General features: G+C 65.1%; 219 protein-coding genes, 1 other RNA gene and 1 pseudogene (1 of these 221 running past the window's edge). 133 read left to right on the forward strand and 88 right to left on the reverse strand.

Features of this window, described 5'->3' with window-relative positions:
- Window positions 1–90 precede the first annotated feature (90 nt).
- From mreD to AC07PE_RS12515, 5 genes are all read left to right on the forward strand, one after another.
- Window positions 91–603 carry a rod shape-determining protein MreD gene (gene mreD / locus AC07PE_RS12495; RefSeq protein WP_498764797.1) on the forward strand — a complete coding sequence of 171 codons (513 nt, stop codon included), beginning with the start codon at window positions 91–93 and terminating at the stop codon, window positions 601–603.
- 8 nt (window positions 604–611) lie between these two features.
- Window positions 612–2600 (forward strand): penicillin-binding protein 2, encoded by a 1989-nt coding sequence (gene mrdA / locus AC07PE_RS12500; RefSeq protein WP_498764799.1) that lies wholly within the window; start codon window positions 612–614, stop codon window positions 2598–2600.
- A gap of 3 nt (window positions 2601–2603) precedes the next feature.
- On the forward strand, window positions 2604–3722 hold the full coding sequence (gene rodA, locus AC07PE_RS12505; RefSeq protein ID WP_498764801.1) for a rod shape-determining protein RodA: 1119 nt from the start codon (window positions 2604–2606) through the stop codon (window positions 3720–3722).
- 154 nt (window positions 3723–3876) lie between these two features.
- On the forward strand, window positions 3877–4776 hold the full coding sequence (locus tag AC07PE_RS12510; protein ID WP_498764803.1) for a septal ring lytic transglycosylase RlpA family protein: 900 nt from the start codon (window positions 3877–3879) through the stop codon (window positions 4774–4776).
- 72 nt (window positions 4777–4848) lie between these two features.
- Entirely contained in the window at window positions 4849–5100 is a 252-nt protein-coding gene (locus tag AC07PE_RS12515; protein WP_498764805.1) for a hypothetical protein, read from the forward strand.
- Window positions 5101–5123: 23 nt separating this feature from the next.
- Here the strand turns inward: AC07PE_RS12515 and AC07PE_RS12520 are convergent, their stop codons facing one another.
- Genes AC07PE_RS12520 through argS form a run of 7 tightly spaced genes read right to left on the reverse strand, consistent with a single transcriptional unit; the run spans window position 5124 to window position 11275 of the window.
- Window positions 5124–5855, reverse strand: coding sequence for an SPOR domain-containing protein (locus AC07PE_RS12520; protein WP_498764807.1), 732 nt, complete (start codon window positions 5853–5855; stop codon window positions 5124–5126).
- A gap of 9 nt (window positions 5856–5864) precedes the next feature.
- Entirely contained in the window at window positions 5865–6596 is a 732-nt protein-coding gene (locus AC07PE_RS12525; protein WP_498766045.1) for a type III pantothenate kinase, read from the reverse strand.
- 13 nt (window positions 6597–6609) lie between these two features.
- Window positions 6610–7374 carry a biotin--[acetyl-CoA-carboxylase] ligase gene (locus tag AC07PE_RS12530; RefSeq protein ID WP_498764809.1) on the reverse strand — a complete coding sequence of 255 codons (765 nt, stop codon included), beginning with the start codon at window positions 7372–7374 and terminating at the stop codon, window positions 6610–6612.
- On the reverse strand, window positions 7371–8156 hold the full coding sequence (locus AC07PE_RS12535; protein ID WP_498764811.1) for an SDR family oxidoreductase: 786 nt from the start codon (window positions 8154–8156) through the stop codon (window positions 7371–7373). The genes AC07PE_RS12530 and AC07PE_RS12535 overlap by 4 nt, the downstream gene beginning before the upstream one ends.
- Complete coding sequence (locus AC07PE_RS12540) at window positions 8153–8833, reverse strand: thiol:disulfide interchange protein DsbA/DsbL (protein ID WP_498764813.1); 681 nt, start codon at window positions 8831–8833, stop codon at window positions 8153–8155. The genes AC07PE_RS12535 and AC07PE_RS12540 overlap by 4 nt, the downstream gene beginning before the upstream one ends.
- 10 nt (window positions 8834–8843) lie before the next feature.
- Window positions 8844–9563 carry an SPOR domain-containing protein gene (locus AC07PE_RS12545; RefSeq protein WP_498764815.1) on the reverse strand — a complete coding sequence of 240 codons (720 nt, stop codon included), beginning with the start codon at window positions 9561–9563 and terminating at the stop codon, window positions 8844–8846.
- On the reverse strand, window positions 9563–11275 hold the full coding sequence (argS, locus tag AC07PE_RS12550; RefSeq protein ID WP_498764817.1) for an arginine--tRNA ligase: 1713 nt from the start codon (window positions 11273–11275) through the stop codon (window positions 9563–9565). The genes AC07PE_RS12545 and argS overlap by 1 nt, the downstream gene beginning before the upstream one ends.
- A gap of 157 nt (window positions 11276–11432) precedes the next feature.
- On the opposite strand from argS, the gene rsmB reads away from it, so the two are divergent.
- The 10 genes from rsmB (at window position 11433) to AC07PE_RS12600 (ending at window position 22040) form a co-directional block, all read left to right on the forward strand.
- A complete protein-coding gene (rsmB, locus tag AC07PE_RS12555; RefSeq protein ID WP_498764818.1) occupies window positions 11433–13010 on the forward strand; it encodes a 16S rRNA (cytosine(967)-C(5))-methyltransferase RsmB in 1578 nt (525 codons plus the stop codon).
- A 39-nt stretch (window positions 13011–13049) separates the two neighbouring features.
- Complete coding sequence (locus AC07PE_RS12560; protein WP_498764820.1) at window positions 13050–13613, forward strand: DUF4390 domain-containing protein; 564 nt, start codon at window positions 13050–13052, stop codon at window positions 13611–13613.
- 3 nt (window positions 13614–13616) lie between these two features.
- Window positions 13617–15935 (forward strand): sensor histidine kinase, encoded by a 2319-nt coding sequence (locus AC07PE_RS12565; RefSeq protein ID WP_498764822.1) that lies wholly within the window; start codon window positions 13617–13619, stop codon window positions 15933–15935.
- A 52-nt stretch (window positions 15936–15987) separates the two neighbouring features.
- The gene (locus AC07PE_RS12570; protein ID WP_498764824.1) at window positions 15988–16722 is read left to right on the forward strand and encodes a response regulator; all 735 of its coding nucleotides are present in this window, start codon (window positions 15988–15990) and stop codon (window positions 16720–16722) included.
- Window positions 16719–17156, forward strand: coding sequence for a GTPase (locus tag AC07PE_RS12575; RefSeq protein WP_498764826.1), 438 nt, complete (start codon window positions 16719–16721; stop codon window positions 17154–17156). Before AC07PE_RS12570 ends, AC07PE_RS12575 begins: the two co-directional genes overlap by 4 nt.
- A gap of 109 nt (window positions 17157–17265) precedes the next feature.
- Window positions 17266–17523, forward strand: coding sequence for a BTH_I0359 family protein (locus tag AC07PE_RS12580; protein WP_230020237.1), 258 nt, complete (start codon window positions 17266–17268; stop codon window positions 17521–17523).
- 83 nt (window positions 17524–17606) lie between these two features.
- Window positions 17607–18377, forward strand: coding sequence for a class II glutamine amidotransferase (locus AC07PE_RS12585; protein ID WP_498764829.1), 771 nt, complete (start codon window positions 17607–17609; stop codon window positions 18375–18377).
- A gap of 113 nt (window positions 18378–18490) precedes the next feature.
- The gene (locus tag AC07PE_RS12590) at window positions 18491–19804 is read left to right on the forward strand and encodes an EAL and HDOD domain-containing protein (RefSeq protein ID WP_498764831.1); all 1314 of its coding nucleotides are present in this window, start codon (window positions 18491–18493) and stop codon (window positions 19802–19804) included.
- Window positions 19805–19817: 13 nt separating this feature from the next.
- Window positions 19818–20759 (forward strand): ABC transporter ATP-binding protein, encoded by a 942-nt coding sequence (locus AC07PE_RS12595; RefSeq protein WP_498764833.1) that lies wholly within the window; start codon window positions 19818–19820, stop codon window positions 20757–20759.
- Between the two features lie 6 nt (window positions 20760–20765).
- Window positions 20766–22040 (forward strand): ABC transporter permease, encoded by a 1275-nt coding sequence (locus AC07PE_RS12600; protein ID WP_498764835.1) that lies wholly within the window; start codon window positions 20766–20768, stop codon window positions 22038–22040.
- Between the two features lie 72 nt (window positions 22041–22112).
- On the opposite strand, the gene metH is transcribed toward AC07PE_RS12600, so the two are convergent.
- The gene (gene metH, locus AC07PE_RS12605; protein WP_498764837.1) at window positions 22113–25886 is read right to left on the reverse strand and encodes a methionine synthase; all 3774 of its coding nucleotides are present in this window, start codon (window positions 25884–25886) and stop codon (window positions 22113–22115) included.
- Between the two features lie 329 nt (window positions 25887–26215).
- On the opposite strand from metH, the gene AC07PE_RS12610 reads away from it, so the two are divergent.
- Window positions 26216–26446 carry a BrnA antitoxin family protein gene (locus AC07PE_RS12610; RefSeq protein ID WP_498764839.1) on the forward strand — a complete coding sequence of 77 codons (231 nt, stop codon included), beginning with the start codon at window positions 26216–26218 and terminating at the stop codon, window positions 26444–26446.
- A 58-nt stretch (window positions 26447–26504) separates the two neighbouring features.
- On the opposite strand, the gene fmt is transcribed toward AC07PE_RS12610, so the two are convergent.
- On the reverse strand, window positions 26505–27452 hold the full coding sequence (fmt, locus tag AC07PE_RS12615) for a methionyl-tRNA formyltransferase (RefSeq protein WP_498764841.1): 948 nt from the start codon (window positions 27450–27452) through the stop codon (window positions 26505–26507).
- 11 nt (window positions 27453–27463) lie between these two features.
- Window positions 27464–28000, reverse strand: coding sequence for a peptide deformylase (def, locus tag AC07PE_RS12620; RefSeq protein ID WP_498764843.1), 537 nt, complete (start codon window positions 27998–28000; stop codon window positions 27464–27466).
- A gap of 261 nt (window positions 28001–28261) precedes the next feature.
- On the opposite strand from def, the gene AC07PE_RS12625 reads away from it, so the two are divergent.
- The 6 genes from AC07PE_RS12625 (at window position 28262) to AC07PE_RS12650 (ending at window position 36325) form a co-directional block, all read left to right on the forward strand.
- Window positions 28262–29395, forward strand: coding sequence for a LysM peptidoglycan-binding domain-containing protein (locus AC07PE_RS12625; protein ID WP_498764845.1), 1134 nt, complete (start codon window positions 28262–28264; stop codon window positions 29393–29395).
- A gap of 76 nt (window positions 29396–29471) precedes the next feature.
- On the forward strand, window positions 29472–30584 hold the full coding sequence (dprA, locus tag AC07PE_RS12630; RefSeq protein ID WP_498764847.1) for a DNA-processing protein DprA: 1113 nt from the start codon (window positions 29472–29474) through the stop codon (window positions 30582–30584).
- 107 nt (window positions 30585–30691) lie between these two features.
- Entirely contained in the window at window positions 30692–31159 is a 468-nt protein-coding gene (locus AC07PE_RS12635; RefSeq protein WP_498764849.1) for a Smg family protein, read from the forward strand.
- 267 nt (window positions 31160–31426) lie between these two features.
- The gene (locus AC07PE_RS12640) at window positions 31427–34090 is read left to right on the forward strand and encodes a DNA topoisomerase III (protein WP_498764851.1); all 2664 of its coding nucleotides are present in this window, start codon (window positions 31427–31429) and stop codon (window positions 34088–34090) included.
- A 121-nt stretch (window positions 34091–34211) separates the two neighbouring features.
- Window positions 34212–34469, forward strand: a complete 258-nt coding sequence (locus AC07PE_RS12645) for a DUF6582 domain-containing protein (protein WP_498764854.1) — start codon at window positions 34212–34214, stop codon at window positions 34467–34469.
- 146 nt (window positions 34470–34615) lie between these two features.
- Window positions 34616–36325 (forward strand): methyl-accepting chemotaxis protein, encoded by a 1710-nt coding sequence (locus tag AC07PE_RS12650; protein ID WP_498764856.1) that lies wholly within the window; start codon window positions 34616–34618, stop codon window positions 36323–36325.
- A gap of 106 nt (window positions 36326–36431) precedes the next feature.
- Here the strand turns inward: AC07PE_RS12650 and AC07PE_RS12655 are convergent, their stop codons facing one another.
- The 3 genes from AC07PE_RS12655 to AC07PE_RS12665 are packed head-to-tail and all read right to left on the reverse strand — an operon-like array spanning window position 36432 to window position 41161.
- Window positions 36432–36635: an addiction module protein gene (locus AC07PE_RS12655; protein ID WP_498764858.1), complete on the reverse strand. Its 204-nt coding sequence runs from the start codon at window positions 36633–36635 to the stop codon at window positions 36432–36434.
- A 46-nt stretch (window positions 36636–36681) separates the two neighbouring features.
- Complete coding sequence (locus AC07PE_RS12660) at window positions 36682–40263, reverse strand: ABC transporter permease/M1 family aminopeptidase (RefSeq protein WP_498764860.1); 3582 nt, start codon at window positions 40261–40263, stop codon at window positions 36682–36684.
- A 4-nt stretch (window positions 40264–40267) separates the two neighbouring features.
- Window positions 40268–41161 (reverse strand): ABC transporter ATP-binding protein, encoded by an 894-nt coding sequence (locus AC07PE_RS12665; protein WP_498764862.1) that lies wholly within the window; start codon window positions 41159–41161, stop codon window positions 40268–40270.
- Between the two features lie 214 nt (window positions 41162–41375).
- Between AC07PE_RS12665 and AC07PE_RS12670 the strand changes: the two genes are divergently transcribed.
- A complete protein-coding gene (locus AC07PE_RS12670) occupies window positions 41376–41825 on the forward strand; it encodes a hypothetical protein (protein WP_498764864.1) in 450 nt (149 codons plus the stop codon).
- Between the two features lie 7 nt (window positions 41826–41832).
- Window positions 41833–42480, forward strand: coding sequence for a 2-polyprenyl-3-methyl-6-methoxy-1,4-benzoquinone monooxygenase (gene coq7 / locus AC07PE_RS12675; RefSeq protein WP_498764866.1), 648 nt, complete (start codon window positions 41833–41835; stop codon window positions 42478–42480).
- Here the strand turns inward: coq7 and AC07PE_RS12680 are convergent.
- Genes AC07PE_RS12680 through AC07PE_RS12695 form a run of 4 tightly spaced genes read right to left on the reverse strand, consistent with a single transcriptional unit; the run spans window position 42477 to window position 46305 of the window.
- Window positions 42477–42899: an OsmC family protein gene (locus AC07PE_RS12680; protein WP_498764868.1), complete on the reverse strand. Its 423-nt coding sequence runs from the start codon at window positions 42897–42899 to the stop codon at window positions 42477–42479. The genes coq7 and AC07PE_RS12680 overlap by 4 nt on opposite strands.
- A gap of 32 nt (window positions 42900–42931) precedes the next feature.
- Window positions 42932–44113, reverse strand: a complete 1182-nt coding sequence (locus AC07PE_RS12685; protein WP_498764870.1) for an ABC transporter permease — start codon at window positions 44111–44113, stop codon at window positions 42932–42934.
- Entirely contained in the window at window positions 44110–44844 is a 735-nt protein-coding gene (locus AC07PE_RS12690) for an ABC transporter ATP-binding protein (RefSeq protein ID WP_498764872.1), read from the reverse strand. Before AC07PE_RS12690 ends, AC07PE_RS12685 begins: the two co-directional genes overlap by 4 nt.
- 12 nt (window positions 44845–44856) lie before the next feature.
- Window positions 44857–46305 (reverse strand): alpha/beta hydrolase, encoded by a 1449-nt coding sequence (locus AC07PE_RS12695; protein ID WP_498764874.1) that lies wholly within the window; start codon window positions 46303–46305, stop codon window positions 44857–44859.
- A 266-nt stretch (window positions 46306–46571) separates the two neighbouring features.
- Between AC07PE_RS12695 and rplM the strand changes: the two genes are divergently transcribed.
- From rplM to erpA, 5 genes are all read left to right on the forward strand, one after another.
- On the forward strand, window positions 46572–47000 hold the full coding sequence (gene rplM, locus AC07PE_RS12700) for a 50S ribosomal protein L13 (RefSeq protein WP_498764876.1): 429 nt from the start codon (window positions 46572–46574) through the stop codon (window positions 46998–47000).
- Window positions 47001–47009: 9 nt separating this feature from the next.
- On the forward strand, window positions 47010–47402 hold the full coding sequence (gene rpsI / locus AC07PE_RS12705; RefSeq protein WP_028102305.1) for a 30S ribosomal protein S9: 393 nt from the start codon (window positions 47010–47012) through the stop codon (window positions 47400–47402).
- Window positions 47403–47642: 240 nt separating this feature from the next.
- A complete protein-coding gene (gene argC, locus AC07PE_RS12710; protein WP_498764878.1) occupies window positions 47643–48680 on the forward strand; it encodes an N-acetyl-gamma-glutamyl-phosphate reductase in 1038 nt (345 codons plus the stop codon).
- A 147-nt stretch (window positions 48681–48827) separates the two neighbouring features.
- On the forward strand, window positions 48828–49241 hold the full coding sequence (locus AC07PE_RS12715; RefSeq protein ID WP_498764880.1) for a bactofilin family protein: 414 nt from the start codon (window positions 48828–48830) through the stop codon (window positions 49239–49241).
- Between the two features lie 54 nt (window positions 49242–49295).
- Window positions 49296–49673: an iron-sulfur cluster insertion protein ErpA gene (gene erpA, locus AC07PE_RS12720; RefSeq protein WP_230020263.1), complete on the forward strand. Its 378-nt coding sequence runs from the start codon at window positions 49296–49298 to the stop codon at window positions 49671–49673.
- Window positions 49674–49811: 138 nt separating this feature from the next.
- Here the strand turns inward: erpA and AC07PE_RS12725 are convergent, their stop codons facing one another.
- Window positions 49812–50915, reverse strand: a complete 1104-nt coding sequence (locus tag AC07PE_RS12725; RefSeq protein ID WP_498764882.1) for an anhydro-N-acetylmuramic acid kinase — start codon at window positions 50913–50915, stop codon at window positions 49812–49814.
- 77 nt (window positions 50916–50992) lie between these two features.
- Window positions 50993–52357 (reverse strand): M23 family metallopeptidase, encoded by a 1365-nt coding sequence (locus tag AC07PE_RS12730; RefSeq protein WP_498764884.1) that lies wholly within the window; start codon window positions 52355–52357, stop codon window positions 50993–50995.
- Between the two features lie 169 nt (window positions 52358–52526).
- Here AC07PE_RS12730 and tyrS point away from each other — a divergent pair, with 169 nt between their 5' ends.
- The 11 genes from tyrS to AC07PE_RS12785 all read left to right on the forward strand — a co-directional run bounded on the left by tyrS (window position 52527) and on the right by AC07PE_RS12785 (window position 61760).
- A complete protein-coding gene (gene tyrS / locus AC07PE_RS12735; protein ID WP_498764886.1) occupies window positions 52527–53795 on the forward strand; it encodes a tyrosine--tRNA ligase in 1269 nt (422 codons plus the stop codon).
- On the forward strand, window positions 53792–54250 hold the full coding sequence (gene dtd / locus AC07PE_RS12740) for a D-aminoacyl-tRNA deacylase (protein ID WP_498764888.1): 459 nt from the start codon (window positions 53792–53794) through the stop codon (window positions 54248–54250). Before tyrS ends, dtd begins: the two co-directional genes overlap by 4 nt.
- 77 nt (window positions 54251–54327) lie before the next feature.
- The gene (locus tag AC07PE_RS12745) at window positions 54328–54996 is read left to right on the forward strand and encodes a YbhB/YbcL family Raf kinase inhibitor-like protein (RefSeq protein ID WP_498764890.1); all 669 of its coding nucleotides are present in this window, start codon (window positions 54328–54330) and stop codon (window positions 54994–54996) included.
- Between the two features lie 11 nt (window positions 54997–55007).
- A complete protein-coding gene (locus tag AC07PE_RS12750; protein WP_498764892.1) occupies window positions 55008–55646 on the forward strand; it encodes a histidine phosphatase family protein in 639 nt (212 codons plus the stop codon).
- Between the two features lie 129 nt (window positions 55647–55775).
- The gene (gene dusB / locus AC07PE_RS12755) at window positions 55776–56801 is read left to right on the forward strand and encodes a tRNA dihydrouridine synthase DusB (RefSeq protein ID WP_498764894.1); all 1026 of its coding nucleotides are present in this window, start codon (window positions 55776–55778) and stop codon (window positions 56799–56801) included.
- A gap of 208 nt (window positions 56802–57009) precedes the next feature.
- Complete coding sequence (locus tag AC07PE_RS12760) at window positions 57010–57243, forward strand: helix-turn-helix domain-containing protein (RefSeq protein ID WP_056447956.1); 234 nt, start codon at window positions 57010–57012, stop codon at window positions 57241–57243.
- Between the two features lie 97 nt (window positions 57244–57340).
- Window positions 57341–58927: a bifunctional phosphoribosylaminoimidazolecarboxamide formyltransferase/IMP cyclohydrolase gene (gene purH / locus AC07PE_RS12765; RefSeq protein WP_498764897.1), complete on the forward strand. Its 1587-nt coding sequence runs from the start codon at window positions 57341–57343 to the stop codon at window positions 58925–58927.
- 154 nt (window positions 58928–59081) lie between these two features.
- The gene (gene ruvC / locus AC07PE_RS12770; protein WP_498764899.1) at window positions 59082–59624 is read left to right on the forward strand and encodes a crossover junction endodeoxyribonuclease RuvC; all 543 of its coding nucleotides are present in this window, start codon (window positions 59082–59084) and stop codon (window positions 59622–59624) included.
- Between the two features lie 21 nt (window positions 59625–59645).
- Window positions 59646–60224 carry a Holliday junction branch migration protein RuvA gene (gene ruvA, locus AC07PE_RS12775; protein ID WP_498764901.1) on the forward strand — a complete coding sequence of 193 codons (579 nt, stop codon included), beginning with the start codon at window positions 59646–59648 and terminating at the stop codon, window positions 60222–60224.
- Between the two features lie 4 nt (window positions 60225–60228).
- Window positions 60229–61296 carry a Holliday junction branch migration DNA helicase RuvB gene (ruvB, locus tag AC07PE_RS12780; protein ID WP_498764903.1) on the forward strand — a complete coding sequence of 356 codons (1068 nt, stop codon included), beginning with the start codon at window positions 60229–60231 and terminating at the stop codon, window positions 61294–61296.
- Between the two features lie 5 nt (window positions 61297–61301).
- Entirely contained in the window at window positions 61302–61760 is a 459-nt protein-coding gene (locus AC07PE_RS12785) for a YaiI/YqxD family protein (protein WP_498766047.1), read from the forward strand.
- Here AC07PE_RS12785 and AC07PE_RS12790 read toward each other — a convergent pair whose 3' ends face one another.
- The 3 genes from AC07PE_RS12790 to AC07PE_RS12800 all read right to left on the reverse strand — a co-directional run bounded on the left by AC07PE_RS12790 (window position 61761) and on the right by AC07PE_RS12800 (window position 65055).
- Window positions 61761–62216: a hypothetical protein gene (locus tag AC07PE_RS12790; RefSeq protein ID WP_498764905.1), complete on the reverse strand. Its 456-nt coding sequence runs from the start codon at window positions 62214–62216 to the stop codon at window positions 61761–61763.
- Window positions 62217–62280: 64 nt separating this feature from the next.
- A complete protein-coding gene (locus AC07PE_RS12795; protein ID WP_498764907.1) occupies window positions 62281–64515 on the reverse strand; it encodes a putative bifunctional diguanylate cyclase/phosphodiesterase in 2235 nt (744 codons plus the stop codon).
- Window positions 64516–64608: 93 nt separating this feature from the next.
- On the reverse strand, window positions 64609–65055 hold the full coding sequence (locus AC07PE_RS12800; RefSeq protein WP_498764909.1) for a DUF2147 domain-containing protein: 447 nt from the start codon (window positions 65053–65055) through the stop codon (window positions 64609–64611).
- A gap of 317 nt (window positions 65056–65372) precedes the next feature.
- Between AC07PE_RS12800 and AC07PE_RS12805 the strand changes: the two genes are divergently transcribed.
- From AC07PE_RS12805 to AC07PE_RS12820, 4 genes are all read left to right on the forward strand, one after another.
- Entirely contained in the window at window positions 65373–67175 is a 1803-nt protein-coding gene (locus tag AC07PE_RS12805; RefSeq protein ID WP_498764911.1) for a CIA30 family protein, read from the forward strand.
- 21 nt (window positions 67176–67196) lie between these two features.
- On the forward strand, window positions 67197–68318 hold the full coding sequence (locus tag AC07PE_RS12810; RefSeq protein WP_498764912.1) for a sensor histidine kinase: 1122 nt from the start codon (window positions 67197–67199) through the stop codon (window positions 68316–68318).
- Window positions 68315–68920, forward strand: a complete 606-nt coding sequence (locus AC07PE_RS12815) for a response regulator transcription factor (protein WP_498764914.1) — start codon at window positions 68315–68317, stop codon at window positions 68918–68920. Before AC07PE_RS12810 ends, AC07PE_RS12815 begins: the two co-directional genes overlap by 4 nt.
- A 76-nt stretch (window positions 68921–68996) precedes the next feature.
- Window positions 68997–69569: a PEP-CTERM sorting domain-containing protein gene (locus tag AC07PE_RS12820; protein ID WP_498764916.1), complete on the forward strand. Its 573-nt coding sequence runs from the start codon at window positions 68997–68999 to the stop codon at window positions 69567–69569.
- Between the two features lie 59 nt (window positions 69570–69628).
- Here AC07PE_RS12820 and AC07PE_RS12825 read toward each other — a convergent pair whose 3' ends face one another.
- From AC07PE_RS12825 to AC07PE_RS12835, 3 genes are all read right to left on the reverse strand, one after another.
- Window positions 69629–72427 (reverse strand): valine--tRNA ligase, encoded by a 2799-nt coding sequence (locus tag AC07PE_RS12825; RefSeq protein WP_498764918.1) that lies wholly within the window; start codon window positions 72425–72427, stop codon window positions 69629–69631.
- A gap of 50 nt (window positions 72428–72477) precedes the next feature.
- Window positions 72478–73134, reverse strand: a complete 657-nt coding sequence (locus AC07PE_RS12830) for a class I SAM-dependent methyltransferase (RefSeq protein ID WP_498764920.1) — start codon at window positions 73132–73134, stop codon at window positions 72478–72480.
- Window positions 73135–73277: 143 nt separating this feature from the next.
- Window positions 73278–74858 (reverse strand): S8 family serine peptidase, encoded by a 1581-nt coding sequence (locus AC07PE_RS12835; RefSeq protein WP_498764922.1) that lies wholly within the window; start codon window positions 74856–74858, stop codon window positions 73278–73280.
- A gap of 292 nt (window positions 74859–75150) precedes the next feature.
- Here AC07PE_RS12835 and AC07PE_RS12840 point away from each other — a divergent pair, with 292 nt between their 5' ends.
- From AC07PE_RS12840 to AC07PE_RS12855, 4 genes are all read left to right on the forward strand, one after another.
- Complete coding sequence (locus AC07PE_RS12840; protein WP_498764924.1) at window positions 75151–75789, forward strand: ANTAR domain-containing response regulator; 639 nt, start codon at window positions 75151–75153, stop codon at window positions 75787–75789.
- Between the two features lie 67 nt (window positions 75790–75856).
- Complete coding sequence (locus AC07PE_RS12845) at window positions 75857–76963, forward strand: S-(hydroxymethyl)glutathione dehydrogenase/class III alcohol dehydrogenase (protein WP_498764926.1); 1107 nt, start codon at window positions 75857–75859, stop codon at window positions 76961–76963.
- Window positions 76964–77200: 237 nt separating this feature from the next.
- Complete coding sequence (locus AC07PE_RS12850) at window positions 77201–78985, forward strand: M56 family metallopeptidase (protein ID WP_498764928.1); 1785 nt, start codon at window positions 77201–77203, stop codon at window positions 78983–78985.
- Window positions 78986–79056: 71 nt separating this feature from the next.
- On the forward strand, window positions 79057–81150 hold the full coding sequence (locus tag AC07PE_RS12855; protein ID WP_498764930.1) for a M13 family metallopeptidase: 2094 nt from the start codon (window positions 79057–79059) through the stop codon (window positions 81148–81150).
- A 39-nt stretch (window positions 81151–81189) separates the two neighbouring features.
- Here the strand turns inward: AC07PE_RS12855 and AC07PE_RS12860 are convergent, their stop codons facing one another.
- Window positions 81190–81663 carry a hemerythrin domain-containing protein gene (locus AC07PE_RS12860; protein ID WP_498764932.1) on the reverse strand — a complete coding sequence of 158 codons (474 nt, stop codon included), beginning with the start codon at window positions 81661–81663 and terminating at the stop codon, window positions 81190–81192.
- Window positions 81664–81782: 119 nt separating this feature from the next.
- A complete protein-coding gene (locus AC07PE_RS12865) occupies window positions 81783–82325 on the reverse strand; it encodes an SRPBCC family protein (protein ID WP_498764934.1) in 543 nt (180 codons plus the stop codon).
- A 174-nt stretch (window positions 82326–82499) separates the two neighbouring features.
- Between AC07PE_RS12865 and AC07PE_RS12870 the strand changes: the two genes are divergently transcribed.
- Window positions 82500–84818, forward strand: a complete 2319-nt coding sequence (locus AC07PE_RS12870) for a UvrD-helicase domain-containing protein (RefSeq protein ID WP_498764936.1) — start codon at window positions 82500–82502, stop codon at window positions 84816–84818.
- 29 nt (window positions 84819–84847) lie between these two features.
- On the opposite strand, the gene AC07PE_RS12875 is transcribed toward AC07PE_RS12870, so the two are convergent.
- Genes AC07PE_RS12875 through AC07PE_RS12885 form a run of 3 tightly spaced genes read right to left on the reverse strand, consistent with a single transcriptional unit; the run spans window position 84848 to window position 87101 of the window.
- Entirely contained in the window at window positions 84848–85621 is a 774-nt protein-coding gene (locus tag AC07PE_RS12875; RefSeq protein ID WP_498764938.1) for a BPSS1780 family membrane protein, read from the reverse strand.
- Window positions 85618–86577 (reverse strand): homoserine kinase, encoded by a 960-nt coding sequence (locus tag AC07PE_RS12880; RefSeq protein WP_498764940.1) that lies wholly within the window; start codon window positions 86575–86577, stop codon window positions 85618–85620. The genes AC07PE_RS12875 and AC07PE_RS12880 overlap by 4 nt, the downstream gene beginning before the upstream one ends.
- Window positions 86578–86630: 53 nt before the next feature.
- On the reverse strand, window positions 86631–87101 hold the full coding sequence (locus AC07PE_RS12885) for a hypothetical protein (RefSeq protein WP_498764942.1): 471 nt from the start codon (window positions 87099–87101) through the stop codon (window positions 86631–86633).
- A gap of 167 nt (window positions 87102–87268) precedes the next feature.
- On the opposite strand from AC07PE_RS12885, the gene polA reads away from it, so the two are divergent.
- Window positions 87269–90046 carry a DNA polymerase I gene (gene polA / locus AC07PE_RS12890; protein ID WP_498764944.1) on the forward strand — a complete coding sequence of 926 codons (2778 nt, stop codon included), beginning with the start codon at window positions 87269–87271 and terminating at the stop codon, window positions 90044–90046.
- On the opposite strand, the gene AC07PE_RS12895 is transcribed toward polA, so the two are convergent.
- Window positions 90043–90759 (reverse strand): PEP-CTERM sorting domain-containing protein, encoded by a 717-nt coding sequence (locus tag AC07PE_RS12895; protein ID WP_498764946.1) that lies wholly within the window; start codon window positions 90757–90759, stop codon window positions 90043–90045. The genes polA and AC07PE_RS12895 overlap by 4 nt on opposite strands.
- 196 nt (window positions 90760–90955) lie before the next feature.
- On the opposite strand from AC07PE_RS12895, the gene AC07PE_RS12900 reads away from it, so the two are divergent.
- From AC07PE_RS12900 to AC07PE_RS12910, 3 genes are all read left to right on the forward strand, one after another.
- A complete protein-coding gene (locus tag AC07PE_RS12900; RefSeq protein WP_498764948.1) occupies window positions 90956–91840 on the forward strand; it encodes a dienelactone hydrolase family protein in 885 nt (294 codons plus the stop codon).
- Window positions 91841–91947: 107 nt separating this feature from the next.
- Window positions 91948–92697 carry a ZIP family metal transporter gene (locus AC07PE_RS12905; protein WP_498764951.1) on the forward strand — a complete coding sequence of 250 codons (750 nt, stop codon included), beginning with the start codon at window positions 91948–91950 and terminating at the stop codon, window positions 92695–92697.
- A gap of 75 nt (window positions 92698–92772) precedes the next feature.
- On the forward strand, window positions 92773–92916 hold the full coding sequence (locus AC07PE_RS12910; protein WP_498764953.1) for a hypothetical protein: 144 nt from the start codon (window positions 92773–92775) through the stop codon (window positions 92914–92916).
- Window positions 92917–92950: 34 nt separating this feature from the next.
- Here AC07PE_RS12910 and AC07PE_RS12915 read toward each other — a convergent pair whose 3' ends face one another.
- Genes AC07PE_RS12915 through AC07PE_RS12925 form a run of 3 tightly spaced genes read right to left on the reverse strand, consistent with a single transcriptional unit; the run spans window position 92951 to window position 95854 of the window.
- The gene (locus AC07PE_RS12915) at window positions 92951–93808 is read right to left on the reverse strand and encodes a sulfurtransferase (protein ID WP_498764955.1); all 858 of its coding nucleotides are present in this window, start codon (window positions 93806–93808) and stop codon (window positions 92951–92953) included.
- A gap of 13 nt (window positions 93809–93821) precedes the next feature.
- Entirely contained in the window at window positions 93822–94739 is a 918-nt protein-coding gene (locus AC07PE_RS12920) for a DMT family transporter (RefSeq protein ID WP_498764957.1), read from the reverse strand.
- Entirely contained in the window at window positions 94739–95854 is a 1116-nt protein-coding gene (locus AC07PE_RS12925; RefSeq protein WP_498764959.1) for an aromatic ring-hydroxylating oxygenase subunit alpha, read from the reverse strand. The genes AC07PE_RS12920 and AC07PE_RS12925 overlap by 1 nt, the downstream gene beginning before the upstream one ends.
- 527 nt (window positions 95855–96381) lie before the next feature.
- Between AC07PE_RS12925 and AC07PE_RS12930 the strand changes: the two genes are divergently transcribed.
- The 7 genes from AC07PE_RS12930 to AC07PE_RS12960 all read left to right on the forward strand — a co-directional run bounded on the left by AC07PE_RS12930 (window position 96382) and on the right by AC07PE_RS12960 (window position 105264).
- A complete protein-coding gene (locus AC07PE_RS12930) occupies window positions 96382–96651 on the forward strand; it encodes an exodeoxyribonuclease VII small subunit (protein WP_498764961.1) in 270 nt (89 codons plus the stop codon).
- Complete coding sequence (locus AC07PE_RS12935; protein ID WP_498764963.1) at window positions 96648–97556, forward strand: polyprenyl synthetase family protein; 909 nt, start codon at window positions 96648–96650, stop codon at window positions 97554–97556. Before AC07PE_RS12930 ends, AC07PE_RS12935 begins: the two co-directional genes overlap by 4 nt.
- Window positions 97557–99428, forward strand: coding sequence for a 1-deoxy-D-xylulose-5-phosphate synthase (dxs, locus tag AC07PE_RS12940; RefSeq protein WP_498764965.1), 1872 nt, complete (start codon window positions 97557–97559; stop codon window positions 99426–99428).
- A 23-nt stretch (window positions 99429–99451) separates the two neighbouring features.
- Window positions 99452–100408: an MYG1 family protein gene (locus tag AC07PE_RS12945; RefSeq protein ID WP_498764967.1), complete on the forward strand. Its 957-nt coding sequence runs from the start codon at window positions 99452–99454 to the stop codon at window positions 100406–100408.
- Between the two features lie 245 nt (window positions 100409–100653).
- Window positions 100654–103257, forward strand: coding sequence for a glycoside hydrolase family 3 C-terminal domain-containing protein (locus AC07PE_RS12950; protein ID WP_498764969.1), 2604 nt, complete (start codon window positions 100654–100656; stop codon window positions 103255–103257).
- Window positions 103258–103276: 19 nt separating this feature from the next.
- Window positions 103277–104221: an alpha/beta hydrolase gene (locus AC07PE_RS12955; protein WP_498764971.1), complete on the forward strand. Its 945-nt coding sequence runs from the start codon at window positions 103277–103279 to the stop codon at window positions 104219–104221.
- The gene (locus tag AC07PE_RS12960) at window positions 104218–105264 is read left to right on the forward strand and encodes a glycoside hydrolase family 5 protein (RefSeq protein WP_498764973.1); all 1047 of its coding nucleotides are present in this window, start codon (window positions 104218–104220) and stop codon (window positions 105262–105264) included. Before AC07PE_RS12955 ends, AC07PE_RS12960 begins: the two co-directional genes overlap by 4 nt.
- Here the strand turns inward: AC07PE_RS12960 and AC07PE_RS12965 are convergent, their stop codons facing one another.
- The 3 genes from AC07PE_RS12965 to AC07PE_RS12975 are packed head-to-tail and all read right to left on the reverse strand — an operon-like array spanning window position 105265 to window position 107716.
- Window positions 105265–105972, reverse strand: a complete 708-nt coding sequence (locus tag AC07PE_RS12965; RefSeq protein WP_498764975.1) for a 2OG-Fe(II) oxygenase — start codon at window positions 105970–105972, stop codon at window positions 105265–105267. It abuts the gene before it with no gap.
- 14 nt (window positions 105973–105986) lie between these two features.
- Window positions 105987–107159 (reverse strand): rhomboid family intramembrane serine protease, encoded by a 1173-nt coding sequence (locus AC07PE_RS12970; RefSeq protein ID WP_498764978.1) that lies wholly within the window; start codon window positions 107157–107159, stop codon window positions 105987–105989.
- A 2-nt stretch (window positions 107160–107161) separates the two neighbouring features.
- Window positions 107162–107716: a cob(I)yrinic acid a,c-diamide adenosyltransferase gene (locus AC07PE_RS12975; RefSeq protein WP_498764980.1), complete on the reverse strand. Its 555-nt coding sequence runs from the start codon at window positions 107714–107716 to the stop codon at window positions 107162–107164.
- A gap of 74 nt (window positions 107717–107790) precedes the next feature.
- Between AC07PE_RS12975 and AC07PE_RS12980 the strand changes: the two genes are divergently transcribed.
- The 9 genes from AC07PE_RS12980 (at window position 107791) to AC07PE_RS13020 (ending at window position 116869) form a co-directional block, all read left to right on the forward strand.
- On the forward strand, window positions 107791–109272 hold the full coding sequence (locus AC07PE_RS12980; protein ID WP_498764982.1) for an FAD-linked oxidase C-terminal domain-containing protein: 1482 nt from the start codon (window positions 107791–107793) through the stop codon (window positions 109270–109272).
- 13 nt (window positions 109273–109285) lie between these two features.
- Window positions 109286–110356: a glycolate oxidase subunit GlcE gene (glcE, locus tag AC07PE_RS12985; protein WP_498764984.1), complete on the forward strand. Its 1071-nt coding sequence runs from the start codon at window positions 109286–109288 to the stop codon at window positions 110354–110356.
- 15 nt (window positions 110357–110371) lie between these two features.
- Complete coding sequence (glcF, locus tag AC07PE_RS12990) at window positions 110372–111604, forward strand: glycolate oxidase subunit GlcF (protein WP_498764986.1); 1233 nt, start codon at window positions 110372–110374, stop codon at window positions 111602–111604.
- Entirely contained in the window at window positions 111601–112242 is a 642-nt protein-coding gene (locus tag AC07PE_RS12995) for an NMCC_0638 family (lipo)protein (protein ID WP_498764988.1), read from the forward strand. The genes glcF and AC07PE_RS12995 overlap by 4 nt, the downstream gene beginning before the upstream one ends.
- Before the next feature lie 44 nt (window positions 112243–112286).
- Window positions 112287–112601 (forward strand): hypothetical protein, encoded by a 315-nt coding sequence (locus AC07PE_RS13000; RefSeq protein ID WP_498764990.1) that lies wholly within the window; start codon window positions 112287–112289, stop codon window positions 112599–112601.
- Between the two features lie 24 nt (window positions 112602–112625).
- Complete coding sequence (locus AC07PE_RS13005; protein WP_498764992.1) at window positions 112626–113312, forward strand: pentapeptide repeat-containing protein; 687 nt, start codon at window positions 112626–112628, stop codon at window positions 113310–113312.
- Window positions 113313–113368: 56 nt separating this feature from the next.
- The gene (locus tag AC07PE_RS13010; protein ID WP_498764994.1) at window positions 113369–115435 is read left to right on the forward strand and encodes a glycoside hydrolase family 97 protein; all 2067 of its coding nucleotides are present in this window, start codon (window positions 113369–113371) and stop codon (window positions 115433–115435) included.
- Window positions 115436–115559: 124 nt separating this feature from the next.
- Entirely contained in the window at window positions 115560–116528 is a 969-nt protein-coding gene (locus tag AC07PE_RS13015) for an alpha/beta hydrolase family protein (protein ID WP_498764996.1), read from the forward strand.
- Window positions 116529–116545: 17 nt separating this feature from the next.
- Entirely contained in the window at window positions 116546–116869 is a 324-nt protein-coding gene (locus AC07PE_RS13020; protein ID WP_498764998.1) for a low molecular weight protein tyrosine phosphatase family protein, read from the forward strand.
- A 15-nt stretch (window positions 116870–116884) separates the two neighbouring features.
- Here the strand turns inward: AC07PE_RS13020 and AC07PE_RS13025 are convergent, their stop codons facing one another.
- On the reverse strand, window positions 116885–117367 hold the full coding sequence (locus AC07PE_RS13025) for a glutathione peroxidase (RefSeq protein ID WP_498765001.1): 483 nt from the start codon (window positions 117365–117367) through the stop codon (window positions 116885–116887).
- A gap of 60 nt (window positions 117368–117427) precedes the next feature.
- Here AC07PE_RS13025 and AC07PE_RS13030 point away from each other — a divergent pair, with 60 nt between their 5' ends.
- Entirely contained in the window at window positions 117428–117859 is a 432-nt protein-coding gene (locus tag AC07PE_RS13030; RefSeq protein WP_498765002.1) for a hypothetical protein, read from the forward strand.
- Between the two features lies 1 nt (window position 117860).
- Here the strand turns inward: AC07PE_RS13030 and AC07PE_RS13035 are convergent, their stop codons facing one another.
- The 3 genes from AC07PE_RS13035 to AC07PE_RS13045 all read right to left on the reverse strand — a co-directional run bounded on the left by AC07PE_RS13035 (window position 117861) and on the right by AC07PE_RS13045 (window position 121989).
- A complete protein-coding gene (locus AC07PE_RS13035; protein WP_498766049.1) occupies window positions 117861–119693 on the reverse strand; it encodes an L-lactate permease in 1833 nt (610 codons plus the stop codon).
- A gap of 103 nt (window positions 119694–119796) precedes the next feature.
- Window positions 119797–120933, reverse strand: a complete 1137-nt coding sequence (locus tag AC07PE_RS13040) for a PilT/PilU family type 4a pilus ATPase (RefSeq protein ID WP_498765004.1) — start codon at window positions 120931–120933, stop codon at window positions 119797–119799.
- A 12-nt stretch (window positions 120934–120945) separates the two neighbouring features.
- Window positions 120946–121989 (reverse strand): type IV pilus twitching motility protein PilT, encoded by a 1044-nt coding sequence (locus tag AC07PE_RS13045; RefSeq protein ID WP_230020322.1) that lies wholly within the window; start codon window positions 121987–121989, stop codon window positions 120946–120948.
- Between the two features lie 54 nt (window positions 121990–122043).
- On the opposite strand from AC07PE_RS13045, the gene AC07PE_RS13050 reads away from it, so the two are divergent.
- From AC07PE_RS13050 to AC07PE_RS13060, 3 genes are all read left to right on the forward strand, one after another.
- A complete protein-coding gene (locus AC07PE_RS13050; protein WP_498765006.1) occupies window positions 122044–122745 on the forward strand; it encodes a YggS family pyridoxal phosphate-dependent enzyme in 702 nt (233 codons plus the stop codon).
- 13 nt (window positions 122746–122758) lie between these two features.
- The gene (gene proC, locus AC07PE_RS13055) at window positions 122759–123577 is read left to right on the forward strand and encodes a pyrroline-5-carboxylate reductase (protein WP_498765008.1); all 819 of its coding nucleotides are present in this window, start codon (window positions 122759–122761) and stop codon (window positions 123575–123577) included.
- Between the two features lie 83 nt (window positions 123578–123660).
- The gene (locus AC07PE_RS13060) at window positions 123661–124536 is read left to right on the forward strand and encodes an alpha/beta hydrolase (protein WP_498765010.1); all 876 of its coding nucleotides are present in this window, start codon (window positions 123661–123663) and stop codon (window positions 124534–124536) included.
- Here AC07PE_RS13060 and AC07PE_RS13065 read toward each other — a convergent pair.
- On the reverse strand, window positions 124533–125288 hold the full coding sequence (locus AC07PE_RS13065; RefSeq protein ID WP_498765012.1) for a DeoR/GlpR family DNA-binding transcription regulator: 756 nt from the start codon (window positions 125286–125288) through the stop codon (window positions 124533–124535). The genes AC07PE_RS13060 and AC07PE_RS13065 overlap by 4 nt on opposite strands.
- Between AC07PE_RS13065 and AC07PE_RS13070 the strand changes: the two are divergent.
- Window positions 125287–125937, forward strand: a pseudogene (locus AC07PE_RS13070) (hypothetical protein); the annotation flags it as partial. The gene AC07PE_RS13065 and the pseudogene AC07PE_RS13070 overlap by 2 nt on opposite strands.
- A 344-nt stretch (window positions 125938–126281) precedes the next feature.
- Here the strand turns inward: AC07PE_RS13070 and AC07PE_RS13075 are convergent.
- The 4 genes from AC07PE_RS13075 to ubiA are packed head-to-tail and all read right to left on the reverse strand — an operon-like array spanning window position 126282 to window position 128172.
- Window positions 126282–126572, reverse strand: a complete 291-nt coding sequence (locus tag AC07PE_RS13075) for a hypothetical protein (protein ID WP_498765014.1) — start codon at window positions 126570–126572, stop codon at window positions 126282–126284.
- Complete coding sequence (locus AC07PE_RS13080; protein ID WP_498765016.1) at window positions 126565–126957, reverse strand: phage holin family protein; 393 nt, start codon at window positions 126955–126957, stop codon at window positions 126565–126567. The genes AC07PE_RS13075 and AC07PE_RS13080 overlap by 8 nt, the downstream gene beginning before the upstream one ends.
- On the reverse strand, window positions 126957–127277 hold the full coding sequence (locus tag AC07PE_RS13085) for an ElaB/YgaM/YqjD family protein (RefSeq protein ID WP_230020333.1): 321 nt from the start codon (window positions 127275–127277) through the stop codon (window positions 126957–126959). Before AC07PE_RS13085 ends, AC07PE_RS13080 begins: the two co-directional genes overlap by 1 nt.
- A gap of 40 nt (window positions 127278–127317) precedes the next feature.
- A complete protein-coding gene (gene ubiA, locus AC07PE_RS13090) occupies window positions 127318–128172 on the reverse strand; it encodes a 4-hydroxybenzoate octaprenyltransferase (RefSeq protein WP_498765019.1) in 855 nt (284 codons plus the stop codon).
- A gap of 142 nt (window positions 128173–128314) precedes the next feature.
- On the opposite strand from ubiA, the gene AC07PE_RS13095 reads away from it, so the two are divergent.
- Complete coding sequence (locus AC07PE_RS13095; protein ID WP_498765021.1) at window positions 128315–128875, forward strand: hypothetical protein; 561 nt, start codon at window positions 128315–128317, stop codon at window positions 128873–128875.
- Here the strand turns inward: AC07PE_RS13095 and AC07PE_RS13100 are convergent.
- The gene (locus AC07PE_RS13100) at window positions 128853–129803 is read right to left on the reverse strand and encodes a hydrogen peroxide-inducible genes activator (protein WP_498765023.1); all 951 of its coding nucleotides are present in this window, start codon (window positions 129801–129803) and stop codon (window positions 128853–128855) included. The two genes, AC07PE_RS13095 and AC07PE_RS13100, sit on opposite strands and share 23 nt — an antisense overlap.
- A gap of 119 nt (window positions 129804–129922) precedes the next feature.
- Here AC07PE_RS13100 and AC07PE_RS13105 point away from each other — a divergent pair, with 119 nt between their 5' ends.
- Window positions 129923–131104 carry a PilT/PilU family type 4a pilus ATPase gene (locus AC07PE_RS13105; protein WP_498765025.1) on the forward strand — a complete coding sequence of 394 codons (1182 nt, stop codon included), beginning with the start codon at window positions 129923–129925 and terminating at the stop codon, window positions 131102–131104.
- 52 nt (window positions 131105–131156) lie between these two features.
- Window positions 131157–131639, forward strand: coding sequence for a D-glycero-beta-D-manno-heptose 1-phosphate adenylyltransferase (gene rfaE2, locus AC07PE_RS13110; RefSeq protein WP_498765027.1), 483 nt, complete (start codon window positions 131157–131159; stop codon window positions 131637–131639).
- A 12-nt stretch (window positions 131640–131651) separates the two neighbouring features.
- On the opposite strand, the gene AC07PE_RS13115 is transcribed toward rfaE2, so the two are convergent.
- On the reverse strand, window positions 131652–133223 hold the full coding sequence (locus AC07PE_RS13115) for a dienelactone hydrolase family protein (protein WP_498765029.1): 1572 nt from the start codon (window positions 133221–133223) through the stop codon (window positions 131652–131654).
- Window positions 133224–133393: 170 nt separating this feature from the next.
- On the opposite strand from AC07PE_RS13115, the gene AC07PE_RS13120 reads away from it, so the two are divergent.
- The gene (locus tag AC07PE_RS13120) at window positions 133394–134254 is read left to right on the forward strand and encodes an acyl-CoA desaturase (RefSeq protein WP_498765031.1); all 861 of its coding nucleotides are present in this window, start codon (window positions 133394–133396) and stop codon (window positions 134252–134254) included.
- Here the strand turns inward: AC07PE_RS13120 and trmL are convergent.
- Window positions 134236–134706, reverse strand: coding sequence for a tRNA (uridine(34)/cytosine(34)/5-carboxymethylaminomethyluridine(34)-2'-O)-methyltransferase TrmL (gene trmL / locus AC07PE_RS13125; RefSeq protein WP_498765033.1), 471 nt, complete (start codon window positions 134704–134706; stop codon window positions 134236–134238). The two genes, AC07PE_RS13120 and trmL, sit on opposite strands and share 19 nt — an antisense overlap.
- Window positions 134707–134733: 27 nt before the next feature.
- Entirely contained in the window at window positions 134734–135444 is a 711-nt protein-coding gene (locus tag AC07PE_RS13130) for a ComF family protein (RefSeq protein ID WP_498765035.1), read from the reverse strand.
- 96 nt (window positions 135445–135540) lie between these two features.
- Here AC07PE_RS13130 and AC07PE_RS13135 point away from each other — a divergent pair, with 96 nt between their 5' ends.
- From AC07PE_RS13135 to AC07PE_RS13165, 7 genes are all read left to right on the forward strand, one after another.
- Complete coding sequence (locus tag AC07PE_RS13135) at window positions 135541–136437, forward strand: methyltransferase domain-containing protein (protein WP_498765037.1); 897 nt, start codon at window positions 135541–135543, stop codon at window positions 136435–136437.
- A gap of 349 nt (window positions 136438–136786) precedes the next feature.
- Window positions 136787–137980 carry a cytochrome c oxidase subunit II gene (gene coxB, locus AC07PE_RS13140; RefSeq protein ID WP_498765039.1) on the forward strand — a complete coding sequence of 398 codons (1194 nt, stop codon included), beginning with the start codon at window positions 136787–136789 and terminating at the stop codon, window positions 137978–137980.
- A gap of 24 nt (window positions 137981–138004) precedes the next feature.
- Complete coding sequence (gene ctaD, locus AC07PE_RS13145) at window positions 138005–139612, forward strand: cytochrome c oxidase subunit I (protein ID WP_498765041.1); 1608 nt, start codon at window positions 138005–138007, stop codon at window positions 139610–139612.
- A gap of 7 nt (window positions 139613–139619) precedes the next feature.
- Window positions 139620–139748 carry a hypothetical protein gene (locus AC07PE_RS13150; protein WP_498765043.1) on the forward strand — a complete coding sequence of 43 codons (129 nt, stop codon included), beginning with the start codon at window positions 139620–139622 and terminating at the stop codon, window positions 139746–139748.
- A 1-nt stretch (window position 139749) separates the two neighbouring features.
- Window positions 139750–140286, forward strand: coding sequence for a cytochrome c oxidase assembly protein (locus AC07PE_RS13155; protein ID WP_498765045.1), 537 nt, complete (start codon window positions 139750–139752; stop codon window positions 140284–140286).
- Window positions 140283–140477 (forward strand): DUF2970 domain-containing protein, encoded by a 195-nt coding sequence (locus AC07PE_RS13160; RefSeq protein ID WP_498765047.1) that lies wholly within the window; start codon window positions 140283–140285, stop codon window positions 140475–140477. The genes AC07PE_RS13155 and AC07PE_RS13160 overlap by 4 nt, the downstream gene beginning before the upstream one ends.
- Window positions 140478–140539: 62 nt before the next feature.
- A complete protein-coding gene (locus AC07PE_RS13165; RefSeq protein WP_498765049.1) occupies window positions 140540–141403 on the forward strand; it encodes a cytochrome c oxidase subunit 3 in 864 nt (287 codons plus the stop codon).
- 45 nt (window positions 141404–141448) lie between these two features.
- Here the strand turns inward: AC07PE_RS13165 and AC07PE_RS13170 are convergent, their stop codons facing one another.
- Complete coding sequence (locus AC07PE_RS13170) at window positions 141449–141649, reverse strand: twin transmembrane helix small protein (RefSeq protein ID WP_498765051.1); 201 nt, start codon at window positions 141647–141649, stop codon at window positions 141449–141451.
- A gap of 34 nt (window positions 141650–141683) precedes the next feature.
- On the opposite strand from AC07PE_RS13170, the gene AC07PE_RS13175 reads away from it, so the two are divergent.
- Genes AC07PE_RS13175 through AC07PE_RS13205 form a run of 7 tightly spaced genes read left to right on the forward strand, consistent with a single transcriptional unit; the run spans window position 141684 to window position 147223 of the window.
- Window positions 141684–142430, forward strand: a complete 747-nt coding sequence (locus AC07PE_RS13175; protein WP_498765053.1) for an SURF1 family protein — start codon at window positions 141684–141686, stop codon at window positions 142428–142430.
- Window positions 142431–142458: 28 nt separating this feature from the next.
- The gene (locus tag AC07PE_RS13180) at window positions 142459–143013 is read left to right on the forward strand and encodes an SCO family protein (RefSeq protein ID WP_498766051.1); all 555 of its coding nucleotides are present in this window, start codon (window positions 142459–142461) and stop codon (window positions 143011–143013) included.
- Between the two features lie 10 nt (window positions 143014–143023).
- Window positions 143024–144178, forward strand: coding sequence for a COX15/CtaA family protein (locus AC07PE_RS13185; RefSeq protein WP_498765055.1), 1155 nt, complete (start codon window positions 143024–143026; stop codon window positions 144176–144178).
- The gene (gene cyoE / locus AC07PE_RS13190) at window positions 144175–145068 is read left to right on the forward strand and encodes a heme o synthase (protein WP_498765057.1); all 894 of its coding nucleotides are present in this window, start codon (window positions 144175–144177) and stop codon (window positions 145066–145068) included. Before AC07PE_RS13185 ends, cyoE begins: the two co-directional genes overlap by 4 nt.
- Window positions 145068–145664 (forward strand): SCO family protein, encoded by a 597-nt coding sequence (locus AC07PE_RS13195; RefSeq protein ID WP_498765059.1) that lies wholly within the window; start codon window positions 145068–145070, stop codon window positions 145662–145664. The genes cyoE and AC07PE_RS13195 overlap by 1 nt, the downstream gene beginning before the upstream one ends.
- 26 nt (window positions 145665–145690) lie before the next feature.
- Window positions 145691–146758 (forward strand): AI-2E family transporter, encoded by a 1068-nt coding sequence (locus AC07PE_RS13200; protein ID WP_498765061.1) that lies wholly within the window; start codon window positions 145691–145693, stop codon window positions 146756–146758.
- Window positions 146759–146806: 48 nt separating this feature from the next.
- On the forward strand, window positions 146807–147223 hold the full coding sequence (locus tag AC07PE_RS13205) for an ester cyclase (protein WP_498765063.1): 417 nt from the start codon (window positions 146807–146809) through the stop codon (window positions 147221–147223).
- 1028 nt (window positions 147224–148251) lie between these two features.
- On the opposite strand, the gene AC07PE_RS13210 is transcribed toward AC07PE_RS13205, so the two are convergent.
- The 3 genes from AC07PE_RS13210 to AC07PE_RS13220 are packed head-to-tail and all read right to left on the reverse strand — an operon-like array spanning window position 148252 to window position 151204.
- Window positions 148252–148563 (reverse strand): c-type cytochrome, encoded by a 312-nt coding sequence (locus AC07PE_RS13210; protein WP_498765065.1) that lies wholly within the window; start codon window positions 148561–148563, stop codon window positions 148252–148254.
- A 22-nt stretch (window positions 148564–148585) separates the two neighbouring features.
- Window positions 148586–150730, reverse strand: coding sequence for a xanthine dehydrogenase family protein molybdopterin-binding subunit (locus tag AC07PE_RS13215; RefSeq protein WP_498765067.1), 2145 nt, complete (start codon window positions 150728–150730; stop codon window positions 148586–148588).
- A 3-nt stretch (window positions 150731–150733) separates the two neighbouring features.
- Complete coding sequence (locus tag AC07PE_RS13220; protein ID WP_498765069.1) at window positions 150734–151204, reverse strand: (2Fe-2S)-binding protein; 471 nt, start codon at window positions 151202–151204, stop codon at window positions 150734–150736.
- Between the two features lie 155 nt (window positions 151205–151359).
- Between AC07PE_RS13220 and AC07PE_RS13225 the strand changes: the two genes are divergently transcribed.
- Window positions 151360–152283 carry a helix-turn-helix domain-containing protein gene (locus AC07PE_RS13225; protein WP_498765071.1) on the forward strand — a complete coding sequence of 308 codons (924 nt, stop codon included), beginning with the start codon at window positions 151360–151362 and terminating at the stop codon, window positions 152281–152283.
- Here AC07PE_RS13225 and AC07PE_RS13230 read toward each other — a convergent pair.
- Genes AC07PE_RS13230 through AC07PE_RS13245 form a run of 4 tightly spaced genes read right to left on the reverse strand, consistent with a single transcriptional unit; the run spans window position 152235 to window position 154463 of the window.
- A complete protein-coding gene (locus tag AC07PE_RS13230) occupies window positions 152235–152570 on the reverse strand; it encodes a putative quinol monooxygenase (RefSeq protein ID WP_498765073.1) in 336 nt (111 codons plus the stop codon). The two genes, AC07PE_RS13225 and AC07PE_RS13230, sit on opposite strands and share 49 nt — an antisense overlap.
- Before the next feature lie 20 nt (window positions 152571–152590).
- Entirely contained in the window at window positions 152591–153280 is a 690-nt protein-coding gene (locus tag AC07PE_RS13235) for an NAD(P)H-dependent oxidoreductase (RefSeq protein WP_498765075.1), read from the reverse strand.
- Window positions 153281–153303: 23 nt separating this feature from the next.
- A complete protein-coding gene (locus AC07PE_RS13240; protein ID WP_498765077.1) occupies window positions 153304–153975 on the reverse strand; it encodes an SDR family NAD(P)-dependent oxidoreductase in 672 nt (223 codons plus the stop codon).
- Window positions 153976–154001: 26 nt separating this feature from the next.
- The gene (locus tag AC07PE_RS13245) at window positions 154002–154463 is read right to left on the reverse strand and encodes a VOC family protein (protein WP_498765079.1); all 462 of its coding nucleotides are present in this window, start codon (window positions 154461–154463) and stop codon (window positions 154002–154004) included.
- 147 nt (window positions 154464–154610) lie between these two features.
- Here AC07PE_RS13245 and AC07PE_RS13250 point away from each other — a divergent pair, with 147 nt between their 5' ends.
- Together AC07PE_RS13250 and AC07PE_RS13255 are read left to right on the forward strand one after the other, a co-directional pair.
- Entirely contained in the window at window positions 154611–155564 is a 954-nt protein-coding gene (locus AC07PE_RS13250) for a LysR family transcriptional regulator (protein ID WP_498765081.1), read from the forward strand.
- 83 nt (window positions 155565–155647) lie between these two features.
- Complete coding sequence (locus AC07PE_RS13255; protein WP_498765083.1) at window positions 155648–155851, forward strand: hypothetical protein; 204 nt, start codon at window positions 155648–155650, stop codon at window positions 155849–155851.
- A gap of 1 nt (window position 155852) precedes the next feature.
- Here AC07PE_RS13255 and AC07PE_RS13260 read toward each other — a convergent pair whose 3' ends face one another.
- Entirely contained in the window at window positions 155853–156758 is a 906-nt protein-coding gene (locus tag AC07PE_RS13260) for a LysR family transcriptional regulator (RefSeq protein WP_498765085.1), read from the reverse strand.
- Between the two features lie 107 nt (window positions 156759–156865).
- Between AC07PE_RS13260 and AC07PE_RS13265 the strand changes: the two genes are divergently transcribed.
- The 3 genes from AC07PE_RS13265 to AC07PE_RS13275 all read left to right on the forward strand — a co-directional run bounded on the left by AC07PE_RS13265 (window position 156866) and on the right by AC07PE_RS13275 (window position 159072).
- On the forward strand, window positions 156866–157720 hold the full coding sequence (locus tag AC07PE_RS13265; RefSeq protein ID WP_498765087.1) for an oxidoreductase: 855 nt from the start codon (window positions 156866–156868) through the stop codon (window positions 157718–157720).
- A gap of 885 nt (window positions 157721–158605) precedes the next feature.
- Window positions 158606–158875 carry a hypothetical protein gene (locus AC07PE_RS13270; RefSeq protein ID WP_498765089.1) on the forward strand — a complete coding sequence of 90 codons (270 nt, stop codon included), beginning with the start codon at window positions 158606–158608 and terminating at the stop codon, window positions 158873–158875.
- Window positions 158872–159072: a hypothetical protein gene (locus AC07PE_RS13275; RefSeq protein ID WP_498765091.1), complete on the forward strand. Its 201-nt coding sequence runs from the start codon at window positions 158872–158874 to the stop codon at window positions 159070–159072. Before AC07PE_RS13270 ends, AC07PE_RS13275 begins: the two co-directional genes overlap by 4 nt.
- Before the next feature lie 66 nt (window positions 159073–159138).
- On the opposite strand, the gene AC07PE_RS13280 is transcribed toward AC07PE_RS13275, so the two are convergent.
- Window positions 159139–160050, reverse strand: coding sequence for a LysR family transcriptional regulator (locus AC07PE_RS13280; protein ID WP_498766053.1), 912 nt, complete (start codon window positions 160048–160050; stop codon window positions 159139–159141).
- A 160-nt stretch (window positions 160051–160210) separates the two neighbouring features.
- Here AC07PE_RS13280 and AC07PE_RS13285 point away from each other — a divergent pair, with 160 nt between their 5' ends.
- Together AC07PE_RS13285 and AC07PE_RS13290 are read left to right on the forward strand one after the other, a co-directional pair.
- On the forward strand, window positions 160211–160909 hold the full coding sequence (locus tag AC07PE_RS13285; RefSeq protein ID WP_498765093.1) for a glutathione S-transferase family protein: 699 nt from the start codon (window positions 160211–160213) through the stop codon (window positions 160907–160909).
- 196 nt (window positions 160910–161105) lie between these two features.
- Window positions 161106–161477, forward strand: coding sequence for a DUF427 domain-containing protein (locus AC07PE_RS13290; RefSeq protein WP_498765095.1), 372 nt, complete (start codon window positions 161106–161108; stop codon window positions 161475–161477).
- 132 nt (window positions 161478–161609) lie between these two features.
- On the opposite strand, the gene AC07PE_RS13295 is transcribed toward AC07PE_RS13290, so the two are convergent.
- Complete coding sequence (locus tag AC07PE_RS13295) at window positions 161610–162770, reverse strand: IS30 family transposase (protein ID WP_498765097.1); 1161 nt, start codon at window positions 162768–162770, stop codon at window positions 161610–161612.
- A 91-nt stretch (window positions 162771–162861) separates the two neighbouring features.
- Here AC07PE_RS13295 and AC07PE_RS13300 point away from each other — a divergent pair, with 91 nt between their 5' ends.
- Window positions 162862–163302 (forward strand): hypothetical protein, encoded by a 441-nt coding sequence (locus AC07PE_RS13300; protein ID WP_498765099.1) that lies wholly within the window; start codon window positions 162862–162864, stop codon window positions 163300–163302.
- A gap of 121 nt (window positions 163303–163423) precedes the next feature.
- Here the strand turns inward: AC07PE_RS13300 and AC07PE_RS13305 are convergent, their stop codons facing one another.
- From AC07PE_RS13305 to nhaR, 9 genes are all read right to left on the reverse strand, one after another.
- The gene (locus AC07PE_RS13305; RefSeq protein WP_498765101.1) at window positions 163424–164599 is read right to left on the reverse strand and encodes an acyltransferase family protein; all 1176 of its coding nucleotides are present in this window, start codon (window positions 164597–164599) and stop codon (window positions 163424–163426) included.
- Complete coding sequence (locus tag AC07PE_RS13310) at window positions 164599–165357, reverse strand: LytR/AlgR family response regulator transcription factor (RefSeq protein WP_498765103.1); 759 nt, start codon at window positions 165355–165357, stop codon at window positions 164599–164601. The genes AC07PE_RS13305 and AC07PE_RS13310 overlap by 1 nt, the downstream gene beginning before the upstream one ends.
- Window positions 165354–166391 (reverse strand): sensor histidine kinase, encoded by a 1038-nt coding sequence (locus AC07PE_RS13315; protein ID WP_498765105.1) that lies wholly within the window; start codon window positions 166389–166391, stop codon window positions 165354–165356. The genes AC07PE_RS13310 and AC07PE_RS13315 overlap by 4 nt, the downstream gene beginning before the upstream one ends.
- Window positions 166392–166408: 17 nt before the next feature.
- Window positions 166409–166894, reverse strand: a complete 486-nt coding sequence (locus AC07PE_RS13320; protein ID WP_498765107.1) for a nuclear transport factor 2 family protein — start codon at window positions 166892–166894, stop codon at window positions 166409–166411.
- 108 nt (window positions 166895–167002) lie between these two features.
- Window positions 167003–168082, reverse strand: coding sequence for a DUF5694 domain-containing protein (locus AC07PE_RS13325; protein ID WP_498765109.1), 1080 nt, complete (start codon window positions 168080–168082; stop codon window positions 167003–167005).
- A gap of 14 nt (window positions 168083–168096) precedes the next feature.
- Window positions 168097–169662, reverse strand: a complete 1566-nt coding sequence (locus AC07PE_RS13330; RefSeq protein ID WP_498765111.1) for a hypothetical protein — start codon at window positions 169660–169662, stop codon at window positions 168097–168099.
- A complete protein-coding gene (locus AC07PE_RS13335) occupies window positions 169659–170525 on the reverse strand; it encodes an ABC transporter ATP-binding protein (protein ID WP_498765113.1) in 867 nt (288 codons plus the stop codon). Before AC07PE_RS13335 ends, AC07PE_RS13330 begins: the two co-directional genes overlap by 4 nt.
- A gap of 149 nt (window positions 170526–170674) precedes the next feature.
- On the reverse strand, window positions 170675–172027 hold the full coding sequence (locus AC07PE_RS13340; protein ID WP_498765115.1) for a hemolysin family protein: 1353 nt from the start codon (window positions 172025–172027) through the stop codon (window positions 170675–170677).
- Window positions 172028–172038: 11 nt separating this feature from the next.
- Window positions 172039–172959 carry a transcriptional activator NhaR gene (gene nhaR, locus AC07PE_RS13345; protein WP_498765117.1) on the reverse strand — a complete coding sequence of 307 codons (921 nt, stop codon included), beginning with the start codon at window positions 172957–172959 and terminating at the stop codon, window positions 172039–172041.
- Window positions 172960–173084: 125 nt separating this feature from the next.
- Between nhaR and AC07PE_RS13350 the strand changes: the two genes are divergently transcribed.
- The 4 genes from AC07PE_RS13350 (at window position 173085) to AC07PE_RS13365 (ending at window position 176214) form a co-directional block, all read left to right on the forward strand.
- The gene (locus tag AC07PE_RS13350; protein ID WP_498765119.1) at window positions 173085–174155 is read left to right on the forward strand and encodes a DUF475 domain-containing protein; all 1071 of its coding nucleotides are present in this window, start codon (window positions 173085–173087) and stop codon (window positions 174153–174155) included.
- Window positions 174156–174261: 106 nt separating this feature from the next.
- Window positions 174262–174837 (forward strand): TerD family protein, encoded by a 576-nt coding sequence (locus AC07PE_RS13355; protein WP_498765121.1) that lies wholly within the window; start codon window positions 174262–174264, stop codon window positions 174835–174837.
- A gap of 64 nt (window positions 174838–174901) precedes the next feature.
- Window positions 174902–175600, forward strand: coding sequence for a TIGR00266 family protein (locus AC07PE_RS13360; protein ID WP_498765123.1), 699 nt, complete (start codon window positions 174902–174904; stop codon window positions 175598–175600).
- A 29-nt stretch (window positions 175601–175629) separates the two neighbouring features.
- Entirely contained in the window at window positions 175630–176214 is a 585-nt protein-coding gene (locus AC07PE_RS13365; protein ID WP_498765125.1) for a TerD family protein, read from the forward strand.
- A gap of 141 nt (window positions 176215–176355) precedes the next feature.
- Here AC07PE_RS13365 and AC07PE_RS13370 read toward each other — a convergent pair whose 3' ends face one another.
- Window positions 176356–177507 (reverse strand): GGDEF domain-containing protein, encoded by a 1152-nt coding sequence (locus AC07PE_RS13370; RefSeq protein ID WP_498765127.1) that lies wholly within the window; start codon window positions 177505–177507, stop codon window positions 176356–176358.
- Window positions 177508–177649: 142 nt separating this feature from the next.
- Here AC07PE_RS13370 and AC07PE_RS13375 point away from each other — a divergent pair, with 142 nt between their 5' ends.
- From AC07PE_RS13375 to AC07PE_RS13385, 3 genes are read left to right on the forward strand one after another with little or no spacing between them, the layout of a single operon-like run.
- Complete coding sequence (locus tag AC07PE_RS13375; protein ID WP_498765129.1) at window positions 177650–178042, forward strand: GntR family transcriptional regulator; 393 nt, start codon at window positions 177650–177652, stop codon at window positions 178040–178042.
- Window positions 178039–178935 (forward strand): ABC transporter ATP-binding protein, encoded by an 897-nt coding sequence (locus AC07PE_RS13380; RefSeq protein WP_498765131.1) that lies wholly within the window; start codon window positions 178039–178041, stop codon window positions 178933–178935. The genes AC07PE_RS13375 and AC07PE_RS13380 overlap by 4 nt, the downstream gene beginning before the upstream one ends.
- An 8-nt stretch (window positions 178936–178943) precedes the next feature.
- Window positions 178944–180365 (forward strand): hypothetical protein, encoded by a 1422-nt coding sequence (locus AC07PE_RS13385; protein ID WP_498765133.1) that lies wholly within the window; start codon window positions 178944–178946, stop codon window positions 180363–180365.
- Between the two features lie 7 nt (window positions 180366–180372).
- Here AC07PE_RS13385 and AC07PE_RS13390 read toward each other — a convergent pair whose 3' ends face one another.
- From AC07PE_RS13390 to AC07PE_RS13400, 3 genes are read right to left on the reverse strand one after another with little or no spacing between them, the layout of a single operon-like run.
- Window positions 180373–180741 carry a hypothetical protein gene (locus AC07PE_RS13390; RefSeq protein ID WP_498765135.1) on the reverse strand — a complete coding sequence of 123 codons (369 nt, stop codon included), beginning with the start codon at window positions 180739–180741 and terminating at the stop codon, window positions 180373–180375.
- Window positions 180742–180752: 11 nt separating this feature from the next.
- Window positions 180753–182510: a gamma-glutamyltransferase gene (ggt, locus tag AC07PE_RS13395; protein ID WP_498765137.1), complete on the reverse strand. Its 1758-nt coding sequence runs from the start codon at window positions 182508–182510 to the stop codon at window positions 180753–180755.
- Entirely contained in the window at window positions 182507–182893 is a 387-nt protein-coding gene (locus AC07PE_RS13400; protein ID WP_498765139.1) for a hypothetical protein, read from the reverse strand. Before AC07PE_RS13400 ends, ggt begins: the two co-directional genes overlap by 4 nt.
- Window positions 182894–183083: 190 nt before the next feature.
- On the opposite strand from AC07PE_RS13400, the gene AC07PE_RS13405 reads away from it, so the two are divergent.
- The 5 genes from AC07PE_RS13405 to crtB are packed head-to-tail and all read left to right on the forward strand — an operon-like array spanning window position 183084 to window position 189051.
- A complete protein-coding gene (locus AC07PE_RS13405; RefSeq protein ID WP_498765141.1) occupies window positions 183084–184049 on the forward strand; it encodes a polyprenyl synthetase family protein in 966 nt (321 codons plus the stop codon).
- A 19-nt stretch (window positions 184050–184068) separates the two neighbouring features.
- A complete protein-coding gene (locus AC07PE_RS13410) occupies window positions 184069–185388 on the forward strand; it encodes a glycosyltransferase (protein ID WP_498765143.1) in 1320 nt (439 codons plus the stop codon).
- Window positions 185385–186572: a lycopene beta-cyclase CrtY gene (gene crtY, locus AC07PE_RS13415; RefSeq protein WP_498765145.1), complete on the forward strand. Its 1188-nt coding sequence runs from the start codon at window positions 185385–185387 to the stop codon at window positions 186570–186572. The genes AC07PE_RS13410 and crtY overlap by 4 nt, the downstream gene beginning before the upstream one ends.
- Complete coding sequence (locus AC07PE_RS13420) at window positions 186569–188083, forward strand: phytoene desaturase (RefSeq protein WP_498765147.1); 1515 nt, start codon at window positions 186569–186571, stop codon at window positions 188081–188083. Before crtY ends, AC07PE_RS13420 begins: the two co-directional genes overlap by 4 nt.
- The gene (gene crtB, locus AC07PE_RS13425) at window positions 188080–189051 is read left to right on the forward strand and encodes a 15-cis-phytoene synthase CrtB (RefSeq protein WP_498765149.1); all 972 of its coding nucleotides are present in this window, start codon (window positions 188080–188082) and stop codon (window positions 189049–189051) included. The genes AC07PE_RS13420 and crtB overlap by 4 nt, the downstream gene beginning before the upstream one ends.
- On the opposite strand, the gene AC07PE_RS13430 is transcribed toward crtB, so the two are convergent.
- Window positions 188945–189484, reverse strand: coding sequence for a sterol desaturase family protein (locus AC07PE_RS13430; RefSeq protein WP_498765151.1), 540 nt, complete (start codon window positions 189482–189484; stop codon window positions 188945–188947). The genes crtB and AC07PE_RS13430 overlap by 107 nt on opposite strands.
- A gap of 31 nt (window positions 189485–189515) precedes the next feature.
- Between AC07PE_RS13430 and AC07PE_RS13435 the strand changes: the two genes are divergently transcribed.
- Both AC07PE_RS13435 and AC07PE_RS13440 read left to right on the forward strand, forming a co-directional pair.
- Window positions 189516–189932 (forward strand): DUF2141 domain-containing protein, encoded by a 417-nt coding sequence (locus tag AC07PE_RS13435; RefSeq protein ID WP_498765153.1) that lies wholly within the window; start codon window positions 189516–189518, stop codon window positions 189930–189932.
- Between the two features lie 83 nt (window positions 189933–190015).
- The gene (locus AC07PE_RS13440; protein ID WP_498765155.1) at window positions 190016–190483 is read left to right on the forward strand and encodes an MgtC/SapB family protein; all 468 of its coding nucleotides are present in this window, start codon (window positions 190016–190018) and stop codon (window positions 190481–190483) included.
- Window positions 190484–190495: 12 nt separating this feature from the next.
- Here AC07PE_RS13440 and AC07PE_RS13445 read toward each other — a convergent pair whose 3' ends face one another.
- On the reverse strand, window positions 190496–192415 hold the full coding sequence (locus AC07PE_RS13445; protein ID WP_498765157.1) for a M57 family metalloprotease: 1920 nt from the start codon (window positions 192413–192415) through the stop codon (window positions 190496–190498).
- 78 nt (window positions 192416–192493) lie between these two features.
- Window positions 192494–193153, reverse strand: a complete 660-nt coding sequence (locus AC07PE_RS13450; RefSeq protein ID WP_498765159.1) for a glutathione S-transferase family protein — start codon at window positions 193151–193153, stop codon at window positions 192494–192496.
- 88 nt (window positions 193154–193241) lie between these two features.
- On the opposite strand from AC07PE_RS13450, the gene AC07PE_RS13455 reads away from it, so the two are divergent.
- Window positions 193242–194126, forward strand: coding sequence for a dienelactone hydrolase family protein (locus AC07PE_RS13455; protein ID WP_498765161.1), 885 nt, complete (start codon window positions 193242–193244; stop codon window positions 194124–194126).
- 51 nt (window positions 194127–194177) lie between these two features.
- On the opposite strand, the gene rpoH is transcribed toward AC07PE_RS13455, so the two are convergent.
- From rpoH to ftsY, 5 genes are all read right to left on the reverse strand, one after another.
- Window positions 194178–195068, reverse strand: a complete 891-nt coding sequence (gene rpoH / locus AC07PE_RS13460) for an RNA polymerase sigma factor RpoH (protein WP_498765163.1) — start codon at window positions 195066–195068, stop codon at window positions 194178–194180.
- A gap of 418 nt (window positions 195069–195486) precedes the next feature.
- A complete protein-coding gene (locus AC07PE_RS13465) occupies window positions 195487–196131 on the reverse strand; it encodes a hypothetical protein (protein ID WP_498765165.1) in 645 nt (214 codons plus the stop codon).
- A 183-nt stretch (window positions 196132–196314) separates the two neighbouring features.
- Window positions 196315–197238 (reverse strand): permease-like cell division protein FtsX, encoded by a 924-nt coding sequence (gene ftsX / locus AC07PE_RS13470; RefSeq protein ID WP_498765167.1) that lies wholly within the window; start codon window positions 197236–197238, stop codon window positions 196315–196317.
- Window positions 197235–197906 carry a cell division ATP-binding protein FtsE gene (locus AC07PE_RS13475; protein ID WP_498765169.1) on the reverse strand — a complete coding sequence of 224 codons (672 nt, stop codon included), beginning with the start codon at window positions 197904–197906 and terminating at the stop codon, window positions 197235–197237. Before AC07PE_RS13475 ends, ftsX begins: the two co-directional genes overlap by 4 nt.
- 6 nt (window positions 197907–197912) lie before the next feature.
- Entirely contained in the window at window positions 197913–199139 is a 1227-nt protein-coding gene (gene ftsY / locus AC07PE_RS13480; protein ID WP_498765171.1) for a signal recognition particle-docking protein FtsY, read from the reverse strand.
- A 285-nt stretch (window positions 199140–199424) separates the two neighbouring features.
- Here ftsY and AC07PE_RS13485 point away from each other — a divergent pair, with 285 nt between their 5' ends.
- Window positions 199425–199631 carry a hypothetical protein gene (locus AC07PE_RS13485; RefSeq protein WP_498765173.1) on the forward strand — a complete coding sequence of 69 codons (207 nt, stop codon included), beginning with the start codon at window positions 199425–199427 and terminating at the stop codon, window positions 199629–199631.
- A gap of 2 nt (window positions 199632–199633) precedes the next feature.
- Here the strand turns inward: AC07PE_RS13485 and AC07PE_RS13490 are convergent, their stop codons facing one another.
- A complete protein-coding gene (locus tag AC07PE_RS13490) occupies window positions 199634–200521 on the reverse strand; it encodes an AraC family transcriptional regulator (protein WP_498765175.1) in 888 nt (295 codons plus the stop codon).
- A gap of 140 nt (window positions 200522–200661) precedes the next feature.
- On the opposite strand from AC07PE_RS13490, the gene AC07PE_RS13495 reads away from it, so the two are divergent.
- Window positions 200662–201417, forward strand: a complete 756-nt coding sequence (locus AC07PE_RS13495; RefSeq protein ID WP_498765177.1) for an SDR family NAD(P)-dependent oxidoreductase — start codon at window positions 200662–200664, stop codon at window positions 201415–201417.
- A gap of 100 nt (window positions 201418–201517) precedes the next feature.
- Window positions 201518–202966 carry a PQQ-dependent sugar dehydrogenase gene (locus tag AC07PE_RS13500; RefSeq protein ID WP_498765179.1) on the forward strand — a complete coding sequence of 483 codons (1449 nt, stop codon included), beginning with the start codon at window positions 201518–201520 and terminating at the stop codon, window positions 202964–202966.
- A 69-nt stretch (window positions 202967–203035) separates the two neighbouring features.
- Here AC07PE_RS13500 and AC07PE_RS13505 read toward each other — a convergent pair whose 3' ends face one another.
- On the reverse strand, window positions 203036–204748 hold the full coding sequence (locus AC07PE_RS13505; protein WP_498765181.1) for a thiamine pyrophosphate-binding protein: 1713 nt from the start codon (window positions 204746–204748) through the stop codon (window positions 203036–203038).
- A 142-nt stretch (window positions 204749–204890) separates the two neighbouring features.
- On the opposite strand from AC07PE_RS13505, the gene rnpB reads away from it, so the two are divergent.
- Window positions 204891–205235: RNase P RNA component class A (rnpB, locus tag AC07PE_RS13510), an RNA gene on the forward strand.
- An 18-nt stretch (window positions 205236–205253) separates the two neighbouring features.
- On the forward strand, window positions 205254–206738 hold the full coding sequence (gene glpK, locus AC07PE_RS13515; protein ID WP_498765183.1) for a glycerol kinase GlpK: 1485 nt from the start codon (window positions 205254–205256) through the stop codon (window positions 206736–206738).
- Here glpK and AC07PE_RS13520 read toward each other — a convergent pair.
- The gene (locus tag AC07PE_RS13520; protein ID WP_498765185.1) at window positions 206730–207269 is read right to left on the reverse strand and encodes a GNAT family N-acetyltransferase; all 540 of its coding nucleotides are present in this window, start codon (window positions 207267–207269) and stop codon (window positions 206730–206732) included. The genes glpK and AC07PE_RS13520 overlap by 9 nt on opposite strands.
- A gap of 94 nt (window positions 207270–207363) precedes the next feature.
- Here AC07PE_RS13520 and AC07PE_RS13525 point away from each other — a divergent pair, with 94 nt between their 5' ends.
- Together AC07PE_RS13525 and AC07PE_RS13530 are read left to right on the forward strand one after the other, a co-directional pair.
- On the forward strand, window positions 207364–207864 hold the full coding sequence (locus AC07PE_RS13525; protein WP_498765187.1) for a hypothetical protein: 501 nt from the start codon (window positions 207364–207366) through the stop codon (window positions 207862–207864).
- Between the two features lie 31 nt (window positions 207865–207895).
- Window positions 207896–208282: a hypothetical protein gene (locus AC07PE_RS13530; RefSeq protein ID WP_498765189.1), complete on the forward strand. Its 387-nt coding sequence runs from the start codon at window positions 207896–207898 to the stop codon at window positions 208280–208282.
- A 7-nt stretch (window positions 208283–208289) separates the two neighbouring features.
- Here the strand turns inward: AC07PE_RS13530 and AC07PE_RS13535 are convergent, their stop codons facing one another.
- From AC07PE_RS13535 to AC07PE_RS13545, 3 genes are all read right to left on the reverse strand, one after another.
- Window positions 208290–208907, reverse strand: coding sequence for a YcxB family protein (locus tag AC07PE_RS13535; RefSeq protein ID WP_498765191.1), 618 nt, complete (start codon window positions 208905–208907; stop codon window positions 208290–208292).
- Window positions 208908–209038: 131 nt separating this feature from the next.
- Window positions 209039–209989 carry an AAA family ATPase gene (locus AC07PE_RS13540; protein WP_498765193.1) on the reverse strand — a complete coding sequence of 317 codons (951 nt, stop codon included), beginning with the start codon at window positions 209987–209989 and terminating at the stop codon, window positions 209039–209041.
- Between the two features lie 253 nt (window positions 209990–210242).
- Window positions 210243–210413, reverse strand: coding sequence for a hypothetical protein (locus AC07PE_RS13545; RefSeq protein ID WP_498765195.1), 171 nt, complete (start codon window positions 210411–210413; stop codon window positions 210243–210245).
- Window positions 210414–210469: 56 nt separating this feature from the next.
- On the opposite strand from AC07PE_RS13545, the gene mraZ reads away from it, so the two are divergent.
- The 10 genes in view from mraZ to murG are tightly spaced (at most 11 nt apart) and all read left to right on the forward strand, a layout consistent with a single transcriptional unit that may run on beyond the window.
- Window positions 210470–210898, forward strand: a complete 429-nt coding sequence (gene mraZ, locus AC07PE_RS13550) for a division/cell wall cluster transcriptional repressor MraZ (protein WP_498765197.1) — start codon at window positions 210470–210472, stop codon at window positions 210896–210898.
- Window positions 210899–210906: 8 nt separating this feature from the next.
- A complete protein-coding gene (gene rsmH / locus AC07PE_RS13555; protein ID WP_498765199.1) occupies window positions 210907–211863 on the forward strand; it encodes a 16S rRNA (cytosine(1402)-N(4))-methyltransferase RsmH in 957 nt (318 codons plus the stop codon).
- Window positions 211860–212132 carry a cell division protein FtsL gene (gene ftsL, locus AC07PE_RS13560; RefSeq protein WP_498765201.1) on the forward strand — a complete coding sequence of 91 codons (273 nt, stop codon included), beginning with the start codon at window positions 211860–211862 and terminating at the stop codon, window positions 212130–212132. The genes rsmH and ftsL overlap by 4 nt, the downstream gene beginning before the upstream one ends.
- Window positions 212129–213916 carry a peptidoglycan D,D-transpeptidase FtsI family protein gene (locus tag AC07PE_RS13565; protein WP_498765203.1) on the forward strand — a complete coding sequence of 596 codons (1788 nt, stop codon included), beginning with the start codon at window positions 212129–212131 and terminating at the stop codon, window positions 213914–213916. The genes ftsL and AC07PE_RS13565 overlap by 4 nt, the downstream gene beginning before the upstream one ends.
- Window positions 213916–215457 carry a UDP-N-acetylmuramoyl-L-alanyl-D-glutamate--2,6-diaminopimelate ligase gene (locus AC07PE_RS13570; protein ID WP_498765205.1) on the forward strand — a complete coding sequence of 514 codons (1542 nt, stop codon included), beginning with the start codon at window positions 213916–213918 and terminating at the stop codon, window positions 215455–215457. Before AC07PE_RS13565 ends, AC07PE_RS13570 begins: the two co-directional genes overlap by 1 nt.
- A gap of 2 nt (window positions 215458–215459) precedes the next feature.
- Complete coding sequence (locus tag AC07PE_RS13575; protein ID WP_498765207.1) at window positions 215460–216842, forward strand: UDP-N-acetylmuramoyl-tripeptide--D-alanyl-D-alanine ligase; 1383 nt, start codon at window positions 215460–215462, stop codon at window positions 216840–216842.
- Entirely contained in the window at window positions 216843–218012 is a 1170-nt protein-coding gene (gene mraY / locus AC07PE_RS13580; protein WP_498765209.1) for a phospho-N-acetylmuramoyl-pentapeptide-transferase, read from the forward strand. It begins immediately after the preceding gene.
- A gap of 10 nt (window positions 218013–218022) precedes the next feature.
- Window positions 218023–219519: a UDP-N-acetylmuramoyl-L-alanine--D-glutamate ligase gene (gene murD, locus AC07PE_RS13585; RefSeq protein ID WP_498765211.1), complete on the forward strand. Its 1497-nt coding sequence runs from the start codon at window positions 218023–218025 to the stop codon at window positions 219517–219519.
- Window positions 219519–220742, forward strand: a complete 1224-nt coding sequence (gene ftsW / locus AC07PE_RS13590) for a putative lipid II flippase FtsW (RefSeq protein WP_498765213.1) — start codon at window positions 219519–219521, stop codon at window positions 220740–220742. The genes murD and ftsW overlap by 1 nt, the downstream gene beginning before the upstream one ends.
- 11 nt (window positions 220743–220753) lie before the next feature.
- Window positions 220754–221705, forward strand: partial view of an undecaprenyldiphospho-muramoylpentapeptide beta-N-acetylglucosaminyltransferase gene (gene murG, locus AC07PE_RS13595; protein WP_498766055.1) — the 5' portion only. It continues 110 nt past the right edge of the window; 952 of the gene's 1062 nt are visible here — the first part of the coding sequence; its start codon is at window positions 220754–220756; the stop codon falls past the right edge of the window.

Here is a 221705-nt window from a genome sequence, read left to right on the forward strand (position 1 = left end):
CGCCGCGCCCGCCGCCCGCCAGCCGGCCGCGGCCCGCCAGCCGGCCGCGGCCCGCCAGCCGGCCGCGGCCCGTACCGGGGAGGGCGCCTGATGCCCCGTCCGCATTACATCCTGCTGCCGGTCAGCCCGCTGTTCATCGCGTTCAGCCTGATCTGCGCCTTCATGCTCAACCTGATGCCTTGGGGCCGCTGGGTCGGCGCGCCGGACTTCGTCGCGCTGGTGTTGGTCTTCTGGGGCATCCACCAGCCGCGCAAGGTCGGCATCGGCATCGCCTTTTCGATGGGCCTGCTGATGGACGTGCACGACGCCACGCTGCTTGGCGAGAACGCGCTGGCCTATACGCTGCTATCCTATCTGGCGATCATGATCCACCGCCGCGTGCTGTGGTTCCCGCTGGTGACCCAGGCGATCCACGTGTTCCCGCTGCTGCTGCTGACGCAGGCGATCCAGGTGATGGTGCGCTTCATCGTCACCGGGCGTTTTCCGGGCTGGCTGCACTTCATCGAGAGCCTGATCGCGGTAGCCCTGTGGCCGGTCGTGACCTGGCTGCTGCTGGCGCCGCAACGGCGTGCGGTCGACAAGGACCACACGCGTCCAATCTGATGTGCTGAATGACCGAGATTAAAGACAGCGATCGCGAGATCCACCACTTCCGCATGCGCCTCTCGGCGCTGGTGGTGCTCGTGTTTATCTGCTTCGGCCTGCTGGTGGCCCGCTTCGTCTGGCTGCAGGTGGTCAAGCACAACCAGTACATGGCCCAGGCCGAGGACAACCGCATCGCGCTGGTGCCGATCGTCCCGAACCGCGGCCTGATCCTGGACCGCAACGGCGTGGTCCTGGCCAGTAACTACTCGGCCTACACGCTCGAGATCACGCCCTCGAAGCTGGAGGCGAATCTCGACTCCGTGATCGACGAGCTGGCCAAGCTGGTCACGATCGAAGCGAAGGACCGCAAGCGCTTCAAGCGTCTGCTGGAAGAGTCGAAGAATTTTTCCAGCGTGCCGATCCGCACCCGCCTGACCGACGACGAGGTCGCGCGCTTCACCGCGCAGCGCTTCCGCTTCCCCGGCGTCGAGGTGCAGGCGCGCCTGTTCCGCCAGTACCCGCTGGGCGAGATCGCTTCGCACGTGCTGGGCTACATCGGCCGCATCAACCAGGCCGAGGCCAAGGTCATCGAAAACAGCGACGACTCCGCCAACTACAACGGCACCGATCACATCGGTAAGGAAGGCCTGGAGAAGAGCTACGAGCGCCAGCTGCATGGCGTCACCGGCTACGAGGAAGTCGAGCGCTCGGCCGGCGGCCGCGCCATCCGCACCCTGTCGCGCACGCCGCCGGTGCCGGGCACCAACCTGATCCTGTCGATCGACATCGAGCTGCAGAAGGTGATCGAGGAAGCCTTCGGCGACTTCCGCGGCGCGCTGGTCGCGATCGAGCCGGAAACCGGCGACGTGCTGGCCTACGTGTCGCGCCCGGGTTTCGATCCCAACCTGTTCGTCGACGGCATCGATTCCCAGAGCTGGACGGAGCTGAACACCTCGCTCGACCGTCCGCTGATGAACCGTCCGCTGTCCGGTACCTATCCGCCCGGTTCGACCTTCAAGCCCTTCATGGCGCTGGCCGCGCTCGAAGCCGGCAAGCGCCGTCCGGAGCAGGGCATCAGCGACCCAGGCTTCTTCATGCTCGGCGGCCACCGCTTCAACGACGACAAGCCGGGCGGCCACGGCTACATCGACATGTACCGCTCGATCGTGATGTCCTGCGATACCTACTACTACCAGCTCGGCAACGAGATGGGCATCGATCTGATCAGCAGCTTCATGAAGCAGTTCGGCTTTGGTTCGCCGACCGGCATCGACCTCGAACACGAGAAGGGCGGCGTGCTGCCTTCGCAGGAGTGGAAGCGCGAGCGCTTCAAGAAAAACCGCGCGGCCCAGAAGTGGGTCGGCGGCGACACGATCTCGATCAGCATCGGCCAGGGCTTCAACAGCTACACCATGCTGCAGCTGGCGCACGCGGTGTCGACCCTGGCCAACAACGGCGTGATCATGAAGCCGCACCTGGTGAAAATCCTGGAAGACGGCGGCACCCGCCAGCGCACGCTGACGGTGGCGAAGGAATCCGGGCGCATCCCGCTGAAGCAGGAAAACATCGACGTCATCAAGCGCGCCATGGTCGGTGTGATCAACGATAACAGCGGCACCGGCTTCATGGCCTTCCGCAATGCCGGCTACCTTGCCGGCGGCAAGACCGGTACCGCGCAGGTGGTCGGTCTGAAAGGCGCCAAGTACAACCACAACATGACGCCGGAACGCATGCGCGACAACGCGCTGTTCACCGCCTTCGCGCCGGCCAACAAGCCGAAGATCGCGATCGCGATGGTGGTCGAGAACGCCGGCTTCGGCGCCCAGTACGCGGCGCCGATCGCGCGCAAGGCGCTCGACTACTACCTGCTCGGCAAGCGCCCCGGCGACAAGGCCAAGCCGGTGCCGAGCGTGGCGGTACAGAAGGAAGACCTGGCGGTGCCGGAAGAGTCCTTTGGTCCGAACGCCGGCCTGCCCAAGCCGCCGGGCGGTGAAACCCCTGGCAACAAGGAGTAAGCGATGCCAGCCCATATTCCCGAACGGCGTTCGCTGAGCCGGCGCCTGAAACCCTATCTGCTGGTGTTCGACGGCCCGCTGGCCCTGATCCTGTTCCTGCTGTTCTCGGTCGGCACCCTGACCATGAGCTCGGCCGGCCACGACTTCCCGGGCCGCATGGAAGGGCAGATGCGCAACATCCTGCTGTCCTTCACCGTGATGTGGATCGCGGCGAACATTCCACCGCAGATGCTGCTGCGGCTTGCGGTGCCGATCTACAGCTTCGGCGTCGCGCTGCTGGTGGCGGTGGCGGTGGCCGGTACCGTCAAGAAGGGCGCACGGCGCTGGCTGCACGTGGGCGTCGACATCCAGCCTTCCGAGATCCTGAAGATCGCCACGCCGCTGATGCTGGCCTGGTATTTCCAGACCCGGGCCGGCTTCATGAAGTGGCAGAACTTCATCGTGGCGGCGATCCTGCTGATCATTCCCTTCGGCCTGATCGCCAAGCAGCCCGACCTCGGCACCGCGCTGCTGGTGGGCGCGTCCGGCTTCTACGTGATCTTCCTGGCCGGCCTGTCGTGGAAGGCCCTGCTGGGCCTGTTCACGGCCGGCTGCGCGGCGCTGCCGGTGGCCTGGTCGATGATGCACGACTACCAGCGCGACAGGGTGATGACGCTGATCGATCCCACTTCGGATCCGCTGGGCAAGGGCTTCCACATCATCCAGTCGACCATCGCGATCGGCTCCGGCGGCGTGAGCGGCAAGGGCTACATGAAGGGCACCCAGGCCTACCTGGAATTCATTCCCGAGCGCACCACCGACTTCATCTTCTCGGTGTACTCGGAAGAGTTCGGCCTGGTCGGTAACCTGGTGTTACTGTTCTTGTATTTGCTGCTCATCGGGCGCAGTATGATGATCGCTGCAAACGCCCCGAATCTGTTCACGCGTCTGCTGGCCGGCGCGGTGTCGATGATGTTCTTTACCTATTGTTTCATCAACATGGGTATGGTCAGCGGCATCCTGCCTGTGGTCGGAGTTCCGCTTCCTTTCATGAGCTATGGCGGTACTGCGTTGATTACTTTGGGACTTTGCAGTGGTATATTGATGAGCATTCAAAGACACCGCAAACTGGTGCAGACCTGACATGAAAGAGAACGCGATGGCCGTTCGCGCATTGCGAGGCCGATTTTTGCCAGCGGTCATTACGTTAGCATCCGCAACCCTGATTACCGGCTGCAGTACCACCACCGAGACCGGCGAACACAAAAGCCTGATCCCGCTGCCCTGGAAACACAAAGTGGCAACGCGGCACGGCGACATCGATCCCAGCCTGCCCAAGCTGCCCGCAGCCGGTTCCGGCCGCGGCGGCTACTACCAGGACGACGGTCCCGGCGACAATCCGCCGCCCGGCCTGCGCGACCTGGCGGACGCGGTCGTCAAGTACGAGCCCTACGCCAAGTTTGCCAACAAACCCTACGCGGTGTTCGGCCAGACCTACACGCCGCTGCTCAACGACGAGCCCTTCACCCAGCGCGGCGTGGCCAGCTGGTATGGCGTGAAATTCCATGGCCAGCGCACCTCGTCGGGCGAGCCCTACGACATGTACAAGATGACGGCCGCGCATCCGACGCTGCCGATCCCGTCCTACGCCCGCGTGACGAGCCTGGATTCCGGCAAGTCGGTGGTGGTGCGTATCAACGACCGCGGCCCTTTCCACTCGGACCGCATTGTCGACGTCTCCTACACGGCGGCGCTCAAGCTCGGCTTGCTGGGCAAGGGCAGCCACCAGGTCGAGATCGAGCGCCTGTTCCCGGACGATCCGACCCGCATCGCCACCGTGCGCCGCGCCGCAACCTCGGCCGCGCAGGCCGCGCCGGCGCCGGCGGAAATCGCCGCGCTGATGCTGGAAGACCGCGTGGCGATGGACAGTGCCGCCGTGGCGCGTCCCGACGCCGCTCCCAAGACCGTCAAGTCCGGCTTCTACCTGCAGCTGGGCGCCTACGGGCGTGAAGGCAAGGCCGAAGAGATCGGCGAGATGCTGAAGAAGTCGGGCGTTTCGCAGGCGCTGGAAGTGGTGCGTTCGGGTTCCGTCAACCGGCTCTACAGCGGCCCCTTCGAGACCCGCGCGATGGCGCAGGAGGCGGCGCGGGCCTTGCCTTCCTCTTTGGGCTTGAAACCTATCGTTGTGCGGCGCTGATCGCTGCTGCGGCGCATGCGTGTGGCCGCTAAAGTCTCCTAGTCGCTATACTCGGCCGGCAAAGGAGAAATAATGCTCGATCACGAAAAGACTGCGATGGCGGAACTGGCGTTCAAGCTGGGCCGCATCACCCGCCAGGCGATGTACCAGACGAACGAAGCTCAGCAAGCTTACGACCTGTCGAAAATCGCTGCAGAGGTGCTGGAGCTGGGGCACACCCAGATCGCCCCGGATGTACTGATGATGTTCGTGGCAGGCTTCCACGAAACCGACCCCAGGCCCGAGCGCCGGAAGACGCAGATTCCCGGCGCCGAAAGGGAGTAGCGGCTTCCCGGCGGCTTGGCCGATCAACGGCAATTCTTCACTTCCGCCGACGACACCGCATCCGCCACCGACACGATCCGCTCGCGCGTCGCCGCCTCCAGGTCGCGGAAGCGGTAGCTGTAGCGCGTGGTCTGCGGGCCGCGCGGCGTGATGCGGGCGCTGTGCACACCCTGCTTGTTCAGCTGCGCCAGCAGGGTCTGGGCGCCGCTCTCGGTTTTAAATACGCCCAGCGAGATTGCCCACTTCATGGGCGAATCCCCCGACATGATGAAGAAATTCGTGACGCCGAGCTCGCGCAGCTCGGCGGCCTTGCGGTCGGCCGCGTCCTTGCTGGGCTGCGGCGGGATGTTCACCAGGTAGCTGGTCACGTCCTGGGCCTGCACGGCCTGGCGCGACTGGCGCTCGCCCAGGTCCAGCGATGCCAGGCGCGATTCGAAGCGCTTCGATTCGCCGGCGCTGAAGGTGCCGACCTCGATGCAGGCCAGCGGTTTCGCGGGAGCGGGCGGGGGAGCCGCCGGCGCCTCTTCCTGCGCGGCCGCGGCGGGTGCGCTGGCCGGCGCGGCTGCTGCAGCCGGCGGCGTCTTCGCGGCTTCGGCCTGTTCGCTGGTCAGCAGGGTCAGCCTGCCGGCTTCGAGCTGGGGCTTGATGCGCGCGCGTTCTTCCTCGCTGCCCTTGTTCGAACCCATAAAGCCCTGCGCATACGCGAACAGGGCGGCATTCAGGAACAGCAGCGACCAGAAGACGAATCTCAACACAGCGTTTTCCTATGATGAAGGGGAGGCGAGGGCGGCCGCGTGCAGGCCGACCAGCACGATATTATCCAGCATCCTGCAAGGCACCGACAAAGCTGGCGCCACGTGGCCCGCCGCGCCGCCGGAGACGATGCACAGCTCCGCCGGCAGGGCGGCAAAGGCGCGCTCAATTGCGCCCGCCTGCGCCGCAATGCAGCCGGAACGGATCGCGTCCAGCGTGTTGTCGGCAAAGGCCGGCGGCAGTTCTGCCTGCGCGCTGGTCTCCGGCAGCTGCGCGGTGCCGCGCGCCAGCGAGGACAGCATCAGGCCCAGGCCAGGCAGGATCATGCCGCCGACGAATTCGCCCTCTGCCGAGACGCCGTCGACCGTGGTCGCGGTGCCGCAGGTGGCCACCACCAGCGCCTTGCCGGGAACCAGCGTGCGTGCGCCCAGCGCCGCGGCAAAGCGGTCCGCGCCCAGCTGGGCCGGATTGCGGTAGCGGTTGCGCAGCCCGGCCAGCTCGGCCTGCGCGCCGAACCACTCGGGCGCTGTTACCGGCAGCAGTGCTGCCAGGCGTTCGCGCATGGCGGCGCCGGCCACGTTCGAGACAATCGCGCGCGACACCGCATGTCCGGCCCATGCCGCCGCCAGGCTGTCCAGCTCCGCATGCACCACGGCGCCGTGGGCGATCCAGTCGCCGGGCGCCGCACCGGCTTGCGCGATGGCCCACTTGACCCGGGTATTGCCTGCGTCGACCAGGAGCATCGTCATCGCCGCCTCAGCCCTTGATACGTAGTGAGACGTCGCCGGCGACGATGGCCATGCGGCCGCTTTCCGTGTCCAGCAGCAGGCGGCCGGCATCGTCGACGCCGGCGGCCAGGCCTTCGTGCAGCACTTCGCCGCGGTCGAGGATGGTGACCAGCTGGCCCTGCCAGCCGTGCAGCAGGTTCCAGCGCGCGGTGAAGGCGCCGAAGCCGCGTTGTTCGAACAGGCGCAGAGCGTCGGCCAGGCCGTCCAGGATGGCGGCCAGCAGGGTGTCGCGTTCCATGCGCGCCAGCCAGGGCACGGCGGCCACCGAACGGCCGATCTGTTTTTCCAGTTCGTCCGGCATGGCGAGGTTCAGGCCGATGCCGATCACGGCCCACACGCCGCCGTCATGCGCGGACGCCGTTTCGACCAGGATGCCGGCCAGCTTGTCGCCGTCCTTCAGCACGTCGTTCGGCCATTTCAATTGGACCGGCTGGCCCAGCCGGCCCAGGGTCTCGGCCAGCGCCGTGCCGATCGCCAGCGGCAGGCCGGTCAGCTTCTGCACGCCGCCTGCGAATTTCCAGGCCAGCGAGAAGGTGAGCGAATGGCCCGGCGCGGACAGCCAGCTGCGCCCGGCGCGGCCGCGGCCCGCGGTCTGATGCTCGGCCACCAGCAGCAGAGGTCCCTGCAGTGTGAATGCACGGGTCAAAAGATCGGCGTTGGTCGAGCCGGTTTCAGCCACCACTTCGACGGCGACGCGCGCATGGGACAGTGCCATGATCTGCCGCGCGTTCATGCGGCCTCCTTCCGCGCCTTTTGCGGCGCACGCGCGAACAGCGGGTCGAACAGGAAGTTCGGCAGCGCGCGCAGCAGGCGGGCCACGAGGCCCATCTGCCAGGGGATCACACGGAAGCTTGCGCCGGCATCGATGGCGCGCACGGCTCGCGCCGCGAAGCGTTCGGCCGGCATCAGGAAGGGCATGGGGAAACGGTTATTGCTGGTCATGGGTGTATCGATATAGCCGGGCGCGACGGTCACGACCCGGATGCCGTAAGGGCGCATTTCGAGGCGCAGCGATTCGGCATAGCTGTGCACCGCCGCCTTCGACGCGCAGTAGGCGCCGGCGCCGCGCATGCCGCGGACGCCCGCCATGCTGCCGATCGCCACCAGCCGGCGCGGGCCGGTCTGCGTTTTCATGGTCTCGATGAAGGGTGCGAAGGTGGCGATGGTGGCGTCGACGTTGGTGGCGAACACGGCGCCGAACAGCGGCAGGTCTTCCAGCCGTTCGGTCAGGGTGCCGTGCGAGATGCCGGCCGAGGCGATCACGACGTCGGCGCCGTTGTGCGCGGCGATGAAATCCTGCGCGGCCTGCGCCAGCGCCGCGTGGTCGGTGACGTCGACCGCGTAGGCGCGGTGGGTGTCGGGGTGGGGCAGGCTGGCGATCAGGGCGTCGAGGGCGTCGCTGCGGCGCGCCAGCAGGCCGAGCACGGCGCCCTGGGCCGCATACTCGCGCGCCATGGCGGCGCCGATGCCGCTGGACGCGCCGGTGATGAACACGCGCAGCGGCGTGGAACTCATTGCCGGGCCTTGGCCACCAGATAGTCCATCACCTGCAGCGCGACCTGGTGCTGCTGCGCCTCGCTGCGCGCTTCGCCGGCGGCGATGGCGCGTTCGTTCGCATGCGAGGGCGAGGTCAGGTAACGGCCGCCGATCGCGATCATCGGCCAGCGGTCGATATGGTAAGTGTCCATCATGGCGTCCGCGCGGCGCAGGCGCTGCTGGATGCCGAAGGAGCGGTAGGTGTCGATGAATTTCGCACGGTCGATGCCGTTCTTCGTGATCCAGTCGAACACCTGCTCGTCGCTGTTCAGGCGCAGGCGGTCGACGTGCATGGCGGCGAACACCTTGTCGTGGAACCGATCGGCCAGGCCCATCGCTTCCAGCGTGAAGAACAGGCGCTGCTGCGGCGCCACGTTGGCGTCGCGCGAGACGTGCACGCGCTTGAAGACGATATTGTCGCCCTGCTGCTTGACCCAGGCCGCCAGGTGCGGCTCGAAGGCGTAGCAGTGCGGACAGTAATAGGCGAAGAACTCGATCACCTCGACCTTGCGGCCGGTGTCGGTTGGGAGCGGCGAGGGCAGGGTCAGGTACTCGACCCCGTCCTTCGGTTCGGCGGCGGCGGCAGGCTGCACGGCGCCGGCCGCAAGGGCCAGGCCGCCGAGCAGGGAGGTGCAGAACAGGCGGCGCGTCGTCATCGATGCCCGCTCAGCGCTGGTTGCGCACGATGGCGACGTCGACGCCGCTGTCGAGCAGCTTGGCGCGCGCCTTGTTCATCGCTTCGACCTGGTTGTACGGGCCGAGGCGCACGCGGTGCAGCACGCCGCTGTCGCTGCTGCGGTCGCTGATCGCGGCTTCGAAGCCAAGCAGGGCCAGCTTGGCGCGGGTGGCTTCGGCGTCCGACATTTCGCGGAAGGCGCCGGCCTGCAGGTAGTAGATGTAATCGCCGGCAGCGGCAGCCGGCGCCGCCGCAGCAGCACGGGCAGGCGCAGCCGCAGCAGCCTGCGCCGCCAGCGGATGCGCGTCGCGCGCCACCGGCTGGGACAGGACCGGCGGCTTCGCCTCCATGCTGGCGATCGCCTGGCCCAGCGGATCGGCCGCAGCCGGCGCAGCCGGCGCCGCCGGTGCGGCTGTTTCGGCCGGTTTGGCGCTGCGCGCCGCCGCCTTTTCCGTCACTTCCTTGTTGGCCTCGCGCACGGCGTCGCGGTTGGCGTACATCGGCTTGTTCGGATCCATGGCCTGACCAGGCGCCGGGTCGGCCGGACGTCCCGCCTTGGCGGTCTTTTCGGTGAACGGCGACGCGCCCTTGGTGATCGTCAGGGCCACCGCAACCGCGATGCCGAGGCCGACGATCAGGCCGATGATCAGGCCGGTGAGCGTGCTGCCGCGCTGGCGCGCGAGGGCGCGGATGGTGCGGCTGCGGCCCATTACATCTTCTCCGGCGCCGACACGCCGATCAGCGCGAGGCCGTTGCGCAGCACCTGGCGGACAGCCACGGCCAGGGCCAGGCGCGCCAGTTTCAGCGCTTCGTCGTCGTCGAGCAGCCACTTGTGGGCGAAGTAGTAGCTGTGCAGCTCGCCGGCCAGTTCGCGCAGGTAGAACGCGACCTGGTGCGGGCCGAGTTCGGCCTGGGCGCGCTGCAGCATCTCCGGATAGGCCGCCAGCTTGGCCAGCAGGCCCGCTTCGTGCGGCTGGGTCAGCGGCGACAGGTCGACGTTGGCGAGGCTGGCGACGTCGCCGCCCCAGTTGGCCAGCGCCGAGCAGATGCGCGCGTGGGCGTACTGCACGTAGTACACCGGGTTTTCGTCATTGGTGGCCAGCGCGACGTCGACGTCGAACACGAACTCGGTGTCGGCCTTGCGCGAGATGAGGAAGAAGCGCACGGCGTCGCGGCCGCGGGTGACGTCGCCGTTGCCCGACCATTCGATCAGGTCGCGCACGGTCACGTAGGAGCCGGCGCGCTTGGAGATCTTGACCTCTTCGCCGTTCTTCATCACGGTGACCATCTTGTGCAGCACGTAGTCGGGGTAGCCCTGCGGGATGCCGATGTTCACCGCCTGCAGGCCGGCGCGCACGCGCGCGATGGTGCCGTGGTGGTCGCTGCCCTGGATGTTGATGGCCTGGTCGAAGCCGCGCTTGAATTTCTGGATGTGGTAGGCGACGTCAGGCACGAAATAGGTGAAGGTGCCGTCGGACTTGCGCATCACGCGGTCCTTGTCGTCGCCGTAGTCAGTGGTCTTCAGCCACAGCGCGCCGTCCTGCTCGTAGGTGACGCCGGCGTCGACCAGCGCCTGCACGGCGGCGGCCACCTTGCCGTCGGCGTACAGCGAGGACTCCAGATAGTAATTGTCGAACTTGACGCCGAAGGCCTGCAGATCCTGGTCCTGCTCGTTGCGCAGGTAGGTGACGGCGAAGCGGCGGATCGATTCGATGTCCTCGACGTCGCCGGAGGCGGTGGCCGGCTGGCCGTCGCTGGCCGAGACGGTTTTCTTCGCCAGGAAGTCGTCGGCGATGTCCTGGATGTAGTCGCCGTTGTAGGCCGACTCCGGCCATTCGGCGTCGCCTGGCTTGAAGCCGCGGGCGCGCGCCTGCACCGAGGTCGCCAGGGTGGCGATCTGGACGCCGGCGTCGTTGTAGTAGAACTCGCGGGTGACCTTGTGGCCCTGGGCTTCGAACAGCGCGGACAGGGAGTCGCCCAGCGCGGCCTGGCGGCCGTGGCCGACGTGCAGCGGGCCGGTCGGGTTGGCCGAGACGAATTCGATGATCACGTGGTGGCCATCGCCGCCGTTACCGCGGCCAAAGGCGGCGCCCTGCTGGAGGACGGTACGCACCACCGACTGCTTGGCGGCGTCGGCCACGCGCAGGTTGATGAAGCCCGGACCCGCGATCTCGGCCGAGGCGATCAGGCCCTGCGCCTTCGGATCGGCCTGCAGGGCGGCGACCAGGCGGGTGGCCAGTTCGCGCGGGTTCATCTTGAGCGGCTTGGCCAGTTGCATCGCGATGTTGCAGGCGATGTCGCCATGGGTCGGGTCGCGCGGACGTTCGAGCGCAATATTCGGGGTCAAATCGCTGCCTTCGACGATCGGGGCCAGGGCGGCCTGGAACAGGGCAACGATTTCTTGTTTTTGTTGGGCGAGCATGGACTGTGGTCGAAAATGAAATAGTCTGGGGGATGCTCTCATTATACTGGTTTGACGCAATGCGGAATACGGCTTGGACCTTGCTCCAAAGCTTCGTTTAAGCCTGCGCAACGCTTAACCGCTACAATGTGCGTCTTTATGCATTGTCCGATTCGCCATGACTGAAAAGCGCCCGACGCTCACCCTGAAACCCAAGGCCGCAGCCAAATCCACCGGCCCCGCGCGGCCTCAGGCCAAGGGAGGCCCGGGCAAGAGCGCCGGCGGCCCACGCAAGGACGGCCCGCGCGCCTCCGCGCCGCCGGCCAGCCCGCAAAGCCGCCCGCCAGGCCGGCCGGAACCCATCCCGCAGGCCAAAGCCCCGTCCGCCGTCGACGAAGCGCCGCGCCTGCGCTCCAGCCACGAAGTCAAGGTGCCGGCCCAGCTCGATTTCCGCCCGGACCTGAAGAGCGATTCGCTGGCCTTCGCCCTGCTCGGCGCGGCCAGCAGCCTGGCCCGCGTACGCATCGGCACCGCCTTGCCGCAGGCCCTGTCCGAGGTCTTCCATGCCTATGGCGCGACCCCGCAGGCGCGCGGCGCGATGCAGGACATCGCCTACCGCAGCATGCGCCAGCTGGCGCGCAGCGAGGCGCTGCTGGCCATGATGACCAGCAAGGCGCCGGAGCCGCCGATGCTGGCCGGCCTGCTGTGCGCGGCGCTGACCCTGCTCGATCCGCCGGAAGGCAGCCAGGCGTCGTACGAGGCCTTCACCGTGGTCGATCAGGCGGTCGGCGCGGCGGCGAGCCACCCCGATTTCGCGCACGCCAAGGCGATGGTGAACGCGGTGCTGCGGCGCTTCCTGCGCGAGAAGGACAGCTTGTTGAACACCGTACTGGCGCAGCCGCCGGCGCGCTGGAACTACCCGCAATGGTGGATCGATGCGGTGCGCACCGCCTATCCGCAGCAGTGGCAGGACGTCCTCCAGGCCGGCAACCGCCAGCCGCCGCTGACCTTGCGCGTCAACCTGCGCAAGACGGGAGTCGACGACTACCTGCAGACCCTGGCCGCGGCCGGGATCGAAGCAAGCCGCGTCGGCCCGAGCGCGCTGCGCCTGGCCCAGGCCATGAACGTGACGCAGATTCCCGGCTTCGAGCAGGGCCTGGTATCGGTGCAGGATGCCGGCGCCCAGCTGGCCGCGCCGCTGCTCGACCTGCAGGACGGCATGCGCGTGCTGGACGCCTGCGCGGCCCCGGGCGGCAAGAGCGGCCACATCCTCGAGACCGCCGACGTTGACCTGACCGCGCTGGACTTCGACGGCCGCCGCCTGGCGCGGGTCGACCAGAACCTGCAGCGCCTGGGCCTGCAGGCCACGGTGAAAACCGGCGCCGCGGAAAATACGGACTGGTGGGACGGCGTGCAATACGACCGCATCCTGGCCGACGTGCCGTGCACGGCCTCGGGCATCGTGCGGCGCCATCCGGACATCCGTTGGTTGCGTCGCAAGAGCGATACCCACCAACTTGCAACACTTTCCACCAAAATACTCGACAACCTTTGGCAGATGCTGCGGCCCGATGGTAAATTGCTGTTCGTGACATGTTCGCTCTGGCCGCAGGAATCGGAAGCGCAGGCAGCCGCCTTTGCGGCACGCCATGGTGCGGTCCGCCTCGACGCGCCGGGCCAGCTTCTTCCAACGAGCGGTGCCGGGCAGGATCATGATGGTCTGTTCTATGCCCTGTTCCAGAAGGCCGGGGCGTGAGACTTCCCGATAACACGCTTTTTTAAGGTTCCGGCCCTAGTGACTGCTCGATTTTTTCGCCTGCTCGTTTGCCAGCTGCTGCTGGTATTCGCCTGCGCCAGCGCGCAGGCGGCCGAGGGAATCGAGATCACCCGCGCCGGCATCGAAGCCTCCGACGACGGCTACCGCCTCAACGCCACTTATTCCTTCGAGCTGACGCCCGGCCTCGAGCAGGCCGTGATGCATGGCATCCAGCTGTTCTTCACCACCGAGATCGAACTGACCCGGCCGCGCTGGTGGTGGACCGACGACAAGGCGGTCTCCAAGCGCCGCACCGTGCGCCTGCATTACGACCTGCTGACGCGCCAGTACACCGTGCAGGTGATCGGCAGCATCCAGCAAAGCTATCCGACGCTGGAGGAGGCGATGCTGTCGATCCGACGCCCGAACCGCTGGCTGATCGCCGCCAAGGGCGAGCTCAAACCCGGCGAAGTCTATAACGTCACCCTGCGCATGTTCATGGACCGCGATTACCTGCAGAAGCCGCTCCAGGTGGACGCCTTCAACAATTCCGAGCTGCGGCTGGCGTCGCACAAGAAGACCTTCACTTACCGTGCGGAGTAAGCCGTGACCCAGGTCCTGCGCTACGCACTCGTGATCGGCAGCGCGATCGGCACGATCCTGCTGTTCCTGCTCGCCTCCGCGACCGACAATTCGGGCTTCCTCGACCGTAACTACTCCTGGCTGCTGGGTGTGAACACCGCGGTCGCCGGCGCGCTGCTGATCCTCGTGATCGTGGCCCTGACGCGCCTGTATGCGCGCTACAAGGCCGGCAAGTTCGGCTCGCGCCTGATGACGCGCCTGATGCTGCTGTTCGCCGGCATCGGCATCCTGCCCGGACTGGTGATCTTCATGGTCTCGGTGCAGTTCGTGTCGCACTCGATCGAGTCCTGGTTCGACGTCAAGATCGAGGCCGCGCTGGCCTCCGGCCTGAGCCTGGGGCAGGCGGCGCTGGACGAATCGAAGTCCCAGCTGGGCGTGACCGCCAACACCGCCGCCGCCACCCTGGCCGGCCAGGACCCGGCCAATGCGCGCGCGATCCTGACCCGCGTGGTCGGCGGCGAGACCGGGATGCAGAGCGCCATGCTGCTGTCGGCCGAAGGCCAGGTGCTGGCTTCGGCCGCCGAGGATCCGCAGGTCGACCTGACGCCCGACCTGCCGACCGCGCAGATGCTCAAGCGCGCCGCGCTGCCGGGCGGGTATGCGCAGTCCGAAGGCAGCGCCGAACGCGAGTTCCGCGACTTCCAGGGCGCCGGCGCGCCCAGCGGCCTGGACATGGCCACCGGCCTGCGCCTGCGCGCGGTGGTGGCGGTGCCGGAGCCGCCCGGCACGGCGCCGCGCTACCTGCAGCTGATCCAGTCGGTGCCGGTCAACCTGGCCACCAATGCCCAGGTGCTGCAGGACGCCTACAGCACTTACCAGAACCGCGCCTTCTCGCGCCTCGGCCTGCGCAAGATGTACATCGGGACCCTGGTCCTGACCCTGCTGCTGGCGATCTTTTCCGCCATCGGCAGCTCCTTCCTCATAGCCGGCAACCTGGCGCAGCCGCTGCTGGTGCTGGCCGAGGGCACGCGCGCGGTGGCCGAGGGCGACCTGTCGCCGCGCCCGATCGTCGAGACCAACGACGAACTCGGCACGCTCACCCAGTCCTTCAACGCCATGACCGGCCAGCTGTTCGAGGCGCGTTCGGCGGTGGAGCGCAACCGCTCCGCGCTCGAAAGCGCCAAGGCCCACCTCGAATCGGTGCTGGCCAACATGTCGGCCGGCGTGGTCGTGATGGATGCCGATGGCGTGGTGGTCAACTCGAACGATGCCGTGCACCGCATCCTGCAGGTTGACGCCAACGCGCTGGCGGGCCGTCCCCTGGATGCGATCGAGGGCCTCGAGGCCTTCGCCAGCGCCGTCACGCGCGCCTTCTCGGCCCAGAGCGCGGCCCAGAGCGCACACACCTCCGCGCGCCACGGCCGCCGCCACGGCGACCTGCGCGCCCACTGGCAGCAGCAGATCGAAGTGCCGCGCCGGCCCGGCACCACCGACGACCACGACCTGACCCTGCTGGCGCGCGGCTCGCGCCTGCCGGTGGGGGCGGGCAGCGGCTTCATCGTGGTGTTCGACGACATCTCGGACGTGATCTCGGCCCAGCGCTCGGTGGCCTGGGGCGAGGTGGCGCGCCGCCTGGCGCACGAGATCAAGAACCCGCTGACGCCGATCCAGTTGTCGGCCGAGCGCATGCAGATGAAGCTGGCCGACCGCCTGGATCCGGACAGCGCCGCGCTGCTGAAAAAGGGCACCGACACCATCGTCATGCAGGTCGACGCCATGAAGCGCATGGTCGACGACTTCCGCGACTATGCCAAGGCGCCGCCGGCGGTGCTGCACCCGCTCGACCTGAACGACCTGATCTCGCAGATCCTGAACCTGTATTTGGCCGGGGACGGCTCGGACGTCATCCACGCCGCATTGGGCGCCAACCTGCCGCAGGTGATGGGCGACGCCACCCAGTTGCGCCAGGTGATCCACAACCTGCTGCAGAACGCGCAGGACGCGCTGGCCGACGCGCCGCCGCCGAACGGCGATGCACCACGCATCGACGTGGTCACCGAGGCCATCCACTACGAGGGCGCGGACGGGGCCGCCGGCACCGCGGTGCGCCTGGCGATCGTCGACAACGGGCCCGGTTTCGCCCCGAAAATCCTGTCGCGCGCCTTCGAACCCTATGTCACATCGAAGGTCCGGGGCACCGGTCTGGGCCTGCCGATGGTCAAGAAGATCGTCGACGAACACGGTGGCCGGATCGACGTTGCCAACCGCGCGGATGGATCTGGCGCTTCGGTATCGATTTTGCTGTTAAAGTTAGCTCCCGAGGCGAACTTGGCCGAAGTGTAAATCGCGCTTAGAATCTGGGCTGTGTGAGGGTCAGACAGGAAGGCAATACAAGATGGCGAACATACTCGTAGTTGACGATGAAATGGGAATTCGCGAGCTGCTCTCGGAGATCCTCGGCGACGAGGGCCACGTGGTGCAGCTGGCCGAGAATGCCCAGCAGGCCCGTGTCGCACGCCAGCAGGGCGCGCCCGACCTGGTGCTGCTCGACATCTGGATGCCGGATACCGACGGCGTCACGCTGCTCAAGGAGTGGCAGCGCGATGGCTTGCTCAGCATGCCGGTGATTATGATGTCCGGGCACGCGACGATCGATACCGCGGTCGAGGCGACCCGCATCGGCGCGCTGAACTTCCTCGAAAAGCCGATTGCCTTGCAAAAGCTGCTGAAGGCCGTGCAGCAGGGCCTGACCCGTGCCCAGGAAGTGGCGCGCGCCCCGGCCATCGCCCCGCGCCCGGCCGTGGCCAGCGCCCCCGTGCCCGAGCCGAGCATCCCGAGCGCGCCGATGTACGCGGCCCAGCCGCCGCAGAACGGCGCGATCGGCATCGCCCGCCCGGTCAGCAACGGCGAAGCCCATGCCCATGGCTACACGCTGTCCTTCGACCTGCCGCTGCGCGAGGCGCGCGACGCCTTCGAGCGCATGTACTTCGAGCACCATCTCGGCCGCGAAGGCGGTTCGATGACGCGCGTGGCCGAAAAGACCGGCCTCGAACGCACCCACCTGTACCGCAAGCTCAAGCAACTGGGCGTCGAGCCCGGCAAGCTGGGCAAGAAGAACATCGCCCAATGACGCTGGCTACTCCCGTGACCGTTACTCTGGTCACGGGCCCTTCGGCGGTAATGCGCGAGCAGGCGATTTTCGAACAGCTTCAGTTGTCAAATTTGCACCATGATGGTGCAAAAGACCGGTCGATGCCCTTGCAGGCCATCGTCCTCGAAGGCCTCGCGCCCGGAACTTCCCCTCTAGACACCCTTCCTGCGCATGTCCTGTGCGAGCGCATTGCCCCCGGCTGCCTGTGCTGCGCCGGCAATCTGGTTTTGCGTGTAACATTGAATCGCATGCTGCGCCAACGCCCCGAACGTCTCTTCATCGGTGTCGCCCGCAGCGAGCATCTTGATCAGTTGCGATCGTGGCTGCAGGCCGAGCCATACGATCAGCTGCTAAGGCTGACCCCCGATCATAGGATCGCGCCTACAGCGCCTCAGGAAATTCCGGATACTTGAAATCGGTTGGGACAGCCCCACCTCAGCATTGAAGTGGAAAGCAAACCCTTGTTGGCTGCCCGCCGCCGGGCACCATGCTTCGCCAACCTGATCGAGTGAAGGAGTCATCATGAACATGATCTACAACAGCGAGCAATATAGCGTCGTCGAATTTGGCGTCGATCACAACCTCGAAGCCCTGCGCTTCGGCGGCTACGAGATCGTCGACAAGTCCGGCCGTCGCGAAGCATTCATCGGCGGCAAACTGGCGCAATCGTTCCGTCGCGACGTGAACAACCTGATTGCAAGCGAGCCGACGATGGAAGAGATCGACGAGTTCCTGGGTTCTTACGATACCCTGATGAGCCAGCCGGTAGTCCTGCATTGAACCGCATCGCCCGGGCCCATTCTCCATTGCGCAGAATGCGCTTCTGAGGGGGCCCGGCCGTCGACGCATGGTAAGCTTGTCCCATGTGTCAATTACTCGCCATGAATTGCAATGTCCCGACTGACATTGTCTTCAGTTTTACCGGCTTCGCCCACCGCGGCGGCCGCACCGATACCCACCACGACGGCTGGGGCATCGCCTTCTTCGAGGGCGCCGGGGTTCGCCATTTCGTCGACCACCAGGCCGCCATCGCCTCGCCGATCGCCGAACTGATCAAGCAGTATCCGATCAAGTCGCTCAACGTCATCGCCCACATCCGCAAGGCCACGCAAGGGCAGGTCGCGCTGGAAAACTGCCATCCCTTCGTGCGCGAGCTGTGGGGCCGCTACTGGGTGTTCGCCCACAACGGCGACCTCAAGGATTTCAACCCGGTGCTGGACGGCCCCTTCCGCCCGGTCGGCAACACCGACAGCGAAACCGCCTTCTGCTTCCTGCTGCAGCAGCTGCGCGAGCGCTTCGGCGACCGCATGCCCGCGATGCCGGCCCTGCGCGCGGCCATCCGCGACCTGGTGCACGTGATCGCGCGCCATGGCACCTTCAACATGATGCTGTCGGACGGCACGGCGATGTTCGCCCATTGCTCGACCAAGCTGTGCTACGTCGTGCGCCAGTATCCCTTCGATAAGGCCTGCCTGGCCGACGAAGACCTGTCGGTCGATTTCTCGCAGGTGACCACGCCGAACGACCGCGTCGCCATCATCGTCACCACGCCGCTCACCACCAACGAAACCTGGACCGAGTTCGCACCCGGCGAGCTGAAGGTCTTCGTCGATGGCTGGCCGTTGTCGGAATAATCCGAAATGTGATTGGATTGGCACGTTTTTGGCAGGAAATTAATGCCTAAAAGCCACTAAGTAGGCGGAATGCGGTAAAGTAGCCTGGTGTACAAGCTGCCAACGAGTCCAAGATGACCGATACCCCGAGCCAGGATCATGCCGACCATCCCTTGCGGGTGCGTGATTTCTACCTGGGCCGCCAGCCCGTGCTGGACCGCAACCAGGCGCTGTTCGGCTACGAGCTGCTGTTCCGCAGCACGCCGGTCGGGCAGGCCAACATCGGGGCCGGGACGCCAGCCGTGCCTGCACCCGGCCTGAGCGCCACCGCCACCGTCATCGCCCATGCCGCCCAGCTCGGCCTGGCGCGCGCGATCGGCGACGCCCACTGCTTCCTGAACGTCGACGCCGATGTGCTGGGCAGCGACATCTACGCCTTCCTGCCGCGCGAGCGCACCGTGCTCGAACTCGCGCCCTCCGTGATCCCGGATGACGCCGTGCTGGCGCGCATGGCCGAACTGGCCGGCCACGGCTTCCAGTTCGCCCTCGACGGCATCGGCGGCGACACTGCGCGCCTGCAGAAGCTGCTGCCGCTGGCGCGCTTTGTCAAAGTCGACGTGCGCAACAACACGCAGCCGGCGCTGATCGCCCTGGTGACGCGCCTGCACGGCATGAACAAGACCGTGGTGGCGGACAAGGTCGAGACCCGCGACGAATACCAGGCCTGCATGGACCTCGGCGTCGACTACTTCCAGGGCTATTATTTCGCCCGGCCCTCGGTGCTGGGCGGACGCAAGCTCTCGCCCTCGCAAGTAGCGGTGCTGGACCTGATGAACAAGATCACCTCGGACGTCGACAACGCCGACATCGAGCGCGCCGTGAAGCGCGACGTGACGGTGGCGATGAATCTGCTGCGCCTGGTGAACACGCCGGCCGTCGGCGCGCGCCAGCGCATCGACTCGGTGTCCCAGGCCCTGATCGTGCTGGGCCGGCGCCAGCTGCAGCGCTGGCTGCAGATCATGCTGTACGCCGAGCCGGGCACGCGCGGCCACAACCAGACCCCGCTGCTGATGCTGGCGACCACGCGCGGGCGCCTGATGGAGCTGCTGGCCCAGCGCCTGCGCCCCGGCCAGCGCTACCTGTCCGAGATCGCCTTCACGGTCGGCATCATGTCGCTGATGGACGTCCTGTTCGGCATCCCGATGGCCGACATCGTCGAGCAGATCCCGGTCAGCGAGGAAATCACCAATGCGCTGCTGCGTCGCAGCGGCTTCTTCGGCGAGCTGCTCAAGCTGGCCGAATGCATCGAGTCGCCGGACAGCCACGACAGCCAGGACGACGACGTGCTGCCGGCCCTGCGCGGGCTGGCGATTTCGGGCGACGACATGGTCGAACTCGAGATGGCGGCATTCCAGTGGTCCGATTCAGTCGTAAGGTACGCGATTTAAGAAGGGGTAGAGCATGTCGTCGGTCCTGCTAAGCGTGAACAATCTGGTCAAGACTTACGGGACACGGCGGGCCGTCGACGGCGTCTCCTTCCGCGTGCTGGCCGGCCAGACGGTCGGCCTGCTGGGCCCGAACGGCGCCGGCAAGTCGACCATCGTCGGCATGCTGTGCGGGCTGCTGACGCCTGACTCGGGCGACATCGTCCTCGGCGGCGAGCGCGTCACGCCGGGCGCCGCAGCCGTCAAGCGCAAGATCGGCGTGGTGCCGCAGGACCTGGCGCTGTACGACGATTTATCGGCACTGGAAAACCTGAAGCTGTTCGGCGCCCTGTACGGCCTGCGCGGCAAGCTGCTGCTCGAGCGCGTCGAGACGGTGCTGGGCCAGGTGAACCTGACGGACCGCGCGCGCGACAAGCCGGCCACCTTCTCGGGCGGGATGAAGCGCCGCCTGAACATCGCCGCCGCCCTGATGCACGATCCGCAGCTGCTGATCCTGGACGAGCCCACCGTCGGCGTCGACCCGCAAAGCCGCAACGCCATCTTCGACACCCTGGAAGCCCTGCAGGCTCAGGGCAAGGCCCTGATCTACACCAGCCACTACATGGAAGAAGTGGAGCGCCTGGCCGATCACATCGTCATCATCGACCACGGCAAGGTGCTGGCCGACGAAAGCCCGGCCTCGCTGCACAGCCGCCTGGCGGCCCAGGCCGCGCTGCGCGTGGAACTGGCCGAGCCTGCGCATGCGTCCCTGCTGGACGGCCTGCGCGGACAGCGCGGCGTGACATCGCTGAGCGCCGACGGCGGCGCCCTCGACATCGGGCTGGCGCAGGCGGCCGATGCCTTGCCGGTGATGGGCTGGCTGCAGCAGGCCGGCTGCAAGCCGCTGCACTTCGCCACCGCACGCACCAGCCTCGAAGACATCTTCCTGGCCCTGACCGGACGCTCCCTGCGCGACTGATTCGACATGACTGCCTTCTATGCCCTGATCCGCAAGGATCTCATCCTGTTCCTGTCCGACCGCCGCGCCCTCGTGATGACGCTGGTGCTGCCGATCGTGATCGCGGCCTTCTTCGGTTCCCTGTTCGGCGGCAGCGCCAAGACCAGCGCCATCGAGGTCGCGCTGGTGCAGCAGGACACAAGCGACATCGGCAACAAGATCGCCGCCGGCCTGAAGGCGGATCCCAACCTGCACATCACGGCCATGGCCATGGCGGATGCCGAGAAGGCCGTGCGCAAGGGCGACCAGAAAGTGGCGATCGTGCTGCCGGCGGGCTTTGGCGAAGCGGCCGGCGGCGCCCTGTTCGGCAACGGCAAAAAGCCGGAGATTCCGCTGCTGTACGACCCCTCGCAGCCGGCGGTGCTGGCCATGGTCAAGGGCATGCTGACCCAGCAGGTCATGTCGGTGGTGAGCGCCGAGATGTTCGGCGGGCAGATGGGGCAGGAGATGACGGCGCGCAGCCTGCAGCAGCTGGACAAGGCGGCGCAGACGGACCCGGACAGCAAGGCTTTGCGCGACATGCTGGCCAGCGTGCAGAAGTACCAGGCGCTGCCTGCCAGGGACGGCGCCGCGGCCGGGCCCTCGAAAGGCTTGAGCATGCCCTTCACGACCAGCGACCGCCAGCTCTCCAGCGGCATCGCGGAGCAGGGCTACAACGCCTATGCGCACGCCTTTGCCGGCATGGGCGTGCAGTTCATCCTCTTCATGGGCATCGACATGGGCATCGGCATCCTGCTGGCCCAGCGCAGCGGCGTCTGGAACCGCCTGCTGGCGGCGCCGGTGGGCCTGAGCCAGGTGCTGCTGGCGCGCGCCGCCTCCGGCGCCATCATCGCCTTCGCGCTGCTGTGCATCGTGTTCACGGTGGCGGTGTTCGTATTCGGCGTGCACATCGCCAGCCTGCCGGGCTTCCTCGGCATGGCGCTGTGCTTCGGCATGCTGACCGCCAGCCTGGGCCTGGTAATTGCCGCCTTCGGCAAGACCCCGGAAGCGGCGCGCAAGATCGCCATGTTCGCGATCCTGATCATGGTGATGCTGGGCGGGGCCTGGCTGCCGTCCTTCCTGTTCCCGGCGTGGATGCAGCAGCTGACCCTGGCGGTGCCGACGCGCTGGGCGATCGACGGCCTGGATGCGGTGACCTGGCGCGGGCAGGATGTGCTGGCCGTGGCGCCGGCGATGGCGGCGCTGCTGGGTTTTTCGCTGCTGTTTGCGCTGCTCGCCGTGTGGAAGTTCAAACGTTCGTGAGGCGTGGGCTCGGGGAGCCCACCCTACGTCAGCTGTAGGGTGGGCACTCCGTGCCCACGTTCACGTAAGCGATTACGACAGGTTCGGCGCCAGATAACGCTCGACATCCTCTTTCGGCAAGCCACGGCGCGCCGCCATGTCGTCCAGCTGGTCCTGGCCGATCTTCCCGACCACGAAGTACTTCGATTCCGGGTGCGAGAAGTAGAAGCCCGACACCGCCGCGCCCGGGTACATGGCGAAGGACTCGGTCAGCTCCATGCCGATCTCCTCGGCCTGCAGGGTCTTGAACAGCTCGGCCTTGACGGTGTGCTCCGGGCAGGCCGGGTAGCCCGGCGCCGGGCGGATACCGACGTAGGCTTCCTTGATCAGCTGCTCGTTGCTGAGGTTCTCCAGCGGCTCGTAACCCCACAGGTCGGTACGCACGCGCTCGTGCATGTACTCGGCAAAGGCTTCGGCCAGGCGGTCGGCCAGGGCCTTGACCATGATGGAAGAGTAGTCGTCGCCTTCGGCCTCGAAGCGCTTCTCGATCTTCTCGGCGCCCAGGCCGGCCGTCACCGCGAACATGCCGATGTAGTCGGCCACGCCGGACTCCTTCGGCGCGATGAAGTCGGACAGGCACTGGTTCGGGCGCTGCACGCCGTCGACCACGGGTTTGACGCCCTGCTGGCGCAGGCCGTACCAGGTGAAGGCGACTTCGCTGCGGGTGTCGTCGGTGTAGACCTCGATGTCGTCGTCGTTGACGGTATTCGCCGGCAGCAGGGCCACCGCGCCGTTGGCCGTCAGCCAGCGGCCGTCGACGATCTTCTTCAGCATCGCCTGGCCTTCCTCGAACACCTTGCTGGCGGCTTCGCCCACCACTTCATCGGTGAGGATGGCGGGGTAGGGGCCGGCCAGGTCCCAGGTCTGGAAGAACGGGGCCCAGTCGATGTAGCGCGCGAGCGTGCCCAGGTCGACGTTCTTGAAGACGCGGCGGCCGACGAACTTCGGCTTCACCGGCGCGTAGTCGAGCTTGGCCTTGTTGGCGCGCGCCTGCTCCAGGCTCACCATCGGCAGCGCCTTCTTGTTGGCGTGCTGCTCGCGGATGCGCTCGTAGTCCTCGGCCAGTTCGGCCACCCAGGCGTCGCGGGTGTCTGCGGTCACCAGGGCCTGGCCCACCGACACCGAACGCGAGGCGTCCGGCACGTAGACCACCGGGCCTTCGTAATGCGGCGCGATCTTGACGGCCGTGTGGGCGCGGCTGGTGGTGGCGCCGCCGATCAGCAGCGGCACCTGGCGCTCGCGGAACCACGGATCGCGCTGCATCTCGCGCGCCACATAGGCCATCTCTTCGAGCGAAGGCGTGATCAGGCCGGACAGGCCGATGATGTCCGCGTTCTCTTCCTTGGCCTTGGCCAGGATCTCGGCGGCGGGCACCATCACCCCCATGTTGACGATCTCGAAGTTATTACACTGCAGGACCACGGAGACGATGTTCTTGCCGATGTCGTGGACGTCGCCCTTCACGGTCGCGATCACCATCTTGCCCTTCGGTTTCGCCACGATGCCGGTGCGCGCTTCTTCCGCCGCCTTTTCCTCTTCGATGAAGGGGATCAGGTGGGCCACGGCCTGCTTCATCACGCGCGCCGATTTCACCACCTGCGGCAGGAACATCTTGCCCTGGCCGAACAGGTCGCCGACCACGTTCATGCCGTCCATCAGCGGGCCTTCGATCACCTGGATCGGGCGGCCGCCTTCATTCGCGATCTGCTGGCGCGCTTCCTCGGTATCCTCGACGATCCACTGCGTGATGCCGTGCACCAGCGCGTGCGCCAGGCGCTTGCCGACCGGCGCCTCGCGCCACTCCAGGTTCGCTTCCTGCTTGTTGCCGCCGGCCTTCAGCGTGCCGGCGAATTCGATCATGCGCTCGGTGGCGTCCTTGCGGCGGTTCAGCACCACGTCCTCGACGCGCTCGCGCAGTTCCGGCGACAGGTCGTCGTAGACGCCGATCATGCCGGCGTTGACGATCCCCATGGTCATGCCGGCCTTGATGGCGTGGTACAGGAACACGGTGTGGATGGCTTCGCGCGCCGGGTCGTTGCCGCGGAAGGAGAAGGACACGTTCGACACGCCGCCCGATACCTTCGCATGCGGCAGGTTCTCGCGGATCCAGCGCGTGGCGTTGATGAAGTCGACCGCGTAGTTGTCGTGCTCTTCGATGCCGGTGGCGATCGCGAAGATGTTCGGGTCGAAGATGATGTCTTCCGGCGGGAAGCCGACCTGCTCGGTCAGCACTTTATACGCGCGGCTGCAGATCTCGGTCTTGCGCTCGAAGGTGTCGGCCTGGCCCTGCTCGTCGAAGGCCATCACGATCACGGCGGCGCCGTAGCGGCGGCACAGCTTGGCCTGGCGGATGAATTCTTCCTCGCCTTCCTTCATCGAGATCGAGTTGACGATGGCCTTGCCCTGCACGCACTTCAGACCGGCCTCGATCACGCTCCACTTCGAGGAGTCGATCATGATCGGCACGCGCGAGATGTCCGGCTCGGACGCGATCAGGTTCAGGAAGCGCGTCATGGCCGCCTGCGAATCCAGCATCGCCTCGTCCATGTTGATGTCGATGACCTGGGCGCCGTTCTCGACCTGCTGGCGCGCCACGGACAGCGCCTCGTCGAACTGCTCGTTCAGGATCATGCGCGCGAAGGCTTTCGAGCCGGTCACGTTGGTGCGCTCGCCGACGTTCACGAACAGCGAGGCGTCGTCGATGGTGAAGGGCTCCAGGCCGGACAGGCGCAGCGCGGTCGGTACTTCCGGCACGGCGCGCGGGGTGGCCTTGGCCATCTCGCCGGCGATGGCCTTGATGTGTTCCGGCGTGGTGCCGCAGCAGCCGCCGGCCACGTTGATGAAGCCCGCTTCGGCAAACTCTTTCAGCAGCGCCGAGGTGTCAGCCGGCAGTTCGTCGAAGCCGGTGTCGCTCATCGGGTTGGGCAGGCCGGCGTTCGGGTAGATGCAGACATAGGTGTCGGCGATGGTCGACAGCTCCTGCGCATAGGGGCGCATCAGGGCCGCGCCCAGCGCGCAGTTCAGGCCGATGGTCAGCGGTTTCGCGTGGCGCACCGAGTTCCAGAAGGCCGGCACGGTCTGGCCCGACAGGATGCGGCCCGAGGCGTCGGTGACGGTCCCGGAAATCATCAGCGGCAGGCGCGGCGTGCCGGGATGCTCGTCGAAGTACTGGTCGATCGCGAACAGCGCAGCCTTGCAGTTCAGGGTGTCGAAGATGGTCTCGACCAGCAGCAGGTCGACGCCGCCGTCGACCAGGCCGCGCAGCTGCTCATAATAAGAAGCGACCAGCTGGTCGAAAGTCACGTTGCGGGCAGCCGGGTCGTTCACGTCCGGCGAAATCGAGGCGGTCTTCGGGGTCGGGCCGAGGGCGCCGGCGGCGAAGCGCGGCTTGTCCGCGGTCGAGTACTTGGCGCAGGCGGCGCGCGCCAGTTTGGCGGCCTCCACGTTCATCTCGTAGACCAGGTGCGCCATGTGATAGTCGTCCTGGGCGATGCTGGTGGCGCCGAAGGTGTTCGTTTCGATCAGGTCGGCGCCGGCCGCGAGGTAGCGCTCGTGGATCTCCTGGATGATCTGCGGCTGGGTCAGGTTCAGCAGCTCGTTGTTACCCTTCACGAACAGCTCGCGCGCGCCGCTTCCCTCGGGCGCGCTGAAGGTCGCGAAGCGTTCGCCCCGGTAAGCCTGCTCGTCGAGTTTGTACTGCTGGATGATCGTGCCCATCGCGCCGTCGAGGATCATGATGCGGCGTGCGAGGATCTCGCGCAGCTGGGCGTCGGCGGGGGAGTAGGTGTGGGCGGCGGTGGTCATCATTCGTTCTTCCGGGGCGGGTTTTACAGAGGCGGGTCTTCGATTATACCTTTACTAGCAGAGTTTGTTCCCGTGTCAAGCAGCTGCCACCACAAGGCGCAAAGGCGGGCCGGAAGGCGAACGAAAACAGCCGCGATGTAAAGACGTTTGTAACCTTATGTATCAAAAGCCACATTGTTACAGTGCGATACAAAATGAGGCCAAATAGCAATTTCCCGGATACATACAGAGACGACAATTAATTCCATGGAGCCGCCGCTGGCGCGGCCCCTAGTCCAAATCGAACGGAATGCGCGGACCCGTCGTCCGCCGCCTCAATGGGAAGAATTGAAATGAACAAAGAATACGTGCCTGAATGGGACCAGCCGGCAGCCCGCACTGAAGAAAGCACTACCAACAAGAACGCTGTGAGCGGTGTGAAGCAGATCGTGACGATCCGTCTGGACGTCGACATGCTGGAATGGTTCAAGTCGGCCGGTCCGGGCTACCAGACCCGCATCAACCAGGTTCTGCGCGAGTACATGGAAGCCAATCGCGTGCGTGCTCAAGGCGAGCAGCACTAAGCGAAAAAAAGGGGGCCTGAGCCCCCTTCGTTTTTTTCGAAGTCCTTATTCGAACCGTTTATTCGAACGACAGACCGTCGAACGAAAATCCTTTCAGGAATTCGCCAGCCGCCAGGCGCTTGCCGCCCGGTTTCTGCAGTTCCGTCAGGCGCAGCGCGCCTTCGCCGCAAGCCACCACGATCCCCTGAGCATCGGCCGACAGTACCTGGCCGGGCTGGCCCTTGCCGTCCGCAACCTGCGCATTCCAGATTTTTACAGTCACACCACCCGCTTGCGCATGCGCGCCCGGGAAAGGATTGAATGCCCGCACCTTGCGCGCCAGCTCCAGGGCAGGGCGCTGCAGATCCAGCTTCGCCTCTTCCTTGCTGATCTTGGCGGCATAGGTCACGCCTTCTTCCGGCTGCGGCTCGGCCTGCAAGCCAGCGTCGGCCATCTTGCGCAAGGTGTCGACGATCATCCGTCCGCCCATCTCGGCCAGCTTGTCGTGCAGGCTGCCGGTGGTGTCCGTGTCCAGGATGGGCAGGCGTTCCATCGACAGCATCGGGCCGGTGTCCAGGCCTTCTTCCATCTCCATGATGGTCACGCCGGTCTCGAGGTCGCCTGATTCGATCGCGCGGTGGATGGGCGCGGCGCCGCGCCAGCGCGGCAGCAGGGAGCCGTGGATATTAATGCAGGGCTTGATGTCCAGGGTGGAGCGCGGCAGGATCAGGCCATAGGCCGCGACCACCATCACGTCGTAATCCGTGGCCAGCAGGCGCTCGTGGGCGGCTTTCGCTTCCTCAGCGCGCTGAGCATCCTTGCTGTCCATGCGCAGCGAGAGCGGCTGCAGCACCTCGATGCCGTGGGCCGCCGCTACCTGCTTGACCGCGGACGCCTGCAGCTGCATGCCGCGCCCGGCCGGGCGGTCGGGCTGGGTCAGCACCAGGGGAATCTCGAAGCCGGCCTCGATCAGCGCGCGCAGCGCGACAGCGGCAAACTCGGGGGTCCCCGCGAAGACCACCTTCATGCGCGCCGCCATCAACGACGGCCGGCGGCCTTGGGCCCGCTGTTTTGCTGGGCGCGTTCTTCCTTCATCAGCTTGGTCTTGATGCGGTTGCGCTTGAGCGGCGACAGGTATTCGACGAAGACCTTGCCCATCAGGTGGTCCATCTCGTGCTGGATGCAGACCGCCAGCAGGCCGTCGCATTCCATCTCGAAGGGCTTGTTGTGCTGGTCGACGGCCTTCACCTTGACGCGCGCCGGACGCTCGACGCCGTCGTAAATGCCGGGCACCGACAGGCAACCCTCGTCATACACCTGCTTTTCCGGGCTGGACCAGGTGATTTCCGGGTTGATGAAGACCAGCAGCTCGTCATGGGTTTCGGTGGTGTCGATGACGATCACCTGCTCGTGCACGTCGACCTGGGTCGCGGCCAGGCCCACGCCGGGGGCGTCGTACATGGTCTCGGCCATGTCCGCGACCAGCTTTTCAAGGCGCGCGTTGAATTCGGTGACCGGTTTGGCCACTTTGTGCAGGCGCGGGTCGGGATAGCGGAGGATGTTCAGTAAGGCCATGGTTCTCGATTACTCTGTTTATTTTGTTGGTGATGCGTAGATGGGGTGTCCGCCATCCCCGTCAAGCCTGTACAATTGTTTCCGCACAGACATAAAAGCAACACGGCGCGCCTGGAGCAGGACGCGCTTGTCTTGCTAGTTCATGGATTTGTGGGCAGAATTTGATTCAGTTCGGCAACCCTTCAGTCCGGCAAGCTTTTGTCCGGCGTGCGGTGAGGGAGTCGTTTGCCGTGCTTTTCGCCGCACTTTACGGACTCTTTGATGAAAAATTTTAGCACAGGCGTCGTCCGATCGCTCACGGGGCGCACTGCCGCCGTGGCTCTTGCCGCTGCCGTCCTGGCGATCCCGGCCCAGGCCGCCCCGGCATCCGCCGGCCCTCACTGCACTTTCCGTCCGAACGCGCCCGACCAGCACGTCGTCGTCAAGCGGGATACCCTCTGGGATATTTCCGGCAAATTCCTCGAACATCCCTGGTGCTGGCCCGAGGTCTGGGGCATGAACCGCGACGAGATCCGCAACCCGCACTGGATTTACCCGGGCCAGATCATCTACTTCGACCGCGCCCATGGCCGCCTGACGCTGACCAGGCCGGGCACCGCCGACGCCGAGGCCGGCCAGCCGCCGCTCACCAAGCTGTCGCCCCAGGTCCGCACCGAACAAATGGAAGGCGAGGCCATTTCCTCGATTCCCTCGGGCGCGATCGAACCCTTCCTGACCCAGCCGCTGGTGATCGAACCGCGCGAGCTGGACGCGGCGCCGCGCATCGCCGCCGCCCCGGAAACCCGGGTCTTCCTTGCCGAAGGCGACCGCATCTACGTGCGCGGCGCCCTGAACGGCGCCACCAGTTTCCAGGTCTTCCGTCCAGGCAAGCCCCTGGTCGACCCCGACACCGGCAAGGTCGTTGCCCACGAGGCCGCCTATGTGGGCGCCGCCAAGCTGGTCAAGGAAGCCGGGCCGGGCGTGGACGTGCACAGCTTCGTCGTCACCGCTTCGGTACAGGAAATGGGCGTGGGCGACCGCCTGCTGCCGACCCCGCCCATGCCGATGCGCAATTACATGCCGCATGCGCCGGCGCGGCCGGTCAGGGCCCGCGTCATGGCCATGGCCAGCGAATCGAATTACGCGGCGCAGAGCCAGGTTGTGACTGTCAACCGGGGCGCACTTGACGGACTCGATGTCGGCTCCGTCCTGCAGCTCTATCATCTCGGGAAGACGATCCAGGACCCGGGCGGCAGCAAAGGCTTCCTCGGCTTCGGCAAATCGACGATGCGGATGCCGGACGAGCAGTTTGGCGAACTGTTCATTTTCCGGGTGTTCGGCCATGTCTCGTATGGACTGGTCATGCAAGTGACGTTGCCGGTGGAAGTCGGCGACGTGGCGAAATCACCGGAGTAATTCCGCCGTGCAGGACACGGACCCCCACACCCCCTACAAAGCGGCCGCTGCAGTCAAACCAGCGGCCGCTGCGTTTTTGAGCGATGCCCGGCTGGCAGCCTGGCTCCGTCTGGAACGCGCAAGCGGCATCGGCCCGCGCACGGTGCGCAAGCTGATGGATGCTTTCGGCGACATCGATGGCATCCTCGAGGCCGGCCGCGACGAGCTCGCCGCCCACATCGGACCGGCCCAGCTGCGTTCCTTGAGCGCGCCGGCATCCGGCGAGACCGGGCGCCTGATCGAGGCCACGCTGCGCTGGCGTGAGCAGCCCGGCCACCACGTGCTGGCGCTGGGCGAGCCCGGCTATCCCGAGCTGCTGGCGAATATTCCCGATCCGCCACTGCTGCTCTATATAAAAGGACGTGTGGAATGTCTCGCCTCGCCCATGCTGGCCATGGTCGGCAGCCGCAATGCCAGCGTCCAGGGCAAGGCGAATGCGCTGGCCTTTGCGGAAGCTTTGTCGGGCGTCGGCTTGTGCATCGTGTCCGGCCTGGCGCTGGGCATCGACGCCGCAGCCCATGAGGGCGCATTGAACGAACGGGGCTCCACCATCGCCGTGGTCGGCACCGGCCCGGACCTGGTCTACCCGGCGCGCAACCGGGCGCTGTGCGAACGCATTGCTGTCGAGGGCTGCATCGTCAGCGAGTATCCAGTCGGCACGCCCCCGCTGCCCGGCAATTTCCCGAAGCGCAACCGGATCATCAGCGGGCTGGCGGCCGGGGTGCTGGTGGTCGAGGCGGCGGCGCAGTCGGGCTCGCTGATCACGGCGCGCCAGGCCGCCGAGCAGGGCAGGGATGTGTTCGCGATTCCCGGATCGATCCACGCCGCGCTCGCCAAGGGCTGCCACATCCTGATCCGCGAAGGCGCCAAGCTGGTCGACACGGCGGCCGACGTGCTGGAGGCGATGGCATGGTCGCCGCTGCTGCGCGCGCCGGCCGCGTCCGTGCCGGCAAGCCGCGTGGACCATGCGGCGCCGAATGGCAGCGAGGCCTTGCTGGCGGCGCTCGGCCACGACCCGGTCGAGCCCGATATCCTTATTGCATCGCTGAATATCAGCCCTGCATTATTGAGCAGCCAACTGCTTGCGCTCGAGCTCGCCGGCATGCTGGAAAGGCGGCCTGGTGGCAGGGTGCAAAGAGTGGTGAAGTGAGTAGAGAAGCGGATAAGGCCGATAAACAACGATGATGTTTCTGGAGGGTAGCTGACCTTGTGACGCACTTGTGCCGGGGCGAACTTAGCTGCTACAGTAGCGTCACCATGTTCGACATCCTAGTCTACCTCTACGAGACGTACTACCGTCCCGATGCCTGCCCCGAGCCGGCCGCCCTGGCTCGCAAGCTGTCGGCTGTCGGTTTCGACGATATCGAAATTTCCGAAGCGCTGGACTGGCTCAACGGTCTCACCGAAATGGCCGGCACCATCAATCCGGCCCTGGAGTCCAGCGGCACCCGTTTCTATGTATCGCAAGAAGTCGACACCCTCGGCAGCGCCGCCGTCGGCTTCATCCAGTTCCTCGAACTGGCCGGTCTTCTCACCGCCTGCCAGCGTGAGATCGTCATCGAACGCGCACTGGCGCTGGACGAATCGCCGGTCACCCTCGGCAAGCTGAAGATCATCGTCCTGATGCTGCTGTGGAGCCAGGGCAAGGAGCCGGACGCCCTCATGTTCGACGACCTCTTTGGCGCCGATGAAGACGAGGATGCGGAACCACGCCTCCTGCATTGAGATTTCACAAATGTCATGACAAAAACGGCGCTGCGGCGCCGTTTTTTCTTGCAATAAAGCAAGATGAAGCGTATTTTGCCTCTGCACATATGAGGCACAGTCTACTTGCGGAGTGCGCGGCAACCCGCTTATCATTTGCCGCATTGCGCCAATTGTTACCAATAAGCTATCAACGGACGAGGAGTTTGCGGGAAGCGCTCCTGATCCGTCTGGCCGCCGTCATGTATGATGCGCGAGCCGCGACCATCGAACACATAGAGAAACCATATGACCAAAGCCCTCATCATTGCCGAGAAACCCTCCGTGGCGAACGACATCGCCAAGGCGCTCGGCGGCTTTACCAAGCACGATGAGTATTTCGAATCCGACGAATACGTCCTGTCGTCCGCCGTCGGCCACCTGCTGGAAATCGCGGTGCCCGAGGAGTACGACGTCAAGCGCGGCAAGTGGAGCTTCACCCACCTGCCGATGATCCCGCCGTACTTCGCGCTGAACCCGATCGCCAAGACCGAATCGCGCCTCAAGGTGCTGAACAAGCTGATCAAGCGCAAGGACGTGACCACCCTGATCAACGCATGCGACGCGGGCCGCGAAGGTGAACTGATCTTCCGCCTGATCGCCCAGAACGCCAAGGCCAAGCAATCGGTCAAGCGCCTGTGGCTGCAGTCGATGACGCCGAACGCGATTCGCGACGGCTTCGCCCACCTGCGCAGCGACGAAGAGATGATGCCGCTGGCCGACGCCGCGCGCTGCCGCTCGGAAGCGGACTGGCTGATCGGCATCAACGGCACCCGCGCCATGACCGCCTTCAACTCGAAGGAGGGCGGCTTCTTCCTGACCACCGTCGGCCGCGTGCAGACCCCGACCCTGTCGATCGTGGTCGAGCGCGAGGAAAAGATCCGCAAGTTCGTGCCGCGCGACTATTGGGAAGTGCGCGCCGAGTTCGTCTGCGCCGCCGGCGTCTACGAAGGGCGCTGGCTGGACACGAAATTCAAGAAGGACGAGAACGATCCGGAAAAGCGTCCGGAACGCCTGTGGAGCAAGGCCGCCGCGGAATCCATCGTCGTGGCCTGCCACGGCAAGCAGGGTATCGTCACCGAGGAATCGAAGCCGACCACCTCGATGGCGCCGGCCCTGTTCGACCTGACCTCGCTGCAGCGCGAAGCCAACGGCCGCTTCGGCTTCTCGGCCAAGAACACCCTGGGCCTGGCCCAGGCGCTGTACGAAAAGCACAAGGTGCTGACCTACCCGCGTACCGATTCGCGCGCGCTGCCGGAAGACTATATCGGCACGGTCAAGTCGACCCTGGAAGTGCTGAAGGAGAACGCGAACTACCACCAGTTCGCCAAGCAGATCCTGGATAAAGGCTGGGTCAAGCCTAACAAGCGCATCTTCGACAACAGCAAGATCTCGGACCACTTCGCCATCATCCCGACCGGCGTGGTGCCGAAGAACCTGTCCGAGCCGGAACAGAAGCTGTACGACCTGGTCACGCGCCGCTTCATGGCCGTGTTCTTCCCGGCCGCCGAGTTCCTGGTCACGACCCGCTTCACGGAAGTCTCGGGCCACCAGTTCAAGACCGAAGGCAAGGTCATGACCAACCCCGGCTGGCTGGCCGTGTACGGCAAGGACACCACCGGCGACGACAAGGACGGCGCCAGCCTGGTCCCGGTCGCCAAGGGCGAGAAGGTGCTGGCCGACAAGGTCACGCCGAACGGCCTGGTCACCAAACCGCCCGCACGCTACAACGAAGCGACCCTGCTGTCGGCAATGGAAGGCGCGGGCAAGCTGGTCGACTCCGACGAGCTGCGCGACGCCATGGCCGGCAAGGGTCTGGGCACGCCGGCGACGCGCGCGGCCATCATCGAAGGCCTGCTGACCGAGAAATACCTTCTGCGCGAAGGCCGCGAGATGATCCCGACCGCCAAGGCGTTCCAGCTCATGACGCTCCTGCGCGGCCTGGGCGTCAACGAACTGACGGCGCCGGAACTCACCGGCGAGTGGGAATACAAGCTGTCGCAGATGGAAAAGGGCAACATCACGCGCGAGGAGTTCATGCGCGAGATCGCCCAGATGACCCAGATCATCGTCAAGCGCGCCAAGGAATACGACAACGACACCATCCCAGGCGAGTACGCGACCCTGAAAACGCCGTGCCCGAACTGCGCCGGCGTGGTCAAGGAAAACTACCGCCGCTTCGCCTGCACCAAGTGCGACTTCTCGATGTCCAAAGTGCCGGGCGGCCGCCAGTTCGAGATCGAGGAAGTCGAAGAACTGCTCGCCAAGCGCACCATCGGCCCGCTGCAGGGCTTCCGCTCGAAGATGGGACGTCCGTTTGCCGCGGTGCTGCGCATCGTGCGCGACGAGGACATCCACAACTACAAGCTGGAGTTCGACTTCGGCCAGGACAAGGACGATGGCGAGGAAGGCGAAGGCGTCGACTTCACCGGCCAGACCGCGCTCGGCCCCTGCCCGAAGTGCTTCGGCGGCGTCTACGAGATGCCCCTGGCCTACGTGTGCGAGAAAAGCGTGGCCAAGCCCAAGACCTGCGACTTCCGCAGCAGCCGCATCATCCTGCAGCAGGAAATCCTGCCGGAGCAGATGGCCAAGCTGCTGAACGACGGCAAGACCGACCTGTTGCCGGGCTTCGTGTCGCAGCGCACGCGCCGTTCGTTCAAGGCGTTCCTGGTGCGCGGCAAGGACGGCAAGATCAGCTTCGAGTTCGAGGAGCGCAAGGCCAAGCCGGGCGCGAAGGCCAAGCCTGCCGCCGATGAGGGCGAGGACGGCGAGGGCGTTGCGGTAGCCGCCAAGACCACCGCGCGTAAAGCGCCGGCCAAGGCTGCGGCCAAGACCGCCGCCAGGAAAGCGCCTGCCAAGACGGCTGCGGCGAAGAAGCCGGCGGCCAAGCGGGCGGCCAGCACGGCCAAGTAAGCCGGCGGCAGCAAGACCGACGAAAACCGCGGACCCGTGTCCGCGGTTTTTTTTCTGCCGCGCGAGCCGGTCCGGCGCGTTTGACTAGAATGGTCCTTCCGATCGATACCGAGGAGGCCGTATGAGCAAGCTGGACCAGAAAGACCGGGACGACATCTCGAGCCGGCAGTTCGCTTTCCCCAAGCAGCGCAAGGAGCCGCTGGAAGACGCCAGCCACGTCCGCAATGCCGTCGCCCGTTTCAGCCGGGTCGAAGACGTGACCGACAAGGAGCGCGACGAAGCGTGGACACGCATACGCGCGGCAGCGAAAAAATTCGGCGTCGAGTTGAACGAGACCGACTGGCGGGAGATCGGCAAGGGCAACAAGGCCGGGCACTGAGCAAGGCGCGCATGGCGTCGCGAAATACCGACAGATTGTGAAGTTGTCAGCGAAATTTCGAAACAATTCAGGTAGCATTGCCGCACTGAAATAAATTCCTTGCGGCAATTATCCCGGATGCCGTGATTTTTCTCCCATCTTCTCCAATGAACATCTCCGATCTGAAAATCGCGACCCGTTTACGCCTTGGCTTTGGCGTGGTGGTTGCCGTCCTTGTCGTACTGGTAAGCCTGTCGTACATGAACTTCGCACGCCTGAGTAGTGCGAACGACATGAACATCCATACCTACCAGGTGCTGAGCGCAGTCGATGCTGCCCTGATGAGCCTGGTGGACACCGAAACCGGCGAGCGCGGTTTCGCCCTCACCGGCAAGGAAGCGTCGCTGGAGCCTTATAACGCCGGCAAGCAGGCCTTCCGCCAGCACCTCGACCTGGCCACCAAGCTCACCGCCGACAATCCGCGCCAGCAGGATCGCTTGCAGCGCCTGGCCGCCGAACAGCGGAAGTGGCTCGACAGCGCCATCGACCCGGCCATCAAGCTGCGCCGCGCTACCCAGGATGCCGACATGGCGGCTGTCGTGGCCGTGGAGCAGGAAGGCAAGGGCAAGCAGGGCATGGACGCGATGCGCAAGCTGGTCGTCGAGATCAAGGCCGAGGAATCCAGCCTGATGGGCGAGCGCGCCAAGAGCGCGGCGGCACTGTCCGCCACCATGTCGCGCACCCTGATCGGCGGTGGCATCGCGGCCTTCCTGCTGGCGGCCGCCGTGGCATTCTGGCTGGCGCGTAACATCACCGCGCCGCTGCGCGCCGCCGTCGACTTGGCCCAGCGCGTGGCCAAGGGCGACCTGACGGCCAAGGTGCGCGTCGAATCGAAGGACGAAACCGGCGAGCTGATGGCGGCGCTGAAGAGCATGAACGAGTCGCTGCTCGGCATCGTGACCCGCGTGCGCACCGGCACCGATGCCATCGCCATCGCCTCCACCGAGATCAACGCCGGCAACCAGGACCTGTCCTCGCGCACTGAGCAGCAGGCCGGTTCGCTGGAGGAGACCGCATCGTCGATGGAAGAGCTGACCTCGACCGTGAAGCAGAACGCCGACAATGCGCGCCAGGCCAACCAGCTGGCGGCGACGGCATCCGAGAACGCCGTGCGCGGCGGCGAAGTCGTGGCCCAGGTGGTCCGCACCATGGGTTCGATCAATGCATCGGCACGCCGCATCGTCGATATCATCGGCGTCATCGACGGCATTGCTTTCCAGACCAATATCCTGGCGCTGAACGCGGCAGTCGAAGCGGCGCGCGCGGGCGAACAGGGCCGCGGCTTCGCGGTGGTGGCTGGCGAAGTGCGCAGCCTGGCCCAGCGTTCCGCCGAGGCCGCCAAGGAAATCAAGGACCTGATCGGCGATTCGGTCGAGAAGGTCGAGTCCGGCGCCCGACTGGTCGACCAGGCCGGCGCCACGATGGAAGAAGTGGTCGGCAGCGTCAAGCGCGTGTCCGACATCATCAGCGAAATCGCCGCCGCCAGCGACGAGCAGCGCGTCGGCATCGAGCAGGTGAACCACGCGATCGTGCAGATGGACCAGGTGACGCAGCAGAATGCCGCGCTGGTGGAGCAGGCCGCCGCCGCCGCCGAGGCGATGCAGGACCAGGCCGGCAACCTGGCGAGCCTGGTCGGGACTTTCCGCACCGGCGTGGAGGCCGATGCGGACGCTGCCCTGCCGGCGGCGCGCACGGTGCGCCAGGCCGGCGCTTCGCGCAAGCTGGCAAGCGTGCAGGCTGCGCGCCTGCCGGCCATGCAGAACGGCAAGCCGAAAGCGGCGCCCGTCACCGCCGGCGACGAGTGGGAAAGCTTCTGAACCCTGCCTGATTCATCGGCCACCTCCAGGCCGACGCAAATAAAAAAACCGCGAATCGCTTCGCGGTTTTTTTTCGCCTGCCGCACTCGGCGGCATCGTCAGAAATTCATTCCTGCCAGTCCTGCAGCGCCCTGATCGCCGCCTCGCCGTTGCGGATCGCCTTCACGCGGCGCACGATTTCGGCGCGGTACGCTTCTTCAGCGTCCGGTTCCGGCTCGTCGCTGTCGGTCAATAGCAGCTGCATCAGCAGGTGCTTGTCGGTAGCGGACAATTGCTGAATCTGAGCGGCCAGTTCGGCGACGGTTGACATCTTCATGCTCCTAACAGGAAATTGTGACCAAATGATAACGTAGACTTTAATGCATGTCGATGGGGACCATGTTGTCCGTTGGTTTCCTGTCGATCAGCTTGTTGTCGGGGTCGATACCGGCCCGCGCCGGACGGCCGTCCACCACCAGTGTCACGGTCTGCGCGCGGCGGTCGACCAGGCGGCGTTCGCGCGCCAGCGGGTTGCCGTTGTCGTCGTCCACGCCGAATTCGATCCAGTCCTTCAGCGGCACTTCGCGTTCCTCGCCCAGCTCCCCGGCGCGCACCTTGCCGGCCTTGGCGCGGATGGTCACCTCGTACTTGCCGTCCGGGCGGCGCTGTGCGGTGGCGCTGTCGGCGCGGTTCTCGTACAGGACGATGGACTCGAACAGGTCGTCGATCAGGTAGGCCTTGTCGGGCGGGGTGATCGCGCGCAGCTTCTCGACCAGGGTGGTGACGGTCGGGTAGGGCGGCCCGCGGAAGGCGTGCTCCACCAGCAGCTGCCGCAGCGCGCCGTTCACGGCTTCCTCGCCCACCAGGTCCTGCAGCAGATACATCGCCAGGCTGCCCTTGCGGTAGTGGATATAGGACTGATTCTCGTTCTGCGCCAGCGGCAGCTCCTTGCGGGTCTCGGTGGCGCGGCCCATCAGGTATTCCTCGAGGTCGTAGCGCAGGAAGCGCCGCATCTTGCTGGAGCCGAAGGTGCGCCGCATCGTCATCAGCGCCGTGTACTCGGCCAGGCTTTCCGACAGCACGGTGGCGCCGCGGCTGTCGGCGCCGACCAGCTGGTGCGCCCACCACTGGTGCCCGACCTCGTGGGCGGTGACGTAGTAGGGGTAGTCGATGTCCTTGCGCGATTCCGGATCGACCTTGGCGATGAAGCCGGCGCTTTCGGAAAACGCGATGACGCCCGGCGCCGCCTGCGCATAGGACGCATAGCGCGGGAATTCGGCGATGCGCAGCTCGCGGTGCTGGTAGGGGCCGAACTGCTTCGAGCCATATTCCAGCGCAGCCTTGGCGCCGCGGATCATGCGGTCGACATTGAAGTCGTGGCCTGGCTGGTGATAGACGTCGATGGTCACGTCCTGCCAGCGGTCGTGCCGCACCTCGTAGCGCGCCGACTGGAAGGTGATGAAGTTCAGGATCGGCTTGTCCATCCGGTAGTGGAAGTAGTGGCGGCCCTTGGCCATCCATTCGCTGTCCAGGGTGCCCGGCGCCACCGCGATCTGGTCCAGGCTCGTGCTGACCACGGCGTCGAAGCGGATCCAGTCGGCGTCGCTGCCGAGGTAGTTGTTGGCCTGCGCGGCCGCATCCTCGCGCGCCGCCATGCGCTCCTTCGGCGCCAGGCCGTGGCGCTTGCGGTCGCGGTCGTCCTGCAGCTCGACGCTCCGCTGGTAGCCGATGTGGGGCAGGATGGCGTTGGTGAAGAAGGTGCCGTTGGCCACCACCGCCGTTTCGCGGCCCAGCCCGAGCACGCCGCCGGGGGCGTCTTCGAGTTCGAATTCGAGGGCGATGCGGCTGCCGGGCGCCATCGGCGTGGCCAGCGCATAGCGGTAGAAGCCGCGCTCGGCGTCGGCTTCCACCAGGCGCACCGGCTGCGAGAAGCGCGGACGCAGCGTCGGTCCCGGGCGCTGGCTCAGGAACAGGTCCGTGACCGGCGCGCCGCTGCGGTTCTCCAGCTGGTAGGCGCCTTTCACCTTCAGGGTGCGGCTGGCCGGCAGGATGTCGACCTGCAGGTCCACGCTGGCGATGCGCGGCTGCGCCAGTTTGGCGTAGCGGTGGTAGCGCAGTTCGTATTCGGCGCGCAGGCGGTCCTTGGTCCATGCGGACTGGTAGGCGCCGACGTGCTCCAGGTTGTACCAGAGCAGAAGCCCGGACCCCAGGAACAGCAGCGCGCCCAGGCCGAAGGCGCCCAGCACGCCAGGGCTCAGGCGCTGGCGCGCCAGCTGCAGGCGCTCGCGGAAGCTTTCGGACACCCCGCGCGGCCACAGCACCACGGCGGCCGCCAGCAGCAGCAGCGCGGCGGCGCCCCAGTACACCAGCAGCGCGCGCTGCAGCGCCAGGTGGTGGCCGAAGCCGTTCATCGCCGAATAGGTCACGTCCGGCAGCGCGCCGTACAGCAGCATCGGGTGGTCCAGCCCCAGGGAGCTCAGGGTGATGCTGGCGATGTAGTACAGCACCAGCACGAAGTAGCCGAGGTATTTGTGGTTGAGGATGGCCTGCACCGTAATCGCCAGCACCGCGATCAGCACGTACTTGGGCAGCAGGACGCCAAACAGCGTGAACAGGTAGAGGCCGGGCTCCAGCGCCACGTAGCCGCGGAACAGCTGGATCAGCATCCCGCAGACCATCGCCACCAGCAGCAGCACGGCCTGCAGGCCGACCAGGGCCAGGGTCTTGGCCGCCAGCGGCAGCCAGCTCGGCACCGGCAGCGCGTCCAGCATCTGCGACATGCGCGCCTCACGCTCGCGCCAGACCATCTCGCCGGCATAGAAGGTGGTGACGATCAGCAGGAACACGGCGAAGACGTCGCGGATCAGGTCCAGCACCATGTAGGTGACGGGATAGGTCTTGGTGCCGAAGATGGCGCCCAGGTCGAGCGAGCTGACCACCAGCACCAGCACACCGGCCAGCGCGATCACGGCAAAGTAGACGTTCTTGACCGACTCGCGCAGGTCGAGCCAGGCCGATTTGAGAAGCAGGAAGCTGAGGCGGCGCGCCACGAAGTCCGGCGCCTCCTTCGTGTCGGCGGCCGGCTGGGTGGAGACCGCCGCGCTCTCGCCTTCGCCGCGCGCGGCTGCGCGCCGGGCGGCGGGGCTGGAGACGAAGCTGAAGCGCCAGTAGCCGAGCAGCAGTACGACCAGCGCGAAGGCCGACCAGATCAGGCGGTTGGCCAAGTAGACGCCTTCGAAGGGCACCATGCGCGCATTGCGCTCGGCGATGGTCCAGTATTCCGTCAGGCGGATCAGGGCGGTGGTGCCGAAGGGGTCGATCAGCGCCGCCAGCGTCTTGTAATCGAGGTCGCGCGCCAGCGAGGGCGCCACCAGGTAGCCGATCATCATGACCACGCCGGCCACGTACACCGGCAGCATGCGCCGCGTCAGGGCCGCCAGCACGAAGAAGATGGCGCCGAAGATGAACAGGTTGGGCAGCAGGGTCAGGACGTAGGGCTGCAGGTAGGCCAGCGCCTTGAAGGCGCCCACGCGCGAAGGGTCGACGCCGGGCAGCAGGGCGCCCAGCAGGTTGCCCAGCACGATGGAGGAGAACACCACGGCCAGCGTGGCCAGCGCGCCCAGGTAGCGCCCGAACACGTAGGCGTGCTTGGGGATCGGCGCGCTGAAGAAGAAGTGATGGGTCTCGTATTCGAAGTCCTGCTGCACCGAGCGGCCCATCACGGCGGCCGCCACCACGATGCCGAAGCAGCCGAGGAAGGCCGAGGACAGCGCAACCTGGCGCGGGCCGTTGACCAGTACCCGGCCGCCGAAGGAGATCGTGACGTCCTTGAAGGCGCCGCCGGCAGCCGCCACCCACAGCATGGCCAGCGCCAGGAAGGCGAGGAAGTAGATCCAGGTGGACGGCAGCTTCAGGCGCTGCCGTGCTTCGAAGAGCGCGATGGCGTAGAGCGCGCGCATGGTATCAGCAGTTCCCTGCTTGAGCGTTGTGGCGGCCGGCGATGGTGGCGAAATAGACGTCTTCGAGGGTCGGGTGGATCGGCTCGAAATCGTCGCCCGGATAGCGCTCCGCATACACGTGGATCATCGGGCGCCCGCTCAGCAGGCGGGTCGAGATCACGGTGTGGCGCTTCTGGAAGGCGAGCAGTTCGGGCTTGCTGACGAAGCGGGCCCAGATCTTCCCCTCGATGCCTTCGATGAGTTTTGCCGGTTCGCCGCACAGCAGCACGTGGCCCTTGTTGATGATGGCCATGTTGGCGCACAGGTCGGCGACGTCGGAGACGATGTGGGTGGACAGGATCACGGTCTTGTCCTGGCCGATGTCGGACAGCAGGTTGTGGAAGCGCACCCGTTCCTGCGGGTCGAGGCCGGCGGTCGGCTCGTCGACGATGATCAGCTGCGGGTCGCCCAGCAGGGCCTGGGCGATGCCGAAGCGCTGCTTCATGCCGCCCGAGAAGGTGCCGAGACGCTGGTCGCGCACCTCGAACAGGTTGGTCTGCTGCAGCAGGCCGTCGACGACTTCGCGGCGCCGCGCGCGGTTCGCCAGGCCCTTCAATTGCGCAAAATGGTCCAGCAGTTCGTAAGCGGTCACTTTCGGGTAGACGCCGAAATCCTGCGGCAGGTAGCCGAGCAGGCGGCGCACCTCGTCCTTTTCGTCGAGGACATCGATGTCATCCAGGAACACGGAGCCGGAATCGCATTCCTGCAGGGTGGCCAGGATCCGCATCAGGGTCGATTTGCCGGCGCCGTTGGGCCCGAGCAGGCCGAACATCCCGGGCGGGATACTCAGCGTGACCCCGTCCAGGGCCACCACGCCGTTGGCGTAGGTCTTGGACAGATGGCGGATTTCTAATTCCATAGTGACAATCTACGTATTTTGATGACTATTGCATTGTATTAAAAATGAGCTGTAGCGGTAGAGCCCATGCGACACACGGCAGTTTCATCGGCCCAGAGTGCAAAAAAGAGGCGCCAGGGCGGCGTGGAAACAGCGCTCCAGCATACGCCAGCGAAAAATCCCTGTCTAGTTTGACAACTTCCTTTCACTGCCTTAATGGGGGCATAATGGCTTCATGGATACCACCATCAAGGACAACATCCTGGCCGTCACCCGCCAGGGCCGCACGCGCGACGAGGCAACCGACTGGTTCCGCGTCGCCACCGGTCTGCACTACCTTGCCGGGTTGATGACCAAGGAGGCCATCGACTTCGCCAAGGTCGACCGTGAATTCAACCGTTTCATTTACCAGAGCATCGGCGGCGGCCATACCATCACCAGCATCCTGCAATTCATGAGCGGAGAAAAAGTGCTGCCGACCCTGCAGTCGGCGCGCTTCATGACAGTGTTCGGTGAGACCTGCGACGAGGTGCCGGTGGATTCGATCCCCTTCCTGCTGGAGCTGAATCTGGGCGTGGCGAAGAACATCTCGAAACTGGAGGTGACGGGACCGGTGCACGACTGGCTGCAGCGGCAGAAGGGCGGCGCGCAGCCGGGCGAGGGCGAGGCCGGGCAAGGTTTATAATATGGCCATGGATAAGCTGACTCGTGACATCAACCCTCTCGACAATCTGATTGCCGGCTTCGACCGCGCCCTGCGCGTGGTCGGCGGCGTGGCCAAGGCTTCGCGCCCGAACCCGGGCGCACAGGCCCGCGACTGCGAATTGAACGACCAGGAGGCGCGCCACAGCGCCGGCCTGATGCGCGTGAACCACGTCGGCGAAGTCTGCGCCCAGGCCCTGTACGACTCGCAGGCGCGCTACGCCAGCAGCCCGGCGATGCGCGCGCAATTCGTGCAGGCCGGCCGCGAGGAAGAAGACCACCTGGCCTGGACCGCCGAGCGCCTGTCCGAGCTGGGTTCCCAGCCCAGTCTCTTGAATCCGCTGTGGTATGCCGGCGCCTATGCGCTGGGCACGGTGGCAGCGCGCATGGGCGATGCCCGGAGCCTGGGCTTCGTGGTGGAGACCGAGCGCCAGGTGGAAGCCCACCTGAACAGCCACCTCGACAAACTGCCGCCGCAGGATGGCAAGTCGCGCGCGATCGTCGAGCAGATGCGCGTCGACGAGATCGAGCACGGTTCGAAGGCGCAGGCGATGGGCGCGGCCGAGATGCCGCTGCCGGTGCGCATGGCGATGACGGCCATGTCCAAGGTCATGACCACCACCGCCTACTACATTTAAGCCTCGATAATCTCGAACGAATGCGTAATTTCCGCCGTCTTGGCCAGCATGATCGAGGCCGAGCAGTACTTGTCGTGCGACAGGTTGACGGCCCGTTCCACCGCCGCCGGCTTCAGGTTCTTGCCGCTGACGATGAAGTGGAAGTGGATCCTGGTGAACACCTTCGGATCGCTGTCGGCGCGGTCGGCCTTCAGGGTCACGTCGCAGCCGCGCACGTCTTCGCGGCCGCGCTTCAGGATCAGCACGACGTCATAGGCGGTGCAGCCGCCGGTTCCCAGCAACACCATCTCCATCGGACGCGGCGCCAGGTTGTGGCCGCCGCCGTCCGGCGCGCCGTCCATGCTGACCATGTGGCCCGAGCCGGTTTCGGCCCGGAAGCTCATCCCCGACGGGCCGTTCCAGCTGACTTTGACTTCCATTCGATTCCTCCGAAAAGAATCTATTCTAAGCCTTACACGGCAAGCACGTAGCGTTCGCTCTTCATGCGCCAGCTGGCAAAGCCGACCGCCAGCAGCGCGACCAATGCCGAACAGGCAAACGTCATCACGAAGGGCAGCATGCCGACGTCGCCCTTGGTCATCTCACGCAGCAGGGTCTGGTTCGACAGCATCGGCACCATGTACATCCAGGTCGCGGTCTTCAGTTCCATCATCGACACCACCACGCCCGGGATCAGCGGCACCAGGGTCACGAAACTGAGCACGCTCTGGGCTTCCTTGAAGGACTTGGCGTTCATCGCCAGCGCCACCTGCATGCCGGCGGCGAACAGGCACAGCGGAATCGTGGCGATAATCAGCAGCGCCAGGTCGCCCCAGTTCAGGCTCCAGGACATGCCGATCTCCTCCAGCGGCAGCCAGGACAGGATCGCGTGCGCCAACGCCAGCTCGAGGGCGATGCCGGCGATCGCCAGGCTGCCGGCGGTGAGCCATTTGCCGACCACCAGCTCCCAGGCCCTGGCCGGCTGCGCCATCAGCACTTCCATCGAGCGGCGTTCGCGCTCGCCGGCGGTGCTGTCGACCGCGGTCGACATGCCGCAGATGAAGACCGGCAGGAACAGGATGCCGAGCAGGCTGCCGATCAGGCCCGCGGAGCGCGAGGCGTTGGTGCCGGTGTCGAAGCGCTGCACCTGGATCGGCGCCAGCGTGGCCGGCGAGACCCCGTGCGCCAGCAGGCGCGCGCTGGCGACGTTGGCGCCGTAAGCTTCCAGCACTTCCTCGACCTCGCGGCGGCGCTTGCCGTTTTCGTCGGCCGAGTCGTACCACAGCTCGATGCGCGCGGGACGCATCGCCGCGTAGTTCTCGGTGAACTTGTCGGACACGCGCAGCACCACCGGATAGGTGCGCGCCTGCAGCAGCTTCGTGATGCCGGCTTCGTCGAGCGGGCCGGGTTCCTTGACGTTGATGTTGCGCTGCTTGAGCTGGGACATCAGCGTGGGGGCCTGGCCGGCGCCGATCACGGCGATCTCGACGCCGTCGCGTTCCGGCTTGGTGGCGCGGTTGATGCTCTGGTTGAGCAGGTAGCCGATCATCACCGGGTACATGAGCGTGAACAGCGCCAGCAGGCCGAGGGTACGCTTGTCGCGCAGCGCCTCGCGCAGTTCCTTCTGGAAGACGATCAAGAACTTGGGTTTCATGCGGCGATTCCTTCTTCGGTGCCGACCAGGCTGACGAAGGCGTCTTCCAGGTTGGCGATGCCGGTGCGGCGGCACAGTTCTTCGGGCGAGCCCTGGGCCACCGTATGGCCCTTGGCGATGACGACCACGTCGTCGCACAGGTGGGTCACTTCCTGCATCACGTGGGTGGCCATGATCACGCAGCAGCCCTCGGCGCGCAGGCTGGCGAGGGCGCGGCGCAGCGCGCGCGTGCTCATCACGTCGAGGCCGCGGCTCGGTTCGTCCAGCAGCAGGTGGCGCGGGCGGTGCAGCAGCGTGCGCGCCAGCGCGACCTTGATGCGCTGGCCCTGCGAGAAGCCCTTGGCGCGGCGCTCCAGGATATCTTCCATCTGCAGCAGCTCGGCCACTTCGTCGATGCGCTGGCGCAGCTGCGGGCCGCCCATGCCGTTCAGCTCACCGAAATAGTTCAGGTACTCGCGCGTGCTGAGACGCTCGTAGAGCCCGAACTGGTCGGTCAGGAAGCCGATGTTGCGGCGTACCGTGAGCGGATCCTTTTCCGGATCGACGCCGTCGATGGCGATGCTGCCGTGGTCGCGCCGCAAGAGGCCGACCAGGGTGCGCAGCAGGGTGGTCTTGCCGGCGCCGTTGGGGCCGAGCAGGGCGGTGATCTGGCCGTCGCGCGCGGAAAAGCTCACGCCGCCGAGCGCCTGCACGGCGCCGAATTGTTTGCGTACTTCCTGGACTTCTATCATGGCGGGCTCGATTCAGGGTTGCGGCCCGGCGCTGCCGAGCTGGAAGGTCGGGGCCGGGATCTCGGACAGGCACTTGGCCTCGAGTGGACTGCCCGGGCGGTCGAGGAAGTCGCGCAGCAGGCGCGGCACGCAGCCCAGCTGCGAGACGCCGTGGCCGGCATTCGCCACCACCAGCTGCTGGGCATTGCGCATGCGGCGCGCGGCGCTTTCGGCGCGGCGCGGCGGCGTGACGGGGTCGAGGGCGCCGGACAGCAGCAGGGCCGGGGCCTGGATCGCGGCCGGCTCGGCAAACGGCACCGCCGGCACGTTGACGGCCTTGCACAGGTTCGGAATGCGGTCGGCCAGCGGGCGCGTGAGCAGCGAGGCGTCTTCCTTCATCAGCGCCGGCGTCATGCGCGGCACGTCCTCGGCGCAGACCACCGCCAGGTGCAGCAGGATGGCGCTGGAAGCGTCGCTGGCGAAGTCGCCGGCGATGTTGTGGCGCGCGATGAAGGGTTCCCAGCGGCCCTGGTAGGCGCTGTGCAGCAGGAAGGGCAGGCGGCGCGCGTCGGCCGGCGAATACAGGATGTTGTGCACGGTGCCGAAGAAACGCGGGCCGGTCATGGTAAAGGTAACCGGCTGCGCGGTGCGCGGATCGGCGATGGCCAGCTTGAGGCCGGCCTCGGCGCGCGCGGCCAGCGTGTCCCATTCGGCGCGCAGGTTGGGGTAGGCCTTGTGGCAGGCGGCGTCCGCAGCGCACTGGGCGAACAGCTTGTCGAGCGCGGCCTGGCCATCGCGGCCGCCGGCCGGGATCACCTGCTCGGGCGCGGCGACACCGTCCAGCACCAGCGAACGCACGCTGTCCGGGAAGGCGCGCGCATAGGCCTGGCCGAGGCGGGTGCCGTAGGAGCCGCCCCAGACGTTGATCTTGCCGTAGCCGAGGGCCTTGCGTACCTGTTCGATGTCGCGCGCGGCATTGGCGGTGCTGTAGGCGGCGAAGGGAACGTTCTTCTTGGCGATGCAGCCGCGCAGCGCGGTTTCGATCTCGGCGTCGCTCAGCAGCTCCTCGTTCGGCGGGTTCTCGCAATCGAGCTTGCCGGACAGGCCGGTGCCGCGCTGGTCGATGAAGACGATGTCGCGGGTGGCGCGCACGCGCTTGAAGGCGGCCGACAGCAGCATCAGCACGTCGCTGCCGGCCTGGCCGGGACCGCCGGCCAGCACGAACAGCGGATCGGGGCGCGCCGATTCGCGGAAGGCCGGGGCCACGGTCACGTGCAGCTTCAGGCCGGCGGCGTCCGGTTTGGCGTAGTCGAGCGGGACCGGGACCGACAGGCAGTGCAGCGCTTCTTCGGCGCCGGGCAGATGGCAGCTGCGGGCGGCGGACTTGCCGGCTGCCGCTTGCGTATCGGCGGCGGGGGCGGCAAGCACGGGCGCCGAGCACAGCAGGGCGAACAAAGCGGGCAGGATGGGACGGATGTTCACGGAGTCTCCTCTTCGATGTTGACCATACTAAATTGCTATTCTTTTCATGGTCAATCAAAAAGTTGCAAAAATGCATTAATTCTTGAGCCTGGGCGAGCGTGCATAAACTGGCGTGCGATCTCTCTGGCGGCAGCTTGACGGGAGAGGCTGAGATCCGCTATGATCGTGGGCTTTCCATTTGCTCAGGAAAAGACAATAAGGCAGAGTCTGCGGTTGTACAGCAGAACCACCATTTGAGCATTTACACCTATATATAGGAAGTCAACATGAAAACTTTTTCCGCTAAGGGCCATGGAGTCCAGCGCGATTGGTACGTGATTGACGCGACGGACAAAGTCCTCGGACGTGTTGCCAGCGAAGTGGCACGCCGACTGCGCGGCAAACACAAGCCGGAATTTACTCCGCACGTCGATACCGGTGACTTTATCGTCGTCGTCAACGCAGGCAAGCTGCGCGTGACCGGCACCAAGGCCACCCAGAAGACCTACTACCGTCACTCGGGCTACCCGGGCGGTATCTACGAAACCAACTTCCTGAAAATGCAACAGCGCTTCCCGGGCCGTGCCCTGGAAAAGGCCGTCAAAGGCATGCTGCCGAAGGGCCCGCTGGGCTACGCCATGATCAAGAAGCTGAAGGTCTACGCGGAAGCAACCCACCCGCACGCCGCCCAGCAACCGCAAGCACTCGATTTCTAAGGAACTGACATGATCGGTAACTACAATTACGGCACCGGCCGTCGCAAGAGTGCAGTCGCCCGCGTGTTCATCAAAGCTGGCACCGGCCAGATCATCGTGAACGGCAAACCGGCCGCCGAGTACTTCTCGCGCGAAACCGGCCTGATGGTCATCCGTCAGCCGCTGGAACTGACCGGCAACGTCGAGCGTTTCGACATCAAGGTCAACGTGCATGGCGGCGGTGAGTCCGGCCAGGCAGGTGCAGTGCGCCACGGCATCACCCGTGCACTGATCGACTACGACGCAGGCCTGAAGGGCGACCTGGCACGTGCCGGTTTCGTCACCCGTGACGCCCGTGAAGTCGAGCGTAAGAAAGTTGGTCTGCGCAAAGCACGTCGCGCAAAGCAATTCTCGAAGCGTTAATCGAATCTGCAGCGCCTTTGCGCTGCTGTCCAAAAAAAGCCGCCCGCTGCAAAGCCGGCGGCTTTTTTGTTTTTCGTCAAACCGGGGTCAAACTCCGTTTTTTGGAAATTGCCCCATCAATAATTCGGGGTCAGAGCACTTTTTCAGTATGCGAAAAAGTGCTCTGACCCCGAATTTTTGACGACGCTGCTAAAATTGCACCCTCGGCCGCTGGGCACTCATTTTTACGAAGGAAAGAACATGATCAAAGTTGGCATCGTTGGTGGTACCGGTTACACGGGCGTCGAGCTGCTGCGCCTGCTGTCAGCCCATCCCGAGGTGCAGCTGACCGCCATCACCTCGCGCAAGGAAGACGGCCTGCCGGTGGCGGACATGTTCCCGTCGCTGCGCGGCCACGTCGACCTGGCCTTCTCGAGCCCGGACAAGGCCGATCTGAGCAAGTGCGACGTGGTGTTCTTCGCCACCCCGCACGGCGTCGCCATGGCCCAGGCCCCGGCCCTGCTGGCGGCCGGCGTGAAGGTCATCGACCTGGCCGCCGACTTCCGCCTGAAGGACCGCGCCGCCTTCGAGAAGTGGTACAAGATGGAGCACACCGCCCCCGAGCTGATCGAGGAAGCGGTGTACGGCCTGCCGGAACTGAACCGCGAAGACATCAAGAAGGCCCGCCTGATCGCCAACCCGGGCTGCTATCCGACCACCATGCAGCTGGGCTTCTTCCCCTTGCTGAAGGCGGGCCTGATCGACGCCGGCAACCTGATCGCCGACAGCAAGTCGGGCGTGTCCGGCGCCGGCCGCAAGGCAGAAATCGGCACCCTGTTCTCGGAAGCCAGCGACAACTTCAAGGCCTACGGCGTGGCCGGCCACCGCCACACCCCGGAGACCTCGGCCCAGCTGCAGCGCTACACCGACCAGAAAGTCGGCCTGATCTTTACGCCCCACCTGGTGCCGATGATCCGCGGCATGCACTCGACCCTGTACGCACGCCTGACCAGGGAAATCGACAATGCCGCCCTACAGGCCCTGTTCGAAGACGCCTACCGCGACGAACCCTTCGTCGACGTGATGCCTTTCGGCTCGCACCCGGAAACCCGCTCGACCCGCGGCTCGAACATGCTGCGCATCGCGCTGCACCGTCCGGACGGCGGCGACACCGTGGTGATCCTGGTGGTGCAGGACAACCTGGTCAAGGGCGCCGCCGGCCAGGCCGTGCAGTGCATGAACCTGATGTTCGGCGTGCCGGAAAACATGGGCCTGCAGCAGGTCGCGCTGTTGCCGTAATGACCAGCCGTGGCGACCCTCCCGGGGTCGCCTCTCCCTCGCAAGGGTTGCTGACAAGATGCAGATCAAGGCAGCAGGTGTTGAGCACGGTAAATTGACCTGTGCACTGCCGAGCTTGGCAGCGTTCTACTTTGCGAGGGGACTACCATGTTCGGTCGTAATGCAAAAAGCGAAATCGATAGCCTGATTGGCATTTCCGCACGCATCGAAGGGGACCTCGTATTTAACGGCGGCCTGCGCATCGACGGCGAGGTGCATGGCAACGTGATCGCCGGCGGCGACGCCGACAGCGTCCTGATCGTGTCGGAACACGCCCGCATCGAGGGCGAGGTGCGCTGCGCCAACCTGGTCGTCAACGGCTATATCGCCGGGACGGTCCGCTCGACGGAACTGCTTGAATTACAGCCGAAAGGCCGCATACATGGGGATGTCCATTACCGCCTGCTGGAAATGCACGGCGGCGCCCTGGTGACGGGAAAGCTGACCCACGAAGCCGCTCCGATGCCGGCCGCCGAGCCGGTGTTTCATTTAGGAGTGGCGACGGAAGGGGCATCAGCATGACTGGCGCCAACCGTCTATAATGGACGAAATCCGAATTCAATCAGGAGTTTATCCATGACCGCAATCGCCGAATTGCATCGCTCGCAAGAGCAGGACGCCATGCCGTCGCCCATCAACTTCACCGACAGCGCCGCGCAGAAGGTCGCCCAGCTGATCGAAGAAGAAGGCAATCCCGACCTGAAACTGCGCGTGTTCGTGCAGGGTGGCGGTTGCTCCGGCTTCCAGTACGGCTTCACCTTCGACGAAATCATGAACGACGATGACACCGCGATGGAAAAGAACGGCGTCACCCTGCTGATCGACTCGATGAGCTACCAGTACCTGGTTGGCGCGGAAATCGACTACAAGGACGACCTCGAAGGCGCCCAGTTCGTGATCAAGAACCCGAACGCCACCTCGACTTGCGGCTGCGGTTCGTCGTTCTCGGCGTAATCGTCCGTTTCGGGTATTAAAAAAGCCGCCTAGGCATTGCCGGGCGGCTTTTTCTATTGTTACGACAGTGCGTGGGCACGGGGTGCCCACCCTACCTTGCTGCGGTGTAGGGTGGGGCACCCCGTGCCCACGCGCAGTTCAGGCCGGATACAAGGCCCCCAGCACCCGTAGCCCGGCCGCCCCCGTCACCGCCGGCAGATTGCCCGGCTGGCGCCGCATGAAGCGATAACCCAGCCAGGCAAACGCCAGCGCCTCCACGCGGTTGGGCGCCACGCCCAGCTCCTCGGTCGATTTCACCGGGATCCCGCCCCCCAGCGCCGCTTCGATCTCGCGCAACAGCACACTGTTGTAGGCGCCGCCGCCGCACACGTAGACTGCCTGCGCCGGCTGTTCCGAGGCCGACTCCTGGATCGCGCGCGCGATCGACACGGCCGTGAGGCGCGTCAGCGTCGCCTGCACGTCGGCCGGCGCCAGATCCGGACGCTGGGCCAGTTTCTTGTCCAGCCATTCCGCATGGAACAGGTCGCGCCCGGTGCTCTTGGGCGGGGGCTGGCGGAAATAAGGCTCGTCCAGCAGGATCTCCAGCAATTGCTCGTCGACCTTGCCGGAGGCCGCGAAGGCGCCGTCCTCGTCATAGGCCTTGCCGGTGTGGCGCGCGACCCACAAGTCCATCAGCACATTGCCAGGGCCGGTGTCGTAGCCGCTCACGCGTCCGTCGCCGTGCAGCACGCTGATATTGCCGATGCCGCCGATGTTCACCACCACCCGCACCGTCTTCGCCTTGCCGAAGCGCGCTTCATGAAAGGCAGGCACCAGTGGCGCGCCCTGGCCGCCGGCGGCGATGTCGCGTGTGCGGAAATCGGCGATCACGTCGACGCCCGTCAGTTCCGCCAGCAGGGCCGGATTATTGGTCTGGCGCGTAAAACCGAGCTCGGGGCGGTGGCGGATGGTCTGGCCATGCACGGCCACGGCGCGCACCGGGCCCGGCGCCTGGGCCAGCAGCTGCTGCACGCAGTCGGCGTAGCAGCGCGCCAGCGCGTTGGCGGCCAGCGCCTCGCGCTCGAGTTCGTTCTCGCTGGCGGCTTGCAGGGCCATCAGTTCGCTGCGCAGCGCGGCAGGGAAGGGTGTGAAGGCGGCTTGCAGGGTGCGGATGCCGCGGCCGGAAAAGTCGGCCAGCACGCCGTCGACGCCGTCCAGGCTGGTGCCGGACATCAGGCCTATGTAGAGGTTGGAAGCGGGCATGTTCGTTACCTGAAAAGAAAAACGCCTTGCACTCTTCAGTGCAAGGCGTCTTATTCTATCTGCAATTCGGCTGAAGCTTAACGAGCAGCCATTGCGTTGCCAGCCGGATTCAGCAGCGAGAAGCGGTGCGACATCTCGACGGCGGCGGTGGTGCGGAAGCGCGACAGTTCGCCCGAAGTCAGCGGCTGCTGCTGCAGGTTCTTCTGCGCCATCGGATCGATGGCATTGCCGCCGACGCGGAATTCGTAGTGCAGGTGCGGGCCGGTTGCCCAGCCGGTGGCGCCCACATAGCCGATCACGTCGCCCTGGTGGACCTTCTGGCCCTTGCGCATGCCGCTGGCGAAGCGGCTCATGTGGCCGTAGGCGGTGCTGTAATTCGACCAGTGCTTGAGCACGACCATGTTGCCGTAGCCATTCGACACGCCGGCGAAGTCGACGGTGCCGTCGCCGGCAGCGCGGATCGGGGTGCCCAGCGGGGCGGCCATGTCGATGCCCTTGTGTGCTTTCCAGACGTTGAACACCGGGTGCACGCGCATCGAGAAGCCCGACGAGATGCGGGTGAAGGCGACCGGCGACTTCAGGAAGGCCTTCTTCAGCGACTTGCCGTCCAGGCTGTAGTAGCCGCCCTGGTGGGTTTGCGGGTCTTCATACCAGACCGACTGGTAAGCCACACCGCGGTTGACGAATTCGCCGGCCAGCACGCGGCCGGTGCGGACCAGTTCGCCATCCTGGTAGAAGGTTTCGTAGACGACGTTGAAACGGTCGCCGCGCTTCAGGTCGCCGCGGAAGTCGATGCTGGTCGAGAACATCTCGATGATCTGGTTGACCACCGAATCCGGGATCTGGCCGCCGTCGACATTGGAGTCGGTGGCAGCGTAGAGCGAGGAGGTGATTTCGCGCGAACGCATTTCGACGCGGCGCTCGAGCTCGGCTGGGGCCTTGCTGACGACGAATTTGTCGCCTTTGCGCGTCACGGTAACGGTGTTGAACTCATCCTTGTTGACGGGGATGGTCGCACGCAGCGTCAGCATCAGGCCGTTCTCGTCGGTTTCAGCCTGGATGCGCTTGCCGGTCTTGAGGGTCAGGATGCTACGTGCCAGCTTGTCGCTGCGCACAAAAGCCGCTGCCTGCTGGTCGTCGATGCCGAGGCGGGAGAAGACGGAACCGAGGGAGTCGCCCGGACGGATGCGTTCTTCGTGGATGAATTGCTGCTGATCTTGCTGCAGGGCTGCGATCTGGTCTGCCAGGTTTGGCAGCTGCAGGTCCTGTGCGATGGACTTGACGGGGATGTCTGCGGCGTCCGGCGCGATCGGGGCGACTGCGGTCGCACCGAAGGCACACAGTGCCAGGGCAGCGGCGCCGCCCGCAAGGATGCGGGTTTTACGGCTCGTTTCCGCGAGACCGAACCAGCGCTTGCCAGTGATTTTCTGTATTGGGTTCATGCAATCAGTTAAAATTTACCGCTTCACTGTCCCAAGACGAACGCTTTTTCTTTTTGTTTTCTTACTTGTTGTCTGTGAAACTTTTCATGCGGCAAGATTGACGGGATCGCGAATTATATCAAAATACGGGGTCCTACAACCGTTTTAGCCAAACTCCTACAAGAATTTTATGACTTCCTCTGAGCTTTCTGGTAATGCCAAAACTGCAACTTCCGCCGGGGCCGCCCCTCTTCCCTTGAGCGAGGCCGTCCAGGAAGCCCTTGCAATCACCAAACGCGGTGTCGACGAACTGCTGATCGAGAGCGAATTCGCGCAGAAGCTGGCGCGCTCCGAGCAGAGCGGCACGCCGCTGCGCATCAAGCTGGGCCTCGACCCGACCGCGCCCGACCTGCACCTGGGCCACACCGTGGTGCTGAACAAGCTGCGCCAGCTGCAGGACCTGGGCCACCAGGTGATCTTCCTGATCGGCGACTTCACCTCCATGATCGGCGACCCGTCGGGCCGCAACGTGACCCGCCCGCCGCTGACCCGCGAGCAGATCGAGACCAATGCGCAGACCTATTTCAAGCAGGCCTCGCTGGTGCTCGATCCGGCACGCACCGAAATCCGCTACAACTCCGAGTGGTGCGACCCGCTGGGCGCGCGCGGCATGATCCAGCTGGCCTCGCGCTACACGGTGGCGCGCATGATGGAGCGCGACGACTTCACCAAGCGCTACAAGAGTGGGACCCCGATCTCGGTCCACGAGTTCCTGTATCCGCTCATGCAAGGCTATGATTCGGTCGCTTTGAAAGCAGACCTTGAGCTAGGTGGAACGGATCAGAAATTTAACCTGCTTGTTGGCCGCGAGCTACAGAAAGACTACGGGCAAGAGCCGCAGTGCATCCTGACCATGCCCCTGCTCGAGGGCCTGGACGGCGTCGAGAAGATGTCGAAGTCCAAGAACAACTACATCGGCATCACCGAGCCGGCCAACACCATGTTCGGCAAGCTGATGAGCATCTCGGACGTGATGATGTGGAAGTACTACGAGCTGCTGTCCTTCCGCTCGATCCAGGACCTGGCCGCGCTGCGCGCCGAGGTCGAGGGCGGCCGCAACCCGCGCGACGCCAAGGTGGCGCTGGCCCAGGAAATCGTGGCGCGCTTCCACTCGCAGCAGGCAGCCGAGGACGCGCTGGCCGACTTCGTCAACCGCTCCAAGGGCGGCATCCCGGACGACGTGCCGGAAATCAGTCTGTCCGGCGCCCCGCTGGGCCTGCCGCAGCTGCTGAAGGCGGCCAATCTGTGCGCCTCGTCCTCGGAAGCGATGCGCATGATCGACCAGGGCGGCGTGCGCATCGACGGCACGGTCGTGTCCGACAAGGCGCTGCAGGTCCAGGCCGGCACTTTCGTATTGCAGGTCGGCAAGCGCAAGTTTGCCCGCGTGACCCTGGCATGATCGGCCTGCTCCAGCGGGTCACCCAGGCCAGCGTGGTGGTCGACGGCGAAACCGTGGGTGCCATCGGGCATGGCCTGATGGTGCTGGTCTGCGCCGAAAAGGGCGATACCGTGCGCGAGGCCGATGCCCTGCTGGCCAAGCTGCTGGGCTACCGCGTGTTTTCCGACGAGGCCGGCAAGATGAACCGCAGCGTCACGGACGTGGCGGGCGGCCTGCTGCTGGTGCCGCAATTCACGCTGGCGGCCGACACCCGCTCCGGGACCCGGCCTTCGTTCTCGCCGGCGGCCGCGCCGGAGGATGGGCGCCGGCTGTTCGATCATTTCGTGCGCCAGGCCCGCGAGCGACACGGTAATGTCGAGACCGGCCGCTTCGGCGCGGACATGCAGGTGTCGCTGACGAATGACGGTCCAGTCACTTTCTGGCTTCGTATTGATCCACCCAAGGTCTCAAGCTGAAACTGCGGCGCCTTGCGCTGGTCAATGTAGACAGGAGCAGGAAGCAGCAGGGGCAGTAGGAGAATGGAGGGCATGCCATGAAGATCTGGAGCGATTCCTTTACCGAAGGCGGCCCGATTCCGCCGCGCTGTGCGTTCGCCGAGATCGATCCCGGCAGCCACATCAAGTTGTCGAGCAACCGCAGCCCCCACATCGCCTGGGACGACGTGCCGGCCGGCGCCGAGTCGCTGGTGCTGCTGTGCCACGATCTCGACGTGCCGACCGACGGCGAAAACGTCAACCGGGAAGGCAGGACGGTGCCCGACGCGCTGGCGCGCACCGACTTCTATCACTGGTCGCTGGTCGACATCCCGGTGGTCCTCGATACCTTTGCCGAGGGCCTGTTCTCGGACATGGTGACCCCGGGCGGCAAGAGCGGTCCGCTGGTGCCGTTCACGATCAAGAACGGCACCGAGCACCAGCTGCGCCACGGCGTCAACGATTACACCGGCTGGTTCGCCAACGACCCGGACATGGCCGGCGAATACTACGGCTACGACGGGCCCTGTCCGCCCTGGAACGACGAGCGGGTGCACACCTACGTGTTCACGCTGTACGCCCTCGACATCCCGCGGCTGCCGCTGGAAGGCCGGTTCACGGGCAAGGAGGCGAGCCTCGCCATCATGGGCCACATCCTGGACGAAGCCCGCATCTTCGGCGTGTATTCGCTGAACCCGAGCATCGCCGCCACCATCATCGATAAATAAAAGTAAAGAATTTGAAAATCATCCTGATCCGCCATGGGGAAACCGCATGGAATGCTGAACGCCGCCTGCAGGGCCACCTCGACATCGCATTGAACGCGGAGGGCGAACGCCAGGCCAGTCTGCTGGCCGAGGCGCTGACGCCGGAGCACATCGACCTGATCGTCTCCAGCGATCTGCAGCGCGCCCGCCAGACCGCCCAGGCCGTTGCCGCGCTGCGCAGCATGACCGTGCACATCGACCCCGGCCTGCGTGAGCGCTGCTATGGCGGCTTCGAAGGCTTGCTGTACAGCGAGATCGAGCAGCGCTTCCCGGCCGAGTTTGCGGCCTGGCAGGCGCGCGATGTCGACGCGGTTTTGCCAAGTGGCAAAAATTGTGGGGAGACTTTCCGCGAGTTCTATACCCGTTCCACCAGCGCCATCCTGGCCCTGGCTGCAGCCCATCCCGGCCGCACCATCGCCATGGTTGCCCACGGCGGCGTGCTCGAATGCGCCTACCGGATGGCGCTCGGCCTGCCGCTGGAAACGCCGCGCGACTTCAAGGTCTATAACGCCAGTATCAATCGCTTCCGCCTGGAAGAGGGCAGGCTGGCGCTGGAAAGCTGGGGCGAGGTCGCGCATCTGCGGCCGGCCTTGCTGGATGAGCTGAGCTAGGAAGGAAACTGAGGATAGCTGACAGTGAACTATGTCAGATTTGCAACACACGAAAAAAGTGTGCTGATAAATTGAGCAGCGGTTCGGGTAAAATAGCGAGTTCCCGATTTTTCTTCTGGTTTTTCTCCCGTGCAAATTGGTCCTTACGCGCTGCGCAATAACGTCTTCGTCGCCCCGATGGCCGGGGTGACCGACCGTCCGTTCCGTCAGCTGTGCAAAAAGCTGGGCGCCGGCTATGCGGTGTCCGAAATGGCGGCCTCGAACCCGCGCCTGTGGGCCAGCGAAAAGAGCGCGCGCCGCACCGACCACGCCGGCGAGATGGAACCGAAGGCGGTGCAGATCGCCGGCGCCGTGCCGGAAGAACTGGCGGAGTGCGCCAAGTTCAACGTCGACCGCGGCGCCCAGATCATCGACATCAACATGGGCTGCCCGGTCAAGAAGGTCTGCAACAACTGGTGCGGCTCGGCCCTGCTGCAGCACGAAGACCTGGTCCAGCGCATCCTCGAAGCGGTGGTGCGCGCGGTCGATGTGCCGGTCACGCTGAAGTTCCGCACCGGCTGGGATCGCCAGAACAAGAACGCCCTGACGATTGCGCGCATGGCCGAGCAGGCCGGCATCGCGATGCTGACCCTGCACGGCCGCACCCGTGCCGACGGCTACAAGGGCGATGCCGAATACGACACCATCGCCGCGGTGAAGGCCGCGGTGGCGATTCCGGTGGTGGCGAATGGCGACATCACGACCCCGGAAAAGGCGAAATTCGTGCTCGAACATACGGGCGCCGACGCCGTGATGATCGGGCGCGCGGCCCAGGGCCGTCCCTGGATCTGCCGCGAGATCGACCATTACCTGCGCACCGGGGAACACCTGCCGGCGCCGCTGGTCGATGAAGTGCGCGAGCTGATGAACGAACACTTGCCGGCCCACTACGCCTTCTACGGCGAATACCTGGGCGTGCGCACCGCGCGCAAGCACATCGGCTGGTATGTCGAAGACCTGCCTGGCGGCGAAGAATTCCGCCAGCGCATGAACCTGCTGGAATCGACGGCCGAGCAGCTGGCGGCCGTGGACGAATTTTTCAAATCGCAACACCGGTATGGCGAGCGGTTACAATACCGGCCCGCGCATGCGGATGACGTCGCGATCGCAGCGTAAGAGTTTTAAAAAAGTATAGAAAAATAAGAAATACCGGAGACAGTGCTGTCTTTAGGCAGCGTAACAGTGGCTTCGGGAAACCGTAACGAGCGGAAGGAATTGTGGCCGAGAAGCGCAGCTGTACTCCTGTACAGCGAGCATCGCCGGCCGGAATACCGACGCGCAGCAGGTTTCACGAGCCACCACCACACCAAGGTAAGTAGCAGACATGAGCAAAGAAAGTATCCAGGAAGTCGTTCAGAAAAGCCTCGAAGATTATTTCAACGACCTGGGCGAGCAAAAACCGTCGAATATCTACGACATGATGCTGCTGACCGTCGAAAAACCGATCCTGCAAGTGGTGATGACGCGCGCCGAAGGCAATCAGTCGCATGCCGCGCAGATGCTGGGCATCAATCGCAATACCTTGCGCAAGAAATTGCAGGAGCACGGGCTGCTGTAAGCGCCGGCGGAGGGGCCGGCGTGCGAGCGTGCGCCGGCCTTGTCCGGCGTAGTGGAACATCCTTGCTCGCACCGATTTTTATCAACAGGCCTCTCCCATGATCAAACAAGCCCTCATCTCCGTTTCCGATAAAACCGGCGTGCTCGATTTTGCGCGCGCGCTGTCCGCACTCGGCGTGAACATCCTGTCGACCGGCGGCACCGCCAAGCTGCTGCAGGACAATGGCGTGCCAGTCACTGAAGTCGCCGACTACACGGGTTTCCCGGAAATGCTCGATGGCCGCGTCAAGACCCTGCACCCGAAAGTGCACGGCGGTATCCTCGCGCGGCGCGACTTTCCTGAGCATATCGCCAAGCTGGAAGAGCACGGCATCCCCCAGATCGACATGGTGGTGGTGAACCTCTACCCCTTCCAGGCAACTGTCGCGAAGGAAGAGTGCTCGCTGGAAGATGCGATCGAGAACATCGATATCGGCGGCCCGACCATGCTGCGTTCGGCGGCCAAGAACCACCGCGACGTCGTCGTGATCGTCGACCCGGCCGACTACGGCCCGGTGCTGGCAGAGATGAAAGGCACCGGTACGCAAGCAGGCGATGTCGGCTACGACACCAAGTTCCGCCTGGCCAAGAAAGTGTTCGCCCACACCGCGCAATACGACAGCGCGATCACCAATTATCTGACCAGCCTGGGCGAAGACAAGCAGCACGCGACCCGCGCCGCCTATCCGCAGACCCTGAACCTGCACTTCGAGAAGGTGCAGGACATGCGCTACGGCGAAAACCCGCACCAGAGCGCCGCTTTCTACCGCGACCTGGCCCCGGCCGCCGGCAGCCTGGCGAATTACCGCCAGCTGCAGGGCAAGGAACTGTCGTACAACAACATCGCCGATGCCGACGCGGCCTGGGAATGCGTCAAGACCCTGGGCGGCCTCGAGCAGCCGGCCGGCTGCGTGATCATCAAGCACGCGAATCCTTGCGGCGTGGCGATCGGCGCGGACGCACTGGACGCCTACCAGCGCGCGCTGAAGACGGATCCGACCTCGGCTTTCGGCGGCATCATCGCCTTCAACGTGCCGGTCGACGGCCGCGCTGCGGAAGCGATTGCCAAACTGTTCGTGGAAGTCGTGATCGCCCCGGTGTTCACGGCGGAAGCGCGCCAGATCATGGCGGCCAAGCAGAACGTGCGCCTGCTGGAAATTGAACTGGGCAACGGCCAGAACGCCTTCGACGTCAAGCGCGTCGGCGGCGGCCTGCTGGTACAGTCGCCGGACGCGAAGAACGTCGGCCTGGACGACCTGCGCGTGGTCAGCAAGAAGCAGCCGACCCCGCAGCAGCTGCAGGACCTGATGTTCGCCTGGCGCGTGGCCAAGTTCGTCAAGTCGAACGCGATCGTGTTCTGCGCCGGCGGCATGACCCTGGGCGTGGGCGCGGGCCAGATGAGCCGCATCGACTCGGCCCGCATCGCCTCGATCAAGGCGCACAACGCCGGCCTGTCGCTGGTGGGCTCGGCGGTGGCGTCGGATGCCTTCTTCCCGTTCCGCGACGGCCTGGACGTGGTGGTCGACGCCGGCGCGACCTGCGTGATCCACCCGGGCGGCTCGATGCGCGACCAGGAAGTGATCGACGCGGCGGACGAGCGTGGGGTGGTGATGCTCTATACTGGTACGCGCCACTTCCGTCATTGATTTTGGTTGATGTGCGTGGGCTCGGGGAGCCCACCCTACGTAGGGCGGGCACCCCGTGCCCGCGTGACCGTGTAACGTGGCATGTTCACCATGTAACTGTGTTTTTGCACAGTATTTTTCCCACGAAGTAAGCCAGCCGGTATAACATTCGATAATGATTATTCTCGGCATCGACCCGGGCCTGCGCACGACGGGGTTCGGCGTCATTGAAAAACACGGTCACCGGCTGCGCTATATCGCGTCCGGCACCATCAAGACCGGCACGGAAGGCGCTTTGCCGCCGCGTCTCAAGATCATCCTGGCCGGCGTGACGGAAGTCGTCGCCACCTACAAGCCGGCCTGCGCGGCCATCGAAAAAGTCTTCGTCAACGTGAACCCGCAGTCGACCCTGCTGCTCGGCGCGGCGCGCGGTGCGGCCATCACGGCATTGGTCGGGGCCGACCTCGACGTGGCCGAGTACACGCCGGCCGAGGTCAAGCAGGCCGTGGTCGGTTCCGGCAAGGCCGTCAAGGCCCAGGTCCAGGAGATGGTGGCGCGCCTGCTCAAGCTCCCCGGTCTGCCCGGCAGCGACGCCGCCGATGCCCTCGGCATCGCGATCTGCCACGCCCACGGCATGGATGCGCTGGCGCTGATCGGCGCGCTGGCGCCGGAAAAGCAGGCCCTGCACATGCGGCGCGGGCGCCTGGTCTCATCCTGATAAAACTTAGAAAGGTCAACGATGATCGGTCGTCTCTCCGGCGTGCTGCTGGAAAAGAATCCCCCGCAAGTGCTCGTGGATTGCCAGGGCGTCGGCTACGAAGTCGACGTGCCGATGGGCACCTTCTACAACCTCCCGCACACTGGTGAGAAGGTGGTCCTGTTCACGCACTATGTGGTGCGCGAAGATGCGCACCTGCTGTTCGGCTTCGGCTCCGCCAACGAGCGCGCCGTGTTCCGCCAGCTGATCAAGATCACCGGTGTCGGCGCCCGCACTGCGCTGTCCATCCTGTCCGGCATGTCGGTGGCCGACCTGGCCCAGGCCGTGACCCTGCAGGAAGCCGGCCGCCTGGTCAAGGTGCCGGGCATCGGCAAGAAGACCGCCGAGCGCCTGCTGCTGGAACTCAAAGGCAAGCTGGGCGCGGACATCGGCGCGGTCGGCGGCGCCGTGCAGGACGACGCCCAGGCAGACGTGCTCAATGCGCTGCTGGCCTTGGGGTATTCTGACAAGGAAGCGCTGGCCGCCATCAAGAACATGCCGGCGGGTACCAGCGTTTCCGAGGGCATCAAATTGGCCCTGAAATCGCTGTCGAAAGCGTAAATAAATGAGCATCCAGACCGACAACTTCACCGAGCAGCGCATCATCGACGCCGCGCCGGCCTCGCCGAACGAGGAGGCGATCGAGCGCGCGCTGCGCCCCAAGCACCTCGACGAATACGTCGGCCAATCGAAGATCCGCGACCAGCTCGAGATCTTCATCTCCGCCGCCCGCAAGCGCCGCGAAGCGCTGGATCACACCCTGCTGTTCGGTCCGCCGGGCCTGGGTAAAACCACGCTGGCCCACATCATCGCGCGCGAGATGGGCGTGAACCTGCGCCAGACTTCCGGGCCCGTGCTGGAGCGCCCGGGCGACCTCGCGGCCCTGCTCACCAACCTGGAAGCCAACGACGTCCTGTTCATCGACGAGATCCACCGTTTATCGCCGGTGGTCGAAGAGATCCTGTATCCGGCGCTCGAGGACTACCAGATCGACATCATGATCGGCGAGGGCCCGGCCGCGCGTTCCGTGAAGCTCGACCTGCAGCCGTTCACGCTGGTCGGCGCCACCACGCGCGCCGGCATGCTGACCAATCCGCTGCGCGACCGCTTCGGCATCGTCGCGCGCCTGGAGTTCTACAACGTCGAAGAGCTGACCAAGATCGTGACCCGCAGCGCCGCGCTGCTGGAGGCGCCGATCAACGAGGAGGGCGCGCGCGAAGTCGCCCGCCGTGCGCGCGGCACCCCGCGTATCGCCAACCGCCTGCTGCGCCGCGTGCGCGACTACGCGGAAGTGAAGGGCAATGGCGAGATCACCAAGGACATGGCCGACCGCGCGCTGAAGATGCTCGACGTCGACACCGTCGGCTTCGACGTCATGGACCGTAAACTCCTGGAAGCGGTGCTGTTCAAGTTTGCCGGCGGCCCGGTCGGCATCGGCAACCTGGCGGCGGCGATCGGCGAGGCGGCCGACACCATCGAGGACGTGCTGGAACCCTATCTGATCCAGCAGGGCTATCTGCAGCGCACGCCGCGCGGCCGCATCGCGACGCCCCTGGCGTATCAACACTTCGGCGTCACCGCACCCCGCATCAGCCCGACCGGCGATCTGTGGGACAACCTGCCGCCGGCCTGAGCACGATGCAGATCTGGGTCGATGCCGATGCCTGTCCGGCCGTGATCAAGGACATCCTGTTCCGCGTGGCCGAGCGCCTGCAGCTGCAGGTGACCTTGATTGCCAACCAGCTGATCCGGGTGCCGGGCTCGCGCTTCATCCGCGCGATCCAGGTGCCCAGCGGGCCGGACGTGGCCGACACCGAGATCGTCGAGCGCCTGGCGCCGGGCGACCTGGTGATCACCGGCGACATTCCGCTGGCGGCGCGCGTGCTCGAGAAGGGTGGGGATGCGCTGAATCCGCGCGGCGAGTTCTACACGAAGGACAATATCGCCCAGCAGCTGACGATGCGGGCCTTCATGGAAGAGTTGCGCAGCGGCGGCGTCGATACCGGCGGCCCCAGCGCCTTCAGCCAGGCCGACCGCCAGCAGTTCGGCAATGCCCTAGACCGCTATCTGGCACGGCGCCGTCTGGCGGCGGGGTAATCAGATACGCGAACTACCGCGGCGCTCGGCCGATGGGTGACGCTTGATCAGCACCAGCGCGGGTTCCAGCCGTTCGCGCTGGCGCATCGGGCGCTGGCGGCGGTCCGCCGATGCCGGGAACACGAAGCTGATGAACATCAGTACCGTGAACGACAGCAGGGTCCCGCTGCCCCACAGCAGCGCTTCATCGGTGCGCGTGGCCAGCATGGTGACGGAGGCGGCGGCCGGGATCAGCAGCAGCAGGCCGCCGAGCATGCGCATGTGGGCCGAGCGGCGCATCTGGTCGCCGAGCGCGGCGATGTAGAGAAAGCTCATCGCGACCAGCGCCAGGCCGGCCAGGCCGCCGACGGCGATCCAGCCCGGCATGCCGGGGTGGGTATTGCCCGCCACGACGATGGGCGGCAGGATGAGGACAAGGCTGCCCGCGAGAAGGGCAAGCAGACGCATGAAAATCATGTGGAGTTCCTTCAGTACCGATGGTTCATTCGATTGATCGAAGATATGTGAACCGAGATTATCATTAAGATAATTTTCCTGTCGCGCGCTTGAATGCGTGCGCGGCAAAGCCGGCGCGCATCCAGGGCATGGACCGGCTGGCGAGCCAGTGGGCGATGGTTTCGCGCGGCACGGCCTTCGAGAACAGGTAGCCCTGGCCGTAATCGCAGCCGGCTAGCTTGAGCAGATCGAGCTGTTCCGGCGTTTCGATGCCTTCGGCGATGACCCGCATGCCGAGCTTGTGGGCCATCGTGACGATGGTTTCGCACAAGGCGTAGTCGGTGGTGCCGGCTTCCAGGTGCATCACGAAGGCGCGGTCGATCTTCAGGAACTGGAAGCTGAATTTCTTCAGGTAGGAGAGGGACGAGTAGCCGGTGCCGAAATCGTCCAGCGCCAGGTCCATGCCGTTTTCGGCCACCTGGCGCAGCTGCTGGATGACGAAAGGATTGTTATCGAGCAGCATGCCTTCGGTGACTTCGATGGCCAGGGTGTGCTCGGGCAGCGCGGCGCGCCTGGCCAGCTGAAAGCAGCGTTCGCAGGCCTCGCGCCCGGACAGCAGCTGGACCGGGGAGACGTTGATCCCCACCTGCAGGCAGGCGCCATGTTCCTGTTTCCAGGCGACGACGTCGCGCACCACCGTCTCGAAGATCTGCTCGCCCAGCTCCACGATCAGGCCGGTCTCTTCGCACAAGGGGATGAATTCGGCCGGGCCGATCATGCCGCGTTGCGGATGGGGCCAGCGCACCAGCGATTCAAGCTTCTCCAGCGTCCCGGTGGCGAGGTCGACGATGGGCTGGTAGTGAACTTCAAGCGCGCGTTCGCCGATCGCAGTGCGCAGGTCCCTGATCAGCCGCCTGCGTGCCTGCGCCCGCTCCTGCATCGCATGCGAGAAGTAGGCATAGCGGTTGCGGCCCTGCTGCTTGGCCACGTACATGGCCTGATCGGCGTGCTTGATCAGGCTTTCCATGTCGGACGCGTCCTTCGGGTAATGCGTGATGCCGATGCTGGCAGATAAGTGCAGGGCTTCATCGGCGACCACGAAGGGCCTGGCCATGGCCTGGATGATGGCCTGGGCCGTGCGGTCGACCGCAAAGGCTTCCTTGCCCCTGTGTTCCGGCCGGGCGGCCAGCAGCACCGTGAACTCGTCGCCGCCCAGGCGGCCCACGGTGTCGCCGTCTCGCGTACAGTCGAGCAGGCGCTGGGCCGCTTCCTTCAGGATCTCGTCGCCGGACGAGTGGCCCAGGGTTTCGTTGACGTCCTTGAAGCGGTCGAGGTCGATCACCAGCAAGGTAAAGCTGCCGGCCTCGATGTCGGCGCTGAGGATGGCCTGGGCCACGCGCTCCATGAACATCTGGCGGTTCGGCAAGCCCGTCAAGGCGTCGTAGTTACCCTGGCGCCAGGCCAGCTCTTCGGCGCGCTTGGAATCGGTGATGTCCGTGCCGATCTCGATATAGTTGCGCACCTGCCCGTCTGGGCCACAGGCGGCGGTGACGGTCCGGTATTCCGCCAGCACGTGGCCGTCCTTGTGGCGGCTCCACAATTCTCCTTCCCATTGCCCGGCCGCGCGTAGCCGCGCCCACAGGGCGGCGTCGAAATCGGCCTCGTCCAGCCCGGCGTTGTAGACCTGCGGCGCCTTGCCGGCAATCTCCTCCAGCGTATAGCCGCGCATGGCGGTGAAGGCGGGGTTGATCGCTTCCACGCGGCCATCCGTATCCAGCACGGCAATTGCCTCGTGGCTGTTCTGGAACACCAGCGAGCCGAGCTCCAGCCGGTGCCGGTTGCGCACGTGTTCGGTAATGTCGTGGACGACGCCCATCAGGAGGCGGCATTGGCCGTCCGCATCGATCACGGGCGACACGGTCACGTCGCCGGTCTTGGTGCCGGAGGGGTAGTTCGACACCTCCTGCCAGCGCACCACATCGCGGGTGACGATGGCTTCCCGGTATTTCGACTTCACCAGTTCCAGCGAGTCGGGCGGGATGATCTCGTCGACTTCCTTGCCGACCACCGCCGAGACCGGCAGGCCGGTGGCGAGGGTGAAGCGCTCGTTGACCGCGGAAAAGCGGTAACGGTCGCCGTCCAGCACCTCCAAAAAGAAGATGACGTCGGCAACGTGTTCGAACAGGTAGGTGAGGTAGGGCAGCGGGACCGGCGGCGCATCGGCGGCCAGGTAGCGCGTGACCTGGCTCGATGCCCGGTCTTGCTGATCTGGCTGCTGTGGCCGCGGTTCAACCGGTGGCGTGCCTGTCGGCCTGGGCATCGCTCGTCTCCCTCCTCATCTCGTCCGAGGGAGTGTAGCGCACAAGCCGGATGACCCGCGCCGGGTTAGGCCGGCGCGGGCTTCAAGACGAATTTACTCCTGGCGCAGCCAGACCTGCGAGCGGCCGAACATCGGCATGCCGATGAAGCCGCGCACTTCGACTTTCTTGCCGCCTTCGCGCACCGTCAGCTTGCTCTTGTAGACCTTGCCGTTCTTCGGGTCGAGGATCTCGCCGCCGGTGTATTCGTCGCCGGTCTTCTTCAGGCCCGAGACGATGGTCATGCCGATGATCGGCTGGTCCTTGCGCGCATCCGTGCACAGCTGGCACTTCGGGTTCTGGTCTTCGTCCGGGGTGCGGAACAGCTTCTCGATCTTGCCCGTCAGCTCGCCATGGTTTTCGGTAATGCGGATCAGCGCGGACGGCTTGCCCGAGCTGTCGTCGATGGTCTTCCACAGGCCGACCGGCGATCCATCCTGGGCCCACGCGAGCGGGGAAGCCAGGACGGCGGCAATCAGGGATGCTTTGATGAGGGTGCGCATGGTGTCTCCAGTATGGTTATCGGCAACTGGAGTGTAGCAAACAGTACGGTCGTTCGGTAAACCGCCTGGTGGAAATAATCGCAGATGACATTTGTCACCTGAAACTGATGGCGCTCGCTTCTGCCGCGGCGGCCGGCGTTTCCCGATACTGGTGTCCATGGCAGATCGCCATCCACAATTAACCAAAACCTTGAGAAACCGTCGCGAGCGGCAGCAATGGTGGCTGAGAAGCGCAGCTGTACGAGTAGTACAGCGAGCATCGCAGGCCGCCAGTGCAACGCGCAGCAGGTTTATCAAGGTTTTAAAGGGGAATACCGATGAAACCGACCACATTGATGCTTGCCGCCGCACTGGCCTGCTCCTCCACCGCCATCGCCGGCACCACCCTGGTCCAAGACGTGCGCGTCTTCGACGGCAAGAGCGCGCACGAACACCGCTCGGTGCTGGTGCGCGATGGCCTGATCGTCGACGGCGACTACCGCGGCAAGGCGCCCGCCGGCGCCCGCGTGGTGGACGGCAAGGGCCGCACCCTGCTGCCGGGCCTGATCGACGCCCACGTCCACACTTGGCAGCATTTCGAGCTGCCGCTGGTATTCGGCGTGACCACCCAGGTCGACATGTTCACCGGGGTCGAAGTCATGCAGCGCATTCAACAGCAGATGGCGGCAGGCCGCAACGGCGGCGAGGCCGACGTGTTCTCGGCCGGCACCCTGGTTACCGCGCCGGGCGGCCACGGCACCGAATATCCGGTCAAGATCCCGACCCTGGAAAACGGCGGCGACGCCCAGGCTTTCGTGGACGCCCGCATCGCCGAAGGCTCGCACTTCATCAAGGTCGTGATGGAAGACGGTTTCGGCGACCACCATTTCAACAGCCTCGACCGCGCCACCGTGAAGGCAGTGATCGATGCCGCGCACAAGCGCGGCAAGCTGGCCGTGGTCCACATCAGCAACCTGGAAAATGCGCGCGCCGCGCTGGAAGCCGGCGCCGACGGCCTGGCCCACCTGTTCGTTGCGCCGGCGATCTCGCAGGAAGAGGCGGACAGCCTGGCCCGGCTGGCGCAGGCCAAAGGCGCCTTCGTGGTGCCGACCTTCTCGGTCCTGGAAAGCATCGCCGGGGTGAAGCCGCGCGACCTGCTCGACGATGCCCAGGTGGCCGGCCTGCTCGACCGCGAAGAACGCGGCGCGCTGCAGACCGGCTACGGCCCGGCGCCGCGCCCCGCCATCCTGGCCGCGCCGAAGATGGTCACCAGCGCCATGCGCCGCGCCGGCGTGCCGCTGCTGGCGGGCACCGACGCCGGCAATGCCGGCACCCAGTACGGCGCCAGCCTGCACCATGAGCTGGCGGCGCTGGTCGACGCCGGCCTCACGCCGCGCGAAGCGTTGGTGGCCGCCACCAGCGCACCGGCGAAGGCCTTCCGCCTGGGCCTGCGCGGCCAGATCGCCAAGGGCTACAAGGCCGACCTGGTGCTGGTCGAGGGCAATCCGCTGCAGGACATCGGCGCCACCCGCCGCATCGTCGAGGTGTGGAAGGATGGCGAAAGCACGGCGGCGATTCGCGACGCCCAGCGCCGGCACGTGGCGCAGGAAAGCGCGGCGAAGGGCGCGCAGCCGCTCGCGCTGCCCGCCGACGGCAGGATCTCGCTGCTGAAGGAGGGCAAGCTGGCCAGCCCCTTCGGCACCGGCTGGTTCCCGTCCACCGACAAATTCGCCGGCGGCGTCTCGACCGTCAACATCGGCGCCCAGGCTGCCGGGGAAGGCGGCGCGGCCATCGCGATCGAGGCGCAGGTCAAACCCGGCTTCGCCTATCCCTGGGCCGGCGCGGCCTTCATGCCGGGCGCGCAGCCGATGCTGGGCGCGGACCTGAGCGCCGCCAAAGTGGTCCGCTTCCGCGTACGCGGCGACGGCCACAAGTACATGCTGACGATGGCATCGAGCGGCATGACGATCCCGCGCAGCGTGCCTTTCGACACCGGCGCCGAGTGGCAGGAAGTGGCGATTCCCTTCAGTGCCTTTGCCGGGGTCGATCCGGCGGCGGTGACCATGATAGGATTTAACGCTGGACCGCAACCGGGCGACTACCGCTTCGAGATCGCCGACGTTCGCCTGGCCGACCGCTGATAACCATAACGAAGACAAGCGATGCAAGGATTCAAGCGCATGCTGGCCGGGCCCTGGGTCCCGGCCGAACTGGGCAAGCTGCCCTACCTGTGGGCGATGTCCCTGACCTTCCTGGTATTCAAGTACTTCTACAGCCCGGTCAGCGCGCTCGAACTGACCATGCTGGGCATCAGCATCGCGCTGTTCCTGCCGCTTTACCTGGTCAGCTTCTGGGCCGATGGCCGCAGCGCGGTTCTATGCATCCTGGCGGCCTGCCTGTTCGGCATGCTGTGGGCCCCGCACAATAACGGCGCCGGCACTTTCTTCATCTTCGCGGCCGGCATGTGCGGCCGCCTGGCCCCCGGCCGCAACGCCCCGCGCATGCTGGCCGTGGTGCTGGCGCTGGCGACCGCCACCGCCTACCTGCTGACGGCGAACGGTCCCGCCTTCATGCTGGCGCCCTGGGCGGTCGGCCTGTCGGTGGGCGTGGCTTCGATCATGGAAAGTGGCCTGCGCGCCTCGCGCCGTCAGCTGCTGCGCAAGCAGGAAGAGGTCGAGCACATTGCCCGCATCGCCGAGCGCGAACGCATCTCGCGCGACCTGCACGATCTGCTGGGCCACTCGCTGTCCCTGATCGCATTGAAAGCCGAACTGGCGGGCAAGCTGGCCGGGCGCGACCTCGAGGCCTGCAAGCGCGAGATCGCCGATATCGAAGCCAGCGCGCGCCGCGCCCTGGCCGAGGTGAGGACGGCGGTGACGGGCTACCGCGACAGCGGCCTCTCCGGCGCACTGGCCAGCGCCCGCGCCAGCCTGGCCGCCGCCGGCGTCGAACTGCGCGAGGACATCCAGCAGTTCGCCATCGCGCCGGCGCTCGAACACGTGCTGGCGCTGGCGCTGCGCGAAGCGGTGACGAACGTGGTACGCCATGCCGGCGCGACGTGCTGCACGGTCGTCCTGGCACTGGAAAAGGGCAGCGCCGTGCTGCGCGTGGCGGACGATGGCGAGCGTCTGCGCAGCGGCGACGAGGTCCGCATCGGCAACGGTTTGAAGGGCATGCGCGAACGCGCGTCGTCCGTCTGCGGCCAGCTGCTGGTGCGCGTTGAGAATGGCTTGCGCCTGGAATTGCGCCTGCCCGTGAAAGACATGGAAGGGGAAGCAGCATGATTCGTATCGTCATCGCAGAAGACCAGGCGCTGGTGCTGGGTGCACTGGCCGCGCTCCTGAGACTCGAGGACGATCTCGACGTGGTCGGCACGGCCGGCAACGGCAAGGATGCGCTGGCGCTGTGCCGCGAGCTGCGGCCCGACATCGTGCTGACCGACGTCGAGATGCCGCAGATGACCGGCCTCGAACTGGCGGCGCAGCTGCAAGAACTCGGCCTGCCAGCCAAGGTCGTGATCGTGACGACCTTCGCGCGCAGCGGCTACCTGCGGCGCGCGCTCGAGGCCGGGGTGCGCGGCTATCTGCTGAAGGATGCGCCGGCCGAGAACCTGGCGGCGGCGATCCGGCAGGTAGCAGGCGGCGGCAGGGCGATCGCGCCCGAGCTGGCGCTGGAAAGCTGGAGCGCGGGCCAGGACCCGCTGTCCGAACGCGAACGGCAGGTGCTGCGGCTGGCCGGCGAGGGCAAGACCAGCGGCGAGATCGCGAAGCTGGTGCACTTGTCCGAAGGCACGGTGCGCAACTACCTGTCCGAGGCGATCAGCAAGCTGAATGCGGGAAATCGCATCGAGGCTTATCGGATGGCGAGGAACGCGGGCTGGCTCTGATCAATATGGCCGCGTGACCGATCCTTATGCTGAGTGAGTGGACGGCCGTCGTCCTCCCATCGCACCGAGGATTACCATGACGAAATCAAGCTGGATCAAACGCTTCGTTCTCGCAGTCTGCTGCGCCTGCGGCATGGCCGCCGCCTCGGCCCAGACCGTGACGCTCACCTTCGACAACATCGGCGACCTTGGCCCCTATCCGGATTCGTGGACGGAGTCGGGCTTCAGCGTCACCTCGCTCGACTTGTCGGATGGGCACATGCATTCCGGCGCCAACTCGCTGGTGCTGCACAGCCGCGAAGGCTCGCAACCCTACCGCTTCCAGCGCCTCGATGGCGGCAGTTTCGATTTCATCGCCTTCGATTATTTCGGCGGCGATTCCGTGTTCGTCAGCAGCACCGGCGCCACCTTCACCATCCTCGGCGACCAGCCGCTGGCCACCTTCACCATGGGGGCGGACTTCCAGCACGTTACTTATGTCGACTGGTTCATGCCCAACCCCGGCGACCTGAGCTTGCCGGACCCGCAGTGGGGCGAGATCGACAATGTCGTGACGAACATCTCGCCTGCGCCGGAACCGGCCTCGGTGGCGATGCTGGGGCTCGGACTAGCCGGGCTGCTGCTGCACGGACGGCGCAGGCAGGCCTGAAACAAAAAAGCCGCGCCGGGCAAGACCCAGGCGCGGCTTTTTTTACAAACGGCAAAAAATCAGGCCGGCGGCAGCTTGGCCAACTGCTCCTGCATCTTGGCCAGCGTGGCGCTGAAGTTCTCCACGCGCTCGCGTTCCTGGGCCACCACGGCGGCCGGGGCGCGGGCGACGAAGCTCTCGCTGGACAGCTTGCCGTTGGCCTTGGCGATCTCGCCCTGCAGGCGCGCGATCTCCTTCGACAGGCGCTCGCGCTCGGCGGCGACGTCGATCTCGACCTTCAGCATCAGCTTGGTGGTGCCGACGATGGACACCGCGGCCGGCGATTCCGGCAGGGTGTCGACGATCTGCACTTCCGACAGCTTGCCGAGCAGCTGGACGTAGGGCGCGAAGCTCTGGGCGGCGGCGCGGTCGGCATCCGAACCCGGTTCGACGATCAGCGGCACGCGCACCGACGGCGACAGCTTCATCTCGCCGCGCAGGTTGCGGGTGGCGTCGGTCAGCTTCTTGAACTGGTCCATCCAGCTTTCCGCGCCGGCGTCGATCAGCGACTCGTCGGCGATCGGGTAGGGCTGCAGCATGATGGTGTCGCCCGTCTTGCCGGCCAGCGGCGCAACGGCATGCCACAGCTGCTCGGTTACGAACGGAATGATCGGATGCGCCAGGCGCAGGATCACTTCCAGCACGCGCAGCAGGGTATGGCGGGTGGCGCGCTGCTGGGCCTCGGTGCCTTGCTGGACCTGGACCTTGGCCAGTTCCAGGTACCAGTCGCAGTACTCGTCCCAGACGAAGCTGTAGATGCTGCTGGCGATGTTGTCGAAGCGGTAGTCGGCGAAGCCCTTGGCCACGTCCAGCTCCACGCGGTTCATCTGCGAGATGATCCAGCGGTCGGCCTGCGACAAATCTTCCGGATTCGGCTTGCCGCAGTCCTTGCCTTCGGTGTTCATCAGCACGAAGCGGGTCGCGTTCCACAGCTTGTTGCAGAAGTTGCGGTAGCCTTCGGCGCGGCCGAGGTCGAAGTTGATGTTGCGGCCCAGCGAGGCGTAGCTGGCCATGGTGAAGCGCACGGCGTCGGTGCCGTAGGCTGCGATCCCTTCCGGGAACTCCTTGCGCGTGGCCTTGGCGATCTTCTCGGCGGCCTTCGGGTTCATCAGGCCGGTGGTGCGCTTGGCAACCAGCGACTCGACGTCGATGCCGTCGATCAGGTCGATCGGGTCCAGGGTATTGCCCTTCGACTTGGACATTTTCTGGCCGGCCGAATCGCGCACCAGGCCGTGCACGTAGACGGTCTTGAACGGCACCTTGCCGGTGAAGTGCGCGGTCATCATGACCATGCGCGCAACCCAGAAGAAGATGATGTCGAAGCCGGTCACCAGCACCGACGACGGCAGGAACATGCCCATTTCCTTGGTATGCTCCGGCCAGCCCATGGTCGAGAACGGGACCAGCGCCGACGAGAACCAGGTGTCGAGCACGTCGTCGTCGCGCTTCAGCTCACCGGTGATGCCTTGCGCCGATGCCTTCTGCTGCGCTTCCTCTTCGCTGCGGGCGACCACGATTTCGCCGTTCGGACCGTACCAGGCCGGAATGCGGTGGCCCCACCACAGCTGGCGCGAGATGCACCAGTCCTGGATGTTGCCCAGCCACTGGTTGTAGGTGGTGGTCCAGTTTTCGGGCACGAAGCGGATCTCGCCGCTGGCGACTTTTTCCAGCGCCACGTCGGTGATCGACTTGCCCGGGTTGAAAGTGCCTTCCGGCGCCGGCTTGCTCATGGCGACGAACCACTGGTCGGTCAGCATCGGTTCGATGATGACGCCGGTGCGGTCGCCGCGCGGGACCATCAGCTTGTGCGGCTTGACCTGTTCCAGCAGGCCCTGGGCTTCGAGGTCGGCGACGATCTTCTTGCGCGCTTCGAAGCGGTCCAGGCCGCGGTAGGCTTCCGGCGCCTCGTCGGCGATCTTCGCGTCGAGCGTCATGATCGACAGCATCGGCAGCTTGTGGCGCTGGCCGACGGCGTAGTCGTTGAAGTCGTGGGCCGGGGTGATCTTCACGCAGCCGGTGCCGAAGGCCTTGTCGACGTATTCGTCGGCGATGACCGGGATCTCGCGGCCGGTCAGCGGCAGCTTGAGCATCTTGCCCACCACGGCCGTGTAGCGCTCGTCGGTCGGATCGACCGCGACGGCGACGTCGCCCAGCATGGTTTCAGGACGGGTGGTGGCGACCGTCAGGTGGCCGCTGCCGTCGGCCAGCGGGTACTGGATGTACCACATCGAGCCGTCTTCTTCTTCCGACACCACTTCGAGGTCGGAGACGGCGGTGCCCAGCACCGGGTCCCAGTTGACCAGGCGCTTGCCGCGGTAGATCAGGCCCTGTTCGTACAGGCGCACGAACACTTCCGCCACGGTTTTCGAACGCGGCTCGTCCATCGTGAAGTATTCGCGGTTCCAGTCGGCGGACGCACCCAGGCGGCGCATCTGGCCGGTGATGGTGCTGCCCGACTTTTCCTTCCACTCCCAGACCTTCTCGACGAAGGCTTCGCGGCCGAGGTCGTGGCGCGAGATCTTTTGCGCGTCGAGCTGGCGCTCGACCACGATCTGGGTCGCGATGCCGGCGTGGTCGGTGCCCGGGATCCAGGCCGTGTTATAGCCACGCATGCGGTAGTAGCGGGTCAGGCCATCCATGACGGTCTGGTTGAAGGCGTGACCCATGTGCAGGGTGCCCGTCACGTTCGGTGGCGGCAGCTGGATGCTGAACGACGGCTTGTCGGCGTCCATGGTGGCGGCAAAGTAACCGCGCTTTTCCCACTCGGTGCGCCAGAATTGTTCGATATCGGCTGGCTCGAAAGACTTGGCTAATTCCATGATGGCTGTGTTGGCGTGTGAATTTTCGAAAGGGTCCATTATAGATGACGCTAGGCCAGCTGGCCGATCAGGATCAGCGATGCCGGCTTTCCGGTCTTCGGATGCAGAGGTTCGCGCAATTCCCGCAGCTGGAAACCGTGGTCGACATACAGCCTGACCCAGCTGCTCAATGTACGGAAGTACCATGGCGGCGGATCGGTGAAGCCGGCGTTGAAGCCTGCCCAGCTGCCTTCGCGCCAGCCGTCGCGGTAGGGCGCATCGCCGCAGGCCGCCACCGGGTGCATGGTCTGCACGACCAGGGCGCCGCCCGGCCGCAGGAAGGAGGGTGCGGCGCGGAACAGTCCCGCGACGGATTCCTCGCCCAGCAGCGAAAAATTGCAGATGGCGACATCGAGCGCCAGGTTCAAGCCTCCCTGCGCGATCTCTTCGTAGGACATGGTGCGGAATTCGCCGCCGCCGGCGCGGCGCGCCGACTCGACCAGGCCGGGCACGACGTCCACGCCCAGCATGGCGATGCCGTCGAGTGAGCGCACCAGCCAGCCCTCGCCGCAGCCGATGTCGATGCCGCTTGCGGGCGCAAGGCTGCGCACCGCCTCGACGATGGCCTGGTTGGTGACGAGCAGGCGGCTTTCGATCTCGCCTTCGCGGACCGCCGTGACCCAGGGCGCCGCGTTCCTGTTCCAGGAGTCGACGATATGGGTGTCCATGATTTCCGTGCGTGGAAAAAAAGTAGGATGGGGTTTTGAGGCCGGGGGCCTCAAAACGAACGTGCCCACGCGTAACGTAAAGATGCCACAAACGTCACGCGTGGGCACAGTGTGCCCACCCTACGAAAGGCGCGAGCGCCTTTTTACTTACCGCAGCCCAGCGACTTGATACGGTCGTAGGCAGCCTTGGCCTGCACCAGGCCATAACCGTACTTGGTGTCGCGGCCGGCGGTGCCCAGGTCGAGCGCGCTGTTGTTCAGCGAGGTGCGGATCTGTGCGCCGGTGCAGGTCGGGAAGTAGCTCCACACCAGGGCAGCGACTGCCGACACGTGCGGGGTCGCCATTGAGGTGCCGTCGAAGTAGGCGTAGTTCGATGCCTTCACGCCGACGGTTGCGCTCTGGCCCAGCTGGCCCTTCATCGCCGCGCCTTCGGTGTCCGACGCGCCGACCGACGGGATGCTGGTCACGGTGGTGCCCAGGGTACCCGCGAGTGGACCTGCCACGTTGTTGTACACGACCGCGCCGACGCCGCCGCTATTCTGGCAGTTGGTGACCTTGGTCGCGAAGTCGACGGTGCCGCGTTGGATCAGGCAGACCTTGCCGGAGACGGCGGTGTTGACGGTGTCGCCGATGCCGAAGTCGGCCAGCGCAGCGGTCGCGGTCTTGACCGGCGAACCTTCCATGGCGGTCGGCGCGTAGGTGGTCGAGCCGACGGACAGGACCGGATCCTGGCCGGTGCCCATCGGCACGGTCGACAGCACCGAGACGCCCGGACCCGAGATCTCGACGTCGCTGTTGTACTGCGAGAAGGTGGCGACGGTCTTGTTCTCGTCCACGGCGGCGACCGACATCACGCTGGAATAGCCGGCCGGGTAGGAGGTGGTGGCGTTGCCGTCGTTACCGGCGGCAGCGATCACCAGGACGCCCTTGGAGACCAGGCTGTCGAAGGCGCGCTGCTCGGTCATGCTCTTGGCGCCGCCGCCCAGCGACATGGTAATCACGTTGGCGTTGGCTGCGCCGCACTTGTTGGCGGCACTTGCCAGGGTCGACGAATAGGTCCAGGCGCCGTCCTTGCCAAACACCTTCACGATGTGCAATTTCAGGTGCTTGTTCGGGTTCACGCCGACCACGCCGGTACCGTTGTTGACACCGGCGATGGTGCCGAACACGTGGGTGCCGTGGTGGGTTTCGTCGGTGTACCACCAGCCGGTGCCGGCGTCGTATTCGCCGGTGACGTTGGCGCCGTTGTCTTTCAGGTCTTCATGGCTGAAGTCGACGCCCGAGTCGATGATGCAGACCTTGCGGTTGGCAGTGTTGGTGTCCGGCAGCTGGTCGGCCTGCACCAGCTTGACACCGTAGGGGACTTGCTGGCCGAGGGTGTAGGGAGTGCCGGTCGAGGGCGTGGTCAGCGAGAATGGCTTGCGCAGCACGTCTTCTTCGATGTATTCCACGTTCGGATTGTTTTCCAGGCCCTTCAGCGCCACGGCCGGCACTTCGATGGCCATGGCGTCCATGCCGAAGATTTCATGCTTGACCGCGCCTTTGGCGGCTGCGACCACCGACTTCATTGCGGCTTTCGCGCCTGGCTTGAAGGCGACGATCACGCGGGTGGTGTCAGGCGCAGCGGCCTGAGCGCTGCTTGCGAATGCCACTGCCAACGCCGCAGCGCACAGGGAGAGGGCAGGAATGAACTTCTTTGCTGCGGTAGTGTGCTTCTGATTCATCGGTGTTTTCTCCGTTAATACTTATCGTTATAGAGCGCGACTCGTGGCCGCGCGCCTTGTGGTTTTACTGCTTTAACGACCGATACATCACTGTTACCGCGGGGAGGCCGGGCCCAGCATCCTGCAGTGACAGCCGAGCCAGTTTATTTAGGGAACTTATACATACGCAATAGATTTTCAATCGTGCGCAGGGAGTGTTGCGCGATCGTCTGTGCATATGATTCAATTGATGAAAATCTAGATTTGCAACAAATGTACGTGCTATATTTTTGGCCGCCAAAACAGGAAAACAATGAGCACACCCGCTTCCCCTCGCCGGCTGATCCTCCTGGTCGACGACGATCCCCTCCTGCTCGACTTCATTTCCACCGTGCTGCAGCATGCCGGCTATGACACCGTCGGCGCCGGCTCCGCACCGGAGGCGCTGCAGCGCATCGCCGAGCGCGAGGCCGACATCGCGCTGGCCCTGCTCGACATCACCATGCCCGGCATGACCGGCCTGGACCTAGCGAAGCGCCTGAAGGACCATACCGAAGTGCCCTTCATGTTCCTGTCCTCGGTGGACGACGCCGAGACCGCGCGCCAGGCCGCCAGCCATGGCGCGGTCGGCTTCCTGGTCAAGCCCGTCGATGCAAGCCGCCTGCTGCCGGCCTTCGAAGCCGGCCTGGCGCGCGCCGACGAGATCCGCCAGCTGCGCCGCACCGAGGCCAACCTGAACGCGGCCCTGGCCGCCGGCCGCGAGACCAGCCTGGCCGTGGGCCTGCTGATGGCGCGCTACCAGACCGACCGCAACACCGCCTTCGAAGTCCTGCGCGACCATGCGCGATCGAGCCGCCGCAAGGTCAACGAAGTGGCCGAGCAGATCGTCGCGGCCGAGGAGCTGCTCAATGGCCTGCACGGGGCGTTTGCCGCGCGGCTGAGAGGGAAGTAGAACGCGTTTCGACCTGGCTTGGTATGATGGCAAACCGTTTATCAAGCTACAGGAAGGACAACGCGACATGAAAACCAAAGCAGCGATTGCATGGCAGGCGGGCAAGCCGCTGACCATCGAGGAAGTCGAGCTCGAAGGCCCGAAGGCGGGCGAGGTGCTGGTCGAGGTCAAGGCCACCGGCATCTGCCACACCGACTGGTACACCCTGTCGGGCGCCGATCCGGAAGGCCTGTTCCCGGCCATCCTCGGCCATGAAGGCGCTGGCGTGGTGGTCGACGTCGGCCCCGGCGTGACCAGTCTGCGCAAGGACGACCACGTCATCCCGCTGTACACCCCGGAATGCCGCCAGTGCAAATTCTGCCTGTCGCAGAAGACCAACCTGTGCCAGGCCATCCGCAGCACGCAGGGCCGCGGCCTGATGCCGGACGCCACTTCGCGCTTCTCGCTGGACGGAAAGCCGATCTACCACTACATGGGCACCTCGACCTTCTCGAACTACATCGTGGTTCCGGAAATCGCGCTGGCCAAGATCCGCTCGGACGCGCCTTTCGACAAGGTCTGCTACATCGGCTGCGGCGTCACCACCGGCATCGGCGCCGTGATCTTCACCGCCAAGGTGGAGGCGGGCGCCAACGTGGTGGTGTTCGGCCTGGGCGGCATCGGACTGAACGTGATCCAGGCAGCCAAGATGGTCGGCGCCGACAAGATCATCGGCGTGGACCTCAACCCCGGCCGCGAAGAGATGGCCCGCAAGTTCGGCATGACCCATTTCGTGAACCCGTCCGAGGTCGAGAACGTGGTCGACGCCATCGTCCAGCTGACCGACGGCGGCGCCGACTACTCCTTCGAGTGCATCGGCAACGTCACCACGATGCGCCAGGCGCTGGAGTGCTGCCATAAAGGCTGGGGCCAGTCGATCATCATCGGCGTGGCCGAGGCCGGCAAGGAAATCGCGACCCGTCCGTTCCAGCTGGTGACCGGCCGCGTGTGGAAGGGCTCTGCCTTCGGCGGCGCCCGTGGCCGCACCGACGTGCCGAAGATCGTCGACTGGTACATGGAGAACAAGATCAACATCGACGATCTCATCACGCACCACCTGCCGCTCGATCGAATCAACGAAGGCTTCGAGCTGATGAAGCGGGGCGAGTCGATCCGCTCCGTGGTCGTGTACTAAGCAGCCTGGTTCACCCCTGAGCAAAGCCGGCGCCATGCCGGCTTTTTTTCCGTCTGCTCCCCCGATTTTGCAGCCTGTCGCAGCAAGCTGGCGGCTGCCTCCCGCTGTCCTTATCCTGCCTCCATCGATCACTCGCCTACATCTAGAAAAAAAGTTCTAGACAAAATTTTCTAGTTGACCTATTCTGGATTCGTCGAAAGGAAACCGCATGAGCCCGATTCACACTAAGGACGCGCGATGAGCGCCGCAGCCTGGATGTCCGGCCTGGCCTGGGCACTGCTGGACTTCGTCTGGCAGGGTGCGCTGCTCGGCTGCGTCGCCGCCGTGCTGCTGGGGCTGCTGGGCAAGGCGCGTCCGCAGTGGCGCTACCTGGTGGCCTGCGCAGCGCTGCTGCTGTGCGCGGCGCTGCCGCTGGCCGGCATGCTGGCGCGCGTGATGGGGCAGGGTGCTGCCGGCGGCGCCATGAACTTGCCGTCCGCGCTGCTGCAGGCCTTGCCGGCCACGGCCGTGCAGAGCCAGGTCCATGGCGCGCCCTTGCCGGTGGCGTGGAATCTGGCGCAGGGCTGGCGCGAGATGCTGCAGCCGCGCCTGCCACTGGTGATCCTGTGCTGGTCGGCCGGCGCCGCGCTGATGGCCTTGCGCCTGCTGTTGGGCCTGGCGTGGGTGCGCCGCCGCAGCCGTCCGGGCGCCTACCGGGAAGACCCCGCGTGGCAGGCTGTGCTGGACCGGCTGGCGGCGCGCCTCGGCATCGGGCGCAAGGTCATCCTGGGACTGGTGGACGATCTCGCCAGCCCGGTGACGGCAGGTGCCCTGGCGCCGCTGGTGCTGGTGCCGGCCTCGCTGGCAACCGGCATGGCGCCGCAGCTGCTGGAAGCCCTGCTGGCGCACGAACTGGCCCATGTGCGGCGCCACGATTACCTGATCAACCTAATACAGAGTGCGATCGAGATCCTGCTGTTCTATCACCCGGCGGTGTGGTGGCTGTCGCACCGCATCCGGGTCGAGCGGGAACTGATCGCCGACGATTTGGCCGCAAGCGCGCTGGGCGAACCGCGGCGTCTCGCGCTTGCATTATCCGAGCTGGATCTGTTCCAGCTCTCCACCCCGCAACTCGCCCCTGGGGCGCACGGAGGAAAGCTCATGTCTCGCATCAAACGCCTGGTTCGCCCGCAAGCGGAACCCCTCAACTGGAAACTCGCATTGCCGGCACTCGCCCTGGCCCTGACCGCGGCCATCCACGCCCATGCCGGCACCACGCCGGCGGCGCCGGCGGCCGCGCCGGCCAAGCCTGCGGTCCACGTCACCCTGCGCGAAGAACGCGGCGAGTCCTACGCCCTGGTGGGCGAGGGCGACGAGGGTTTCAACATGACCGGCAACAGCGCCGACTGGAAGTCCATCAAGCAGCTCAAGCGCAGCATCAAGGGCGAGTTCCTGTGGTTCCGCGACGGCGGCAAGTCCTGGATCGTGCAGGACCCGGACACCCTGGCGAAGGCGCATGCGGCCTGGGAGCCGGTCAACCAGCTGGGCAAGCAGATGGACGCCTACGGCAAGGAGATGGATAAGCACGGCAAGGCGATGGAAGCGCTGGGCAAGCAGATGGAGCAGGCGGCCGCCGGCATGCAGGTCGATGAGCCGCGGGTGCGCGAGCTGGAGCGCAAGATGAACGATCTCGGCCGCCAGATGTCCACCCTGGGCGAGAAGATCGGCAAGGCCAACAGCGACGCCGAGCGCGACCGCCTGAACGACCAGATGAACAAGCTCGGACGCCAGATGAACGAGCTGGGCGAGCAGATGCGCGCCGCCCACGAAAGCGAAGGCCAGCGCCGTGCCCGCGCCAGCATGGACGAAGTCGGCAAACGCATGAACGAGGCCGGCAAGCCGATGGACGAGATCGGCAAGAAGATGGACGTGCTCGGCAAGCAGATGGACCGCGAGAGCAGGACCGCCGACAAGGCAGTCCGCGGGCTGATCCGCGATGCCATGGCCAAGGGACTGGCCCAGCAGGCGCCAGGGCAGGGCTGAGCAGGCAGGGCATTGCCGGGCGGGCGACCCTGTGGCAGCATACGAGGCTTAATCTTTTATAAAGCCTGAATATGCGCCCAGCCCGCTTAGCAGCCCTCCTATCCATCGCCGGCGCGGCTGCGCTGGCACATGCCCAGACCAGCCCGGCGCCCGCAGCCACGCCTGCCGCCAAGGCCGAACGTCCAGCGACCGAGTTTCCGTACACGCCGGGCCTGGACACGAACTCGATGGACCGCAGCGCCGATCCCTGCGTCGATTTCTACCAGTTCGCCTGCGGCGGCTGGATGAAGAACAATCCGATCCCCGCCGACCAGGCGCGCTGGTCGGTCTATGGCAAGCTGGCCCAGGACAACCAGCGCTTCCTGTGGGGCATCCTGGAAGACCTGTCCAAGCGCCAGGACGGCCGCAACGCCACCCAGCAGAAGATCGGCGACTACTTCGGCGCCTGCATGGACGAGCGCACGATCGAAGCGCGCGGCGCCGAGCCGCTCAAGCCTTACTTCGACCAGATCGCGACGCTGAAGTCCAACAAGGACTTGCCGCGCGTGCTGGCGCGCCTGCACCTGGCGCTGGCCGACCAGGGCCTGTACTTCGGCTTCGGCTCCAGCCAGGACTTCGGCGACTCGACCCGCGTGATCGCCTTCGCCATGGCCGGCGGCCTGGGTCTGCCGGACCGCGATTCCTACCTCAAGACGGACGCGAAGTCGCAGGACATCCGTACCAAATATGTGGCCCACATCGCCAACACCTTCAAGCTGCTCGGCGACAGCCCGGAGCAGGCGCAGCGCCAGGCCGAGCGCGTGATGGCCATGGAGACGGAATTGGCCAAGGCTTCGCTGTCGCGCGTCGACAAGCGCGATCCGTATAAACTGTTCCACAAGGTCGACGGCAAGGGCCTGCAGGCCCTGACCCCCGGCTTCGACTGGAAGACCTACCTGGGCGAGATCGGCCAGGGCAAGCAGAAGACCTTTAACGTCACCGAGCCGGCCTTCTTCAAGGCGCTGGCGAAAATGTGGAAGACGTCCGACATCGATGCCACTCGCACCTACCTGCGCTGGCACGTGGCGCGCAACATGTCGCCGGCGCTGGCGTCGAACTTCGACCAGGAGCACTTCGATTTCTTCAGCAAGACCCTGCGCGGCGTGCAGCAACAGCAGCCGCGCTGGAAGCGCTGCGTGACCCTGGTCGACCGCCAGCTGGGCGAAGCGCTGGGACAGGAATTCGTCAGCCGCGCGTTCTCGCCGGAGCTGAAGGCCAAGTCGCTGCACATGACCCGCCAGGTCGAGGAAGCGATGAAGAAGGACATCGAATCGCTGGACTGGATGAGCCTCGAGACCAAGAAGCGCGCCCAGGAAAAGCTGGCCGCGATCGTCAACAAGATCGGCTATCCGGACAAGTGGCGCGACTACAGCGCGTACGTGGTGAAGCCGGGCGACTTTGCCGGCAACGTCGAGCGCGGCAACACCTTCGAGACGCGCCGCGACCTGGCCAAGATCGGCAAGCCGCTCGACCGCGGCGAATGGGGCATGACCCCGCCGACGGTGAACGCCTATTTCAACCCACAGATGAACGACATCAACTTCCCGGCCGGCGTGCTGCAGCCGCCGCTGTTCGACCCGAAGATGGATGATGCGCCCAACTACGGCAACACCGGCGGCACCATCGGCCACGAACTGACCCACGCCTTCGACGACGAAGGCCGCCAGTTCGACGCCAAGGGCAACCTGAAGGACTGGTGGACCAAGAAGGACGCGAAGGAATACGAAGAGCGCGCCGCCTGCATCGTCGACCAGTACGCGCAGTACACGGTGGTGGACGACATCAAGATCAACAGCAAGCTGACCCTGGGCGAAGATATTGCCGACTTGGGCGGCCTGATCCTGGGCTGGATGGCGTGGAAGGAAGAGATGGCCAGCATGCCGCAGCAGGCGCAAGCCGCGCGTGACGGCTTGACGCCCGAGCAGCGCTTCTTTGTCGGCTACGCACAGTGGGCCTGCGAAAACGACCGCCCGGAAAACCTGCGCGTGAAAGCCATGACCGACCCGCACTCGCCGGGCCGCTACCGCGTGAACGGCCTGGTGGTGAACATGCCGCAGTTCCAGCAGGCTTTCCAGTGCAAGCCGGGGCAGCCGATGGTGAAGGAGAAGCGCTGCCGGGTTTGGTAAGTTAGGATATGGCCCCCGCCGCGGCGGGGGCTTTTTCGTTTACCTGCGCCGCGAGCCCTGATCGCTGGCCTGCCCCTGCATATGGATCAGATTGGCCTCGAACGACTGCATCTGCAAGCCGATATCGGACATATCGACATTCGACTGCCGCAGCCGCGGGAACAGCTCGCCTTCTTCCTCCTCGATATGGCTCAGCACCGACTTGAGCATCTCGCGCATCATCGGCTCCGCGCGCGGTTCGTCCGGCGCCATGCCTTGCAGCGTGGCCAGCAGGTCGTCCACTTTCAAATGGTCCTGCTCGAAATGGCGCACCAGGTTGTCGTCCAGGCAGCGTACGTTCGGATAGAAGATCGATTCTTCCAGCCGTGAATGGGTGTGAATGGCTTGCAGCAGCTGGGTCGCCGCCTGTTTCTTGACCTCGATATCGCCGCTGTTGAGGTATTTGTCGGCCAGCTTGCGCACCGTGTCGTGGTCGCGCTCCAGGGCCTTGATCGGATCGTCCGCATTGTCCATGATGGGTTCCTCCAGAAAGGGAGTGCCATCCTACTCCCGGCGGAAAAGGGGAGGGATTCGTTTAGGCGCGGCAAAAAAAACGCCGCCTCGCGGGCGGCGCTTGCACGAGCCGGCAGGGATCAGTGCTGGGCGATGCTGCCGCGCCAGGCGCCGGTTTCCTTGCCGCGCGATTCCAGCATTTCCTTGAACTTCTGCAGGTTGCCGCGCAATTCCATGCGCACGGCGCCGAAGGAGTCGCCGAGTTTTTCCAGGGCGCCTTCCGGCTGATAATCCATCTGGACGGCCACGCGGCAGACGTTGTCGGAAATCTTGTGGAAGGTCGCCACGCCGCCGTTCGGCACGCCGGTGGTGCTCTGCCAGGCGATACGCTTGTCCGGGATCTGCTCGGTGATCTCGACGTCCCATTCTTTCTCTTCGCCGGCCACGTTGGCCTTCCAGTGCAGGTGCTTGTCGTCCAGCTGGCGGATTTCGTGCACGCTGGCCATGAACTGCGGGAAGTCTTCGAACTGGGTCCACTGGTTGTAGGCGGTGCGGACCGGCACATTGATCTCGATGGTCTCGACGACCGACGAATCCAGGCCTGAGCCACGGTTCTTCATTTTTTTCGACAGCATCATGCCGCCGACCGCGAGCGCGGCCACAGTAACGACTCGATTCAGCATTGTTGCCTCCTTGTTACGAGTAAAGTACGGAACACATCTGCGTTCAACTTACGATAAGTTCCGTTTGGGCGGCGCTAGCGAGCCTTCAGGAAACTGTTGTGATACTGTATATATAACCAGTAAATTTGCGGCCGAAAGCCTGCTCCGGACCATCCCGACGTTTATAATGCCCGCATGAATCTCCTCGACAATCTGAATCCCGAACAGCTCGCTGCCGTCACCTTGCCCTCCCAGAGCGCCCTGATTTTGGCCGGCGCCGGCTCGGGCAAGACGCGCGTGCTGACCACCCGGATCGCCTGGCTGATCCAGACCAGCCAGGTCTCGCCGGCCGGCATCATCGCGGTCACCTTTACCAACAAGGCGGCGAAGGAAATGCTGTCCCGTTTGTCGGCGATGCTGCCGATTAACACGCGCGGCATGTGGATCGGCACTTTCCACGGCCTGTGCAACCGCCTGCTGCGCACCCATCACCGCGACGCCGCGCTGCCGCAGAGTTTCCAGATCCTGGATTCGCAGGACCAGCTGTCGATGATCAAGCGCATGCTGAAGGCGCTGAATGTCGATGACGAGAAGTACCCGGCGAAGGACCTGATGTACTTCATCAACAACGCCAAGGACAATGGCCGCCGCGCCGCCGATTGCGAAGCCTACGACCACGTGCAAAAGCGCATGGTCGAGCTGTACGACGCCTACGATCAGCAGTGCCAGCGCGAAGGCGTGGTCGATTTCGCCGAACTGCTGCTGCGCGCCTATGAGCTGCTGCAGCGTAATCACCCGCTGCGCCAGCATTACCAGATGCGCTTCCGCCACATCCTGGTCGACGAGTTCCAGGATACGAACGACCTGCAGTACAACCTGCTGAAGCTGCTGGCGGGGCACAATGAGCCGGCCGGCGGCGCCATCTTCGCAGTGGGCGACGACGATCAGAGCATCTACGCCTTCCGCGGCGCCAACGTCGGCAACATGCAGGCTTTCGAGCGCGATTTCGAGGTCAGGAACCTGATCAAGCTGGAGCAGAACTACCGCTCGCACGGCCACATCCTCGACACCGCCAACTACCTGATCGCCAACAACAAGCAGCGTCTCGGCAAGAACCTGCGCACCGACGCCGGGCAGGGCGAGCCGGTCCGCATCTACGAAGCCTCGTCCGACCTGGAAGAAGCGCAGTGGATTATCGACGAAGCCAAGAGCCTGATGGCCGAGGGCATGTCGCGCAGCGAGATCGCGATCCTGTACCGCTCGAACGCGCAGAGCCGCGTGATCGAGCATGCGCTGTTCGCGGCCGGCATCCCGTACACCGTGTACGGCGGCCTGCGCTACTTCCAGCGCGCCGAGGTCAAGCACGCGATCGCCTACCTGCAGCTGATGGACAATCCGCACAACGATTCGGCCTTCCTGCGCGTGGTGAACTTCCCGACCCGCGGCATCGGTGCGCGCTCGATCGAGCAGTTGCAGATGGCGGCCGACAGCTATGGCGTGTCGCTGTACGCGGCGGTGCCCCACATGAGCGGCAAGGCCGGCACGTCGCTGGGCAATTTCGTCAAGCTGATCGAAAGCGCGCGCTTCGAGACCCAGCAGCTGCCGCTGCCGGAGATGGTGAAGGTGGTGCTGGAACGCAGCACCCTGCTGGACCACTACGGCAAGGAAAAGGAAGGCGCCGAGCGCATCGAGAACTTGGAGCAGATGGTCAGCGCCGCCACCCACTTCGTGCAGGAAGAGGGCTTCGGCGTGCAGGCGCCGGCGCATCTGGGGCCGCAGTCCCAGGCGAGCAGCGGCACCGCCATCGTCAACGTCGACGGCATCGAGCTGCTGGACGCCGACGCGCCGCTGGCGACCGTGATGTCGCCGCTGTCGGCCTTCCTGGCCCACGCCTCGCTGGAAGCGGGCGACGCCCAGGCCCAGGCCGGGCAGGACGCCATGCAGCTGATGACGGTGCACTCGGCCAAGGGCCTGGAATTCGACGCCGTCTTCATCACCGGCCTCGAAGAAGGCCTGTTCCCGCACGAGAGCAGCTCGCGCGAGCTGGATGGCGTGGACGAGGAACGGCGCCTGATGTACGTGGCGATCACGCGCGCGCGCAAGCGCCTGTACATGAGCTTTACCCAGCAGCGCATGCTGCACGGCCAGACCCGCTTCAACATGAAGTCGCGCTTCTTCGACGAGCTGCCGGAAGAATCGTTGAAGTGGCTGTCGCCGCGGGTGCAGACCAAGTGGTTCGGCGGCCGCAACGCGACCACCGCCTGGGACGATGCGAATTTCCGCGAGGGCGGCAGCGACAATCAGATCGCCAAGCAGATCACGCAGAAATCCAGCAGTGACAAGGGCATCGGCTGGCGTATCGGCGAGCAGGTGGCGCACGCGCGCTTCGGCGAGGGCGTGATCGTCAACATCGAAGGCGGGGCGGGCAGCCCGCGCGCCCTGATCAATTTCGGCGGCGCGGGCATGAAGATGCTCGACCTGTCGGTAGCCAAGCTGGAGAAGATTCCACGGTAAGGTGACGTGGGCACCCCGTGCCCACGCTCTCACGCCGCCTGCAGATCCTTGTCGGCAGCCGGATTGCCGAAGATGTCCCGGTAGCCGGCATAGATCGCGCACTGCCAGAACAGGATGAACAGGAACATCAGCCACATCAGCACGACCTGCGCCAGCATGATCGTGCTGAACACGTTCACCACCAGGAAGGTGGCGGCAAGGAAGATGCCGAACCAGCACAGCAGCAGGACGCCGAACACCCGCGCCGAACGCAGCACGGCGAAGAAGCTGTAGAAGGTGGCCTTGCCGGGGCCCATCTGCTTCCAGTAGGTGAGCGGGGCGGCAAAGCACAGCGACAGCAGCAGGACCGTCTCCAGGACCAGCAGGCCCAGGGCCGCCATGAAGTCGGACGCCGTGAACGGCAGCTTGTCGCCGGGTCCGATCTTGATGTCGCCCGGCAGCTGGCGCAGCGACTCCGGCGCGATCAGCAGCGTGGCGAGAGCCAGCACCAGGAACACGCCCAGGTAGATCACCCCGACCTTGCACAGGCCCGCCAGCGCAGGCTTGCGAAAGCCCGTCAGCAGCACACCCAGGGTCACGCGGTCGCCATTGTCGATCAGCAGGCAGGCCTGCATGAAGGCCATCGAAAACGAGGGAATCAGGACCACCACCAGCACCGGGCCGATGAAGGGCAGGGCGCTGATGCCGATGGCCAGCAGGATGTTCGCAAACAGCAGGGACATGAGGGCGGCGGGCTGCTTGCGGAACAGGGCCATGCCCCGTTTCAGCCACGCCCAGCCGGTCAGTGCGGGCAGATTGTTCATGCGGTGAGACCTGGCGCGGGAACCGCGATGCGCTCGCGCAGCACGCGTTCGAAGTGGGTGGGATCGTGCGGCGTCAGCATCTCGGCTTCGCGCGGACGGTGCAGGTCGTACAGGCGCGACAGCCAGAAGCGCAGCGCCGCGGCGCGCAGCATGGGCTGCCAGGCCTGGACTTCGGCCGCGGTGAAGGGGCGCACCGCGTGGTAGGCGCGGGTCAGGGCCAGCACGCGCTCCTGGTCCAGGCGGCCGCTGTCGAGATCGATGCACCAGTCGTTGACGGTGACGGCGACGTCGAACAGCCAGCTGTCCCAGCCCGCAAAATAGAAGTCGAAGCAGCCGCTCAGGCGCTCGCCGACGAACATCACGTTGTTGCGGAACAGGTCGGCGTGCACCGGGCCCTGGGCCAGCTGGGCGTAGACCGGGCCGGCCGCGAAGGCGCGCTGGAAGGCCAGCTCCGATTCCAGCAGCGTGGCGGTGTCAGGGTCGAGGAAGGGCAGGACCTTGGGCACGGTGTCTATCCACCAGTCCAGGCCGCGCAGGTTCGGCTGGCGCAGCGCGAAGTCCTGGCCGGCCAGGTGCATCTTCGCCAGCGTGGCGCCCACTTCTGCGCAATGCACGGGCTGCGGATCCATCTGCGAGCTGCCTTCGAGCTTGCTGACGATGGTGGCCGGCTTGCCGTGCAAGGCCACCACCAGTTCTCCCTGCTGGTTCGGCACCGGCGCCGGTACCGGCACGCCGCGCTCCGCCAGATGACGCATCAGCTGCACGTAGAAGGGCAGCTGCTCGAAATCGAGGTTCTCGAAGATCGTCAGGACGAATTCGCCGCGCTCGGTCGTCAGGAAGAAATTACTGTTTTCGATGCCGCTGGCGATGCCTTTGAGCGCCAGGGCCTTACCTAAAGGAAACTGCTTGATCCACTGGCTGAGGTCGTCCAGTGTGACCGAGGTGAAAACTGCCATCGTTCACGAAAAAGTATGGGTGCTGTGGCGGCCGCATCGGAGGCGGCCGGTCCTTATTTCTTGTCGGGGGTGCCGGCCGGTAATGGTGGCGGCGGCGGTACGTCGGCCGGGGCGGGGGTATTGGTCCCGGTCTCGTTGGCGGCCTTGCGCTTGCCCGACAAGTCGAATTCGCCCACTTTCCATTGCGGCGCGCGGATTGAATTGCCGCTGGCGCTACCCGGCACGGCGTTGCCCGGCGGGTTGTTCGGTTTCATGTAGTAGTGGCTGCCGCTGCTGTTGACTTCGACTTCGGTGACCTGGCCGCCGTCGCGCGTTTCCTTGATCTGGGTACGGGTGCGCGAGGGGAGGTTGGTAGCCGGCACATCGCTGCCCGGTTGGATCCGCTCCAGCTTGGGCGGCGCCTGGTTCTGGTTCGATTGCGGCGGCGCCGGCTGGGTCGACTGAGCCGACGCTGAGCCAACCAGCGCGGCCTGCGCGGCCAGAAGCAGAGCGAGGAGGGGCGGGCGGGAGGTAATGCGTGGCATGATGGTCACCTTTGTCGTTTGGTTCATTGTAACAAACAGCGCTGCCCGCCAGTAAAAAGCATGTGAAAAGTGTGAACCGGCCCCATATGGAAGGGACTCCCGATTCTGCGATAATGGCGCACCTTGCCGTGCCCGGCGCGATCCCCTTTTGCTCATCAAGACCCTACATGGACAATACCCTGCTTCTCGTTGACGGCTCCAGCTACCTGTACCGCGCTTTCCACGCGCTGCCCGACCTGCGCAGCCCCGACGGCCACCCCACCGGTGCGATGCACGGCATGGTCAACATGCTGCGCCGCCTGCGCGCCGATTTCCCGGCCGCCTACATCGCCTGCGTGTTCGACGCCAAGGGCAAGACCTTCCGCGACGATCTCTACCCCGAATACAAGGCCACCCGCGCCTCGATGCCGGAAGACCTGGGCAAGCAGATCGAACCGATCCACGAGGTGGTGCGCTACATGGGCTGGCCGATCCTGATGGTCGAAGGCGTGGAGGCCGACGACGTGATCGGCACCCTGGCCTTTCAAGCCACCGCGCGCGGCATGAACACCGTGGTCTCGACCGGCGACAAGGACCTGGCCCAGCTGGTCAACGACAAGGTCATGCTGATCAATACGATGAGCAACGAGAAGCTCGACGAAGCCGGCGTGCTGGCCAAGTTCGGCGTGGCGCCGAACCGCATCATCGACTACCTGACCCTGATCGGCGACACCGTCGACAACGTCCCCGGCGTGAACAAGTGCGGCCCGAAGACGGCCGTGAAGTGGCTGACCCTGCACGGCTCGCTGGATGGCGTGATCGAGAACGCGCACACCATCGGCGGCGCGGTCGGGGCCAACCTGCAGGCGGCGCTGGAATGGCTGCCGAAAGGCCGCGAGCTGATCACCGTGAAGACCGACTGCGACCTCGCCGGCCACCTGGTGTCGATCGAGGAATCGCTGGTCGGCCGTCCGGAAGACAAGGAGGCGCTGCGCGACTTCTTCCAGCGCTACGGCTTCAAGACCATGCTGCGCGAACTGGGCCCGAACAGCGGCAACCCGGGACGCTTCGTCACGCCCGGCACCCAGCCTGCCCAGGCGACCCTGTTCAATTCGCCGGAAGGCGCGGCTGACGCCACGCTTCCCGGCATGCCCATCATCAAGGGCGAGTACGAGACCGTCACCACCATGGAAGCGCTCGAGCGCTGGCTGGCGCTAATCGACACGGCTGCACTGACCTCGGTCGATACCGAGACCACCTCGCTCGACCCGATGACGGCGCAGATGGTCGGCATCTCGCTGTCGGTCGAAGCAGGCAAGGGCGCCTACATCCCGCTGGCGCACCGCTACGCCGGCGTGCCCGAGCAGCTGAACCGCGAGGAAGTCCTGGCGCGCATGAAGCCCTGGCTGGAAAACCCGGACAAGCCCAAGCTGGGCCAGAACCTGAAGTACGACGCCCACATCTTCGAGAATCACGGCGTCAAGCTGCGCGGCATCGTCCACGACACGCTGCTGCAGTCCTACGTGTTCGAGTCGCACAAGCCGCACGACATGGACACCATGGCGATGCGCCACCTGGGCTACACCACGATTCCCTTCGTCGACGTGTGCGGCAAGGGCGTGAACCAGATCTGCTTCGACCAGGTCGAGCTGGGACGCGCGACCGAATACGCGGCCGAGGATTCGGATATCACGCTGCGCCTGCACCAGACCATGATCGGCCACGTCGAAAACGACGAGGGCCTGAACTTCATCTACCGCAAGATCGAGCTGCCGACCTCCGTGGTGCTGCAGAAGATCGAGCGCAACGGCGTGCTGATCGACGCCGACAAATTGGCAACCCAATCGAATCAACTGGCGGTGCGCATCGCGGAACTCGAGCAGCAGGCCTACGAACTGGCCGGCGGCCCGTTCAACCTCGGTTCGCCCAAGCAGATCGGCGAGATCTTCTTCGGCAAGCTCCAGCTTCCGGTGATCAAGAAGACCGCCACCGGCGCCCCGTCGACCGACGAGGAGGTGCTGCAGAAGCTGGCCGAGGACTATCCGCTGCCGAAGATCCTGCTCGAGCACCGCGGCTTGTCCAAGCTGAAGTCGACCTACACCGACAAGCTGCCGAAGATGGTCAACCCGAACACGGGCCGTGTGCACACCAACTACGCGCAGGCGGTGGCGATCACCGGCCGCCTGGCCTCGAACGACCCGAACCTGCAGAACATCCCGGTGCGTAACGCCGAAGGCCGCCGCATCCGCGAAGCCTTCATCGCGAACCCGGGCAGCGTGCTGGTGTCGGCCGACTACTCGCAGATCGAGCTGCGCATCATGGCCCACATCTCGGGCGACGAAGCGATGCTGCGTGCGTTCGCCGCAGGAGAAGATATCCACCGCGCCACCGCCGCCGAGATCTTCGGCGTGGCGCCGGAAGACGTCGAGAGCGAGCAGCGCCGCTATGCGAAGGTCATCAACTTCGGCCTGATCTATGGCATGAGCGCCTTCGGCCTGGCGCAGAACCTGGGCATCGAACGCGGCGCCGCCAGCAACTACATCGAGCGCTACTTCCAGCGCTTCGCCGGCGTCAAGCAGTACATGGACGAGACCCGCCTGCAGGCCAAGGCCCGCGGCTACGTCGAGACCGTGTTCGGCCGCCGCCTGTGGCTCCCGGAGATCAATTCGCCGAACGGCCCGCGCCGCGCCGGCGCCGAACGCGCGGCGATCAACGCGCCGATGCAGGGCACGGCGGCGGACCTGATCAAGCTGGCGATGATCGCGGTGCAGGACTGGCTCGAGAAGGAAAATCTCGGCACCCGCATGATCATGCAGGTGCACGACGAACTGGTGCTGGATGTGCCGGAAGCCGAGCTGGAACTGGTCAAGCAGAAGCTGCCGGAGCTGATGGCGGGCGTGGCGACCTTGAAGGTGCCGCTGGTGGCCGAGACCGGGGTGGGGGCGAACTGGGAGGAAGCGCATTAACGAATGCGCCGCCGCCCAAAGGCAAGCAGCGCAAGGCCGCCAACGAGCATGGCCGGCGCCGCAGGCTCCGGCACCGGCGCGGCGAAGCTTTCGGTAATGGTGGTCATCCAGAACGTGCCTTGCACCGCGTCGGTCCCATACACATCGGCGGAGGTGGTCAGATAGCCGCTGTACGCGTCGCCATCCCTGACGTCGCGTACTGTCACCGGGGGCCTCTCGCTGCCGACACTGAGCTTTAAGCCCGCGACAGCGAGGTTGGCGCCGCCTCCTGCCGCTGTGTCGAGGTCCGTGTAAACGAAGAAGTTCACGCCGGTATTCGGCGATAGCGTGAACGTGTAGTGCATGAGCGTGCTCGACGAGACCAGGTTCGGGCCGCCGCTAACGGAAGAGAACAGGCCGGTCGGCTCTGCCTGGGCCCAGGCGCTGTATGCGCCGCGCTGGAGCTCGGCGATGCCACTCGACCACTGGGTCGACTGGGCCAGAGGAAAAGCGTCCGATGACGATCCCGGATAGATGCTCGCCTGAGACCATAACCCCGGGGTTTCCTGAAAGCTCAGCCAAGGCGTCACGCAATCGGTCAGGTCGAGGTCGACCAGTTCATAACGGACCAGGGTGAGCGAAGCGGATGCATTGGTTTGGGCGTATGCGGGAACTGCCGCTGCGCCGGCAAGCGCCAGGACTGCAAGGCCGGCCTTCATGCTGACAAGCTTCATGAATAAGACTCCTGTGAAAAGATGCGTCGCCGTTCGAGACGTTTGCTAACTGTAATCAATAGCAAAAAAGCATCTTTACTTCTTGTCAACTCTGCAGTTCTTTCCTCCGCTTGACGCTGGCTGTGCAGTACGCGGCGCGGCTCCCTGCTCGCTGTTAAGATAGCAATCCTTTGTTACCCCGACCGGAGGATTGCCCATGAAAGACCTCGTACAAGACGGCGACAGCCTGGTAGCCGATTCCCCGTTTGCCGATGGCGTCGACCGCCGCGAGTTCCTGAAAGTAGCGCTGGGCACCGGCTTTGCCGCCGCCACCTTGCCGGTCGCGGCGCAGTCCGTGATCAAGACCGATACCGCCGGACTGACCGCCGGCACCGTCAACCTGAACGTGAACGGCCAGACCGTTCCCGTCTACCGCGCGCAGCCCGAGGGCAAATCGAATCTGCCGGTGATCCTTGTGATTTCCGAGATCTTCGGCGTGCACGAGCACATCGCCGACGTCGCCCGCCGCTTCGCCAAGCAGGGCTACCTGGCGCTGGCGCCGGAGCTGTTCGTGCGCCAGGGCGACCCGTCCAAGATCGCCGACATCGCCACCCTGATGAAGGACATCATCTCGAAGACCCCGGACGCGCAGGTGATGGGCGACCTCGATGCCTGCGTGGCCTGGGCCGCGAAAAACGGCGGCAACGTCGACAAGCTGGGCATCACCGGTTTCTGCTGGGGCGGGCGCATCACCTGGATGTACTCGAGCCACAACCCCAAGGTCAAGGCCGGCGTGGCCTGGTATGGCCGCCTGCAAGGCGACGCCACGGCGAACACGCCGAAGCACCCGGTCGACATCGCCCCGAGCCTGACGGTGCCGGTGCTCGGCCTGTACGGCGCCAAGGACACCGGCATCCCGCTCGACACCGTCGAGAAGATGAAGGCGGCGCTGGCCAAGGGTTCCAGCAAGTCGGCGTTCGTGGTGTACCCGGACGCCGGCCACGCCTTCCATGCCGACTACCGCCCGAGCTACAACGAGAAGGATGCGAAGGACGGCTGGACGCGCGCACTAACTTGGTTCAAGCAGCACGGCGTGGCCTGATTCGCACGCCTTACGGCCCGGCACGGTAAAATGCCGGGCTGGCGCCCGCATGCGGCGCACCAAGAACAACAAGAGGCTTCACGATCGACCCCGTTCTCATTTCCATTTTGCTGGCAACCGGCCTGGCGGGCGTCGTCAGCATCACGGCTGCCGCGGTGTTTTCCTTCACCCTGCTGGCCAAGGTCGTCGAGCGCATGGTCAGCCTGTCGGTTGGCATCATGCTGGCGACCTCGCTGCTGCACGCACTGCCGGAGGCCTTCGAGTCGGGTGTCGACCCGCGCGGTCTGTTCGCGACCCTGCTCGGCGGCCTGCTGGCCTTCTTCCTGCTGGAGAAGGTGGCGCTGCTGCGCCATTCGCACCACCACGAGGGCGACGGCCACCATCACGCGCATGGGCATGACGCGCACCAGGCGGGCAAGGCCGGATGGATGATCCTGATCGGCGACGGCATGCACAACTTCACGGACGGGATCCTGATCGCCGCCGCCTTCCTCGCCAATCCGCAGCTGGGCATCGTGACCGGCGTCGCCATCATCGCGCACGAAATTCCGCAGGAGATCGGCGACTTCATCGTGCTGCTGAACGCGGGCTTCTCGCGCGTGCGCGCCTATGTCTTCAACCTGCTATGCAGCCTGCTGGCGGTGGTTGGCGGCGTGCTCGGCTACTACACCCTCGACAAAGCCAGCGGCCTGATTCCCTACGTGCTGGTGTTCGCCTCGTCGGGCTTCATCTACATCGCCGTGAGCGACCTGATGCCGCAGATGCAGCGCCGCGCCACCGTGCGCGAGTCGATTCCGCAGGTGCTGCTGATTGGTTTGGGTGTGGTCATCGTGCTGTTCCTGACGCACGGACACTGAGGATTATTGCGCCTTGTTATTGACATAGGAATTCGAACCGGCCTATCCTGAGTCGTTCGCTATGTGGAGGCAGCAATGGCAAGGCTGGTCAATCAAGTGGTTGTGGCACTGCGCGAGAAGCCGTCGCGGTTCGGCTATGTACTCGGTATCCTGGTGCTGTCGGTCCTCGTATTTACGCTGGCAGACTTCCTGCCAGCGCCCTACGATATGAGCCGCTGATCGCTATCGTGGGCACGGGGTGCCCACCCTACGATTATCTATTTCCCGTCGCAACCGGGCGCGCCGCGTCCGCACTCCACTCGCTCCACGATCCCGGATACAGGCTTGCGCCCGGCATGCCGGCCACTTCCAGCGCCAGCAGGTTGTGGCAGGCCGTGACGCCGGAGCCGCACTGCATGATGGCCTTCTTCGGATCGCCCACCGCCACTCCCAGTTCCGCCTTCAGCTGCTCCGGTGCCTTGAAGCGGCCGTCCGCCTGCAGGTTGTCCTTGAAGAAGCGGTTCTTCGCGCCGGGGATATGACCGCCGACCGGGTCGATGGTCTCGTTCTCACCGCGGAAGCGGTCCGGCGCGCGCGCGTCGACCACCTGGCGGCCGCCATGCTCCACGTTGTGCAGCACTGTATTGACGTCCACCGTCGTCACCAGCGCTTCGCGCGCCGAGATGGCGCCGCGGGCGCGCGGGGCTGCGGCATCCGTAGACAAGGGCAGACCGGCAGCCTGCCATGCCGGCACGCCGCCATCCAGCACCGCCACGGCTTCGTGGCCGACCCAGCGCAGCATCCACCACAGGCGCGCCGCATACATGCCGCCATGGGCATCGTAGGCTACGACTTGCGTGCCGTCGTTCACGCCCCAGCTGCGCAGCAGCTCGATGAAGGCGTCCTTTTCCGGCAGCGGATGGCGGCCGCGGAAGGCGCCGTTGTTGTCCCGCTTGGCGCCCGACAGCGCATGTTCCATGTCGGCGAACAGGGCCTTCGGCAGGTGGCCGGCCGCATAGGCTTCGCGGCCCGCGGCCAGGTTCACCAGGTCGTGGCGGCAGTCGACGATCACCCAGCCGGCGTCGTTGACATGGGGCGCCAGGGCGGCGGCTTCGATCAGGGTGGTGAACATGGTCGTGGTCTCCTTACAGTTCGCTGGCGATGGGATCGGTATCCTTGACGACGGCGCCGCGCGCCGTACTCTTCGTATTGTAGAACGTCGCGGCGATGCCGGAGGCCAGGATCACGCCCATCCCCAGCCACACGTGCCAGTCGAACACGTCGCCCCACAGCAGCATGCCCCACAGGCTGGAGAAGATGATGCCGGTGTACTGCAGGTTGGCCACCACCAGCACCTTGCCGTAGCGGTAGGCGCGCGTCATCGCCATCTGGGCCAGCAGGCCGGGGATGCCGATCGCCAGCAGCAGAAGGAAGCTGTGCCAGGTGTGTGCGTGGAAGGGGGCGCTCGCGCCGTTCTCGAGCAGGGTGCCGAAGAAGCCCGCCACGGTCGTGGTCAGCGAAAAATAGAACACCACGCGGTATTCGGGCTCGCCCTTCTGGCCCAGGTTACGCACCTGCATATAGGCCATCGCCGAAATGATCGAGGACATCACGCCGACCAGGCCGCCCAGCCACTGGTTGGTCTCGACCGCCGGCCGCAGCACCAGGGTCACGCCGACGAAGCTCATGGCGATCGCCACCACCAGCGGCCATTCGGTCTGGCCCTTGGCATGCCACCAGCCCATGAAGAACATCCAGGTAGCGAGCCAGATCGGCGCCATGTAATTAAGGGTGACGGCGGTGGCGAGCGGCAGCTTGCCGATCGCGTAGAACCACATCCACAGCGAGACCACGCCGACCAGGCTGCGGATCAGGTGTTCGCGGGGGAAGACGGTCTTGAGGGTGCCGCCCTGCAGGCGGATCGTGAAGAACAGGATGAGGGTACCGACCAGGCCCCTGTACATCACGATTTCGGAAGTGGAGTAGAACGGGGAGGCCAGCTTCACTGCCGCGCCCATGGCGGCAAACGCGAAGCTGGCAAACAACATCCATAAAGCTGGCATTACAGTCCTGGCGGGAGTGCGTCGAGTTTACTTCGGTACCATTCGTGGAAGTGCTGCATGCCGTCTTCCATCGGCGATTGATACGGGCCGACTTCGTTGACGCCGCGGTCCAGCAGGATCTTGCGGCCGGCATCCATGCGCAGGGCGATCTCGTCGTCCTCGACGCAGGTTTCCATGTAGGCCGCGCGCTCGGCTTCGACGAATTCGCGCTCGAACAGCGCGAACTCTTCCGGGTAGTAGAACTCGACCACGTTGCGGGTCTTCTGCGGGCCCATCGGCCACAGGGTCGACACCACCAGCACGTTCGGATACCACTCGACCATGATGTTCGGGTACAGGGTCAGCCAGATCGCGCCATACTTCGGCGCCTGGCCGTTGTTGAACTTCAGGACCTGTTCCTGCCACTTTTTATAGGCCGGCGAGCCGGACTTCTGCAGGCCGCGGTGCACGCCCACGGTCTGGACGCTGTAGTCGGTGCCGAACTCCCAGCGCAGGTCGTCGCAGCTGACGAAATTGCCCAGGCCCGGATGGAAGGGCTCGACGTGGTAGTCCTCCAGGTAGACCTCGATGAAGGTCTTCCAGTTGTAGTCGCACTCGTGCACTTCCACATGGTCGAACATGTAGCCCGAAAAATCGAGGTCCTTCGTCACCGACAAGTGCTTGAGCTTGTCCATGACGTTGTAGCCGTTCTGTTCGAACAGCAGGCCGTTCCAGTTCTGCAGCGGCGTCTTCGAGAGGTTCAGGCAGGGCGTGTCGGCAAAATGCGGTGCGCCGATCAGCTCGCCCTTCAGGTCGTAGGTCCAGCGGTGCAGTGGGCAGACGATGTTCTTGGCATTGCCGCGGCCATTGAACATCAGCGCCTGGCGATGACGGCAGACGTTCGACATCAGTTCGATGCCCTGTGCGTTACGCACCAGCATGCGGCCCTCGTTCTCCGATTTCAGGGTCGCAAAATCGCCCTTTTCGGGCACCATCAGCTCATGCCCGGCGTAGCGGGGCCCCTTCAGGAACAGTTCCCGCATTTCGCGCTGCAGCAGCGCCTGATCGAAGTAGACATTTACCGGAAGCTGCGCGCACGAGCGCGCCAGCTTGGCGTGGGTAGCCAGATCGGACATCCCAACCCCCCTTTACAGATTTCAGCCAAAGAAGAGAAAGAATCCGAGAACCAGCATTTCCGGAGCGGCGAAAAACCTATGGCTTTTCTCGCTCATCTAAAGAACGGAATACGGTATTTCGGAGACAGAACCGGAGATTATAGCCTGTAAAGGATCAGTAGGGGCGTGGTCCCGCACGTGGAAGCGGCGAAAAACCTGCTGCGCGTCGCATTTTCGGCCTGCGATGCTCGCTGTACGGAGTACAGCTCCGCTTCTCGCCCAAAACTGCTTCCGCTCGCGACGGTTTTGCGCTGCTTCCAACAGGCTGTGGTGCATGCGTGCTTAAAAATTGCCTGGAAGGCATCGTTTTCATGAATCGCCGGGCGCTTTGCGATAAAATGTGTCTCTTTGCTTACAGATGCCGCTAGCAGTCGCGGCGTCATGCAGGGGTAGGATTGTTTACAATAAGCGATTAGACTGTCGCGCCTCGCGCAAGTGCCATCGCACATGTCGCCAGGCAAGCCAAGCCCCGAACCGATCGAATCATTATGCCAAATAAAACAAGCGCGGAGAGCGCCGTAGCGCCGGCCGCGGTTCCACCTGAGTCTTTCGAGCAGGCGATGGCCGAACTGGCCCAGCTCGTCACGCAGATGGAAGGCGGGCAACTGCCGCTGGAAGCCTCGGTGGCCGCCTATGCACGCGGCTCCGAACTGGTGCGTTATTGCGCGGCCCAGCTGGAAAAGGTGGAATCCCAGGTCAAGGTGCTCGAAGGCGAAATGCTCAAGCCCTTCAGCGCGGACGGCGAGGACGCCGAATGAGCTCGACCATGAGCCCGCAGCCGGATTTCCGCGCCTGGATGGAAGGTGTGCAGGCGAGAACCGAGGATGCCCTCGGCCGCTTCCTGCCCGCGGCCGGCGCTGTGCCGGCCAAGCTGCATGAGGCGATGCGCTATACCACGCTGGGCGGCGGCAAGCGCGTGCGCCCGCTGCTGGCCTATGCGGCCGGCGAGCTGTTCGGCGCCGGCGAGGATGCGGTGGCGCGTGCAGCCTGCGCGGTCGAGATGATCCACGTGTATTCGCTGGTCCACGACGACATGCCCTGCATGGACGACGATGCGCTCCGCCGCGGCAAGCCGACCGTGCACGTGGCCTACGACGAAGCGACCGCGCTGCTGGCCGGCGATGCGCTGCAGGCCCAGGCCTTCGAAGTGCTCGCTGGTAGCGAAGACGTGGCGCCGGCCCGCCTCGTGACGATGCTGCGCCTGCTGGCCGAAGCCGCCGGCACCAAGGGCATGTGCGGCGGCCAGGCGATCGACCTCGACAGCGTCGGTTTCAAGCTGACGCTGGAAGAACTCGAGCGCATGCACCAGCTCAAAACGGGCGCCATGCTGCGCGTCTCGGTGCTGCTGGGGGCGCTGGCCGGCCGCGACCTGGCGCCGCAGGAGCTGGAAGCACTGAAAGAATACGCGCGCGCCATCGGCCTGGCCTTCCAGGTGGTGGACGACGTGCTGGACGCGACCGAGGACTCCGCGACCCTCGGCAAGACCGCGGGCAAGGATGCCGCGGCCAACAAACCGACATACGTATCGATTCTGGGGCTGGAGCCGTCCAAGGCGCTGGCCGAACAACTGCGGCGGCAGGCGCATGAGGCGCTGGCGCCGTTCGGAGCACAAGCACTGCGGCTGCGCGAACTCGCGGACCTGATCGTGCAGCGGAAGGCCTAAATGAAACTGCTAGAGACCATCAACAACCCGGCGGACCTGCGCAAGCTGCCGCGCACCCAGCTGACTCCGCTGGCCACCGAACTGCGCCAGTTCCTGCTCGACTCGGTGTCCAAGACCGGCGGCCACCTGTCGTCCAACCTCGGCACCGTCGAGCTGACGATCGCGCTGCACTACGTGTTCAACACGCCGGAAGACCGCATCGTGTGGGACGTCGGCCACCAGACCTATTCGCACAAGATCCTGACCGGCCGCCGCGACCGCATGCCGACGCTGCGCCAGCATAACGGCTTGTCCGGCTTCCCGAAGCGCGACGAAAGCGAGTACGACACCTTCGGCACCGCCCACTCGTCGACCTCGATCTCGGCCGCGCTGGGCATGGCGCAGGCAGCCAAGATCAAGGGCGAGAAGCGCAAGGCGATCGCCGTGATCGGCGACGGCTCGATGACGGCCGGTATGGCCTTCGAAGCCCTGAACAATGCGGGCGTCGAGGAAGACTGCGACCTGCTGGTGGTCCTGAACGACAACGACATGTCGATCTCGCCGCCGGTGGGCGCGCTGAACCGCTACCTGGCGCGCCTGATGTCGGGCCAGTTCTACGCCGCCGCCAAGAACGTGGGCAAGAGCGTGCTGCCGGCGCCGATGCTGGAACTGGCGAAGAAGCTGGAAGAACACGCGAAGGGCATGGTGGTCCCGGCCACGATGTTCGAGGAATTCGGCTTCAACTACGTCGGCCCGATCGACGGCCACGACCTCGACTCGCTGATCCCGACCCTGCAGAACATCAAGAAGCTGAAGGGCCCGCAGTTCCTGCACGTGGTCACGAAAAAAGGGCAGGGCTACAAGCTGGCCGAGGCCGAGCCGATCCTGTACCACGGCACCGGCAAGTTCAATCCGAGCGAAGGCATCAAGCCCGCCACCGCGCCGTCCAAGCTCACCTACACCGAGGTGTTCGGCAACTGGCTGTGCGACATGGCGGCCGTCGACAAGCGCCTGATCGGCATCACGCCGGCCATGCGCGAAGGCTCGGGCATGGTGCGCTTCCACCAGCAGTACCCGGAGCGCTACTTCGACGTCGGCATCGCCGAGCAGCATTCCGTCACCTTCGCCGCCGGCATGGCGACCGAAGGCGTGAAGCCGGTGCTGGCGATCTACTCGACCTTCCTGCAGCGCGGCTACGACCAGCTGATCCACGACGTGGCGCTGCAGAACCTGGACGTGACCTTCGCACTGGACCGCGCCGGCCTGGTCGGCGCCGACGGCGCGACCCACGCCGGCAACTACGACCTGGCCTACCTGCGCTGCATCCCGAACATGGTCGTGATGGCGCCGTCCGACGAGAACGAATGCCGGCAGATGCTGACCACCGCCTACCACTACCCGGGTCCGGCGGCGGTGCGCTATCCGCGCGGCGCCGGCGTTGGCGCGGCCCTGCAGCAGGAGCTGACCTCGATCGAGATCGGCAAGGGCCTGGTGAAACGCGAAGGCAAGAGCGTCGCCATCCTGGCCTTCGGCTCGATGGTCGCGCCGAGCCTGAAGGCTGCGGACGGCCTGAACGCGACGGTCGCCGACATGCGCTTCGTGAAGCCGCTCGACGTCGAGCTGGTGAAGCGCCTGGCCAAGGACCACGATTACCTGGTGACGGTGGAAGAGGGCTGCACCATGGGCGGCGCCGGCTCGGCCGTCGCCGAAGCGCTGGCTGCCGAGGGCATCGTCAAGCCGCTGCTGATCCTGGGCCTGCCGGACAAGTTCATCGACCACGGCGATCCGGGCGTGCTGCTGGCCTCCGTCGGCCTGGACGCGCACGGCATCGGCAAATCGATTCGCGAGCGCTTCGGGATCGGCGAACCGCGTCTCGTAGTGAACAACAACTGAGCAACAAAGAGCGGCGGCCGATCATGCTGATTGTTACCCACGGCGGCAAATTCCATGCGGATGACGCCTGGGCCGTCGCCGTCATCAAGGTCCTGCACCCGGAGGCCGAATTGGTGCGCACGCGCGACCAGGCCATCATCGACCGCGGCGACATCGTGATCGACGTCGGCGGCATCTGGGACCCGGCCACTGGCCGCTTCGACCATCACCAGAAAGGCTTCAGCGGCGCGCGCCAGAGCGGCGTGCCCTATGCCAGCGCCGGCCTGGTGTGGCGCGAGTACGGCGGCCGCTGCGTCGCCGCGCTGGCCGCCAGGCACACCGGCCACCAGCTGAGCGAGGACACCGCCCAGCAGATCGCGTATGCCATCGACGCCGACATCGTGCAGTACCTGGATCTGTCGGACGTCGGCGCAGCCAAGAACGCGCCCGGCGGCTACGGCATGTCGGCGGTGGTCTCCGGCTACAACCCGAACTGGATGGACGAGGAGAGGCTGGGCTACGGCGAGGCCGCCGACGTCTACCGCCTGAGCCAGTTCCACCGCGCGATGGACTTCCTCACCGACGTGATGGCCAACGCCGTCAAGTACCGCGTCGGCGCCATGCTGGCGCTGGAGCAGGTGCGCCAGGCCGAGGTGCTGGAAGGCGGGCGCCTGCTGTACCTGAAGAACGGCGCGCTGCCCTGGAGTTCGGTGGTGCGCAAGGAAATGCCGAAGGTCCTGTTCGTCATCAGCCATAACATCGGCGAGCAGCGCTACATGCTGCACACGGTGCCGGCCACGGTCGACACCTTCGAAGCGCGCGCCGATCTGCCGGCATCCTGGGCCGGCCTGCGCGACGCCGACCTGGCTGCCGTCACCGGCGTGGCGGACGCCGGCTTCTGCCACAACGGCCGCTTCATCGCCGCCGCCAAGTCCTACGAGGGCATCTACGCGATGGCGCTGCAGGCGCTGAAGGAAGTGGAGCAGGAACAAACACGCTGACCCATCCCTCGTCAGCCCTGCCTTGAAAGCCACCCCGCATGCGAGGGTGGCTTTTTTACGTCCGATATCAAAATGTGAGCGTAAAACAATAATGTTATGAAAATTTGAGATTTCTGTTATTCACATGTTTATGTGGGCATTATTACTGCTACGATTCTGTTGTTAGCGATATCAGTAAACATAAAAATAACATTGAGCGAGGAGCGTAGATGCAGAACAGGAAGACCCGAAACACAAGCAGGCGCATGGCCCGGTATGCCGCGCTGATCCTGGCGGCGGCGATCCCCCTTGCGGGCCATTGCGCCGACGCGCGCGCGGATGCGGAAGCGCGCGCCCGCGCCCTGGTGACGCGGATGACGCTGGACGAAAAGCTGGACCAGCTGCTCAACGTGGCCCCCGCCGTGCCGCGCCTGGGCATCCCCGCCTATAACTGGTGGACCGAGTCCCTGCATGGCGCGCTTGGGCCGATACCGACCACGAACTTCCCGGAACCCATCGGCCTGGCGGCAAGCTTCGACGCGCCGCTGGTGCACCAGGTGGCCGCGGCGATCAGCGTCGAGGTGCGCGCGCTGCACACGCTGGGACGCCAGACCGGGCATCTGGGGCGCATCGGCACCGGCCTCGATACCTGGTCGCCGAACATCAACATCTTCCGCGATCCGCGCTGGGGCCGCGGCCAGGAAACCTATGGCGAAGACCCCTACCTGACGGCGACGCTGGGCGTCTCCTTCATCCAGGGCATGCAGGGCCCGAACCCGGACCTGCCCGACGTGATCGCCACGCCCAAGCACTTCGCCGTGCACAGCGGGCCGGAGTCGACCCGCCACGTGGCGGACGTGTTCGTGTCCAGGCACGACCTCGAGGACACCTACCTGCCGGCCTTCCGCGCCGCCATCGTCGACGCCAAGGCCGGCTCGATCATGTGCGCCTACAACCGCATCGACGGCCAGCCGGCCTGCGGCAGCGAACTCCTGATGAAGGAGCACCTGCGCGGCGCCTGGGGCTTCAAAGGTTATGTGGTGTCGGACTGCGATGCCGTGACCGACATCGCGGACAAGCACAAGTACGCGACCGACCCTGCGGCGGCGGTTGCAGTGGCCTTGAAGGCCGGGACCGACAACGAGTGCAACACCAAGACGCTGGGCGATGCGACCGGCCTGTCCGAGCGCTACCGCGAAGCCTGGCAGCGCGGCCTGATCGGCATGGACGACATCGACCGCGCGCTGGTCCGCCTGTTCTCCGCACGCTACCGCAACGGCGACCTGGCCGGACTGGCGCAGCGCGACGGCAAGGCCCCGGTGCAGGTCAGCGCGATCGGCACCGGTGCGCACCAGGAGCTGGCGCTGCAGGCCGCGGCGAAAAGCCTGGTGCTGCTGAAGAACGACGGCGTGCTGCCCCTTAAACCCGGCCTGAAGCTGGCCGTGATCGGCCCCCTGGCAGACGCCACCCGCGTCCTGCGCGGCAATTATTCGTCGACGCAGTCGGCGCCGCCGGTGTCGGTCGTCGACGGCCTGCGCCGCGTCCTGCCGCAGGCCAGCATCAGCCTGGTGCCGGCCGGCGCCTCGGCCACCGATGGCGACCCGGTTCCCAACACGGCCCTGCGCACGCCCGAGGGCAAGCCGGGCCTGCGCGCCGAGTACTTCAACCGCAAGGACAAGGCCTACGACAGCAAGCCGGCTGTCAGCCGCGTCGAACCCGGACTGGAATCGCATGCGCTCGAACTGAAGGCCGTCGCCGACCAGCACAAGGTGGTCTGGACCGGCTTCCTGGTCGCGCCCGAGAGTGGCGCTTACCGCATCGGCGTCTCCGGCGTGCAGGGCGAATTGACGGTGGCCGGCAAGCCCGCCGTCAAGGCGACCGTCTATTCGAAGTGGGCCGAACCGCTGCAACTGACCGAGGTCCGGCTGGAAAAAGGCCAGCACTATCCCCTGCGCTTCCAGGCCGAGACGGGCGGCTCCGGCGTGCCGGGCATCTTCTGGAAACGGATTTCGACGGACGTCGACGCCGACCTGAAGGCGGGCGCCGCGGACGCCGACGTGATCGTCGCAGTGGTCGGCCTGACCTCCGACCTCGAAGGCGAGGAGATGGCGGTGAACGCCGAGGGCTTCTCCGGCGGCGACAAGACCTCGCTGGAACTGCCGGCCGACCAGCGCCGCCTGCTCGACCGCGCCAGGGCCTTGGGCAGGCCGCTGGTGGTGGTCCTCATGAACGGTAGCGCGGTCGACCTGACCTGGGCCAAGGACAATGCGTCCGCCATCCTGGAAGCCTGGTATCCAGGGCAGTCCGGCGGCCTGGCTGTCGCGAATGTGCTGACCGGGAAGATTGATGCCGGTGGGCGCCTGCCGCTGACCTTCTACCGCGGCCTGGCCGACCTGCCGCCCTTCGACGACTATGCGATGCAGGGCCGCACCTACCGCTACTACGCGGGCACGCCCGTGTATCCCTTCGGCGCGGGCCTGAGCTACACGAGCTTCAGCTATGCGCCCTTGCGCATCGAAACGGTCGGCGGTGCACCCGAAAACGGCGTGGTGGTGACCACGGAGATTGTGAATACGGGCGGGCGCGATGGCGACGAGGTCGCCCAGCTCTACCTGACGCCGCCAGGCTTCGAGGGCGCCCCGCGGCTGGCGCTGCGCGGCTTCCAGCGCGTCTCCCTGAAGCCGGGTGAGCGCCGCCAGCTCAGCTTCCGCCTGTCGCCGCGCGACCTCAGCTTCGTCACGCGCGACGGCAAGCGAGCTTTGATGCCGGGGCAGTACAAGTTGAGCGTCGGTTCGGGACAGCCGGGAACCGGCGTGGCAGGGCAGGAAGCGCCGCTGGTGCTGAACCGGGCCGCGGCGCTGGACCTATAAATCAAGAGGAGGAGAAAAGATGATGAAAACGATACGCATGGCGGCCGCCGCCATCAGCCTGACGTGGTTTGTAGCCACGCCGGCGCTGGCGCTGGACGACAAGATGACGCCGATCGCGACGCCGGCACAACCGGATGCCATCGTGCTGGGAACCGGTGCGCTGCCGGGCGCCACGGCGCAGGAAAGCTGGCACAGCCAGTATGGCAGCGTGTTCGCCCGCAACGTGACGATTGCCACGCTGACGCCCTTCCTGCCGGACCCGGCAAAGGCGACCGGCGCTGCGGTGATCGTCGCGCCCGGCGGCGGCTTCCGGACGCTGTCGATGAACAACGAAGGCTGGGACGTCGCCAAGGCGCTTGCCGATAAAGGCGTGGCGGCCTTCGTGCTGAAGTACCGCCTGGTGCAGACGCCCCAGGGCATGGACGAATTTGCACAGGCGATGAACAAGATGTTCTCGGCGGGTGCGCGCACGGGAGGCCGCATGGCATCCCCGACCGGTGACGATCCCGCCAAAACTCTGGCGCCGCAGATCGCCGACGCGCGCGCCGCCTTCGCGCTGGTGCGCTCGCGCGCGAAGGCGTGGCAGGTGGACCCCGAGCGCATCGGCATGATCGGCTTCTCCGCCGGCGCGATGCTGACCATGGCGACCACGCTGTACGCGCAGGACACCAGGCCCGCCTTCATCGCCAACATCTACGGCCCGCTGGCGCCGGTCACGGTGCCGGCCGGCGCGCCGCCGCTGTTCATCGCGCTGGCCGCGGACGACCCCTTCTTCGGTAATGGCGGCTACGGCCTGGTGGACAACTGGCGCGCCGCCAAGCGTCCGGTCGAATTCCACCTGTTCGAGCAGGGCGGCCATGGCTTCGGCATGTACCAGAAGACCACCACCAGCACCGGCTGGTTCGACGCCTATGTGCGCTGGCTGGGAATGCACGGCTACCTCGGAAGAGGGGACGCGAAATGAAGACGCTAGGCGGCATCGCCGCCATCCTGGCCATGTTGGCCGCCCCGCTGGCCATGGCCGACGATCCGGCGCCGAATCCGCCGCCGGCGACCTCGCAGTTCACCGAGATATCGGCGCACGAGCTGGTAGCCCAGATGACGCGCGGCGTGAACATCATCGGCTACGACGCCTTCTGGCGCGACAACAGCCAGGGCAACTACAAGGAAGCGCACTTCGCGAAGATCAAGGCGGCCGGTTTTTCCACCGTGCGCGTGGTGCTGTTCTCCTTCCCGTATCTCGACAGGCAGAACCGGCTCGATCCCAAGTGGCTCAACCGCCTGGACTGGGTGGTGGCGACGGCCACCAAGCATGGCCTGAACGTCATCGTCGACGAGCATGACTTCGACGAATGCTCGAAGGACGTGGCAAGCTGCCGCCCGAAGCTGAAGGCCGTTTGGACCCAGCTGGCGGAACGCTACCAGAACGAGCCGAACTCGGTCGTCTTCGAACTGTTGAACGAGCCGCACGGCCAGTTCGATGCGGCGACCTGGAACGCGACCTTCCCGGAATTGCTGGCCATCGTGCGCCAGACGAATCCGGCGCGTAACGTCATCATCGGCGGCGTGCGCTGGAACAGCCGCGAGACGCTCAAGGACCTGCAGCTTCCCGCCGCCGACAAGCACATCATCGCGACTTTCCATTACTACGACCCGTTCCCCTTCACCCACCAGGGCGCTTCCTGGGCCGACGAGCCGATCCGTTCTTCGAAGGGCATCCGCTTCGGCAAGCCTGCCGAGATCGCGCAGATCGAGAAGGACTTTGCCGCCGTCAAGGCATGGAGCGACGCGACCGGGAGGCCGGTACTGCTTGGCGAATTCGGCGCCTATGACAAGGCGGCGATGGAAGACCGCACGCTGTGGACCTCGGCCGTCGCGCGCAGTGCCGAGAAGAATGGCTTTGCCTGGGCCTACTGGCAGTTCTCGAGCGACTTCCTCCTGTACGACTTCAAGGCCGACGATTTCGTGCGGCCCATCCTGAAGTCGCTGGTTCCCGAGACCAGGTAATCAGGCCGGGCGCTGGCCGAACAGCTCTTCGGCCCGCCGGTACAGGATCCACGAGGTGGCCACGTACTTGTCGCCGCTGTGCGCCACGTGGCCCTTGTGGGTGTGCGTGAAGCCGGCCGGGGCGATGATCAGGCGGCCCTGGCGCGCTTCGACCTTCCTGCCCTGGTACAGGAATTCGGTTTCTCCACCCTCGGCCACGTCGTTCAGGTAGAACTGGAACAGCAGCACGCGGTGCAGGGTCTCGCAGCTGGCGTTCTGCGGATAGATCTCGGAATGCCAGTGGTGGTAGCCGCCGCTGGCGCGCAGGTACTTCTGCAGGTTGATCGGGCCGCAGCGGTACATCGCCTGCACCAGCGCGTCCAGGTGCGGGCGGCCGCATGTGTCGAAGTTGTCGAGCGAGAGCGTGACCGCCTGGCCGGTTTCCGGATGCGCGACCATCGGCGACAGCGCGCCCAGCACCAGCGCGCGGTAGCGGTCGACGTACTGCGCCAGGTGGCGCCGCACGGCCGCCGACATCAACGCGGCCACGTCCTGCCATTCCTTGTGCTGGGTGATCGTCAGGTCCCAACTGTCCTTCTTCGTCACGTCGACGCCGTTGCCGGTGCGCCCGCGCACGACCTTGTCGCTGGCTTCGACGCGCTCGAGGATGTGGGCGCACTGCTCAGGGGTGAGCGCGTTGTCGTAGATGCCGATGAAGTCGTCTGCCATGATTCTTTGAGTGATCAAGCCGTGCGCTGGCCAGGCAGGTGGAGCGAGCGCGCCAGCAGATGGCCGGCCAGCCAGCCGCCGACCAGGCCGCCGATGTGGGCCGCGTTGTCGGTGTGCGGGTACAGGAATCCGGCGCCGATGTTAAACAGCAGGAAGGGGCCGATCGAGGCGCGCAGGTCCTGCACCACGGTCTGCGGCACGCCGCTGTGCTTGCGGCCGATGAAGGCGAACAGGCCGCCGATGATGCCGAAGATCGCGCCCGAGGCGCCGACGCTGTTCACCGGATGATGCGTGAGCATGCCCCACAGCAGGCTGCCCAGGCTGCCGCCGATGGCAGCCAGCAGATAAAGGCCGGCAAAGCGCAGGCTGCCGAAAATGCGCTCGACCAGCTGGCCCGCCTGCCACAGCGCGAACATGTTCATCGCCAGGTGCAGCAGGTTCCCGTGCAAAAATGCCGAGCTCAGTATGCGCCACCATTCCCTCGCGCCCAGTGTCAGGCGCGGCAGGTTCGAACCCCATTTCACCAGCTGCGACGAGAGCAGGACCGTGTTCAGTTCGCCGCTCCAGCCCACGAAGCCCGCCAGCAGCAGTGCCCAATGCTGTGTGCCGATCACGTTCAGCAATCCCTGCTTCCACAACTGCAGGTGCGCCTGCAGCGCGGCCACCGAGCCCCAGCCCGGCAGCTGCTTGAACCATAATGGGCCGACGCCCTGGCGCTCCAGCCACATCAGCAGGAAGATCGCGATGTTCACCGCCAGCAGGGTCCGGATCACCGGTGTCGACGGGCTCCAGTAATCGATGCGGTCATGGAAAATCTCCCGCTCGGCGTGGGCCACTTCAAACTCGGGCGTGCGGCGCGCGGGGAGGGCGGCCGCGATCGCTTTCGCGACCTCCGGACCGGCAGTGGAAAAGCCGACTTCCTGCATGCCCTGCACGCCGACCACGTCGAAGATCACATCTTCGCCCGCGGTGTGCACGTTGACGATGTCGACCTTGCGCAGGCGTTCCTGGCCGGCTTTCGGAAAGCGGAAGGAGCGGTGGCTGCTGCCGCGCACGATCACGAAGTCGGGCTCGATCGCCAGCTGTCCGGCGCCCTGGAAACGGAAGGGATTCGAGGGCCAGTTCGCGCCGCCGCGGTAGAAGCGGACCTCGAACACCACGGCCTTTTCCTGCAAAGCCAGCACCATCCTCAGCCGCGCTTGCGCTCGTGGTTCCACAGCACGTCGCTGCCGCCGGCATGGCGGTTCAGTACGCGCGCCAGCACGAACATCAGGTCCGACAGGCGGTTCACGTATTGACGCGGCTGGGCATTGATGGGCTCAAGTTTCGACAGCGTGACGATGCTGCGCTCGGCGCGCCGGCACACGGTGCGGCACACGTGGGACAGCGAGGCGGCGCGCGAGCCGGCCGGCAGGATGAATTCTTTCAGGATCGGCAGGTCGGCATTGTATTTCTCGAGCAGGCCGTCGAGGCGCGCCACGTGCTCGTCCTTGATCATCTGGTAGCCCGGGATGCACAGCTCGCCGCCCAGGTCGAACAGGTCGTGCTGGATCGAGACCAGTTCTTCGCGCAGCTCGGCGGGCAGGTCCTCGCACAGCAGCAGGCCGACGAAGGAGTTGAGCTCATCGACGTCACCCAGCGCCGCGATGCGGGCGCTGTCTTTACCGGTGCGGCTGCCGTCGCCGAGCCCGGTGCTGCCGTCGTCGCCGGTACGCGTTGCGATTTTCGAGAGTCGATTGCCCATGCTTATGCCCTGCCTATAAAAAAAGATAGCCGGAGCATACGCCAAAATAATGCAATTGTGCTTACAATCGGCTTATGATCTCTGCGATTCCCGTCGACCCCGAGCGCCGCCAGCAAGTGGCCTCAGCCCTGCGCGCCGTACTGCCCGCGCGCTGCGTCCTGCACGATCCCGAAGATACCCGGCCATACGAATGCGACGGCCTGGCGGCCTACCGCCAGCTGCCGATGATCGTCACGCTCCCCGACAACGAGGAGCAGGTGCTGGCCATCCTGAAGGTCTGCCGCGATTTGAAGGTGCCGATCGTGCCGCGCGGCGCCGGCACCGGCCTCTCCGGCGGCGCGCAGCCGCTGGCGGACGGGGTCGTCATTTCGACCGCCCGCCTGAACCGCATCCTGCGCGTCGAGCCGTATGCGCGCACGGCCGTGGTCCAGCCTGGCGTGCGCAACCTGGCGATCTCGGAAGCGGCCGCGCCCTTCGGCCTGTATTACGCGCCGGACCCGTCCTCACAGATCGCCTGCACCATCGGCGGCAACGTCGCCGAGAACTCGGGCGGCGTGCACTGCCTGAAGTACGGGCTCACCGTGCACAACGTGCTGCGCGTGCGCGTCTGCACCATCGACGGCGACGTCATCGAGCTGGGCGGCGAATCGCTGGACGCGCCGGGCCTGGATCTGCTGGCCGTCTTCATCGGCTCGGAAGGCATGCTCGGCATCGTCACCGAAGTTACCGTGAAACTGGTGCCAAAGCCGGCGCTGGCCCAGGTGATCATGGCCTCCTTCGACGACGTGGTCACGGGTGGCAACGCGGTGGCCAGCGTGATCGCGGCCGGCATCATCCCGGCCGGCCTGGAGATGATGGACAAGACCTCCTCGCGCATGGTCGAGCCTTTCGTGAAGGCCGGCTACGACCTCGACGCCGCCGCGATCCTGCTGTGCGAAGCCGACGGCACCGCGCTCGAAGTGGCCGAGGAAATCGAACGCATGACCGAGGTGCTGCAGCAGGCCGGCGCCAGCAAGATCGCGGTATCGCAGAACGAGGCCGAGCGCCTGCGCTTCTGGTCCGGCCGCAAGAACGCCTTCCCGGCCGCGGGCCGCATCTCGGCCGATTACTACTGCATGGACGGCACCATCCCGCGCAAGCACCTGGCCCACGTGCTGGCCCGCATCGAGGAAATGCAGACGACCTATGGCCTGCGCTGCGCGAACGTGTTCCATGCGGGCGACGGCAACATGCACCCCCTGATCATGTTCGACGCCAACCTGCCGGGCGAACTGCAGCGCGCCGAAGATTTCGGCGCCGCCATCCTGGCCCTGTGCGTGGAAGTGGGCGGCACCATCACCGGCGAGCACGGCGTCGGCGTCGAGAAGATCGATTCGATGTGCGTGCAGTTCGGCGCGAACGAACTGGAAGCCTTTTTCACGGTCAAGCGCGCCTTCGATCCCGGCATGCTGCTGAACCCGAACAAGGCGGTGCCCACGCTCCAGCGCTGCGCGGAGATGGGCAAGATGCGGGTGAGCGGCGGCGTGCTGCCGTTCGCGGACCTGCCGCGTTTTTGAAAGCGACTTATCGATGCAGCAGATTCTTGAACAATTCCAGTCGCAAGTGCGGGCCGCGGCCGGCGACAAACGCGCGCTGCGCATCCGCGGCGGCGGCAGCAAGGACTGGTACGGGAAGCAGCTCGAGGGCGAGCTCCTCGACACCCGCGCCTACACCGGCATCGTCGACTACGAGCCGACTGAGCTGGTGATCACGGCGCGCTGCGGCACGCCGCTGGCCGAGATCGAAGCGGCGCTGGCCGAGCGCAAGCAGATGCTGGCCTTCGAGCCGCCGCATTTCGGCGATGGCGCGACGCTGGGCGGCACCATCGCCGCCGGCTTGTCTGGCCCCCGCCGCGCCAACAGCGGCGCACTGCGCGACTTCGTGCTGGGCGCCAAGCTGATGGACGGGAAGGGCGAGGTTCTCACCTTCGGCGGGCAGGTGATGAAGAACGTGGCCGGCTACGACGTCTCGCGCCTGCTGGCGGGCTCGATGGGCACCCTGGGCCTGCTGCTGGAAGTATCGGTGAAAGTGCTGCCGCTGGCCTACCGCGAGGCCACGCTGCGCTTCGTGATGAGCGAGGTCGACGCCATCCGCAAGCTGAACGAATGGGGCGGCCAGCCGTTGCCGATCTCGGCCAGCTGCTGGGTCGACGGCGTGCTGGCGCTGCGCCTGTCCGGCGCGCGGGCCGCGGTCGATGCCGCCATCCGCTCGCTGGGCACGGCGCATGGCGGCGAATTGATGCCGGACTGCGCTGCCTTCTGGGCTTCGCTGCGCGAGCAGCGTCATGCTTTCTTCGACGGTGACGCGCCCTTGTGGCGCCTGTCGGTGCCGTCGACCGCCGCCGCCATCGCGCTGGGCAGTCCTCAGCTGATCGAGTGGGGCGGGGCGCAGCGCTGGCTGCGCGTGGACGGCGATGCCGCCACCGCCCAGCGCATCCGCGCCGCCGTAGCGGCCTGCGGCGGCCACGCAACCCTGTTCCGCGGCGGCGATAAAAGCGTCGGCGTGTTCCATCCGCTGGCACCAGCCGTCGCGAAAATCCATGAACGTTTGAAGGCCGGATTCGATCCGTCGAACATTTTCAATCCCGGCCGGATGTACTGAGCAAAGTGAACTGAGATGCAAACCAACCTCGCCGATTTCATCAAGGGCACCCCGGAAGGCGAGGAGGCGGAAGCCATCCTGCGCGCCTGCGTGCACTGCGGTTTCTGCACCGCCACCTGCCCGACCTACCAGCTGCTGGGCGACGAGCTCGATGGCCCGCGCGGCCGCATCTACCTGATCAAGCAGGTGCTGGAAGGCGTCGAACCGACGCGCAAGACCCAGCTGCACCTGGACCGCTGCCTCACCTGCCGCAATTGCGAAAGCACCTGCCCGTCGGGCGTGAAGTACGGCCGCCTGGCCGACATCGGCCGCCGGGTGGTCGAAGAGCGCGTGCCGCGTCCGTTCAAGGACCGCGTCAAGCGGACCACCTTGAAGGAGTTTTTGCCGCGCGGCGGGCTGTTCAAACCGGCTTTCACGGCAGGGCAGCTGGTCCGGCCGCTGCTGCCCTACAACCTGCGCGACAAGCTGCAGCCGGCGCGTCCCGCGGGACCGTGGCCGCGCCGCGAGCATGCGCGCAAGATGCTGGCGCTGGCGGGCTGCGTGCAGCCGGCGATGGCCCCGGACATCAACGCCGCCACCGCACGCGTGCTGGACTCGCTCGGCGTGCAGCTGCTCGAAGCGCCCAAGGCCGGCTGCTGCGGCGCGGTGCGCTTCCACATGAATGACCAGGACGGCGGCCTCGACGACATGCGCCGTAACATCGACGCCTGGTGGCCCTATGTCGATCAAGTCGAGGCCATCGTGATGACGGCCTCCGGCTGCGGCGTCACCGTCAAGGAATACGGCCACCTGCTGGCGCAGGACCTGGCCTATGCGGCCAAGGCCGAGCGGATCAGCGCGATGACCAAGGACCTGTCCGAGATCATGCAGGACTTCGAGGGCGAACTGAATGCGCGCATGACCGGCCGCGTGCAGGAACGCATCGCCTTCCATCCGCCCTGCACGCTGCAGCACGGCCAGCAGATCCGCGGCAAGGTCGAGGGCGTGCTGCGCGCCGCCGGCGTCGACGTGGTGCTGTGCGCCGACAGCCACCTGTGCTGCGGCTCGGCCGGCACCTACTCGGTGCTGCACCCGGAGATCGCGCACGAACTGCGCGACCGCAAGCTCGCCAACCTCGAAGCCACCGGCGCAAAGGAAATCGTGTCCGCCAACATCGGCTGCATCAGCCATCTGCAATCGGGGACCGGGACGCCGGTCATGCACTGGATCGAGCTGGTCGACCGCGCGCTTGCCGGCGTGGCGGCATGATGCGGGGCCTTGTCGCCGTACTGCTGGCCGTCGTGTGCAGCCTCGCCGCCGCAGCGGACAAGCAGCCGCACAAGCCGGCGCAAAAAAAGCCTGCGGCCGTGGACGAGAGCACCGAAGGCTTCCTGAACCTCTACGTCGAACTCTGCGTGCGCCACTTCGGCGATCTCGAAAATTTCCGCGCCCGCCTGCTGGGCGCGAAACTGCCGAAGCTGCAGCCGGAGCACGCCAAGCTGTTTCTGTCCGGGATGGCGGGCGACGCTTGGCCGGTGCCGTACAAGGGCAAGATGGGCAACTTCGTGCTGGCCCTGCCGGCCGGGAAGAACCTGTGCCTGCTGCATGCGCACCGCGCGAATGCCGTCGCGGTCGAGAAGGGCTTCCTCGACATCACCGCCGATGCGCCCAAGCCCATGGTGGCCAAGCGCGGTCCGGTGCGCGAGGAGCTGAGCCTGGACAAGCTCAAGATGCGCACGGTCTCGTCCACCTGGGCGCCGCCCGGCGCGCGCCGCAAGATGGAATTCATGCTGACCACCTCGGCCTCGCCCAAGGCCGAATTGCAGGCCCTGGGTTCGGTGGCGATCGTCAACGACGAGGCCCCACCGACGGCGCCGGCGCGTCCGACGCCAAAACGCACGCCGTGATAGCATCTGCGCCCAATATTTATCAGCTGTAGGTGGAGGTGCGCATGAGTTTCGTGTTTCGATTGATATCCCAGGATGAGGATGCGGCGCCATCGGTCGCGTTCCAGGATTCGATCGGCCCCGGCTACGTCTCGCTGTGGGAAGCGATCGGGGTCTACGACGCGCTCTACAACAGCGACGGGCGCGCGGCGCGCGAGGTGTCGCGGGCCATCGCCTTCGGCATCGACCGGCTGACCGACAACGAAGCGCTGGGCCGCATGCTGCCCGCCACGGCGCGCCTGGGCGAAGCGATCCGCTTCCTGGAGAACGTGCACCGCGGCTGCACGATTCATTCTTCGGCACGGGTGGAGACGCGCTAGCGCCGCGCCTCAACTACCTCAGGCATGTCGAAACCTACCATCACGATTACCGGCGAAACCATCGCCCGGGACCGCATCGAACAGCTGCTCGCCGAAGAGGCGCTGCTGACCTTCGAAGAATGCGATTTCCAGCAAGCCGACCTGTCGCGCCTGAACCTGCAAGACTGCAGCTTTTCCAACTGCGCTGTGCTTGAGGCCTCGTTCTACGCAGCGAACCTGGCGCGCACGCGCTGGCGGCGCTGCCGCGGCGGCCATGCCGATTTCGAAGCCGCCGACCTGGTCGACGCTCGCTTCGAAGCCTGTGACCTGAACAACGCCAGCTGGCGCCGCGCCAAGCTGTCCTCAATCAGCTTCCGCGCCTGCAAGCTGACCGGCGCCAGCTTCGAGGAAGTGTCCCAGCTCGGCCTGTCCTTCGAAGACTGCCTGCTGGTCGGCGCCGACCTGCGCCGCATGTCGTTCAGGAAGGCCCGGCTTATTGGCCTGGATTTTGCGGACGCCGACCTGTCGGGCTGCGACTTCCGCGACGCCGTGTTCGAAGGCGGCAGCCTGCGTGACGCCCACATCAAGGACACGCGCTTCGAGCAGGCCGATTTGCGCGAGGCCGATGTAGGCGGACTCAAATTATTGAATGCCAGGCAGTTCGCCGGCGCGACCATCTCGCCGCGCCAGGCGGCAGAACTGGTGCGCACCCTCGGCCTGAATGTCGCCTGAGGTTTTTGCTGCAATTGCTGTAGTAAAATTACATCTCTTCCATGGAGGTGTCAGCGATGCGCGTTCGTCCCAGCTTCAAACCGGGTTCCCGTTTGTTCTCCCTGGCCCTGGTGGCCACCCTCGGCCTGGCCGGCCAAGCCGCATGGGCGCAGGCCGTAGTCGCCAGCGCTGCATCGCCCGGGGACGTGCTGCAAGTCGAGGTCCAGATCGACGGCGCGGGCAAGCTGGCCTATGACGTCAAGCGCCGCGGCAAGGAGATCATCGGCCTCTCGCGTCTGGGCTTCAACCTCGCCAATGCGCCCAAGCTGGACGGCGGCTTCAGCCTGAAAGCGCAGAAGCTCAGCGAGCATGACGACACCTGGGAACAGCCCTGGGGCGAGCGCCGCTACGTGCGCAACCATTACCGCGAGCTGCGCGTCGACGTCGAACAGAAAAGCCGCGCAGGCCGCGCACTGACCATCGTCTTCCGCATCTACGACGACGGCGTCGGCTTCCGCTACGAATTCCCGTCCCAGCCGCAGCTGAAGGACACCGCCATCCTCGACGAGCTGACCGAATTCGCGGTCGCCCAGCCGGCCACCGCCTGGTGGATCCCGGCCGGCGAGCTGCCTGGCCTCGAAGAACAGGTCCAGAAGGCGCCGCTGGCGGAAATCGGCACCGCCAACACGCCGCTGACCCTGCGCCTGGCGGACGGCACCCACGTCGCCCTGCATGAGGCGGCGCTGGTCGATTACGCCTCCATGTGGGTGCGCAAGGTCGAAGGGCAGAAGCTGCGCGCGCAGCTGGCGCCATCAAGCGTCGGCCCGGCGGTGGTCAAGCACGGCGCCTTCACGACGCCGTGGCGTACGCTGCGCATCGCCGACGACGCGGCGGGGCTCTACATGTCCGACCTCGAACTGAACCTGAACGAACCGAATAAACTGGGCGACGTGTCCTGGGTCCACCCGTCGAAGTTCGTCGGCGTCTGGTGGAGCATGCACCTGCAGCACACGACCTGGAACGCGGGGGCTAAGCACGGCGCCAACACGGCCAACGTGAAGAAGTACATCGACTACGCTGCGCAGAACGGCTTCCGCGGCGTGCTGGTCGAAGGCTGGAACCAGGGCTGGGAAAGCGACTGGGGCCACGGCGGCGCCGACTTCAGTTTTACCAAGCCTTACCCGGACTTCGACCTGCCGGCCCTGGCCGCGTATGCGAAAGAGAAGGGCGTGCGCCTGATCGGCCACCACGAGACCGGCGGCAACCTGCCGGCCTACGAAAAGCAGATGGACGCGGCCTATAAGCTGTATGCGAAGCTGGGCGTGGATAGCGTGAAGTCCGGCTACGTGCACGAAGCCGGCAGCATGCAGTTCCAGGGCGCAGACGGCAAGCTGCACTACGGCCACTACGATTCGCAGGAAGGCGTGCGCCACTTCGTGAAGGCCGTGACGGAGGCGGCCCGCTACAAGATCGCCGTCGACACCCACGAGCCGGTCAAGGACACCGGCCTGCGCCGCACTTACCCGAACTGGCTCTCGCGCGAAGGCGCGCGCGGCGTCGAATACAACGCCTGGGGCACGCCGCCGAACAGTGTCGACCATGAGGCCAAGCTGGTCTTCACGCGCATGCTGAGCGGCCCGATGGACTACACGCCGGGCATCCTCAGCCTGGTGGGCGCGGACGGCAAGGTGTTCAACTCGACCCAGGCCAAGCAGCTCGCCAACTTCGTCGTCATCTACTCGCCGATCGTGATGGCGGCCGACCTGCCGGAGAACTACGCGAAGTACCCGGCCGCCTTCAAATTAATCCGCGACGTGCCGACCGACTGGGCCGAGACGCGCGTGGTCAACGGCGCTGTGGGCGAGTACGTCAGCATCGCGCGCAAGGATCGCAACTCGGAGGACTGGTACGTGGGCGCGGTGACCGATGGCGCGGCACGCACGCTGTCGCTGCCATTGAGCTTCCTCGATCAGGGCAAGCAGTATGTGGCCGAGATCTACCGCGACGGCGATGCGGCGGATTACCGCAACGAGCACCGCTTCGATCTGGTGACCGAGACAAAGACGGTGACGGCGAAGGATACCCTGCAGCTGAAGCTGGCGCCGGGTGGCGGACAGGCGATCAGGTTGTCGCCGCTGCGGTGACGATTCGATAGTTTTGCGCGCCGGCTCCTGTGGCACCATCACCGCTTTCAATCGACCAAAGGCAGTGATGGGCCGTAGCGCTTCACCAACCAAGCTTGTTTGCGGATTCTTGTTGGCGTCCGCGTTGTCGTGCAGCGTACAGGCAGCGACGCCCACGGTGCGCGAAGACCGTTTCGATGCGAAGACGGTGACGGTCAGGCGCCTGACGCTGGACGACGGGGCCGGGCCGCAGGTCCGGTATTACCTGTCGAAGCCGGCGCAGAGAGCGCCGCTGGTCCTGCTCATCCAGGGATCCGGCTGCGTACCGAACTTCGTCGGCGTGGGCACGCCCGAACTCAATTCGACGATTCCCGGCTGGATGTATCTGGCCAACCAGGGGCGCTATGCCGTCATGGCGGTGGACAAGCCCTATCAATCGGACGAGCCGCAACAAGGGCCTTACGGTTCGGCCATCGGCTGCGCCGGTGAGTTCAACCAGCACTTTTCCTACGAAACCTGGCTGGCGACATTGAAGCGGGCGGTGCGGCATGCGCTGGCACGGCCCGACGTCGATGCGCGGCGCGTGCTGGTCATCGGCGTCTCCGAAGGCGCGCAGATGGCGGCCAGCCTGGCGCAGGAATTGCCCGAGATTCAGAACGTGGCGCTGGTCAGCGGCGGCGGCCCCACCCAGCTGTTCGATTTCGCCGCCGGCATCTACCGCGCCGACGGCAGCGACGAAGACAAGCTGAAACGCCTGCAGGAGCTGGACGATGCGTTCAGCGCGATCCGCGCAGACCCAGCCAGCACCAGCAAATTCTTCATGGGCCATCCCTATCTGCGCTGGAGCAGCTTCCTTGCCCAGTCCATGACCGAGCAGCTGGCGCATTCGCGTGCCCGCGTCTATATCGCCAGCGGCATGCATGACGCCAGCGTGCCGATCCTGTCGGCCGAAGTGCTGTACGCCCAGCTGCGGGTACAGGGAAAGGACGTAAGCTTCCGGCGCATCCCGCGGGTCGGCCACAGCCTGGTCGCGGACGACAAACCGGTGGAGGAGAAGCGCAAGGACCAGCGCAGCGAGTACGATGCCATCATGGCCTGGTTCGAGCGGCGCTGAACCTGAGGATCGGTTTCATGAAACGCGCACTTTTCATCTGTACCCAGAACCGTCTCCGCAGTCCGACAGCGGAGCACGTGTTCTCCACCTGGCCGGAGGTCGACACGGATTCCGCCGGCCTCGGGACGGATGCCGACGTGGCGCTGTCGCCCGAGCAGATCGAGTGGGCGACCATTATCTTCGTGATGGAGAAGCGGCACCGGCGCTGGCTGGCGGCCAGGTTCAAGCGCCACCTGAACGGCAAGCGCGTGATTTGCCTGGATATTCCGGACGACTACGCGTACATGCAGCCGGAGCTTGTCAGGCTGCTGGAGTCGAAAGCAGGGCCCTTCCTGAGATAGCGAGCCGGCACGGCATTACTGCCCCAGCAGCTTCTCGATATCGTCCGCGATCTCTTCCGGCTTGGTGGTCGGCGCATAGCGCTTGGCCACCTTGCCATCGCGCCCGATCAGGAACTTGGTGAAGTTCCACTTGATCGCTTCCGTGCCCATCACGCCCGGCGCCTCGCCCTTCAAATGCTTCCACAGCGGATGCGCGTCATCGCCGTTGACGTCGACCTTGGCGAACATCGGGAAGCTGACGCCATAGTTCTTTTCGCAGAAGGCGCCGATTTCTTCTTCCGAACCCGGCTCCTGCGAACCGAACTGGTTGCAGGGGAAGCCCAGCACTTCCAGGCCGCGGCCGTGCAGTTCGCGGTAGACGGTCTCCAATCCCTGGTATTGCGGGGTGAAGCCGCATTTGCTGGCGGTGTTGACGATGAGGAGGACCTTGCCGCGGTACTGGACGAGGTCGACCGGCTTGCCGTCCAGGGAGGTGGCCTGGAAGTCGTATACGTTCATGGATGTCTCCGACGTGATGCGTTAATCTGTATGCAAGAGTGTACAGCCCCAAGGATAAGCATGCAGACAGACGTGAATGTTCCGCTCGTGGTGGGCGCCGTGCTCAGCGCCGTCGCGGCGCTGCTCCATCTGTGCATCATTGCGGGCGGCCCGGCCTGGTACCGTTTCTTTGGTGCGGGTGAGCGCATGGCAAGGGCGGCCGCGCAGGGCAAGACCTATCCGACGCTGGTGACCTTGGCGATTGCCGCGGTGCTCGGCACCTGGTCGGCCTATGCATTGGCCGGCGCAGGCCTCATCGGCACGCTGCCCCTTCTGAAGGCGGCGCTGGTGGCCATCACCGCCGTCTATATCGTTCGCGGCCTGGGCTACGCACCGCTGGTGCTGGCGAAGGGCGGTCGGATCACGCCCTTCGTGGCCTGGAGCTCGCTCATCTGCTTCACCTACGGCCTCGTTCATCTGCTGGGGCTGGTGCAGCGCTGGCCGGCGCTGTGATTCACTTCACCAGCAAGGTGAACGGATACACATAAGCCTGCAGCGTCACCAAGATGCCGACCAGGCAGGCCAGCGCAATCGAATGGAAGAACACGTAGCGCAGGATCTCGCCTTCGTGGCCGTACCATTTGGTTGCCGTGGACGCCACCACGATCGACTGGGCGTCGATCATCTTGCCCATCACGCCGCCCGATGAATTGGCCGCCGCCATGAGCACCGGATTCAGGCCCAGCTGGGTGGCCGAGGTCTTCTGCAGGCCGCCGAACAGCACGTTGGAAGCGGTGTCCGAACCGGTGAGTGCAACGCCGAGCCAGCCGAGCAGGGTACCGAAGAAGGGATACAGTACGCCGGTATTCGCGAAGGCCAGGCCGAGGGTCGAGTCGAGACCCGAATAGCGGGTGGTATAGCCGAGCGCCAGCATGGCGGCGATCGTCAGCAGCGAAAAGCGCATGATCTTGAGCGTGGCCCAGTATACGGCGAACAGCTCGCGGACCTTGTAGCCCATGACTAGGCCGGAGACGACGGCGGCGACCAGGATGCCGGAGCCGGTGGCAGACAGCCAGTTGAGCGTGTAGACAGCGGCCTCGGCGGTCGGCTTGGCGGCCACCGGCGGCATCTTCTGCACCACCTTGTGCAGGGCCGGCCATTCATATTTGAAGACGGAAAGACTGTCGAGCATCTTCTTCCACTCGGGAATACCCCACAGGAACACCAGCACCGACAGGATCAGCCATGGCAGCCAGGCCTTCAGCACGGCCGCGCGCGGATGGCTGTGGACCACCGGCTCGGGCGCCATGCCCTTGCCACCGCCTGTGCCTGTGCCTGTGCCTGCGCCGCCCGTACCGGCATAGGCGCCGCCAGTCGCGCCGCTACCCGCATAGGCCCCGCCGCCGGCGCCGCTACCGGCAAGGGCGCCGCCACCGGCACCACCGCCGGCATAAGCACCGCCACCGGCATAGGCGCCGGCAGCGGTACTGGTGTCGGGCTCGGCTTTGAGCCTGCCCGCAGTATCGGTCCAGATCGTCGTCGGCTTCCACACCTTGAGGAAGAGGGTCAGGCACAGCATCGACAGCAGTGAGCCGCCGACGTCGACCAGCCAGGGGCCGTGGAAGTTCGAGATCAGGAACTGCGGCACGGCGAAGGTGACGCCCGCGACCAGGATCGCCGGCCAGATCGCGGCCATGCCGGCAAAGCCGCAGAAGGCCCAGATCAGCCAGAAGGGCACCAGCACCGAAAAGAAGGGCAGCTGCCGGCCGACCATGCCGGACAGCTGCAGCAGGTCGAGGCCGGTAACGCCGGCCAGCGCGATCAAGGGGGAGCCGAGCGCGCCGAAGGCCACCGGCGCGGTGTTCGCGATCAGCGACAGGCCGGAGGCCGCCAGCGGTGCGAAGCCCAGGCCGATCAGCATGGCGCCGGTCACGGCCACCGGCGTGCCGAAGCCGCCGGCGCCCTCGAAGAAGGCGCCGAAGGAGAAGGCTACCAGCAGCAGCTGCAGGCGGCGGTCGGTGGTGATGCCGGTGATCGATTCCTGCAGGATCTTGAAGTAGCCTTTGCGCTCGGTGAGCTGGTACAGGAAGATCACGTTCAGGATGATCCAGCCGATCGGCAGCAGGCCGTTGGCGGCGCCGTACAAGGCGGCAGCCAGGGCGGTGGGCGCCGGCATCGAATACGCGAAAATCGCCACCAGCAGCGCGGCGGCGAGGCCGAGCAGGGCGGCGATATGCGCCTTGATGTGCAAGAACGCGAGCGACACCAGCATCACGGCAACGGGAACGGCTGCCGCCAGTGTCGACAGGACGGCGTTACCTAATGGGTTATACACCTGACTCCACATCATCACTCTCCTCGGATGATCGATCGGTCTACGTGTATGACATTAGGTGCCGTACAAGCGGGCTTTTAGTTATTCCTCAATTGTGCGCAGTGAACCGACGGGCTCAGACGATGCCGAGATGCTCCGTCCCTGCCGACAAATCGCGGTTCTTCGCATGCTTGCTGTGAAGCTTGATGTTCAGGCGCAGGTCATTCACCGAGTCGGCGTTGCGCAGCGCATCCTCGTACGAGATCTTGTCCGCCTCATACAGGTCGAACAGCGCCTGGTCGAAGGTCTGCATGCCGAGCTCGCGCGATTTCTTCATGATCTCCTTGATCTCGTGAACTTCACCCTTGAAGATCAGGTCCGAAATCAGGGGAGAATTCAGCAGGATTTCGATCGCGACCACGCGGCCCTTGGTCTCTTTTCGAGGGATCAAACGCTGCGAGATCAGGCCCTTCAGGTTCAGCGACAAGTCCATCAGCAGCTGCTGCCGGCGCTCTTCCGGGAAGAAGTTGATGATGCGGTCGAGGGCCTGGTTGGCGCTGTTGGCGTGCAGGGTGGCCAGGCACAGGTGGCCGGTTTCGGCGAAGGCGATCGCGTGCTCCATGGTCTCGCGGTCGCGGATCTCGCCGATCTGGATCACGTCCGGCGCCTGGCGCAGCGAGTTCTTCAGCGCGGCCTCGAAGCTGTCGGTATCGACGCCCACTTCGCGCTGCGTGATCACGCAGTTGCGGTGCGGGTGCACGAATTCGACCGGGTCTTCGATGGTGATGATGTGGCCGTAGCTGTTCTCGTTGCGGTAGCCGACCATCGCGGCCAGGGTCGTCGATTTACCGGAGCCGGTGGCGCCGACCATGATGACCAGGCCGCGCTTGGTCATGACCACGTCGCGCAGCACGTCCGGCAGTTCAAGGTCTTCGAAACGCGGAATGGTGGTGGTGATCACGCGCAGCACCATGCCCACGCAGCCCATCTGCATGAAGGCGGAAACGCGAAAGCGGCCCAGGTCGCCGGGGCTGATCGCGAAGTTCGCTTCCTTCGACAGCTCGAATCCTGCGGCCTGCTTGTCGTTCATGATGGCGCGCGCCAGGTCGGCCGTGTGGCCGCCTTGCAGGGCCTGGTTCGAGACCGGCGTCATCTTGCCGTCGATCTTGATCGCAGGCGGGAAGCCGGCCGTGATGAACAGGTCGGAGCCGCCCTTGCTGACCATCAGGCGCAGCAGGTCGAACATGAATTTTGAGGCCTGGTCGCGTTCCATCGTCGGTTCCTTTTAGCCCGGGAAGTTCTCGGGGATCTTGGCGGCGCTGCGTGCAGCGGCGGACGAGATCACGTTACGGCGCACCAGGTCGGTCAGGTTCTGGTCCAGGGTCTGCATGCCGACGCTGGAGCCGGTCTGGATGCTTGAATACATCTGTGCGATCTTGGCTTCGCGGATCAGGTTGCGGATCGCCGGCGTGCCGATCATGATCTCGTGCGCGGCCACGCGGCCCGAGCCGTCCTTGGTCTTCAGCAGGGTCTGCGAAATCACTGCCTGCAGCGATTCCGACAGCATCGCACGGACCATCTCTTTTTCTTCGGCCGGGAAGACGTCGACGATACGGTCGATGGTCTTGGCAGCGGACGAGGTGTGCAGGGTGCCGAAGACCAGGTGGCCGGTCTCGGCGGCAGACAGCGCCAGGCGGATGGTCTCGAGGTCGCGCAGCTCGCCGACCAGGATCGCGTCCGGGTCTTCACGCAGCGCCGAGCGCAGCGCGTTGTTGAAGGACAGGGTGTGCGGGCCGACTTCGCGCTGGTTGATCAGACACTTCTTGGAATCGTGGACGAATTCGATCGGGTCTTCAATCGTTAAGATGTGCCCGTATTCGTTCTCGTTCAGGTGGTTGATCATCGCGGCCAGCGTGGTCGACTTGCCCGAGCCGGTCGGGCCGGTGACGAGCACCAGGCCGCGCGGCTTCATGGCCAGCTCGCCGAAGATCTTCGGTGCATTCAGTTCTTCCAGGCTCAGGATCTTGGACGGGATGGTACGCATCACCGCGGAAGCGCCGCGCTCCTGGTTGAAGGCGTTCACACGGAAGCGCGCCAGGCCCGGAATCGCGAACGAGAAGTCGCACTCCAGCATCTCTTCGTACTGCTTGCGCTGGCCGTCGTTCATGATGTCATAGATCATGGAGTGCACGTCCTTGTGCTCCATTGCCGGCAGGTTGATGCGGCGGACGTCGCCGTGCACGCGGATCATCGGCGGCAGGCCGGCCGACAGGTGCAGGTCCGAGGCCTTGTTCTTGACCGAGAAAGCGAGGAGTTCAGAGATGTCCATTTATAATCAGCGCGAGTGTGTGTAACCGAAAAATATTTCCTGTAGAAAACCATTATGTCCACAATCGCCGGGAACTTGCAAGCTGTCGAAGCGACAATCCAGGTGGCCTGCGAGGCCGCCGGAAGGCCCCGTTCGACGGTCCAATTGCTGGCCGTATCGAAGACTTTCCCTGCTGAGGCGGTCTTGGAAGCCGTCGCGGCAGGCCAGCGCGCCTTTGGTGAGAACTACCTGCAGGAAGGCGTCGACAAGATCGCGGCTGTCGCAAAAGCGCTACCGGATACGCGGCTGGAATGGCACTTCATCGGCCCGATCCAGTCGAACAAGACACGCCCGATCGCGACCAGTTTCGACTGGGTGCACACGGTCGAGCGCCTCAAGATCGCCCAGCGCCTGTCCGAGCAGCGCCCGCCCGAACTGGGCCCGCTGAACATCTGCCTGCAGGTGAACATCAGCGGCGAAGCCAGCAAGAGCGGCGTCACGCCCGACGAGTTGCCGGCGCTGGCGCAAGCCGTAGCTGCGCTGCCCAACCTGCGCCTGCGCGGCCTGATGGCCATCCCCGAACCCCAGGACGACCCGGAGCTGCAGCGCATCCCCTTTGCGCGCCTGCGCGAACTGGCCCAGGGCATCGTCAAGTCAGGCATCCACCTGGACACCCTGTCGATGGGCATGTCGAGCGACATGCGCGCGGCGGTATTGGAAGGCGCGAGCATCGTGCGAGTAGGCAGCGCCATCTTCGGCGCCCGCCACTATGAATGAATAAGAGAGCACCATGAAAATCAGCTTCATCGGCGGCGGCAACATGGCCACCGCCCTCATCGCCGGCCTGGCCGGCAAGGTTGCGCAGGCTGGCGACATCCACGTGGTCGATCCGAACCCGGAAGCGCTGGAAAAACTGCGCGCGCAGTATGGCGTAACGACCTCCCCGGAGATCGGCGCGGAGGTCGCTGCCAGCGAGGTCATCGTGCTGGCCGTGAAGCCGCAGCAGATGCGCGACGTGGCGCTGCGCCTGCAGTCGCAGCTGGATGCGCGCCCGCTGGTGCTGTCGATCGCCGCCGGCATCCGCGGCACGGACCTGTCGCGCTGGCTGGGCGGCTATGGCGCCATCGTGCGCACCATGCCAAACACGCCCGCATTGATCGGCCAGGGCATCACCGGCATGGTGGCGATGGCCGGCGTCAACGAGGTGCAGAAGGCGGCGGCGGACAGCATCCTGCGCGCGGTCGGCAAGACCGTGTGGCTGGATTCGGAAGAGCAGATCGATCCGGTGACGGCGGTGTCGGGCAGCGGCCCGGCCTACGTGTTCTTCTTCCTCGAAGCGATGCAGCAGGCGGCGCTGGAGATGGGCTTGTCCAAAGAGCAGGGCAGGGAACTGGCCATCGCCACCTTCACCGGTGCGGCCCAACTGGCGGCGCAGTCGGAGGAGCCGGTCGAGGTGCTGCGCCAGCGCGTGACCTCGAAGGGCGGCACGACCTACGCGGCCATCACCAGCATGGAAGCGGCTGGGGTGAAGCAGGCCATCGTCGATGCGATGAAGGCGGCTGCGGCGCGCGGGCGCGAGCTGGGTGAGGAACTTGGCAAGGACCAGTAAGCAAACGCAGCAGAGCGTCTTCGGTTAGCGCTATCATATTCCTGTTTTACCTCATCAATTTATAACAATCGAATGGAGGCAAGATGGGAAGGAGACTGATGGCGCTGGTGGCGCTGCTGATGGGTTTTGCGGTATCCGCAGGGGCGCAAGCGGCCAATAAACCCTTCGTCCTGGCGAACACGCAGATCATTCCGGTGCAATCGACATCCACCGGCAAGGCGCACGAACTGGTCGTGGTGCTGCCCGCGAGCTACGCCGCGAATCCGGGCAAGACCTATCCGGTGCTGTATTACCTGGATGCCTACTGGGACACGCCGCTGCTGACGGCCACCTATGGCAACCTCGTCTACGATAACCAGGTGCCCGAGTTCATCATGGTCGGCCTGTCCTATCCATCCGGCGCGAACTACGACGTCGAGCGGCGCAAGGACTACACCATTACGGCCCTGGACGCCGGCTCGGGCAAGGCCGACGCCTTCCTGAAGTTCATCACGCAGGAAGTCGCCCCCATGATCGAATCGCGCTTCCGCGGCGAGAAGACCGGGCGCATCATCTCCGGCAGTTCGCTGGGCGGGCTGTTCGCCATCGCGGCGGCCTACAAGGCGCCGGGCTTCTTCGCCGGCCACATCGCCATCAGCCCCGCTGCCGGCTGGGACAAGAACGCGCTTGCGAAGCTGGACGAGGCTTACGCCGGCGGGCACAAGGCGCTCGATGCTCGCATGTTCATTTCCTACGGCACGGCCGAGTACCTGGGCTTCCGCGAGCCCATCGCCGCATTCCAGATGCGCCTGGCGGACCGTCATTACCAGGGCCTGGCGCTGCAGAATTACACGATGGAAGGCATCGACCACGCCAGCGTCAAGGGCGACGGCTATGTGCGTGGCCTGACCTGGGTGTTCCAGCCCAGGAAGCCGGCGGGTCCGAGCGGACTGACGCGCGGCATGATGCAGCAGGACTAGGCTAGGGTCAGCGCAATCCCCAGCGCCCGATACGGCTCCAGTACCTCCGCCGGCGTCGCCGCCGGCAGCACGATCCCGCTGATCTCGTTCATTCCGACGATGCGGTAGGGCGAGGCGGTCGCCAGCTTTTCCGAGGAGGCCAGCACGATGGTCTCGGCGGCCGCCTTGCACAGCGCGCGCTTGACGCAGGCTTCCTCGTAGTCGCCGGTCGACAGCCCCAGCTCGGGGTGCAGGCTGGTCACGCCCATGAAATAGAGGTCGGCGCGGATCTGCGCGATCGCCTCCAGCGTGGCCGCGCCGACGCCGACGATCGAATGGCGGAACAGGCGCCCGCCCAGCATGATCACTTCGATGTCCGGATGCTCCATCAGCTCGATTGCGATCGACGGGCTGTGCGTGACCACGGTCGCGCGCAGCTGGCGCGGCAGGGCGCGCACCAGCTGCGCGCAGGTGGTGCCGCCGTCGACGAACACGACCTGGCCCGGCTGCACCATCGCTGCGGCGGCGCGGCCGATTGCCGCCTTGTCGCCGGAAGCGATGTGCTGGCGCGCGGCGAAATCGCCCATCGCCGGACTGGCCGGCAGCGCGCCGCCATGCACGCGCTGCAGCAGGCCTTCCTTGGCCATCTCGCGCAGGTCGCGCCGGATCGTGTCTTCCGACACGCCCAGTTCGGCGCTCAGCTTCGTCGCGACGATCTGGCCGTCGCGCTTCAACACGTCCATCAGGTAGTTCTTGCGCTGGCTAGTCAGCATGCATGGCTTCCATATAATTCTTGACCTTGCACGAGTTTGCACGATAGTTTACGAGAACTCAAGCGCAAAGGAGGTCATCGTGCAGGATCGTGTGAAAATCGGGCAAGTCCAGCTGCTGTCGGACGATTGGGGCATCCTCAAGAAAACCACCTACGCGCTGCGCACGCGCAACGGCGCCTGGGCCGAGCAGACGCGCGAGACCTATGACCGCGGCAATGGCGCGACCCTGCTGCTGTACAACCGCGTGCGCCGCACGGTGGTGTTGACGCGGCAGTTCCGCCTGCCGGCCTATGTGAATGGCCACGCCGGCTTCCTGGTCGAGACGGCCGCCGGGCTGCTCGACGGCGCGCGGCCGGAAGAACGCATCCGGGCGGAAGTGATGGAGGAAACCGGCTACCGGGTCGGCGCCGTGCGGCGTTTGTGGGATGCGTTCATGAGCCCCGGCAGCGTCACCGAGCGCCTGCATTTTTTCGTGGCCGAGTACGAGCCGCACAATCGCGTCGGCGCGGGCGGCGGGCTGGCGGAAGAGGGCGAGGACCTGGAGGTGCTGGAACTCGGCATCGACGAGGCGCTGGCAATGATAGGCAGCGGGATCGTCGACGGCAAGACCATCATGCTGCTGCAGTATGCGCAGCTGCACCTGTTCGCGCCGCCCGGCATGATGATCCTGATCGCCGGTCCTTACCGCTCGGGCACGGACGGCGATCCGGTCCGCATCGCGCGCAATGTGGAGGCGATGGAAGCCTGTGTGATGCCGCTGTACGAGGCCGGTCACCTGCCGGTGCTGGGCGAATGGCTGGCGCTGCCGACGGTGCGCCTGGCGGGCTCCGAGGCACTATTCCACCCGCATGCGCAGCGCCTGCTGGCGCGCTGCGATGCCGTGCTGCGCATCGGCGGCGCATCGAGCGGCGCGGACCTGATGGTCGACACCGCCCGTGCGCTGGGCAAGCGGGTTTATCGTTCTTTGGAACAGATTGCGCCGGTATGAGCGGGTCAGCGCCGGAATTGTGCCAGCAGCGCCAGTCCGCGCTGGGCCAGGCGCCAGGCCGACATCGCCGATCCGGCCAGCGCCAGCATGCGCTTGCGGCGCAGCAGCGTGAGACCCAGGCCGGCGCCGAGGGCGCCCATGACCAGCTTCCTGTTGCCGGCAATGTAGCCGGCCAGCGGGTGATCGAGCAGGGAAGAAGGCCGCAGGGCATTCAGCTCGAAGGACAAGCCGGTGCGCTGCTCGGCGCAGCGTGCGATGAGCTCCGCGCGGCGTTCGGCGAGAGATGGCTTATTCATCGGTCACCACCGCATGCGGGTGCGCCGCGTGGCGCAGGTAGTCGACGTCCTTGCGCAGCTCGGCCAGGGTATCCGCGAACAGCGGGGTCTGGGCATTGAGCTTGGAGCGCACCGACATCACGATGATGCCGGCGCCGGCCGCCAGCAGGACCGCCATTCCGGCCACGGCCTGCAGCCGGTAGCTGTCCCAGAACAGCAGGATGACGAACAGCGCCACCAGCATCGCCGCGACGGCGGCGAGGAAGACCGCCAGCAGGGTCCACGCGAGGTAGCCGAGCAGGCGGCGCGCGTCTTCCTGGAATTCGACGGCGGCCAGTTCCAGCCGGGTGCCGAGCATGGCCACCAGGGTCGATGCGATGCGGCCTACCGCCGAAAACAGGGCCATTACTTACGGGCGATCAGCATGCCGATCACGACGCCGACGGCAGCGCCGATACCGACCGACTTCCACGGATTTTCCTGCACATATTCGTCGGTGGCCTTGGCGGCGACCTTGGTCTTCTCGACCACGGCCTGCTCCAGGCGGATGATGTCGTCCTTGGCCTTGACGATGGTGCGCTCGAACTTGGCCTTGGCGGCCTTGAATTCCTCGCCGGTTAGCGAACCGCTGTGGCGCAGCCAGGCTTCGGCGTCCTGGATGACGGTCTTCAGGTCGGACAGCAGCTGGTCACGGGCGCCGGTCTGGGTCGGGATTTTTTCCATCATGGTTAAACCTCTTCGGATTGGTTGTGTATTACTGTCAATATTAACCGAATGCATAGTCTAGCGCGACACCTGCGAACAGTGCGGCGCCCAACCAGTTGTTATGACGGAACGCAGCGAAGCACTTCATGCGGTCGCGGTCCTTGATCAAGGTGTAGTGGTACAGCGCCATGCCGGCCGCGACGACGACGCCGCCGACAAACCACCAGCGCAGGCCCAGCGTCCAGCCGCACACCAGGTCGATGCCCAGCGCCGCCGCATAGCAGAGCATGATTGCAGCGACATCGAAGCGGCCGAAAGTGATGGCCGAGGTGCGCATGCCGAGCTTGATGTCGTCGTCGCGGTCGACCATCGCATAGGCGGTGTCGTAGGCCACCGACCAGAACACGTTCGCCGCCAGCAGCCACCAGGCCACGGCCGGCACCTGGTTCTGCACGGCGGCAAAGGCCATCGGGATGCCGAAGCCGAAGGCGATCCCAAGATAAGCCTGCGGGATCGCGAAGAAGCGCTTGAAGTAGGGGTAGCTGCCGGCCACGATCACGGCCACCACCGACAGCTGCTTGGTCAGCGTGTTGAGCGGCAGGATCAGCAGGAAGGAGATGAGGGCCAATACCACCGCCACCATGACCGCTTCCCAGCCCTTGATGCGGCCGCTGGTCAGCGGGCGCTCGGCGGTGCGCTTCACATAACGGTCGAAATCGCGGTCGGCGTAGTCGTTGATCGCGCAGCCGGCCGAACGCATCAGCGCGGTGCCGAGCACGAAAATGACCAGGATCGTCGGATCCGGATGGCCGTTCGAGGCCATCCACAGGGCCCACAGCGTGGGCCACAGCAGCAGCAGGATGCCGATCGGCTTGTCGGCCCGGATCAGACGAAAGTAGAGCGCCAGCTTGTTCATGCTTAGGTTCTTTGAATTGAAAATTTGCAAGCTCAGGATTTTAGCCTGTTCGTGGCGCACGATGGACTATGCACAAAGTATGGCGAACCCGGCCGGGCTACGATGCCGGCTTTCGATGGCAAAAAACCATGAGGAGAGAGGCATGCAGTTCGCAAGTATCGTGGTGGCGGCCGGTATCGGGCTCAGCTGTTGTGCACTGGCCGATGCCGGTTCCAGGTCGGGCGAGGCCAGGGCGGACCGGATAGAGGCAGACTGGACCGAAGCGCAGTCCTTGCGCGAGTTGCCGGCCGGCGTACAGGCCCTGCTGGGCGTGGGCCTGGGCGAGGATGGCGGGATTGCCGACCGCGGCGACCGCTTCAACGCCGGCGACGTGAGCGGCGGCGGCTTGCCGCAGCGCCGCTTCGCGCTCGGCGCCGTCAACGGCGACACCGCCGTGGTGGCGGTCGAGCAGGGCGGACGCGGCTACCAGGTGCAGACGATGGAATTCAGGCAGGTCGGCGCGACCTGGGAACCGGTGCGCTGCACCCTGGGCATGGCGCCGCCGCGGCGCAGCGCGGAGCTGCTGGAAAATATCGCCGCGCGCAAGGCGGCTGCGCCGGGCGCCTGCCGCTTGCCCGGCTTTCATCCGGAGCCGATGCCGGCGACCACCGCCGTCTCGGCCCCGGCCGCTCAGCCGCGTCTCAGGCCGCGACCTGGAGCGTGACCATCTCGACGCCCGGCAGCCGGCAATCGGCCACGGCATTGACCACGGCGTCGATGGCGGCGCGGCGCGTGAAGCTCTTGCGCCAGACGATCACCACGCGGCGCGAGGGCGCCGGTTCCTGGAAGGGCACGAAGGTCAGCATGCCGTTCGGGTCCTTCATGTCCGGTACCGAGGCGCGCGGCAGCACGGTCAGGCCGATGCCGCTGGCGACCATGTGGCGGATCGTCTCCAGCGACGAGCCCTCGAAGGTGCGCTGCATGCCGTTGCCGGCGCTCGGCGAGGACGAGAAGCGCGCCATCTCCGGGCACACTTCCAGCACCTGGTCGCGGAAGCAGTGGCCGGCGCCCAGCAGCAGCATGGTCTCGCTTTTCAGGTCCTCGGCGGAGATGTCCTTGCGCGTGGCCCACGGGTGGTTTCTCGGCATCGCGACCACGAAAGGCTCGTCGTAGAGCGGCTGCACGGCCATGCCGTGTTCCGGCAGCGGCAGCGCCATGATGGCGGCATCGAGCTCGCCCTGGCGCAGCAGGTCGAGCAGCTTGACCGTGAAATTCTCCTGCAGCACCAGCGGCATCTGCGGGACATTGTCGATCAGGTTCTTCACCAGCGGCGGTAGCAGGTAGGGGCCGATGGTGTAGATCACACCCAGGCGCAGCGGGCCCGACAGCGGGTCCTTGTTCTGCTTGGCCAGCTCCTTGATGGCGGCGGTCTGCTCCAGCACGCGCTCGGCCTGGGCCACGATCTGCGCGCCCAGCGGCGTGACCGAGACTTCGGAGCCGCCGCGTTCGAACAGCGTCACGCCCAGTTCGTCCTCGAGCTTCTTGATGGCGACAGACAAGGTAGGCTGCGCAACAAAGCAGGCCTCCGCGGCATGGCCGAAGTGGCGGGCGCGTGCAACGGCAACAATGTATTTCAGTTCGGTCAGGGTCATGAGCTTCCGGATTACAACAGTCCCGCAAGGAGAGAGGATGAGTACTATTTTACCGATAAAGCTGTCGATATAATTGGCCGTTCCGGGCAATGTTGCCCAGCGTTAACAAAAAGGCCATCATGTCCTCCACCTTCGGCCCGGCGGAAGCCCAGGCGTACACGCACAAGCTGCTGACCGTGATGCAGCAGCAGGGCGGCTCCGATCTCTTCATATCCGCCGACTTCCCGCCCAGCATGAAGCACCAGGGCGCGATGAAGCCGCTCAGCAGCCAGCGCCTGACCGGCGAGGTGACGCGCGCGCTGGCCCTGTCTCTGATGAACGAGCGCCAGCGCGCCGAGTTCGAGGCCGAGATGGAGTGCAACTTCGCGATCTCGCTGCCGAACGTCTGCCGCTTCCGCGTCAACGTCTTCGTGCAGCAGCAGAGCGTGGGCATGGTGGTGCGTACCATCGCCTCCGAGATCCCGACTTTCGAAAAGCTCGATTTGCCCGAGGTGCTGAAGGACGTCGTGATGACCAAGCGCGGCCTGGTGCTGGTCGTCGGCGGCACCGGTTCCGGCAAGTCGACCACGCTGGCGGCCATGATCGACTACCGCAACGCCAACTCGGCCGGCCACATCATCACCGTCGAGGATCCGGTCGAATACGTCCACAAGAACAAGAGCTGCCTGGTGACCCACCGCGAAGTCGGCGTCGACACCCACTCCTGGCACAACGCGCTGAAGAACACGCTGCGCCAGGCGCCGGACGTGATCCTGATCGGCGAGATCCGCGACACGGAAACGATGGAGCACGCGATCGCCTTCGCCGAGACCGGCCACCTGTGCCTGGGCACCCTGCACGCGAACAATGCCAACCAGACCATGGACCGGATCATCAACTTCTTCCCGGAAGAGCGAAGGCCGCAGCTGCTGATGGACTTGTCGGCCAACCTGCGCGCCATCGTCTCGCAGCGCCTGATCCGCACCGAGGATGGCAAGGGGCGCAAGGCCGCCATCGAGATCCTGCTGAACACGCCGACCATCAGCGAGATGATCCTGAAGGGGAACTTCCACGGCATCAAGGAGATCATGCACAAGTCGCGCGAACTGGGCATGTGCACCTTCGACCAGGCGCTCTACGAGCTCTATAACGCCGGCTACATCGGCTACGACGAGGCGATCCGCAACGCCGACTCGGCCAACGGTCTGCGCCTGCAGATCAAGCTGTCGGGCGAACGCCGCGGCCCGGGCGGCGAGGGCGGGACGTCGAAGGCCGAGCTGTCGATGATGGTGGAAGAGGAACCGGAAGAGGGCGCGAGTTAAAATACGTCATTCCCGCGAAGGCGGGAATCCATACCGAGCATCCGGGCCACACATGCCAACTTTCGAACAAAAACTCACCACCCGCGCCGAGCTGCAGCAGCGCGTCGCCCAACTCCCGAAACCCGTCGTGCTGACCAACGGCGTATTCGACATCCTGCACCGCGGCCACGTCACCTACCTGGCCCAGGCCCGCGAACTGGGCGCCTCGCTGGTGGTCGCCGTCAACACCGATGCGTCGGTGAAGCGCCTCGGCAAGGGCGACGACCGCCCGCTCAACACCATGCACGACCGCATGGCCGTGCTGGCCGCGCTGGAATCGGTCAGCCTGGTCGTCGAATTCGACGAGGACACCGCACTGGAAGTGGTGCAGGAAGCCCGTCCCGACATCTACGCCAAAGGCGGCGACTATGTCATGACCGCCATCCCGGAAGGGAAGGAAGTCATCGCCCAGGGCGGCAAGGCGGTTGCGATCGATTTTGCGCACGACCGCTCGACCACCAAGCTGGTGGCCAAGATCCGCCAGTTCGGCGGATAAGCGCGCTAAACATCAACCGCCGGCGGCCTTCGCAACCGGTTCCGCCCCCAACGCCTTCAGCCGATCGATCGCATGCCCGAGCGTCGGCTCGATAGCCAGCGCGCGGCGGTATTCGTCGATTGCCAGCTGGCGTTCGCCGACTGCCTCGTAGGCTTCGGCCAGGCTGTCGGCGATCCAGCTCCACTCCGGCGCCATTTTTGTACCGAGGCGGAGGATGGGCACCGCTTCCCTGGCGCGGCCGCTGCCCAGCAGCGCGTTGCCGTACTGGTTGCACCAGTTTTCATCCACGACGAAGGCCGGATTGGCGGCATGCATCCTGTCGTAGACGGCCTGCGCGTGCTCGTAGCCGCCGGTCTGCAGGGTGCGGATGAAGGCTTCCAGCGTCGGTGGCGTGCCGGCCCCCTTGCGGCGTTCCACCGCCAGCATGTGCGCCGGCGCCTTGTTGGCCGAGGGTTTGTTGTCCAGGAAGGCCATCGCCTTCGCGTCGTTCTTCAGGTAGGCGTCGAGGAAGCGTTCGACATAGCGCGCGGTCCAGCTGTAGGCCATCGAGACTTCATCGCGCGAGTACTCGCCGAACTCTGCGTCCTTGGCATGATGGTGGGTGAACGCCGCGAAATCCCTGTGCTTCATCGGCCGCATGGAGACGATGGTCATGTCCGCGTACGTCATCTCGTTCAACAGGCTGTAGTCGAGATTCTTCTTTTCCTTCACCAGGGTTTCGGTGGAGTCGCCCGCGCGGCCGACGAACAGCATCGGCACCGCCAGCCGCGCCGGGACGGCATACTTGGCGGCGTCCTTGCCGCCGTCGACGTACTTGGGCCAGTAGCGCACCGAACCGTCCAGGCTCACCAGCGCGCGAATGCGATCGTCCTTCGCTGCCGCCAGCACGTTCGACAGTCCGCCCCAGCTGAAGCCGACCACGGCGATACGCGACATGTCCGCCTGCGGCATGGCCTGGGCCTGGCCGATCAGGAAGGCGATGTCGCCGGCCTGCGCTTCCAGTCCTTCGAGGTCCGTCGACATGGCTTTGGTGCGCGTCCCCATCGAAGGACTGGCGATCACGATGTAGCCGTGGCTGGCCAGGTATTCGCACAGGTCGGCGTTTTCGGCGGCGGTCGAGCTATGGCTGGCCGCGTAGATCACCACCGGGAACTTGCCGGCGGCGGCCGGCGCCTCGCGGCTGGCCCACATCGGCTGGCTCTGCACCTGCTGCGCCGCCGCCGGCGTCATGCCCAGCGTGGCCGGCGCCATGCGCGTATCGGTGATGCGCTGAACCTCCGCGGGCGGCAGCCAGGGAGTATCCTCGGTCGGGATGGTGGCCTCGTAGTCGCGCCAGGTGAGCGGCTTGCCCCTGGCTTTGGCCGGGTACCAGGTAATGGCCTGGATCGGCCTTGCGCGCTCGTGCGTCTCGGGCTGGCCCGTCACCAGGTCGAAGGCGGGGCGGTAGACGCGGGAGTAGTCGTAATGGGCCTTGACCTGCACGCCGACCGGATAGGGGCCGGGCTCGTTGGAGAAGACAAAAGTTTCGGCGGCGCCGGCGGCGCCGGTGGCGGCCAGCAGGATGAGGGCGAGAAGTCTATGCATTGCGTGGATGATGTATTGAACGAACGCTCATCCTACGTGGGTAGGCCTTGTGAACATAGCTGTCAGTTTTACCAGCGCTTCTCGACAGCCGATTGCTTCCGTTCTTGACTTTCTCGCCTCGATATTCTTTAATTTCTGTAAATTCAGAAATTAAAGAAACGGAGGGCCAGGTGAAGATCGTACAAGCTCAAGTCGAAGGCGCAGTGCGCTACGCCCCCATCAAATCGCTGTGGATGAGCTCGATGGCACTGGCGGCCGTCATCGGTGGCGCCATGACCTTTTCATGGGCATGTCTGCTGCTGTTCGTGACGGTGACGAGCATGGTGCTCCTGTTCGGCGCGACCCTCGGCATCCACCGCAAGCTGATCCACGACAGTTTCCAGTGCCCGCGCTGGCTGGAATACCTGATGGTCTACCTGGGCGTGCAGGTCGGCCTGTGCGGCCCGCTCGGCTCGGTGCGCCAGCATGCATTGCGCGATCACGCGCAGAATCTTCCCGAATGCCACGCCTACCTGTGCCACGGCCGGCCGATCTGGCTGGATGCATGGTGGCAGATACATTGCACCTTCGAGCTGGCCGCGCCCGCCGGCTGGGCGCCCGAGCGGCGCATCGCCGAGGATGCTTTCTACCGCTTCCTCGAGCGGACCTGGGTCCTGCAACAGGCGCCGCTGGCGCTGCTCTTATACCTCTGGGGCGGCTGGGGCTTCGTGTTCTGGGGCGTCGCTGCGCGGGTGACGGCGGCGGTCGGCGGCTATTGGCTGATCGCCTATCTCGCCCATAACCATGGGGCGGTGCGCTTCCCGGCCGGCGGCGCGGCCGTACAAAGCCGGAATGTGCGTTTCACTTCGCTGCTGACCATGGGCGAATGCTGGCATAACAACCACCACGCCTATCCCGGTTCGGCCAGGCTCGGCCTATACGCCGGCGAATGGGATCCCGGCTGGTGGGCGCTGAGCGCGCTGCGCAAATGCGGCCTCGTCTGGGATCTGCGCTTGCCGGCCATGGGCTCGCGTCAGCCGCCGCCCGCGTAGCCATTCTGGCGCCAGGCCTCATACACCACCACCGCCACCGTGTTCGACAGGTTCAGGCTGCGGTTCCCCGGCATCATCGGCAGGCGGATGCGCTGGGCCGGCGGGAAGGATTCGCGCAGCGCCGGATCGAGGCCGCGCGATTCGGCGCCGAACACGAACACGTCGCCGGGCCGGAAGGCGGCGTTCGAGAAGGGCGAGGAGCCGTGCGTGGTCATGGCGAACATGCGCGACGTATCCGGTTTGGCGTCATCCAGGAAGGCTTGCCAGTTCTTGTGCACCTTCATGGTCGCGTAGTCGTGGTAGTCGAGGCCGGCGCGGCGCATCTTGGCGTCGTCCAGTGGAAAGCCCAGCGGCTCGATCAGGTGCAGCTGCGCGCCCGTGTTGGCGCACAGGCGGATGACGTTGCCGGTGTTCGGCGGGATTTCGGGTTCGACCAGGACGACGTGGAACAAGACTTTCTCCTTGCATGAAGGCGCCCATTATAAGGACCGTTGCGGCGGCGTGCGCGCAAACACCAGGTTGCTCACGCGCGCGGCGCCGAAGCGCTTGAAGGTGGCCGCCAGTTCCTCCAGCGTGTGGCCGCTGGTCATGACGTCGTCGACCAGGCCGACATGGCGCCCTTCGATCAGGTCCGGATCGGCGATGCCGAAGGCGCCGCGGATGTTCTCGGCGCGCTCGTGCGGCGAGACGCCGGACTGGGCGCGGGTATCCAGCTGGCGCACGGCCAGCGCCGCGTGCAGGGCGACGCCCAGCAGCCTGGCCAGCGGCCTGGCGATTTCCAGCGCCTGGTTGTAGCCGCGCTCGACCAGGCGGGCGGGGCCCAGCGGGACCGGGCACAGCAGGTCGGGCAGGGGACAATCGGGCCTGGCCAGCACGGCGTCGCGCAGCATCTCCGCGAACCACGGGGCCAGCGGCAGCCGGGCGCCGAATTTCAGCTGCAGGACCAGGTGATCCAGGGGCGGGGCATAGTCGACGGCGAAGATGGTGGCGTCGTAGGAGGGCGGGATCGATTCGCATACGCCGCAGGTGCCGCCGCCCGGCAGCGGGTTGGCGCAGCGTGCGCAGCGATTTGTGACTGGCAAGCAAAAATGATCCCGGCAGGGTGCGCACACAACGCCTTCGCAGCCGCCGCCGCACAGGGCGCAGCTGGAGGGCAGCAGCAGGTGGAGGAGGGCGCGTGCAGAAAGCATGGGTGTCCGATCTGTTCAGCCACCATCATGTACACTCCCGCCATTGTCCCATTTGACCGCAGTTGACCCATGGCTTCGCCCCAATCCCCTTCCAAGATGAGTGCGCCGATCGACCCGGCGCGCGTCAAGCAGCTGTTTGCCGACCCGAGCCGGGTGGCCCCGTCGGATTTCCTGCGCCGCGAAATCGCCTCACGCATGTTCGAGCGCCTGTCGCTGGTGAAGAATTCGCCGCAGCAGGTGCTGGACGCCGGCTGCGGCGTCGGCGCCGACCTGGCCCAGCTGCAGAAGGCCTATCCTGCCGCCCAGGTGCTGGGCGTGGACGTCGCGCCGGCCATGCTGGCGGCGGCGGGCGCCGCCACCCAGGCGCCGCGCGGCTTCCTCAGCCGCCTGCTGCCGGGTAAGAGCGGCATCGATCTGGCCTGCGCCGACTTCGGTGACCTGCCCCTCGGCCCGAACTCGGTCGATCTCGTATGGTCGAACCTGGCATTGCACTGGCATCCGCAGCCGGACCGCGTGTTTGCGGAATGGCGCCGCCTGCTGCGCGTGGATGGCCTGCTGATGTTCTCGAACTTCGGCCCGGACACCTTCCGCGAGCTGCGCAATGCCTTTGCGGCGATGGACGAAACCCCGCACACGCTGCCCTTCGTCGACATGCATGACTTCGGCGACCAGCTGGTGGAGGCGGGCTTCACCACCCCGGTGATGGACATGGAACAGATCACGGTCACCTACGATACGGCGCAGGCGCTGCTGCTCGATGTTCGCGGCTTCGGCGGTAATCCGCTGGCCACGCGCCGCCGCGGCCTGGTCGGGCGCGCCGCCTGGCAGCGCATGCTGGATGCCCTGGAAAGCCAGCGCCGCCCGGACGGCAAGCTGGGCCTGACGTTCGAGGTGATCTACGGCCACGCCTTCCGGCCGGCGCCCAAAGTCACGGCCGCGGGCGAGGCGATCGTGCGCTTCCAGCCGCGCTCGCAACCGCCGCGTCCCCAATGACAGAGGAAACTTTGCCGCAGTGCATCATGCAACACTCATGCTGGCAGAGTAATTTTCCTTGAATAAAAATTAGCGATTTCAGTATAATCAATGACACTTTTTTCGACTGTAGCAGTCATCACGCTAAAAACTTCAGCAAAAACAGCGTGAAGTCGAACTGGTTGCAGCAACACCAAAGGCTCTGGAAACCGTCTTCGCGGTACCGGGGCCCGAGCAAGCGAGTTCATCTTGGTACGTGTAGTCCCTGATGGTCGATGTTTGCAGGAAGGATTTCGGAGCGGCGGCAGTTCGTTCATGGAGTGCCGGCCTCTTTAAGAAAATTCATTTTTTTTGGGTGGTTGGGGACAACATGACTTATGCAAAGCGATTAAAAGCGGCGATGTTCGGTCTCGCGGCAGGGACCGGCATGCCGGTTCTGGCGTGGGCCGAGCCCGAGGTGATCGGGCGGCCGGCGGAACACCAGCTCAACATGCAGCCTGCCGTAACGAGCATCGGCGACTATATCTACAGCCTGCACAACTGGATGATGATCGTCTGCCTGATCATCTTCTTCGCCGTCTTCGGCGTGATGTTCTACTCGGTGTTCAAGCACCGCAAATCGCTTGGCCACAAGCCGGCCACCTTCCACGAATCCACCGCCGTCGAGATCGCCTGGACGGTCGTCCCGTTCCTGATCGTGATCGGCATGGCGCTGCCTGCCACCCACGCGGTCGTCGCCATGAAGGACACCTCGAATCCGGACCTGACCATCAAGGTCACCGGCATGCAGTGGAAATGGGGCTATGACTACCTGAAGGGCGAGGGCGAAGGCATCTCCTTCATGTCCAACCTGTCGACCCCGCGCAGCGCCGTCGGCGAGCCGGGCGTGGCGCCGACCACCGCGCGCACCGAGACTTACCTGCTCGAAGTCGACAACGAAGTCGTGGTGCCGGTGAATAAGAAGGTCCGCCTGGTGCTGACCGCCAACGACGTCATCCACTCCTGGACGATTCCGGCTTTCGCCGTCAAGCAGGACGCGATTCCCGGCTTCGTGCGCGACGCCTGGTTCAAGGCCGAAAAGGTCGGCACCTACCGCGGCAACTGCGTCGAGCTGTGCGGCAAGGAACACGCCTTCATGCCGATCGTCGTGAAGGTCGTATCAAGCGAAGACTACTCCGCCTGGGTCAACACCAAGAAGAAGGAAATGGCGGCCCTGGCCGACGATCCGAGCAAGGTCTGGACCATTGACGAACTGAAGACCAAGGGCGAGAAGATCTACGCCGCCAACTGCGTGGCCTGCCACCAGGCCAGCGGCCAGGGCGTGCCGAACGCCTTCGCTTCGCTGGTCGGCTCGCCGGTCGTGCTGGGCGATAAAGCCGAGCAGATCAACGTCCTGCTGAACGGTAAGCATAGCGGCAAGTTCCCGAGCGCGATGCCGGCATGGAAGCAGCTGTCGGATTCCGACATCGCGTCCGTGATCACCTATACCCGTAACAACTGGACCAACAAGGCCGAACAGAACATCGTGCAGCCGTCGGAAGTCCTGGCCGCCCGCGGCAAATAAGCGTTTGGAATCGGAGACATTGAAATGAGTTCCACCATCGATCACGCACACGACGATCACGCGCACGACCACGCGCACGATCACGCCCACGACCACCCGACCGGCCTGCGCCGCTGGCTGTTCGCCACCAACCACAAGGACATCGGCACCCTGTACCTGTGGTTCTCGTTCACCATGCTGCTCTCGGGCGGCGTGCTGGCGCTGATGATCCGCACCGAGCTGTTCCAGCCCGGCCTGCAGTTCTTCCGTCCGGAGTTCTTCAACCAGCTGACCACCATGCACGGCATCGTGATGGTGTTCGGCGCGATCATGCCGGCCTTCGTCGGCTTCGCCAACTGGATGATCCCGCTGCAGGTGGGCGCCTCCGACATGGCGTTCGCGCGCATGAACAACTTCTCGTTCTGGCTGCTGCCGCCGGCCGCGATCCTGCTGGCGACGTCCTTCTTCGTCCCGGGCGGCGCCACCGCCGCCGGCTGGACCCTGTACGCGCCGCTGTCGACCCAGATGGGCCCGGGCATGGACATGGCGATCTTCGCCCTGCACATCATGGGCGCCTCGTCGATCATGGGCTCGATCAACATCATCGTCACCATCCTGAACATGCGCGCGCCGGGCATGACCCTGATGAAGATGCCGATGTTCTGCTGGACCTGGCTGATCACCGCCTACCTGCTGATCGCCGTGATGCCGGTGCTGGCGGGCGCGATCACCATGACCCTGACCGACCGCCACTTCGGCACCTCCTTCTTCAACGCGGCAGGCGGCGGCGACCCGGTCATGTACCAGCACATCTTCTGGTTCTTCGGCCACCCCGAGGTCTACATCATGATTCTGCCGGCCTTCGGCATCGTCTCGCAGATCATCCCGGCCTTCGCCCGCAAGCCGCTGTTCGGCTACGCCTCGATGGTGTACGCGACCGCGTCGATCGCGATCCTGTCCTTCATCGTCTGGGCCCACCACATGTTCACCACTGGCATGCCGGTGACCTCGCAGCTGTTCTTCATGTACGCCACCATGCTGATCGCGGTGCCGACCGGCGTGAAGGTGTTCAACTGGGTCGCCACCATGTGGAAGGGCTCGATGACCTTCGAGACCCCGATGCTGTTCGCGGTCGGCTTCATCTTCGTGTTCACGATGGGCGGCTTCACGGGCCTGATCCTGGCCGTGACCCCGATCGACATCCAGGTGCAGGACACCTATTACGTGGTGGCCCACTTCCACTACGTGCTGGTGGCCGGCTCGCTGTTCGCCCTGTTCGCCGGCTTCTACTACTGGGCCCCGAAATGGACCGGCCACATGTATCCGGAAGGCCGCGGCAAGGCGCACTTCTGGCTGTCGCTGATCACCTTCAACATCACCTTCTTCCCGATGCACTTCCTGGGCCTGGCCGGCATGCCGCGCCGTTACGCCGACTACGCCGTGCAGTTCACCGACTTCAACCAGATCGTGTCGATCGGCGCCTTCGGTTTCGGCCTGAGCCAGGTGTTCTTCCTGTTCTTCGTGGTGATCCCGACCATCCGCGGCGGCCAGAAGGCGGAAGCCAAGCCATGGGAAGGCGCGGAAGGCCTGGAGTGGACCGTGCCCAGCCCGGCGCCGTTCCACACCTTCGAGAACCCGCCGCTGGTGAAGTGAGATGATCATGGCTGAACATGGCCACAAGCGCGATGCGGAGCTGCGCAGAAAGAACCTGCGCACCGCCCTGCTGGTCGGCGGCCTGGCGCTGTTCTTCTTCGTGCTGCTGTTCGTCAAGCGGCTCTGGCTGAACTGAGATGAGCGCCTCGCTGAACTGCACTACCTTCGTCAAGCTGGTGGTGGTGGCCTTCGTGATGTTCGGCTTCGGCTATGCGCTGGTGCCGGTCTACCGCCAGGTATGCGAGGTATTGGGCATCAACGTGCTGACGCAGAAGGACGGCACGGTGGAGCGCCCGGCGAATACCCAGGTCGACCTGAAGCGCACCGTCACCGTGGAACTCGACGGTAATGCGCAGGGGCCGTGGCGCTTCCGCCCGACCCAGCGCAGCATCGATGTGCACCCGGGCGAGATGGCCACCGTGGTCTACGAGGTCGTCAACACTCAGGCGCGCACCGTGAAGGCCCAGGCCATCCCGAGCTACGCGCCGCAGTCGGCGATGCCGCATTTTAAGAAGGTCGAGTGCTTCTGCTTCAAGGAGCAGATATTGAAACCGAACGAGGCGCGCCAGATGCCGGTCGTGTTCTTCATCGATCCGGCGCTGCCGCGCGAAGTGAAGAACATCACGCTGTCGTACACCTTCTTCGAGGTGGGCGGCGCAGTGGCGGCGCAATGAACAAGAAAGCAAGCTTCGGCGCCACCATGAAGGCCGTGTTCTGGTCCTTCTTCGGGGTACGCAAGCGCAAGGATTACGAGCACGACGCCGCCAACCTGAACCCGGTCCATGTGATCGTCGGCGCGCTGATCGGGGTGGCGATCTTCATCGGCATCCTGCTCTTCGTGGTGCGGATGGCGGTAGCGAAATAAGCAAAGAATGACGGAATCACGCTGTAGCAGAAATTCGACAAATCAAAAGTTCGTTTGAGGAGATGAGAATGAGTTCGCCACACAATGCGCCGTACTATTTCGTCCCCGGCCCCTCGCGGTGGCCGATGGCTGGCGGCTTATCGATGCTGGTCACGATGGCCGGCGCCGCCGGCTGGGTGAACGGCGCTTCCTGGGGCCCGGGCGTGTGCGTTGCCGGCATCCTGTCCATGCTCGTGGTGCTGTATTTCTGGTTCGGCGACGCCATCGGCGAATCGGAATCGGGCCAGTACAACGCCCGCATCGACACCTCCTACCGCTGGTCGATGAGCTGGTTCATCTTCTCGGAAGTGATGTTCTTCGGCGCCTTCTTCGGTGCGCTGTTCTATGCGCGCGCCATCTCGATGCCATGGCTGTCGGACCTCGACCACAAGGTCATCTGGCCGGACTTCGCTGGCCACTGGGGCAACATCGGCCCGGCCGGCACCGTCGAGACCTTCAACACGATGGGCCCGTTCCCGATCCCGACCATCAACACCGCGCTGCTGCTGACCTCGGGCGTCACGCTCACCATCGCCCACCACGCGCTGCGCGCCGGCCACCGTGCGCAAACCGCGATCTGGCTGTTCGCCACGATCCTGCTGGGCGCCGTGTTCATGGGCTTCCAGGCCTATGAATACCACCATGCCTACACCGAGCTGAACCTGAAGCTCACCTCGGGCATCTACGGTTCGACCTTCTTCATGCTGACCGGCTTCCACGGCTTCCACGTGACCATGGGCGCGATCATGCTGTCGGTGGTGCTGTACCGCGTGCTGAAGGGGCACTTCACGCCGGATCACCACTTCGCCTTCGAGGGCGCCGCGTGGTACTGGCACTTCGTGGACGTGGTGTGGCTGGGCTTGTATATCGTCGTCTACTGGCTGTAACTCTTCCCGCCGTTCCCGCTGCGGCGGGAACGGCGTCCATCGGGGCTAGTGAATCCCCGTCGGCTGTATCCACCCCATCTTGTACGAAAACAGCACCAGCAGGAACAGCGTGATCGACAGCCCGACCCGCATCGCCAGCGCCTGCACGGTGCGGTTGCTGCGGCCTTTGTCGCGCATCAGGAAGAACAGGGCGGAGGCCAGGCTGCCGATGATGAGCACGAAAGCGACGGCGACGACGATCTTCATGATGTGTCCTGAGATGGAATAGTGACATTATTGTATGCGACTTCGCTTCCGTTTCAGGACAGTTCCTTTCCTCGCCACCCTCGTCCTCGTGCTGCTCGGGATCGCCCTGGGCAACTGGCAAACCCGGCGCGCGCTCGAGAAAACCGCGTTGCAGGCAAAGCTCGACCAAGGCATGGCGGCAGCGCCCCTGGTGCTCGATGGCGGCCCGGTCGATGCGACGGGCCTGGAATACCACCGCGTCATTGTGAGGGGCGAATTCGTCCCCAACTGGCCGCTGTTCCTCGACAACCGGCCGCAGGCAGGCCGCGCCGGATTCATTCTGCTGATGCCGTTTAAAATAGCGGGATCGAACAAGGCTGTCCTCGTCGCGCGCGGCTGGCTGCCGCGCAATATGGCCGAGCACGACCGCCTGCCGCCTTTCGCCACGCCGGCCGGACAGCTGACGATCGAGGGCAGGGCGGTGCGCCAGCTGGCCCGCGTGATGCAGCTGGGGACGCCGGCGCCGCTCAAACCGAATGCGCTCGTGCAGAACACGGACCCGGCCGAGGTGGCGCGCGCGAGCGGCCTGGACCTGCTGCCGGTCGTGGTCGAGCAGACCGGTCCCGAGTCTGGTCCCGGCGCCGCGGCTGAAGGCCTGGTCCGCAACTGGCCCGCGCCCAGCCTGGACATCGACCGCCACAAGGGCTATGCCGTTCAGTGGTACGCACTGGCCGCGATGGCCTTCCTCTTTTTTGTGATAACAGGATTTCGCAGTGGACGACGTAAAACCGAGCAAGCCTGAACCCCAACAACGCAAGCGTGGCCGCTGGATGCTCTGGCTGGTGCTGCTGGTCTGCGCCTCGCCGATGATCGCCTCGTACTTCACCTTCTACGTGATCAAGCCGGAGAAGCGGAATAACTACGGCACCCTGATCGACCAGCGCGCGCATCCGATCCCGGCGATGGCGACCACCACCCTGGACGGCAAGCCGGCTGCGCTGGAGCAGTTCAAGGGCAAGTGGATCATGCTGATGGCGGCGCCCAGCGCCTGCATTGATGCCTGCCGCAAGCAGCTGTTCGCGATGCGCCAGCTGCGCACCATGCAGGGCAAGGAGATGGAACGCATCGAGCGCGTCTGGCTGATCACGGACCGGGAACCGCTCGACACCATCGTGATCCGCGAATTCGACGGCACCCACATGCTGCGCGCCGACCCGAAAGCCGTGGCGAACTGGCTGCCGGTGGACGCGGGCACCAGCGTGACCGACCACATCTACATGATCGACCCGCTGGGCCATTTGATGATGCGCTTCCCGAAGGACCCGGAGCCGCGCAAGGTACACAAGGACATCTACAAGCTGCTGAAGGCTTCCTCGGTCGGCTGAGTAATCAAGAATGCAAGCTTCGAATTTCATCCTGCTGGCCCTGACCGGCATCCTGGCCGCTTCGGTGCCGCTGTCCATGGTCTGGATGGCCACCGGCACCCACCGCTACCGCAAGCTGGCCTGGGTTATCGTCTTCTTCACCTTCGACCTGATCGTGTTCGGCGGCTTTACCCGCCTGACGGACTCCGGCCTCGGCTGCCCGGACTGGCCGGGCTGCTACGGCGAAGCGAATCCCTTCCTGGCACACGAGCACATCGCCGCCGCCGAGGCCCTGATGCCGACCGGCCCGGTGACGAAAATGAAAGCCTGGATCGAGATGATCCACCGCTTCCTGGCAATGGGCATCGGCTTCCTGATCATCGGGCTCATGATCGCGTCCTGGCTGGAATGGCGCCGCTCGAAGGGCCGAGCGGCATCGCCGTGGCTGCCAACGCTGCTGTTCGTCTGGGTGTGCGTGCAAGGCGCGTTCGGCGCCTGGACCGTGACCCTGAAGCTGCAGCCCGTGATCGTGACCCTGCACCTGCTGTTCGGCATGACCCTGCTGGCGCTGGCTGCCTGGCTGGGCGGCCGCGAGGATCAGGTGCTGCATCCGGCGCCGGTGCTGGCCGCATCCGATGCCGCGAAACTGCGTAAGCTGCGCCCGCTGACCTGGCTTGCCGGCGCCGTTTTGCTGGTCCAGCTGGCCCTGGGCGGGTGGGTGAGTACCAATTATGCGACGCTTGCCTGCAATGACTTTCCACTCTGCCAAGGAAAAATTGTCCCAGAGATGGACTTCGAACACGGCTTCACCTTGTGGCGCGAGCTCGGCAAAACGGCGGCCGGCCACTACCTGCCGTTCTCGGCGCTGACCGCGATCCACTGGGTGCACCGCAACTTCGCCGTCGTCGTGGTGCTGGTATTGGGGCTTGCCGCCTGGCGCGCCTGGCGTCTGCCGGGCCTGCATGGCACCGCGCGCAATCTTGTTTTAGTACTATTGGCACAGGCCTGCACGGGCATCGCGACCGTGTTTTTCAGCTTCCCGCTTGCCATCGCCGTGCTGCATAACGCCGGCGCGGCCCTCCTTGTCTTGCTGGTGACCATGCTAAACTACAAGGTACAGTATCAACTCGGATCGAAGCCGCCGTCCCGTGCCCACACAGCAGCGGCGTCCGCGGGCCATTCATGATTACCCAAACCGCCACTCATAAACCGCCCAGCCGCATCTCGCAGTACTGGGCGCTGACCAAGCCGCGCGTCACCCAGCTGGCCGTCTTCTGCGCCGTGATCGGCATGTTCCTGGCCACCGACGGCTTCCCGGGATGGCACGTGCTGTTCTGGGCCACGCTCGGCATCTGGCTGCTGGCCGGCGCCGCCTTTGCCGTCAACTGCCTGATCGAGGCGGAAGTGGACGCGCGCATGGCCCGCACCGCGCGCCGCGCCACCGCCATGGGCGAACTGTCGACCACCCAGACCCTGATCTTTTCCGCAGTCCTCGGCGGCCTGGGCATGGGCATCCTGTACACGATGGTCAATCCGCTGACCATGTGGCTGACCTTCGTAACCTTCGTCGGCTATGCGCTGATCTACACCATCCTGCTCAAGCCCAACACGCCGCAGAACATCGTGATCGGCGGCCTGTCCGGCGCGATGCCGCCGGCGCTGGGCTGGGCCGCGGTCGCCAACACCGTGCCGATGGAGGCCTGGCTGCTGGTGCTGATCATCTTCGTCTGGACCCCGCCGCACTTCTGGGCGCTGGCCATGTACCGCCGCGACGACTACGTGCGTTCCGGCCTGCCGATGATGCCCGTCACCCACGGCATGAAGTACACCGGCCAGCAGGTCTGGCTGTATTCGATCGCGCTGGCGGCCTGCACCCTGTTCCCGTACGCGGTCGGCATGAGCGGCCTGGTGTACCTGGCGGCCGCCATCGGCCTGAACGCCGTGTTCCTGCGCTACGGCTGGCTGGTGCACAAGCGCTACAGCGACCAGATCGCGCGCAAGGCCTTCGCCTGGTCCATCGTCTACCTGTCGCTGCTGTTCGCGGCGCTGCTGGTCGATCACTACTTCAAATTCTGATGAAAAAACTGCTGCCCCTTCTTGTCGCTGCCGCTCTGGCATGTTCGCTCACCGCATGCGACAAGCTGCCTGGCAAGCAGGCCGCCAGCTTCCAGAACACCGACGTCACCGGCCTCGATTACGCCAAGGGCTTCTCGCTCACCGACCACACCGGCAAGCCGCGCACCCTGGCCGACTACAAGGGCAAGGTCGTCATCGTCTTCTTCGGCTACACCCAGTGCCCGGACGTCTGCCCGACCACGATGGCGGAAATGGCCGGCGTGATGCAGAAGCTTGGTCCGCAGGCCGACCAGGTGCAGGTGCTGTTCATCACCCTCGACCCCGAACGCGACACCCAGCCGCTGCTGGCCAGCTACGTGCCGGCCTTCGACAAGCGCTTCGTCGGACTGTACGGCACGCCGGAGCAGACCGCGAAGACGGCCAAGGACTTCAAGGTGTTCTACTCCAAGGTGCCGGGCAAGGACCCGGGCAGCTACACCATCGACCACATGGCCGGCAGCTATGTGTTCGACCGCGACGGCAGGCTGCGCCTGTTCATCCGCCACGGCGGCAACGCGGAATCAATCGTCCACGACATCAAGCAGCTATTATCTTGATATCGCCAACGATATCGGGATAGAGGATGGACCAGCGACCAGGAAAAAATACCACCCGCGCCGCTGCCATCATCCTCCTCACGCTCGGCTGCCTCTACGTCCTGCGTCCCTTCCTGGCCGCGATCCTGTTCGCGGCCGCCGTCGTCATCTCGTCCTGGCCCATCTACCTGCGGCTGCGCACGCGCATGCGCGGGCGGCGCACGCTGGCGGCGCTGACCATGACCCTCACGCTGACCCTGCTGGTGGTGATCCCGCTGGCCCTGGTCGCCTGGAACCTCGCCGACAACGCCGCCGCCGCCTTCGAGGAACTGCGCAAGCTCAGCGCCGGCGACCTGCATCCGCCACCCTGGGTGCGCGGCCTGCCGCTGATCGGCGAGCAGCTCCACACCTACCTGAACGAACTCCTGGCCAGCCGCGACCGCATGATGGACCTCGCGCGCCGCATGGCCGAGCCGGCCCGCAACGTGCTGGTCGCAGGGGGCATCGTGCTCGGCACCGGCGTGGTGCAGATGGCGCTGGCGGCCTTCGTCAGCTTCTTCTTCTACCGCGACGGCGAAGCCCTCAAGACCGTGATCGCCGCCGCCACGAAGCGCATCATGAACGAGGAAGCCGAGGCGGTCACCGACACCGTCGCCGGCACCGTGCGCGGCGTCATGTACGGCCTGCTGGGCACCGCGCTGGCCCAGGCCCTGGTGGCGGCCATCGGCTTTGCCATCGCCGGCGTACCGGCCGTGCTGCTGCTGTCGGTGCTGGTGTTCGTCTCGTCCCTGATCCCGGTCGGCCCGCCCGTCATCTGGGGCGGCGCGGCGGTCTGGCTGTTCGCCCAGGGCAGCACCGGCTGGGGCATCTTCATGCTGGTGTGGGGCTTCTTCGTGATCAGCGGCGTCGACAACGTGGTGCGGCCGATGCTGATCAGCCGAGGTTCGAGTTTGCCCTTCCTATTGACCTTGTTGGGCGTGCTGGGTGGGGTGATTGCGTTTGGCTTTGTTGGCCTCTTCATCGGGCCGACTTTGCTGGCGGTGGGGTATTCCTTGATGAGCGGGTGGACGCATACCAGGAATCCGATCGTGAAGCAGGAGGGGGAGGGGAGTTAGTCTTGGTAGTTCTTCATGCTGCGGCATCTTGATTCGAGGAGATCTGATATGGAAGAAGACGTCGGCATCGACGCAGGTAAAAAAGTGGTCCTGGATTATGTCGAGGCATTCAATGCAGGCGACACCGACTCGCTCCGCCGAATCTTTTCCGAGGATGCCGAGATCTACGGTGCGCTAGGCTGGGGCGGCTTGGATGAGGTAGTTCCAGTCTGGAAGATGCTTCACTCGACCTTCGCATTCCAGCTTCATGTGGAAGAAATCGTCGTGCAGGGCGATAGCGTGGTGGCGCGATTCCTTGAGCGCGGCACGTCGATCGGGCCGTTTCGCGGGCAGGCGGCGACCGGCAAGGCATCCGAGGTGATCGCCATCGAATGGTTCGTCATTCAAAACGGACGCATTCGCCGCCGCTGGGGTGCGCGCGACAGCGCCTCGCACTTTCGTCAGATGGGTCTTGGCCTGGGCTGATAGAGTGGTCCGCGCAATGCTTGCCATCGATTGCGGCGTGAAAATCCGCGCATTTTGACCAGCTTGCGTTCCTGTATTCTGGTCGGCATTCATTCAATGACGACTTGTGAAGGAAACGAGATGGGTGCTCGCGGCGCAGTGATCATGGGCTTCTTCGGTGCGGTTTTTGCGGCATTGACTATGCATTTGCAATGGCAGCTGGACGACGTGCTGGCGAAGACGAAGTAAGCCGATCGGCTCTGGTCATCCAAGGAATGTGCGGCGATTCTAAAAGAAGAAAAAGCAAAACATGAATCCGCTAGTTTTGAATGACTGTTCGGAGGCGGAGGCGGACGGTCGATTCAGGTCTGGAAAGGCGGCGGCAAGCCATGCGATCATGATACTCAGTAATTATGAAGAATAAAGCTTTGTCCCTTGTCGTTCGAGCCTTTGGCTATATCCTTGTACTTCCGATAGCAATACTAACCATCGCGGTATTCTCCGTAAGGACATTTTTTTCAACGCACTACCCTAAAACGGTTACTGAGATAGTCTCGCCCGACAATCGATGGATTGCAACACTTGAACTGGTCGATGAAGGTGCTGGTTTTGGTATGGGAATGTTGTATGACGAAATCCATATACGGCGCCCGGGTGAGCAGATAACACGACACCTTGATTGGCCGAATCCCGCTGTCTTTTGCACTGACGTAATGGCCGCTGTCAATTCCGCGGAACCTCAGATAAGGTGGATAGACTCGACTCGTCTGGTCATTTTTTACGACCCGGCGAGATCAATCAACGCCGCACGCGCGCGCGCTACCAGTACGCACGGCGTCGAAATTGAATATGTAGCCACACCCAGTGCACGAATGTAAATGTCGGCCAGTCAGGCAGAGTATGGCCTTTCCCCAACGATACGGACACTTCGATTAAGGACATCGTCCGACACGCCATGAACTATTTGGTCATGTCGATGTCGGGCGCCGGTAAAATTTTAGTGCTGGGCAATCTGCGCCGTTCGCTCGCTCAAGCCTGCTTTGCCCTGATCACTTTTGCGCCAGGACCCACTGCGCAAGCGTGCGCGCTTCGGCCTCGCTAACCTGAGGATTGGCAGGCATGGGGATGGGGCCCCAAACGCCGCTGCTGCCCTTGCGGATCTTTTGTTCGATCCGCGCAGGCGCTTGGGCATCACTCGCATACTTCGCCGCAATGTCCTTGAACGAGGGCCCAACCAGTTTTGCTGCCGGCGCATGGCAGGTCAGGCAATTCTTCGCCTTGGCCAGTTCCGGGCTCGCCGCGGTATCGGATCCCGCGCCGAGTGCCAGTGCGGCAAGAGCCGCGATCACGATCGTCTTCATACTGTTCTCCTTGTCGTAGTAGTCAGGTGCGTTTGAGCGCTTCAGGTTCCAGCGGCAGCGAACGCAGGCGCTTGCCCGTGGCCGCGAAAACGGCGTTGGCCAGCGCAGGAGCGACCAGCGCCGTTCCTACTTCGCCGACCCCGCCCGGGGCTTCGGTGCTGGGAACGACGTGCACGTCGATCGGCGGCACTTCGTTGATGCGCATGAGCGGATAGTCGTGGAAGTTGCTCTGCATTACACGCCCGTTTTCGACAGTCAGCTTGCCGTAGAGGGCTGCGGTCAATCCATAGATCTGGCCACCTTCCATTTGTGCGACGATGCCGTCAGGATTGACGGGCTGGCCGCAATCGATCACTGTCGTGATGCGCTTGAGCGCGATCGCCCCATCCTTGCCGACCTCGCATTCGACCACCGCGGCGGCGAAACTGTCCCAACCGGTCGCGAGCGAGATCCCCATGCCGCGGCCTTCGTCCATCTTCTTTCCCCAACCGGCGCGTTGCGCCGCCACGCTCAGGACATGCAGGGCGCGAGGCTTTTTCGCGAGTAGGGCCTGGCGGTAGGCCAGGGGGTCCTGGCCAGCCTCATGCGCCAGCTCGTCAATGAAACTTTCAATGACGAAGGTGTTATGGGTCGGTCCGACGCCCCGCCAGAAGCCGGTCGGCACCGGCGATTCGACCGCCGTGAATTCGACATACTTATGGGCGAAGTCATAGGGGCTTTCGGCCTGGTCGACGGCGTCGACGTCGATACCCTTCGCCATCCAGGCCGGCGCATAGCGCGCCACCACCGAGGCGCCCGTGAAGCGATGACCGAACCCGACAGGTCGCCCACTGGCGTCGAAGACGGCCGTCAACTCGTCGCGGTAGAACGGGCGGTACAGGTCGTGCTGCATGTCCTCCTCCCGGCTCCAGATGACCTTCACAGGACTTCCAGCCTGTTTGGCGATCAGCGCCGCTTGCACTGCATAGTCGGCTTCAAGGCGCCTTCCAAAACCGCCGCCCAACAGGTGGTTGTTTACCTTGACCTTCGACGGATCAATACCCAGCGCCTTTGCAACGAAGGATTGCACGCGGACTGGGGCTTGGGTGCCCAGCCATAGCTCGACGCCATCCTTGTCGACACGCGCCGTGCAGTTCATGGGCTCCATGGTGGCGTGGGCCAGCATCGGCATCGAGTACACGGCCTTGCTGGTTTTGGCGCCCCCCGAGACTAGCCGCTTGAAACTTCCCTCGTCGACCGCAACATGCCCTTTTCCGCGCGCGGCTTCGGTCAGCTGGCGCTCCCAGGCCGTGGTGGAGAATCCTGCATTAGGACCGTCGTTCCAGGTGATCGCCAGCGCCGCAAGGCCTTTTCTCGCTGCCCCGTTATGGTCTGCAATGACCGCAACGGCATCGTTCAATCGAATGATCTTGCGCACTCCCGTGATCGCCCGCGCCTTGCTGTCATCGACCGAAGCAAGCGTACCGCCGAATACCGGACAGGCGGCGACCGCCGCCACTTTCATGCCCGGTACAAGCGCATCGATGCCGAATTTCGCCGACCCGTTCACCTTCGACGCTACATCGAGCCGCTTTGCAGGGGTACCGATCAGGGCAAATGCGCTGGCCGGCTTCAAGGGGATTGCTTTAGGTAGCGGCAGATTCGCCGCGCTCGCCGCCAGTCTGCCGTAGGCCAGCTTACGCCCGGTGGCAAGGTGCACGACTTCGCCTTTGACGGCGCGGCAGCCATCCGCGCCAACCTTCCATTCGCGTGCCGCGGCTTCGACCAGCATCATGCGGGCCGCCGCGCCGGCCTTGCGCATCGGTTCCCAAGCGCCGCGGACGGTGCCGGAGCCTCCCGTCAGTTGGGTACCGAAAAGCGGGTGCGCGAAGCGCTTCTCGTCAGCCGGCGCGTGTTCCAACCGGACCCTGGCGAGGTCGACTTCCAGTTCTTCGGCGATCAACATCGGTATCGACGTGTAGGTGCCCTGGCCCATTTCGACGAATGGCATCACAAGCGTGACCGAGCCGTCGGCTCCGATCGCAATAAAGGCGTTGGGAGTAAAGGCGGCGCCGCCCGTGCGCGCTTCGCGCTGCGCGGCGGATGGCAGGTGCACTGCCATGATCATGGCCCCAGCCAATCCGAGGCCGGCCTTCAGGAAAGTGCGGCGTTCTTGTATCGCATGCATGGCTTATCCTTTCGTCTTGACGCTGGCTGCAGCAGTCTTGATGGCGGCGCGGATGCGCGGATAAGTGCCGCAGCGGCACAGGTTGCCGGCCATTGCGTTGTCGATATCGGTATCGCTCGGCCGCGGATTCGCGGCGAGCAGCGCACAAGCGCTCATCACCTGGCCGGACTGGCAGTAGCCGCACTGCGGCACGTCGTGCCGGATCCAGGCGGCCTGGATCCGCTGCCCGGCAGGCGTGGCGCCAATCGCCTCGATGGTCGTGATGCGGCCCTTACCGACGCTTTCCACCGGCGTACTGCAGGAACGGATCGTCTGTCCGTCGAGATGCACGGTACAGGCGCCGCATAAAGCCATGCCGCAGCCGAATTTTGTGCCGGTCATGTGCAAGACATCACGCAGCACCCACAGCAGCGGCGTATCGCCGTCGACGTCGACGGTCACATTTTTTCCATTCACATTGATTGTGTGGGCCATGGAGTCTCTTTCTTTAGCCAGTTGAGGATTTCGGTTCTTATACTTACAATGCAGCGATGCCAGGCATTATGTTGCTTTTGTGTGGCCAGTTTTGGCATCTAATTGCGCAGTACTGGTACTTTCTTGCGCCAACCTCCTACGACGATCGACGACGCATGTTCAAGCCAACCTTTGCATCCGCCGCTTCGACGGCCGCCGTCCTGACGCCGGCGCCGACGGCGAGCAGCGCCGGCCGGCCCTGGGATGGCGCCGTCGTCAACTGGCATGACTGGCCGTCTGGCGGACAGGTCGCCTCGCCGGAACTCGACCACGACGTCATTGCGATGCGAACCTCTGGTACGGTGCGCCTGACCCAAGTGCGCGATGGTCAGACCAACACGGCCACGGTCGGTGTCGGGAACGTTACGGTGCACCCCAGAGGGATGACGTCGAGCTGGGTCTGGGACAAGCCCGGCGCCATCATGATCATGCGTATGCCGCCCTCCCTGCTTCAGCAGGCCGCCGAGACGCTGGTGCGCTCGCCGTTGCCGTCCACCGAACTGCAGAACTGCTTCGGCCGGCGCGATGCTTTCGTAGAGCGCATCGTCTTGCAATTCCTGGACGAACTGAACGCCCCGGTGCATCCTGCACAGGAATACATTAGCCAAGCTTTATCGCACGCATTGGCGGCGCACCTGGTGCATCGTTTTAACGCCCACGGCGCCGCGATTCACAAGCTGCCGCCCGGGCTGAGTCCACGTGCGATGGAGCGCGTCAAGGAATACATCGAAGCGAACCTGCACGAAGAGATCGATTTGCAGACATTGGCCACGCTGGCCAATGTCAGCCGGTTCCACTTCGCGCGCATGTTCAAGCTGAGCGCCGGGATTAGCGCCATGGCTTATCTCGAACGGGCTCGCATGCAACGCGCGTGTCGGCTGATCCGCACCGGCGGGCTGACGCTCGCCCATATCGCTTCGCTGGTCGGCTACGAAGACCAGAGCTACTTCACGCGGCGCTTTCGGGCAGCAGTCGGCATGACGCCGACCGCCTACGCGCGCGACACCGGCGGAGCCGGCTGGGAGCGCATGCTCAAATAGTGCATGTCGAATGGTCTGCGCAGCAGCGCCGGCAGGTCAGCGACGATGTCACGCATATAGGGCATCGTGAAGTGCAGGTCGAGCGCAGCACGGCTACGCCAGTTCTCGTACATGACAAACAGAGTGGGATCTTCGTTCGACTGGTGCACGTCGTAGTTGATGCAGCCGGCTTCAGCGCGGCTACGCTCGACCAGGTCCTGCAGGCGCCGGCCCAGTTCCTGCTCCTGCCCGGGCCTGGCGTGCAAGAAGGCTACCAGGCTTAATTGCTGACTGTTCGTTTCATTCATTGCGAATCCTTTCTAAGTTTTTATGTTTGCAAAACGGTTTCCTGAAGGCCGGCGCCGCGTTCGGCATGGCGCGCGACGCCGTCGATACGGGAACGCAGCGTGTCCAGCGCGTAGCGGCGCCCGGTGCTGTCCATCCGGTTGACCGCATAGGCAATGAAGGGATCGAGCACCTCCATGCCGCAAAAGGCAAGAACGCCCCCGGCGAAAGGCTTGAGGAACTGCTCGACCGTACCGGTGTAGCGGCTGTCGGCGTCAAGCTCCGCGCGGGTGCCTCCGGTAGTCAGCGACAGCATCGCAAGCTTGCCCCTTAACAGACCGCGCTTGAACATGTTCTCGTCGTCGTAGGCGAAGCCGTGGCTGAGGATGCGCTCAGCCCAGGCTTTCATGATGGCTGGTACGCCGTACCACCACAGGGGGAACTGGAACACAATCAGGTCCGCGGCAGCTACCTTGTCCTGCTCGATCAGGATGTCGGCGGCGTAGGCGCGCGCGGGCTGCGCATGACGCTGTTCATGCACGAGCGAGAAACGCTCCGGGTCGCGCAGCGTCATGAAGTCGGCCCGGGAAGGAATCGCGCGCGTCGGGTTCGCGTACAAGTCCGAGATGGCGACCTCCCACCCGTTCGCCACGAGGCGTTCGTGGATGGCTGACAGCATCGCGTGGTTCATACTGCGTTGCTCCGAATGCGCATAGACGATCAATGCTTTCATGTCGTTCTCCCTGTGGTGGCAGTTCAGGCGATGGTGGTTTCCCAGTCCCAGGCGTCCTTGGGTGCCGATGCCATGCGCCAGAAGGCGTCGGCCACGGCATGCGCGGCGTCGGAATCCGGGCTGACGAGGCGGCTGACCGTGACCGTGCCGATATGGATGCCGGCATCCTTCATTGGCTGGAACATGGCCTTGACGATCGCGCGGATTCCGGCCTTGCCGACGCTGATCGGCAGGAAGTCGGGCGAAGGTTCGATCCCGAAGCCGCCGCCTGTCAGGAAGATTGCACCCTCGCCGCGTTCGGCCATTGCGTCGGCAGCCGCACGCACGGCGACCAGGGCGCTGGTCAGGTTGATCGTCATGTCGGACTGCAGCTCGGCCACCGAATGCGCCGCCAGGGCCAGCGGGCGCAAACCGCCGTCCTCGCCGTAACGCAGCACGCCGGCGTTGTAGAGGACCGTCAGCGGCCCTTCCGCGGCGAGCTGCTGCACCAGGTCGTGTATCTGTACCGGCTTGCCGGCGTCGGCCTCGACCAGGGCGACACTGGCGCCCAGCTGGCCCAGGCGATGCGCCTGCGCCTGCAGGTTCTTGATGCTGCGCGAGGACAGCACGATGCGGTAGCCCTCGCGAGCGAAGCGCGCAGCGGTGGCATAGCCAATGCCGGGCCCCGAGCCGATGATCAGTAGCGTGTTGTTCATGTCATTCTCCTTGGATGAGCGGTGCCTCAGGCGACAACTTCGGCGAGTTCGAACAGGTTGCCGAACGGGTCGGCAAAAAATGCCAGCTTGCGGCCCACAACCGGCAGCACGAAGGGCTCGGTGACGATCTGCACGCCGCGGCGGCGCAGTTCAGCGACGGTGGCGTCGACGTCCGCGACATTGAAGCAAACATGGTGATAGCCAGCCAGGCGCAGGCTGTCGCCAAGGTCGGTCCACACCGGTTTCGGAATCGGAAGCGGCCGGCCGTCGCCCAGAATCTCGATCATGAAGTGGTCGTCATTGGCGGGCGCCATGTAGGCCAGCTTCTGGTCTTCATACGGCCAGGTATGGACAACGCGGAAGTCGAGCTTTTCGATGAACCAGTTCATGCTGGCCTCGAAATCCGGGACACGAATGCCGACGTGGTGACCGGTCATGGCGGCCAGGGCGGAGGCAGGGTTCTTGGCAGGGATGGTAACGACGCTCATGGTGTGCTCCTTCAAATTAGTTTAGGGGTTGGATGACGACCGTTCCGGATCGCCATGCTGCCACTTTAGACCTGCGCTGTAATGAAGTGAATGGACATAAAGTACGATAAGCTATGAAGCAAATGTTCATAATCGAAGGAAGCCGACATGATGAAGGACAGCACCCGGAGCGGAAACGAAGGGGCTTCGCTGGCAGGCCTGTTTACGTTCGAATGCGTAGCGCGGCACATGAATTTCGCCCGTGCCGCCGAGGAAATGGGCGTTACCCCGACTGCGGTTTCACGCACCATCAGGCTGCTCGAAGAGCAGATGAAGGTGCGACTGTTCAACCGTACGACGCGCAGCGTAGGCTTGACCGAAGCGGGCACCGAGTTACTGTGCAGCCTAGCGCCTGCGCTGCAGCAGATACGCAATTCGATGCAACAGGCCCGCCTCACATCCAGCCAGCCTGCCGGTATCCTGCGCATCAACGCATCGTATGTCGCTTACGCGGTCGTTATCCGTCCCTGCCTCGCTGGCTTCCTGGCGGCCTATCCCCACATCAGCGTCGAGCTGGCACTCGATAACCAACTGAGCGACGTGGTAGGCGCCGGGTTCGATGCCGGCATCCGGCTCGGGCACGCGCTACAGCGCGACATGATCGCGGTGCTGCTCGGTCCGCCGCAGCGGCGCACGGTCGTGGCTGCCCCCGCCTACCTGGCAGCGCATGGCACCCCAAAACGTCCGGAGGATCTCCTGGACCATGCTTGCATCCGCCAGCGCTTCGCGGCCAGCGAGCGCTTCTTTGAATGGCGCTTCCGGCGCGGCGGCAAGCCTTTCTCGATTGGCGTCCAGGGACGACTTGTCTTCGACGAGATGCGCTCGGTAGTGGAGGCGGCCGTTGATGGGCACGGGCTGGCGTATGTGTTCGAGGAGTTTGCCGTTGCGGACCTGGGCTCTCGGCGGCTGGTGTCGGTATTGGAGCAATACCGCCTCCCCGGCGAAGCCTTCTATCTGTATTACCCGGGCCGTGCCAACATGCCGGGCAAGCTGCGCGCTTTCATCGACTACCTGCAAAGGCATGCAAGAGGAGATTTACAACCAAAACGTGAAAATGAATGAAGCAGCCCTGGTCTACCGGCGCCCGCAACTCGCCGCTAACATGCGTTCGTTGACTACCCGGCTATCACTGACGAGGACGAATCATGTTCACCCTGACGCAAGCATCTCGGAAGATATCCCAGGCCCTGCCCGTGGCCGGCGAACTGGCGCTGCAGGCCGCCCAGGTACTGATCCAGGCGGATTTCAGCCTGGCCCGGGTTGCTCTGATCCTGCTGGCCAAGCCCATGGCGCAGGCGCTGCGCCAGCTGGCCTCGTCCCGGCCTTGCCTGAGCTGCCAGCGAGGCTGAATCACGGAGAACCCAGCCGGCGCCTGGCAGCCTCGAACGCGTAATCGATGAACAGGCGGACTCGCGAGGGCATGCGCGTGCGCTGCGCGTAGCACATGTAGATACCGGCGTTGCGCGTATCCAGTTCGGGCAGCAGGTGCACCAGCCTGCCTGCCGCCAGGTCGTCGTCGATCATGTAGCCGGTGAGCTGCCCGATGCCGAGACCGCGCATCACTGCCGCTGCTTCGCTTTCGATCGTATTGAAGGTGGCGACACACGGCAGGTCGACCATTTGCGTACCCTCTTCACTCTTCAATTCCCAAGGCATCAGTCGACCGGTATTGGCTTGCCTGTACCCTGTGCACCGATGCTGTGACAGGTCGTCGCGGCACGTAGGACGGCCATGTCTGGCCACGTAGTCCGGCGAGGCGCAGATTTTCAGGATGACGTCGCCGAGCCGGCGCGCGATCAGGTTGCGGTCTGGAGGACTGCCAGCCCTGAAGCCGACGTCGATCTTCGCCGCCACCAGGTCTGTGAACTGGTCGGCCAGGACCAGGTCGAAGCGGGCAAGCGGATAACGTTCCTGGAACTCGCACAAAATGGGCGCCAGGAGATGGGTGCCGAAGGACGTCGGCGCCGAAATGCGAATAAGACCATCGACCTCGTCGCCGCTGTTGCGCACTTCTTCGAGCGCTTCGTCGAGCAAGCGTAGCCCCGGATCCGCCAACTCGTACAGGCGCTGCCCCTCGTCGGTCAGCGCCAGGCTACGCGTGGTGCGGTGAAACAAGCGGACGCCAAGGTAATCCTCCAGCTGCCGGATCGCCTTGCTGACCGATTGCGCGGCCAGCCCTTCCGACACTGCAGCCTGGCTGAAGCTGCCTGCGCGGACCACGCCGATGAACAATGAAATGACCCGTGCTTTATCCATGCGATTTGCAACTCAAAAGTGAAAATCAAACGCCCCCGCACTGGCTAGTGGCGCGGGCGGACAATCCCTACACTGATTTCATCATCCACCCCGTCAAGGAGACGATCATGAAAACTTGGTTCATTACTGGTGCTTCCCGCGGCTTCGGCCAATTCATCGCCAAAGTCGCGCTGGCGCGCGGCGACAACGTTATTGCAACGGCGCGTCGGCCGCAAACCATCGTTGCCGCACTCGGCGAGCATCCGAGGCTGCTGGCGCTGCCGCTCGACGTCACCGACGAAGGCGCGGCGCTCGCCGCCGTCGATACGGCCATGGCAAGTTTCGGGCGTATCGACGTTTTGGTCAACAATGCCGGCTACGGCCTGCTCGGCGCCGTGGAAGAGGCCACTGGCGAGGAAGTTCGGCGCATCTACGAGACCAATGTGTTCGGTCTGCTGAACGTCACCCGCGCCGTGCTCCCCGTCCTGCGCCACCAGGGCAGCGGCCATGTTATCAACATCTCGTCGATCGGCGGCTATCAGGCTTACCATGGCTGGGGTGTGTACGGCTCGACCAAGTTCGCTGTCGAAGGCATCACCGAAGCACTTGCCCAAGAACTAGCGCCGCTCGGCGTCCATGCTACTGTGGTCGAACCAGGCTTCTTCCGCACGGACTTCCTCGACGCCAGCTCACTCTCGACCAGCGCCGAGATCCCGGACTATGCGGCGACGGCAGGCGCAATGCGCCGCATCGCTGCAGACGCCAATCACCAGCAGCCGGGTGACCCGTCCAAGCTGGCCGCTGCCATGTTGTTACTGGTCGATGCACCGCAACCGCCGCTTCGCCTTGCGCTGGGTAGCGATACGGTGGCGCGAGTACGCGCGAAGAACGAGGCGGTCGAGCGAGAACTTAATGAATGGATGTGCGTGTCGCTGTCGACCGATCGCAATCCGCAAGCAGAAGCGACTTGGCAAGCGCGCTAAGCCTCTAATTAGCGCGGCACTGTATGCCGTTTGCACAAATGGCCTTGAGGTGCTTGCGTGCGACGTACTTAGGGAGTTTGGCAGGCTCGGCATTCGCGTAAATTTACAGCGCAGTGTACATCCTCGCCAAACTCGCTAGTGCGCAGAACAGAAATCGATGCCTTGCTTGTCGCATAGAGGCGTCCACGTGTATTAGTGAGTGTTAAGACGTGGCGCCCACAATTAGACCTTTGCGATGGCCATCGATTCCAAATACTAACGACTATGCAGCGGCCGGGTTCGGCCAGCAGCGGACGTAGTGAAGCATTTAAGAAGACCACCCGATGGCCGTTTGGCAATATGACCTGTTCGTAGTCGGTGAAGGACATGCTCTTCCAATTTTGACGGAGGATGGTTGGGAGCTTCCTCGACTGCCTGCAGCGTCAACGCTAAACGCCCAAGGAACCTTAGCAACCTCGTCGGGCTATCTGTGGTTGATGATGGATGACTGGGTGTGGTCTTCGGGAATGAAGTGCACTCGCGTCGACCTCATGTTAATAAAGAAAACGAGGTAGAAATTCGTATTCGTCTTAGCGCGTCAGCAACTGGGGCCGACCTCGACGCTGTCTGCACGTTCGCAGGTGAGCTACGTTGCAGGCTCTTTGATCCGGCAACTGGTGCGCTGCTTCAACCCGACCGCAGTTCGCTGGCTTCTGCTTTGGCTTCGTTATGCGCAGCAGCAAATTCCCGATCTCTGCGAAATTTTCTGTCAGGGCAGTCAGGAGTCTAATTGGTTTCACGCCAAGGTCCGCTTCGGGGTCGGTAGCAGCCGGTCGTGCCAGGCTGCTTTCGGCCGGAGGCGGACCTTATCTGCTTGGCCCATCCCTATAACGCAGGACACATACTATGAAAATCGCACGGCTCTTGGTAGCACTCGCTGTGTTTATATCCTTGTCCGGCGTTGTGATCCATGTAGGTGCGTTGTTTGCGGGGCTGTCGTGGTTCATATTCTTCAATGCGCCACCGAGCGTCGTTGCGTCATATAAGGCCGGGACATTGCTTGCGCCTGTGAGCGCCTTGTCATCGCCGGGCTTATGGGTGCATGTGGACATTACGCCGCGTCAGCTATTGGATTGGTTCGACGCCCACCGCTACAAAGCGTTGGCCTGGCCATGATGGCAACAATTTGCATCGTCCGTGCCCTCCTGCTACCGGTGCTCGCCATTGCTCACCCTGAACTGCGGAACACCTTCGAGATTGTTGCCGCCATCGTCTGGGGACTTGCAGGAGCGGGTTTTGCAGTCGGGTTTTTTCTCGTCAAGGCAGGGCGCGAGCGATCGGCAGTGGTGACACCACTTGGTAATACCCCATAGCTCATGCAGTAACGTCCGCTGACCACGCTATATAGTTACGGCTGCAATATCGCGCACATTCTAAAACTAAGATTTGACTGCTGAGCGCAAGAACTCTACAAATGCGCGCACTCGCGCCGATAGGTGACGATTCTGGGGGTAGAGGATCGAAAACGGGCGGGAACGGCCGCCATACTCTTGAAGGACCTCTACAAGGTCTCCACGCCTCAAAGCGTCACCCACTGCAAAGCGGTAGGTTTGATAAAGGCCTCCGCCCGCGTTGACCCAAGCGACAGCCCCTAACGCATCGTTAAGTACACGCATCCGGCTCGTTATCGGTTTCTCGATTAAGGTACCTTGTTCATCGGTGAACAGCCACTGTAGCGGGCGCCCTGTATTCGGCGATATATATTGGATGCAATCATGCTCACTAAGGTCATCAATACCGCGTGGTTTACCTTTTTTTGCAAAGTATGTTGGCGTACCAAATACCCCCAGCATAGCGTCCTCAAGCTTGAACGCGACAAGACGTGAATCTTGTGGAATGCCTAGCCTGATTGCCAGGTCGAAGCCTTCTTCGACAAAGTCAATTATCTTGTCCGAGATACTGATCTCGATGTCGATCTGTGGATAAAGCTCAGTAAACGCAGGCATTAAAGGTAACAACCGAAACGTTCCATAAGCAGCACTGACGCTAATGCGTAGCGGCCCGCTTGGGACGGTTTGCGAACCTGTGATCGCGCGCTCAGCCTCGGCGATTTGCTCAAGTGCTATTTGACACTCCTTCCAATAGAGCTCGCCTTCAGTGGTCAGCTTGACGGCACGGGTAGTCCTCAAAAAAAGGCGTACTCCAAGGCGCTGCTCAAGCCGACTGATCGACCGACTGACGGCGGCAGGCGTCAAACCGAGAATCTCAGCAGCACTAGTGAAGCTACCGGTCTCTGCTGCTCTACAAAACTGTTCAATGCTGCCGAGCTGGTGTGGATTGCCTGCTGCCATATTCATTACCATTTGTAATAAATGAATTGATTATCACATGGTTTATCAACTAGGAACAACGCATTAAAGTACGTTCACTGCTTCAACAACAACGCGCCAAGGCCACGCTACTCAAGCAGTTGGTTTGGCCTACACCTCGACTTACTTAAGGACTTTGGAAATGACTAGCAAACTGAACGTTTTCACCTCGCCGTCGGCTTTCCCCAACCCGCAGCGTCTGCGCCTGTTCATGCATGAAAAAGGAATCGCTGATCAGTTCCAGGAGACCATTTACGACATGACGCCAGTCGGTGAACAGCGTGGTTGGCGTCACTTGAAAATGAATGCTTGGGGTGAGACCCCGACCCTCGAGCTCGCCGACGGTAGCTACATTTCCGAAACGGCAGCTGTGGTCCGTTACCTGGACCAGTCCTACCCCGGCCGCAAGATCATGGGGAACACGCCGCTAGAACAGGGCCTGGACAACATGTGGGATAACCGCATCTGGGTTCACATCCTGTATCGCATCGTCACGGCATTCCATGTTCTGCATACCGGTCTCGGCTTTAAACTCGAACTGACGAAGAACGAAGCTTGGGGCGAACACTGCCGTAAAGAAGCGCTGGCCCATGCTGCACTGGTCAACAAACATCTCTCGGACGGACGCAAATGGCTGCTGGGAGGTGATGAGCCTACTTTCGCCGACATTACGCTGGCAACCGCGATCGCGTTCTCGAAGTTCCCGGTGAATGCGACGCCGCTGGACGAGCGTTTTGAGTTCCTGGATGCCTACTGGCAGCGCTGGCAGCAACGTCCGAGCTTCCAAGCCGCATATGCCGATCGTAGCAGTGGCATCCCTGAACTGGACAACAAGGCTTGATCGAAGCTTGAAGTCGCGCGCTGTTCGAACAATGGATATCGCGCGATTGAACGAGTCTGCTTTGAGTCAGTAGCGGGCGGCCGTGGTAGTCTGCTTTGGCCGGCAACGGTCAGGTCGAGAGATTGTCGTTACCCTTTAACGCGTTGCGCGGCAGGTTCTTTACCCGCGCTTCGTCCATTATTTTCGGAGGTACCGTATGAACAGGACCATGAAACTGCCCGGGCCGGACCATCCAATCACGATCACGCCCGAATTGCGCCGCGTTACAGTGACGCTGGCCGGAACCGTCATTGCGGACAGCACGCGAGCGCTATCCTTGAAGGAAGCAAGCTATCCGGCAGTCCTGTACATCCCGCGCGACGACGTTCGCATGGATCAACTCGAGCGGACCGACCATGTATCGTATTGCCCTTACAAAGGGGACTGCACTTACTTCAGTATTCCAGCGGGTGGACAACGCGGCGTGAACGCCGTGTGGACTTATGAACGTCCGTTTTCTGCAGCAGCACAAATTGCGTCTCACCTGGCGTTCTACCCTGACCGGGTCGACGCTATCAACGTCGCCTAGGGTTGCGGAGCTTGGCCCCCCTAACAAAAATGATCCCCGATGCGACCGATTGCTCGCCCAGTCGACTGACTCTACATGTTCGCTGCGGATCGGCTGCGGACGCACTAGGTAGGTCCGCTATCGGCTGCGCATTCAATCGGTGGACGCAACACACTCAGCAAATCGTTGCGCAGGTGATTGGTAGTTTAGTGTTTTTCGGGGACGCTCATTTAGCCGCCTTGCCACTTCGTCGAGTTCTTCCTGCGAGTAGCTTGAGAGATCGAGGCCCTTCGGGAAATACTGCCGCAAGAGCCCGTTGGTATTTTCGTTTGATCCGCGTTGCCAAGGATGGTGAGGATCGCAGAAATATACTTGGATATGGGTGTCGAGCGTAAAACGCTTGTGGTCAGCCATCTCTTTTCCGCGGTCCCAGGTGAGTGATTTGTAGAGCTCCTGCGGCAGCTTTCCGGCGTTCTCGATCAGCGCGTTAATCACCGACTCGGTGTCTTTGCCAGCCGTCTTCACCAGCATTACATAGCGTGTCTGGCGCTCGACGAGCGTAGCAATCTGACTGTTGTGACTTCCGAACAGTAAGTCGCCCTCCCAATGCCCAGGTACAGCACGATCGTCTGCGCTGGCTGGCCGCTCGCTAATCGACACGGTGCCAGCGATTCGCCCGTGGTTGTCTGTTTTCTGCGTGTGATGCCGGGATCGGCGCATGGTTCGAGTGCGCCGCAAATGCTCAACCAATTCTTTCTTCAGGGCGCCTCTGGCCTGAATATAGAGGCTCCGATAGATCGTTTCATGTGACACGTGATGGTCCTCGTCACTCGCGTATGCTTGCCTGAGCCAGCCTGCTATTTGTTCTGGCGACCACTGCAACTGGAGCTTGCTGGCCACGATATTGGCCAGTGTTCGATTCATCACGAGCTTACATGGCTTGGGACGGCGCGCTCGATCCCAAGCGCATTGATCGGCTTGGGTTGCACGGTACCTTTCCAGGCCACCATTTCGTTTAATTTCCCGACAAACTGTCGATGGTGCTCGCCCAAGGGAGGCCGCAATGCAGCGGATCGATTTGCCGGCTACCACGGCACGTGAAATTTCCTCTCGCTCTGCCAGCGTTAGCGACAACCGAGAACGACATCGTTGCGCTGGACATATCCCGCCAGTCTCAGCCAGAATCCTCTCTATTGACGAGTGGTTTCGATCAAACAGTTGGGCAATCTTTTGAAGCGAATCGCCTTGCCGCCATCGCTCCCACATCAGTGCCTTCTGGCTGTCTGAATAATAGATCCGGGTTTTCCGCTTCATGTGAACACTCCTCCATACGTCTTAGAGTGTTGCGTTCACCAGTTGAATCCACGGCCAAAAGCGGTCTTTGCCGTAGACCTAAGGGGAAACGATGGAATTTGGGCTCGTGATTCGTATTGTTGGGGTTGACGCAGATGACGGCATGATCACTGCAGCCGTCGAAGTAGCTAGCCGGGGGGTTAGAGGAGTATCACAGGTCTACACGACTACAGACGCGGTCGAGGACTTGTCCTCAAGACTCAGGCTCTTTCCCCAAGGCCCCACACAATCCCTTGAGTTCCAATTCGGGATGCCCGATAGCTACGGATACCTTGGCCTCGCGTTCTCAATCCTCGATGCGACAGGGCGCTGCGCCTGTCGAGTGCAATTGGAGTCCAACTACCTTCCATCGTACGGTCCCGGCAGCAAGAACCGAGTCGAGGTAGACATGGGCGTCGAACCCAATGCTATCGACCGATTTGTTTTTGACCTAAAAAACCTGCTCAAGAACGAGCAGGGGGAAGCGGTTTTGCAAGGAATCGAAAAGTTCTAATGATCGGCGTTTCTCGACTCGCGTTTCCCGCGCAATTAGTGGAAATCACCTTCCGCGCAGTAGTAGATACACCTGAATAAAACTGGCCGGGTGTATAACGCACACTTCCTTGCCTGAAGCTTCAACGACGCATTGAGCTGTGGACGCTCTCTTCACCAATCGATACGGCGGGCTGCGCGGCGGGCGGGCAAGACGCTTTCTGCGCCTGCGCCGGAAACCACCGCGCCCGCAGCCGCATGAACGGCGTCTCCACCAGCCGGAATAACAGCCAGCCGCCGAAGATCCCGGCTGCCATCACCGCCACGATGGTCAGCGGCGCGTCAGGATCGATTCCGCGGCGTTCCAGCTCCGGCCGCAGCGCCATGAAGACCGGCTTGTGCACCAGGTAGACCGCATACGACCACAGCGCCAGGCTGGCGGCGCCTGGAATGCGTACGCGGTTGAGCAGCGAATGCGGGCTGAGCGCCGCGCAGGTCAGCAGGGCGAAGCTCATCGCCGTCAGCGAGAAGCCGAAGGTCGAGGCCAGGAAGGGACTCGGCGCTTCGTAGCGCACGCCGTACAGCACCGCGCCCGCCATGACGAGGCCCACCGCCAGCAGTGCGTTCCCATGCTTCAGCAGACGGTCGAACAAGCCGCGATGAAAATTCTTCAGCATGGCGATGGCGACGCCGGGCAGCAGCTCGTCGAAGCGGGCCCAGGTCGAGTAATAGGCCGGCGCCGAAAACGCTTCCTGGCCGTTCATGAAGCTGATCCCGCGCGTCGCGATGCCGGCACCGATGCTTGCCGCGATCGCGCACCACAGCAGGCGCGGCGAGCGCCGCGTCCCCACCAGCAGCATGACCACCAGCGGCAGCACGAGATAAAACTGCTCCTCGATGCACAGCGACCAGGAATGCGTGAAGGTTTCCCCGTAGTTCAGGCCGAAGTTCTGGGTGAACGTGAGATAACGCCAGACCGGCGCCATGGTTTTGCCCCAGATGACGCTGTGCGGCAGCAGCAGGTACACGGCCAGCACCACGTAATAGTTCGGCAGCGTGCGCAGCAGCCGGCGTGCAAAGAAGGCCTTCAGCGACAAGGGTTCGCCGCGCGCGGCGGGCGCCAGCAGCTGGTTGCCGATCAGGTAGCCGCTCAGGACGAAGAACAGGTCGACGCCGGCCCAGCCGACGTCCCCGATGAAGCCGAAGATGGAGTCGCGGGCGACGAAGCCGTTGTAGTGGGTCAGCAGCACCAGCACGATGGCGAGCGCGCGCAAGGTGTCCAGGCCCTTGAGCCGGGTGTTGTCGAAAGCAGTGTGCATCAGGCGGTTTTCTTGTTGAGGTGGTCGAGTGCATCCGCCAGCGCCGGCATGTAGGTGCGGCTGGCGCGCAGCAGGCTGCCGTCGCGCAGGCGCAGCAGGGCGTCGCGGTTGGTGAGGGCGCGCAGCTCGGCGATCATGTCGAGCCGCACGATGGTCGAGCGGTGGATGCGCTGGAACACGCACGGGTCGAGCTGGGTGGCCAGCGTGTGCAGGCGTTCACGCACCAGCCAGGTCTTGCCGTTTGCATGCAGCGTCGCATAGTCGCCATCGGCTTCGATGCGCTCGACATCGCCGGCCGGCACCAGCACCGTGCGCGTGCCGCTGCGCACGCTGAAGCTGCGCGTCCATTGCGCGGGCGACGGCGACGGCGCCGCAGCGGCATCGTTGCGGCGGTAAGGCCAGGCGCGTAGCGCGCGGTCGAGGGCTTCATCCAGGCGCTCGTCGTCGACGGGTTTCAGCAGGTAGTCGATGGCGGCCAGGTCGAAGGCCTGCAGCGCGAAGTTGTCCCAGGCCGTCAGCAGGACCGCCATCGGGCGCTGGCGCGGCGGAAGCGCGGCCAGTACCTCGATGCCGCTCTTGCCCGGCATCTGGACGTCCATGAACACCAGGTCCGGACGCAGCGCGGCGATGCCGGCAGCGGCGCTGTCGCCGTCGCCGTACTCCGCGACCAGCTCGAACTCGCTGCGTTGCGCGAGCCGGACCTTGACCGCCAGGCGCGCCAGCGGCTCGTCGTCGACGATGGCGACGCGGATCTTCATGCCGCGGCGTCCACGCAGCGCAAGGGCAGGGCGATGCGCACGCCGAAGCGGCCGTCCGCGTCCCAGCCGGCGTCGACCTGGTGCGCATCGCCGTACAGGTGGCGCAAGCGCTGTCCCACGTTCGCCAGGCCGATGCCGCTTGCACCCGCCTGCGCCGGCTGGCTGCCGTCGTTGCGCACCTCGACCAGCAGGCGCGCGGCTTCGCGCTCGACGCGGATGTCGAGCCGGCCCGGCGCGGCAAGCGGTGCGATCCCGTGGCGGATCGCATTCTCGATCAGCGGCTGCAGCATCAGGTAGGGCACGGCGTTGTCGAGCAGGTCGGGACCGGCCTTCATCGTCAGGCGCAGGCGTTCGCCCAGGCGCGCTTTTTCGATCTCCAGATACGCTTCGGTCAGCGCCAGTTCCTCGGCCAGCGAATGCTCGTGGCGGCCGTCGTGGGCGAGGGTAGCGCGCAGGAAGTCGGACACGCAGCCGAGCATGCGGTTGGCTTCGCGGTTAGCCCCGCTCGCGACCAGCGCCGACACCGCGTTCAGGGAGTTGAACAGAAAGTGGGGATTGACCTGCAGGCGCAGGGCGCGCAGTTCGGCCTCGCGCGCGGCCGCCTGGGCCTGTGCGAGCTGCAGCCGGGTGCGCTGCAGCGACAGGTAGTACACCGCCACCGCATGCACCGCGCAGAAGGCGATCAGGGCCAGCCAGCAGCCGTCCAGGCCGACCGCCAGCATGTCCCAGCGGTAGCCGGTTTCCAGCCCGAGGTCGATGGCCAGGCGTTGCCCGAGCAGGGAATTGAAGATCGACATCGCATAGGTGGCGGCCAGCAGGAGCATCCCCATCGGCAGCCAGCGCCACTCGCGGCGCCACAGCGCGCGCTGCAGCAGCGCCAGCGGCACCAGCCACAGCAGGCAGGCCACGAAGAACAAGGTGCGGAAGGCCGTGGAATAACCGTGGCCGAAGGACGGCAGCCCGAGAATGGCCATGCAGGCGCACACCGGCAGGGCGGCGAGCAGGGGAACGAGCAGCGGGGTTTCGACTTTCATGCGGCAATTCTAGCGTCTTACTTACCCATCGAATACAGCATTGCGGCGATTTTCCAGCCATCCTCGTCGCGCACCATTTGCCAGCTCTCGCTGCCGCGGTTGGTGAGTTTGCCGTCGCTGAGGAAGTCGAAGTCGAAGTAGACCGAACCGATCGCGCCATTGGTATCGATGCGCACGTTATAGAAGCGTTCCTCGATCGGCTTGGGGCTGGTCTGGACGTACTCGACGAACTTGCTGCGGGCGCCGCCGAACCACTTGCGCGCCGTCGGATGGCGCTGCTTGATGTCGGCCCAGCTCTTGTCGTCGGCCACGGTCAGCCAGCTATCGTGGTCCTGCAGGAACAGGCTGTCCAGGGTCTTGCCGTCGTGGGCGATGATGGCGGCCTTGAACTGCTCGACGACCTGGTTGATGGCGGCGACATCGGCGGCATGAGGATGGTCCGCGGCCTGCACCGGGCTGGCCAGGCAGGCGGCGAGCAGGATCGAAGAGAAGAATGCGCGCATGGGAACTCCTGATGTGGAAAGCTCCCAAGGTAGAAGGCAGCGGGCCGGCGGTCCAGTGGATTGCGCCGACCCGTGCATGGCTTGCGGTGAACGGTGAGCCGGTAGGCGCTAGCGCAGCACCTGCAGCGCCGGCACGATGCGCAGGTCGTGCATCTGGTTCAGGTAAGCCTCCAGGTAGCCCTTGTGCGCGGCCCCGACCACGACCAGCGTGCGGCTGCCGGGCTGTCCTGCGATGGCATCGCGGATGTTCGAGGCCATGCGCAGGTTGCGCGTCTCCCAGTAGCCCACGTAGTTGCGGCCGAACTGCTGCGGCGAGCCTTCCTCGAGCGCGGCGCCGAAGTCGCCGTCGAACACCAGCCGCGCCTGGGACGGGCCGTTGATGGCGCGGTACATCGCCAGCACGCCTTCCGGGCTGCCGAGGGTGGGCTGGAAGCTTTCATCCGCTTTCCTGCGCTGTGCCGCCGCCGGGTTGTCCCAGGCCTTCCTGACGGCCGTGGCAAAGCCTTGTTCGTCCGCGATCATCACGTCCGAGGTATGGTCGTCCATGCCGACGATGCGCTCCAGGCCGAGCGAGGCCGCCAGCGGCGCCGCGATCAGGTAGTTCTCGTTGCGCTTGTCGCGCAGCTGGTCGAGCATGGCGGCCAGCTTGTCGTCGAGGCCATCGCCGGCATGGCGCTCGGATTCCGGCAGGCGCAGCCACTGCACCAGCGCCGAGCTGCGCTCGCCGCCGGCCAGGAACACGGCGGCCAGGTGGCGGCGCTGCGCCGGCGAGGGCGATGCGGGCCAGGCGGCCAGCAGGCGCTCGGCTTCGGCGGTCGCAGCGGGGACGTCGAGGCCTGTTGCGGCCTGCGCCGGCGCCGGGTCCCAGCAGTAGTCGGTAACGGTGTCCTTGTAACGGTGCGGGAAGCGGCGCGCATGGTCGCACTGCATGCCGGACAGCGCCTCGATGGCGATGATCTGCGGCTTCCAGGCGGCGAGTCTTTCGTTCAGCAGGCGCAGGCTGGCCGGCTGGAAGAACTCCTTCAATCCGGACAGGTGGGCCGTGCCCAGCACCAGCACCTCGTTCGGCTTGCCCTTGGCCGGGCCTTTCAGCCTGCTAGGGTCGAAGATGTCCTGCGCCTGCGCCTGCGCAGCGGCGGCGCACAGCATGGCGGCGGTCAGCAGCACGCCGGTCATTCGATGCAGCATTCGATCGTTTCCTTTCATGTTAAGTCAGGACGGCGGTTCCACAGATGCCCGCCCCACGCGGCGCTCAGCCCCACACCCAGCCAGACCAGCACCGAGGCTGCCGTCGCCGTGCCGTGGAAGCCGACGACGTCGGCCAGCGGGGCCTTGTGAAGCTGGATGCCGAGATACAGCCCGAACAGGAACAGCGCCAGGAAGGTGCGCGCGCTGCCGCTGGTGCGGCCCAGCAGGCTGGCCAGGGCAGCCAGGGCGAACACGCCGGCCAGCAGGGCTGCCGCGCGTAAGGGCTCGTGGGCGGCCAGGCGCAGCATGGCGAGGCCGGTGAACATCAGGCCCAGCACCAGGCTTGCCGCCAGCTGGCGCCAGTAGCGGCGCGCGCTCCCGCCCGGCGCCGCGGCAGCCAGCAGGGCGCAGCCGGCATCGCCGTCGCGGGTCGGCAGGTCGCTGGCCAGCACACCCCAGCAAGCCACGCAGGCCAGCGCCAGCGGCGGCAGCGCGTGGATTTCAAGAGCCAGCGCGAACACCTGGGCCGCCAGCAGCAGGGCGATCGCGGCCGGCGCCGACGCCAGGGTCAGGGCGACGTCGGCCAGGGCCTGGCCGGCGATCCCGGGCAGGCGCGCGGACAGCGCAAACAGGGGTTGCGCCAGCCGCGCCAGCGGCCGCAGCCAGCCGTTGAGCAGGGCCAGCGGCGAGCGCCGCGCATGCGTGCGCGCCGGCTTGACGCGGTCGGGTGAATAACGGTGGAACAGGCGCACGGCCAGCAGCAGGGGCAGCAGGGCCAGCAAGGCGGCAAGGACGCGCATGGCCACCAGCTCGCCGGTCCACAGCCATGTCGGCAGCACCAGCGGCGGCGTCGCGCGGTCGAAGTCGGCGATCCCCAGCATCATCTCGTGGATGTCGACCCAGGCCGACAGCGCGGTCACCACGGCGCTCATGCCGCTGAAGTCGACCGGGATGGCGGAGGGCGGCGCGCCCATGCCCTGGGTGGTGGTGGGCAGCATGCCCATCTGCGCGACCCAGAACATGAAGTACAGCAGGTCGCCGCGCTTGCCCATCAGCGGCGCCCAGCTGTCGAACAGGACCGCGCAGCCGGCGGCGAACAGCAGCATCGGCCCCAGCACCAGCACGGACGTCTGCAGATACACGAGCGGCTCGATCGGACCGTCGCCGCGCAGCATATGGCAGACCAGGATGGTGGCCATGTAGGCAGCGGCCAGCGCGGACAGATAGAGCACGCCGCCGCACCAGCGCCCGACAACGAACAAGGCATTGCTGGCCGGGCTGGCGCCGATCACGCCGCCGAGACCGCTGCGCACGTCCTCCGCCATGCGGCCGCGCAGCAGATAAAAGCCGGCCAGTCCGAACAGCAGCGAGGCCATCGCCGCACTGCCCATCGCCAGCGCGGAGCTGGTATAGAGCACGCGCGCCTTCCCGATCGCCATCAGGGTCATGCCGTCGGCCGGATCCGAGATCATCAGCCAGCTGAGGGCCACCACGGCCAGCAAGGTCACCAGCGTCGACAGCCGGCGCAGGCGCACCCGCGCTTCCAGCAGCGCCAGCGTGCGCACGGCATGCGCGTTCATGCCGCTTCCTTCACCGCGTAGCGCTGCGCCATCAGCGCTTCTTCCAGGCTCGGCTCGGACGGCGTCGCGCCGGCGCAGGGCAGGCTGGGATGCGCGATCCTCAGTGCCATCCGCCCGCCCTGGCGCGCCGCATGCAGCACGTGGGTCGTGGCGCGCAGGATCTCGTATTCGTCGGTGTCGACATTGGCCGACCACACCTGGCCGCGCGCACGGCCGAGGATCGCGTCCGGCGTGTCGCAGGCCACCAGGCGGCCGTTGCGCATGATGGCCAGCTGGCCGGCGATGCTCTCGACATCGGACACGATGTGCGTGGAAATGATGACGAGTTTATTGAAGCCCAGCTCGGCCAGCAGGTTGCGGAAGCGCAGGCGTTCTTCCGGATCGAGGCCGGCGGTGGGCTCGTCGACCACCAGCACGTCCGGATCGTTCAGCAGGGCCTGGGCGATGCCGAGGCGGCGCAGCATGCCGCCCGAGAAGCTGCTGGCCTGGCGCCCGGCCTGGTCGTGCAGGTTGACCAGCTCCAGCAGGCGGCGGATGCGGGCCGGATCGCGCACGCCCTTGAGGGCGGCGAAGTACTGCATGAATTCGAGCGCCGAGACGTTGCGGTAGACGCCGAAGTCCTGCGGCAGATAGCCCAGGCGGCGCCGGATCGTCTCCGGTTTCGCGACGATGTCCTGGCCGTCGAACAGGATGCTGCCGCCGGTTGGCTTGGTCAGCGTGGCGATCATCTGCATCAGCGTGGTCTTGCCGGCGCCGTTGTGGCCGATCAAGCCGACCACGCCCGGTTCCAGGCGCAGCGACAGGCCGGCGACGGCCGTGACCTGTTTGCCGAAGGTTTTGGTGACGTTCTGCAGTTCCAGCATGATGCGAGCTCCGGCCAGTGGCGATACGCTACTGTAGGCCGGGCCGGACGTCTGGGTGTCCGCTGTGCGACAGGCTGCACAAAGCGCGGTATGAACGGCAGCGAGGCTGTATTGCCGACCGTTGAACGCGCAGGGCTGCTGCGGCGGCCTCAGTCCAGCTCGTCCTCATCGGCGCCGCGCTCGAGGCGCGGAATCACCTTGACCAGCAGGATGCGCGGGCCGTTGGTCTTCTTGACCACCACGTCGAAGCGCGGGAACTCGATGCGCTGGCCCTGCTTGGGGATGTCGCCGAGCTTGGCCATCAGCAGGCCGCCCACCGATTCGACTTCGTCCAGACCCATGGCCTCGTTGTCGATGTCGATGCCGAGCACGCGCTCGAGCGAGACGATGGGCAGGCTGGCCTTGCCGATGAAGGTGCCGTCGGCCTGCTTGATCCAGTCGTTTTCATTCAGGCGGAATTCGTCGCGGATCTCGCCGACGATGGCGCCCAGCAGATTGTCCAGGGTGATGAATCCGACCGGGCGCTTGCCCTTTTCGCCGATCAGCGCAAAGTGCGGCGCGCCGGTGCGGAAACGGCGGAACAGTTCGAGCGCAGGGGTGCGCGCCGAGATCGTCTCGACGGGCCGCAGGAACTCGGTCAGGTCGGTCACAATCTTGCCGGATTGCTGGGCGAAGAACAGGTCCTTCAGGTGGATCACGCCCAGCACTTCCTCGCCTTCCTCGTCGAACCAGGGGTAGCGCGAGAAGCGGTTGCGGCGCATCGTGTCCATGTTCTGCTCGAGCGAGCGGCTGGCGTACAGCGCGCTCACCTCGTTAATCGGGCGCATCAGGTCCGAAACCGAGTGCTCGCCGAACTCCAGCGACTGCGCCAGGATGTGGCGTTCGTCGTGGGTGAACTTTTCCTTTTCCCCTGTCGTACTGGTGTTCGTACGCAGGATCATCTTCAGTTCTTCGTTCGAGTAATGGGTCTCGTGGCCGCCGGCGCCGGACAGGCCGGCAACGCGCAGCACCATGTTGGCGCTGGCGTTCAGCAGCCAGATCGCCGGGTACATGGCCCAGTAGAAGCCGTACAGCGGCAGCGCGCTCCACAGGCCCACCGCTTCCGGCGTGCGGATCGCCAGCGACTTCGGCGCCAGTTCGCCCACCACGATGTGCAGGAAGGAGATCACGCCGAAGGCGATCACGAAGGACACGCCGTGAATCAGCTGTTCGTTGGTGACGCCGAGCAGAGCGAAGGCCGGCTCGAGGATGCGCGCGAAGGCCGGTTCGCCGACCCAGCCGAGGCCCAGGGAGGCCAGCGTGATGCCGAGCTGGCAGGCGGACAGGTAGGCGTCGAGCTGGCTATGGACCTTGTAGAGGATGCGGCCGCGCAGGCCGCTGCTTTTCGCAATCGCCCGCACGCGGGTCTTGCGCAGCGTGACGATACCGAATTCGGCCGCCACGAAGAAGCCGTTCAGCGCCACCAGGAACAGCGCCAGAACGACAAATAATAGATTTTGCATACAAATGTAGGTTATTCAACGGGCAATGCCGCACCATTGTACAGCTCAGCCGATGCCGCCGCGAGGATGGCCTCGACTGCCGGGTGCTTGATCTTGCGTTCGTTCGAAATCACGTAGAACTGCTCGCGCACGCCCGGCACCGCCCCGACCTGCACCGCGCCGAACTGCGCTTCGATGTCGGCAGCCAGGGCCGCCGGTGCGAAGAACAGGCCGAGGCCGCGCCGTCCGAAGGTGTTGAGCAGGGCGTTGTCTTCGAATTCGCCGACCACGTCCGGCTTCACGTTGGCCTGCAGGAACCATTCGTCGATCTTGCCGCGCAGGGCATTATTACGCGTCGGTAGCAGGAAGGGCGCGCCGTTCAGATTCTTCGGGAAATCTTTTCCCCACTCGGCCGCCAGCCCCGGCAATCCCACCACCAGCATTTCGCTCGAGAACAGCTGGTGGCTGAAGACCTTCAGCGCGCTGCCCGGCTGCACTTCGCGGTCGGTCAGCACGACGTCCAGCTTGTGCAGGGCGAGATCGGCCAGCAGGGCCTCGAACTGGTCTTCGTAGCAGACCAGGCGCACCTTCTTTTCGATGTTCATTGCCGCTTCCAGCATGCGGTAGGCCGACAGCTTGGGCAGCGAGTCCGAGATGCCGACCGACAGGCGCACGCGCCCGCTGTCCGCCTCGGTCACCGCTTCCTGCATCTGCAGGCCCAGCAGGAAGATCTGGTCCGCATAAGTCATCGCCACGCGCCCGGCCTCGGTCAGCACCAGGCGCCGGCCCTGCTGCGAGAAAAGGGTCTTGCCCAGCGACTGCTCGAGCAGGGTCAGCTGCGAGCTGACGGTCTGCACCGCCAGGCCCAGGCGCTCGGCGGCGCGCGTGATGCCGCCTTCCTTGGCGACCACCCAGAAGTAGTAGAGGTGGCGGAAATTCAGGTCGCTTTTCATAGGGCGTGGATGAGTGTCTCAGTATTTTTCGAAGTAATACTCTCATTATCTTCGCTTTTTCCTTTCCCGTCACCTCTCTACACTGCGCCATATCAACAACGAAACAAACCAAGAGGGAAACCAAGATGAAACATTTCAGGGTGTCATTCATTGTCACCGCACTCTGCCTGGCTGCATCGGGGTGGTGGGGCTACACGCACGGCGGCTGGGCGACGGCGCTGTCCGCGGTCGGCATTGCCGCCATCCTGGCCGTGATGGAAGTTTCGCTGTCCTTCGACAACGCGGTGGTGAACGCCTCGGTCCTGAAGACCTGGGACGAGTTCTGGAAGAAGCTGTTCCTGGGCGTGGGCATCATCATCGCCGTGTTCGGCATGCGCCTGCTGTTCCCGCTGGTGATCGTCGCGGTGGCGGCCGACCTTGGCATGGGCGACGTCTGGAAGATGGCGCTGGAGAACCCGAAAGAGTACTCGATGCACCTGACCAACCACCACGCTGAGGTGGCGGCCTTCGGCGGCATGTTCCTGCTGCTGGTCTTCCTGAACTTCCTGTTCGACGACGAGAAGGAACACCACTGGCTGGGTCATGTCGAAGAGAAGCTCGGCTCGCTGGGCAAGGTGTCCTCGATCTCGGTGATGATCGCGATCGGCGCCCTGATGGCCAGCCTGTCGCTGGTGGCCGAGGGCCAGAAGATGGTGGTGCTGATGTCGGGCCTGTGGGGCATCCTGATCTACGTCGGTGTCGATGTGATCAGCAACCTGCTCGAGAAGTCGGAAGAGGGCGGCGGCGAGGTCGGCGACATGGTCAAGCGCGGCGGTATCGGCGGCTTCCTGTACCTGGAAGTGCTGGATGCATCGTTCAGCTTCGACGGCGTGATCGGCGCGTTTGCCATCACCAACGACGTCGTGATCATCATGCTGGGCCTGGCGATCGGTGCGATGTTCGTGCGTTCGCTGACGGTCTACCTGGTGGACAAGGGCACGCTCGACCAGTTCGTCTACCTGGAGCACGGCGCCCACTACGCGATCGGCATCCTGGCTTTCATCATGTTGGCGAGCATGAAGTTCCATGTGCCCGAACTGGTGACCGGCCTGGCTGGCGTGGCCTTCATCGGCGCCTCGGTGTGGAGCTCGATCCGCTACCGCAAGCGTATGGAAGCGATGAGCGTGAGCCACAAAGAGCTGGAAAGCATTAAGTAATAGGTAGGGTGGGCACCCCGTGCCCACGCAGAGATTCCGCGGCGAACGGCAGAACACCAGTTCGCTGCGGTAGTACCAAGGGTGTTCAACTACAAGGAGATTCAACATGGCTATCAGTCTGCAAAAAGGCGGCAACGTCAACCTGTCGAAAGAAGCACCGGGCCTGTCCAAGCTGAAGCTGGGCCTGGGCTGGGATGTGCGCGCCACCGATGGCGCCGCATTCGACCTGGACGGCGTCGCATTCCTGCTGAACCAGTCGGGCAAAGTGCGCTCGGATGCCGACTTCATCTTCTACAACAACGCCAAGTCGGCCGACGGCTCGGTGCAGCACTCGGGCGACAACCGTACCGGCGCCGGCGAAGGCGACGACGAGAGCATCAGCATCGACCTGACCAAGGTGCCGGCCGATGTCGACCGCGTCGTGCTGGCCGTGACCATCCACGAAGGCGATACCCGCCGCCAGAACTTCGGCATGGTCGGCAAGGCCTTCATCCGTTGCGTGAACGACGCCAACCAGAGCGAAGTCGCCCGCTACGACCTGTCCGAAGACGGTTCCACCGAGTCGGCGATGGTCTTCGGCGAGGTCTATCGTAACGGCGCGGACTGGAAGTTCCGCGCGGTCGGCCAGGGCTTCAACGGCGGCCTCGGCCCCCTCGCCAAGAACTACGGCGTGAACGTTTGATTTTTTAACCAACAAAATAAAGGGGGCTCGATGTCATCGAGACCCCCGCCACGGGAGCCAAGTTATGCCTAAATTTACTGTAACCGGAGACGTCGATCCCTTCCTGCACGTGTCCATGCGCCACGGCGAGACCATCTACTGCGAATCCGACGCGATGGTCATGATGGAATCGACGCTCGACCTGAAGGGCAAGATGCGCGGTGGCCTGGGCAGCGCTTTGATGCGCACCTTCGCCAACGGCGAGTCCTTCTTCCAACAGCACATCGAAGCGACCCGCGGCGACGGCGACTGCCTGCTCTCGCCGACCCTGCCGGGGGCGATGCAAATCGTCGACTGCGGCGCGGGCAGCCAGTACATCATCAGCGACGGCGCCTTCGTCGCGGCCAGCTCGGGCGTGGAACTGAAGGTGCGCACCCAGAGCCTGGGCAACGCCCTGTTCGCGCAGAGCGGCGGCTTCTTCGTCACCGAGACGGGCGGCAGCGGCCAGCTGGTGGTGTCGGGCTTCGGCTCGATGAGCATGCTGGAAGTCGAACCGGGCAAGGACGCGATCATCGACAACTCGCACGTGGTGGCCTGGGATTCGACCCTGCGCTACGAGATTTCGATGACGACGGGGCAGAGCAGCGGCTTCCTGGGCAACCTGATCAACAGCCAGACCAGCGGCGAGGGCATCGTCCTGCGCTTCTCCGGTCGCGGCAAGATTTACGTCTGTTCGCGCAACCGCGCCGCATTCAAAGCCTGGATGCAGACGCCGGCGCGCTGAGCGGACTCACTCAACAAAGGAGCAAGAACATGGCAGTCAACCTGCAAAAAGGGCAGAAGATCTCGCTGGAGAAGGAAGCCGGCGGCGCGCTGTCGCGCGTCACGATGGGCCTGGGCTGGGACGTCGCCAAGAGCAAGGGCTTCTTCGGCTTCGGCGGCGGCCAGGGCCAGCCGGTCGACCTGGACGCCTCGGTGGTCCTGTTCGACGAATCGAACCGGCCGATTGACGTGGTCTGGTTCCGCCAGCTCAAGAGCAAGGACGGCAGCATCGTTCATACCGGCGACAACCGCACCGGCGCCGGGGATGGCGACGACGAACAGATCGTGGTCGACCTGCGCAGCGTGCCGCCGGGCGTGAAGTCGCTGGTGTTCACCGTGAACAGCTTCACGGGCCAGAACTTCTCGACCGTGCAGAACGCCTTCTGCCGCATCTTCGACACCGGCAACGGCAAGGAGATCGCGCGCTACGACCTGTCGGTGCAGGGTTCGCACACGGCCCAGATCATGGCCAAGCTGTACCGCCACAACGGCGAATGGAAGATGCACGCGATCGGCGAGAACGGCAGCGGCCGCACCTTCGACGACCTGATGCCGCTGATTACGCCGCACCTGTAATCGCCGCAGCCGTCATCGTATAAATCGTTTTCAGTAGTTCCCCGCGTGGACACGTCTCCGTCCGCGCGTTTCCCGGCCCGGACGGCTTGGCGTCCGGGTTCTTTTACGGCTCCCCTGTGGAGCCGTCTTTTTTTGCCGGTTTCAAAGCACCTCCAGCGCGCGCACGCAGTCACGGCCGGCGCGCTTGGCCTCGTACATCAGCTTGTCGGCGGCCGCAATCAGCTCCTGCAGCGCGGGGCCGGTATCCAGGTCGGCGATGCCGGCAGCGACGCCGAAGCTGGCGGTCGTGCGGATGCGCTCCTCGCCGTCGGCCGATGGGGTGGCGGCCGCCGCAAACCGGCTGCGCAGCCGCTCGGAGAGGGCGATACCGTCGTCGAGCGAGGCGCCGGGCAGGACCGCCAGGAATTCCTCGCCGCCATAGCGGATGACACTGTCCAGGCCTTCGCGCGTCATCGCGACCAGCAGGCGTGCAAAGCTGCGTATGACTTCGTCGCCGTCGGCGTGGCCGTAGCTATCGTTGATGCGCTTGAAGTTGTCGATGTCGCACAGGACCACGGTCACGCGCGCATGCGCGCACAGGGCCTGCTGCGCCAGCGGCGTCATCAGCTTGTCGTGCAGGTAGCGCCGGTTATGGCAGCCGGTCAGGTGGTCGCGCTCGGCCGCGTGCTGCAGCTGCCGCTGGGCGCGGTACTCCTCGCGCGACACCCGGTTGAAGCGCCGCGCCGCCAGGGCGCCGAAGGCGTTGGCGAGCACCAGCAGCATGCTCATCGTGACCACGTCGGCGTGGCTCAGCCGGCCCAGGTGCAGCGCGATGGCCACGAAGACGCCGGTGGCGCCGAATGCCAGCAGCAACGCGTTGACGAAACTGTTCGGGATGTAGAGGTAGACGACGATCAGCATGATCGCCAGCGACATCGCGTGCCAATGGAATTCGGCCGGACGGTGGATCGCGATGAACATGAAGCAGCCCAGCGCCACCGCTTCCGACAGCGAGGCGGCAAGCCGCGTCGCATTCACCGTCAGCGGCCGCCGGTAGGCCAGCCATGCGCACGTGCCGGCCGTGAGCGCGACCACCAGGCGTGCACCGCACAGCGACAGGAAATCCGCGCCGAACCCCAGCACGGCCAGGTCGGTGACCGCAAACGCCATGTAGAACAGCGTGCAGAAGGCCAGCGTGAAGCCGAGCAGGGGCTGGGTCTGCGGCAGCCGATGGTCGAGAAAAGCGGCTTCGTTCGTGCGTGACGCGAACTCGCCGGTGAACGGGTCGATGTCCGCGAGGGAGGAAAAAGGCATGGCGATGCTAGTACAAACTGGATGCCCGGTATTTTGACAGTTTAACCAAAAGAAATAGTCACGCTTTCTAACCGTTGTAAAAAGAGCTTGACGAAGCAAACCACGAGTATTACTGTATTAATCACTTAATACACTAGACAGCATGACCGACCATACCGCCAACCTGTTTTCGATCGCGACCGGCTCGTCCGAACCGATCTACCGCCAGCTCGTCGAGCAGGTGCGCCGCCTTGCCGCCGCGGGCCAGCTCAAGCCGGGCGACGGCATGCCCTCGGTGCGCGAGATCGCATCAAGGCTGGCCCTCAATCCGATGACCGTCTCCAAGGCCTACGGCCTGCTCGAGATGGAAGGGGTGCTGGCGCGCCGCCGCGGGCTGGGCATGGTCGTCGCCGACTTCGCACCGGCCAAACCGGCCGACCGCGCCGAACTGCTGCGTCCCGCGCTGGAGCGCGCCGCCCTCGAGGCGCGCCAGCTCGAGCTCGACCCCGACACCGTCCTGACCTTGTTCGCCACGATCCTGAAGGAAGCACCATGATCAATAAGAAAAATGCAGCGTTCGTCCAGATGTCGTCCGTCACCAAACACTTCGGCGCCCGCCAGGTGCTCGACCGCCTCGACTGGCAGGTCGCGCCCGGCCAGGTGATCGGCCTGCTGGGCCGCAACGGCGCCGGCAAGTCGACCCTGCTCGAGTGCATGCTCGGCCTGCGCGAGATCGATGGCGGCAGCGTCAACCTGTTCGGCGAGGATGCAGCCGCGCTGTCGGACCAGGCCCGCGCCGGCATCGGCTACGTGCCGCAGAAATCCGACCTGTTCGAGTGGCTCACGCCGGTGCAGATGCTGGACTACTTCGAGGCCATGTACCCGCGCTGGAACAAGGCCAAGGTCGAGGGCCTGCTGTCGCGCTGGGGCTTCGACCAGCTCAAGCGCAACAGCCCGATCAAGAAGCTCTCCGGCGGCGAGCAGCAGCGCCTGTCCATCATCCGCGCGCTGGCGCACGAGCCCGAGCTGCTGGTGCTCGACGAGCCGGTATCCGCGCTGGACCCGGTCGGGCGCCGCGACTTCCTGCGCGAGCTGGTGGATCAGGTGATCGAGCGCGGCACCACGGTCGTGTTCTCGACCCACATCCTGTCCGACCTCGAACGCGTGGCCTTCGACCTGGCCTTCCTGAAGGACGGCAAGATCGCGCTGCAGGGCCAGACTGACGCCCTGCTGGAAGGCGCGCGCCGCATCGTCGCGGCGCCGCACGCACTGCCGCCGGGACGCCTGGACGGCGAGCTGCGCCGCACCCACGAAGGCGCGATGACCAGCGTGATCGTGCAGGCGGCGGGCGAGCAGCTCGAACAGCTGGCCGGCAAGCCGGGCGTGCGCGTCGAAGCCCTCAGCCTGGAAGACCTGTTCATCGAGATGACCCGCGAGGTGAATAAATGAATGCTGCCATGAACGCACATGCCGGCGCATGGCGCGACTACCGCAGCATCTGGGCGGCGGCCGTGAGCGCCCGCGAAGGGAATACCGGCGGCTGGCTGAACTGGCTGGCGCTGCTGCTGATGCTGGGCGGCCTCGCCCTGCGCCTGGGCGGCCTGATGCCGGCGCCGGTCTTCGCGAAGTTCGAGACGGGCGTCGCGGCCGGCTGGCTGACGCTGATCTGGATGGTCCAGTTCCTGCCCGCCTCGGTCCTGATGAATTCCGCGTCCAACGCCCGCCTGGTGCCGCGCCAGCGCCGCCGCCTGATGCAGATGGCGGCGGGCGGCTGGCTGCTGATCGCCGCCGGCGTGACCTTCGCCTTCGGCAGCTGGCGGTTCTTTCCGCTGATCGCCGCCTACCTGCTGGGCGCGGCCCTGATGCGCACCGGCATGCGCCAGGCCATCGGCCTGATCGTGCTGACCTCGAACTGGCCGCTGATCGCCAGGCGCCTGCTGCCGGCGGAACTGGTCGCAGCCATGACCAGCACGCCGGGACTGGCGATCGAAAGCGTGGTCCTGGTGCTGCTGTCCGCCTGGACCCTGTTGCGGCTGTACCCGGCCGGCGGCGACCGCCACATGGAAGGCCATGCCAAGGCCGCGGCGACCCTCAAGCGTTACGAGACGCGCGACATCGCCTCGAATCAGGGCGCCGCCTGGAGCAGCCGGCTTGCCTATGGCCCGGCGCTGCGCAATGACTGCCGCCGGCGCAGGCCGGGCACGATGCTGATGCATGCGCTGGGCCCGTCCGGACACTGGAGCGCCTGGGTGGCCGGCGCGGCCATCCTGCTGGCCATCGCCCTGGCGCTGGGCCTGCTGCCGCTGCTGTTCGGCCGCCCGGTGGCCTTCGGCGCGAGCGACTGGATGCTGGGCTTCGGCATGTCGGTTTCCGGTTTCATGGTCATGTTCAGCACCGCCCACCTCACGCAGCAATTGCGCAGGACAGCCGGCGAACAGGCCTTGCTCCGCCTGACGCCGCTGGCCGGCGATGCGGCCCTGCTGAACCGCCGCCTTGCCGCGGGCCTGTTGAAGGCCGCGCTGGTCAGCTGGGGCATGCTGGTGGGCGTGATCCTGCTGGCGGCCTGGCTGATCGGCGCCGACGGCGAGATCCTGGCGCGCTACGTGGGTACCTGCTGCCTCGGCGGACAGCTGGCGATGACGGGCCTGCTGGGAGACCTCGGCCACAGCGTCCCGAACTACGACCTGGCGCGTTTCTTCAAGCTGGCGCTGCAAGCCGGCTGCAACCTGGCGATCGCCTTCGCCCTGAGCCTGCTGGGCGGCGTGACCGCGGTCTGGCTGGCGCTGGTCAGCGTGCTCGGCGCCGTGCTGGTGCTGACGCTGGGCTGGCGCAGGATGATGGCATCCAGCCCGGCTTTCCCGGCAGGGCGGATGGGCTAGGAAAAGCCTACCACTCGCGCCATTCGCTGGCCGGGCCTTCGCCGCCGCCATACTCGGTCGGATCGAGGCCGGCGGCGGTGGCGATGGTGTTGACCAGCGCGCAGAGTTCTTCGCGTTCCTCGGTCTCGATCAGGCGGTCGTCTTCGTCGTCCATGTCGTTCAGGGCCAGGACCGCGTGCTCGAAGGCCGCCAGCTTGGCTTCATCCTCGGCATTCACGCCGAGCTTCCCCAGGTCGGCAATCAGCTTGTCGAAGATTTTGGTGAAGGCCGCGCAGACCTCCGGCGTGTACTGATCCAGCCCGCTCTCGCCCCAGCGCTGGAAGGGGTAGTCCGCTTTCGCGGCCTTCAGCTTGTTCAGGTAATCCTGCATGCTCATTCTTGGTCTCCTCAATGTCCGCGCTTCTGCACCAGCGCCGTGCCGATGCCGTGGCGGTGTCCCTCGCTGACCGCGGTCACGGTCCCATCCGGATTGAACACGATCGCGTTCGCCGCGCCGATTTCTTCGGGCGCCGGGCTGGTTTCCCACTTGTGACCGAAGTTCTCCAGTCCCCTGGCCTGCATGCTGCCGACGAAGCCCGGCTCCACCGACGTCTCCTTGCCGTTGCGTTGCGAAAGGCGCGGCGCATCGATGGCCTTGTCCATGCTCATGCCGAGGTCGACGTGGTTGACGATGGTCTGCAGCACGGTGGTGATGATGGTGGCGCCGCCCGGGCTGCCGATGGTGAAGGCCGGCTTGCCGTCCTTCAGCACGATGGTCGGCGCCATGCTGGAGCGCGGGCGCTTGCCGGCTTCCGGGATGTTCGGCGCCGGGCCGGTGAAGTCGAAGTCCGTCATCTCGTTATTCAGCAGGAAGCCATAGCCCGGCACCACGATGCCGCTGCCGCCCCAGGATTCGATGGTGAAGGTGTAGGAGACCACGTTGCCTTCCTTGTCCGACACGGTGAGGTGGGTCGTGTGCGTGCCTTCCTGGATCAGCTTCTGCTGCGGGCGCAGCGGGAAGCTCTGGTCGTTCTCGTATAAAAAGGCGTCGCCGGCCGGGACCACGGCAGCGGCCTTGTCGGCGCGGATCAGCGAGCGGCGCTGGGCCGCGAACTGCTTGGACAGGATGCCGTCGACCGGCGCATCGACGTATTCCGGATCGGCCAGGTAGGCGTTGCGGTCGGCGAAGGCCAGGCGGCTGGCTTCCAGGTACAGGTGCTCGACGTTCGGGCGCGGCATGCCTTTCAGCTCGTAGCCTTCGAGGATGTTGAGGGCCTCGGCCACTGCGATGCCGCCGCTGCTGGGCAGGGGCATGCCGTAGATGTCGTAGCCGCGGTAGGTCGAACGGATGGGCTGGCGGATGCGCGCTTCGTAGTTGGCCAGGTCCGCCAGGCTCATCGTGCCGGGCCTGACCTGGGCGCCGTTCGCCAGCGGCGGGCGGTTGACGGCATCGACCATCGCCTTCGCCATCGGTCCTTCATAAAAGGCCTTGTAGCCGCGCGCGGCGATTTCTTTATAGGCCTTGGCCATGTCCGGATTCTTGAGCAGGGTGCCGGTGGCGACCGCCTTGCCGTTCCTCAGGTAGAGCTGGCTGGTGCTCGTAAACAGCTGAAATTTTCTTTCATTTTCGGCCGTTAATTTGTGAAAAGTTTCACTGACGGGAAAGCCCTTGGTGGCCACGTCGATGGCCGGCGCCAGCACCTGTTTGAAGGACATGGTGCCGTAGCGCTGCAGGGCTTCGTGCCAGCCGCGCACCGTACCCGGCACGCCCACCGAGGCGCCGCTGGCGACCGCGGTCTCGAAATCGATCGGCTTGCCGTTTTCCTGGAACACGGCCGGGCTGAAGGAGTTCGGGGCGGTCTCGCGGTGGTCGATGGTGATCACGCGCTTGTCCTTGGCCAGGTAGATGACCATGAAGCCGCCGCCGCCGATACCGCAGCTGAACGGGTCGGTCACGCCCAGGGTGGCGGCGGCAGCGACGGCGGCGTCGATCGCATTGCCACCCTTGTTCAGGATGGCGATGGCCGATTCCGACGCCTTTTCGCTGATGGTGGCGACCGCGCCCCCGGTGCCGGTGGCGACCGGGTTCCTGGCGAGCGCCAGCGGCGGCGTGAGGACGATGGACAGGATCAGTGCGCCGGCGAGCGCTTTCGCGGATGTGGTCATGGACTGGTGATTTTGAGCGTGACGGGAATGACGTCGCCGGGGCGCGTCGCATTGGTGTTGCGCACGGGCGGGATGCTGGCCGGGTCGAGCGCCACGCGGGCGCCGCGCAGGGATCGGGGCCTGGCAACCAGCTGGTCCGGGCCGAGCGCGAATTCTTCGCGGCCATCCGGTCCCTCCAGCGCGAACTGGAAGCTCAGCTTGCCGGCCCAGACGCAGCGTGCGTTGGGCGGGCAGCGGCTGTCGCTGAAGCTGTCGTAGCTGAGGGTGGTGTTGCCGGACAGGCCCACGCGCTGGCCCGGTTGCAGCGGATACGTCCCGTCCTTGAGCGGCGCGGTGGCGCACCCGGTCAGGCCAATCAGAACAAGCGGAGCGAGCAACCTCATTGCATCTTTCCGGTTATTTGCGGAAAGCCAATCATAGCAAAGATGCCAGGCAGAGCAGGGCGGGGCACGGTCGTGTTGTGCGGGTAGGGAGCGCAAGTGCGCACGGTTGAACAGAATTAACTATTTCCCAATATGTTTCCGGTATGATGGGGCTCAATTTCATCAAATTTGCCCCAGCAGAGAGATGCGCATGACGACACAGACACGGCGGTTCGGCGGGTTCGGCATCGACCAACTGCGCCAGCAATTGGAGGAGCGTATCGATCGCCACCTGGCACAGAGTCCGGATCAGGCGGACCTGCTGACCCTGGCCATGCGCGCGGGTGCGCTCGGCGCCGGCAAGCGCATGCGGCCGCTGCTGATGATGCTGGTGGCGCGCGACCTCGGCTGCGACTCGGGCGCCCTGGTGGACGTCGCCTGCGCGGTCGAGATGGTGCACGCGGCTTCGCTGATCCTCGACGACATGCCCTGCATGGACAATGCCATGCTGCGCCGCGGCGAGCCCACCATCCACGTGCGTTTCGGCGAAGACGTCGCCATCCTGGCCGCCGTCGGCCTGCTCAGCCGCGCCTTCGGCATCCTGGCCGCGGCCCACGAGATCCCGGCGCCGATCCGCGCGCGCCTGGTCGCCAAATTGTCGGAAACGGTCGGCGACCAGGGCCTGGTCAAGGGCCAGTTCCTCGACCTGCATGGCAGCCGCAAGAGCGCCGCCGAGATCGCCGCTACCAACGAACTCAAGACCGGCGTGCTGCTGGGCGTGGCGGTCGACATGGCCGCCGTCATTGCCGAATCCGACGATTGCGTGGCCCAGTCGCTGCGTGCTTTTGCACTGGCGGCCGGCCAGGCCTTCCAGATCCGCGACGACTTCCAGGACGGCCCCGGCAACGACAGCGCCGTTACCGGCAAGGACACCGGCAAGGACCTCGGCAAGCCGACCTTCATCAACACCCTCGGCCATGAGGAGGCGCGCCGCCGGCTCGACCATCACCTCGACGAAGCCGAGCGCCACCTGAGCGCGGCCCTGGGCGCAAGCGGCCATACGCGCCGCTTCGTCGCCGGCCTGTTCGCGCGTAGCCAGGACAGCGCGGCCTTCGCGTCGACACCCAAGGCCCACTCGCATGCGGCCGGCGCCAGGTTGAGCCTGGCGCGCCACTGAGCGCGGACGGAGACGGAGCATGGCGCACTTCGGCGTGGTCGCACCGGCGTTCTACAGCCACTTCAGCGCATTGGCCGCGCTCAGTCTCGAGCTGGTCAAGCGCGGCCACCGCGTGACTTTCCTGCAGCGGCCGGACGCCGCCATCTACCTGAAGGACGCGCGCATCGGCTTCCATGCGCTGGGCAGCAGCACTCATCCACCGGGTTCGCTGGCGGCCTCGCTGCGGCGCGCGGCCAGTCCCGGCGGGCCGCTGGGCCTGCGCCAGGTCATCCTCGACATGGCTCGCGGCACCGAGATGCTGTGCCGCGAGCTGCCGGCGGCGCTGCAGACCCTGCGCATCGACGCCTTGATCGCCGACCAGATGGAAGCGGCCGGCGGCCTGGTGGCCGAGGCGCTCGGCATGCCCTTCGTCTCGGTGGCCTGCGCGATGCCGGTCAACCGCGAGCCGGGCATACCGCTGGCCGTGATGCCCTTCGCGTACGAGAACAGCGAGCGGGCGTATCAGGTGGTGGAGGGCAGTACCCGCGTCTACGACTGGATGATGCGGCCGCACGGCGCGGTGATCGCAGCGCAGGCGCGCCGCCTCGGCCTCGGCAAGCGCAGCGGCCTGCACGATTGCCTCTCGCCGCTGGCGCAGATCAGCCAGACCACCGACGCCTTCGATTTCCCGCGCCGCGCGCTGCCGCCGCATTTCCATCACGTGGGACCGCTGCGCGCGCTGGCCGACACTGGCGCTTCAGAGCCCACGCCGCTGCCGGAAATCGACGCCGGCAGGCCCTTCGTGTTCGCCTCGCTCGGTACCCTGCAGGGCCACCGCTTCGGCATCTTCAAGCGTATCGCCAAGGCTTGCCGCCGGCTCGACGCCCAGCTGCTGGTCGCGCATTGCGGCGGTCTCGATACGGACCAGGAAGATGCCTTGACCCGCGCCGGCGCCAGCTGGGTCTGCGCATTTGCGCCGCAGCGGGAAGCGCTGGCGCGCGCCGATGCCGTGGTGTCGCATGCCGGCATCAACACGGTGATGGATGCGGTCGAGGCGCGCACGCCTATCCTGGCGATGCCGGTGACCTTCGACCAGCCGGGCACCGCCGCCCGCATCCTCCACGCCGGGATCGGCCTGCGCGCCTCGACGCGCCTGGCCGGCCCCGCCACCATCGCACGCCAGCTGCAACATTTGTTCAAAGAGGAGCGCTTCTTCGAGCGGCTCGACGAGCAGGCGGCCAGCCTGGCCCAGGCCGGCGGCGTGCCGCGCGCGGCCAGCATCGTCGAGGCCGCGCTACGCCTGCGCCGCAGCGAAGACCGGCGGGCGCCGGCTGGCAGCGCGGTACGGGCGCCGGCATGAGTACCGGCGACCGAGCCGCCCCCTGGGACCTGATCCTGGCCGGCGGCGGCCTGGCCAACGGTCTGATCGCCTGGCGCCTGGCGCAGCAGCGGCCGGAGCTGCGCATCCTGCTGCTGGAACAGGGAGCGCATGTGGGCGGCAACCACACATGGTCCTTCCACGACAGCGATCTCGATGCGCCGCAGCTGGCCTGGATCGCGCCGCTGGTGTCACACCGCTGGCCGCGTTACGAGGTCGTGTTCCCGAAGCTGTGGCGCAGGCTCGAGGGTGGCTATGCCAGCATCGCCTCGCAGGATTTCGCGCGCGTGGTCGAAGCCGCGCTCGGGCCGGCGCTGCGCCTGCAGGCGCGCATCGCCGCCATCGGCCCGACCCGGGTCGAACTCGAAGGCGGCGAGGTGCTGCAGGCGCGCGCCGTGATCGACGGCCGCGGCATGCGGGCAAGCAGCCGGCTGGCGCTGGGCTGCCAGACCTTCCTCGGCCAGGAAGTGCTGCTGGCCGAGCCGCATGGCCTGACTGCGCCGCTCATCATGGACGCCAGCGTCGAGCAGCAGGGCGGCTACCGCTTCGTCTACGTACTGCCCTTCGATAGCCATCGCGTGCTGATCGAGGACACCCACTATGTCGACAACGCCACGTGGGAGCCCGAACGCCTGCGCGCCAACATCGCCGCCTATGTGCGGGCGCGTGGCTGGCGCGTCGAGCGGGTGCTGCGCGAGGAAGAGGGCAGGCTGCCGATCGTGCTGGCCGGCGACTTCGACGCCTACTGGCACGACCTGGCCGGCCAGCCCAGCGCCGGCCTGCGCGCCGGGCTGTTCCACTCGACCACCGGCTACTCGCTGCCGCACGCGGTGCGCCTGGCCGAGCGCATCGCGTCCATGCGCGCGCTCGACGCGGCCACGCTGTTCGCCGCCATCCGCGACGAGGCCGCGCTGGAATGGCGGCGCCAGCGTTTCTTCCGCCTGCTGAACCGCATGCTTTTTTTGGCGGGCAGCCCGGACCACCGCTGGCGCGTGATGCAGCGCTTCTACCGCTTGCCGGCTCCCCTCATCAAGAATTTTTACGCCGGCCGCCTGAGTTTGAAGGACAAGGCACGCCTCTTGAGCGGCAAGCCGCCGGTGCCCGTGGGCCAGGCCTTCCTTGCCGCATGCAAGATCCACCCTCACCAGATCGGAAACGCAGAATGAACGCACGGAACATCGAAGCGCGCCGCGCAGTGGTCGTCGGCGCCGGCTTCGGCGGGCTGGCCCTGGCCATCCGCCTGCAGGCCCGCGGCATCCAGACCACGCTGCTGGAAAAGCGCGACAAACCGGGCGGCCGCGCCTATGTCTACGAAGACCAGGGCTTCGTGTTCGACGCCGGCCCCACCGTCATCACCGATCCCTCGTGCATCGAGGAGCTGTTCGCACTGGCCGGCAAGCGCATCGAAAACTACGTGGAGATGCTGCCGGTATCGCCCTTCTACCGCCTGTGCTGGGAAGACGGCAGCCACTTCGACTATGCTAACGACCAGGAGGCGCTGGACCGCCAGATCCACGCGCGCAACCCGGCCGACGTGGCAGGCTACCGGCGCTTCCTGGCGTATTCGAAGGCGGTGTTCGCCGAGGGCTATCTGAAACTGGGCGCCGTGCCCTTTCTTTCCTTCCGCGACATGATCGCCGCCGGTCCGCAGCTGGCGCGTTTGCAGGCCTGGCGCAGCGTGTACGGCATCGTGTCCCGCTTCATCCAGGACGAGCAGCTGCGCCAGGCTTTCTCTTTCCACTCGCTGCTGGTGGGCGGGAATCCCTTTGCCACCTCCTCGATCTACACCCTGATCCATGCGCTGGAACGCGAGTGGGGCGTGTGGTTCCCGCGCGGCGGCACCGGCGCCCTGGTGCGTGCGCTGGTGCGCCTGTTCGAGGACATCGGCGGGCGCATCGAACTGAATGCTTCCGTGGCGCAGATCGAGGTCAGCGGCGCACGCACCACCGGCGTGCGGCTGGAGGATGGGCGCATGTTCGCGGCGGATGCGGTGGCCTCGAACGCCGACGTAGTCCACACCTATGCGAAGCTGCTGGGCCAACATCCGCGCGGCGCGGCGGAAGGGGCATCGCTGGCGAAGAAGAAGTTTTCCAACTCGCTGTTCGTGCTCTACTTCGGCCTCGACAAGCACCACAGCCAGCTGCGGCATCACACGGTCTGCTTCGGGCCGCGCTACCGGGAGCTGATCAGGGACATCTTCAAGGGCGAGACCCTCGCCGAGGACTTCTCGCTCTACCTGCACGCGCCTTGCGTGACCGACCCCTCGCTGGCGCCGCCCGGCTGCGGCAGCCACTACGTGCTGGCGCCCGTGCCCCACCTTGGCAACGCGGCTATCGACTGGGAAGAGGAGGGGCCGAAGTACCGCGATCGTATCTTCGACTACCTGGAACGGCGCTACATGCCGGGCCTGCGCAGCCAGCTGGTCACCAGCCGCATCTTCACGCCGCTGGATTTCCGCGACCAGCTCAATGCGCATCATGGATCGGCGTTCTCGCTGGAGCCGCTGCTGACCCAGAGTGCCTGGTTCCGCCCGCACAACCGCGACGCCGAGCTGGCCAACTTCTACCTGGTCGGCGCCGGCACCCATCCCGGCGCCGGCGTGCCGGGCGTGATCGGCTCGGCCAAGGCCACCGCCGGCCTAATGCTGCAGGCGCTGCAGGAAGGAGTGCGCGCATGAAGGAGGCTTTGCTGAATCACGCCGAGAACACCATCGCGGTCGGCTCGAAGAGCTTCGCCGCCGCTGCCAGGCTGTTCGACCCGGCCACGCGGCGCAGCGTGCTGATGCTGTACGCCTGGTGCCGCCACTGCGACGACGTGGTCGACGGCCAGGAACTGGGCTTCAATGCCGCGCCGCGCGAGCAGGTCGACGCCGCTGCCAAGCTGGCCATCCTGCGCGAGCAGACCCGCCGTGCCTATGCCGGCGAACGGATGCAGGATCCGGCCTTTGCCGCCTTCCAGGAAGCTGCGCTGCGCCACCATATCCCGCAGCGCTTCGCCTTCGACCACCTAGCCGGCTTCGCGATGGACGTCGAAGGCGCGCGCTACGAAACGATAGCGGACACGCTGCGCTACTGCTACCACGTGGCGGGCGTCGTCGGCCTGATGATGGCCGCCATCATGGGCGTCAGCGAGCCGCGCCTGCTCGACCGCGCCTGCGACCTGGGCCTGGCCTTCCAGCTGACGAACATCGCGCGCGACATCGTCGAGGACGCGCACGTGGGACGCTGCTATGTACCGGCCCAATGGCTGCGTGAAGCGGGCATTCCCGTCCATGAAGCCGCGCTGCCGCAACACCGGGCGGCGCTGGCGACGGTGGCGGCGCGCCTGGTCGACGCCGCCGAGCCTTACTACGACTCGGCCCTGGACGGCATCGCCGGCCTGCCGCTGCGCTCGGCCTGGGCGATCGCCACCGCGCGCAAGGTGTACCGGCAGATCGGGGTGGTGGTGAAGCAGCGCGGCGCGCGAGCCTGGGACGAGCGGGCAGGGACGTCGAAGGCGACCAAGCTGCGCCTGCTTGCGGAAGGCGGCGTGCAGGCCCTCAGCTCGCGTCTTGCGACTCCGCGGCCGCGTCCGGCCGGCCTGTGGCAGCGTCCTGGCGCCGCTGGCGAAGCGGCCCCTGGTGCAAGGCATGCAACTGCCGCTTGAGAACATCTACCGGCGGCGCATACAGGAAGCCGAAGGACACCGCGCCGTCCTTGCCGGCCACGGCGTGGTGCATGCGGTGGGCCTGGTACAGGCGCTTCAGGTAGCCGCTGCGCGGCACGTAGCGGAAGGGCCAGCGCTGGTGCACCAGGCCGTCGTGCGCCACGAAATACAGGAAGCCATAGGCCGTCATGCCGGCGCCGATCCACTCCAGCGGATGGTGGCCCAGCGTGGCGCCGGCGTAGATCAGGGCGATCGCCACGCCCGCGAACACGATGGCGTACAGGTCGTTCTTCTCGAACCATCCGCTGCGCGGCTCGTGGTGCGAGCGGTGCCACGCCCAGCCGAAGCCGTGCATCACGTATTTGTGCGCGACGATGGAAAACACTTCCATCAGGACCACGGTAGCGACGAGGATGAGGGCATTGAAGATCATGAAAGCAGCCTACCATATTGAAAGGAAAAGCATGACCCGATTCATCCAGCTGTTCACGAGCGCTCTGCTGCTGGCGGCCGCCGCCGGCGCCTCGGCCGCCACCGTCGAAGTCCACGTCACGGCTGTGGCCGGCGGCAAGGGCACGATCCGGGTCGCGGTCTGCGACCGGGAACGCTTCCTGAAGCAGTGCGCGTACACGGCCTCGATGCCGGCGCGCGAGGGCGAGAACGTGATCGCGGTGCCGAATGTGCCGCAGGGCAGCTGGGCCGTGCTGGTCTACCAGGACGAGAACGGCAACGCTGAACTGGACCGCAACCTGCTCGGCATCCCGAAGGAGAACTACGGCTTCAGCCGCGATGCGGCCAGTCGATTCGGTCCGCCGGGTTTCGACGATGCGGTCATCGAGGTCAGGGATGAGGTGACGGTGGCGAAGATTAAGCTGCACTGAGCAAGCTGCACTGACCGGCCTGCGCGCCACGGACGAGCAACGACTGGCATCATTGCCCCAAATCGAACGGGGAGCGATGCATCATGTGGTGGGAACAAAGCTGGCTGACGATACAGCAGGAATTTTCGGACCTGGGCGACGCCCAGGACATCACGCGCGTGGTCGTGCGCCTGATCGTGGCCGTGGTGCTGGGCGGCCTGCTCGGCTACGAGCGCGAGTCGATCGGCGCGCCGGCGGGGCAGCGTACCCACATGCTGGTGGCGCTCGGCTCGGCGATCTTCGTCCTGATCCCGCTGCAGGCCGGCATGAAGATCGAGGACTTGTCGCGCGTGCTGCAGGGCGTGACGGCGGGGATCGGCTTCCTCGGCGCCGGCGCCATCCTCAAGCTGCGCGACCGTAATGACATCAAGGGCCTGACCACGGCCGCCAGCGTGTGGCTGACCGCCGCCGTCGGCGTGGCGGCCGGGATGGGCAGGGAGACCACGGCGGTGGTCAGCGCCGTGTTCGCGTTCGTGATCCTGTCCCTGCTGCGGCGCAAGGACAAGGACTGAGCCTGGGCCGGCTCAGGCGACGTAAGGCTGGTAGACGATCCCGTTCTGCATCTGGCCGACCAGCAGCGTGTGCAGTTCGGGGCTCTCGCTGATCGCCGCCAGCACCTGGCCTTCGGTGGCGCCGTGTTTCATGACATCCAGCCAGTAGGCATAGCCGCCCGCGTCCGGGGTTCGGTGCAGCATGTGCTGGTACACCTTGACCAGGAAATCCTCGGCATTGCGCGTGGCGCCGTACATCTTGACGAATTCGTCGGCTTTGGTGAATTCCGTCGCCACGTCGACCAGCGAGACGCCGCGGTCCAGTGCGCCGAGCCAGAAGCCCAGGCCGCCCACGTCGGGCACGCGGTCGAAGGCGGCCGCATACAGCTGGTAGGCCTTGCCGGCGATGCCGTCGATGTCGAGGGCCAGCGCGCCGTCGGCGAACAGCAGGCGCTCGATGCCGGTCAGGGTGTCACTGCCATCGATGCCGGCCTTGTCGGTCACACGCAGGCCGGTGTCGAGCATTGTGATCGTGTAGCCGGCCCGCTCGCCGCCATAGGCAGCCATGTCGCGTCCGGCGCCGCCGTCGAGGCGGTCGTCGCCGCCACCGCCTTGCAGCAGGTCGTTGCCGGCGCCACCGCTGATGCTGTTGGCAACGGCATTCCCGAAAATGAGGTCGTTGCCGGCGCCGCCGATCGCGTTTTCGATCACCGAGCCGATATCGATCGTGATCTGGCCTTTCGCGGTGATCGTCGCCCCCTTGGCGCCCACATAACTCCAGAAGCCCTGTTCCAGCGACAGGGTCAGGTCCTGGGTCTGCGCCGAGCCGTCGATGGTGTCGTTGCCGCCGCCGTCGCCGATCATGAGGTAGTCGCGGCCGATGGTGTAGCGCGTGTCGTCGCCGTGGTAGGTGCTCGCCGCGCCGTAGATGTACTGCAGGGCCGCGATGTCGAGAGGGCTGAACTGCCCCGGATTGCTCTCGACGCCCGTATAGCTCATGATCGAATTCTGCACGTTGTCGTCGGCTTCGGGCAGGAAGGGGCCGATGCCGGTGTGGCCAAGTGCGTCGTCGGTGCCGAAGGGATGCTTCAGGCCGAGCGCATGGCCGATCTCGTGGGTGACCACGCGCATGAATTCCCAGCCTTCGTCCAGGCCGGGCGAGAGCGCAAGCGTGGAGCTGTCGACCATGACCCTGCCGCTCGCCAGGCCCGGCGCCAGCATATAGCCATAGCCGGCCGAGTCCTGCTGCTTGTTGTTGGCGAAGACGATGGTGCCTTCGCCTTCGGTGTCGGTGGTTTCGACGAAGTGCACGTTCAGCACGGTCTCCATGTAGGCCAGTACCGCCCTGGTATAGCCGATCTGGGAGTCGTTGAAGGGCTTGAAGCCCTTCTTGTCATCGTCCTTGAAAAAGCTCGGCGGCGTCTGCGCGAACGCGTAGCCGATGATGTGGGCCTCGCCGAGCGTCGCGGCGACGAAGGGCGCGCCGTCATGGACGAGCGCATCGATCCAGTAGGGCAGCTTCTTGACGCCCGGCGCCCAGGTCCAGTCCTCGACATCGGGATTGGTCTTGTACCAGTCCACCCGGATCGTGCCGCTGTCGTGGCCGCCGGAATCGTAGACCAGGTCGGTGCGGTTGCGGATCTCGTAGTGGTCGTCGCCGTCGTCGCCGACCAGGGCATTCAGGCCGCTGCCGCCGTCCAGGCTGTCGTTGCCGCCTTCGCCGAACATCAGGTCGTCGCCGTCGCCGCCCAGCAGGGTGTCGTTGCCGCTATTCCCGTCCAGGTAGTCGTCGCCCGCGCCGCCGTCGAGCAGGTCGTTGCCGCCGTTGCCGACAATATCGTCGTCGCCGGCGCCGCCGTGGATGTTTTCGTCGGCGAGCGTGCCCTTCAGGGTGTCATTGAGGGGCGTGCCGTCGATGCGGATCGAGCCGAGGGGGTTTGCTGGCGTAGTCACGAGGCCTCCTTGCTGGGAAAACATGACGATATCCCATATTACACGGGGGAAAATCCTCGCTTTCTCACCCTTCCCTAATTAGTCCCGGTCAGGGGCACCTAGAGGAAATAGAGGCCGATACGGGCGCGCCTCGTCCACCGCGCGGGCGAAGGAGGGGCGTGCGAGCAGGCGCGCACGGTAGGCGCGCAGCACGGGGAAGTCTGCCGGGATCGGATGGGTCCAGTCCGCGTAGAACAGCGCGGGCGCGGCGGCGCAGTCGGCCAGCGTGAAGTCTTCGCCTGCAGCCCACGTCCTGCCCGCAAGCCGCTGCTCGAGCCAGGCATAGGCCCAGTCCAGCTTTTCCACGGCGTGCGCCAGGCCATCGCGGCGCTTGTCCGGGTCGCCGCTCAGGGCGCCGCCGACGGCATGCTGGACCGGCGACATCACGTGGAGGTCGAAGAAGCGGTCGAGGAAGCGCACGTCCAGCGCTGCCATCGGATCGGCCGGCAGCAGGGCCAGTTTGCCGGGATGGGCCAGTTGCAGGTATTCGATGATGATGCTGGTTTCGGCGAAGTCGCGATCGCCGTCGACCAGGACGGGAAATTTGCGCAGCGGCCAGAGGCGCAGCCATTCGGCGACGTGTTCGGGCGTCTCGGGTCCGATGCAGCGGAATTCGAAGGGCAGGGCGCCTTCGTAGAGTGCGATGAGCACTTTCTGGGTGTAGGAAGAGAAGGGATGGCCGTAGAGCAGGAGCGACATGGCTGGGGCGCTTTCATCGGTGAGGGATGGCTACTCTACCCTGAATTGGCGTATGCTTGTCAATTCAACCATCATGGAGAGGTGAACGATGAAGCGTCTGAGCGCCACCGATTTCGATCCTGAAGTGCTGAAGCTGTTCGATGGCTATGTCCACGGCCGCCTGTCGCGCCGCGACTTTCTTGCGCGGGCGGGACGTTACGCGGTCGGCGGCGCGACTGCCGCCACCTTGCTGGCGCAGCTCTCGCCCTCGTTCGCGGCGCCGCTGGTGGCGGCAAGCGACGCCCGCCTGAAGACCAGTTACCAGGAATTCCCGTCGCCGCAGGGCTACGGGACGGTGCGCGGCTACCTGGCGATGCCGGCGAATGCCAGGGGCAAGCTGCCCTTGGTGCTGGTGGTGCACGAGAACCGCGGCCTGAATCCGCATATCGAAGACATCGCACGCCGCCTGGCGCTGGAGGGCTTCATCGCCTACGCGCCGGACGCGCTGTTCCCGCTGGGCGGCTATCCCGGCGACGAGGACAAGGCGCGCGCGCTCTTCCCCAAGCTGGACCAGGTCAAGACCCGCGCCGACTTCATCGCGGCGTATCACGCGCTGGCGGCGCTGCCGCAGGGAACGGGGAAAGTCGGCGTGGTCGGCTTCTGCTACGGCGGCGGCATCGCCAACTACCTGGCCACCCAGCTGCCCGAGCTGGCGGCCGCCGTGCCTTTCTACGGCTCGCAGCCGAGCGCAGCCGACGCGGCGAAGATCCGCGCGCCGCTGATGATCCACGACGCCGGCAAGGACGAGCGCATCCTGGCCGGCTGGCCCGCCTACGAGGCCGCGCTGCAGGCGAACAAGGTGAACTACCAGCACTTCGTCTACGCCGGCGCCGAGCACGGCTTCAACAACGACACCACGCCGCGCTACGACGAAGCGGCGGCCAAGCTGGCCTGGGGGCGCACGGTCGCGTTTTTCAAGGAAAAGCTGGGCTGAACAAAAACAAAAGGCACCCGAAGGTGCCTTTATTTTTGAAGCGACGTTCGCTTAGACGTAGGACGCCAGCGCCGTCTTCATCTTCTTCAGTGCAGCCGTTTCGATCTGGCGGATGCGCTCGGCCGATACGCCGAACTCTTCGGCCAGCGTGTGCAGGGTCGCGCCCGAGCCGTCGTCGTTGGCCAGCCAGCGTGCTTCCACGATGCGGCGCGAACGCGGGTCCAGCTTGCCGAGAGCCGTTTCGATGCCTTCCGATTGCAGGCGCACCACGTCGTTGGCTTCCAGCACCTTGGTCGGTTCCTGCTGGTCCGAGGACAGGTAGGCGATCGGCGAGAACTTGTCGTCTTCGTCGTCGGTCGGCGCTTCCAGCGCGATGTCACGGCCCGACAGGCGGGTTTCCATCTCGATCACTTCTTCGCGCTTCACGTCGAGCATCTTGGCCAGGTCGTCGACTTGTTGCGGCGACATGGCGTCCAGGCCGGTCTTGTTGCTGCGCAGGTTGAAGAACAGCTTGCGCTGGGCCTTGGTCGTCGCGACCTTCACCAGACGCCAGTTCTTCAGGATGTATTCGTGCATCTCGGCCTTGATCCAGTGCATGGCGTACGACACCAGGCGAACGCCCTGGTTCGGGTCGAAACGCTTGACTGCCTTCATCAGGCCGATATTGCCTTCCTGGATCAGGTCGGCGTGCGGCAGGCCGTAGCCGAGGTAGCCGCGCGCGATCGAGACCACCAGGCGCAGGTGGGACATCACCAGCTTCTGCGCGGCGTCCAGGTCGTTCTGTTCCCGCAAGCTCTTCGCCAGCGAGACCTCTTCCTCGTGGGACAGCATCGGCAGACGGTTGACGGCTGAAATATAGGCGTCGATATTGCCGAGATTGCCGGTAAAACCCAGTCCCAGAGCACGGGTGCCAGCGGGAACCAATGCGGATTGTGCGGACATAGTCATATTCCCTCGTAGAGTATTCTGTGCTGCATCGTCAATATGCCCGAAAGAGAGCCCCGAAGGCACACCTCTTACGGCTTGTTACGGGATGCGAGACAGTGGTTAGACGTAATATTAGCACTCTCTTGAGGTGAGTGCTAGCCGCCTCCATATCCCCGACGACGTCCTTAAGTCCTGCTAAAGTATTGCTTCTGGGAATCGAATTTTTTGGCTCGATTCAACTGTAGAGCAGATGTGAGCGATACCGTTGATACGGGTCAAACGTGACGCTCATACTATTTGAATTAGGTAGAAGACAGGTTAGGCCCCATATGGTTTGAGGTCTGTGAAGTGGCGCACCTACTTTTGTAGGCGTATATCCCGTCTCCGCCGTGGATTTTTCTGGCCAACGGCGGATGGGATAACAAAAATGTAATCAAATTGGCTGGATGGCGGCCCAGGTGGCAGGCAGGCGATCGTAAGTAGCAAGCCAGGGTGGCAGCTTTGGATCGAGCCAGTTGATGACCTCAATCCCCTTCGTGTGCAAGTCGATCAGGGATGGGGTTAACCAGAGCAGCTGTTCATGATGGAAGACACGGTTTCGAAGATCTCGGATCTGGTTCAAGGCCGATGAGACGGTATGTCGCTGCCGCTGAGGTTTCGGACAACGGGGAAATACCAGGCGAAGCTCTTTCCATAATACCGTCTGAAACTGGACATTGAATAGCGAACTCCAGAAGCCGAAGGCCAGTTCCGCGATGATCTTGTCAGGTGTAGCAGGTTCTGCGCGGCGTTGCAACTTAGTCTTCGTGCTGGATATCTCGCGGGTTTGCCATGCGAACGAAGGGTTGCCGGCCAATGCTTCCCACCAGTCCGGACGCTTGTAGAAAGCGCTGAGACGGCGGTGTATTCCGTTTTTCAACGCAATCTCAAGCACACTGAGCATCGGCATCATGGCTTCGGCCAGCAGCAAATTATTACCATAGGCTTTTGCCGCTTTGACTTCGTCGCCGTTGCACGACGCACGGTAGCGGCCTAACCGAGCCGAGGAAAAATGTTTTTCAAGCTCAATCCAGTCCATGTGCATCATTTTTGATCATCGGGGATCATGATGATATACTGCGTATGCAGCCCTAGGTTATGTCCTCTCCCAGCACCCATACTGGTGATGACGCTAGGTCAGTTCTGGTCCCGCTGAGCGGGACCACCCCGAATAAAAAAACAAACCCGCCTTCTGGCGGGTTTGTCATTTCTAGGCTTGATTTCAGTTCAGGCGCGCCAGATGCCGCTGCACCGACAGCATCGCCCCCACCAGCCCCAGCCCGGCGCTGATGGCCAGCAGCCCGGCCAGGCCCAGCGGCGGCAGCGCCGACAGCTGGAATTCCGAGGCGTACAGGCGCGCGAATTCGGCGATGGCCGCATTCAGCGGGTGCAGGGCCAGGGAAACGGCCCCCAGCGCCACCGCGCCGGCACACAGGCCGAGCAGGGCGCCGGTGTAATAGAAGGGGCGGTGGATGAAATTGTCGGTCGCGCCCAGCAGCTTGGAGACGGCGATCTCGTCGCGCTGGGTCAGCACCTGCAGGCGGATGGTGTTGAACACCACCGCGATCACGACCACGCCAAGGGTGATCGCCAGCAGCAGCAGCACCAGGCGCAGCACGCCCAGCAGGGCGGCGAGGCGCTTGACCCAGGCCGAGTCGACCTGCACCGAATCCACGCCCGGCAGCGCCTTCATCTGCTCGGCAATGCCGTCGACGCGGGCGGCGTCCGTGGTGCGGCTGGTGAAACCTTCCAGCTTCATGACATAGCTGTCCGGCAGCGGGTTGTCGCCCAGGGTTTCGATGACGTCGGTCAGGCCGCTCTTGGCCTTCAGGTTTTCCAGCGCCTGCTCGCGCGGGACGAAGCTGACTTTCGCTTTGCTGCCGGCCAGGATCTCGCGCAGCTGCGGCGCCAGCGCCTGCGCCTGTTCGCGCGGCGCGTCGGTTTTCATGAACAGGCTGATCTCGGGATCGACCGAGAGCTGTTCCGACATCGGGCGCACGTTGTCGAGCAGGGTCACGCCGGCGAAGGGCAGGGCCAGCGCCACCGCCACCACCAGCACGTTGAACAGGAAGCTGCCCGGCGTCTTGCGGACCTGGGCGAAGGCTGCGCCGAGGGCGAAGCGGTGTTGGCGGAACCAGATGTTCATGCCGCACCTCCGGTCCCGGCACCGACCAGCTCGCCATGCTCGAGGCGGATCACGCGCGCCGCTTTATCGAGGATCTGCTCGTCGTGGGTCGAGATCATGCAGGTCACGCCCACGGCATGGAAGGCGCGCAGGGCGTCGATCACGCGGTCGGCGGCGGCGCGGTCCAGGTTCGCGGTCGGCTCGTCGGCCAGGATGATCTGCGGACGGTTGACGATGGCGCGGGCGATCGCCACGCGCTGCTGCTCGCCGCCGGACAGTTCCAGCGGCATGGCCTTGGCGCGGTCGAGCAGCCCGACCTTGTCGAGCGCCGCTCTGGCGCGCTGTTCCGCCTGCGAGGACGAGGCGCCGGTGACGATCAGCGGCAGCATGGTATTCGCCAGGATGGAGCGGTCGTTCAGCAGGCGCTGCTGCTGGAAGATCAGCCCCAGGTTACGGCGCAGGAAAGGCACGCCGGCCTTCTTGAGCTTGCCGATGTCGTGGCCGTTGACGACAACCTGGCCGCTGGTCGGACGCTCGACGGCGGCGATCATCTTGAGCAGGGTCGACTTGCCGGCGCCGGACGGGCCGGCCAGGTAGACCAGCTCGCCCTTGGCGATGCTGAACGACACATCGCGCAAGGCAAGCGCGTCGGCGGAATACTTTTTGGAGACGGACTGGAATTCGATCATCGAGCGTTATCCCAGCAGCGCCTCGGCGAACTCGTCTGCGCTGAAGGGTTGCAGGTCCTCCAGCTTTTCGCCCACGCCGATGAAATACACCGGCACCGGGCGGGTGCGTGCGATCGCGGCCAGGATGCCGCCCTTGGCGGTGCCGTCCAGCTTGGTGATCACCAGGCCGGTCAGCTGCAGAGCGTCGTCGAAGGCCTTGACCTGGGCCAGCGCGTTCTGGCCGGTATTGCCGTCGATGACCAGCAGCACTTCGTGCGGCGCGGCTTCCATGCCCTTGCCGATCACGCGCTTGATCTTCTTGAGCTCTTCCATCAGGTGCAGCTGGGTAGGCAGGCGGCCGGCGGTGTCGACCATGACCACGTCGACGCCGCGCGCACGGCCCGACTGCACCGCGTCGAAGGCGACCGCGGCCGGGTCGCCGGACGCCTGCGAGATCACGGTGACGTTGTTGCGCTGGCCCCAGACCATCAGCTGCTCGCGGGCGGCGGCGCGGAAGGTGTCGCCGGCGGCCAGCAGCACCGACTGCTCGAAGCGTTGCATGTGCTTGGCCAGCTTGCCGATGGTGGTGGTCTTGCCGGCGCCGTTGACGCCCGCGATCATCATCACCAGCGGTTCGTGGCGGCCCAGTTCCAGGGGCTTTTCCAGCGGGCGCAGCATGTCGACCAGCAGCGACTTCAGCGCGGCTTTCACGGCGGCGGCGTCGAGCAGCTTCTCTTCCTTGACCTTGCGGCGCAGATTGTCGAGCAGATACTGGGTGGCGTCCATGCCGGCATCCGACATCAGCAGGGCCGATTCCAGCTCTTCGTACAGGTCTTCGTCGATGCGCGCGCCGACGAACAGCAGGGACAGGTTGTTCGAGGTCTTGGACAGGCCGGCCTTCAGGCGCGTCATCCAGGATTTTTTCTTTTCGGCTTCGCTGCCCGGACGCTCGGCGGTCTCGGGGAAGAGCTGGCCCTCGTAGGCGTTCGACAGGGAAGCGGCCTGTTCGGCGATCTGGGTGGCGACCGGATCGGGCACCTCGGCTTCGCGCGCGGCCGGCTCTTCCGGCTCGGCGACCTCGGGCGCCGGTACAAAGGTATCGTCGCTGGCGCCGAACAGGCGGCGCAGGAAGCCCGGCTGGGCGGGTGCTTCCGCAGGCGCTTCCGGGGCAGCGGCAGCAGGCGCTACTGCGGCGGACTCCGCCTGGACGGGCGTCTCGGCTTCAGGTTTTTTCTTTTTGAAGAAACTAAACATGGATGGTGTCGGGGAGAGGAACTGCATGCATATGCCCGATTTCGGCGGGCATGTCAACGATCGCAGTATTCTACCAGAGCGTTGCGGCTGACCCTCGTCCGGGTCTGGCCATCAGGCAAGGCGGTTTAGCCGGAAATCGAGCGGCATGACGTGCGACAGCTCATCCATATTGTCGCTAGAATGCTGCTCATCAGTTCATATATCAATACGCTGGCTGGAAAATCGGCGGCGACTGGTATAGATTGTGAGCGTTTACAAAAAAAGTGCTTCCCACAAGGATTCATTGTGAAGATCCTGTCCAGGTACCTCAAGCGCCTCATTTCTGGAGACGAAGTGACGGGCGGTAATGCAGCATCGCTGCGCAATATCGTCGTCTGGCTGTTCATCGCGCTGGTCGCCGCTTTCCTGACCCACCCTTCGGCGGATCCGCGCTATAACGATGCGCCGGTGCCCTGGCCGGCCGAGCTGGGGCTGGACCAGCCAGGCATCTGAGTTCACACCGTCTGCATCCGCTCCCGCGCCGCCTTCGCGTCGCGCACCGGCGGCTGGCCGAACAACTTTCCATAATCCCTGGTGAACTGGGGAACGCTCTCATAACCCACCGCAAACGCTGCGCTGCTCGCGCTCGCGCCCTCCGCCACCAGCAGGCGGCGTGCTTCGATGAGCCGCAGCTGCTTCTGGAACTGCAGGGGCGACAGCGAGGTGGCATCCTTGAAATGCTGGTGAAACGCCGATGGGCTCATGCCGGCCGCTGCCGCCAGGCTTTCCACCGGCAGGGACTGTGCAAAACGGGTGCGCAGCATCGCCACTGCGCGCCCCAGGCGCTGACTCCTGCCGTCCTGCATGCCGAGCCGACGCAGCGTCATGCCGTGGCGGCCGGCCAGCAGCCAGTAATGCAGTTCGCGCACCAAAGGGGCGTGGAGGAAGGGGACGGCCTCCGGACGATCGAGCAAGCGCATCAGCCTCAGCGCGACTCCGGCAACGTCGTCGTCGGTGCGCTCCAGCCGCACGGGCTGCCGCTCATCGCCCGTCTTGTCGCTCATCTGCGCCGCCAGCTCGGCGATGATCGCCGGGTCCAGTTCGAGCACCAGGGCCAGATAGGGTTCGGCCAGGCTGGCGCGCACGATCTGGCTGACGGTCGGCACGTCGGCCGTGATCAGGAGCGAGTCGCCGGGGTGGAAATCGTAGCTGCGGGCGCCGAAGCTGACCTGCTTGTTGCCCTGTAACACAAGGCAAACCAGGGGGCGCGGAATGCCGTGCACCAGGCCGCTCAGCATGCAGGCGCGGACGGTCGTCAGACCGGGAATCGGCGAGGGCGCCACGCCGTCCGGACCGGCGTGCGACTCGGTGTAGCGGCGGACCGCATCGCGTAGTGTCGTCATGTGCGCAAGCTTATACCGCGCGCGCCGCCGGTGCACGCCGGCCTGGAGGATCTGGCAAGACCGGGCGAGATTCCGGCAACCGGCGCCGGCCGCCGCGCCCGATGATGGAGGCCCTCGAACACACAGCTAAGGAGCCTGCCATGTCCACCATCTCCCTCGTTACCGGCGCCAGCCGCGGCCTCGGCCGCAATACCGCCCTTGCGATCGCCCGCCGCGGCGGTGACCTCATCATTACTTACCATAGCCGCCGCGAAGAAGCCGAGGCGCTCGTCGCCGAGATCGAATCCCTCGGCCGCAAGGCCCTGGCCTTCCAGCTCGATACCGGCGACGTTGCCGCCTTTCCCGGCTTTGCCGAGCGCCTGGCCGGCGCGTTGCGCGCCACCTGGGGCCGCGAGCGCATCGACCACCTCGTCAACAATGCCGGGCACGGCGACTACGCGCCCATCGGCCAGACCGGCGTCGCCCAGTTCGACCGGCTGGTCGACGTGCACTTCAAGGGTGTGTATTTCCTGACTGAAGCGCTATTGCCGCTGATAGAGGACGGCGGCCGCATCGTCAACCTGTCCTCCGGCCTGACCCGGGTGGCTTTTCCGGGTTATGCCGCCTACGCAGCCGTAAAAGGCGCGGTCGAGGTGCTGACACGCTACCTGGCGAAAGAACTGGGTGGACGCGGCATTGCCGTCAACACGGTGGCGCCGGGTGCGATCGAAACGGATTTCGGCGGCGGCGCGGTGCGCGACAACCCCGACATCAATCGGCTGTTCGCAGGCATGACTGCGCTGGGCCGCGCCGGTGTGCCGGATGACATCGGGCCGATGATCGCCAGCCTGCTGTCGCCCGACAACCGCTGGGTGACGGCGCAGCGGATCGAGGTCTCGGGCGGCCAGGGGATCTGAAGAGCCGATCTTTTTGCGGGCGGCGTGAACCTTCCTCAGGCGCTTCGGCATTAACCGACGTTGTCGTCAACGGCCAGCCGGCCATCAGGAAGGGCACATCATGACATCTCGCAGCTTCTCCCACGCATTGGTGCTGGCGCTTGCCGGCGCCGGTCTCGTCACCCCAGCCTTGGCGCAGCAGCACACGCCCCTGGTGGATCCGATTCCCGGGCAGATTCCCCAGAGTCCGCTCAGGATCAATCTGGAGACCGTCCAGTCCGGCCTGGTGTCGCCGAACGCCGCCGCGGTCGCTCCGGGCGATCACAGCCATCTGTATGTGGCCGACCAGGCCGGCCAGGTCTGGCGCATCGCCACCTCCAATCGCGATGACGGAGACGATGACGAGGATGACAACCGCGGCCCGGCGCACCAGCCGGAACTCTTCCTCGACGTGAGCAAGCTGCTGGTGACGCTCGGGCTGGGCCCGGGCAAGTACGACGAACGCGGCCTGCTGGGCATCGCCTTCCACCCCCAGTTCAGGTTCAATGGCCTGTTCTACACGTTTACCTCGCAGCCCGTAAAAGGCAGCGCGGATTTCACGACCCAGCCGGCGGGCGTGGCGCCGAATTGCCAGAGCGTGCTGACCGAGTGGCGGGTCAAGCATCCGAATAAACCGGGCAGCCCGGTCGACCTGAGCAGCGCGCGTGAGCTGATGCGCATCGACAAGCCGCAGTTCAACCACAACGGCGGCGCGCTGGCCTTCGGCGCCGACCAGATGCTCTACATTTCGCTGGGCGACGGCGGCGGTGCCGACGACGAAGACGTGGGCCACGCGCCCGGCGGCAATGCCCAGAGCCTGGCGGAGGGCAACGTACTGGGCAAGATCCTGCGCATCGATCCGCTCGGGCGCAACGCGGCCAACGGCAAATACGGCATCCCGCCCGACAATCCCTTCGTCGGCAAGCCGGGCGCCGACGAAATCTTCGCCTATGGCTTCCGCAATCCCTTCCGCATGTCCTTCGATGCCTTCGGGCGGCTCTACGTCGGCGACGTCGGCCAGAACAATATCGAGGAAGTCGACGTCGTTGCGCCGGGCGGCAATTACGGCTGGCGCATCAAGGAGGGCACTTACCTGTTCGATACCGGCGGCCCGAATGCCCAGGGCAGCGGCGCCGGTTGCGTGTATACGGACAGTCCGGGCCTGCCGGCCAATCTGCTCGATCCGATCGCGCAGTACGACCACGCGGACGGCGTTGGCGTGCCGAATGCGCGCAGCGCCGTCATCGGCGGCTACTTCTATCGGGGCCACAAGCTGCGCGATCTGCGCGGCCAGTACGTGTTCGGGGATTATGCGGGGCAGGGCAGCGCGACGCCCGAAGGGCATCTGTTCGTGCTGGGCCGGAACAACCGGGTCGAGAACCTGGTGGCGGCGAACCGCAATCCGCTCGGTCTGGCGGTGCTCGGCTTCGCCCAGGATGCGCGCGGCGAGTTGTATCTGCTGGCAAACGGTACCGGCACCCTGCTGGGCAAGACCGGCGTGGTCATGAAGCTGACGCGCGCGCCGCGTTAGAGTGCCACCCCGGCGGCTACCTGGAAATCGGGGCCAGGTAGCCGCCGGGCGCGGCATGCCGCAAGGATCTCAGCCGGCTTTGGCTGCCTGCGCGTTCTTGCGGATGGTCTCGAGCGTGGCGCCCGGCGTGATCAGGTTGCCGTCGTAGCGCAGCTCGATCACGGCCGGCAGTTTCTGCTCGTTCGTGAAGGCCACCGCACGTTGCAGGGCCGGCCCAAAGTCGGCAGTTTTCAAGACTACTTCCCCGTGTCCGCCATAGGCTTGCGCCAGCGCCGCGAAGTCTGGGTTGTGCAGCTCGGTGCCCGACACGCGGCCCGGATACTCGCGCTCCTGGTGCATGCGGATGGTGCCGAACATATTGTTGTTGAAGACGATGAGGATCAGGCCCGCGCGGTACTGCACCGCGGTCGCCAGCTCCTGGCCGGTCATCATGAATTCGCCGTCGCCGGCGAAGGTGACCACGGTGCGTTGCGGATCGACGATCTTCGCCGCCACGCCGGCCGGCACGCCATAACCCATCGCGCCGCTGGTCGGGGCTAGCTGGGTGCGCATCGCGCCGTAGCGCCAGAAGCGGTGCGCCCAGGTCGCGTAATTGCCGGCGCCGTTGGTGATGATGGTGTCGTGGGGCAGGGCGGCCTGCATGTCCTGCACCAGCTGCCACAGATTCAGCGGCGCCGGATTCGACAAATTCGCATCCTTGAAGATCGGTGGCTGTTCCTGCCAGGCGCGCAGCTCGGCCTTGGCTTCCTCGACCGTGTGGCGCCAGGCGCTCGACTCCACCGGCTCCATCGCCGCCAGCATGCGCGCGGTTTCCGGCGCGCCGCCGGCGATCATCAACTCGGCCTGGTACACGCTGCCCAGTTCCTGCGGGTCCGGATGGATGTGCACCAGGCGCTGCTTCGGCACCGGCGATGCCAGCAGCGAGTAGCCGCTGGTCGTCATCTCGCCCAGGCGCGGGCCGAAGGCGATCAGCAGGTCGGCCTCTTTCACGCGCGCGGCCAGCTTCGGATTGATGCCGATGCCGACGTCGCCGACGTAGTGCGGGTGGTCGTTGTCGAGCAGGTCCTGGAAGCGGAAGGCGCATGCCACCGGCAGGCCGTTCGCTTCGGCGAACTTCTGCACGTCGGCGCAGGCTTCATCCGTCCAGGTGCCGCCGCCCAGCAGCAGCAGCGGCTTTTTCGCCTCCTTCAGCATGCCGCGCAGCGTGTCGATTTGCGCCGCGGAAGGCGAGGCCTGCACCGGCTGGTAGCGGCGCGTGTCGGCCACTTCGGCTTTTGCGATCAGCATGTCTTCCGGCAGCGCCAGCACCACCGGGCCCGGACGGCCACTCGTAGCTATCTGGAACGCGCGCGCCATGTATTCGGGGATGCGGTCGGCGCGGTCGATCTGCGCCACCCACTTGGCCATCTGGCCGTACATGCGGCGGTAGTCGATTTCCTGGAAAGCTTCGCGGTCCATGAAGTCGGTGCCGACCTGGCCGATGAACAGGATCATCGGCGTGGAGTCTTGATATGCCGTGTGCACGCCGATCGAGGCATTGGTCGCGCCCGGGCCGCGGGTGACGAAGCAGATGCCGGGCTTGCCAGTCAGCTTGCCGTAGGCCTCGGCCATGAACGCCGCGCCACCCTCCTGGCGGTTGATCACGAAGCGGATGTTCGAGTCGTGCAGGGCATCCAGCACGTCGAGGTAGCTTTCGCCGGGCACGCCGAAGGCGGTGTCCACGCCGTGGACCTGGAGTGCATCGACCAGGATCTGGCCGCCGCTGCGGGAGGGGTGGGTCATGGTGGGTCGTCCTTGTAGATTTTGCTATCCGGACATTCTAGGCAAGCTTGAGGACAGTGGCTTTTGAAATGGCGACACAAACTTACAGAAAACGCAGCGATTGCAGCCGGCGGGGACGCGCATCGGGTACAATTCCCGCCGTGAAGCAGGCCAGACAGCCGCTGGCCGGCACCGCAAGGTGCTGGCGGGAGGAAGGTCCGGACTCCACAGAGCGGGGTGACGGTTAACGGCCGTCCGCCGAAAGCCGGCGCAAGCCGGTATAAGGCGAGGAATAGGGCCACAGAGACGAGCGTATTAAGTTACGGTGAAACGCGGTAACCTCCACCTGGAGCAATTCCAAATAGGCACGCGTTGATGTTGCTCGCGGAGCGTGCGGGTAGGAAGCTTGAGCGCCGGAGTAATTCGGCGCCTAGAGGAATGGCTGTCATAGGGGCGTCCCGCAAGGGAGACCACTACACAGAATCCGGCCTATCGGCCTGCTTTACACTAATTCACGGTCACGACGATGGACTACATCCTCGCCCTCGACCAGGGCACCACCAGCTCGCGCGCCATCCTGTTCGACCGCCAGGGGCAGGTGGCCGCCAGCGCCCAGCACGAATATCCCCAGCATTTCCCCCAGCCCGGCTGGGTTGAGCACGATCCGCTCGACATCTGGAACAGCCAGCTCGCCTGCGCGCGCGAGGTGCTGCAGGAGAGCGGCATCGACGCCGGCCAGGTGGCCGCGATCGGCATCGCCAACCAGCGCGAAACCACGGTGGTCTGGGACCGCGCTACCTCCGAACCCTTATGCCACGCCATCGTCTGGCAGGACCGCCGCACCGCGGAACTCTGCGACGCACTGCGCGCCGCCGGCAAGGCGCCACTCATCCAGCGCAAGACCGGTCTCGAACTGGACGCCTATTTTTCCGCGACGAAGCTGCAATGGCTGCTGACCCACGTGCCGGGCGCGCGCACCCGCGCGGAGCGGGGCGAGCTGGCCTTCGGCACCGTCGACAGCTGGCTCGCCTATAAACTGACGGGTCGCCACGTCACCGACGTCAGCAACGCTTCTCGCACCATGCTCTTCAATATCAACAGCCTGCGCTGGGACGAAGAGCTGCTGGCGCTGTTCGGCGTGCCGGCCTCGATGCTGCCGGAAGTCGTTGCCAGCAGCGAGCAGGTGGGCGTGACGAATGAAGAATGGTTCGGCCGTGCGATCCCGCTGGCAGGCATCGCCGGGGACCAGCAGGCCGCAACCTTCGGGCAGGCCTGCCATCGCCGCGGCATGGTCAAGAACACTTATGGCACCGGCTGTTTCATGCTGATGCACGCGGGCGACGCGCCGCCCGTCTCGCACAATCGCCTGCTGTCCACGGTCGGCTGGACCATCGGCGGCAGCACCGACTATCTGCTAGAGGGCAGCGTCTTCATGGGCGGCGCCACTGTGCAGTGGCTACGCGATGGCCTCGGCATCATCAGGCAATCATCGGACGTCGAGGCGCTGGCCTTGTCGGTGCCGGATACCGGCGGCGCGATGCTGGTGCCGGCCTTCGTCGGCCTCGGCGCCCCGCACTGGGATGCCTATGCGCGCGGCACCATCGTCGGCATGACGCGTGGGACCACGGCTGCCCATATCGCGCGCGCCGCGGTGGAGAGTATCGCCTACCAGAGCGCCGAGCTGCTGGCCGCCATGCAGAAGGATGCCGCCTGCGCGGTGCACGAAGTGCGCGCGGACGGCGGCGCGGCGCGCAACGACATGCTGATGCAGTTCCAGGCCGACCTGCTGGGCGTGCCGGTGATCCGTCCGCGGGTGACGGAGACGACCGCGCTGGGCGCGGCCTATCTGGCCGGCCTGGCGGTCGGCTTCTGGGGCTCAAGCGATGAGATCGCGGCGCAGTGGCAGGCCGAGCGCCGCTTCGAGCCGCAGATGCCGGCCGCACGCCGCGAAGAGCTGACTGCGCGCTGGGCGAAGGCGGTGGCCCATGCGAAGGGTTGGGCCCTAATCTAGCTCCGGCACCAGCGAAAACACGTGCGCATCGACAGCCCTGCCGCGCAGCTGCAGGCGATTGCGGGCCAGGCATTCGTGCGTGGAGCCGGCCTTGCGCGCCACGGCGATGCTGGGCAGGTTGCCGTCCGCGATGACGATCTCCACCCGCGACTGTTTCAACTCGCCGAAGGCATGCCGCACCAGCGCACTGGTGGCGGCCAGCGCCGCGCCCTGGCGCTGCGCCGATGCGCGCACCCAGTAGCCCAGGTTGCAGAAGGCGTTCACGGTATTGAATTGGTTCAGTCCCGCGCCGCCGACCAGGTTTTCGCCGTCGGCCAGGAAGATGCCGAATTCGTGGGCGCTGCCGTCGGCGCGGGCCGCGTCGCAGTACGCGAACCAGGACAGCGCCTGCTCCTCGGTGTAGGCGGCGTGGGCCCAGTTCATCCACTGGCCGACGCTGGCCATCGATTCGCGTACCGCTTGGGCAAAGGCAGGCGCGTCCGCCGCGGTGAAGGGACGAAGCAGGAATCGGTCAGTGCATAGTCTGGTCATGACCAATTATATCCATTGCACCGCTGAGCCGTGCGAGCCGCCGCCGGGGGATAGGGCACAATCGCAGCAGACCAATCCCGCAGGAGCCACTGCCTTGAAAGCCTTCTTCTCCACCGTCCATGCCGTCATCGCCGTGCTGTTCGTCGCCATCTCCTTCCTGCTGATGGTGCTGGCCGCGCAGACGGGCTGGAAAGCCATCGGCGCCGAACTGGGCCAGGCGGCCGAGAGCGCGATCGAGGCGATCGGCCTGCTGGCCATTGGGGTGGTGTCGCTGCAGATTTCGCAGACCATCGCCGAAGAGGAGGTCATCCGCGACGCCCACATCAGCGCGCCGACGCGAGTGCGCCGCTACCTGTCGCGCTTCATGGTCGTGGTGGTGGTGGCGCTGTCGATCGAAGGGCTGGTCGGTACCTTCAAGGCGCTGCACGAAAAGCCGGAACTGCTACCGCACGCGGCCACGGTGCTGGTCGCGGCCGGCATCCTGCTGGCGGGCTGGGGGCTGTTCATCCGCTTCAATAAGGAAGCCGAGCTACTGGAGCCGGAAGCCATGGAAGAGGCGAAAAGCGAGGATGTCAAACTCGAAGAGTCGAGCTAGAATGTTCTGCATCACCTTCGAAGGAATTGCGATGCGCCACCGGACCCTGATCATGCCTCTCATCTTCGTGATTGCCGGCAGCACCGGCCTTCCAGCGTCTTCCGCCGAGCAGGCGCCGCTGCAGCCGGGCGAGGTCGGCTCGCTGGCTGAACTGCCGGCCGAGATCCGCACCGTCATCGGCCCCGATGTGGCCGACCGCGGCGGCGCTTTCGCCGCCGGCTGCGTCAGCAGCAATGGCGAACCGCACAGCCGCTTCGCCGGCGCCCGCATGAACGGCGACACTGCCCAGGTCAGGATGGAATACGGCGGCATCGCCCATTACTTCGATACGCTCGACTTCCGGCGCGTGGACGGGCGCTGGGTGCATGTGCCGAAGCAGCCGGGGCAGAGCGTGGCCGTGCAGTCGCCGGCAAAATAAGGCGCTGTCAGGCCGCGTCGGCGAGATCGCGTCCGGCGGTGTAAGTCCGCATCTGTTCCAGCTGGCGCTGGTCCAGGCAGCGGAAGGGGATCGGAATGCCGCCCTTGGCGAACATCAGCAGGTAACCGCGCTCGTAGCGGCGCACCATCTTTACATCCTTCCAGGTCCGCTCAAACGTCCCGAGCCGGGATGTGCGCTCGATGCCGTGACCGTCGATGCGGAACTCGCAGACCGGCATGCGCCGCTTCTTCAGGAAGAAGACGGGCGGGGCGATCAGCGCTACCCACAGGTCGAGCGTGAGCGGCAGCGAGAGGAAGGACAGCGCGCTGACGGCGGCGAACGCGTTCCTGGCCCAGCCCGGGTCCAGCATCCACGCGATCAATGCGGCAAATACCCCGAATTCCAGCGGCAACCATGTCTGGCGCAGCCGTTTCGACTCCGGCGTGTGGCGCATGATGAAGCCGAGGTGGGCGCGCAGGATGCTCATGTATTCGGCCAGCGTATAGGCGACGCTGAAGCGGATAGCCGGTGCATCCGGCGGCGGTGCGACTTCGCCCGAGGGCGGCGAGGCTATCGTCAGTTCGGTGCTGGCAAAGCTTCTTTCTTCCTGCTGGACGATTTGCATGGCCACCTCCTTGCGGTGAGGGGGCTGGGGATGGCCGGTTCCGAACATGGTGACTCCGCGTTGATGAGCAATGTCCGGCAAGTGGAGCCTGGCTCTGTTATTGCAAGAGTGTAATTAAATATTTGGCACTATCAGAATCCAATCCGCCCCTTCCCCGGCGTTTGTTTGACCCGGATATCCCCGGCAATCACATGCTCCCGCCCATCCGCCACCGCATAGCCCAGGCCGTCCAGCAAGGTTTTGCGTAGGTCGCGCGGCGACACCCCCGCCAGCTTGTCCAGCACCACATCCCCCAGCCGCGGATCGAAGGCCGCCAGGTTCAGTTCCTTCAGTAAGCCGGCATACATGCGCTGCGCAATCCCGGCCGCCTGCTCGGGCGTGGGCGCCGGCACCTCGTACACTGCCATCCTGTTCAGCAAGGGATGCGGAATCCCCTCGATCGAATTCGCCGTCAGCACCCAGAAAATCTGCGAGGCATCGATGTCGATGTCGATGAATTCGTCGCGGAAAGCAGACGCGGTCTCCGGCTCCAGTAATTGATACAGCGCGGCCAGCGGATCCGACTGCGAGGACCCGGTTGCCTTCTCGACCTCGTCCAGCACGATCACCGGGTTGGCGAACTGGCCGCGAACCAGGCGCTCGGCCACCTTGCCGCACTTGGCGCCGCGCCAGCTGGCCGAGCTGCCGGTGATGACGAAGCCGGCCGAGAGGGCGTTCATGCTGATCAGTTCGCAGTCGGTCTGCATGACCCTGGCCAGGCGCTTGGCGAAGTGGGTCTTGCCGACGCCCGGGCCGCCCAGCAGCAGGATCGGCATGACATTGAAACCCTTGTCGCCGGCATGGGCCAGGCGCAGGTAGCGCGCCAGGTCGTCCAGCACTTCGTCGAAGTTGGGAGACTCCTCGAACAGCGGGTCGAGGGCGTCGATGGAAGAGGGGGTGGTGACGAAACGTTCGGCGCCGGTCTCGAGCATGCGCTCGTAGAACGCGTCGAGCTCGGGCGAACGTCCGCGGCTGCGGTCGAGCGCACCTTGCACTTCGTGCAGGTCGTAGACGGTGCGGGTCCGGGCTAGTGTGATGCTCACTGGGGCCTCCAACGCGGGCAGTGCCTGCGAGTTAGTACATGCTCACTCTCATCAGCGTATGGCTGGGTGATCGCTTGAGTTAATCCTAACCCGCGCCGCATGAATCTGCAATTTCCCACCAAAGCGTGTCATCCAGGCCGCATAAGCGTATGTCGCAGCGAATCGACCTACCACCAGTAAAAAGTTGCGGATGATCAAACGTAAAACCCATGTGTATACATGAGCTCCCACATGCACTCTTTAAGCTAAGTCCCTAATTTTGCTCAACATTTTTACTTGAGCCAGCTTCAGGGAAGTTCGCTAAGTCATTGGTTTCATTAGCAATTTCGCGGTTTTCAGAAGGTGAATTCGCTTGACCCAAGACAACGCTTCCTCTAAAGTGGGAAACGGTGGCAAAAAGTGCAGTTTTGTGGGAGAAGTTCAAATCTCCTTTGCGCCTAAAACTAACAAACTGATAACTCTCCAAGACTAGGTAAATACGTGTTTCAGGGCGCGTCTGCGATCAATCTCGATGCGAAGGGACGGATGTCAATACCGTCCAAGCACCGTGACGCCTTGTTGCAGCAGTGCGAAGGCCGTATGACGCTCACGAAACATCCGCAGGGTTGCCTGTTGTTCTTCCCGCGCCCGGTGTGGGAAGAGCATCGCGAACAGATCGCCGCCTGGCCGATGTCGGCCCGGTCGTGGCAACGCATTTTCCTGGGGAACGCCTGCGATGTCGAGTTGGACGGATCGGGCCGGGTGCTCATTTCGCCCGAACTGCGCAGCGCAGTTGGATTGGAGAAGGAAGTGATGATGCTCGGGATGGGCACCCATTTCGAGATCTGGGACGCCGTGAAACTGGCCGCAGACGAGGCCCTGGCCGTCGCCGGCGGCATGCCCGATGTCCTTTCCAATTTCTCCTTCTAAGGCACTGCATGAACGCTATTCCGGTGCCTGAATTGCAGCATCGTACGGTGCTGCTGGATGAAGCAGTCGATGCGCTCGCTCTCGACGGTGCGCGCGCATCCGGTACTTATATAGATGGCACCTTCGGCCGCGGCGGTCATAGCCGGCTGATCCTGTCGAAGCTGGCGCCGCAAGGCCGCCTGATCGCTTTCGACAAGGATCTCCAGGCGATCGCCACCGCCGAGCAGATCGATGATCCGCGTTTTTCGATCGTGCACGACAGCTTTGCAACGATGGTCGAAGCGCTGGCCGAGCGCGGCATCGGGCAGGTGGACGGGATTCTGCTGGATCTCGGCATTTCGTCGCCCCAGGTGGACGACGCCAGCCGCGGTTTCAGCTTCCGCAACGACGGTCCTCTGGACATGCGGATGGATACGACACGGGGCATCTCGGCCGCCGAGTGGCTGGCGACGGTGCCGGAACAACAACTGGAAAAGGTGATTCGGGATTATGGGGAAGAACGGTTTGCTTTTCAGATTGCAAAGGCGATTGCTGCTCGCCGGTCAGTCGAACCAATTTCAAGCACACGACAGCTTGCCGCAATCGTGGCAAACGCGGTCAAAACCCGGGAGAAAGGCAAGGATCCGGCAACCCGCACCTTTCAGGCTATCCGGATTTTCATCAATCAAGAGCTTGAGGACCTTGAAGCAGGTCTGAACGCGGCCTACGAACTGCTCGCGCCCGGCTCCCGCATGTCGGTCATCAGCTTCCATTCGCTGGAAGACCGCATGGTCAAGCAGTTCCTGGCTTCGAAGGCCAAGGTCGAGCAGCCGGACCGCCGGCTGCCGATCCGCGCCGTCGATCTGCCTCAGCCCTTGATGAAACTGATCAGCAAGACCAAGCCGTCCGGCCCCGAGGTCGAGGCCAATCCGCGCGCCCGCTCGGCGGTGCTGCGCGTGGCCGAACGCCTGGGAGGCGCCAAATGACCGGCAAGATCAACGTCGTGCTGGCCACGCTGCTGGTCGGCTGCGCGCTGTCGGTCGTGAACGCCCGCTACCAGCGCAACCACCTCGTCAACGACATCGAAAAACTGGCGACCCAGCAGCGCCAGCTCGACATCGACTGGGCCCAGCTCCAGCTCGACCAGTCCACCCTCGGCAAGAACGAGCGCATCGAGCAGATCGCGCGCGTGAATCTGAACATGGCGCCCCTCAGCCCGGCGCGCACCCAGTATCTGACGGAAGGCAGCAAATGAGGTCGACCGCCAGCTCGTCCCGGACCAATTCCCGCGTCGCCGCCTCCAAGGGCGTGGCGTTCTCGAAGAGCCCGGTGCTGGCCGTGCGCCTGCCGGACTGGCGTTCGCGCGTGGTGCTGTTCGTCCTGTTCGCCGCCTTCGCACTGCTGGGCGGCCGCGCCGTCTGGGTGCAGGTCGCGGACAAAAAGTTCCTGCAGCAGCAGGGCGCCAGCCGCTACATGCGTACCCAGGAGGTGCCGGCCACGCGCGGCAAGATCTTCGACCGCAACGGCATGGTGCTGGGCTCCTCGCTGCCGGTGAAGTCGGTCTCCATCTTCACCGACGACTACAAGGCCAATCCGGCGGCGTCGGCCACCATCCACGAGCTGGCCACCCTGCTCGAGATGCCGGAAGCCGAGTTGCTGAAGAAGCTGAACTCCGACCGCAGCTACGTCTACCTGAAGCGCCAGGTCGAGATGGACGTGGTCGCGAAGATCGAGAAGCTGGGCATCGACGGCCTCGACACCCGCAAGGAATACAAGCGCTTCTACCCGCAGGGCGAGGTGATGGCGCACATGGTCGGCTTCACCAACGTCGAGGACGTCGGCCAGGAAGCGATGGAACTGGCGCAGCAGAAGTCCCTGGCTGGCCAGCCCGGCAGCCGCCGCGTGATCAAGGACCGCCTCGGCCGCATCGTCGAGGACGTCGGCCTGTCGCGCGAGCCGCACGACGGCAAGGACATGACCCTGTCGGTCGACAGCAAGCTGCAATACATCGCCTTCAACAGCATCAAGAACGCGGTCGAGAAATTCCATGCCAAGGCCGGCGCCGCGGTGGTGCTGGACGTGCACACCGGTGAGGTGCTGGCGCTGACCAACTGGCCGACCTACGACCCGAACAACCGCGCCCACCTGACCGGCGAGCAGCTGCGCAACCGCGTCATCACCGACACCTTCGAGCCGGGTTCGACCTTCAAGCCTTTCACGGTGGCGCTGGCGCTGGACAAGGGCCTGATCACGCCGAAGACCATGATCGACACCGGCAACGGCCGTTTCACGGTGACCGGCAAGGTCATCCGCGACACCCATCCGCACGGCGTGATCGACATCGGCACCATCATCCAGAAGTCGTCCAACATCGGCACTTCGAAGATCTCGCAGATGATGTCGGCCCAGGAGATGTGGGAGATGTTCACCAAGGTCGGCCTGGGCCAGGCGCCGCGCTTCGGCTTCCCGGGCGCAGTGGCCGGCCGCGTGCGTCCGTATAAATCCTGGCGCCCGGTGGAGCAGGCCAACATGTCCTTCGGCCAGGGCCTCTCGATGTCGCTGCTGCAGCTGGCGCGCGCTTACATGATCTTCGCGCGCGACGGCGACATGATCCCGCTGTCCTTCCAGAAGATTACCGAAAAGCCGGTCGGCCAGCAGATCATCTCGGCCAAGACCGCGTCCCAGATGCGCGTCATGCTCGAATCCGTGGTGAGCCCGGAAGGCACGGCCTCGCAGGCCCAGGTGGCCGGCTACCGCGTCGGCGGCAAGACCGGCACCGCGCAGAAGGTCATCGACGGCCGCTACTCGCAGACCCATTACGTCGGCAACTTCGTCGGCATCGCGCCGATGTCGAACCCGCGCTTCATCATCGCGGTGATGATCGACGATGCGAGCGGCCCCTTGCACACGGGCGGCGCGGTGGCGGCGCCGACCTTCGCAACCTTGGCGGCGAATGCACTGCGGGCGGCGAACGTACCGCCGGATTCAACGGTCACAGACATCATCATCCCCGAACACCCACTCGAGGAGAGCAACTGATGAACCTGAACGAGATCTGCCAATGGATCCGGGCCGCCGCACCAGGCGGCCGTCTCGTTTCCGATTCGCGCCGCGTGGGCCACGGGGACGTCTTCTTCGCCTACCCGGGCGAGGGTGCTGCGGACGGACGCAATTACATTGCTTCGGCAGTCGAGAAGGGTGCGGCTGCGGTGGTGTTCGAGGCGCGTGACTTCACGTGGTCCGAGTCGCTCGAGGTGCCGCACCTGGCGGTAGAAAACCTGAAGAAAAACGCCGGCGCCATCGCCCACGCCTGGTACGGCCAGCCGGACGCCGGCATGTTCACCGTCGGCGTGACCGGCACCAACGGCAAGACCTCGTGCGCGCTGTGGACGGCGCAGGCGCTGGCCCGCCTCGCCAGCGTGGACGAAGGCGTGGGCGTGATCGGCACGCTGGGCGTCGGCCTCGTGCGCGCCCGCGTGGAACCCGAATTCGACGCCACCGGCTACACCACGCCCGACGCGGTGCTGCTGGCGACCCGCCTGGCCAGCCTGCGCGACTCCGGCGCAAGCGCGCTGGCGATCGAGGTCTCGTCGATCGGCCTGGTCGAGGAACGCACCGCCGGCATGCATTTCGACGTCGCCGTGTTCACCAACCTGACCCGCGACCACCTGGACTATCACGGCGACATGGCCAGCTACGAAGCGGCCAAGCTGAAGCTGTTCGAATGGCCGGGCCTGAAGCACGCCATGCTGAACCTGGACGACCCGGCGGGCGGGCGCATCGCCGCGCACCTGCGCGCACAGCGCCCGGAAGTCGCGATTACCGGCTACACCGCGCGTAGCGAAGACGACCAGCCTGCACTCGAAGGCGTGGCCATCCTGCGCGCCACCCAGATCCGTTCGCGCCCGGCAGGCACCGAGTTCACCGTCGATACGCCGGCTGGCAGCGCGCTGGTGCGCACCCGCCTGGTGGGCCATTTCAACGTCAGCAATGCGCTGGCGGTGCTGGGCGTGCTGCTGGCCAAGGGGGCGCCGCTGCGCGCCGCGCTGGACGCGATCGAAACGCTGGAGCCTGCCCCGGGCCGCATGCAGCAGATCGGCGGCGCGGATGCACCGCTGGTCGTGATCGACTATGCGCACACCCCGGACGCGCTGGAAAAGGCGCTGGGCGCGCTGCGCCAGGTGGCGCACGAGCGCGGCGGCCAGCTGTGGTGCGTGTTCGGCTGCGGCGGCGACCGCGATCCGGGCAAGCGTCCGCAAATGGGCGCCATCGCCCAGATGGCGGAGCACGTGCTGGTCACCAGCGATAACCCGCGCAGCGAAGAGCCGCGCGCGATCATCGAACAGATCGTGGCCGGCATGGACCCGCACCACCCGACCTCGAGCTTCCAGGCGATCGAAGACCGCGCCGCCGCCATCCTGTCGGCCGTGAAGCATGCCGGCAAGCCGGACGTGATCCTGCTGGCCGGGAAGGGGCACGAGCCCTACCAGGAAATCAAAGGCCGGAAGATGCCGTTTTCCGATGCCGACCATGCCGCGCTGGCCTTGAGCGCGCGGCTGACGATGATGAGGACGAATTAAGAATGCATGGCTCGCTCGCACAACTGACCGCTTCGATCGCCGGCGCCCGCATGACGCGTGACGCCGCTTTCGAAGGCGTGTCGACCGACAGCCGCTCGGCCCCGGCCGGCGCGCTGTTCGTCGCGCTGCGCGGCGAAACCTTCGATGCCCATGACTTCCTCGACCAGGTGGCGGCCAGGGGCGTGGCCGCCGTGGTGGTCGAACAGCTGCCGGAGAACTTCCCGCTGCCGGCGCTGGTGGTGCCGGACACGCTGGCGGCCCTGGGCCGCATCGGCAATGCCTGGCGCAGCCAGTTCACGATGCCGGTCATCGGCGTCACCGGCAGCAACGGCAAGACCACGGTCAAGGAAATGATCGCCTCCATCCTGGCCGCGAGCGTCGGCGAGGATGCGCGCCTGGCGACCCAGGGCAACCTGAACAACGAGATCGGCGTGCCGCTGACCGTGATGCGCCTCACCGACGCGCATAAGGCCGCCGTGGTCGAACTGGGCATGAACCACCCGGGCGAGATCGCACGCCTGGCCGCCATCGCCGCGCCGACCGTCGCGCTGGTGAACAACGCCCAGCGCGAGCACCAGGAATTCATGCACACCGTGGAAGCGGTGGCGCGCGAGAACGGCTCGGTGCTGGCTGCCTTGCCGGCAGATGGCGTGGCCGTGTTCCCCGGCGATGACGAGTACACGGCGCTGTGGCGCGAGCTGGCGGCTGGCAAGAAGGTGCTGACTTTCGGCCTGAGCGACGCCTGCGACGTGCGCGCGACCTACACGCCGAACAGCTTCGGCGCCGAGCTCCAGGTCACCGCACCCCAAGGACAGTTCGGCATCAAGCTGGCCGCCGCCGGCGAACACAACGTCCGCAACGCACTAGCCGCCTGCGCCTGCGCGCTGGCCGCCGGCATCGCGGTCGACGCCATCGTGCGCGGCCTGGAAGCCTTCGCGCCGGTCAGCGGCCGCCTGCAGCGCAAGCAGGCCGTCAACGGCGCCACCGTGATCGACGACTCCTACAACGCCAACCCGGATTCGGTGCGCGCCGCCATCGACGTGCTCGCGCAAGCAACCGCGCCGCGCATCCTGGTGCTGGGCGACATGGGCGAAGTCGGCACGCAGGGCCCCGAGTTTCACGAAGAAATCGGTGCATACGCGCTAAGGCGCGGCATCGAGTCCGTGCTCGTCACCGGCGCACTGGCGCGCCACGTGGCAGGCAAAGGCGCGGGTGCGGGCGCGCAACACTTTGAGCAGTTCGACGATTTATTGGCAGCACTGGACAAGCAACTGGGCAGCAAATCCGACGCAACTGTGTTGGTGAAGGGCTCGCGCTTCATGAAGATGGAGCGCGTGGTCCAACATCTCGTTCAATCACAAAACACCGGCAAGGATTCTCACTAAATGCTTCTCTGGCTTGCACAATACTTCCAGGACTATGTCGGTCCGATGCGGATTTTTAACTACATCACCTTCCGGGCGGTGTTCGCGACCATTACCGCGATCGCCATCGGCCTGCTGTGCGGCCCGGCGGTGATCCGCAAGCTGACCGCGATGAAGGTCGGCCAGGCGGTGCGTACCTACGGCCCGCAGACCCACCTGGCCAAGCACGGCACCCCGACCATGGGCGGCGTGCTGGTCCTGATCGCGATCGGCTTCTCGACCCTGCTGTGGTGCGACCTGTCGAACCGCCTGATCTGGCCGGTGCTGGTGGTGACCCTGGGCTTTGGCGCGGTCGGCTGGGTCGACGACTACCGCAAGGTGGTCTACAAGGACCCGGAAGGCATGCGCTCCGGCGAAAAATACTTCTGGATGTCCCTGATCGGCATCGCGTCCTCGCTCTACCTGGCGTTCTCGGTTTCGGCCACGTCGCCGTGGGAAGTGTGGCAGCTGTTCTTCGCCTGGGTGCAGTCGGGCTTCTCGATGAACCTGCCGCCCAAGGCCGACCTGATCGTCCCCTTCTTCAAGACCATCAGCTATCCGCTGGGCGTGTGGGGCTTCATCGCGCTGACCTATTGCGTGATCGTGGGCGCCTCCAACGCCGTCAACTTCACCGACGGCCTGGACGGCCTAGCCATCATGCCGACCGTGATGGTGGGCGGCGCGCTGGGCCTGTTCGCCTACCTGACCGGTAACGCGACCTATTCGAAATACCTGTTCATCCCGCACATCCCGGGCGCCGGCGAACTGCTGATCTTCTGCGGCGCGATGGCGGGCGCGGGCCTGGCCTTCCTCTGGTACAACGCGCACCCGGCGCAGATGTTCATGGGCGACGTCGGCGCGCTGGCGCTGGGCGGCGCGCTCGGCACCATCGCCGTCATCGTGCGCCAGGAGATCGTGCTGTTCATCATGGGCGGCGTGTTCGTGGCCGAGACCCTGTCGGTGATCATCCAGGTGAGCTGGTTCAAGTACACCAAGAAGCGCTACGGCGCCGGGCGGCGCGTGTTCCTGATGGCGCCGCTGCACCACCATTTCGAACAGAAGGGCTGGAAGGAAACCAAGGTCGTGGCGCGCTTCTGGATCGTGACCATCGTGTTGGTCCTGATCGGTATCTCTACTCTCAAACTGCGCTGACTTTCGACATATGAACTACGAAGGCAAAACCGCACTGGTACTCGGGCTCGGCGAATCGGGCCTCGCGATGGCGCAATGGCTGGCGCGCTGCGGCGCGCGCGTGCGCGTTGCCGACACGCGCACCGAGCCGCAGCGCCTGTTCGCGTTGCGCGAAGCCGTGCCGGCCGCCGAGTTCGTGGGCGGCGCCTTCGGTACCGAATTGCTGGAAGGCGTCGACTTCGTCGCCGTCAGCCCCGGCCTGATGCCGGAACGCGAGCTGGCCGACATCGCCCCGGGCGCGGCCGCCCGCAGCATCCCGGTGTGGGGCGAGATCGAGCTGTTCGCCCAGGCCCTGTCCGACCTGAAGACTAGCCGCGGCTATGCGCCGAAAGTCATCGCCATCACCGGCACCAACGGCAAGACGACCGTGACGAGCCTGACCGGCCTGCTGTGCCGCCGCGCCGGTTTCACGACGCGCGTGGCAGGCAACATCAGCCCGGCCGCGCTGGACGTGCTGCGCGAAGTGCTCGATAACGACGACCTTCCGCAGGCCTGGGTGCTGGAACTGTCCAGCTTCCAGCTGCACACCACCTTCAGCCTGAATCCGGACGCCGCCACCGTGCTGAACGTGACCCAGGACCACCTGGACTGGCACGGCAGCATGACGGCCTACGCCTTCGACAAGGCGCGCATCTTCGGCAAGGACACCGTGCGCGTGCTGAACCGCGACGACGCCATCGTGATGCGCATGACCAATCCGGACGCGCAGATGATCACCTTCGGCACCGGCGAACCGGATGCGCCGGGCAGTTTCGGCCTGGTCAACGAGCGCGGCGTGCTGTGGCTGGCGAATGCGAATCCGGCGGAAGAGCCGGAAAAGAAGCGTAAAAAGAACGAGCCGGAAGAACCGGTGGAAGTCGTGATCAACCGCCTGATGCCGGCCGACGCGCTGCGCATCCGCGGCATCCACAATGCCTCCAACGCGCTGGCCGCGCTGGCCCTGTGCCGCGCCTGCGGCCTGCCGCTGGCGCCGCTGCTGCACGGCCTTCGCGATTACCAGGGCGAGCCGCACCGCGTGGAGCTGGTCGCCAGCATCGACAACGTCGACTACTACGACGACAGCAAGGGCACCAATGTCGGCGCCACCGTCGCCGCGCTGGAAGGCCTGGGCCAGACCTTCGGCGAGACCGGCCGCCAGATCCTGCTGATCGCCGGCGGCGACGGCAAGGGCCAGGACTTCGCGCCCTTGGCTGCGCCATGCTCGCGCTACGTGAAGGCGGTGCTGCTGATCGGCCGCGACGCCCCGGCGCTGAAGGCCGCCATCGAACCGAGCGGCGTGCCTTGCTTCGACCTGGCCGACCTGCCGCAGGCGGTGCGCCGCGGCTACGGCCTGGCCAAATCCGGCGACGTGGTCCTGCTGTCGCCGGCTTGCGCCAGCCTGGACATGTTCACCAATTACGCCCATCGCGCCCAGGTGTTCGTGGATGCGGTGCGCGAAATCGCACTCGAGAAGGGGCAGGAGATCTGATGCCTTTCCAGATTCCCTTCAAGTTCAGCGGCAGTGCCAGCGACGCGACCGTCGCCGCGCGCGCACGGCCGTCGCGCATGATGGAGTACGACCAGCCGCTGGTCTGGGTCGTGGTCCTGCTGATGCTGTTCGGGATGGTGATGGTGTATTCGGCCTCGATCGCGCTGCCGGATTCGCCCAAGTTCGCCTACCTGGGCGGCAAGAACAACTACTTCCTGCTGCGCCAGGCGATGTTCATCGCGATCTCGCTGGTGGGCGGGCTGTTCGTGTTCCGCATTCCGATCGCGACCTGGCAGCGCCTGGCGCCGCTGATGTTCGTCGTCACCCTGATCCTGCTGGCCCTGGTGCTGGTACCGGGCGTCGGCATTTCGGTCAACGGCGCGCGCCGCTGGCTGCCGATGCGCATCGGCCAGCCCTCCGAGATCATGAAGGTGGTGGCCGTGCTGTACGCGGCCGATTTCACGGTGCGCAAGCAGCAGTACATGCACAAGCTGACCAAGGGCTTCATGCCGATGGCCGCCGCGATGGCGCTGGTCGGCGTGCTGCTGCTGCTCGAGCCCGACCTCGGCGCCTTCGGCGTGATCGTCTGCATCTCGATGGGCATCCTGTTCCTGGGCGGCTTCAACATGATCTGGTTCGGCGGCATCGGCGCCATCCTGGTCATGATCTTCTCGACCATCATCGCCCTGTCTCCCTTCCGCCGCGCGCGCATGTTCGCCTACATGAACCCGTGGGAAGAGGGCAATGCGCTGGACAAGGCCTACCAGCTGACCCACTCGCTGATCGCCTTCGGCCGCGGCGAGATCTTCGGCGTCGGCCTGGGCGGCAGCATCGAAAAGCTGCATTACCTGCCGGAAGCGCACACCGACTTCATCATGGCCGTCATCGGCGAAGAACTCGGCCTGGCCGGCGTGCTGGTCGTTCTCGGCCTGTTCTACTGGCTGGTGAAGCGCGCCTTCGACATCGGCCGCCAGGCGATCGCGCTGGAGCAGCACTTCGCCGGCCTGGCCGCGAAGGGCATCGGCATCTGGCTGGGCGTGCAGGTCTTCATCAACATGGGCGTGAACCTGGGCCTGCTGCCGACCAAGGGCCTGACCCTGCCGTTGATGAGCTATGGCGGTTCGGGCGTGCTGTTCAACTGCATCGGCCTGGCGATCCTGCTGCGCATCGATTACGAAAACCGCGTGCGCATGCGCGGCGGCCGCCAGGGGGTAAGCAAGTGAGCAAGAAACTCATGATCATGGCGGCCGGCACCGGCGGCCACATCTTCCCGGGCATCGCGATTGCGCAGTCCATGCGCGAGCGCGGCTGGGAAGTCAGCTGGCTGGGCACCGCCCACGGCATGGAATGCGACATCGTGCCGAAGCACGGCATTCCGATGGACAGCATCGATTTCGCCGGCCTGCGCGGCAAGGGCCTGGGCCACACAATCACGGGCGCCTTCAAGATGCTGGGCGCGTTTGCCGCCTGCCGCCGCTTCATCGCCGCGCGCAAGCCGGACGTGGTGCTGGGCATGGGCGGCTACGTGACCGTGCCGGGCGGGATGATGGCGCGCTCGCGCGGCGTGCCGCTGGCGCTGGTGAATGCCGACGCCGCACTGCTGTTGTCGAACAAGACCCTGACGCCGATCGCCCAGCGCGTGCTGTTCGGCTTCCCGGCGGACTTCGGTAAGGCGGCCGGCAAGGCGGTCGTCACCGGCAACCCGGTGCGCAAGGAGATCCTGGAGATGCCGTCGCCGGGCCACCGCTTCGCCAACCGCAGCGGCGCCCTGAACATCCTGGTGGTGGGCGGCAGCCTGGGCGCCAAGGTGCTGAACGACAGCGTGCCGGCAGCCCTGGCCCTGATTCCGGAAGGCCAGCGTCCGATCGTCACCCACCAGTCGGGCAAGAAGAACATCGAAGCCCTGCGAGCCGCTTATGCCAACGCGGGCGTGCAGGCCAATGTGGTCGACTTCATCGACGACATGGCGGCGGAGTACGCAAACGCCGACCTGGTGATCTGCCGCGCCGGCGCGATCACGGTGTCGGAACTGACGGCGGCCGGCGTGGCCAGCGTGCTGGTGCCTTTCGTCGCCAGCACCACCAGCCACCAGCGCGACAACGCGATCTGGATGGACAAGCAGAAGGCGGCGATCCACCTGCCGCAGGGCGAACTGAATCCGCAGCATCTGGCGAAGCTGCTGCAAG

The organism is Telluria sp. GW821-FHT07G12 (genome assembly GCF_059418525.1).

What these genes read in the sequence shown, in the direction of transcription:
- mreD (WP_498764797.1), top strand. Translation starts at nt 91, where the DNA reads ATGCCCCGTCCGCATTACATCCTGCTGCCGGTCAGCCCGCTGTTCATC.
- mrdA (WP_498764799.1), top strand. Translation starts at nt 612, where the DNA reads ATGACCGAGATTAAAGACAGCGATCGCGAGATCCACCACTTCCGCATG.
- rodA (WP_498764801.1), top strand. Translation starts at nt 2,604, where the DNA reads ATGCCAGCCCATATTCCCGAACGGCGTTCGCTGAGCCGGCGCCTGAAA.
- AC07PE_RS12515 (WP_498764805.1), top strand. Translation starts at nt 4,849, where the DNA reads ATGCTCGATCACGAAAAGACTGCGATGGCGGAACTGGCGTTCAAGCTG.
- AC07PE_RS12525 (WP_498766045.1), bottom strand. Translation starts at nt 6,596, where the DNA reads ATGCTCCTGGTCGACGCAGGCAATACCCGGGTCAAGTGGGCCATCGCG.
- AC07PE_RS12530 (WP_498764809.1), bottom strand. Translation starts at nt 7,374, where the DNA reads ATGAACGCGCGGCAGATCATGGCACTGTCCCATGCGCGCGTCGCCGTC.
- AC07PE_RS12535 (WP_498764811.1), bottom strand. Translation starts at nt 8,156, where the DNA reads ATGAGTTCCACGCCGCTGCGCGTGTTCATCACCGGCGCGTCCAGCGGC.
- AC07PE_RS12540 (WP_498764813.1), bottom strand. Translation starts at nt 8,833, where the DNA reads ATGACGACGCGCCGCCTGTTCTGCACCTCCCTGCTCGGCGGCCTGGCC.
- AC07PE_RS12545 (WP_498764815.1), bottom strand. Translation starts at nt 9,563, where the DNA reads ATGGGCCGCAGCCGCACCATCCGCGCCCTCGCGCGCCAGCGCGGCAGC.
- argS (WP_498764817.1), bottom strand. Translation starts at nt 11,275, where the DNA reads ATGCTCGCCCAACAAAAACAAGAAATCGTTGCCCTGTTCCAGGCCGCC.
- rsmB (WP_498764818.1), top strand. Translation starts at nt 11,433, where the DNA reads ATGACTGAAAAGCGCCCGACGCTCACCCTGAAACCCAAGGCCGCAGCC.
- AC07PE_RS12570 (WP_498764824.1), top strand. Translation starts at nt 15,988, where the DNA reads ATGGCGAACATACTCGTAGTTGACGATGAAATGGGAATTCGCGAGCTG.
- AC07PE_RS12575 (WP_498764826.1), top strand. Translation starts at nt 16,719, where the DNA reads ATGACGCTGGCTACTCCCGTGACCGTTACTCTGGTCACGGGCCCTTCG.
- AC07PE_RS12580 (WP_230020237.1), top strand. Translation starts at nt 17,266, where the DNA reads ATGAACATGATCTACAACAGCGAGCAATATAGCGTCGTCGAATTTGGC.
- AC07PE_RS12585 (WP_498764829.1), top strand. Translation starts at nt 17,607, where the DNA reads ATGTGTCAATTACTCGCCATGAATTGCAATGTCCCGACTGACATTGTC.
- AC07PE_RS12590 (WP_498764831.1), top strand. Translation starts at nt 18,491, where the DNA reads ATGACCGATACCCCGAGCCAGGATCATGCCGACCATCCCTTGCGGGTG.
- AC07PE_RS12595 (WP_498764833.1), top strand. Translation starts at nt 19,818, where the DNA reads ATGTCGTCGGTCCTGCTAAGCGTGAACAATCTGGTCAAGACTTACGGG.
- AC07PE_RS12600 (WP_498764835.1), top strand. Translation starts at nt 20,766, where the DNA reads ATGACTGCCTTCTATGCCCTGATCCGCAAGGATCTCATCCTGTTCCTG.
- metH (WP_498764837.1), bottom strand. Translation starts at nt 25,886, where the DNA reads ATGATGACCACCGCCGCCCACACCTACTCCCCCGCCGACGCCCAGCTG.
- AC07PE_RS12610 (WP_498764839.1), top strand. Translation starts at nt 26,216, where the DNA reads ATGAACAAAGAATACGTGCCTGAATGGGACCAGCCGGCAGCCCGCACT.
- fmt (WP_498764841.1), bottom strand. Translation starts at nt 27,452, where the DNA reads ATGAAGGTGGTCTTCGCGGGGACCCCCGAGTTTGCCGCTGTCGCGCTG.
- def (WP_498764843.1), bottom strand. Translation starts at nt 28,000, where the DNA reads ATGGCCTTACTGAACATCCTCCGCTATCCCGACCCGCGCCTGCACAAA.
- AC07PE_RS12625 (WP_498764845.1), top strand. Translation starts at nt 28,262, where the DNA reads ATGAAAAATTTTAGCACAGGCGTCGTCCGATCGCTCACGGGGCGCACT.
- AC07PE_RS12635 (WP_498764849.1), top strand. Translation starts at nt 30,692, where the DNA reads ATGTTCGACATCCTAGTCTACCTCTACGAGACGTACTACCGTCCCGAT.
- AC07PE_RS12640 (WP_498764851.1), top strand. Translation starts at nt 31,427, where the DNA reads ATGACCAAAGCCCTCATCATTGCCGAGAAACCCTCCGTGGCGAACGAC.
- AC07PE_RS12645 (WP_498764854.1), top strand. Translation starts at nt 34,212, where the DNA reads ATGAGCAAGCTGGACCAGAAAGACCGGGACGACATCTCGAGCCGGCAG.
- AC07PE_RS12650 (WP_498764856.1), top strand. Translation starts at nt 34,616, where the DNA reads ATGAACATCTCCGATCTGAAAATCGCGACCCGTTTACGCCTTGGCTTT.
- AC07PE_RS12655 (WP_498764858.1), bottom strand. Translation starts at nt 36,635, where the DNA reads ATGTCAACCGTCGCCGAACTGGCCGCTCAGATTCAGCAATTGTCCGCT.
- AC07PE_RS12660 (WP_498764860.1), bottom strand. Translation starts at nt 40,263, where the DNA reads ATGCGCGCGCTCTACGCCATCGCGCTCTTCGAAGCACGGCAGCGCCTG.
- AC07PE_RS12665 (WP_498764862.1), bottom strand. Translation starts at nt 41,161, where the DNA reads ATGGAATTAGAAATCCGCCATCTGTCCAAGACCTACGCCAACGGCGTG.
- AC07PE_RS12670 (WP_498764864.1), top strand. Translation starts at nt 41,376, where the DNA reads ATGGATACCACCATCAAGGACAACATCCTGGCCGTCACCCGCCAGGGC.
- coq7 (WP_498764866.1), top strand. Translation starts at nt 41,833, where the DNA reads ATGGATAAGCTGACTCGTGACATCAACCCTCTCGACAATCTGATTGCC.
- AC07PE_RS12680 (WP_498764868.1), bottom strand. Translation starts at nt 42,899, where the DNA reads ATGGAAGTCAAAGTCAGCTGGAACGGCCCGTCGGGGATGAGCTTCCGG.
- AC07PE_RS12685 (WP_498764870.1), bottom strand. Translation starts at nt 44,113, where the DNA reads ATGAAACCCAAGTTCTTGATCGTCTTCCAGAAGGAACTGCGCGAGGCG.
- AC07PE_RS12690 (WP_498764872.1), bottom strand. Translation starts at nt 44,844, where the DNA reads ATGATAGAAGTCCAGGAAGTACGCAAACAATTCGGCGCCGTGCAGGCG.
- rplM (WP_498764876.1), top strand. Translation starts at nt 46,572, where the DNA reads ATGAAAACTTTTTCCGCTAAGGGCCATGGAGTCCAGCGCGATTGGTAC.
- rpsI (WP_028102305.1), top strand. Translation starts at nt 47,010, where the DNA reads ATGATCGGTAACTACAATTACGGCACCGGCCGTCGCAAGAGTGCAGTC.
- argC (WP_498764878.1), top strand. Translation starts at nt 47,643, where the DNA reads ATGATCAAAGTTGGCATCGTTGGTGGTACCGGTTACACGGGCGTCGAG.
- AC07PE_RS12715 (WP_498764880.1), top strand. Translation starts at nt 48,828, where the DNA reads ATGTTCGGTCGTAATGCAAAAAGCGAAATCGATAGCCTGATTGGCATT.
- erpA (WP_230020263.1), top strand. Translation starts at nt 49,296, where the DNA reads ATGACCGCAATCGCCGAATTGCATCGCTCGCAAGAGCAGGACGCCATG.
- AC07PE_RS12725 (WP_498764882.1), bottom strand. Translation starts at nt 50,915, where the DNA reads ATGCCCGCTTCCAACCTCTACATAGGCCTGATGTCCGGCACCAGCCTG.
- AC07PE_RS12730 (WP_498764884.1), bottom strand. Translation starts at nt 52,357, where the DNA reads ATGAACCCAATACAGAAAATCACTGGCAAGCGCTGGTTCGGTCTCGCG.
- tyrS (WP_498764886.1), top strand. Translation starts at nt 52,527, where the DNA reads ATGACTTCCTCTGAGCTTTCTGGTAATGCCAAAACTGCAACTTCCGCC.
- dtd (WP_498764888.1), top strand. Translation starts at nt 53,792, where the DNA reads ATGATCGGCCTGCTCCAGCGGGTCACCCAGGCCAGCGTGGTGGTCGAC.
- AC07PE_RS12745 (WP_498764890.1), top strand. Translation starts at nt 54,328, where the DNA reads ATGAAGATCTGGAGCGATTCCTTTACCGAAGGCGGCCCGATTCCGCCG.
- AC07PE_RS12760 (WP_056447956.1), top strand. Translation starts at nt 57,010, where the DNA reads ATGAGCAAAGAAAGTATCCAGGAAGTCGTTCAGAAAAGCCTCGAAGAT.
- purH (WP_498764897.1), top strand. Translation starts at nt 57,341, where the DNA reads ATGATCAAACAAGCCCTCATCTCCGTTTCCGATAAAACCGGCGTGCTC.
- ruvC (WP_498764899.1), top strand. Translation starts at nt 59,082, where the DNA reads ATGATTATTCTCGGCATCGACCCGGGCCTGCGCACGACGGGGTTCGGC.
- ruvA (WP_498764901.1), top strand. Translation starts at nt 59,646, where the DNA reads ATGATCGGTCGTCTCTCCGGCGTGCTGCTGGAAAAGAATCCCCCGCAA.
- ruvB (WP_498764903.1), top strand. Translation starts at nt 60,229, where the DNA reads ATGAGCATCCAGACCGACAACTTCACCGAGCAGCGCATCATCGACGCC.
- AC07PE_RS12785 (WP_498766047.1), top strand. Translation starts at nt 61,302, where the DNA reads ATGCAGATCTGGGTCGATGCCGATGCCTGTCCGGCCGTGATCAAGGAC.
- AC07PE_RS12790 (WP_498764905.1), bottom strand. Translation starts at nt 62,216, where the DNA reads ATGATTTTCATGCGTCTGCTTGCCCTTCTCGCGGGCAGCCTTGTCCTC.
- AC07PE_RS12795 (WP_498764907.1), bottom strand. Translation starts at nt 64,515, where the DNA reads ATGCCCAGGCCGACAGGCACGCCACCGGTTGAACCGCGGCCACAGCAG.
- AC07PE_RS12800 (WP_498764909.1), bottom strand. Translation starts at nt 65,055, where the DNA reads ATGCGCACCCTCATCAAAGCATCCCTGATTGCCGCCGTCCTGGCTTCC.
- AC07PE_RS12805 (WP_498764911.1), top strand. Translation starts at nt 65,373, where the DNA reads ATGAAACCGACCACATTGATGCTTGCCGCCGCACTGGCCTGCTCCTCC.
- AC07PE_RS12810 (WP_498764912.1), top strand. Translation starts at nt 67,197, where the DNA reads ATGCAAGGATTCAAGCGCATGCTGGCCGGGCCCTGGGTCCCGGCCGAA.
- AC07PE_RS12815 (WP_498764914.1), top strand. Translation starts at nt 68,315, where the DNA reads ATGATTCGTATCGTCATCGCAGAAGACCAGGCGCTGGTGCTGGGTGCA.
- AC07PE_RS12820 (WP_498764916.1), top strand. Translation starts at nt 68,997, where the DNA reads ATGACGAAATCAAGCTGGATCAAACGCTTCGTTCTCGCAGTCTGCTGC.
- AC07PE_RS12825 (WP_498764918.1), bottom strand. Translation starts at nt 72,427, where the DNA reads ATGGAATTAGCCAAGTCTTTCGAGCCAGCCGATATCGAACAATTCTGG.
- AC07PE_RS12830 (WP_498764920.1), bottom strand. Translation starts at nt 73,134, where the DNA reads ATGGACACCCATATCGTCGACTCCTGGAACAGGAACGCGGCGCCCTGG.
- AC07PE_RS12835 (WP_498764922.1), bottom strand. Translation starts at nt 74,858, where the DNA reads ATGAATCAGAAGCACACTACCGCAGCAAAGAAGTTCATTCCTGCCCTC.
- AC07PE_RS12840 (WP_498764924.1), top strand. Translation starts at nt 75,151, where the DNA reads ATGAGCACACCCGCTTCCCCTCGCCGGCTGATCCTCCTGGTCGACGAC.
- AC07PE_RS12845 (WP_498764926.1), top strand. Translation starts at nt 75,857, where the DNA reads ATGAAAACCAAAGCAGCGATTGCATGGCAGGCGGGCAAGCCGCTGACC.
- AC07PE_RS12850 (WP_498764928.1), top strand. Translation starts at nt 77,201, where the DNA reads ATGAGCGCCGCAGCCTGGATGTCCGGCCTGGCCTGGGCACTGCTGGAC.
- AC07PE_RS12855 (WP_498764930.1), top strand. Translation starts at nt 79,057, where the DNA reads ATGCGCCCAGCCCGCTTAGCAGCCCTCCTATCCATCGCCGGCGCGGCT.
- AC07PE_RS12860 (WP_498764932.1), bottom strand. Translation starts at nt 81,663, where the DNA reads ATGGACAATGCGGACGATCCGATCAAGGCCCTGGAGCGCGACCACGAC.
- AC07PE_RS12865 (WP_498764934.1), bottom strand. Translation starts at nt 82,325, where the DNA reads ATGCTGAATCGAGTCGTTACTGTGGCCGCGCTCGCGGTCGGCGGCATG.
- AC07PE_RS12870 (WP_498764936.1), top strand. Translation starts at nt 82,500, where the DNA reads ATGAATCTCCTCGACAATCTGAATCCCGAACAGCTCGCTGCCGTCACC.
- AC07PE_RS12875 (WP_498764938.1), bottom strand. Translation starts at nt 85,621, where the DNA reads ATGAACAATCTGCCCGCACTGACCGGCTGGGCGTGGCTGAAACGGGGC.
- AC07PE_RS12880 (WP_498764940.1), bottom strand. Translation starts at nt 86,577, where the DNA reads ATGGCAGTTTTCACCTCGGTCACACTGGACGACCTCAGCCAGTGGATC.
- AC07PE_RS12885 (WP_498764942.1), bottom strand. Translation starts at nt 87,101, where the DNA reads ATGCCACGCATTACCTCCCGCCCGCCCCTCCTCGCTCTGCTTCTGGCC.
- polA (WP_498764944.1), top strand. Translation starts at nt 87,269, where the DNA reads ATGGACAATACCCTGCTTCTCGTTGACGGCTCCAGCTACCTGTACCGC.
- AC07PE_RS12895 (WP_498764946.1), bottom strand. Translation starts at nt 90,759, where the DNA reads ATGAAGCTTGTCAGCATGAAGGCCGGCCTTGCAGTCCTGGCGCTTGCC.
- AC07PE_RS12900 (WP_498764948.1), top strand. Translation starts at nt 90,956, where the DNA reads ATGAAAGACCTCGTACAAGACGGCGACAGCCTGGTAGCCGATTCCCCG.
- AC07PE_RS12910 (WP_498764953.1), top strand. Translation starts at nt 92,773, where the DNA reads ATGGCAAGGCTGGTCAATCAAGTGGTTGTGGCACTGCGCGAGAAGCCG.
- AC07PE_RS12915 (WP_498764955.1), bottom strand. Translation starts at nt 93,808, where the DNA reads ATGTTCACCACCCTGATCGAAGCCGCCGCCCTGGCGCCCCATGTCAAC.
- AC07PE_RS12920 (WP_498764957.1), bottom strand. Translation starts at nt 94,739, where the DNA reads ATGCCAGCTTTATGGATGTTGTTTGCCAGCTTCGCGTTTGCCGCCATG.
- AC07PE_RS12925 (WP_498764959.1), bottom strand. Translation starts at nt 95,854, where the DNA reads ATGTCCGATCTGGCTACCCACGCCAAGCTGGCGCGCTCGTGCGCGCAG.
- AC07PE_RS12930 (WP_498764961.1), top strand. Translation starts at nt 96,382, where the DNA reads ATGCCAAATAAAACAAGCGCGGAGAGCGCCGTAGCGCCGGCCGCGGTT.
- AC07PE_RS12935 (WP_498764963.1), top strand. Translation starts at nt 96,648, where the DNA reads ATGAGCTCGACCATGAGCCCGCAGCCGGATTTCCGCGCCTGGATGGAA.
- dxs (WP_498764965.1), top strand. Translation starts at nt 97,557, where the DNA reads ATGAAACTGCTAGAGACCATCAACAACCCGGCGGACCTGCGCAAGCTG.
- AC07PE_RS12945 (WP_498764967.1), top strand. Translation starts at nt 99,452, where the DNA reads ATGCTGATTGTTACCCACGGCGGCAAATTCCATGCGGATGACGCCTGG.
- AC07PE_RS12950 (WP_498764969.1), top strand. Translation starts at nt 100,654, where the DNA reads ATGGCCCGGTATGCCGCGCTGATCCTGGCGGCGGCGATCCCCCTTGCG.
- AC07PE_RS12955 (WP_498764971.1), top strand. Translation starts at nt 103,277, where the DNA reads ATGATGAAAACGATACGCATGGCGGCCGCCGCCATCAGCCTGACGTGG.
- AC07PE_RS12960 (WP_498764973.1), top strand. Translation starts at nt 104,218, where the DNA reads ATGAAGACGCTAGGCGGCATCGCCGCCATCCTGGCCATGTTGGCCGCC.
- AC07PE_RS12965 (WP_498764975.1), bottom strand. Translation starts at nt 105,972, where the DNA reads ATGGCAGACGACTTCATCGGCATCTACGACAACGCGCTCACCCCTGAG.
- AC07PE_RS12970 (WP_498764978.1), bottom strand. Translation starts at nt 107,159, where the DNA reads ATGGTGCTGGCTTTGCAGGAAAAGGCCGTGGTGTTCGAGGTCCGCTTC.
- AC07PE_RS12975 (WP_498764980.1), bottom strand. Translation starts at nt 107,716, where the DNA reads ATGGGCAATCGACTCTCGAAAATCGCAACGCGTACCGGCGACGACGGC.
- AC07PE_RS12980 (WP_498764982.1), top strand. Translation starts at nt 107,791, where the DNA reads ATGATCTCTGCGATTCCCGTCGACCCCGAGCGCCGCCAGCAAGTGGCC.
- glcE (WP_498764984.1), top strand. Translation starts at nt 109,286, where the DNA reads ATGCAGCAGATTCTTGAACAATTCCAGTCGCAAGTGCGGGCCGCGGCC.
- glcF (WP_498764986.1), top strand. Translation starts at nt 110,372, where the DNA reads ATGCAAACCAACCTCGCCGATTTCATCAAGGGCACCCCGGAAGGCGAG.
- AC07PE_RS12995 (WP_498764988.1), top strand. Translation starts at nt 111,601, where the DNA reads ATGATGCGGGGCCTTGTCGCCGTACTGCTGGCCGTCGTGTGCAGCCTC.
- AC07PE_RS13000 (WP_498764990.1), top strand. Translation starts at nt 112,287, where the DNA reads ATGAGTTTCGTGTTTCGATTGATATCCCAGGATGAGGATGCGGCGCCA.
- AC07PE_RS13005 (WP_498764992.1), top strand. Translation starts at nt 112,626, where the DNA reads ATGTCGAAACCTACCATCACGATTACCGGCGAAACCATCGCCCGGGAC.
- AC07PE_RS13010 (WP_498764994.1), top strand. Translation starts at nt 113,369, where the DNA reads ATGCGCGTTCGTCCCAGCTTCAAACCGGGTTCCCGTTTGTTCTCCCTG.
- AC07PE_RS13020 (WP_498764998.1), top strand. Translation starts at nt 116,546, where the DNA reads ATGAAACGCGCACTTTTCATCTGTACCCAGAACCGTCTCCGCAGTCCG.
- AC07PE_RS13025 (WP_498765001.1), bottom strand. Translation starts at nt 117,367, where the DNA reads ATGAACGTATACGACTTCCAGGCCACCTCCCTGGACGGCAAGCCGGTC.
- AC07PE_RS13030 (WP_498765002.1), top strand. Translation starts at nt 117,428, where the DNA reads ATGCAGACAGACGTGAATGTTCCGCTCGTGGTGGGCGCCGTGCTCAGC.
- AC07PE_RS13035 (WP_498766049.1), bottom strand. Translation starts at nt 119,693, where the DNA reads ATGTGGAGTCAGGTGTATAACCCATTAGGTAACGCCGTCCTGTCGACA.
- AC07PE_RS13040 (WP_498765004.1), bottom strand. Translation starts at nt 120,933, where the DNA reads ATGGAACGCGACCAGGCCTCAAAATTCATGTTCGACCTGCTGCGCCTG.
- AC07PE_RS13045 (WP_230020322.1), bottom strand. Translation starts at nt 121,989, where the DNA reads ATGGACATCTCTGAACTCCTCGCTTTCTCGGTCAAGAACAAGGCCTCG.
- AC07PE_RS13050 (WP_498765006.1), top strand. Translation starts at nt 122,044, where the DNA reads ATGTCCACAATCGCCGGGAACTTGCAAGCTGTCGAAGCGACAATCCAG.
- proC (WP_498765008.1), top strand. Translation starts at nt 122,759, where the DNA reads ATGAAAATCAGCTTCATCGGCGGCGGCAACATGGCCACCGCCCTCATC.
- AC07PE_RS13060 (WP_498765010.1), top strand. Translation starts at nt 123,661, where the DNA reads ATGGGAAGGAGACTGATGGCGCTGGTGGCGCTGCTGATGGGTTTTGCG.
- AC07PE_RS13065 (WP_498765012.1), bottom strand. Translation starts at nt 125,288, where the DNA reads ATGCTGACTAGCCAGCGCAAGAACTACCTGATGGACGTGTTGAAGCGC.
- AC07PE_RS13075 (WP_498765014.1), bottom strand. Translation starts at nt 126,572, where the DNA reads ATGAATAAGCCATCTCTCGCCGAACGCCGCGCGGAGCTCATCGCACGC.
- AC07PE_RS13080 (WP_498765016.1), bottom strand. Translation starts at nt 126,957, where the DNA reads ATGGCCCTGTTTTCGGCGGTAGGCCGCATCGCATCGACCCTGGTGGCC.
- AC07PE_RS13085 (WP_230020333.1), bottom strand. Translation starts at nt 127,277, where the DNA reads ATGATGGAAAAAATCCCGACCCAGACCGGCGCCCGTGACCAGCTGCTG.
- ubiA (WP_498765019.1), bottom strand. Translation starts at nt 128,172, where the DNA reads ATGAACAAGCTGGCGCTCTACTTTCGTCTGATCCGGGCCGACAAGCCG.
- AC07PE_RS13095 (WP_498765021.1), top strand. Translation starts at nt 128,315, where the DNA reads ATGCAGTTCGCAAGTATCGTGGTGGCGGCCGGTATCGGGCTCAGCTGT.
- AC07PE_RS13100 (WP_498765023.1), bottom strand. Translation starts at nt 129,803, where the DNA reads ATGACCCTGACCGAACTGAAATACATTGTTGCCGTTGCACGCGCCCGC.
- AC07PE_RS13105 (WP_498765025.1), top strand. Translation starts at nt 129,923, where the DNA reads ATGTCCTCCACCTTCGGCCCGGCGGAAGCCCAGGCGTACACGCACAAG.
- rfaE2 (WP_498765027.1), top strand. Translation starts at nt 131,157, where the DNA reads ATGCCAACTTTCGAACAAAAACTCACCACCCGCGCCGAGCTGCAGCAG.
- AC07PE_RS13115 (WP_498765029.1), bottom strand. Translation starts at nt 133,223, where the DNA reads ATGCATAGACTTCTCGCCCTCATCCTGCTGGCCGCCACCGGCGCCGCC.
- AC07PE_RS13130 (WP_498765035.1), bottom strand. Translation starts at nt 135,444, where the DNA reads ATGCTTTCTGCACGCGCCCTCCTCCACCTGCTGCTGCCCTCCAGCTGC.
- AC07PE_RS13135 (WP_498765037.1), top strand. Translation starts at nt 135,541, where the DNA reads ATGAGTGCGCCGATCGACCCGGCGCGCGTCAAGCAGCTGTTTGCCGAC.
- coxB (WP_498765039.1), top strand. Translation starts at nt 136,787, where the DNA reads ATGACTTATGCAAAGCGATTAAAAGCGGCGATGTTCGGTCTCGCGGCA.
- ctaD (WP_498765041.1), top strand. Translation starts at nt 138,005, where the DNA reads ATGAGTTCCACCATCGATCACGCACACGACGATCACGCGCACGACCAC.
- AC07PE_RS13150 (WP_498765043.1), top strand. Translation starts at nt 139,620, where the DNA reads ATGGCTGAACATGGCCACAAGCGCGATGCGGAGCTGCGCAGAAAGAAC.
- AC07PE_RS13155 (WP_498765045.1), top strand. Translation starts at nt 139,750, where the DNA reads ATGAGCGCCTCGCTGAACTGCACTACCTTCGTCAAGCTGGTGGTGGTG.
- AC07PE_RS13160 (WP_498765047.1), top strand. Translation starts at nt 140,283, where the DNA reads ATGAACAAGAAAGCAAGCTTCGGCGCCACCATGAAGGCCGTGTTCTGG.
- AC07PE_RS13165 (WP_498765049.1), top strand. Translation starts at nt 140,540, where the DNA reads ATGAGAATGAGTTCGCCACACAATGCGCCGTACTATTTCGTCCCCGGC.
- AC07PE_RS13170 (WP_498765051.1), bottom strand. Translation starts at nt 141,649, where the DNA reads ATGAAGATCGTCGTCGCCGTCGCTTTCGTGCTCATCATCGGCAGCCTG.
- AC07PE_RS13175 (WP_498765053.1), top strand. Translation starts at nt 141,684, where the DNA reads ATGCGACTTCGCTTCCGTTTCAGGACAGTTCCTTTCCTCGCCACCCTC.
- AC07PE_RS13180 (WP_498766051.1), top strand. Translation starts at nt 142,459, where the DNA reads ATGCTCTGGCTGGTGCTGCTGGTCTGCGCCTCGCCGATGATCGCCTCG.
- AC07PE_RS13185 (WP_498765055.1), top strand. Translation starts at nt 143,024, where the DNA reads ATGCAAGCTTCGAATTTCATCCTGCTGGCCCTGACCGGCATCCTGGCC.
- cyoE (WP_498765057.1), top strand. Translation starts at nt 144,175, where the DNA reads ATGATTACCCAAACCGCCACTCATAAACCGCCCAGCCGCATCTCGCAG.
- AC07PE_RS13195 (WP_498765059.1), top strand. Translation starts at nt 145,068, where the DNA reads ATGAAAAAACTGCTGCCCCTTCTTGTCGCTGCCGCTCTGGCATGTTCG.
- AC07PE_RS13200 (WP_498765061.1), top strand. Translation starts at nt 145,691, where the DNA reads ATGGACCAGCGACCAGGAAAAAATACCACCCGCGCCGCTGCCATCATC.
- AC07PE_RS13205 (WP_498765063.1), top strand. Translation starts at nt 146,807, where the DNA reads ATGGAAGAAGACGTCGGCATCGACGCAGGTAAAAAAGTGGTCCTGGAT.
- AC07PE_RS13210 (WP_498765065.1), bottom strand. Translation starts at nt 148,563, where the DNA reads ATGAAGACGATCGTGATCGCGGCTCTTGCCGCACTGGCACTCGGCGCG.
- AC07PE_RS13215 (WP_498765067.1), bottom strand. Translation starts at nt 150,730, where the DNA reads ATGCATGCGATACAAGAACGCCGCACTTTCCTGAAGGCCGGCCTCGGA.
- AC07PE_RS13220 (WP_498765069.1), bottom strand. Translation starts at nt 151,204, where the DNA reads ATGGCCCACACAATCAATGTGAATGGAAAAAATGTGACCGTCGACGTC.
- AC07PE_RS13225 (WP_498765071.1), top strand. Translation starts at nt 151,360, where the DNA reads ATGTTCAAGCCAACCTTTGCATCCGCCGCTTCGACGGCCGCCGTCCTG.
- AC07PE_RS13230 (WP_498765073.1), bottom strand. Translation starts at nt 152,570, where the DNA reads ATGAATGAAACGAACAGTCAGCAATTAAGCCTGGTAGCCTTCTTGCAC.
- AC07PE_RS13235 (WP_498765075.1), bottom strand. Translation starts at nt 153,280, where the DNA reads ATGAAAGCATTGATCGTCTATGCGCATTCGGAGCAACGCAGTATGAAC.
- AC07PE_RS13240 (WP_498765077.1), bottom strand. Translation starts at nt 153,975, where the DNA reads ATGAACAACACGCTACTGATCATCGGCTCGGGGCCCGGCATTGGCTAT.
- AC07PE_RS13245 (WP_498765079.1), bottom strand. Translation starts at nt 154,463, where the DNA reads ATGAGCGTCGTTACCATCCCTGCCAAGAACCCTGCCTCCGCCCTGGCC.
- AC07PE_RS13250 (WP_498765081.1), top strand. Translation starts at nt 154,611, where the DNA reads ATGATGAAGGACAGCACCCGGAGCGGAAACGAAGGGGCTTCGCTGGCA.
- AC07PE_RS13255 (WP_498765083.1), top strand. Translation starts at nt 155,648, where the DNA reads ATGTTCACCCTGACGCAAGCATCTCGGAAGATATCCCAGGCCCTGCCC.
- AC07PE_RS13260 (WP_498765085.1), bottom strand. Translation starts at nt 156,758, where the DNA reads ATGGATAAAGCACGGGTCATTTCATTGTTCATCGGCGTGGTCCGCGCA.
- AC07PE_RS13265 (WP_498765087.1), top strand. Translation starts at nt 156,866, where the DNA reads ATGAAAACTTGGTTCATTACTGGTGCTTCCCGCGGCTTCGGCCAATTC.
- AC07PE_RS13270 (WP_498765089.1), top strand. Translation starts at nt 158,606, where the DNA reads ATGAAAATCGCACGGCTCTTGGTAGCACTCGCTGTGTTTATATCCTTG.
- AC07PE_RS13275 (WP_498765091.1), top strand. Translation starts at nt 158,872, where the DNA reads ATGATGGCAACAATTTGCATCGTCCGTGCCCTCCTGCTACCGGTGCTC.
- AC07PE_RS13280 (WP_498766053.1), bottom strand. Translation starts at nt 160,050, where the DNA reads ATGGCAGCAGGCAATCCACACCAGCTCGGCAGCATTGAACAGTTTTGT.
- AC07PE_RS13285 (WP_498765093.1), top strand. Translation starts at nt 160,211, where the DNA reads ATGACTAGCAAACTGAACGTTTTCACCTCGCCGTCGGCTTTCCCCAAC.
- AC07PE_RS13290 (WP_498765095.1), top strand. Translation starts at nt 161,106, where the DNA reads ATGAACAGGACCATGAAACTGCCCGGGCCGGACCATCCAATCACGATC.
- AC07PE_RS13295 (WP_498765097.1), bottom strand. Translation starts at nt 162,770, where the DNA reads ATGAAGCGGAAAACCCGGATCTATTATTCAGACAGCCAGAAGGCACTG.
- AC07PE_RS13300 (WP_498765099.1), top strand. Translation starts at nt 162,862, where the DNA reads ATGGAATTTGGGCTCGTGATTCGTATTGTTGGGGTTGACGCAGATGAC.
- AC07PE_RS13305 (WP_498765101.1), bottom strand. Translation starts at nt 164,599, where the DNA reads ATGCACACTGCTTTCGACAACACCCGGCTCAAGGGCCTGGACACCTTG.
- AC07PE_RS13310 (WP_498765103.1), bottom strand. Translation starts at nt 165,357, where the DNA reads ATGAAGATCCGCGTCGCCATCGTCGACGACGAGCCGCTGGCGCGCCTG.
- AC07PE_RS13315 (WP_498765105.1), bottom strand. Translation starts at nt 166,391, where the DNA reads ATGAAAGTCGAAACCCCGCTGCTCGTTCCCCTGCTCGCCGCCCTGCCG.
- AC07PE_RS13320 (WP_498765107.1), bottom strand. Translation starts at nt 166,894, where the DNA reads ATGCGCGCATTCTTCTCTTCGATCCTGCTCGCCGCCTGCCTGGCCAGC.
- AC07PE_RS13325 (WP_498765109.1), bottom strand. Translation starts at nt 168,082, where the DNA reads ATGCTGCATCGAATGACCGGCGTGCTGCTGACCGCCGCCATGCTGTGC.
- AC07PE_RS13330 (WP_498765111.1), bottom strand. Translation starts at nt 169,662, where the DNA reads ATGAACGCGCATGCCGTGCGCACGCTGGCGCTGCTGGAAGCGCGGGTG.
- AC07PE_RS13335 (WP_498765113.1), bottom strand. Translation starts at nt 170,525, where the DNA reads ATGCTGGAACTGCAGAACGTCACCAAAACCTTCGGCAAACAGGTCACG.
- AC07PE_RS13340 (WP_498765115.1), bottom strand. Translation starts at nt 172,027, where the DNA reads ATGCAAAATCTATTATTTGTCGTTCTGGCGCTGTTCCTGGTGGCGCTG.
- nhaR (WP_498765117.1), bottom strand. Translation starts at nt 172,959, where the DNA reads ATGAAAAGCGACCTGAATTTCCGCCACCTCTACTACTTCTGGGTGGTC.
- AC07PE_RS13350 (WP_498765119.1), top strand. Translation starts at nt 173,085, where the DNA reads ATGAAACATTTCAGGGTGTCATTCATTGTCACCGCACTCTGCCTGGCT.
- AC07PE_RS13355 (WP_498765121.1), top strand. Translation starts at nt 174,262, where the DNA reads ATGGCTATCAGTCTGCAAAAAGGCGGCAACGTCAACCTGTCGAAAGAA.
- AC07PE_RS13360 (WP_498765123.1), top strand. Translation starts at nt 174,902, where the DNA reads ATGCCTAAATTTACTGTAACCGGAGACGTCGATCCCTTCCTGCACGTG.
- AC07PE_RS13365 (WP_498765125.1), top strand. Translation starts at nt 175,630, where the DNA reads ATGGCAGTCAACCTGCAAAAAGGGCAGAAGATCTCGCTGGAGAAGGAA.
- AC07PE_RS13370 (WP_498765127.1), bottom strand. Translation starts at nt 177,507, where the DNA reads ATGCCTTTTTCCTCCCTCGCGGACATCGACCCGTTCACCGGCGAGTTC.
- AC07PE_RS13375 (WP_498765129.1), top strand. Translation starts at nt 177,650, where the DNA reads ATGACCGACCATACCGCCAACCTGTTTTCGATCGCGACCGGCTCGTCC.
- AC07PE_RS13380 (WP_498765131.1), top strand. Translation starts at nt 178,039, where the DNA reads ATGATCAATAAGAAAAATGCAGCGTTCGTCCAGATGTCGTCCGTCACC.
- AC07PE_RS13385 (WP_498765133.1), top strand. Translation starts at nt 178,944, where the DNA reads ATGAACGCACATGCCGGCGCATGGCGCGACTACCGCAGCATCTGGGCG.
- AC07PE_RS13390 (WP_498765135.1), bottom strand. Translation starts at nt 180,741, where the DNA reads ATGAGCATGCAGGATTACCTGAACAAGCTGAAGGCCGCGAAAGCGGAC.
- ggt (WP_498765137.1), bottom strand. Translation starts at nt 182,510, where the DNA reads ATGACCACATCCGCGAAAGCGCTCGCCGGCGCACTGATCCTGTCCATC.
- AC07PE_RS13400 (WP_498765139.1), bottom strand. Translation starts at nt 182,893, where the DNA reads ATGAGGTTGCTCGCTCCGCTTGTTCTGATTGGCCTGACCGGGTGCGCC.
- AC07PE_RS13405 (WP_498765141.1), top strand. Translation starts at nt 183,084, where the DNA reads ATGACGACACAGACACGGCGGTTCGGCGGGTTCGGCATCGACCAACTG.
- AC07PE_RS13410 (WP_498765143.1), top strand. Translation starts at nt 184,069, where the DNA reads ATGGCGCACTTCGGCGTGGTCGCACCGGCGTTCTACAGCCACTTCAGC.
- crtY (WP_498765145.1), top strand. Translation starts at nt 185,385, where the DNA reads ATGAGTACCGGCGACCGAGCCGCCCCCTGGGACCTGATCCTGGCCGGC.
- AC07PE_RS13420 (WP_498765147.1), top strand. Translation starts at nt 186,569, where the DNA reads ATGAACGCACGGAACATCGAAGCGCGCCGCGCAGTGGTCGTCGGCGCC.
- crtB (WP_498765149.1), top strand. Translation starts at nt 188,080, where the DNA reads ATGAAGGAGGCTTTGCTGAATCACGCCGAGAACACCATCGCGGTCGGC.
- AC07PE_RS13430 (WP_498765151.1), bottom strand. Translation starts at nt 189,484, where the DNA reads ATGATCTTCAATGCCCTCATCCTCGTCGCTACCGTGGTCCTGATGGAA.
- AC07PE_RS13435 (WP_498765153.1), top strand. Translation starts at nt 189,516, where the DNA reads ATGACCCGATTCATCCAGCTGTTCACGAGCGCTCTGCTGCTGGCGGCC.
- AC07PE_RS13440 (WP_498765155.1), top strand. Translation starts at nt 190,016, where the DNA reads ATGTGGTGGGAACAAAGCTGGCTGACGATACAGCAGGAATTTTCGGAC.
- AC07PE_RS13450 (WP_498765159.1), bottom strand. Translation starts at nt 193,153, where the DNA reads ATGTCGCTCCTGCTCTACGGCCATCCCTTCTCTTCCTACACCCAGAAA.
- AC07PE_RS13455 (WP_498765161.1), top strand. Translation starts at nt 193,242, where the DNA reads ATGAAGCGTCTGAGCGCCACCGATTTCGATCCTGAAGTGCTGAAGCTG.
- rpoH (WP_498765163.1), bottom strand. Translation starts at nt 195,068, where the DNA reads ATGTCCGCACAATCCGCATTGGTTCCCGCTGGCACCCGTGCTCTGGGA.
- AC07PE_RS13465 (WP_498765165.1), bottom strand. Translation starts at nt 196,131, where the DNA reads ATGGACTGGATTGAGCTTGAAAAACATTTTTCCTCGGCTCGGTTAGGC.
- ftsX (WP_498765167.1), bottom strand. Translation starts at nt 197,238, where the DNA reads ATGAACATCTGGTTCCGCCAACACCGCTTCGCCCTCGGCGCAGCCTTC.
- AC07PE_RS13475 (WP_498765169.1), bottom strand. Translation starts at nt 197,906, where the DNA reads ATGATCGAATTCCAGTCCGTCTCCAAAAAGTATTCCGCCGACGCGCTT.
- ftsY (WP_498765171.1), bottom strand. Translation starts at nt 199,139, where the DNA reads ATGTTTAGTTTCTTCAAAAAGAAAAAACCTGAAGCCGAGACGCCCGTC.
- AC07PE_RS13490 (WP_498765175.1), bottom strand. Translation starts at nt 200,521, where the DNA reads ATGACGACACTACGCGATGCGGTCCGCCGCTACACCGAGTCGCACGCC.
- AC07PE_RS13495 (WP_498765177.1), top strand. Translation starts at nt 200,662, where the DNA reads ATGTCCACCATCTCCCTCGTTACCGGCGCCAGCCGCGGCCTCGGCCGC.
- AC07PE_RS13500 (WP_498765179.1), top strand. Translation starts at nt 201,518, where the DNA reads ATGACATCTCGCAGCTTCTCCCACGCATTGGTGCTGGCGCTTGCCGGC.
- AC07PE_RS13505 (WP_498765181.1), bottom strand. Translation starts at nt 204,748, where the DNA reads ATGACCCACCCCTCCCGCAGCGGCGGCCAGATCCTGGTCGATGCACTC.
- glpK (WP_498765183.1), top strand. Translation starts at nt 205,254, where the DNA reads ATGGACTACATCCTCGCCCTCGACCAGGGCACCACCAGCTCGCGCGCC.
- AC07PE_RS13520 (WP_498765185.1), bottom strand. Translation starts at nt 207,269, where the DNA reads ATGACCAGACTATGCACTGACCGATTCCTGCTTCGTCCCTTCACCGCG.
- AC07PE_RS13530 (WP_498765189.1), top strand. Translation starts at nt 207,896, where the DNA reads ATGCGCCACCGGACCCTGATCATGCCTCTCATCTTCGTGATTGCCGGC.
- AC07PE_RS13535 (WP_498765191.1), bottom strand. Translation starts at nt 208,907, where the DNA reads ATGCAAATCGTCCAGCAGGAAGAAAGAAGCTTTGCCAGCACCGAACTG.
- rsmH (WP_498765199.1), top strand. Translation starts at nt 210,907, where the DNA reads ATGAACGCTATTCCGGTGCCTGAATTGCAGCATCGTACGGTGCTGCTG.
- ftsL (WP_498765201.1), top strand. Translation starts at nt 211,860, where the DNA reads ATGACCGGCAAGATCAACGTCGTGCTGGCCACGCTGCTGGTCGGCTGC.
- AC07PE_RS13565 (WP_498765203.1), top strand. Translation starts at nt 212,129, where the DNA reads ATGAGGTCGACCGCCAGCTCGTCCCGGACCAATTCCCGCGTCGCCGCC.
- AC07PE_RS13570 (WP_498765205.1), top strand. Translation starts at nt 213,916, where the DNA reads ATGAACCTGAACGAGATCTGCCAATGGATCCGGGCCGCCGCACCAGGC.
- AC07PE_RS13575 (WP_498765207.1), top strand. Translation starts at nt 215,460, where the DNA reads ATGCATGGCTCGCTCGCACAACTGACCGCTTCGATCGCCGGCGCCCGC.
- mraY (WP_498765209.1), top strand. Translation starts at nt 216,843, where the DNA reads ATGCTTCTCTGGCTTGCACAATACTTCCAGGACTATGTCGGTCCGATG.
- murD (WP_498765211.1), top strand. Translation starts at nt 218,023, where the DNA reads ATGAACTACGAAGGCAAAACCGCACTGGTACTCGGGCTCGGCGAATCG.
- ftsW (WP_498765213.1), top strand. Translation starts at nt 219,519, where the DNA reads ATGCCTTTCCAGATTCCCTTCAAGTTCAGCGGCAGTGCCAGCGACGCG.